This is a genomic window from Streptomyces sp. NPDC058464, assembly GCF_042721035.1.
Lineage (GTDB): Bacteria > Actinomycetota > Actinomycetes > Streptomycetales > Streptomycetaceae > Streptomyces.
In genome coordinates this window covers 57672-284179 of record NZ_JBHXMA010000003.1, presented here as the reverse complement: position 1 = coordinate 284179, position 226508 = coordinate 57672, and the positions used below count along the sequence as shown (strand labels likewise).

The following is a 226508-nucleotide window of genomic DNA, read 5'->3' as shown; positions in this document are numbered from 1 at the left end:
GGCTTCGTCGTCGACCTCGCCTACATCGGCGCCAACGGCATCTCCCGCGAGCACGGCCTGACCACCCCCGACCCGGCGGTCAGCGAGGTGAAGGCGCAGGCGATCCGGGCCGCGCGCCGCACCGTGTTCGCCGGCGTGCACACCAAGTTCGGGGCGGTCAGCTTCTGCCGGTTCGCGGAGATCGGCGAGCTGGAGACCATCGTCACCAGCACCCTGCTGCCCGCCTCCGAGGCCCACCGCTACTCACTCCAGGGCCCCCAGGTCATCCGCGTCTGACCCACCGAGAACAGTCCCCGAGCCGCAGCACTCCACGCCCGCGTGGATCCGTTATATCCCCATAAGTTCCCCAGATCTCCCCATCAGTTTCTCCAGGAGCACCCCATGCGAACCCAGAGCCGACGAACGCCCCGCACCCTGTTCGCGGTGGCCGCCGCAGGAACGCTGACCACCTCGCTGCTCGCCGGCTGCTCGGGCGCCGGCGCGGGCGGCGGTTCCTCCGCCCACTCCATCAACGTGCTGATGGTGAACAACCCGCAGATGGTGGAGCTGCAGAAGCTCACCGCGGCCAACTTCACCAAGGACACCGGGATCAAGGTGAACTTCACCGTGCTGCCCGAGAACGACGTCCGCGACAAGATCAGCCAGGACTTCGCCAACCAGGCCGGCCAGTACGACGTCGCCACCCTCTCCAACTACGAGATCCCGATCTACGCCAAGAACAACTGGCTGGAGCCGATGGACTCGTACGTCAAGAAGGACACCGCCTTCGACCAGCAGGACATCCTCAAGCCGATGCAGCAGGCGCTCACCGCGGCCGACGGCAAGCTCTACGGCGAGCCCTTCTACGGCGAGTCGTCCTTCCTCATGTACCGCAAGGACGTCTTCCAGAAGAAGGGCCTGACCATGCCGGCCCACCCCACCTGGCAGCAGGTGGCCGACCTGGCCGCCAAGGTGGACGGCGCGGAGCCCGGCATGAAGGGCATCTGCCTGCGCGGGCTGCCCGGCTGGGGCGAGATGCTGGCGCCGCTGACCACGGTCGTCAACACCATGGGCGGCACCTGGTTCGACAAGGACTGGAAGGCCCAGCTGGACGCCCCCGAGTTCAAGAAGGCCACGCAGTTCTACGTCGACCTGGTCCGCAAGCACGGCGAGGCCGGCGCCGCCCAGTCCGGCTTCGCCGAGTGCCTGAACGACACGACCCAGGGCAAGACCGCGATGTGGTACGACGCCACCTCGGGCGCCGGTTCGCTGGAGGCCAGCGGCTCCCCGGTCAAGGGCAAGATGGGCTACGTCCCGGCGCCGGTCGACAAGACCGACAGCTCCGGCTGGCTCTACACCTGGGCGTGGGGCATCCAGAAGGCGTCCAAGAACCCGGACGACGCCTGGAAGTTCATCTCGTGGGCGTCCAGCAAGGGCTACGAGAACCTCGTGGGCGAGAAGGCGGGCTGGGCCAACGTGCCGGCCGGCAAGCGCACCTCGACGTACGACATCCCGCAGTACCGCAAGGAGGCGGCCGCCTTCGCGGACGTCACCCGGGACGCCATCGCCAGCGCCAAGCCGAACGACCCGGGTGTGCAGCCGCGGCCCGCGCCCGGCATCCAGTTCGTCGACATCCCCGAGTTCACCGACCTGGGCACCAAGGTCTCCCAGGAGATCAGCTCCGCCGTCGCCGGGCAGCAGTCCGTGGACGACGCGCTGAAGAAGGCGCAGAAGCTCGCCGAGGCCGTCGGCAAGAAGTACGAGGGATCATGACCGCCACCGCGTCTCCCCGGGTCGCCGCCGCCTCCGCGCGGCCGGCGCCCCGGCCCCCGTCCGACCGTCTGCGGGCCTGGGCCACCCGGGCCCCGCTGCTGCCCGCGCTGGTCTTCATGATCGTGGTGACCCAGCTGCCGTTCGTGGCGACCGTGGTGATCTCGTTCTTCGACTGGAACGCCCTGTATCCGAAGGACCGCCACTTCACGGGCATCGACAACTACCGCCAGGTCCTGACCGACCCGGACCTGCGCCACTCGGTGTGGACGACGGTCCTGCTGACGGTCACGGTCGTACTGGTCAGCCTGGTCCTGGGACTGGTGGTGGCGCTGCTGCTGAACCGGAGGTTCCGGGGCCGGGGCGTGGTCCGCACGCTGATGATCGCCCCGTTCCTGATCGTGCCGGTCGCGGCGGCGCTGCTCTGGAAGCACGTCCTCTACAACCCCGAGTACGGCCTGCTCAACGGCCTGCTGCACTACGTCGGCGGGCCCCAGCCGGACTGGATCTCGGACAACCCGCTGATCGCGGTCGAGGCCGCCCTGGTGTGGCAGTGGACGCCGTTCATGATGCTGATCCTGCTGGCCGGGCTGCAGAGCCGCGACCAGCAGCAGCTGGAGGCGGCCCGGGTGGACGGCGCGAGCGACTGGCAGATCTTCCGCTACCTGACCCTCCCGCACCTGCGCCGGTACCTGGAACTCGGCGGCCTGCTGGGCTCGATCTACATCGTGCAGAACTTCGACGCGGTCTTCACGATCACCTCCGGCGGCCTGGGCACCGCCAACCTTCCCTACACCGTCTACCAGAGCTTCTACCAGGCGCACGAGAACGGCCTCGCCTCGGCCGCGGGCGTCATGGTGGTCATCGGCTCGATCATCATCGCGACCTTCGCCCTGCGGGTGGTGTCGTCGCTGTTCCGCGAGGAGGTGTCCCGCGCATGAACACCGCCCTGAACGTCCTGCGGCGCAACGGACTCGGGCTGGTCGCCTGGCTGACCGGGATCGTGTTCTTCCTGCCCATCGCCTGGATGGCGCTGACGTCCTTCCACTCCGAGGCGGACGCGGCGACCAACCCGCCGTCCTTCACCGCCGGCCTCACCCTGGACAGCTACCGCGAGTTCTTCGGCGTCGGCGGCGGGGCGAGCCCGTGGCCCGCCCTGATCAACTCGGCGATGGCGTCGGTGGTCTCGACGCTCTTCGTCCTCCTGCTGGCCTTCCCGGCGGCCTACGCGCTGTCGATCCGCCGGGTGCGCAAGTGGACGGACGTGCTGTTCTTCTTCCTCTCCACGAAGATGCTGCCGGCCGTGGCGGGCCTGCTGCCGATCTACCTCTTCGCGAAGAACGCCGGGATGCTCGACAACATCTGGCTCCTGGTCATTCTCTACACGTCCATGAACCTGCCGATCGCGGTGTGGATGATGCAGTCCTTCCTCGCCGAGGTCCCGGTCGAGGTGATCGAGGCCGCGCGGGTGGACGGGGCCCGGCTGCCGACGGTCCTCGCGCGCGTGGTCGCCCCCATCTCCCTCCCGGGCGTCGCCGCCACCGCGCTGATCTGCTTCATCTTCAGCTGGAACGAACTGCTCTTCGCACGCGTGCTGACGGGCGTGGTCGCCGAGACCGCCCCCGTCTTCCTGACCGGCTTCATCACCAGCCAGGGCCTGTTCCTGGCGAAGGTGTGCGCCGCGTCGCTCGTCGTCTCCCTGCCGGTGCTCGCCGCGGGGTTCACCGCCCAGGACAAACTCGTCCAGGGCCTGTCCTTGGGAGCCGTGAAATGAAGGCCGCCGTCATCGAGTCCGTGGGCCGCGCCGTCGTCACCGAGGTCCCCGACCCGACACCGGGCCCCCGCGAGGTCGTCGTGGAGGTGGCCGCGTGCGGCCTGTGCGGCACGGACCTGCACATCCTCCAGGGCGAGTTCGCCCCCAAGCTGCCGATCGTGCCGGGCCACGAGTTCGCCGGCGAGGTGGTCGGCGTCGGCTCCCAGGTGACCGAGGTGGCGATCGGCGACCGGGTCGCGGTCGACCCGTCCCTGTACTGCCACGAGTGCCGGCAGTGCCGCAGCGGCCACAACAACCTCTGCGAGCGGTGGGCCGCGATCGGCGTGACCGTGCCGGGCGGGGCCGCGCAGTACGCGGTGGCCCCGGTCGCCAACTGCGTGAAGCTCCCCGAGCACGTCCGCACCCAGGACGCGGCGCTGATCGAGCCCCTGTCCTGCGCGGTGCGCGGCTACGACATCCTCCAGTCCCGGCTCGGCGCGCACGTCCTGATCTACGGCTCCGGGACCATGGGCCTGATGATGCTGGAGCTCGCCAAGCGGACCGGCGCGGCGAGCGTGGACGTGGTGGACCTGAACCCCGTCCGGCTGGAGACCGCCCGGCAGCTCGGCGTCTCCGGGTCCGCGGCGAACCCCGACGAACTGGACCGCCCGCAGGGCTGGGACCTGGTGATCGACGCGACCGGCAACGCGGCGGCGATCCAGGACGGCCTGGAGCGGGTCGCCAAGGCGGGCACGTTCCTCCAGTTCGGCGTCGCCGACTACGCGACCCGGGTGACGATCGACCCGTACCGCATCTACAACCAGGAGATCACCATCACCGGCTCCATGGCCGTGCTGCACAGCTACGAGCGGGCGGCCGAGCTGTTCGCGAACGGTGTCCTGGACCCGGACGTCTTCATCAGCGACCGCCTCCCGCTGGACAGCTATCCGCAGGCGCTGGAGCAGTTCGCGGCGGGCGTGGGACGGAAGATCGTCGTGATCCCCTGACCCGTTCGGGGGCCGGATCCCGGGTAAGGGAACAGTAAAGCGGGGTCGTTCGTTCACGGGGCATGACAGCTATGACCCCTGGCTCGAACATCCCTCTCGCCGTCACCCGGGTGGCGGTGGACGTCGCCGCCCCGGTGCGGCTCGACGTGTCGGGCCTGCTGCTCACGGGCGACGGCAAGGTGCGCTCCGACGACGACTTCATCTTCTACAACCAGCCGAACGGGCCGGGTGTGACGTACCGCTCCGGCGGCGGTACGTCCCCGGACGCGATCATCGTCGACACGGCCGCCGTACCGCCCGGGATCGAGAAGATCGTCGTCACCGCGAGCCCCGACGCCGCGGGCCAGACCTTCCAGGGCATCGAGCCCACGGCGACGATCCGCAACGCGGACGACGGCTCGGTGCTGGCCACCTTCACACCGCCGCAGCTGGGCACGGAGACGGCCCTGGTGGTCGTGGAGATCTATCTGCGGGGCGGCGCGTGGAAGGCCCGCGCGGTCGGCCAGGGGTACGCCGACGGGCTGGCGGGTATCGCCACGGACTTCGGCGTGACGGTGGAGGAACCGGCCCCCGCTCCGGCGGCCCCGGTGGCCCAGCCGGCCGCCCCGGTCGCCCAGCCGGCGGCACCGGTCGCCCAGCCCGCGCCCCCCGCGGCTCCCCCGGCCCCGCCCGCCCCCGGCACCGGCACCGGGAAGATCAACCTCGACAAGGGCCGGGTCAGCCTCCAGAAGAACCAGACCGTGTCCCTGGTCAAGGGCGGCCGGCCGCTGCTCTCGCAGGTCAAGATGGGTCTCGGCTGGGAGCCGGCGTTCCGTGGCAAGGACATCGACCTGGACGCCTCGGTCATCGCGTACGGCCCGCAGCGCAACCACGTCGACAGCTGCTACTTCGGCAAGCTGTCCATCCTGAACGGCGCGATCAAGCACTCCGGCGACAACCTCACCGGCGAGGGCGGCGGCGACGACGAGGTGATCGTGGTCGACCTCGGCCGGATCCCCCCGGAGGTCACCGGCCTGGTGTTCACGGTCAACTCGTTCTCCGGCCAGAAGTTCACCGAGGTCGCCAAGGCCTACTGCCGCCTCCTGCACGCCGCGAGCGGCGAGGAACTGGTCCGCTTCGACCTGACGAGCGCCGAGGCGCAGACGGGCGTGATGATGGCGAAGCTGATCCGCCAGTTCTCCGGCGAGTGGGACATGACGGCGATGGGCTCGTTCGTGAAGGCCCGGACGGTACGGAACATGGTGAAGCCGGGGGCGGAGGCGCTCTGACCCGAGTCCGGTGACGGGTGTGCGGCCGTGGGCGCTACGGCCGCAACCCCTCCGTGAGCAGTGACAGATAGCGCCGGATCTCCTTGCCCTGCCCGTCGGCCAGTTCCGAGGCCGTGGCCAGTCCGTGCGCCAGGCGCAGGATCTCGATCGGCTCGATGTCGGGGCGCAGGGTGCCCTCCGCCTTCGCCGCGTCGACCAGGCGGGTCGCCGCGCCGCGGACCGTCACACCGCAGGCCGCGACCGTGGCCGAACTGCCGTCCGTGACCGCGGAACCCAGCAGGGCCTTCAGGCCGCGCACCTCGATGGTGGCGACGCACAGTTCGTTCAGCCACTCGGTCAGCGCCGCGCCCGGCGGAAGCTCCGCGGCGATCTCGTCGGCCTTCGCCGCCAGCCCCTCCAGCCGGTCCACGAACGCGGCCTCCAGCAGCGCCTGCCGGGTCGGGAAGTGCCGGTAGAGCGTGCCGGAGCCGACGCCCGCCCGTTTGGCGATGTCGTCGAGGGACGCGTTCTCCCCCTGCTCGGAGAAGGCCTCGACGGCGACCTCCAGCAGTCGCTCGTAGTTGCGGCGAGCGTCCGCGCGCATGGGCCTGACCTGCGTCATCCAGTTACTCCTTGCGAACCGGGGACTCTCTCCGTATCTTATCGAACACTAAACGGAGACAGTCCCCGCTTACCGTCGTGCGCTCCACGGGCAGTCCGTCTGCCCGTACTTCACCATGCCCGCCGCGGGGACGCACAGACCGGGAGAACCTCATGTCCGCCCCGTCCAGCCCGTCCGCCCCGTCCACCGACGCCGGCACCCCGCCGAACTCCCCGCACCCCGCGAAGCTCGGCTCCGCCCTCCTCGTCATCGTCACCGCCTACATGATGGTCGGCGTCGACTCCACCGTGGTCAACGTCGCGCTGCCCGACATCCAGCAGGGCCTGGGGTTCAGCCGGACCGGTCTGTCCTGGGTGCTCAACGCCTACACCCTCGCCTTCGGCGGCCTGCTGCTGCTCGGCGGGCGGGTCGGCGACATCGCGGGCCGCCGTCGTACGCTCGGCGCCGGGGCGCTGCTGTTCGCGCTGTCCTCGCTGCTCGGCGGGGTCGCCGCGGAGGGCGGCTGGCTGCTCACGGCACGCGCGCTGCAGGGCGTCGGCGCCGCGCTGATCGCCCCCAGCACCCTGGCCCTGATCACCACCAACTTCCCCGAGGGCCCGCGTCGGCACCACGCGCTGAGCGTCTACTCGTCCGTGGCCGGCCTCGGCGGCTCCGCCGGCCTGGTCCTGGGCGGCATGCTCACGTCCTGGGCGTCCTGGCGCTGGGCCCTGCTCATCAACGTGCCCATCGGCATCGCCCTGTTCGTGGCCCTGCCCCGGTTCGTCGCCGAGACCCCGCGGCACGCGGGCCGCTTCGACCTCGCGGGCGCGCTGACCGGGACGGCCGGGATGACCTCGCTGGTCTACGCGTTCATCCGGGTGTCGGAGGAGGGCTGGACCGACGCCAGGTCCCTGCTCGGCTTCGGCTGCGCGGTCGCGCTGCTCCTCGGCTTCGCGCTGATCGAGTCCCGGGCCGGTCAGCCGATCATGCCGCTGCGGCTGTTCCGCGACCGGGACCGGGCGGGCGGCTATCTCACCCTCATGCTGCTGCCCGCGGGCATGTTCGGCGCCTTCTACTTCCTCACCCTGATCTGCCAGCAGGTCCTGGAGTACAGCCCGTTGCGCGCCGGGTTCGCGTTCCTGCCCATGACCCTGGCCATGTTCACGATGGTGCGGCTGCTGCCGAAGCTGCTGGCCCGCTTCGGCACCAAGCCGGTGCTGCTGACCGGCATCGCCCTGCTGATCGCCGCCGGCGGCTGGCTGTGGCGGCTGCGGCCCGGCGACGGCTACGCCGCCGGGCTGCTCGGTCCGCTGCTGCTGCTCGGCGTGGGCGTCGGCCTGAGCTTCATGCCGCTCAACGCGACGATCCTCGCCCGTATCGAGCCCCGGGAGGCAGGTGCCGCGTCCGGCCTGCTGCAGACGCTCCAGTGGCTGGGCGGCACCGTCGGACTCGCCGTCCTGGTCACGGTGTACGGCACGGCGACCAGGCACGCGACCGGCACGCCGGCGGAGATCCTCACCCAGGGCGCGGCGCGTGCCTTCGGCATCGGCGGGTTGGTCGCGGCGGGCGCGTTTCTGGTGGCGGCGTTCGTGATCACGAGCCCCCGGCGGCGAGACGCATAGACCTGCCTCTTCGTCGCCCCCGCCGTCAGGTCCCGCCCGGAAGGTGACGCGATCGGGATCGGGGCGATCCCTCCCGGCCTGCGCGAGCGGTGCCCCGCGCGCCGCTAGCCGTCACGGCCGTCGGCGTTGTCCTCGACGGCCGAACGACCTGCGTCGACCGCATGGGCCGCAAGGCGTTCGAGCGAGGCCGCTGTCCGTTCCGCGGCGGTCGTGTCACCGGCCGAGGTGAACAGCCGGTGCGCCTCGACGAGTTGGGCGCGGGCCTGGGCGGGGTCTCCGCAGTGCTCCAGGGCGGTGGCGAGGCCGGTGAGCGCACGGGCCTTGAAGCGGTCCGTGCCGCCGTGGGTGGCCGGGGCGATGACGGCCCGATAGGTCTCCACCGCATCGGACCAGTGGCGGAGAGCCAGCAGGTCACGGGCTATCTCATGGCGCAGGATCGCCTGCGCGAACTCCTGGAAACCGGGCACGTCCCCCGCGTCCGTCCCGAGCAGGCCCCGATGGACGGCCAATGCCTCCTCCGCGCGGCCGGATTCCCGTAGCGCGCTGCCCAGCAGCCGACGGGAGACCGCCAGCCCGGCCTGGTCACCGGTCGCCTCGAAGAGCCGTACGGCGTCCTCGGCGGCCCGTGCCGCCTCCGCGGGCCGGTCCAGGTGCATGCAGGCACCGGCGATGTAGACCCAGGCCCAGGCCTGCTGGCCGGTGTCACCGGCCTGTGTCGCCGACTCCAGCGCACGGCGGGCGTGTTCCTCGGTCTGCTCGAACGGTCCGCCGCGCACCGAGTACGTCCAGGCGAGGCAGTTGAGCTGGTGGGCCTCGGCCGCCCGGTCACCGAGCGCGGCGGCGGCGCGGACGCCGTAGGTGAACACGGTGCGCCACTCGGGCCAGGCGTCCCAGCGGTCGGAGAACCAGTACAGCGTGCGCGCCGTGTGGAGGATCTCCGTGAACCGCTGCGCCTCGAACATGACCTTCAACGCGCCCACCCAGTGGTCACGTTCGGTGCTGAGCCACTCCTCCGCCTCCTCGGCTGACGCGGGGGCGAAGGCGGGGGTGGCTCCCGGCCACGGCTCGGGCGCGCCAGGTGCCTCGAACCAGCGGCCCGCCGCCGAGGCCGACCGCAGCAGCCAGTCCGCCATGCGCAGGGCTGCGGCCTCGACGGGCAACGGCAGCTCCTCGGCGTGGAGTCGCTCGCGCGCGAAGAGTCGTACGAGATCGTGCAACGCGTAGCGGCCCGGCGTGGTCTCCTCCAGCAGGCCTCGCTCGACCAGCAGGTCGAGGGCGTCCTGGACCACGATCGGGTCGTCTTCGCCGGTGAGTACGGCGGCGAGGCGGGGGCCGGTGTCACGGCCGGGGAGCAGGGTGAGCCGACGCAACAGCAGCCTGCGGGGAGCGGTGAGCTGGCGGTGGGACAGAGCGAGCGCGCCGCGTACGGCCAGGTCGCCTGCGACCAGGGTGCCCAGCCGCCGTTCCTCGTCGGCGAGTTGGTCCGCCAGCCGGGCAGGGGTCCAGGCGGGGCGGCTGGAGAGGCGGTTGCCGACGATCCGCAGGGCCAGCGGGAGATGCCCGCACAGTTCCGCCAGCCGGCCGATCGCCTCCGACTGGCCGTCGGTGCGCGACGCGCCGAGGATCCGTTCCAACAGTGTCACCGACTCCCTGCCGCTGAGAGCGCCGAGCCGGATGCGCCGTACGCCCTCCAGCCCCGTCAGCGGGCGTCGGCTGGTGACGAGCACGAAACCGCCTTCCGCGTCCGGCAGCAGCGGCCTGGCCTGTGCCTCGTCGGCCGCGTCGTCGAGCACGACCAGCACCCGCCGGGTGCTGAGCGTGGCCCGGTAGACGGCCTCGCGTGCCACCGGGTCCACCGGGATCCGGTCGGGCGGATGCCCGAGCGCCGTCAGCAGCAGGACCAGTGCCTCGGCGGCGGGCAGCGGGGTGTCGCTCATGCCGTGCAACTGCACGCTGACACAGCCGTCCGGAAAGAGCTCTCCCGCCAGCCGCCGCGCGGCCTGCGCGGCGAGCGTCGTCTTGCCCTGCCCGCCCGGCCCGAAGAGGACCACCGTGCGGGCCCGGGTGCCTCGGGCGAGCGTCTCCAGATCGGCCAGTTCCTGCTCCCGCCCGGTGAAGTCCGGGACCGTGCGCAGGAGATACGGCGGCGCGGCCGGGCCACCCCGATCCCGGCCGGCGTCGGCCAGCCGCTGCAATCGCTGCCGCTGCTCGCGGTCCAGCTTCAGGGCGACGGCGAGCGCGTCGACGGTGCGGCGCTGCGGCCCACGGCTGCGGCCGCGTTCCATGTCGCCCAGCGCCCGGACGCTGACACCGGACGCCTGCGACAACTCCTCCAGGGTCAGCCGGGCCGCCCGGCGCAGAGAACGCACCATCGCACCGAACGCGGTGGCGCCTTGGGACACATCGGATGAGGAAAGTCTGGTCATCACGACAATTAGAACAAGCGCTCTCTACTTCCGCCTGCGCTTCTGCCTGGCAGCGGCCCCGCACCGGTGGTGTGCTGGACTCTCCGAACAACCCGAGAAAGGCCCAACCGCCATGCCGTACATCACCGTTGGCGAAGAGAACAGCGCACCGATCGAGCTCTACTACGAGGACCACGGCACCGGACAGCCCGTCGTGCTGATCCACGGGTACCCGCTCGACGGCCACTCCTGGGAGAAGCAGCTGCCGGTCCTGCTGGGGGCCGGACACCGCGTCGTCACCTACGACCGCCGCGGTTTCGGCCGCTCCTCCCAGCCGACCACGGGCTACGACTACGACACCTTCGCCGCAGACCTCGACAAGGTGCTCACCGCGCTCGATCTGACGGACGCAGTCCTGGTCGGTTTCTCGATGGGGACCGGCGAAGTGGGCCGCTACCTGGGCAAGTACGGCTCCGGCCGGGTCGCCAAGGCGGTCTTCCTGGCCTCGCTCGAACCCTTCCTGCTCAAGACCGACGACAACCCGACCGGTGTCGACCAGGCGGTCTTCGACGGCATCCTGGACTCGGTCGGCAAGGACCGGTACGCCTACTTCACCGCGTTCTACCAGGACTTCTACAACCTCGACGAGACGCTGGGCAGCCGGATCAGCGAGGAGGCCGTCCGCAACAGCTGGAACGTGGCGGCCGGCGCCTCCGCCCACGCGTCCGCGGCCTGCGTGCCGACGTGGATCACCGACTTCCGCGCCGACGTGGCGAAGGTCGACGTCCCGGCGCTGATCCTGCACGGCACCGGGGATCGCATCCTGCCGATCGACGCGACCGGACGTCCGTTCCACGCGCTGCTGCCGTCGGCCGAGTACGTGGAGATCGAGGGCGCCCCGCACGGTCTGCTGTGGACACACGCCGAAGAGGTGAACGCCGCGCTGCTGTCGTTCCTCGCCAAGTAGGGTCTCGCCCGCCGTTACCGCGACAGCCCTGGAAGCGGTCGCCTAGAACAGCGCGCTGTACGCGTTCAGTGCCGGCTGCCCGCCCAGGTGGGCGTAGAGCACCGTCGAGTCGGCGCCGATCTCACCCCGCTCCACCAGGTCCACCATCCCCGCCATCGACTTGCCCTCGTACACCGGGTCGGTGACCATGCCCTCGGTGCGGGCGGCGAGGCGCATCGCCGCCAGGGTGGTGTCGTCCGGGATGCCGTAGATCCCCGCGTGGTAGCGGTCGTCCAGCTCCACGGTCAACTCGCCCTTGACGCCGATGAGTTCGCCGGTGCGCCGGGCGATCCGGGCGACCTGTTCGCGGGTCTCGGCGGGCTTGGCCGAGGCGTCTATGCCGATGACCCGGCGCTCGCGGCCGCCCGCCTCCTGCAGGGCGCCGAACCCGGCGACCATGCCGGCCTGCGTCGACCCGGTCACCGAGCAGACCACGACCGTGTCGAAGAAGACCCCCAGCTGCTGCTCCTGCTCGGCGACTTCGTACGCCCAGTTGGCGAAGCCGAGGCCGCCGAGCGGGTGGTCGGAGGCGCCGGCCGGGATGGCGTACGGCTTGCCGCCCGACTCCTCGACCTCGCGCAGCGCCAGTTCCCAGCTCTCCTTGAACCCGATACCGAACCCGGCGCGCACGAGACGTACGTCGGCTCCCGCGAGCCTGCTGATGAGAATGTTGCCCACCTTGTCGTACACGGAGTCCGGCCACTCCACCCAGCTCTCCTGCACCAGCACGCACTTGAGTCCGACGCGGGCAGCCACCGCGGCGACCTGGCGGGTGTGGTTGGACTGCACCCCGCCGATGGAGACGAGGGTGTCGCAGCCCTTGGCGAGCGCGTCCGCGACCAGGTACTCCAGCTTGCGCGTCTTGTTCCCGCCGTACGCGATCCCGGAGTTGCAGTCCTCCCGCTTGGCCCACAGCGCGGCGCCGCCGAGGTGGGCGGTGAGGCGCTCCAGGGGGTGCACGGGCGAGGGGCCGAAGAGGAGGGGGTAACGGTCGTAGGCGGAGAGGGACATGGGCTGCCTCCTGGTGGCGTGGTCAGTCGGTGGTGTCGGCGTCGGCCAGGTCGGACAGGGTGCGCCAGATGTCGGCGGTGACCTGGACCGCCGCCTCCGGGTCGCCGGCCGCGCACGCCTCGATGAGCCGTTCGTGCAGGCCGGGCGAGCGGCAGGAGCCGCCCTCGCCGAAGCGGCGGCGCTCCAGGCGGCGGATGAGCGGGGTGTAGCGGGCGACGGTGGCGGCGGCCGCGCGGTTACCGGCCACCCGGACCAGGACGTCGTGCAGTTCGTCGTCGGCGCGAAGGGCCTCGTCGACGTCGCCCGCCTGCACGGCGGCGGCGAAGCGGACGTTGGACACGCGCATCTCGTCCAGGTCCGCGTCCCGCAGCCGGGGTACGGCGGCCCGGGTGACCAGTTCGTGCATGGCGCCGACCACGGCCGCCGCATCCCGTACCTCGGCGGCCACGACCGGGGTGACCCGGGTGTAGCTCTGCGGCTTGCTCTCCAGGAGCCCCTCGTCTACGAGGCGCGCGAACGCCTCCCGCACGGGCGCCCGGGACAGCCCGAGCCGCTCCGCGAGTTCGGCGTCACGCACCACCGCGCCGGGTTCGATCTCCCCGGCCACGATGGCGTCCCGGATCGCGGCGTAGGCGCGGTCGCGGAGCAGGGTGCGGGGAACGGGCCGTAGGGCTTCCATAACTGAAATGTTAGATATCAGTGAACCCACGGACAAGAGGCACGGGCACACGAAAGTGGCCCGCACCCCCCCGTGAAGGTGCGGGCCACGCTCATCGGCCGGCGGTCAGGCCGCCGTCTCCCACGGCCAGTCGGCGTCCTGGGCCGCCTCCAGCAGCGGGACCGTCCGGAAGGCCGCGTCCGTGAGGCCGCCGAAGGTGTGCCGGTTGCCCTTGCCGGACGGGCCGTGGCCCGCCCGGTAGCCGGCCAGGTTCCAGGTGTAGACCGGGATGTGCGCCGGGACCTGCTGGGTCGGGTCGCCGTGCCGGCTGTACGCGTACTGCTCGTCGGTGACGATCAGCACCCGGTCCTGCCCCCGGTAGTGCGAGCGGATCGCCGAGACGGTGTCGGTGCCGCCCAGGTCGCCGAAGCGGCCGAGGATCTTCAGCACCGACTCGCGCCGCTCGAAGCCCAGCCGCCTGCTCGTCGTACCGAACTCGACGAGGTCCGCGTCCGCCGCCCGCAGCGCGAGCGCCGTGCCGAAGATCGCCGCCGCGTCGGCCCGGTTGAGCTCCGAGCGCTCGGAGAGCCGCGAGTAGAACATCGAACCCGACCGGTCCACGAGCACCAGCGTCCGCCCGGGCAGCGCGGGCACGTTGGCCAGCGAGTGGCCGAGCGCCCGCTCCAGCGGGTAGGACCAGCGCAGCGACGGCGCGTGCTGGTACGCGGCGAGGTACCGGAACGGGAACTGCCGCGACCGCGCCACCTCCGCCGGGTCGCTGATCCGCGCCGCGACCTGCGCGGCGACCTCGTCCGAGACCCCCGCCTCGTCGAAGTTGCGCAGGTTGCGGACGAGCGCCATGGTCCCCATGGACGGGATGACCGCCTCCCAGGCGGCCTTGTCCATCGGGCCCTGGAGCCAGCCGGCCAGCGCCTCCCAGGTGAGACCGGCCGCCGCGAGCCGCTCGGCGCCACCGGGCTCGGTGACGGCCGACCGGCGGCGCGCGACGGGCAGCGCCATCAGCTCGCGGTGCGCGCCGAGCACCGGGCTCGACGCGGGCGGTACCGCGGTGTCGGGGTTGTGCCGCCGGTCCAGCGCGTACCGGAACAGCTCGCCCTGCCACGGCTTGTCCGGGTCCGGCGCCGCGTGCACCAGGTTGAGGATGTCGCCGAAGCGGTACCCCTTGGACGCGGTGTCGTACTTGAGCAGCGACTTGCCGTGGTACAGCCGCCGTACGGCGTCGGCGATCCCCCGCTTGACGGGCTTGGGAACGGCACGGCCGTACGTCGCCGTCCAGTAGGCGAGCAGCTCGCCGGGCTCGTCGGGCCGCTGGAGCACGGAGGCGACGACCTGACGGTTCGACGGACCGTCGGTGGCGCCGACCGCCAGCCGGGCATGCACGTACTCCGCGGCGCCGACGATCGAGGCGGTCCGCATGTTGCCCTCGCCGCGCAGCCAGCCGAGCAGACCGGCCGTCCACTCCGGGTCGGCGACGGCGCGCTCGCGCACGAGCTCGGCGAACCGGTTGTCACGGTCCGCGCCGGACTCGTAGAAGGTCTGCTGCGAGACGAAGTTGGCGACGGCGAGCAGGAAGAGCTGGGACCGCGCGTCCCGCTCCCGGCCGCGGCCGCCCTCGTAGGTACGGAGCACGCGTCCGGTGGAGGTGACCCGCGAAACGGGCTGCGCCCGGGCCGCCTTGGTGTTGAATCGCGCCATGGTGAATTCCCCCCGAATTCATTGGAGTTTCGGAGGAGACGCGGCAGAAGGAGGGTGTCCGAGGTCGAAGTCGACTGCGGTGCTTATAAACTGGCGCGTCTTCCGTTCCGCCACATCGACCCCGAGCCGATGACGGGATTCGAACCCGCATGAGAGTTTCCCCCCACCAGTTCCCGAAGTATCCGCTGCCTGCGCACCGGACACCCACCATGAGCTGCGCCTCCCGAGTTCAAGAGCACACGCACCGGGAGGTGCATGAAGTTTTTGGTGTCCAGAGATCGAAATCGGCGGAACCGACGTAGGTGCTCTAACCCCTGAGCTACACCGGCACGTTGTACCGGTGGCGGGACTCGAACCCGCGGCCGCCCCATTATGAGTGGAAGTAGGTCCTGCCTTCGCACCTGGACAGGCACAACTTTAGGAGGCGGGCCGCGGGCCGAGCGAGTGAATTAACTATCCGCGCTGCTGGCGCTTCCAGGGCCCCGTGATCGCGAGCATGATGCCCGGGGTCTGGATGTTGGCGTACAGGGTCCGGCCGTCGGGCGAGAAGGTGACGCCGGTGAACTCGCTGTACTCGGGCTCCTCTTCGGTGCCGGCGTTCAGTTCGTTGCGGGCGATGGGATAGGTACGGCCGCTCTCGGTGGCGCCGAACAGGTGCTGGAGACCCTCGCCGTCCTCGGCGATGACGAGACCGCCGTACGGGGAGACGGTGATGTTGTCCGGGCCGTCGAAGTCGCCCTCCACGGACGGGTCCGGGTTGACGCCGATGCGGACCTTGAGCGTGAGGGTGCGGCGCTTGGGGTCGTAGAACCAGACCGAGCCGTCGTGCTGGACGGGGCTCTCCGCGCGGGCGTACGAGGAGACGATGTACACGCCGCCGTCGCCCCACCACATGCCCTCCAGCTTGCGGGCGCGGGTGACCTGCCCGGTGCTGAACTGCTTGCGGACGGAGGTGGTCCTGGCGTCGCGGTCCGGGACGTCCACCCAGTCGACGCCGTAGACCGTGCCGATCTTCGTGGCGCGGGAGAGGTCGTCGACGAACTGGCCGCCGGAGTCGAAGCACTTGAACGCCTGGAGCGTGCCGGCGTCGTCGGCGAGGGTGCGCAGCCTGCCGCGGCCGTGGTGGAAGTGCTCGGGCGGGGTCCAGCGGTAGAGCAGGCCGTTGGGGTTGGAGGCGTCCTCGGTCAGGTAGAGGTGGCCGCGCTTGGGGTCGACGACGACGGCCTCGTGGGCGTAGCGGCCCAGCGCCTTGACGGGCTTGGGGTTCCTGTTCGCCCGGCGGTCCTCGGGGTCGACCTCGAAGACGTAGCCGTGGTCCTTGGTGAAGCCGTTGGTGCCGGTCTTGTCCTCGGTCTCCTCGCAGGTCAGCCAGGTGCCCCACGGGGTGTTGCCGCCCGCGCAGTTGGTGGCGGTGCCGGCGATGCCGACCCACTCGGCGACGTGCCCGCCGGGGCGGACCTCGACGACGGTGCAGCCTCCGGCGGCGGCCGGGTCGTAGACGAGGCCCTCGGTGAGCGGAACCGGGTACGGCCAGTTGGCGCGGGGGCCGGCCAGCTCGTGGTTGTTGACGAGGAGGGTGGCGCCGCGCGGGCCGTCGAAGGTGGAGGTGCCGTCGTGGTTGGAGGGGGTGAACTCGCCCGACTCCAGCTTGGTCTTGCCGCTGTAGGTGATGACGCGGTACTTGAAGCCGGCGGGGAGCGCGAGGATGCCGTCCGGGTCGGGGAGCAGCGGCCCGTAGCCGACACCGCCGTGTCCGTGCCCGTGCGCCGCCTCGGTCGCGTCGGCCGCCTCGGTCTCGGTGACGGCGAGGGCGTTGGGGGCGGTGGCGAGCGCGCCAACGCTGCCGGCCAGCGCGACACCGGCACCGGTGATCGCGGATTTCCTTGTGAAGTCCCTGCGGGTGAGCGACATGGTGTCTCCTGTGACGGTCGGAGTGCCGTGGAGGGTGGCGGACCTCAACTCGGCGCACACGCTCCCGCCCACCCCTGAACGCCGGTTGAACGCAGGGCGACATCACGGTCGCCCGTTCCATGAATCCGTAATCACCACCCCACAACAACCAAAAGCCCCACCCAAGAAACACACCCCAGAGGTCAACGTTTCCCCCACCCGCGGGACGGAGTCCCCCACCGACGCCTGCCCCTCCCCACCACACAGCCGCCGCCCACCGCACGGCCTGTCTCCACCGCCCGGCCTGTCTGCAGCGCGCGGCCTCATGGCCGCATGGCCTCTTCGCCGCAAGGCCTCTTCGCCGCCGCGCAGCTCTTCTCAACCGCTCGTTTTCTTCACCGCCACCGGAACCCTTTTCCGCCGCGACGGCGCCCAGCCCACACGGCGGCACCCGGCGGTGCCCAACCCCCCGTACACCACCGCCCCTTCGGCGCTACCCCCCGTGCTGCGACCGCGCCTTGAACGCCGCCTTGCGGGCCTCCTTGGCCACCTTCTTGTCGGGGTGGAGGCGGCCCATCGCCTCGAGGACGTCGGCCGTGTCCGGGTGGCCGACCCGCCACGCCTCGGCGAAGAAGCCGCTGTGCTGCTGGGCCAGGCCCTCCACCAGCGCCTGCAGCTCCTCGGAGTTCCCTTCGGCGGCCAGCTGCGCAGCCACCGTGTCGATGGTCAGCCAGAAGATCATGTCCTGGGAGGGCGCCGGCACGTCGGCGGCGCCGCGTTCGGCCAGCCAGACCCTCGCCAGGCCGCCCAGCTCGGGGTCGTCGAGGACCTCGCGGAGGGCGGGCTCGGCCTCGGCGCCGAGCAGCGACAGCGCCTGCTGGCAGCGCAGCCGCCGCAGCGGGGCACCCGCGTCCGCACCACGCGCCGCGGCCAGCAGCTCCCGGGCCGCGGCGAGGGACTCCCGGCGGGCCAGCCACTGCTCGGTCTCGGCCTGCGCGGCCCCCTGCGGAAACGTCGCCGTCCCGTCGAGCAGCGCGTCCGCGCCCTTGTCGGCGAGCTCCCCGACCGCCGGCGCCACGAAGCCCGCCTCCAGCAGCCGCGCCCGCAGCCCGTACGCGCCGAGCGGGGTCAGCCGTACCATGCCGTACCGGGAGACGTCGGTCTCGTCGACCGGCCCCGCCGCCGGCTCCTCCTCCGCGTCGGCCATCAGTGCCTCGTCGACCGGCTGGTACTCGACGAGCCCGACCGGCTCCAGCAGCCGGAACTGGTCGTCGAGCCGCATCATCGCGTCGGAGACCTGTTCGAGGACGTCGTTGGTCGGCTCCCCCATGTCGCTGGGCACGATCATCGACGCGGCGAGCGCGGGCAGCGGCACCGGCGCCTCGCCGGGACCGCCCTCGCTCACGGTCAGCAGGTACAGGTTGCCGAGGACGCCGTCGAGGAAGTCCGCCTCCCCCTCGGGGTCCCAGCCGAGTGACGAGAAATCGACCTCGCCGCCCTCGTCGAGCGCATCGACAATTCCATCCAGGTCGGGCACGCTCGCGTCGGCGATCACGGTCTCCAGCGCGGCCTGCCACACCGCGAGGACGTCGTGCGGCGAGCCCCCGGTGAGCAGCGCCAGTTCCTCCCCCGCCACCACCGTGCCGGCCTCCTCGTCGGCGATCTCGACGAGCCCGGCGTCCACGGCGACCCGCCAGGCCTCACCGGCGTAGGCGACGGCGTCGTCCCCGGCGAGTCCGAGCGCCTCGGCCGCGGCCGGGAGCTGCTCCTCGACCAGCTCACCGCCCGCGTCCACCCGGGTGTCGGGACCGGCCCAGCGGGCGAGCCGGGCGGCCCGGGCGAGCAACGGTGTGGACAGTGCGGCGTGCGCCAGCTCCGCTTCGGAACGCAACCGCACCGGGGGCAGGGGGGCGCTGTCAGACATCGGCTGGTTCTCCTCGGACGCCTCAACGGTCGTACGGCGACATGGACACCGTATCGACGGCCGTACGAGCACCTGGACGCCGTACGGCTCAGCCGCTCAGCCTAGACGGATTTCCACCCATGCCGCCCGGTTCATCTCCCCGCCGGGCCCCGTACATGGCTGAAACCTTGACAACTGCCTTGATCAGGCAGGAGATTGACGCGCGTAGAAAACGGGGGGACAACTGTTCACTCGGTATCTACGCGTGTCATATACGCGTCACATGACGTACATGAACGTGTCATGAACGCTCCATAAACCGCCCTCGTCCCGGCGCTTCCGTATGTCCCCGGAGGGATTCCCTTGCCGAGCAGGTCTTCCGCGCGTCTCGCCGCGCTCACCGTCGCCGCCGTCTGCAGCGCGGCGTCCACCGTCGCCCTCACCTCGCCCGCCCAGGCCGACGGGCTGCGTATCCACGACATCCAGGGCAGCACGCGCACCTCGCCGTACGCCGGCCAGAAGGTGACGGACGTCCCCGGCATCGTCACGGGCACGCGCACCTACGGCTCCTCCAGAGGTTTCTGGCTCCAGGATCCGACGCCGGACGCCAACCCGGCCACCAGCGAGGGCGTCTTCGTCTTCACCAGCTCCACCCCGAAGGTCGCGGTCGGCGACTCCGTCACGGTCACCGGCACGGTCTCCGAGTACGTCCCGGGCGGCGCCTCCACCGGCAACCAGTCGCTGACCGAGATCACCAAGCCGACGATCACCACCGTCTCCACCGGCAACGCGGTCCCGGCGCCGGTCGTGATCGACAAGAAGTCGGTGCCGAGCGCGTACACCCCCACGGGTGACACGGCCGCGAGCAATTCGATCAACGGCCTGACCCTGCAGCCGAAGAAGTACGCCCTGGACTACTACGAGTCCCTGGAGGGCATGAACGTCCAGGTCAAGGACGCCCGCGTGGTCACCGCGACCGACCCGTACGCCGAGCTGTGGGTCACGGTGAAGCCGCACGAGAACCGCACCAACCGCGGCGGCTCGCTCTACCGCTCCTACCGCGACCAGAACACCGGCCGCCTGCAGATCCAGTCCCTCGGTTCGACCGCCGACTTCCCGGTGGCGAACGTCGGCGACACCCTGACCGGCGCCACGACCGGCCCGATGGACTACAACCAGTACGGCGGCTACACCCTCGTCGCGAGCTCGCTGGGCACCCTGAAGAGCGGCGGCCTGCAGCGCGAGACGACGAAGAAGCAGTCGCACGGCGAGCTGGCGGTGGCGACCTACAACGTCGAGAACCTCGACCCCTCGGACGGCACCTTCGCCGCGCACGCCGCCGCGATCGTGAACAACCTCCAGTCGCCCGACATCGTGTCCCTGGAGGAGATCCAGGACAACAACGGCGCGACGGACGACGGCACGGTCGCCGCCGACGTGACGGTCAACAAGCTGATCGACGCGATCGTGGCGGCCGGCGGCCCGAAGTACCAGTGGCGTTCCATCAACCCGGTCAACGACCAGGACGGCGGCGAGCCCGGCGGCAACATCCGCCAGGTCTTCCTGTTCAACCCGGAGCGGGTCTCCTTCGTCGACCGCGCGGGCGGCGACTCCACCACCGCGGTGGGCGTCACCAAGGTGAACGGCAAGGCCCAGCTGACGGCCTCCCCCGGCCGCGTCGACCCGGCGAACTCCGCCTGGACGACCAGCCGCAAGCCGCTCGCCGGTGAGTTCGTCTTCCAGGGCAAGACGGTCTTCGTGATCGCCAACCACCTCAACTCCAAGGGCGGCGACCAGGGGCTGACCTCGCAGTACCAGCCGGTGGTGCGCAGCTCGGAGACCCAGCGCCACGCGCAGGCGACGCTGGTCAACGCGTTCGTCAAGAACATCCTCGCCGTCCAGAAGGACGCCGAGGTCATCGCGCTCGGCGACATGAACGACTTCGACTTCTCCGGCACCACCAAGATCCTGGAGAAGGGCGGCGCGCTCTGGTCGGCGATCCAGTCGCTGCCGACGAAGGAGCGCTACACCTACGACTACCAGGGCAACGAGCAGGTCCTGGACCAGATCCTGATCAGCAAGCAGATCCGCAGCAAGGGCGACTTCGCGTACGACAGCGTGCACATCAACTCGGAGTTCCACGACCAGATCAGCGACCACGACCCGCAGGTGCTGCGCTTCCGCCCGTAAGCGGTCGGCCGTGGCTCAGGACTGGCCGAACACCCCGTTCAGCCAGTCCTGCCAGGCGGTCTCGTTCGCCTCGGCGTCGGCGTCCGGCGCGAAGTCGTGGATGCTGATGCCGACCGGGGCGCCCCAGTGGTTGCGCCCGAAGAACCGGACGAGGGCGTCGTCGGTGCGCAGTCCGATGAAGTACGGGTCGCGGTAGTCGACCACCGCGTCCAGGGCCCGCCCGCCGGGCCGCCGGACGCTCACCTTCGCGCCCTCGGCCAGGTCGTCCGGCAGGCCGAGGGCGCGGCCCACGGCGGTGAAGGCGTCCGGCGCCTGGGACGCCTCCGGCCCGTTCAGCTGGGCGAAGCCCACCGGGCGGGGCGCGAAGTGGGTGAGGTACTCGCGCAGGGTGTGCAGGTAGAAGTCGGTGTGCCGGCTCGCGCCGTCGTACTGGTTGTCCCAGTCGTCGGTGAAGATCCCGCTGTGCACGTAGCGCACCCAGGCGCGGCGGCCGCCGTCGCGCTCCTCGATGACGTGCTCCAGCTGGTTGGCGCTCTGGGTGGGGAAGCCGACGTCCTCGCTGCGGGTGACGAGGTGGTGCGGCGGGTCGTAGGCGGTGACGGTGGAGCCGAAGGCCGCCGTACCGCCCACCCGGGGCTCGGGCGGCTGCATCGGCCACAGATAGCCGCCGGTGCCGTGGGTGATCGCCGCCCACACCTCTCCGGGCGTGGCGTCTACCTCGAACTCACGGACGATCTCGAATTCCTTGGACATGGGGACTCCTGCTCAGCTTCCGAGTGCGGGACGGTCCTCGGCCGGGGACCGGGACTCGTCCTTGACTGCCGGACGGCTCTCGCCTTCTGCCGCGCGACGGGATTCACCATCTGCCACGGGACGGGATTCACCGTCTGCCGCGGGACGGGTCTCGCCCTCTGCAGCGGGACGGGTTGCACCCTCTGCCACGGCGCGGGTTTCGCCTGCGGCGGCATGCTGCGGCTCGTCCTTGACCGTCGGATGGACGGCGACCACGATCCGGTGGTCCCGGCCGGACTCCGCGTCGGGTGTGTCGTACTTGCGGATGAGCGCGCTCACGCCCGCCGTCAGCTCCTGCACGAAGGCCGCGCGGTCGGCGGCGGAGGCGAAGCGGACCTCGCCGTCCAGCGCGTACGTCGCCAGCCGCTTGCGGGCCTTGGCCGCCCCGCTGATCAGCATGCCGACATCGCGCACCAGGCGCGCGCCGAGCGCGAGCAGCCAGCGTGCGGAGAGCTGGTCGCGGAAACGGTCCGGGTCCGGCTGTACGGCGGGCAGGGCCGCCGGCGAGATGACGTACGACGCGGCGGTCGCCCGCATCAGCCGCTCGGTGACATTGCCCTTGCGCCGCTCGTCGGCGAGCTCGACCAGGCCGTGCCGCTCCAGCGCCTTCAGGTGATAGTTCACCTTCTGCCGGGGCAGCCCGACCCGGCCGGCCAGCATCGCGGCCGACGCGGGCGCGTCGGCCAGCTCGGCGAGCAGCCTGGCCCGTATGGGGTCCAGCGACACGGCCGCTGCCTCGGGGTCCTCGATCACGGTGACGTCCAGCATGACCCCACCGTCTCACCGAAAACTTTTTTTGTCCATACAGGTGGAGTTTTCGGTGGAGAGTCGTCGGCGCCCGCCCTCAGCCCGGCTCCCCCCGTTCGCCGAGCCGGGCCAGCTGGCTCTGGAACCAGTCGAGGCGGGCCTGCAACAGGGCAGCCTCCGCGACCAGTTCGGGCACCCCGAAGCCCTCGCCCGCCACCGGCGGCCCGTCGCCGTCACTGCTCCCCGCGCCTCCGGCGATCACCCGCAGCCCCTGCCCCGCCAGCCGGGCGAATCCGGCGAGCGAGACCGACGCACGCGCGCGTACGCAGCCCGCGCAGGCGGCCGCGAGGGCACGCCAACCGGGCCTGCCCCAGCCCGCGTCGGCGAGCGCGACGGCCGCCGCACCGCAGGCGCACGGCCCGACGGTGGCGGTCCGCACCCGCTGCCGGGCATAGCGGAACCCGCGCTCGAAACGGATGTAGGCGCCGAGGACGGAGACTTCGAGCAGCACGGCCGCCCGGTGCTCGGCGGTGCACAGCAGAGCTTCGGCGACCTCGCGTTCGTGCACACAGTGGAAGCCGCAGTCGCACAGCCGCGCGGGCGGGCGGTGCCGTCGGCCGTAGACGCAGGACGCGTCGTCCAGCACTCCGTACGGCAGCGCGCCGCCCAGCGACACACCGGTGAACCCGGCCCGCGCGCCGTCCTGGGACAGCATCGGATGGGCGATCTTGTAGCCGGTCGGCGGCTCCGTCGGCCGTTCCGCCGGGAGCCGCAGCCTCATCGGGCGGCCGGGGCCTCTTCGGACGCGGACACGGACTCGCTCGCGACCCGGGGTTCGTGGATCTCGCGGATCTTTTCGGAGAGTTCGGGGAGTTCGGGGAGTTCGGGTACTTCGTCGTGGACGAGCGGCCGCTCCTCAGCGACCCCGGTGGCCAGTGCCTTGCCCAGCTTCATGGCGCCTCCCATGACCCATGACCTGCCGTCGGTGACCGTCCGGCCCATAGTGACCCATGAGCGGCCGAGTTGGACACAGGGCCTCTGACCTCCATCCGGCCTCCAGGAGACCGATAACTTAGCATTGCTAAGACGTATCAGGTAGAAGAATTAAGTAGAGCTAAGCTGTCGTGCGGCCGAGACTACCCCCATGACGAACCCACGCGACACCGCCCGCTCGCCCCGCCCCTTCGGCCGCACCCTCTGCGCGATGGTCACCCCCTTCACCGACACGGGCGCGCTCGACCTCGACGGCGCGCGGCGGCTGGCCGTGCATCTGGTGGCGGAGGGCTGTGACGGCCTGGTGCTGAACGGCACCACCGGCGAGTCGCCGACCACGTCGGACGCCGAGAAGGCGGAGCTGATCACGGCCGTCCGGGAGGCGGTGGGCGAGCGGGTGCCCCTCGTGGCCGGCGTGGGCACCGCGGACACCCTGCACACCGTCGAGCTGGCGCTGGCGGCGGAGAAGGCGGGCGCGGACGGGGTGCTGGTGGTGTCGCCGTACTACAGCAGGCCGCCGCAGGACGCGCTGGAGGCGCACTTCCTGGAGGTGGCCGAGGCGAGCGGGCTGCCGGTGATGCTGTACGACATCCCGGGCCGCACCGGCACCCGGATCGAGCCGGAGACGCTGGTCCGGCTCGCCGCCCACCCCCGGATCGTGGCCGTGAAGGACTGCTCCTACGACTTCCTCGGCGCCCAGAAGGTGCTGGCGCGCACGGACCTGGCGTACTACGCGGGCTGCGACGAGCACATCCTCGCCCTGTACGCGGTGGGCGCGGCCGGCTGTGTGAGCACGGTGGCCAACGTCGTCCCCGCCCGGATCGCCGCGATCCTGGACGCGTTCGACGCGGGCGACACCGCCCGCGCGACCGGACTCCAGCTGCGGGCCACTGCACTGATCGAGGCGATGATGGCGGCGGGCCTGCCGGGCACGGTCACGTCGAAGGCGCTGCTCACCGCGCTCGGCCTGCCGGCGGGCCCGGTGCGGGCACCGCTGCGGCCCGCCGGCCGGGAGGCGGCCGACGGACTGCGGGCGGTGTACGAGGAGGCGGTGTACGAGGAGCTCGCGGCGGGCTGATCAGCGCCGCTCGGCGAAGACCGGTGTCCAACGGCCGCCGGCGCCGTCGTTGCCCTTGCGGAAGCCGCTGAGGGGAACGGTCCTGTCACTGCCGACGGTGACCAGGACCAGGCGGTTGTGGAACTCGTTGCCGCCGTCCTTGTCGATGTCCCAGGCGATGAGGGACTCGTTGTCGGCCCAGGCGAGGAGCTGCTGCCCGTGCACCTCGGTCTTCCGGCCGGTGCCGAGGTCGGTGATCCACGAGGACGTCTTCATCGTCTTGCCCGCGAAGTCACCGGCGGCCCGCTTGCCGTCGGGCGACAGCCCCGCTTGGACGAACCAGTCCAGGTAGCGCTCGTCGGCCGGCACGGGGACCTCGCGGCCGTGGAGGTCGTAGAACTGCATCCCGGGTTCGCTGGTCAGGCCGGACCAGACGTACTGGCCGGAACGGCTGAGGGCGAAGTCCTGGCGGATGTTGATCTCGGACATGTCCATGCTGTCGTGCGGGCCGCCGATCTCGCGCCAGGGGCCCTTCCCGGAGGCCACGTCGAGGACGTAGAAGCCGGTGCGCGGCATGGTGTCGGGCATGGAGAAGCTGGTGCCGGTCGTGTCGCCCGGCGCCCTGGTCACCACGTCGGGGTCGGCGGAGTACGTCGTCGCGACCAGTTTGCGGCCGTCGTGCGAGAACGCGACCCCGCCGACCCCCTGCTCGACCGCGATCCAGCGGGCCACCTTGCCGGTGGTGAGGTCGAGCAGGCCGATCCGCCGGGTGGGGATGGTCCGCTCCAGGACGGCGGCGGTCTTCAGGCCGGGGGCGACGGCGACGTACGACCAGCGGGAGTCCTTCTCGTAGCGGCCGGTGCGCTCGTTCAGCAGCCAGTAGGTGCGGGTGGTGTGGTACTTGCGAGCCGTCTGCTTGACGCTGTCGGTGGTGTAGTAGGCGGCCATGGTGGCGTCGCCCGCCTGGATCAGCTCGCGGGGCGGCGACTGGTCGGGGTGGGCACGGGTCTCACCGGGGTCGAGGACTCCGGCGGGCCGTACGTCCTGCCTGCCGCCGTCGAGCAGCGGCACGCCCACCGCGACGGCGACCACGGCCGCGGTGGCCACGGCGACGGAGGCGAACCGGCGGGCCCGGCGACGCCGGCGGACCGCCAGCACCTGGTCGGCGAACCCGGCCCGCAGCGGCGGCTGTTCGGCAGCCTGTTCGCGCAGCGCGTCTCGCATGAGTTCCTCGACGTTCACGGCCGCACCTCCGCGGGCGAGTAGTCACGGGACGGCGGCTGGTCGCGGCCGGTGTCCGGGGCGAGGGCGGCCAGTTCGGGCGCGAGGGTGCGCAGCCGGGCCAGGGAGCGGTGGGTGGTGGACCGTACGGTGCCGACGGAGCAGCCCAGGAGCCGGGCCACGTCGGCCTCCGGCAGGTCCTCGAAGTAGCGCAGGACCAGAACGGTGCGCTGGCGGGCGGTGAGCCGGGACAGGGCCGCGCGCAGCACGAGCCGCAGCTCGGCGGCGGACGCGGTGTCGAGTGCCGGTGGGCTCTCCGGGGGTTCGGCGACGCTGAGTTCGCGCCGGCGCCACTTCAGCCGCCAGCGGCTGATCTGCTGCCGGTAGAGGACCTGCCGTACGTAGGCCTCGGGTTCGTCGATGCGCTGCCAGCGGCCGGCCGCCTTGATCAGGGCGTTCTGCAGCAGGTCCTCGGCCGTGTGCCGGTCGCCGCCGGTCAGCAGCACGGCGGTCCTCAGCAGCGCCGACGACCGGCTGTCCACGAACTCCCGGAAGCTCTCCTGCAGTTCCGCATCCATCGTCACCTTCTCTTCCCCCGGGCCCGGCCGGTGTCCGGACCCTGTATCCGTGGTGACGCGTGCGGAGCGGCGCCACTATGCCTGTCCGGCGCGAGAATATTCACCGGTGTCCGGCACGCCCGCTGCCGTACGTTGGCCCCGTGAGCCGCCCCCTGCTGTTCCTGGACGTCGACGGCCCCCTCAACCCGTACGCCGCCCAGCCCGAGCGACGCCCCGCGGGATACACGACGATCCGGGCGACCGTCCGCCCGGGGCGCCCGCTGCGGGTGTGGCTGAACCCGTCCCACGGCCCGGCGCTGCTCGCCCTCGGTTACGAGCTGTGCTGGGCGACCACCTGGATGGCCGAGGCCAACCGCTGGATCGCACCCGTCGTGGGGCTCCCCGAGCTGCCGTACGTCGACTTCGGCCGGGGCCTGCTGGCGGAGCGTCCCGACGGGGTCCACTGGAAGACCGAGGCGATCGTGACCTACGCGGAGGGACGCCCGTTCGCCTGGGTGGACGACGAACAGAGTCCGGCGGACACCCTGTACGTCCACGCCCACCATCCCGGCCCGGCCCTGCTGCATCACGTCGACCCCCGGATCGGGCTGCGGGAGGCGGACTTCACCGCGCTGGCGGAGTTCCGGGCAATCACCGATGGCGGCAACACCTCGCCACGACCGTGACCAGGGGCGGCGGCGGCCCGGTCGATCGGTCACGCCGACATCCCCGGCAAAACTTGAAAGTCAAGCGAAGGCAGCGTCCGTCGACATCCGGCCACCCTCCACCGACAGGGGTGCGTTACCGCAGGTCAACACGGCTCTTGGGGCCTGCCTGACGGGTCGCGTCACCGACCCCGCGCCCGACACCAATTTCACCCGAATGGCGCAACATGACGCGCCACTCACATGGGTGAAGATCAAGCTGACTAGTGCCCCAACCGAGGCAATGCGTGAAAGGGGAACCACATGCGCATTCGACGAATCCTCGCCGCCGCCATCGCCACGGCAGCCCTCACCGGACTCGGCCTCACAGGCGCCGCCACCGCCACCGCCGCCACCGCACAGGGTGCCCCGTCCTACGTCACCCCTTCCCAGTGCAAGCAGGGCGGCGGAACGCCCGCGATCAATGAGGCGGGCAACCTCTGCAAGGGCGGTACGTACGACGGGGAGCAGGTCGACTGAACCCCACAAGGCGCCCCGCAGCCACCTGCCGCGGGGCGCTCCCGCAGCGCGTGGCTGCGGGAGCGTGGCCGGGAGAGTCACGCGGGCGGGCGGGCGACGGGCGGCGTCCGCGTCGGACAGCGGGTGCGCCAACGGGTGCGCCAACGGGTGCGCCAACGGGTGCGCCAACGGGTGCGCCAGCGAGTGCGTCAGCGAGTGCGGAGAGTGCTGGTGTAGACGTCCGTGCGGTTCTGTGGTGTGCCGGAGTTGGTCTCGGTGAGCACCGCCCGTACTCCCTCCTTGCCGTCTGCCACCAGGCCTTGGTAGTCGCCGAGGAAGTAGCCCCCGGCGAACGGCGCCTGCAGCCAGTCGAAGATCCGCGAGATCCGTCGTTCGGTCCGGAGCTTCGGGTTGCCGTCCTGCAGCGTGGCCAGTTGGTAGGCGGTGGGCAGGGTGCTGGTGTTGCCGGGCTTGAGGAAGCGCAGGTCGTAGTAGGTGAGCGCGACCGTGCCCCGCTCGGCGACCGCGATCGACGGTGAGAAGGCCGGAACGCCCTTGGGGCTGATCAGCCCCGGGGTCCCCCAGGTGCGTCCGCCGTCGGTGGACCGTACGAGTTGGACGGAGTCGAACTTTCCACCGGTTCCACCGGAGAAGTCCGAGCCCTCGTAGGCCATGTACAGCGTGCCGGTCTTCGGGTCGACGGCCGGGCTCGGCAGGGTGGACCCGGCGCGCAGCAGCTTGGCGGGGTCGTTCGGGTCGACCTCCGGCACGGAGGTGTCCCGGGCCACGGTGACCGGGGCGCTCCAGGTCTTTCCGGCGTCGGTCGAGGTGACCATCTCGTAGCGGGCTTCGACGACGGTGCTCAGGTCGTCGGAGTACGTGATCCGGTCGTAGAAGTCGTACAGGGTGCCGGTGCGCCGGTCGACGACGATCTGATGGCCGATGGTCTGGGTGTTGGGCACGGTGCTGGTGCGGACGAACTGCCGGGCCTTGCTCCAGGTGCGGCCGCCGTCGCGGGTGAGGGAGATGTAGCCGGGACCGTCGAGGGAGCTGGGGCCGGGTGGGTCGTTGTCGAGGCGGTTCCAGACCTGGTAGGCGGTGCCCTTGCGGACCGGGTCGGCGGTGAGTGAGGGCTTGTCGTTGAAGAACGGCTGCTCGTCGACGTGCGTGGTGGTGAGGTTCCGCCAAGTGCGGCCGCCGTCGCGGGACGTGACGGCCAGGAGGGCGGTGCGCGTGCTCTTCGTGAAGTCGACGCCCTCCCCGCTCGCGTAGACGGTGCCGTCCGGTCCGGTGCTCACCCAGGGGTCGGTGGCGCGCTCGTAGTCCGCGCCGCCGGGGGCGCACAGGCTGAACGGCAGCGTGCTCTGGTGGAAGGTGTGGCCGTCCGTGCTCCAGCCGGCCGCCAGGCCACGGGCTCCGCCGTCGTTCCAGCGGTCCTGCTGGAACACGGTGACCACGCGCTTGGGGTCGCGCGGATCCACGGACAGGTACGGCTCGACCTCGGTGGCCGGGTAGACGACGCTGTCGGGGGACCTCGCTCCGATGGTGCACTTCGCGTACGGGTCGCCGTGCGACACCTTGACCAGTGGTGTGCCGCCGCGGTTCCGGTCCGCTGCGGCGGGAGTCGCGCCGGTGACCGTGACGAGCAGGAGCGCGGCGGTGGTGACGGCGGTCAGGGGCAGGAAGACGCGCATGCGGGATCTCCTCCGGGCCTGTCGGCCGGGGTACGGGACCGCCGTCCTCGGGGCGGCCTGGGGCGCGGAGGAGTATCGGAACGCGAGGGTGGGGTGACTCCGCCTGGTCCCTTTCGGCGTTGCAGCCGGTGCCCTTGATGGGCCGAACGACGGAGTCGTCCCCAGGGCTGTCGAGGAGCACGGCGGAGCCGACCGGCGGGTTCACCATGCCGGTCGGCTCCTCGGTCGTGCCGTTGTCCTGCGATTGTCCTGCGGTTGTCGTGCGGTTACGGCCCCGTCCCGTAGGTCTCCGGAGAGGGCCCTGGGGGCCGTGGGCCGCATGCCGGTCGGCGATGCCGGCGGGGTCGGCCTTGACTCGGACGGGTTGGAGCGGGGTGACCTGCCGGCCCTCTTCCACGGTGGGGACGAGTCAGGCCATCGGCAGAGGTCCACCGCAATGCGGACAGCGGCGCGTTCTTCTGCGCCTGTTCAGGACCTGCCGAGTGCAGCCGTGCGCCGACCGATCAAGTGATCGCCTGCGTGGTCCCGTCAGGCAGCGCGCAGGCGTAGCCGGCATAGGCGCGTGCAACGATCTGTCCGCCGGCGGCCGTGCAGTCGTCTCTGGAGATGTTCGGAGACGAGGCGGCCGCAGCGCTGACAGCGCCGACGACGCTCACGCCGGCAAGGGTTGCCGCGGCCAGGGCGAGGCCCAGGATTCTTCGCATGCGCATGACTTCCTCCTCCTCTCAGGCGCCTTCGTTCGGCCTTCGGGAAGGGACAAGTCTCAGGACGACGGCGCCCTCTTTCTCAGCATGGGCGCTCCGCATGAGGCCCGCGAGGCGAGGCCGGGCGCCAGGCCGGGAGGGTGAGGAGGAGACGGGCCGCACCCGCTTCCAACCGGTGCCTCCGCCCGGTTCCGGGCGATCGGCTGCCCCGCGCGGTCCTCTAACGCGGTTCGTGGGCCGCCGCACGGCAGGCACCGGTCGCGGCTCCGCCCGCCACTCCGGCCCCGGTCAGCCCGGTGACACAACTCTGCAGGTCTCCGACCACGCCACGGCTGCAGGCCGCGGTGACGGAGTCGGAAGCGGTGGCACCGGCCAGTTCGGCCATCTTTGTGCAGGCGGGGATGTCCGCCCGGACCGCGGGAGCGGCGAGGACCGCACCACCGAGGGTGAGGGTCAGGGCGGTGAGGGTACCGGCGATACGGGTCGACGTGCGCATGGGACACACCTGCCTTCAGGGTTGTTCGCGCGGTCCTGGTCCTGGTCCAGGTCCTGGTCCCGGTGGCCCGGATCCACGCGGTAAGGCCGCCTGGCGACGCTCTGTGAGTGGTGTCCGGGCCGGCGGGCTCACGGACTGACCGCACGATTCTGCGTCGCATCCATTGAGCCGCACCGGGACATGGTCGCCGGCCAGGCCGAAGGAGAGGGCCCCGGACCGAATGAGCCGCACTCGGACCTCCACTCGCGGGCCCCTCACTCCAGCGTCGCACCCTCTCCCCCGCCCGTCCTGGGCATCCGGGGCCCGTTGGGCGGGGCGCGGGCGCCAGTGGGGCGGCCGCGCTGAGTAACTGCAATTGCGCGAAGGACATTCTTTGTTCCTACGGCCTCGAGAAACTCAGGTTCTTCCAGAGTCCGAAGTGCATCCGCCCCGGAGCCGACGTGCCCGGCGCGTCGGCGCAGAGAAGCCGTAGGGTTCCGTCCATGGTGACTGCGACTGTCCGCGAGTGGTACGACGAGGAAGGTTGGGGCGTTCTCGACTCCCCCGAGACCCCCGGCGGCTGCTTCGGCCACTACGCCGACATCCAGGCGACCGGCTTCCACACGCTGTCGCCCGGACAGCAGGTCGACCTCACATGGGAAGCCCCTGGCTTCAAGCAGGACGGGTACGACTACCGCGCGGTGAAGATCGCGCCTCGGCCTGTCCGACGTCCATAGCCGACATCAACGACGGCGCACGCCCACAGTCCGCTGCCCCACCCCACCCCACGGTGATCGCACCGCTGCAGGCGGACGCAGATCACCAGCGCGCTGCGGAAGGTTCCGAGAGCCACAAGGGATCGGGTACCGGGGAGTTCAGCGCAGAGCCCGACGCTCGTCCAGTCGGCGCGTCGGCACACCCAGAAACACGTCGGGGGTCGCCGAGCCGTAAACGATGTTGAAGGTCTCCAGTCGATAGGACCAGGCCCCGCCACAACTGCCGACGAACCGGTAGTTGATCTGCCAGTGCAGCCATTGGCCAGGAGCAAGGCGAACCGCAGGCGGGCGCCGACTGCGTCGTGGCATGGCGAAGAGGCTCACTTCTGGCGGGTCCACGCGCAGCAGCCCGTCGGCCTCGCGAAGGATCGTCCCGGGTGCCGACAGATCCCGCACTTGCATGCGAGGCTCGAAGGAATCGGACTCCTGCATGGAAACGTCGTGAAGGGCGGTGCTCAAGCCCGGAGGCAGGGAGAAGGCCGTTGGCGCGGCGTTTCTGCTAGCCGCTCCAGAGCCGCCGCGCGAGTTCTTCGTCCACGACGTGCGTACCCGCTGAACGACCATGTCCATGAGACCAATCATCAGACAGAGCAACCACCGCCGAGGAAGCGCATGAGCGGTGACCGACTCGGCAACTGCCGGCAGCTCGGCAGCACATCGGAGCGACGGTCGATCAGGCGGCCGCATGTCGCGGCCGCCGGCCGTCAGTTGTGGCTGTGCAGGATCTCGTTCAGCCCGCCCCACACCGCGTTGTTCGGGCGGGCCTCGACGGCGCCGGTGACCGAGTTGCGGCGGAAGAGGATGTTGGAGGCGCCGTTCAGCTCGCGGGCCTTGACGATCTGGCCGTCGGGCATGGTGACGCGGGTGCCCGCGGTGACGTACAGGCCGGCCTCGACCACGCACTCGTCGCCGAGGGCGATGCCGACGCCCGCCTCGGCGCCGATCAGGCAGCGCTCGCCGATGGCGATGATCACGTTGCCGCCGCCGGACAGCGTGCCCATGGTGGAGGCGCCGCCGCCGATGTCCGAGCCGTCGCCGACCACGACACCGGCCGAGATGCGGCCCTCGACCATCGAGGTGCCGAGGGTGCCGGCGTTGAAGTTGACGAAGCCCTCGTGCATGACGGTGGTCCCCTCGGAGAGGTGCGCGCCGAGGCGGACCCGGTCGGCGTCGGCGATGCGCACGCCCTTCGGGGCGACGTAGTCCGTCATCCGCGGGAACTTGTCGATCGAGGTCACCTGCAGGTGCAGGCCCTCGGCGCGGGCGTTCAGCCGGACCTTCTCGATGTCGTCGACGGCGACCGGGCCGAGGGAGGTCCAGGCGACGTTGGCGAGCAGGCCGAAGATGCCGTCCAGGCTCTGGCCGTGCGGCTTCACCAGGCGGTGCGAGAGCAGGTGCAGACGCAGGTAGGCGTCGTGCGTGTCGAGCGGCTTGTCGTCGAGGGAGGAGATGACCGTACGGACCGCGACGACCTCGACACCGCGGCGGGCGTCCGGCCCGAGCGCCTTCGCGGCGCCCTCGCCGAGCAGTTCCACGGCCTTCTCCGCGGACAGCCGCTCGGTGCCGGACGGGCCGGGCTCGGCGATGAGTTCGGGAGCGGGGAACCAGGTGTCGAGAACGGTGCCGTCGGCGGCGATCGTGGCGAGGCCAGCCGCGGCGGCACCGGTGGGACGAGGAGCAGTCGTGTCGGTCATGAGGGCAACCTAACCGGCCGGGGGCCGGGGAGGCCAACCAGCGTGCGGGGCGTCTCAGGGGGCGGGCCCCGAAGATACGCCGGGCGGCCCGCACTCCCCTGTGGTGCGGGCCGCCCGGGTCCGGAGGGCGGGTCAGGGTCGCTCGCCGGCCTTGTCCACGACCGCGGTCGTGACCCGTTCGTTTGCGTCGGCGACCTTGCCGTCCACGACCGTGCACCAGCCCACGACGTGGTAGGTCCGCGGGTCGATCAGCGTCTGTTTGGCCATCCTGGCCTTGCCGTCGGCCTTGCGCGGGTGCAGGTCGATGCCGACGCCGGCGACGTCGTGGGTCAGGGCGACGACCTTGCGGCCGGTGACCGTGTCGACCAGGTGGCCGGTGATCCTCTGGTCGGGCAGGAGCGCCAGGGCGCGGTACAGAGAGGCCAGCCCCGCGGGCGGCACGAGGTCGGCCTGGAGGAGGGCGCTGATCTCGGCGTAGTCGTTCCACGCCTTGGCTCCGGAGCCCACTTCGGTGTCCCCGACGGCGTTCCTCTCACGGAGCGCCCGCAGCGTCCCCTCGCCGTCGGCCGGCAGTGCGGCCATGAATCGGTACATCTCACGCGGCGAGTCGTAGTCGGTCGGCCCCAGGCTGCTGGCACGTCCCCGGCTGATCGTGATTCCGGGATCGCCGACCGCCGGATGCTTGGCCCACTGTTCGCCGTCGTAACGGTTCCAGTTCTCGGACAAGGGTTCCGCGTCATCCGGATCCCTCGCCGTGGTCATGTAGATCCACTGCTTCCCGGTGGGCTCGATGCCCGCCGGCTGCTTGTCCAGCGCGTCGGCAGCCCGTTCCAGGAAGTCGTGCGCACTCATCCCCTTCAGGTCGATGTCCGGCGTCGCGGGCTGCACCCTGCGTCCCCTGCTGGTCCCGCCGACCAGCAGGGCCGCGGTGACGGCCACGGCGGTCACCGCGGCGACGACCGCGACGATCGCGAACTCCCGCCGCCGCCAAAGGGCCCGGCGCCGCTCCCCGGCCCGTGCCGTGTCGGTCAGCCGGGCGCGTCCCGCCGCCAGCCGTGCCCGGTCCGGCTCCGGCGCGTGGGCGCGCAGCGCGCGCACCTCGGTCATCTCGTCCATCGCTATACCACCTCCGCGGTGTCGCCCACGAATGCCGGATCGGCGCCGAGCGCCGTACGCACCTTGCGCCGCGCCCGGTTGAGCCGGGAGCGGACCGTGCCGACGGGGATGTCCAGCGCCTCCGCGACCTCCTGGTAGGTGAGGTCGGCCCAGGCGACGAGCAGCAGGACGTGCCGGTCGGCCGCCGACAGTTCGGCGAGGGCGCCGGCGAGCGGGCCCTGCGCGTCGATCCGGTTGTCCGTGTGCTCGACCCAGGTCTCGTTCCAGGACGCGGCGACGGGGTCGTGGCCGGTGCGGGCCAGTGCCCTGAGCGCGCGCACCTCGGTCCGGCGCTGTTTGCCGATCAGGTTGGCCGCGATGCCGTACAGCCACGGGCGCGCGCTGGGGCGTGCGAGGTCGTAGCGGGAACGGATCCGGAAGGCGATCAGGAAGGTGTCCGCGGTGATGTCGTCGGCCGCGTCGGCGCCGAGCCTGCGCGCCGCGTACCGGTGGATGTCGGGCGCGTAGCGGTCGTAGAGCCGGGCGAAGAGCTCTGGTTGTTCCAGTGACTGGGCGACGCTCTCCGCGTCGTCCCCCGCCTGTGCCGTGGCCGGCGGCGGTCCGCTCACGAGGGCTCCCCCTGGTTGGTCGGTGCGTGCGTGTCACCCCCTGTTCCCCGATGCCCGCCGATGGGTTCACGGTGTTCCGGCCGGGTCGGTGGGGAGGGAAGCGACGGACGCGTTCCGATCAGGGAATCACCGCGTTCCGCTCAGGGAATCACTGCGTTCCGCTCAGGGAATCACGCGCCCCAGGACCTCCCGCGCGTACCCCTCGTCGTACGGCGTCCCCGTGAGCAGCACCTGGAGGCAGATGCCGTCCATCAGCGCGACCAGCGCCCGCGCCGTGACCGGGTCGGTGCGGTCGGCGAGCCGTTCGGCGAGGTCGTCGGCCCACTCGGCGGCGACGGGGCGCAGAGCCGGGCGGCGCAGGGCGGCGAGGTAGAGCTCGTACTCCAGCTCCACGGCGGTGCGGTCACCGCCCAGCCAGTCGCCGAGGATCCCGGCGAGGGCGGTCGCGAGGTCCGCCGAGGGGTCGTCCAGGCCTCCGTAGCCGGCGACCGCCTTGGCGAAGCCCTCGCTCGCCTGGCGCAGCGCGGCGACCATCAGCTCGTCGAGGGTCTTGAAGTGGTACGTCGTGGAGCCGAGCGGTACGTCCGCCTCGGTGGCCACCGAGCGGTGGCTCAGCCCGGCCAGGCCCTTCTCGCCCACCACCCGGATCGCCGCCTCGATGATCCGCTGCCGGCGCTCGGGGTCGTAACGGCGGGGCATCAGTGCGCGCCGCCCAGGTTCAGGACCACCACTCCGCCGACGATCAGCAGGATCCCGGCCACCTTGACCAGGGTCAGTGCCTCCCCGAACAGCAGCAGGCCCAGCACGGCGATGGTCGCGGTGCCCACCCCGGACCAGATCGCGTACGCCGTGCCGATCGACAGGGTCTTCAGGGTCTGGGCGAGGAGCAGGAACGACACCACGTATCCCACTGCCGTCAACAGCGTCGGCCAGAGTCTGCTGAAGCCGTCCGCGTACTTCATCGCCGTCGTGGCGGCGACCTCGGCGGCTATGGCGCCGGCGAGCGTCAGATATCCCATGTGTACGAGTGTACGCAACGATGTGTACGGCTGTACATAACAGCGGGCGGGCGGTGCGACACCTGGAGGACACCAGGAACGGCGTTCGCACCCCCGTGCGCCACACGAAGATGTTTAATTCTCATAGAAACCGCTAGCTGAAACGGCTCCCTACGGCCCCGCGACTCCACTAGTGTGTGCACCTCTGTGATCCACCATTGCTTCACAGTTCACCCACCTCACCTTCACCCCCGGCTGCCGCTGCCTTGGCGCCGCTGGAGGAAACGCGCATGCCAGAAATAACCCCCCAACCCCCGCCGCACCCTTCCTGGGAGAACGGCTGGGTCCCCGACACCTCCCGGGCCCCTGGAACCCGAAGACTCTGGCTGGCGGGCACGCTGGCCATCGCCACCGTCGTCGCCTGTGTCACCGCAATCGCCGTCAGCCACAACGCTCCTGACAGGACGTCATCGGCCGGCCCCACGGCGTCCGCCCACACCGACAACGGCCCCGGTCTGCTCTCCTTCGCCTCGCCGTCGGCGTCGGACACGGCCGCCCCGCCCAAGGGCACGTCGGGGATGTCGGCGACCTCGCCGACCGCGTCCGCGTCCGGCACGGCGACGGACACCGCGTCCGGCGCCGGTCCGAAAAGCTCGCCGTCCAGCGCGAAGCCGTCCAAGTCCACGCCCTCCAAGGGAAGTTCGGGCGGCTCGGGCGGCTCGGCACAACAGCCCAGCACCGCCCAGAAGTCGGTCCGCTCGGTCAACTACCCGGACCGCTACTGGCATGTGAGCGACGGCTTCGTGAAGCTGGACGCGCCGCGCGGCTCGGAGTCCCGCGAGGACTCGACGTTCACCGTGGTCAAGGGCCTGGCGAACAGCTCCTGTTACTCGTTCCGGACGTCCGACGGGAAGTACCTGCGGCACCGCAACTTCCTGCTGCGCGCCGACGCCGACGACGGCTCGTCCCTCTTCAAGCAGGACGCCACCTTCTGCGCCCGGGCCTCGTCCTACTCGGGCGCGGTCATGCTGGAGTCGGTGAACTACCCGGGCCGCTACCTGCGCCACCAGAACTTCCAGCTGAAGCTGGTCGCCTACCAGAACAGCGACCTGTACCGCGCGGACTCCGCGTTCCGGTTCGTGGACCCGCTGGCCTGAGCACACGTACGCGAAAGCGGCGACACCCTCCAGGTGCCGCCGCTTTCGCGTACGCGGTGTCGGACGCCGAGCCCGATGCGCGGTGTCAGACGTTGAACCCGAGCGCCCGCAGCTGCTCACGGCCGTCGTCCGTGATCTTGTCGGGGCCCCACGGGGGCATCCAGACCCAGTTGATGCGCAGCTCGTTGACGATGCCGTCCGTGGCGGACTTGGCCTGGTCCTCGATGACATCGGTCAGCGGGCAGGCCGCGGACGTCAGGGTCATGTCGATCGTCGCGATGTTCGCGTCGTCGATGTGGATGCCGTAGATCAGACCGAGGTTGACGACGTCGATGCCCAGCTCGGGGTCGACGACGTCGTACAGCGCCTCGCGGAGTTCTTCCTCCGAGGCCGGCTTCATCTCAGCGGTCTCGCTCATGCCGTCTTCCTTTCGGCTTCGGCGCCACCCAGCACCTGGGCCGTCGCGTCCTTCCACGCCATCCAGCTCAGGAGGGCGCACTTGACCCGGGCCGGGTACTTGGAGACACCGGCGAACGCGACCGCGTCCTCCAGGACCTCCTCCATCGCGTCGTCGGGCTCCAGCCGGCCCTTGGACTGCATCAGCTCCAGGAAGGTCTCCTGGATCTTCTGCGCGTCGGCCAGGTCCTTGCCGACGAGGAGATCGTTCAGCACGGAGGCCGAGGCCTGGCTGATGGAGCAGCCCTGGCCCTCGTACGAGACGTCCTCGATGGTCGTACCGTCGTACTTCACGCGGAGGGTGATCTCGTCGCCGCACGTCGGGTTCACATGGTGCACCTCGGCGTCGCCATCCCTCAGACCACGCCCGTGCGGGTGCTTGTAGTGGTCCAGGATGACTTCCTGGTACATCGAATCCAGCTTCACGGTTTCAACTCACGCCCTTCAGCCGAAGAAGTTCCGTACGTGCTCCAGGCCCTCGACCAGAGCGTCGATCTCGGCCGGCGTGGAGTACAGATAGAACGACGCTCGCGTGGTCGCAGGAATTCCGTAGCGGAGGCAGACGGGCCGCGCGCAGTGATGACCGACACGTACCGCGATGCCCTGCTCGTCGAGGACCTGGCCCACGTCGTGCGGGTGGATGTCCCCGAGGGTGAAGGAGATCGCGGCGCCCCGGTCCTCGGCCGTGGTGGGGCCGATGATCCTCAGGTCCGGGACCTGCTGGAGCCGCTGGACCGCGTACTCGGTCAGCGCGTGCTCATGGGCGAGGATCTTGTCCATGCCGATGGCGTTCAGGTAGTCGATCGCCGCGCCGAGGCCGACCGCCTGCGCGATCGGCGGGGTGCCCGCCTCGAACTTGTGGGGCGCCGGAGCGTACGTCGACGAGTGCATCGACACGGTCTCGATCATCTCGCCGCCGCCGAGGAACGGCGGCAGGTCCTCCAGGAGCTCCTGGCGGCCCCAGAGGACGCCGATGCCGGTCGGACCGCACATCTTGTGGCCGGTGAAGGCCACGAAGTCGGCCTGGAGGGCCTGGACGTCCAGCGGCATGTGCGGAGCGGCCTGGGAGGCGTCGATGCAGACGAGGGCGCCGACCTCCTGGGCGCGCCGCACTATCGCCTCGACCGGGTTGACCGTGCCCAGGATGTTCGACACCAGCACGAAGGAGACGATCTTCGTCTTCTCGGTGATGACCTCGTCGATGTTGGACAGGTCGAGGCGGCCGTCGTCGGTGAGGCCGAACCACTTCAGCTTCGCGCCGGTGCGCTGCGCGAGCAGCTGCCACGGCACGATGTTGGAGTGGTGCTCCATCTCCGTGATGACGATCTCGGTCTCGTGGTCCACCCGGTAGGGCTCGTCGGCCCAGCCCAGCATGTTCGCCACGAGGTTCAGCGACTCGGAGGCGTTCTTGGTGAAGATCACCTCGTCGCGGCTGGGCGCGTTGATGAACTCGGCGACCTTGTCGCGCGCGCCCTCGTACATCGCCGTGGCCTCCTCGGCGAGCACATGCACACCGCGGTGGACGTTGGCGTTGTGGCGCTCGTAGTACTCGCTGAGGACGTCCAGTACCTGGCGCGGCTTCTGGCTGGTCGCCGCGTTGTCCAGGTACACGAGCTTCTTGCCGTCGTGGACCAGACGGTCCAGGACGGGGAAGTCCTTGCGGATCGCCTCGGTGTCGAGGAGGCCCGGCAGCTGCGTCACGCGGATACGCCACCCTTCGTGTATGCCTCGTAGCCCTCGTCCTCCAGCTTGTCGGCGAGCTCGGCGCCGCCGGACTCGACGATGCGGCCGCCCGAGAAGACGTGGACGAAGTCGGGCTTGATGTAGCGCAGGATGCGCGTGTAGTGGGTGATCAGCAGGGTGCCGACCTCGCCGGTCTCACGGACCCGGTTGACGCCCTCGGAGACGATGCGCAGGGCGTCGACGTCGAGGCCGGAGTCGGTCTCGTCGAGGATCGCGATCTTCGGCTTGAGCAGTTCGAGCTGGAGGATCTCGTGGCGCTTCTTCTCACCGCCGGAGAAGCCCTCGTTCACGTTGCGCTCGGCGAAGGACGGGTCCATGGACAGGCGCTCCATGGTCTCCTTGACCTCCTTCACCCAGGTGCGCAGCTTGGGGGCCTCGCCGCGGATGGCGGTGGCGGAGGTGCGCAGGAAGTTGGAGACCGAGACGCCGGGGACCTCGACCGGGTACTGCATCGCCAGGAACAGGCCCGCGCGGGCGCGCTCGTCGACGGACATCTCCAGGACGTCCTCGCCGTCGAGCAGCACGGTGCCGCCGGTGATCGTGTACTTCGGGTGACCCGCGAGCGAGTAGGCGAGGGTGGACTTGCCGGAGCCGTTGGGGCCCATGATGGCGTGCGTCTCGCCCTGCTTCACGGTGAGGTCGACGCCCTTGAGGATCTCCTTCGTGGCGTTGTCGGCCTCGACGGTGACGTGCAGGTCTCGGATTTCAAGCGTTGCCATGGGTGCCTCAGGACTCCTGGGTGAGGGAGACGAGCACGTCGTCCCCTTCGATCTTTACGGGGTAAACGGGGACGGGGCGCGTGGCCGGGAGGCCGGACGGCTTGCCGGTGCGCAGGTCGAAGCTGGAGCCGTGCAGCCAGCACTCGATCTGGCAGTCCTCCACCTCGCCCTCGGACAGCGAGACGTTGGCGTGGGAGCAGATGTCGTAGATGGCGAACACCTCTCCCTCGGTGCGGACGACCGAGACCGGCGTGCCGTCGAGTTCCACCCGCTTCGGGGTGTCCTCCTCCAGCTCGCTCAGCCCGCAGGCGCGTACGAACGCAGTGGACGTCATGCGACCGAGGCCTCCAGCTCCTCCTCGATCTTGGCGAGCAGGCGCTCCTCGATGTCGGCGACACCGATCTGCTGGACCAGCTCGGCGAAGAAGCCGCGCACGACGAGGCGGCGCGCCTCGTGCTGCGGGATGCCGCGGGCCATCAGGTAGAAGAGCTGCTCGTCGTCGAAACGGCCGGTGGCGGAGGCGTGCCCGGCGCCGACGATCTCGCCGGTCTCGATCTCCAGGTTCGGCACCGAGTCGACCCGCGCGCCGTCCGTGAGGACCAGGTTGCGGTTCATCTCGTAGGTGTCGGTGCCCTCGGCCTTGGCCTCGATGAGGACGTCACCGATCCACACCGCGTGCGCGTCGTCGCCCTGGAGCGCGCCCTTGTAGGCGACGTTGGACTTGCAGTGCGGGGTGTTGTGGTCGACAAGGAGGCGGTGCTCCTGGTGCTGCCCGGCGTCGGTGAAGTACAGGCCGTACAGCTCGGCCTCGCCGCCGGTGCCGGCGTAGGCGACGCGCGGGTGCAGTCGTACGACGTCGCCGCCGAAGGTGACGACCACGGACTTGAAGCTGGCGTCCCGGCCGACCAGGGCGTTGTGCTGGGCCACGTGGACGGCCTTGTCGTCCCAGTCCTGGACGGAGACGACGGTCAGCTTGGCACCGTCGCCGAGGACGTACTCCACGTTGGCGGCGGTGACGATGTCACCGGTGTGGTCGATGACGACGACGGCCTCGGCGAAGGCGCCCAGCTCGATGACCTGGTGGCCGTAGGAGACCCCGCCCTGGCCGTGCACGCTGATCCGGATCGGCTCGGTGAGCACCGTCTCCTTGGGGACGGTGACCACGCCGGCCTGCTCGAAGGCGGAGTACGCCTGGGCGGCGACCCGGTCCACCGGGGTGCCGGCCCGGCCGAGCCGGGGGTCGTCGCGGCCGACCAGCTCGACGGTGACGCCCTCGGGGGCCTCCACCGCGACCTTCAGGCCGTCGCCGGACGCGACCGCCGTGCCGTCGTGCAGCCCGCGCAGGCGCTCCAGCGGGGTGAACCGCCACTCCTCCTCGCGGCCGTGCGGGACCGGGAAGTCCGCGACGTCGAAGGAGGGGGGCGCGCTCATGCGCGTGGCGACGGTCGACTCGGCGGCCACCGCGATGGCGCCGGCGGTGGTGGAGCCCACCGGGGTGTTCTGAGCCTCAGCCATGGCTGTCGGTCTGCTCGCTTTCTGACGTGAGTGGCTTGACGGTGACGGCGGTGGCTTAGCCGACCGCGCCTTCCATCTGGAGCTCGATCAGCCGGTTGAGCTCGAGGGCGTACTCCATGGGCAGTTCCTTGGCGATCGGCTCGACGAAGCCGCGCACGATCATGGCCATCGCCTCGAACTCGGTCAGACCGCGGCTCATCAGGTAGAAGAGCTGGTCATCGGAGACCTTGGAGACGGTCGCCTCGTGGCCCATGGACACGTCGTCCTCGCGGACGTCCACGTAGGGGTACGTGTCGGAGCGGGAGATCGTGTCGACGAGCAGCGCGTCGCACAGCACGTTCGACTTGGATCCGGCCGCGCCCTCGCCGATCTCGACCAGGCCGCGGTAGGACGTACGGCCGCCACCGCGCGCCACGGACTTCGACACGATGTTGGACGACGTGTTCGGCGCCATGTGGACCATCTTGGAGCCGGCGTCCTGGTGCTGGCCCTCGCCCGCGAAGGCGATGGAGAGGGTCTCGCCCTTGGCGTGCTCGCCCATCAGGTAGACGGCCGGGTACTTCATCGTCACCTTGGAGCCGATGTTGCCGTCGATCCACTCCATGGTGGCGCCCTCGTAGGCGACGGCGCGCTTGGTGACCAGGTTGTAGACGTTGTTCGACCAGTTCTGGATGGTCGTGTAGCGGCAGCGCGCGTTCTTCTTGACGATGATCTCGACGACCGCGGAGTGCAGCGAGTCCGACTTGTAGATCGGGGCCGTACAACCCTCGACGTAGTGCACGTAGGCACCCTCGTCGACGATGATCAGGGTCCGCTCGAACTGGCCCATGTTCTCCGTGTTGATACGGAAGTAGGCCTGGAGCGGGATCTCGACCTGAACGCCCTTCGGCACGTAGATGAAGGAGCCGCCCGACCACACCGCGCTGTTCAGCGAGGCGAACTTGTTGTCACCGACCGGGATGACGGTGCCGAAGTACTCCTTGAAGAGCTCCGGGTGCTCCTTCAGCGCGGTGTCGGTGTCCAGGAAGATGACGCCCTGCTCCTCCAGGTCCTCGCGGATCTGGTGGTAGACGACCTCCGACTCGTACTGGGCGGCGACACCGGCGACCAGGCGCTGCTTCTCGGCCTCCGGGATGCCCAGCTTGTCGTAGGTGTTCTTGATGTCCTCGGGCAGGTCCTCCCAGGACTCCGCCTGCTTCTCCGTGGAGCGCACGAAGTACTTGATGTTGTCGAAGTCGATGCCCGACAGGTCCGAGCCCCAGTTCGGCATGGGCTTCTTCTCGAAGAGGCGCAGGCCCTTGAGGCGGAGCTTGGTCATCCACTCCGGCTCGGACTTCTTCGCCGAGATGTCCCGGACCACGTCCTCGTTCAGACCACGCTTCGCAGAGGCGCCGGCCTCGTCGGAGTCGGCCCAGCCGTATTCGTACTTGCCCAGGCCTTCGAGCTCAGGGTGGGCAGTCTCCGTGGGGAGAGTCATGCGGGGTTCCTCCCGGCCGTGCTTGCAGATGCGTCAGTGTCGGTGGATGTCTTGGGGATGAACGTCGTGCAGACGCCGTCGCCGTGCGCGATGGTCGCCAGTCGCTGGACGTGCGTTCCGAGCAGCTCGGCGAAGATCTCCGTCTCCGCCTCGCACAGCTGGGGGAACTGCTCCGCGACGTGGGCGACCGGGCAGTGGTGCTGGCACAGCTGCTCGCCGACCGGTGCGGTGCGCGCCGTTGCAGCGTACCCGTCCAGGCTCAGGGCCTTGGCCAGCGCTTCGGTCCGCTCGTCGGGACCCGCGCCCTCGATCGCCTTGCGGTAGGCGCTCGCCTGGGCGGCGATCCGGGCCCGCGCGAAGGCGACGACCGCCTCCTGGCCGCCCCCCTGCTCGGCGATCCAGCGCAGCGCGTCGGCGGCGAGCTTGTCGTACGACTGGTCGAAGGCGTCCCGGCCGCAGTCGGTGAGGACGAAGACCTTGGCGGGCCGGCCGCGCGTCCGCGCGCCGTACACCCGCTGCTCGCGCGCCTCCACGACGTCGTCGGCGACCAGCGCGTCCAGATGCCGGCGTACGGCCGCGGGGGTCAGGCCCAGGCGTCCGGCCAGCTCGGTGACGGTCGACGGGCCGTGGTCCAGGATCGACCGCGCGACCCGGTTGCGCGTCGAGCGCTCACCGGTCGCTAGCTCCTCCTGCGGGCTCCCCGTGGGGGTCTCCCGAACCTCGCCGACGTTTTTCACAACGCCATTGTTGCGTAATTCCTCAGAGCCAGGCAAGCGGCGTCCGGGCGAGAGGACGGTGCCCTGCATCACTTAGGCATACCTAACCTGTCACCTGTCCTGACCTGCGGAAACGATCTTTGATCGATCATCCCTCGGCCAATTGGGTGGCGCTCCACGCCCCCCTCCGGAACACTCCAAAACCATGCCCACACCACCCCCCACCGGCCCTCTTGTCACCCGGGACACCCTCGCGCACCAGCTTCACCTGCTGGGTGTCAAGACCGGCGAGACCCTCCTCGCACACACCTCGCTCAGCTCCCTCGGCTGGGTGAACGGCGGAGCCGTGGCCGTCGTCCAGGCCCTCCTCGACGCCCTCGGCCCGGACGGCACCCTGGTGGTCCCCACCCAGACCGGCGACCTCTCGGACCCCGCGGTCTGGCAGAACCCGCCGGTGCCGAAGGAGTGGTGGGAGACGATCCGGGCCACCATGCCGCCGTACGACCCCCGGACCACCCCCACCCGCGGGGTCGGCGTGATCCCCGAGACCGTGCGGACCTGGCCCGGTGCCCTGCGCAGCGCCCACCCGCAGACCTCCTTCGCGGCCGTCGGCCCCCGCGCGGCGGAGCTCCTCGACGGTCACGCCCCCGACTGCCGGCTCGGCGAGCACAGTCCGCTGGCCCGCCTGGAGAAGCTGCACGCGCGCGTGCTCATGCTCGGCACCGGCTACGCCACCTGCACCAGCTTCCATCTCGCCGAGTACCGGATCCCCTCCCCGCGCGCCCGGGTCGGCCGCCCCGCCCCAGGCGGCTGGGAGGAGGTCACCGAGGTGGCCATCACCTCAGACCGCTTCGACGAGCTGGGTTACGACTTCGAACGCGACCGCCCGGTGGTCGTCCGCGGCCCGGTCGGCGCGGCCGATGCCCGGCTCTTCCCGGTGGCGGAGGCGGTGGCCTACGCCGAGCGGTGGCTGGCCGTACACCGACCCCGTGAGGAGGAGATCTAGTACCCGGCCGTCCGGGTGACGCCGGCCGTCCTTAGACTCTGTCACCATGCGAAGTGAGTCCGTGGTCCAGGTGCGGGACCTGGTGAAGCGGTACGGCACCAAGACCGCCGTGAACGGCCTCGATCTGGTCGCCGAGGCGGGCGTGACCGCCGTCCTCGGCCCCAACGGGGCGGGCAAGACGACCACGATCGAGACCTGCGAGGGGTACCGCAGGCCGGATTCCGGCACGGTGCGCGTCCTGGGCCTCGATCCCGTACGGCAGTCCGCCGAGCTGCGCCCCAGAGTCGGCGTGATGCTCCAGTCCGGGGGCGTCTACTCGGGCGCCCGCGCCGACGAGATGCTGCGGCACGTGGCGAAGCTGCACGCGCATCCGCTGGATGTGGACGCGCTGATGGAGCGGCTGGGCCTCGGCAGCTGCGGCCGGACGTCGTACCGCCGTCTCTCCGGCGGCCAGCAGCAGCGCCTCGCGCTCGCCATGGCCGTGGTCGGACGCCCGGAACTGGTCTTCCTCGACGAACCGACGGCGGGCCTCGACCCCCAGGCCCGCCACGCCACCTGGGACCTCGTCCGGGACCTGCGCGCCGACGGCGTCTCGGTCATCCTCACCACGCACTACATGGAGGAGGCCGAGCAGCTCGCCGACGACGTCGCCATCGTCGACGCCGGCCGGGTGATCGCCAAGGGCTCCCCGGAGGAGCTGTGCAAGGGCGGCGCCGAGAACACCCTGCGCTTCACCGGCCGCCCCGGCCTCGACGTCGGCTCGCTCCTCAAGGCGCTGCCGGCCGACTCCACGGCCGCCGAGCTGACCCCGGGCTCCTACCGGGTCGTCGGCAAGGTCAACCCGCAACTGCTGGCCACGGTGACCTCGTGGTGCGCCCAGCACGGCGTGATGCCCGACCGCATCTCGGTGGAGCGGCACACGCTGGAGGACGTGTTCTTGGAGCTCACAGGCAAGGAGTTGCGCTCATGATTCCGGCTCGCACGGCAATCGGCCGGAGGTCCGGGGGTTGTCCCCCGGGAGGGCACAGTCTGGAGCTCACGGGCAAGGAGCTGCGCTCATGACCACCGCGACCGATACCGGCACCGGCACCTACACCCCCCGGCCGGGTGCCGCCCCGCTCCCCCGCATGATCGCGACGCAGGCGGCCCTGGAGACGAGGATGCTGCTCCGCAACGGCGAGCAGCTGCTGCTGACGGTGGTGATCCCCACCCTCCTCCTCGTGCTCTTCAGCTCGGTGGACGTCGTCGACACGGGCTCCGGCAAGGCGGTCGACTTCCTGACCCCGGGCATCCTCGCCCTCGCCGTCATGTCCACGGCCTTCACCGGCCAGGCCATCGCGACCGGCTTCGAACGCCGCTACGGGGTCCTGAAGCGCCTCGCCTCCTCCCCGCTCCCCCGCTGGGCCCTGATGACGGCCAAGACCGCGTCGGTCATGGTCACCGAGATCCTCCAGGTGATCCTCCTGACGGTGATCGCCTTCGCCCTCGGCTGGTCCCCGCACGGCAACCCCGTCGCCGTGCTCCTCCTCCTGGTCCTCGGCACGGCCGCCTTCTCCGGCCTCGGCCTCCTCATGGCGGGCACACTCAAGGCGGAGGCGACGCTGGCGGCCGCCAACCTGGTGTTCCTGCTGCTGCTCGTGGGCGGCGGGGTCATCGTCCCGCTGGACAAGTTCGGCGGGGCCCAGTCGGTCCTCGGCCTGCTGCCGATCTCCGCACTGTCGGACGGGCTGCGGGACGTGCTGCAGCACGGGGCCGGGATGCCGTGGGGAGACCTGGGGATTCTGGCGGTGTGGGCGGTGGTGGGGCTGGGGGCGGCCGGGAGGTTCTTCCGCTGGGAGTGACAGACCGACGGTCGCGGAGTGAAAGCCGCCGCTGGGCCACGTGAGTGACGTTCGCGCCCAGCGGGAAAGGACGCTCCGTGTACGAGTCGGCGGAACTCCCCAGTGCTCTGCAACCGTTGCTGCACGACGTCGTGATGTGCGTCGCGGCCCCGGCCTTCGTGGCATCGCCGCGGGACGGACAACTGCGCGGCCTCCGGGCCGAGGGCTTCTACGGTCACGACCGGAGGCTTCTGCACACGGTCTGTCTGCTGATCGACGGACGCGAGCCCGAGCCGATCGGCGTACAGCCACTGGGCCCCGACCGGGTGCGCTTCACCTCGGTCCACCGCTATCAGGGCGACCCGACCGACGATCCCACGCTCATCGTCGAGCGGGTGCGGGTCGCGGGCCGGGGCGAGTTCATCCAGCTGCGAAACGTCGGTACGGTCACCCGTTCCCTCCGCCTCGAACTGGCGCTGGCGACCGACCTCGCGGACATCGCCGACGTCAAGCGGGGCCGTCCGACGCCCACGGTGCCGTGCACCGCCTCCGGGGGCGGCGACGGTCTGCGCTGGCAGACCCCGGCGGGCCTCGCCGAAGTCCGTGCCGCGGGCGAGCCCGGGGCACCGGAGGTCACGGACGGGCCGGAGGGCGGCACCTTCGCCTGGCCCCGGATCGTGCTGCGGCCGGGCGAGGACTGGCACACCCAGGTCAGCGTGACCGGAGGCGCGGTCCCCACGCCGCCCGGTCACCCCGGCGCCCCGCGCTCCCCGGCCCCCTGGGCCGAACCCCGGATGACGGGAGACCCACGGCTGGTGGCACTGGTCCGCCGGGGCCTCGACGACCTGGGGGCTCTGCGGCTGGCCGATCCGGAACGCGGCACGCGAACGGCGGGCGGCGCCGAGGACCAGTTCATCGCGGCGGGATGTCCCTGGTACCTGACGTTGTTCGGCCGCGACTCGATCTGGTCGGCGCGCATGATGCTGCCCCTGGGCACGGATCTGGCCCGCGGCACCCTGTGGGCCCTCGCCCGCCGCCAGGGCACGGCCCACGACGTGTTCCGCGAGGAGGCACCCGGCCGCATCCTCCACGAACTGCGCCCGGCCGACGCCGAACACGGTCACGGCCTGCGCCTTCCCTCCCGCTACTACGGCTCGGTGGACGCGACCCCGTTGTTCGTGTCGCTCCTGGTGGACGCCTGGCACTGGGGGCTGCCGGGGGACGAGGTGGACGCGCTGCTGCCGTACGCCGAGCGCGCCATGGAATGGGTGCTGGAGACCTGTGCCGGGGACGAGGACGGGTTCCTGCGCTACTACCCACGGGCAGGCGGCCTGCGCCACCAGTCGTGGAAGGACAGCGAGGACGCCGTCCGGGACGCGACCGGCCGCCGGATCGAGCCGCCGCTGGCGCTGTGCGAGGTGCAGGGGTACGCCTACCAGGCGGCGACGGGGCTGGCCGAGCTGCTCGCGGCGCGTGGCCGTCACGACTCGGCCGTGCGGCTGCGTACCTGGGCGGACGCGCTGCGCAAGAGCTTCGCCGACGCCTTCTGGCTGTCCGCGCGGCACGGTCCGGCGCCTCGGTACGTGGCGATCGCCATCGGCCGGGGCCTGGAGCCGGTCAGCGGACCCGCGTCCAACATGGGCCAGTTGCTGTCCACCGGCATCCTGGACGCCGGCGGCTGCCAGGACGTGGCGGCATGGCTCGCGTCGCCCGAACTGAACTCCGGCTGGGGGCTGCGCAGCCGCTCCTCCGCGCTGCCCGGCTTCAACCCGCTGAGCTACCACAACGGTTCGGTCTGGACGCACGACACCGCGATCGCGATCCAGGGCCTGTCCGCGGCGGGCCGCCACGAGGAGGCGTACGCCCTGACGACGGGCCTGCTCGACGCGGCGAGCCACTTCGGGTACCGGATGCCGGAACTGTACGGCGGCGACAGCCGCACACCGGGAGCTCCCGCTCCGCTCGCCTATCCCGCCGCCTGCCGTCCGCAGGGCTGGTCAGCGGCCACAGCAGTCGCTCTGCTTTCCGCTCTGCTCGGACTGTATCCGAACGCGGCACAGCGCACCTTGTTCGTACGGCCCATGGCCAGGCCGCATCCTCTCTCTTTGTATGTTGACGGACTGCGGCTGGCTGGGCGGGATTTACAGATTCACGCTGACGGCAAGGGGGCGGTGGAAGTGCAAGGGATCCCTTCCGGGTGGTCATTTTCGACAGGAGGATCATGAGTTTTCCGTCACCGGCGGCAGCGGCAGCCATGATCCGCAAACTGTCCTTCTATTCAGCGGTGCAGGCCGTCAGCGTCGTGGCGCCCGGCCTATGCGCCGCCACAGCGGGCCTTGCTGCTCTGCTCCATGTACAGCATCCTCATCGCCTGTGGCCCTACGTCGTGGCCGAGACAGCCTCCATCTCCACCCCGCTAGCAATCGTCCTGGGCATGAATTTACTGGCCCTGAGCTTCATCGTCGGCTACATATTCCGAGGACTTGCCTTCTGGATGGTCGGAATAATCGAGAAGACTCCCGACTCGGACGAGTTCACGGCGCAACTCAAGCGGATATGCGGTGAGCAAACCATCGACAACTGTTTCCACGCATACCCTCAACTCGCACACTTCCTAAGAAACGGCGAGCCGGACAGTGCGTCTCGATACCTATATCGCGCAGCCGGCCATCGGAACCAATACCGACTCCTCGCTCTCGACTACTGCAAGGACCGCCTGCGCGAGAAGTCTCCCATCCTGGCCGTGGATAACAATGAGGCGGAGATCAACCTCCTCACATCATGCCTCTTTCCTGTGTTGTTCGTCTCCATCGACATCATCTGGATCGGAGACTTCCCGCTGGCCGTGAACATCCTCGCGGCACTTGGCTGCGCGGGAACCTGGGTGGGGATGCTGCAGTCCATCATCCGACTGCGTACCACCGAGAGCGTGTCCGCAGTAATCAACCTGGCCTACACCGTTGGTGTCCCCCCACCACCCCGCCCGCTGGCGCCGATGGCCGATTGATGCCAGTACTCTTCGATCATTGGCCACAAGTAGACGCGCTCCATGTCAAACCGGCGCAGGACGTGCTCACGCGATCGGGCTCCCATCTCCCGGGCAAGCCCCGGCTGGCCGAGAAGTAGCGCGACACGGTCGGCCAGTTTGTGAGAATTCCGCTCCGGAACCAAGAAGCCGACCCTTTCGTCCAACCTGATCCCCTCGGCAAGGCCGCCCATTCGGGAGGCCACCACCGGTCGGCCCGCGCACATCGCCTCCAGGGGCGCGAGGCCCATCGGTTCGTCGAACACCGAAGGATAGAGAACCACCGAGGCGACTTCGTACAGTTCACGCATCTGACTGGAATCGGCATGAACGAATTCGACATAGTCCTTCAAGCCCAGTACGGCTATCTGCTCCTCGAGCAAGTGACGGAACCCGCTTGCCTCATGATGGAAGTCAACCGTGCTGGAGGGGTCCGTAAGCGTCAGCCGCGGCGTAGGGTGGCCCATCTTTTGGTCTATGAGATGACGCAAGGCCGCGACTGCAAACATCGCTCCCTTGTCCGGGATGAGCCGCGCCGGCAGCAGCACGCGCCCGGGTTCCTGACGCCCGCCCGCCACGGGTACCTCAAGATATTCTCTCGTATCGATACCCAGGTATCGACACTCAGCGTTCACTCCCAGTCGAGATCGACAGACCTGGGTCAGAAATTCGGACACCGCGTAGTGCCGGTCCCAGCCTCGACAAGATTCCACCGCTCGCGCGTTCTCCCCCTCCTGCCGCCACCAAACACTGTGATACGTATGCAATAGCCTCAGCCCGAGTTCATCTCTCAGCTCACTGAGTGCACAGGCTGGCGCGGAAGAGAAGTGGTGCAGATTGTGTCCATGCACCAGCCGAATTGCAGTACCGCCGGTTCCCGCGTCTGCCATAAGACACTTTCTGAACCAGTCCTTTAGCGGTGGTTCACCAGTAGGCGGCGGCCCCTCACTGGAAAGATCCAGCGCCGAATGATACTCGACGCGAATTCCCTGGCATGGAACAGCAGGCGCGGGAGTTCCAGTGAGAACGGTGACGTCAACCCCATATTCCGCGAGAAACCGAGAGTAGTCCCATAGATGTGATTCCACTCCGCCCACGCACGGCGGAAATGCCCAATGGACTAACGCTACACACAGTTTCTTCTCTCTGCCTCGGTCTCTCTCCATCGATCCCGCTACACCTCCGAATTCCCAACCACGAGGCCGCAGATGATGCCATGGCCGCACAGGGACTGCCTGGCTATGGTGGGGTCACCTCCGCACGCACAGCGTCGCAGGACAGCAAGAAGCAGACAGCATTCATGGGGAAGTCGAACGGCTTCGGGGGAACCACATGCGCGCCTGGGTGATCACTGTCTCCGCCGGTGCGGGAACCGGAACGACCGCGTTCGTCGCGGTGGCCGTGAAGGCCGCCGACTCCGAGGGCGCGCTGCTGTGGTGGCTGTCCGTGGGTGCGGGGCTGATCGCGGGCCTGGCCGGCGGCATCGCCGCGCAGGTCGCCCGCAGGCCCGGCCCGGATCTCCTGCCGGACGTGCCGACGAGCTCGCTCCAGGGGCCACCGCACAACCTGCCCGTTCTCAGCATGTACTTCACGGGCCGCGCCGCCGAGACCGAACGCATCGTGGGTGTGCTGCGGGGACCGGTCCGCGGGCGCCGGCGGGACGAACGGCCCGTGCCCCGGGTCTGTGTCCTGTACGGGGCGACCGGTGCCGGCAAGTCACAGCTCGCCGTGGCCTACGCCCGTGACCAGTTGGCCCGGCACTCGGTGACCTGGTGGCTCAACGCCTCCGGACCCGACGCGCTGCGCACCGAGCTGCTGGAGTTCGCCCAGTACGTGGGCATCCACGACCAGGAGAGCAAGAACGTCGTCCTCATGAACCTGTGGCGCTGGCTGCGCGACCAGCGCGGCTGGCTGCTCGTCTATGACGGATGGCCCGCCTGCGAGGACGCGCTGCGCAGCCTGTTGCCGTCGGAGGGCGACGGCGAGGTGCTGATCACCACCCAGCAGAACCAGGGGTGGGACGGCCTGCGCGCGAGCCCCATCGAACTCCGGGTCTTCCCGGAGAACGAGGGCATCGAGTTCCTGCGGCGGCGCTTCGGCATCGAACCGAAGGAGGCTTCAGAGCGGGACCTGGAGGCCTGCACCCGGCTCGGCCGCCAGCTCGGCTGGCTGCCACTGGCCCTCGAACAGGCGGCGGCCTCCATCGTCCAGGCGGAGACAACCGTGACGGAGTACCTGCGGGACCTGCCCGGAGGAGCTTCGGCCGAGGACACCTTCCGGCTCGCCATCGCACGTATCTCGGAGGCCTCTCCCGCCGCGGTGGATCTGCTGCGGCTGTGTACGTTCCTCACCTCGGAGGACGTACAGAAGACCACGCTGATGCAGCATCGATCGGTCCTCCCGGCCCGGCTGCGGGCGGTGATGGCCGACCCGGTCACCTTCAACCGCGAGGTCCTGCTGCTGGTGGACCACTCCTTGCTGACCCGCAGCGGCGACTGGCGCGACGGATCCGCCGCCTACGGCATGCACCCACGCGTCCAGACCCTGATCCACGACGGGCTGAGTCTGGCCGAGCGCCTGGAGTGGTCCCAGGCGGCGGTACGGCTCGTGGAGGCGTGCTTCCCGACGACTCCGGACCTGCTGGCGTCCAGGCCGGTGTGCGAGCGGCTGATGCCGCACGTCGAGGCCGTCATCGACAAGCTCGCCTGGGGCGACGACGCCGACGGCGGGCTCGGCGCGTCCCAGGACCCCGAGGCGCTGGCCCGGCTGCTGCACCGCGTCGGCGCCTATCAGGAGCACCGCTGCGACTGGGTGCGTGCCCTGGACTTCTTCGAGCGGGAGGCCGAGCTGCGCGAGATCGGCAACGGCGACCTCCTCGGCCGCGCGACGGCGCGGTACGCAGTGGCCCGCCAGCACTATCTCCTGGCCAGGCTGGACGACGCCGAACGGGAGTGCCGCCGTGCCCTCCGGCTGTGCGACGACCGCGAGGAGGAGGTGTTCCTGCGGTTACGGGCCCACTGCCAGCGACAGCTGGCAGGCATCCTGCGCGAACACAGCCGCTTCTCCGAGGCACTGCGCGCGGCCCGGACCGCGGTCGGGATCTACGAAGGTCAGGCATGGCGGGAGGAAAGCCTCGACTGGGCCGTCGCCGAGCAGGAGACCGGGCTGATCCACCGGAGCGCGGGGCGCCTCGCCGAGGCCAGCCGGCACTACCGGCGGGCGGAGGAGCTCATACCCACCCGAGGCAACCAGGAGCCCCCCGACTACACCGTGTTCCGGGCCATGCTCCAGCGCGACCTGGGCATCGTCGCCCAGGACAGAGGGCAGCTGGAACGCGCAGAGGCGATGCTCACCGAGGCCTTGACCGTGTTCGGCGCCCACCGGGGACCGGAGGACTTCGAGACGGCCCAGATCGCCAAGTTCCTGGCGGACGTACTGCGCCGGCGCAGCGAGAGCCACCGGGAGGAGGCGCACCACGGCCTGCGCCTCCGCCGCCGCCGCGACCTCCGCCGCCGGGCCCGCACCGAACTGGACCAGGCCGACCGGCTACTCGGTCCGGTGGTGGAGCTGCACCGCAAACGCAGTGAGGCGGAGGAGCACAAATTCGCGGCCTGCCTCAACAAGCTCGGCTCCTTGCGGCTCGCGCAGGGGCGGCCGGCCGAGGCGCGGCGGACGCTAGAGCACGCCGAGGCCATCTACCTGCGGCGCTACGGCGAGCGGCACTACTACCGCGCCAAGTCCCTGACCCGGCTCGGACCCGTGCTGCGTGCCCAGGGCGACGGTGGCGGCGCGGAGCGCGTGCTCCGGGAGGCGGACGGGATCTTCCGGGCGGCCCTCGGTGACGACCACCCCGCTCTGATGGCAGTGTGCGAGCATCTGTCCGACTGCGCCTCGGACCGTGGTAACCACGAGGAGGCCGACCGGCTCAGGCGCGAGGCGGACCGCATCCGCCGGTTGCTCTGACCCACTGTGACCCCGACCCTCGTGAACGCATGCACAAGCGGCCCCCTACCATTGTGCCCGTGCCAAAGCTGACCCCCACCGACCTCGTAGCGGCGCTGCGCAACCCGCTCGCCTTCATCGCCGATCGCTGGACGCCGGATCCCCGGACGGTCCGGCGGGCGGCGTTCGCCGCGCTCGTCATGTCGGTGGTGATCGTGGTCACCGGCGGTGCGGTGCGGCTCACCGGCTCCGGCCTCGGCTGCCCGACCTGGCCCGAGTGCACCGACGGCTCGCTGACCCCGACGACCGCGCTGAGCTATCACAGCGCCATCGAGTTCACGAACCGCATGCTGACCTACGTGCTGTGCGCCGCGGTCGGCTGGGCGATCATCGCCGCGCGGTCCCAGAAGCCGTACCGGCGCGGTCTGACCCGGCTGGGCTGGGCGCAGTTCTGGATCGTGATGAGCAACGCGGTCCTCGGCGGCGTCGTGGTGCTCGTCGGCCTCAACCCCTACACCGTCGCCGCGCACTTCCTGCTGGCGACGGCCCTCATCACGGTCGCCGCCCTGATGTGGCAGCGCACCCGGGAGGGCGACGGCGAGCCGCGTCCGCTGGTCGGCACGGCCGTGCGGCAGCTGGTGTGGGCCCTGGTGGCCGTGACGCTGGTGCTCATCGCCGCGGGCACGGTGGTGACCGGCGCGGGACCGCACCCGGGCGACTCCGGTGACGTCGAGCGCATCGACGTCAGCTGGTCGGGCGTCGCCGAGCTGCACGCGGTCTTCGCCTGGATCGTGGTGTCGCTGACCTTCGCTCTGTGGTTCTTCCTCAAGGGCGTCGACGCGCCCCAGGGACCGCGGGACCGCGTCCGCGACCTGTTCCTGATCCTGCTCGGTCAGGGCGTGATCGGGTACGTCCAGTACTTCACGCACCTGCCCACGGTCCTGGTCGGCCTGCACATGTTCGGCTCCTGCCTGGTGTGGATCGGCGTGCTGCGGGTCCTGTTCTCCCTGCGGGAACGTGCCGACGTGGCGGCCGACGCCGGCCTGCCCGCTCAGTCGTACGAAGCCGAACCCGACGCCGAACCCGACGCCGAAACCGACGCCGAAACCGACGCCGACGCCGTGAGCGCGTCGATCGCCGGGCCCAAGTAGTCCCGGGTCAGCCGGGCGCGGCGCGTCGTCCACTCCTCCGTGGGCGGCGCGGGGTCGTCGTAACGGCGGCTTCGGATGTCGTCGACGACCTCGGCGGGGGCGCCCAGGCCGGGCAGCAGGTCCAGCGCCTCGCGTTTGGAGATCAGCCGGCCCTCGCGGACGGTGACGGTGGCGCGGGCGAAGGTGATCAGGCCCAGGTCGACCCAGACGTCCTGGGTCCACAGCGGGGCCTTGTCGACGACGGGCCGCCAGTAGTCCCGCTGGTCGCGGACGACGAAGTCGCCGAGTTCCCGGTCCGTCACCGGTGGCAGCAGCCCCGCGGGCTCCTGGCCGTACAGCACCCGTCCGAAGGCGTGCAGCTCACGCCGGGTCACCAGACCGACCGGCCGTTTGAACAGCTGCTCGTACGCCCAGGTCAGATGGGACCGGGCGGGGTCGGCCGCGGTCGACGGGGTCAGATAGGTGCAGTGCAGGACGGTGGCCAGCGGGAGCGTGCGCAGCCGGGCGTGCACGACGGCGACCTTCCATACGACGGCCGGGGTCACCGGGCCCGGCAGCACCACGATCAGGTCCAGGTCGCTGCGGCCCTCCTGATAGTCGTCGCCCGCGGCGAGCGAGCCGTGCGCCCACACGGCGACGGGGTCCAGGGCCGACAGCTCACGGACGAAGCGGCTCAGTAACGTCTCGGTGTCCACGCGCCCAGTCTGTACAGCTCACTCCAGCCCGTACACCCGTTTCGCGTTTCCCGCCGCGATCATCCTGGCCACGCGTTGTGCGTCCCCGAGGGACCACGCGTCCGCGGCGACCCAGGTGCCCAGCACCCGCGCGAGGGACTCGCGGAAGAGGCGGGCGCCGACCACGTGCAGCTCGGGCAGGCCGTGGGCGCCGCTGGAGAAGAGGATCTTGCCGAAGGGGGCCAGTTCCAGGATCTCGGCGAGGATCGTGGCGGCGCGGGCGCCGGTGCGGACCAGGGCCGCGCCCGAGTCGGCGTAGACGTGCGGGAAGACGCCGGCGAGATGGGCGGCATGGCGGTGGTACGGGTATCCGTGCAGGAGGACCAGGTCGGTGCCGAGGCCGGCGGTCGCGCGGACGAAGTCGGTGAGCAGGACCGGGTCGGTGCGGTCGATCCGGGCGCCGGGCTCGCCGAGGCCCGCGTGCAGCTGGAGCGGCAGGCCGGAGGCCACGGCGATCCAGAGCAGGTGCCGCAGCAGGACCGGGTCGGTCAGCTCGCCGCCGACCGGGCGGGCCGCCAGCCAGCGGCCGGCCGCGCCCCTCACCTCACCGGGGCCCGGGGGTTCGGGGGCCAGGGCCAGGCCGTGGCGGAGACCGGCGACGGAGGTGAAGGCGACCGCGTTCGCCGCCGCGCCGTGCACCGACTCGGCGAGGTTGGCGAGGAAGGACTCGACGGTGCCGGAGGTGTCGGCGACCTGCTCCGCGAGCAGTTCCAGACGGACGATCTCGCGGGCCTCCGCGTCGCCGGTCGAGGCCATCTCGGTGGGGCCCGTGAGGTCGCCGGGGAGGCCGGTGTCGACGAGGTAGGTGGTGATGCCGCTGCCGCGCAGGAGACGGCGGCCGGCCTCCAGGACGCCGAGTTCGCGGCGCCGGGCCAGGTAGCGGGCCGGCGCGCAGTGGGGTTCCAGGCCGAGGAGCGGGGGGCACCAGCGCCGTACGGCGAAACCGGTCTGGGTGTCGAAGAGGGTGGTGCCGGCGGCCGGGGGGCCTTCGGTGCGGGCGAGCTGGGCCTCGAAGGTGCCGAGGCCGAGCTCGGTGCGGAGCACTCCGTGGCAGTACTGGTCCACCAGGTTCGGCGTCTCGATCATCCGGGCTCCCGTGTGGACGGCTGCATGTCCGTCTTAACGGGTGAACGGGGATGGAGGTCGCGGTTCAGCTCGGGAGTACCGGTTGTGTGGCGACCGCGGGTCGTCCGTGGTTGATCGCGCCCACGCGGCGGAGCCGCACATCGATACCGCCCCGCGCCCCTTTGGGGTGCGCTGTTCAACCGCCGATCTGAATGCCCGCCATCCGCTTCCACTCGTAAGGCCCCGTCGTCACCTTCGCGGCGAACTCGCCGTCGAAGGACTCGTGGACCGTGATGCCGGACTTGGCGACCGCCTGCTCGGCGATCTCGTACGTCGGGGCCACCAGGTCGCCCCAGCCGCCGTCCTCGCCGACGAGGACGATGCGGGCGCCGCGTTCGCCGATGTAGGCCACCTGGCCCTCCGCGCCGCCATGGGCCTTGGCGAAGGCGCTGATCTCCTTGGCGAGGCGCGCCACCTTGCGCTCGGCCTTCTGGCCGGCCTTCTGCGTGTCAACCTGCTGCGTGTCTGCCATGGACAGGATGCTACTCACGAGTAGATCCACTGGCGAGGGCAGGGCGATGTGATGTGGGCCCGTGCGGTCAGCGCAGGAAGGGGTCGACGGCCACGGCCACGAACAGCAGCGACACATAGGTGATCGACCAGTGGAACAGCCGCATCTCCTTGAGCTTCCCGCCCGTCACCTCCGCCTTCGCGCGGTTCTGCAGCCCGTGCGCCTCCCACAGCCACCAGCCGCCCGCCACCAGGGCGACCAGCGTGTAGAACCAGCCGGTGTAGCCGAGGGGGGTGAGGAGAAGAGAGACGCCGACCATCACCCAGCTGTAGATGACGATCTGCTTGGCCACCACCTTGTTGGAGGCGACGACCGGCAGCATCGGCACGCCCACGCGCGCGTAGTCGTCCTTCACCTTCATGGAGAGCGGCCAGTAGTGCGGCGGCGTCCAGAAGAACATGACGAGGAAGAGGATGACCGGCGCCCACGACATGGAGTCCGTGACGGCCGACCAGCCGATCAGCACCGGCAGACAGCCGGCGATGCCGCCCCACACGATGTTCTGCGAGGTACGGCGTTTGAGGATCATCGTGTAGACGACGACGTAGAAGAGCAGCGCTCCGAGTGACAGCCAGGCGCTCAGCCAGTTGACGGTGAAACCGAACAGCAGTGTGGAGACGACCGCCAGGGTGATACCGAAGGCGAGGCACTCACGCGGGCTGACCATGCCGGTCACCAGCGGACGCTGCGAGGTCCGGTCCATCAGCGCGTCGATGTCCCGGTCGATGTACATGTTCAGCGCGTTGGCGCCGCCCGCCGAGAGGTAGCCGCCGAGGCAGGTGAGCAGCACCAGGGTCAGGTCGGGGACGCCCTGCTGCGCCAGGAACATCACCGGAACGGTGGTGATGAGCAGCAGCTCGATGATCCGCGGCTTGGTCAGCGCCACGAAAGCTTGGACACGGGCCCCGAACGGCCGGTGACTCGGGCTCTCGCTCGCACCGAGTACCCCCGCTGGACGGGATTCGACGGCCGTCACGCACACCCCTGACAGAGACTCCCAGCGAGCCCGGCCGTGTGAACTCACGGTAAAGGCTCGCGCGTACCACGCCACTTTAGACGTTGCCCATACCCCGACCTTCGCGGGGGTGGGGTCGTGTTGGGGGGCGTCTCGGAAGAGGGGCCAGGGGGCTCGGTTGAGCAGTCAGATGAGCGGTTCCGTATTCATGTGCCGAATGCCTTCTCGGCCAGTCGGGAGGCGGATCCCCGAGAGTCCCGGCAGTCTGGAAACACTCGAAAAAATGCACGTCCTTACGGGGGTAGGCTCGACAACGGCCGGTGGGCACCCAGTGCACCGGCAGCCGGTACGGGCGTGTGCCCGAGGACCGGTAACCGAACATGTGGAGAGGAGCCCTGACTCAGGGTGAGCACCAAGCCGACCACCACAGACCTCGACTGGACCGAGTTGGACCAGCGGGCCGTCGACACCGCCCGCGTCCTGGCCGCCGACGCCGTACAGAAGGTCGGCAACGGCCATCCGGGTACGGCGATGAGCCTGGCGCCGGCCGCGTACACCCTCTTCCAGAAGGTGATGCGGCACGACCCGTCCGACCCCGACTGGGTGGGCCGCGACCGCTTCGTGCTGTCCGCCGGTCACTCGTCGCTGACCCTCTACACGCAGCTGTACCTGGCCGGTTTCGGCCTGGAGCTGGAAGACCTCGAAGCCTTCCGCACCTGGGGCTCGAAGACCCCCGGCCACCCGGAGTACGGCCACACCAAGGGCGTCGAGACCACCACCGGCCCGCTGGGCCAGGGTGTCGCCAACGCCGTCGGCATGGCCATGGCCGCCCGCTACGAGCGCGGTCTCTTCGACCCGGACGCGCCGCAGGGCGAGTCCCCCTTCGACCACTTCGTCTACTGCATCGCCGGTGACGGCTGCCTCCAGGAGGGCATCTCCGCCGAGGCGTCCTCCATGGCCGGCCACCAGAAGCTCGGCAACCTGGTCCTGCTGTGGGACGACAACCACATCTCGATCGAGGGCGACACCGAGACGGCCGTCTCCGAGGACACCGTCAAGCGGTTCGAGGCGTACGGCTGGCACGTCCAGCGCATCGCCCCGCAGCCGGACGGCGACCTGGACCCGCACGCCATCTACAACGCGATCGAGGCCGCGAAGAAGGTGACGGACAAGCCGTCCTTCATCGCGATGCGCTCGATCATCGCCTGGCCCGCCCCGAACGCGCAGAACACCGAGGCCGCCCACGGCTCGGCGCTCGGCGCGGACGAGGTCGCGGCCACCAAGCGCGTCCTCGGCTTCGACCCGGAGAAGAACTTCGACGTCGCCGAGGAGGTCATCGCCCACACCCGCCAGGCCGGCGAGCGCGGCGCGGCCGCCAAGGCCGAGTGGGAGAAGTCCTTCCAGCTGTGGCGGGACAACAACGCCGAGCGGGCCGCCGAGTTCGACCGCATCGCCGCTGGCGAGCTGCCCAAGGGCTGGGAGGAGAAGATCCCGGTCTTCGAGCCCGGCAAGGGCGTCGCCACCCGTGCCGCCTCCGGCAAGGTCCTGCAGGCCCTCGGCGCGGTCATCCCCGAGCTGTGGGGCGGCTCGGCCGACCTGGCCGGGTCGAACAACACGACCATCGACAAGAACAGCTCGTTCCTGCCGGCGGACAACCCGCTGCCGGGCGCGAACCCCTACGGCCGCACCATCCACTTCGGTATCCGCGAGCACTCCATGGCCGCGGAGATGAACGGCATCACCCTGCACGGCAACACCCGTGTCTACGGCGGTACGTTCCTCGTCTTCTCCGACTACATGCGCAACTCCGTGCGGCTGTCGGCGCTGATGCACCTGCCGGTGACGTACGTGTGGACCCACGACTCCATCGGTCTCGGCGAGGACGGCCCCACCCACCAGCCGGTCGAGCACCTCGCCTCGCTGCGCGCCATCCCGGGCCTGAACGTGGTCCGCCCGGCCGACGCCAACGAGACCGCGATCGTCTGGCGCGAGATCCTCCGGCGCTACACCAAGGTCTTCGGCAAGGGTGCCCCGCACGGTCTGGCGCTGACCCGCCAGGGCGTGCCGGTGTACGAGTCCAACGAGGACACGGTCAAGGGCGGGTACGTCCTCTTCGAGGCGTCGAGCGGCACCCCCGAGGTCATCCTCGTCGCCACCGGCTCCGAGGTGCACGTGGCCGTCGAGGCGCGCGAGCAGCTGGAGGCCGACGGCGTGCCCACGCGCGTCGTGTCCATGCCGTGCGTGGAGTGGTTCGAGGAGCAGTCGCCCGAGTACCGCGAGAGCGTGCTGCCGTCCTCGGTGAAGGCGCGGGTGTCGGTCGAGGCGGGTATCGGCCTCACCTGGCACAAGTACGTCGGGGACGCGGGCCGCATCGTTTCCCTGGAGCACTTCGGTGCTTCCGCCGACGGCAAGGTGCTCTTCCAGGAGTTCGGCTTCACTGCCGAGAACGTGGCCGCCGAGGCGAAGAAGTCGATCGCCAAGGTCCGGGAATCCATCGCCGCCGCCCAGCGCTGACGCTATATACGACACGTAGGAGATGTAATTCCATGACAGACGCACTCAAGCGCCTCTCCGACGAAGGCGTCGCGATCTGGCTGGACGACCTGTCGCGCAAGCGGATCACGTCCGGCAACCTCGCCGAGCTGATCGACCAGCAGCACGTCGTGGGCGTCACCACCAACCCGACGATCTTCCAGAAGGCGATCTCTTCGGGCGACGGCTACCAGCAGCAGGTCTCGGACCTCGCCGCCCGCAAGGTCACCGTCGAAGAGGCCATCCGCATGATCACCACGGCGGACGTCCGTGACGCCGCCGACATCCTGCGCCCGGTGTTCGACTCGACCGACGGCCAGGACGGCCGCGTGTCGATCGAGGTCGACCCGCGCCTGGCGCACAACACCACGGCGACCATCGCCGAGGCCAAGCAGCTGGCCTGGCTGGTGGACCGCCCCAACACCCTGATCAAGATCCCGGCCACCAGGGCGGGCCTCCCGGCGATCACCGAGGTCATCGGCCTCGGCATCAGCGTCAACGTCACGCTGATCTTCTCGCTGGAGCGCTACCGCGCGGTCATGGACGCCTACCTGGCCGGTCTGGAGAAGGCCAAGGAGCGCGGCCTCGACCTGTCGCTCATCCGTTCGGTGGCGTCGTTCTTCGTGTCCCGCGTGGACACCGAGATCGACAAGCGCCTGAACGACCTGGGCACCGACGAGGCCAAGGCGCTGCGCGGCAAGTCCGCCGTCGCCAACGCCCGGCTCGCCTACCAGGCGTACGAAGAGGTCTTCTCCACCGCTCGCTGGAGCGCCCTGGAGAACGCGGGCGCCCGCAAGCAGCGCCCGCTGTGGGCCTCCACCGGCGTGAAGGACCCGGCGTACAAGGACACCCTGTACGTCGACGACCTGGTCGCGCCGAACACGGTGAACACCATGCCGGAGGCCACCCTCGTCGCGGTCGAGGACCACGGCGGCATCACCGGCGACACGATCACCGGCACGTACGAGCAGGCACGCGCCGACCTGGACGCCGTCGAGGCCCTCGGGATCTCGTACGACGACGTGGTCCAGGTACTGGAGGACGAGGGCGTCGAGAAGTTCGAGGCGTCCTGGAACGACCTGCTCAAGTCGACCCAGGCGGAGCTGGAGCGCCTGGCCCCCTCGGAGGGCTGAACTCTGTCACCCCTTTCCGGTACCGGAGCGAACCCGCTCCGTGACCCCGCAGACCGACGGCTCCCGCGTATCGCGGGGCCGTCGGGGCTGGTCATCTTCGGCGTCACGGGCGACCTCTCCCGTAAGAAGCTCATGCCCGCCGTCTACGACCTCGCCAACCGGGGTCTGCTGCCGCCGGGCTTCTCCCTGGTCGGCTTCGCCCGCCGCGAGTGGGCCCACGAGGACTTCGCCGCCGAGGTCCACGACGCCGTCAAGGACCACGCGCGCACGCCGTTCCGCGAGGAGGTCTGGCAGCAGCTCATCCAGGGGATGCGCTTCGTCCAGGGCACCTTCGACGACGACGACGCGTTCGAGCGGCTGCGCTCCACCATCGAGGAGCTCGACAAGGCGCAGGGCACGGGCGGCAACTTCGCCTTCTACCTGTCCGTCCCGCCGCGCTCCTTCCCCGTGGTCATCCAGCAGCTGAAGAAGCACGGGCTGGCCGACCAGTCCGGCGGCTCCTGGCGGCGCGCGGTCATCGAGAAGCCCTTCGGCCACGACCTGAAGTCGGCCGAGGAGCTCAACAAGGTCGTGCACGAGGTGTTCGAACCGGACCAGGTGTTCCGGATCGACCACTACCTCGGCAAGGAGACCGTCCAGAACATCCTGGCGCTGCGCTTCGCCAACACCATGTACGAGCCGATCTGGAACCGGTCCTTCGTGGACCATGTGCAGATCACCATGGCCGAGGACATCGGCATCGGCGGCCGCGCGGGCTACTACGACGGCATCGGCTCGGCCCGTGACGTCATCCAGAACCACCTCCTCCAGCTCATGGCCCTCACCGCCATGGAGGAGCCGGCCTCCTTCGACGCGGACGCACTGGCCGCGGAGAAGGAGAAGGTGCTCGGCGCGGTACGGCTGCCGAAGGACCTGGGCCAGTCGACCGTGCGCGGTCAGTACGCGGCCGGCTGGCAGGGCGGCGAGAAGGTCATCGGCTACCTCGAAGAGGACGGCATCGACACGAAGTCGAAGACCGACACCTACGCCGCGGTGAAGCTGGAGATCGACAACCGCCGCTGGGCGGGCGTCCCGTTCTACCTGCGCACCGGCAAGCGGCTGGGCCGCCGCGTCACCGAGATCGCGGTGGTCTTCCAGCGCGCCCCGCACTCCCCCTTCGACCACACGGCGACGGAGGAACTGGGCCAGAACGCGATCGTCATCCGCGTCCAGCCCGACGAGGGCATCACGGTCCGCTTCGGCTCCAAGGTGCCGGGCACCTCGATGGAGATCCGGGACGTCTCGATGGACTTCGCCTACGGCGAGTCGTTCACCGAGTCCTCGCCCGAGGCGTACGAGCGGCTGATCCTCGACGTGCTGCTCGGCGACTCCAACCTCTTCCCGCGCACGGAGGAGGTCGAGCTGTCCTGGAAGATCCTCGACCCGATCGAGGAGCACTGGGACAAGCACGGCAGGCCCGCCCAGTACAAGTCCGGCACCTGGGGCCCCGCCGAGGCCGACGAGATGCTGGCACGAGACGGACGGAGCTGGCGCCGCCCATGAAGATAGACCTCACGGACACCACGGCCGGCAAGGTCAACAAGGCGCTGGTGCAGGGCCGCCGGGCCATCGGCACGCCCGCCGTGGGCATGGTGCTGACCCTCGTCATCGTCACCGACGAGGAGAACGCGTACGACGCCCTGAAGGCCGCCGGCGACGCCTCGCACGAGCACCCCTCGCGCACGCTGGTCGTCATCAAGCGCGTCTCCCGCTCCCCCCGCGACCGTACGGCGTCCCGCCTGGACGCCGAGGTCCGGGTGGGCGCGGACGCGGGCTCCGGCGAGACGGTGATCCTCCGCCTGTACGGCGAGGTCGCCGACCACGCCGACTCCGTCGTCCTGCCGCTGCTGCTGCCGGACGCCCCGGTCGTCGTCTGGTGGCCGGTGAACGCCCCGCTCGACCCGGCGAAGGACCCGCTGGGCGCCCTCGCCCAGCGCCGGGTCACCGACACCTACTCCTCCGAGCAGCCGGTACGGGAGCTGTCCGCCCGCGCGGACGCCTACACCCCCGGCGACACGGACCTGTCCTGGACCCGGATCACGCCCTGGCGCTCGATGCTGGCGGCGGCCCTGGACCAGGTGGTCTGCGAGGTCAAGGCGGTCGAGGTGGAGGGCGAGGAGTTCAACCCGAGCTGCGAGCTGCTGGCCATGTGGCTCGCGGACCGGCTGGACGTACCCGTCAAGCGCTCCCTGTCGGCCGGCCCCGGTCTGACGGCCGTCCGCCTGGCCACCAGCGAGGGCGCGATCGCGCTCGACCGTGCGGACGGCTCCCTCGCCACCCTGTCCATCGACGGCCAGCCCGACCGTGCGGTGGCGCTCAAGCGCCGCGACACGGCCGAGCTGATCGCGGAGGAGCTGCGCCGGCTCGACCCGGACGACACCTACGCGTCGGCGCTGCGGTTCGGCGTGGACCGCCTGAACGCCTCCGCGACTCCGGCTCCCGCTCCGGAACCGGTACCGGCCGCCCCGGTACCGGCCGCCGCTACGACGGACCCGTCACCCAAAGGAGAACAGGTCACCCACGCAGCAGCCTCCGGCGCCGCTGCCGAGGCTCCCACGACAGAAGCGACGCCCCAGGAACGGGCGCCGCTGAAGAAGAGGGCGAAGGCGACATGAGCACCCCCCAGCTGGTCGTGCACCGCGACAAGGAGCTGATGGCGCAGGCCGCCGCGGCCCGCCTGATCACGAAGATCGTGGATGCCCAGGCCTCCCGGGGCGAGGCGTCCGTGGTCCTCACCGGCGGCCGCAATGGCAACGGCCTGCTGGCGGCCCTGGCGGCGGCCCCGGCCCGGGACGCCATCGACTGGGGCCGGCTCGACCTCTGGTGGGGCGACGAACGCTTCCTGCCCGAGGGCGACCCGGAGCGCAATGTCACCCAGGCCCGTGACGCCCTGCTCGACCAGGTCCCGGTGGACCCGAAGCGCGTGCACGCCATGCCCGCGTCGGACGGCCCCTGGGACACGGACGTGGACGCGGCGGCCGAGGCCTACGCGGCGGAGCTGGCCCGCGCGGCCGGCCCCGAGAACCACGGCTCGGTGCCCACCTTCGACGTCCTGATGCTGGGCGTCGGCCCGGACACCCACGTGGCCTCGCTCTTCCCGGAGCTGCCCGCGGTCCGGGAGACGGAACGCACGGTGGTCGGCGTCCACGGCGCCCCCAAGCCGCCGCCGACCCGCGTCTCCCTCACCCTTCCCGCCATCCGCGCGGCCCGCGAGGTCTGGCTGCTGGCGGCGGGCGAGGACAAGGCCGAGGCCGTCGCCATCGCCCTCTCGGGCGCGGGCGAGATCCAGGCCCCGGCAGCGGGCGCCCAGGGCCGCCAGCGGACCCTGTGGCTCCTGGACGCGACGGCAGCCTCCCAGCTGCCGCGGTCGCTGTATCCGCCGGCTTCGCCGTGACGAAGTACTGAGAAGAAGAGCCCGTACGGCCTTCCCAGCCGTACGGGCTCTTTCATGCCCGGCCTAACGCCCGCGCAGCTCCCGGTACTTGGCCACCAGCGCCGTCGTCGACGCGTCCAGGCCGGGTACCTCGGCGCCCTCGGTCAGCGCGGGCTCGATGCGCTTGGCGAGGACCTTGCCCAGCTCCACGCCCCACTGGTCGAAGGAGTCGATGTTCCAGACGGCGCCCTGGGTGAAGACCTTGTGCTCGTACAAGGCCACCAGCTGGCCCAGGACCGACGGGGTGAGTTCCTTCGCGAGGATGGTCGTCGTCGGGTGGTTGCCCTTGAAGGTGCGGTGCGGGACCTGCTCCTCGGGGACGCCCTCCGCGCGGACCTCGTCGGCGGTCTTGCCGAAGGCCAGTGCCTGGGTCTGGGCGAAGAAGTTCGCCATCAGCAGGTCGTGCTGCGCCTTGAGTTCACCGCTCAGCTCGGCGACCGGCTCGGCGAAGCCGATGAAGTCCGCCGGGATCAGCTTCGTGCCCTGGTGGATCAACTGGTAGTACGCGTGCTGGCCGTTGGTGCCCGGCGTACCCCACACCACCGGGCCGGTCTGCCAGTCGACCTCCTTGCCGTCGCGCGCCACGTACTTGCCGTTGGACTCCATGTCCAGCTGCTGCAGGTAGGCGGTGAACTTGGAGAGGTAGTGGCTGTAGGGCAGCACCGCGTGCGACTGGGCCTCGTGGAAGTTGCCGTACCAGATGCCCAGGAGGCCCAGCAGCAGGGGGACGTTGGCCTCGGCGGGGGCGGTGCGGAAGTGCTCGTCGACCAGGTGGAAGCCGTCGAGCATCTCGCGGAAGCGGGCCGGGCCGATGGCGATCATCAGGGAGAGGCCGATGGCCGAGTCGTAGGAGTAGCGGCCGCCTACCCAGTCCCAGAACTCGAACATGTTGGCCGTGTCGATGCCGAAGTCCGACACCTTCTCGGAGTTCGTGGAGAGGGCCACGAAGTGCTTGGCGACCGCTTCCGGACCGGCCTTCAGCTCGGTGAGGAGCCAGTTGCGGGCGGAGGTCGCGTTGGTGATCGTCTCGATGGTGGTGAACGTCTTGGAGGCGATGATGAAGAGGGTCTCCGCCGCGTCCAGGTCGCGGGTGGCCTCGTGCAGGTCGGCGCCGTCGACGTTGGAGACGAAGCGGACCGTGAGGTCGCGGTCGGTGAAGCTGCGCAGCACCTCGTAGGCCATCGCCGGACCGAGGTCGGAGCCGCCGATGCCGACGTTGACGACGTTCCGGATGCGCTTGCCGGTGTGGCCGGTCCAGGCGCCGGAGCGGACCCGGTCGGCGAAGGCGCTCATCTTGTCGAGGACCGCGTGCACCTGCGGCACCACGTTCTCGCCGTCGACCTCGATCACCGCGTCGCGCGGGGCGCGCAGGGCCGTGTGCAGCACCGCGCGGTTCTCGGTGACGTTGATCTTCTCGCCGCGGAACATGGCGTCCCGCAGGCCGAAGACGTCGGTGGCGGCGGCCAGCTCCCGCAGCAGCCGCAGCGTCTCGTCGTTGACCAGGTGCTTCGAGTAGTCGATGTGGAGGTCGCCGACCTGGAGGGTGTAGCCCGTGCCGCGTCCCGGGTCGGCGGCGAACAGGTCCCGCAGCCGGGTGTCGGCGAGCGCCTCCCGGTGCTTGGCGAGCGCGGTCCACTCGGGCGTCTGGTTGAGCCTGGTACGGCCGTCTGCGTTCATTCCGACTTCAGCCTTCTTCCTTGCACCTGTCCTGCTGCGTCCCTGCCCCGCTGCCGGTTCCAACCTAGTTGATCAGCGTGGGACGCGGCCTGCTGTCGCGCTGTCCCGCGGCGCAACAACAGGTACGTCCGGCCGGCGCACCGGTATCAACGAGGTGACGGCCAGGCCGAAGAGGACGGCGGCCAGCAGCGCGGGGCCGTTCAGGCCGTAGGCTCCCGCGACGGCTCCGCCGAGGAGGGCGCCGAGCGGCGCGCCGGACGTGGAGGAGGTGCGGAAGGCGGCGGCGATCCGGCCGGTCATCGACTCGGGCGCGCGTTGCTGCATCAGCGTGACCTGGTTGACGTTCCACACCATGTTCATCGCGCCGAGCAGGAGCATGCCTGCGACGAGGGCGGCGAGGTGCCGGACGGTGCCCATGAGCAGCAGGGCCGACGTCTGCACCGTGCCGGCGAGCAGCAGGGCGCGCACCCGGCCGGTGCGGCGGGCGATGCGCTGGGCGAGGAAGCCGCCGGTGATGCTGCCGGCCGAGTACGCGGTCATGGCGGCCGCGTAACCCGCGGTACCGGCGTGCAGCCAGCGCGTCACGTGCAGGACGAGGGTGGCGATCAGGGCGCCCATGCCGATGTTGCACAGCAGGGTGGCCACGCAGACCGCCCGCAGGGCGCGGTCCTGCCACAGGGCGCGCAGGCCCTCGGCGATCTCCGTGCGCAGGGTGCTGCCGGCCGGGCGTGGCGCCCGCTCCGGCGGCCGGGTCCGGAGGGAGGCGACCAGGGCGGCGGCCGCCAGGTAGGTGCCCGCGTCGGCTGCGAAGGGCATGAACGCGCCGGCCGCCAGCAGCAGCGGCACGAGCGGGGCGCCGAGCAGGCCGCCGGCGATCTGCTGGCCGGTCATCAGCCGGGCGTTGGCCCCGCCCAGGGCGTGCCGGTCCACCAGGGAGGGCAGCAGGGCCGTGGAGGCGTTGTCGAAGAGCGTCTGCAGGGTGGTGAGCGCGAAGGCGAGCAGGAGCAGCAGCGGGATCGAGGCGTGACCGAGCGCCACGGCGAGCGCGAAGGCGGCGACGAGCAGCCCTCGTACGGTGTCCACCGACCACATCGCGCGCCGCTGGTCCACCCGGTCCGCGACGGCACCGCCGAGCAGCCCGAACAGCAGCCAGGGCACGTAACCGCAGGCGGTCACCGAGGCGATGGCGAGCGGGTCGTCGGTCAGGCGCGCGGCCAGCAGGGGCAGCGCGGACGCCCGTAACGCGTCCCCGAACCGGGAGACCACGGCGGCCGTCCACAGCCGCCCGAATCCCCCGCGCCACGCGGGTGCCCCCTCGCCCACCGTCACCGCCGCCCCCTCACGATTCGCTGATACACAAACCGTAGAGGGCACCACTGACAACGGGCCGGACGCGTACCCGGTCCCGGCCGCGGAGACAGCTCCGGCCAGGCGCCCCATGGGCACCCGGCCGGCCTCAACTCCTAGATCTCGCCCCGCAGTTTGGCGAGCGCCTCGGCGAGGATCGCCTCGCCGTCCGCGTCGCTGCGCCGCTCCCGTACGTACGCGAGGTGCGTCTTGTACGGCTCGGTGCGCGGCGGGTCCGGCGGGTTGTCCCGGTCCTGACCGGCCGGGAAGCCACAGCGCGGGCAGTCCCAGGTCTCGGGCACCTGCGCGTCGCTGGCGAAGCTCGGCTGCGTCTCGTGCCCGTTGGAGCACCAGAAGGAGATGCGCAGACGCGGCGCGGACTCGCCGCGCTCGGCCTCGCCCATCGGCCCCGCCCCGACCCGGCTACCTCGGATCGCGTTGCCACTTGCCACGGTCGTAACTCCCTGCGTGATGGTGCCGCGAAGCGAGTCGGCGTGTCGCTTCGTTGCGAGCGCCTCAGTCTACGTAAGGCCCAACGCGCGTCCAGTGGTGGGAGTTACCGCCCCCGCACCTAGACGCAAGCCCCATGATAGGCCGCGCTCAGGTGCGCGTACCGAACATGGGGCCTTACGTACAGATTGTGCGTGTGTGCGAGTCGCGGATCAGCTGTTCGTCTTCATCAGCAGGCCGAGGACCACGATGCACGCGAACCACAGCAGACCGATGACCAGGGTGATCCGGTCCAGGTTCCGCTCGGCGACCGAGGAGCCGCCGACGGAGGACTGCATGCCGCCACCGAACATGTCGGAGAGGCCGCCGCCCTTGCCCTTGTGCATCAGCACCAGCAGCATCAGCAGCAGGCTGAAGACGATCAGGGCGATCGAGAACCCCAAAACCACGGCTGGACCAACTCTCTCGGATTCGGATGAACGACGGGGACAAGGCGGCAGGCCGTCTTGTCCCCGCAAGGGTACGACGGATCGTCCCGGGGGCCTACTCGCTCGGCCCGATCACTGATCGCGGAAGCGCACGATCTTGACGAATTCGTCCGCGTCCAGCGAGGCACCGCCCACCAGGGCGCCGTCGATGTCGGCCTGCGCCATGATCTCGGCCACGTTTCCGGCCTTGACGGAGCCGCCGTACTGGATGCGGACCTGGTCGGCCAGCTCCTGGCTGTACAGCTCGGCGAGCTTGGCGCGGATCGCGGCGCAGACCTCCTGGGCGTCCCCGGCACCGCAGACCTTGCCGGTGCCGATGGCCCACACGGGCTCGTAGGCGATCACGACGGATTCGGCCTGCTCGGCCGGGAGGTCCTTGAGACCGCCCTCGACCTGGGCGAGGGTGTGGGAGACGTGGTTGCCCGCCTCGCGGACGTCCAGCTCCTCGCCGACGCACAGGATCGGGGTCAGACCGTGCTTGTAGGCGGCCTTGACCTTGGCGTTCACGATCTCGTCGGTCTCGGCGTGGTACTGGCGGCGCTCGGAGTGGCCGATGACCACGTACGTGCACTTCAGCTTGGCCAGCATGGGTCCGGAGATCTCGCCGGTGTAGGCGCCGGAGTCGTGCGCGGACAGGTCCTGGGCGCCGTACCTGATCTTGAGCTTGTCGCCGTCGACCAGGGTCTGCACGGAACGCAGGTCGGTGAAGGGCGGTAGGACGGCGACCTCGACGGCCTCGTAGTCCTTGTCGGCCAGGGCGAAGGCGAGCTTCTGGACGTGCGCGATGGCCTCGAGGTGGTTGAGGTTCATCTTCCAGTTGCCCGCCATGATCGGCGTGCGAGTGGTCATACGGGGTCAGTCCTCCAGTGCGGCGAGGCCGGGGAGCGTCTTGCCCTCGAGGTATTCGAGGGAGGCGCCGCCACCGGTCGAGATGTGTCCGAACGCGTTCTCGTCGAAGCCGAGGATGCGCACGGCGGCTGCGGAGTCCCCGCCGCCGACGACGGTGAAGCCCTTGGACTCGACGAGGGCCTGGGCGACCGCCCGGGTGCCCGCGGCGTAGTCGGGGTGCTCGAAGACGCCCATGGGGCCGTTCCAGAAGACGGTGGCGGCGTCGGCGAGCTTCGAGGCGTACAGCTTGCTGGTCTCCGGACCGATGTCCAGGCCCATCTGCCCGGCCGGCATGGCGTCCGCGGCGACCGTGGCGGGGTTGGCCGGAGCCTTGCCCGACAGGTCCGGGAACTCGGGAGCGACCAGGGTGTCGACCGGCAGGACGATCTCCACGCCGGTCTTCTCGGCGCGCTCCAGGTACTCGGTGACGGTGTCGAGCTGGTCCTCCTGGAGGAGGGAGCTGCCGACCTCGTAGCCCTTGGCCTTGAGGAAGGTGTAGACCATGCCGCCGCCGACGAGGATGCGGTCGGCCTTGCCGAGCAGTTCGTCGATGACGGCGAGCTTGTCGGAGACCTTGGCGCCGCCGAGCACCACCACGTAGGGGCGCTTGACGTCCTCGGTGAGCTTCTTCAGGACGCCGACCTCGGTGGCGATCAGGTAGCCGGCGTAGTGCGGCAGCCGGGCCGGGAGGTCGTAGACGGAGGCGTGCTTGCGGTGCACGGCGCCGAAGCCGTCGCCGACGTAGACGTCCGCGAGGGCGGCCAGCTGGTCGGCGAACTCGCCGCGCTCGGTGTCGTCCTTGGACGTCTCACCGGCGTTGAAGCGCAGGTTCTCGATGACCGCGACCTGGCCGGGCTCCAGGCCGTTCACCGCGTCGTGGGCGGCGGGGCCGATGGTGTCCTGGGCGAACGCGACCGGGGCGCCGAGCAGTTCACCGAGCCGCTCGGCGGCCTGGAGCAGGGAGAACTTCAGGTCCGGGGCGCCCTTGGGGCGGCCCAGGTGCGAGGCGACGACCACCTTGGCGCCCGCGTCGGCCAGGGCCTTGACGGTGGGCAGGACGGCGCGGATGCGGCCGTCGTCGGTGATGAGACCGTCGGCCATCGGCACGTTGAGGTCGGCGCGGACGAAGACCCGCTTGCCGTCGACCCCTTCGGCGAGGAGTTCGTCGATCGTCTTCATGGTTGGGGACTCCTACAGGAGGGCTCTTGATCGTACGAGGACTGATCGAACCGTATGTGGTCGGGTCGATCCTTACGCGCGTCAGGGCCCGGGCGGCGCGACCGTGCGCTGCCCGAGCCCTGCTACCGCATCGTGGTGCCTGTTCTGCCGATCAGAGCTGGTTGCCGACGAAGACCGTGAGGTCGACGAGGCGGTTCGAGTAGCCCCACTCGTTGTCGTACCAGCCGAGGATCTTCACCGTGTTGCCCTCCTGGACCATGGTCAGGGAGGAGTCGAAGGTGCAGGAGGCCGGGTCGCCGACGATGTCCGAGGAGACGATCGGGTCCTCGGTGTAGGCCAGGTAGCCCTTCAGGTCGCCGTCGTCGGCGGCCTTCTTGAACGCGGCGTTGACCTCGTCCTTGGTGACCTCGCGCTGGAGCGTCACGACCAGGTCGGTGGCGGAGCCGGTCGGGACCGGGACGCGCATGGCGATGCCGTCCAGCTTGCCCTTGAGCTGCGGGAGGACCAGCGCGGTGGCCTTGGCGGCACCGGTGGTGGTCGGGATGATGTTCTCGGCGGCGGCCCGGGCGCGGCGCAGGTCCGAGTGCGGGAAGTCCAGGATGCGCTGGTCGTTGGTGTACGCGTGGACCGTCGTCATCAGGCCCTTGACGATGCCGAAGTTCTCGTCGAGCACCTTGGCCATCGGCGCCACACAGTTGGTGGTGCAGGAGGCGTTGGAGATGACGTGGTGGTTGGCCGCGTCGTACTTGTCCTGGTTGACGCCCATCACGATGGTGATGTCCTCGTCCTTGGCCGGAGCCGAGATGAGAACCTTCTTGGCGCCGCCGGCGATGTGCTTGGCGGCGTCGGCCTTCTTGGTGAAGATGCCGGTCGACTCGATGACGATGTCGACGCCCAGCTCGCCCCACGGGATGTCGGCGGGGTTGCGCTCGGACAGCACCTTGATGGTGTGGCCGTCGACGGTGATCGTGTCGGCGGTGTGCGTCACCTCGGCCTTGAGGCGGCCCAGGATCGTGTCGTACTTCAGCAGGTGTGCGGTGGTCGCGGTGTCACCCAGGTCGTTGACAGCCACGATCTCGATGTCAGCGCCCTGCTCCAGCAGCGCGCGGAAGTAGTTGCGACCGATACGACCGAAGCCGTTGATGCCTACGCGGATCGTCACGAACCGATCTCCTCGTTGGTACGCCGGCCATGCGGTGCCGGCGAGCTGTATTTGGGATGTCCCCGACCACCCATGACCCTACCTCCCTGAGGCTCCCGCGGTGACATCCAGATGCCCCATACACGGCGAGGCGGCCCGTACCCGCCAGTAGGGGTACGGACCACCTCGGATCGAGGGTGGCATCACACCGTTTTGTCATGAAATGCCGACCCGTTTTTACCGTCCTTTCACTCGTTCGTGAGCGGGTCGGCTCACATGTCGAGTGCCGTCGGCATCAGTTGTCGAGTGCTGTCAACGCCTTCTTCACCAGAGCGGCACGATCGGCCGCGGAACTGACCTGTTCCAGGCCGAAACCGAGCAGCACGGTGCGGTCGGTGGTGACGGCGCCGTACGTCTTGAACAGCGCCCCGGTCCGCTCCCAGTCCTTGAGCACGGCCGGGCTGCCCGCGGGCGGTCCGGTGACGCTCCAGGACCCGAGGGAGGTCTCGAAGCCCTCGGTCTCGGTGGCCGTGCCGCCGACCACGAGCGAGGCGTCGTCGACGAGGACGCCGTGCCCGCCGGTGCTCGGGTCGGTGATGTAGCCGATGGAGATCTCGACGGACTTCCCGGCGTACGCGCTCAGGTCGAAGTTCACGGACTGCCAGCCCGCCGAGCTGCCGGTGAAGCTGTTCCAGGTGCCGCTGGTGCCGCTCGCCGTGCACTGGTTGTCCGCGATGGTCAGGTAGTGCTTGAGCCACGGGTGCTCGGTGATCAGGAAGCCGGCCCCGCACTCGCTCGGTACGGTGCTGCTGGTGGCGCCGCCCTTCTCGGGCAGGGTCGTCCAGTCGTCGCTGCCGACGACGTGCGCCTCGACGACCGCGTGGTCGTAGCCGGGTTCGGTGTCCCACAGCAGCTTGGCGCTGAGGGTCGGCTGCTGGGAGGCGGTGGCACCGGTGAGGTCGATGGTGCGGGTGAGGCGCTTGTAGGCGTCGTCGGTGTGGACGGCCGCGGCCATGTACGACCCGGAGTACGGCCCGTACGGGTTGACGGTCCCGGCGAACTGGCCCGCGCCCGCGCTGGCGAACTGGGGGTAGGTGTCGGGCGAGAGCTCGTCGGAGGTGACGGCGTACGTCCCGGCCTTGTCGAGCGGGTTGGCGGACGTGCCGCTCAGGGCTCCGTTGAAGCCGTCCAGCGTGCCGGAGCCGGTGAAGCCGGTGGCCCCGGGCGTCGACGTACGGGAGTAGGCACCCAGGTAGTACTGGCTGAAGTCGTTCGACGGGGTGCCGTCGCCGAGGTTCACGCTGCCGCCGGCCAGCTCGCCCGCCTCGACCAGCTTGCCGCCCTCGTTGAGGTAGGCGCGCAGCTGGAGCTGGGTGTCGTTGCCGGGGCCGCTCGTACCCGAGTAGTGAACGACCGTCTTGAAGTGCTTCAGCACGCCGAGCGCGTCGGGCGCGCCCTGGGTGGCGACGTCCCAGACGACCGCCTTGTGCCCGGCCGCCTTCAGCGCGTCGACATAGGTCTGCGCCTGGGTGGCCTTGGCGCCCTCCTCGGCGACCACCAGGGTGTCCGCCTTGGCCCGCTCGGCGACGGTGTACGTGAAGTGCGAGCTGGAGACCTTCTTGCCGCTCTTCGTCTCACCGGTGAACCACACCTCGACCTTGTCGCCCGGGTCGCCGTCCTTCACCTTGGCCCGGTACTCGTCGAAGTAGAGGTTGTCGTTGCCGCCGTACGTCTCGCCGCCCTTCCAGGCCTTGAGCGACCTGTCCTGCGTGCGGCCGCCGTTGACGCGGTACTTGAGCTCCTTGTCGCGGACCGCCTTGCGGACGACGACGGAGACCTCCTGGTCGGCGCCGCGCGAGTACGACGTGGCGAACGTCGCCGGGGTGAAGTCGGCGGCGCTCAGGTCGACCGAGGAGCTCGGCTGGTCGGGGTGGGCGGCGGTCTCGGCGACGGAGAGCGCGAAGGGGATGTTCTTCTCGAACTCGTCCTGGATCAGCTTCTCGTCGTCCGGGAAGTTGAAGACCGACTGGCAGTCGGCGGCGTTCCAGGCGTCGTTCGGGTCGATGTCCGAGGCCGTCTGGCAGGTCGACATCTCGGGGGTGAACATCGCCATGCCGTTGACGTTCGACGCGTGGCCGTCCGCCTCGCCGTTGGTCGTGTACAGCTCCGAGGAGACCTGCGAGTGGTAGCCGGGGATCGCCGGGTTGTCCGGGGTGCCGGCGAGCGCCTTGTAGAGGACGTCGTCCGGGGTCGGGGTGGCCACCTGCCAGCCGACGCCGTAGAGGAGGAGCTCGGCGGCGGAGTGGTAGTTGATGCCGTAGGTGAACCCGATCCGCTTCTCGAAGGCGTCCAGCGCCTTGGTCTCGGGCTCGGACTCGGGGCTCGCGCCGCGGTAGGTCTCGCTGGTGGGGTTGGGGGACGAGCCCTCGTCGTCGTAGCCCCACTTGTAGCCGAAGTTGCGGTTGAGGTCGACGCCGTCACCCGTGCTGATGACACCGTCACCGTTGACGTCCCGCAGGTTCTTGCGCCACAGGCGGGTGTCGGAGTTCTGGAAGGTGTAGTCGTAGCCGTCCGGGTTGGCGGACAGCACGAACCACAGTTCGGTCGAGTCGACGATCTTCTTGACGCGCTTGTCGGTGCCGTAGTTGTCCAGGTAGTAGTGCATCAGCCGGCGGGTCATCTCCGGCGTGATCCACTCGCGTGCGTGCTGGTTGGACAGGTACAGCACGGAGGGCTTGGAGCCGTCCTTCGACTTCTTCGCGCCCTTGGTCAGTTTGAGCGCGAGGATGTCCTGCCCGTCGACCGTCTTGCCGATGGACTCGACCTTGGTGAGACCGGGGTTGGCCTGCGCGGTGGCGAGGATCTCCGATTCGAGCCCGCCGCTGCCGCTGTACGGGCGGAACACGCCCTCCGAGGCGCCCTCGACCCGCGCCTCGGCCTTCGCCGACACCGTGTGCTCGGTGAGGCCGACACCCTGCTTCTCCAGCTTCTTCGCCTGCTGGTCGGTGAGGTACAGCTCGACTTCGGTCTTCCCGGATCCGGTGACCTGGTCGCCGAGCTCGTGGCCGTCCTGCCCGGCTTCGAGCAGGAGGGGAATCTGCTTCTTGGTGACGGCGGCGTGGAAGACCTTGACCTCGCCGGGGTCCGGCTTCCCCGAACTGCCGGTCTGCGCCTGCGCCATGGGTGCGAGTGCGGCTCCGCCGATCAGGAGCGCGCCGACAGCGAGGATCGATCTCGCCCTGTGTCTCATGTACCCCCCTAGCAGTGGTCCGCCACAGCGGCGAACTCATGCCAGGCTCATGACACTTCATGATCCAGTCAAGGGCGACTCACGGACAGTCGACGGTGGCTTAAAAAACACGCAAATGGCGGTGCCGACGACCGTTGCGGCCGTCGGCACCAGTGAGTTGACGGTGCCTCAGCCTGCGAGGTTGTCGGCCAGTTCCTCGGAGAGGTTGGCCTCGGTGCCCGGGATGCCCAGATCGGACGCACGCTTGTCGGCCATCGCGAGCAGACGGCGGATCCGGCCGGCGACGGCGTCCTTGGTGAGCGGCGGGTCGGCGAGCGCGCCCAGCTCCTCCAGGGAGGCCTGCTTGTGCTCCATGCGCAGCCGGCCGGCCGCCGCGAGGTGCTCGGGCACCTCGTCGGCGAGGATCTCCAGGGCGCGCTGGACCCTGGCCCCGGCGGCCACGGCCGCGCGGGCGGAGCGGCGCAGGTTGGCGTCGTCGAAGTTGGCGAGGCGGTTCGCGGTGGCGCGGACCTCGCGGCGCATCCGGCGCTCCTCCCAGGCCAGCACCGACTCGTGCGCGCCGAGGCGGGTCAGCAGCGCGCCGATCGCGTCACCGTCACGGACGACCACCCGGTCCACCCCGCGCACCTCACGGGCCTTCGCGGCGATGGACAACCGGCGGGCGGCGCCGACCAGCGCGAGCGCGGCCTCCGGGCCCGGGCAGGTCACCTCCAGGGAGGAGGAGCGGCCGGGCTCGGTCAGCGAGCCGTGCGCCAGGAAGGCGCCGCGCCAGGCCGCCTCGGCGTCACAGGTGGCCCCGGAGACGACCTGCGGGGGCAGGCCCCGGATCGGCCGGCCCCGGCCGTCCACCAGGCCGGTCTGGCGGGCCAGCTGGTCGCCGCCCGCCACCACCCGCACGACGTACCGGGAACCGCGGCGCAGCCCGCCGGGTGCCATCACGATCAGCTCGGAGCTGTGGCCGAAGATCTCCAGGATGTCCCGCTTGAGGCGCCGGGCCGCCATCGCGGTGTCCAGCTCCGCCTCGATCACGATGCGCCCGCTCACCAGGTGGAGGCCGCCCGCGAACCGCAGAATGGCGGAGACCTCCGCCTTCCGGCAGCAGGTCCGGGTGACGGGTAGCCGGGAGATCTCGTCCTTCACCGCTGCCGTCATCGCCATGGGCCGATCCTTCCATGCATCCGAAAAATACGGTCGTACGCGGCGGCCAACAGCTCCGGGTCGTGCCGGGGTGAACCGTCGGTCCGGGCCACGGGGCTCAGCTCGACCGCGGCTCCCAGCCGCTTGGCGGCCTCGGTGAGCGAGTCGCGGTCGGGCACGGCGGCCTCGTCGGCCAGCACCACGTCCAGGGCGAGTTTAGGGGCGTGTCGCCCCAAAACCTCCAAATGACGCTGCGGGGAGAAGCCCTCGGTTTCTCCCGGCTGCGGTGCCAGGTTCAGCGACAGGACCTTACGGGCCTTGGTCTCGGTGAGCGCGTCGAGCAGATCGGGGACGAGCAGGTGCGGGATCACCGACGAGAACCAGGACCCCGGGCCGAGCACCACCCAGTCCGCGTCCAGCACGGCCTCGACCGCCTCCGGCACGGCCGGCGGGTCGTGCGGCACCAGGTGCACGGACTGCACCTCACCGGGCGTGAGCGCCACGGTGGCCTGGCCCCGGACGATGTCCACCTCCTCGGGCCGCTCCGGGTCGTGCCCCTTGACCAGGGCCTGCAGCTCCAGCGGCACGGCGGACATCGGCAGCACGCGCCCGTGCGCGCCGAGCAGCCTGCCGACCAGGTCCAGGGCCTGGACGTGGTCGCCGAGCTGCTCCCACAGGGCGACGATCAGCAGATTGCCGACCGCGTGCTCGTGCAGGTCGCCCTTGGACTGGAAGCGGTGCTGGATGACCCGGGCCCAGGTCTGGCCCCAGTCGTCGTCACCGCACAGGGCGGCGAGGGCCTTGCGCAGATCACCCGGGGGAAGGACGCCCAGCTCGTCACGGAGACGCCCGCTGGACCCGCCGTCGTCGGCCACGGTGACGACGGCGGTGAGGTCGCCGGTGATCCGGCGCAGGGCTGCGAGCGAGGCGGACAGTCCCATGCCGCCGCCCAGGGCGACCACCTTGGGCTGGGCACCGCGGCGACGCGGCCGGGCGCCGCGGGCCTCGACGGGACGGCCCGCGCGGGACTCGGGCACCATCCGGCGCAGCCTGCTCAGCCGCGGAGTGCGCTCGGTCACTCGCGCCCCATGTCCCGGTGCACGACTACGGTCTCCACTCCCTCGGCGGCCAGGCGGGCGGCGAGCTTCTCGGACACGGCGACCGAGCGGTGCTTGCCGCCCGTGCAGCCGATGGCGATCGTCACATAGCGCTTGCCCTCACGCCGGTACCCGGTCGCGATCAGCCGCAGCAGCTCGGCGTACCTGTCGAGGAACTCCTTGGCGCCCGGCTGGTTGAAGACGTACGCCGACACCTCCTCGTTGAGGCCGGTGTACGGGCGCAGCTCGGGCACCCAGTGCGGGTTGGGCAGGAACCGCATGTCGGCGACCAGGTCGGCGTCGACCGGCAGGCCGTACTTGAAGCCGAACGACATCACCGTCGCCCGCAGCTCGGGCTCCTCGTCGCCGGCGAACTGGGCGTCCATCTTGGCGCGCAGCTCGTGCACGTTGAGGCTGGAGGTGTCGATCACCAGGTCGGCGTCGCCGCGCAGCTCGCGCAGCAGCTCCCGCTCGGCCGCGATGCCGTCGACGATCCGGCCGTCGCCCTGCAGCGGGTGCGGGCGGCGCACCGACTCGAAGCGGCGGACCAGGGCGTCGTCGGAGGACTCCAGGAAGACGATCCGGCGGGTGACGCTCCGGCTGTCCAGGTCGGCGAGGGACTCGCGCAGGTTGTCGAAGAAGCGCCTGCCGCGCACGTCGACCACGACCGCGATCCGCGCCACGTTGCCCTGGGAGCGGGCGCCCAGCTCGACCATGGTGGGGATGAGGGCCGGCGGGAGGTTGTCCACCACGAACCAGCCGAGGTCCTCCAGACACTTCGCCGCCGTCGAACGGCCGGCTCCCGACATGCCGGAGATGATCACCAGCTCGGGGATGGCCGCCTCGGGCACCCCGGCGGGGGTGACGTCCGTACTCACTTCTGCTCCGTTTTCCTGAACCGCTGCCGCTGTCGCTTCCGCTTCCTGCGGCTGATCCTGGCGGGCCTCGTTGTGCGTTCCCTGAGGCTCGCCCTGCGTTTCGCTGAACGCCGGATCTCGCTGTGCTGTGGGTTGTGCGTCGCGCTCGGTCATCTCTCCTGGCCCCGTCGATCGTCCGGGGCGCCCGCGGGTACGGGCTCCCCCGAGGCGTCCGCCGTCGTCTCGGGCGCCTCGTCTTCCCTGTCATCCATGATCTCTCCGGTCGCCGTGTTCACGGCGGGTGCGGCCGGGGCCGCCTGGGCGAGGGCCACGGCGATGGTCTCGGCCGTCTTGCGGCCTATCCCGGGCACTTCCTGGATCTGCTCGATTGTGGCGGACCGCAGCTTCTTCACCGAGCCGAAATGCTTGATCAACGCCTGTTTACGGGTTTCGCCGAGGCCCGGTACGTCGTCCAGGGGGCCGGCGCGGAAGCGCTTGGCCCGCCTGGTGCGCTGGTAGGTGATGGCGAAGCGGTGCGCCTCGTCACGGACGCGCTGGAGGAGGTAGAGGCCCTCGCTGGTGCGGGGCAGAACCACCGGATCGTCGTCCTCGGGCAGCCAGACCTCTTCGAGGCGCTTGGCGAGGCCGCAGACGGCGATGTCGTCGATACCGAGCTCGTCGAGCGCCCGCTTGGCGGCGGCGACCTGCGGCCGGCCGCCGTCGACGACCACGAGCTGGGGCGGGTAGGCGAACTTCCTGGGGCGGCCGTCCTCGTCCTTGAAACCGTTGCGGGAGCCGGCGTCGGGGTCGGTTCCGGTTTCCGTTCCGGTTTCGGAGGGGGTGGGGGTGTCCGGGTCCGCGAGGGTCTCCTCGGCGCCGTCCTCCAGCCACTCGCCGGTCCGCTCCTTCTCCGCGAGGTAGCGGCGGAAGCGGCGGGTGATCACCTCGTGCATCGAGCGCACGTCGTCCTGGCCGGCGAAGCCCTTGATCTGGAAGCGGCGGTACTCGCTCTTGCGCTGCAGGCCGTCCTCGAAGACGACCATGGAGGCCACCACGTCATCGCCCTGCAGGTGCGAGATGTCGTAGCACTCGATGCGCAGCGGGGCGCTGTCCAGGTCCAGGGCGTCGGCGATCTCCTCCAGCGCGCGCGAGCGGGTGGTGAGGTCGGAGGCGCGCTTGGTCTTGTGCAGGGCGAGCGACTGCTGCGCGTTGCGCTGCACGGTCTCCATCAGGGCCTTCTTGTCGCCGCGCTGCGGGATGCGCAGCGAGACATTGGCCCCGCGGCGGCCGGTGAGCCACTCCTGGACCGGCTCGACCGGCTCGGGCAGCGCCGGGACCAGCACCTCCTTGGGGACGGCGTCCCCGGTCTCCTCGCCGTAGAGCTGCTGGAGGGCGTGCTCGACGAGAGCACCGGTGGTGACGTCCTCCACCTTGTCCGTCACCCAGCCGCGCTGGCCGCGCACGCGTCCGCCGCGCACGTGGAAGATCTGGACGGCCGCCTCCAGCTCGTCCTCCGCGACGGCGATGAGGTCGGCGTCGGTCGCGTCGGCGAGCACGACCGCGTTCTTCTCCATGGCCTTCTTCAGTGCCTCGATGTCGTCGCGCAGCCGGGCGGCCCGCTCGTACTCCATCTCCTCGGCGGCCTCCGTCATCTGCTTCTCCAGACGGCGGAGGTAGGTGCCGGTGCGGCCCGCCATGAAGTCGCAGAACTCCTCGGCCAGTTCGCGGTGCTCCTCCGGCTCGACCCGGCCGACGCAGGGGGCCGAGCACTTGCCGATGTAGCCGAGCAGACAGGGGCGGCCGGTGCGGGCGGCGTTCTTGAACACCCCGGCCGAGCAGGTGCGCACCGGGAACACGCGCAGCAGCAGGTCGACGGTGTCCCGGATCGCCCACGCGTGGCCGTACGGCCCGAAGTAGCGCACACCCTTCTTCTTGTGACCGCGCATCACCTGGACCCGCGGGAACTCCTCGTTCATCGTCACCGCGAGGTACGGGTAGCTCTTGTCGTCGCGGTACTTCACGTTGAACCGGGGGTCGTACTCCTTGATCCAGGAGTACTCCAGCTGGAGCGCCTCGACCTCCGTGGACACCACGGTCCACTCCACGGACGCCGCGGTGGTGACCATCGTCCGGGTGCGGGGGTGCATGCCCGCCAGGTCCTGGAAGTAGTTCGCCAGGCGCTGGCGCAGGCTCTTCGCCTTCCCGACGTAGATCACCCGGCGGTGCTCGTCACGGAACCTGTACACCCCGGGAGAGTCCGGGATCTGTCCCGGCTTGGGGCGGTAGCTGGAGGGGTCGGCCATGTCTCACACCCTACTGGCGAGCACCGACACCGCGACGAGCCTGTGGACAACCGTCCACGGGACGGACGGGCCGACTGGCATCTCGGAGACGGAGCCGACGGGACGGAGGGGTCGCATGCCCAGGGGCCGCAGGCCGGCGAGAGCAGTGGTGGGCGGTGGGCCGGTGGCAGCTGCCCGCTGCTCGTAGCCTGCCGCCTGCCGCCTGCCGCCTGCCGCCTGCCGCCTGCCGCCTGCCAGGAAAGCGGATCGCGGAATCGGACACCTCGGTGGCATCGCGAGTCACTCCGGCACCCCACGCACGCGGGACGGGTTCGCGACCGGTGCGGAGCCGCTGAGCCCCTCGTGACGGATCTTGCCCGGCTTCCTCCGGAAATCGGCGCCTCCTCCACGAACGATCTCCGGTCTCCTGGCCGACGGCGGCACGGCCGCACCCGCACGATCCCGCCGGTCACGGGGGCGCGCCTCGGCCAGGTGAGTTCTCCCGGCCGGCCGAAGGTGTTGTCGGGGATTGGTCAACACGCTTCAATGCGGGGGAACTCGGGGCCGTGAGCGACGGCCTGCGGACGCGGCGTGCCCAGGTGCGGCCGCCCCGGCGCCGACGGGGTGGCCCCGAACCGCGTCAACGGCCTGACCAGCCGTTGCACCCCCCAACAGAGAGGCCCCCTGCATGCGGCACGGCATACAGCACGCGGACGTCGCCACCGCGGAACTGGACTCGGCCCTGCGCGGCGGACCCTTCCACGTGGCCCTGCGCGCCGCGATCGCCGCCCGTGGGCTGCCGCTCCAGCGCGTGCAACACCATCTGTCGCGCTACGGCGTAAAAGTGGGCGTCACCAGCCTGAGCTACTGGCAGCAGGGCGCCCGCCGCCCGCAGCGCCCGGAGTCGCTGCGTGCCGTCCGCGCACTGGAGGAGATCCTCCAGCTCCCGGACGAGTCCCTGATCCGGCTGCTCGCCGAGACCGACCAGGATCCGGCGGTGCGCCGCCCCGCCACCCGCTCGTACCGCTCGCTGATCGAGGCCTGCGACGCCCTGGACGGGCTGCAGGCCGAGCTCGGCTGGTCCCTCGACGGCGGCCTGCACACCCTGGGACACCACGAGCGGGTGCGGATCGGCGCCCACCGTGAACTGGCCGCCCGAGAGTCCCAGCACATCGTGCGCGCCCACCGGGACGGCGTCGACCGCTTCGTGGCCGTCCACCACGGCGACCCCGGCTGCGCCCCGCAGCACATGACCGTGCACGCGCTGGAGAACTGCCGCGCGGGACGCGTCCGTTCGGACCAGGAGACCGGCCTCCTCGTCGCCGAACTCCTCTTCGGCACCCGGCTGCGCTCCGGCGACACCTTCCTCTTCCGCTACGCCGTCGAGGACGGCACGGCCGGTGTCTCACGCGAGTACGTCCGCAGTTTCGGCTTTCCCGGCGGCCAGTACACCCTTCAGGTGCGCTTCGCCGCCGACGCGCTGCCGACCCGCTGCCACCGGTTCGCCCAGCACTCGGCGGCGGCCCCGCGCAGCGGTCGGCAGACCCTGCCGCTGAGCGGGCTGCACCGCTCCGTCCACTTGGTCGAGCCCCGGGTACGGCCGGGCCTCCTGGGGATCGGCTGGGACTGGGAATGAACCTGCGCTGAGCCCGCCCCCTCCCGGATCAGGCGCCGGGGCCCGCCACGATCCGACCGTTCGACGCCTTCACCGGCAGTTCGTTCAACGGCTCGGTGGCCGGCGACCGCACCACTTTCCCGGTCGCGGCGTCGAACTCGCTGCCGTGGCAGGGGCAGACCAGGGTCGTGCCCTGGAGCTTGTTGATCGGGCACCCCGCGTGCGTGCAGATCGTGCTGTACGCCTTCAGCCCGCCGTCGGCGGACCGGCTGACGACCACGTTGTGCTCCCGGTAGAGCCGGGCGCCACCCTTGGCGACCTCGCTGTCGGCCCCGAGGTCGAGCGGCGCGGTCGGTGTGGCCTCGGTCGTGGCCCCAGCACCGGGCGCCTTGCAGGCGGCTGCGCCCAGTCCGGCGACCGATGTGACGGCCGCTCCGCGCAGGACGGTACGGCGGCTCGCGGACGGGCGGGCGGTCACAAGGGGCTCCCGATGGCCTGGTGGATTGGGACGGTGCGGGACGGTGCGGGACGGTGCGGGACGACACTACCTGGGCGGATCGTCCCGCTTCGGGGTGGGGTGGGGTACCGGGCGAGGGGGTCGGCGGCTCGCCGGACAGGACGTAAACGCTTGCGTAAGCGTTTACGCAGCCGTGCCCCATGGGGTAGCTTCCCGGCCGAAGGCCCCACGGCAGTCCGAGCGGAACCGGCAGTCCGCGCGGGAACCAGGGAGCCCTTGCCCAGGGCGGGAAGCGACGAGGGGAGCCCCCATGCCCACCATGGCCGACGTCGCCCGGAGCGCCGGTGTCTCCGTGGCGACCGTCTCCCATGTGCTGAACGAGACCCGCCCGGTGCTGCCCCACACCCGCCAGGCCGTGCTCGACGCCATCGAGCTGCTGGGTTACACGCCCAACACCCTCGCCCGCTCCCTGGTGACCAGCCGCACCCGCTCCATCGGGCTCGCGGTGTCGGCGATCAGCAACCCCTACTTCACGGAGATCCTCCAGGGCGTCGAGGCCGCTGCCCTGGAACACGGCTACAGCCTGCTCATCGCCGACCCGCACGACGACCCCGAGCACGAACACAAAGTCGTCCAGCTCCTCCACGAACGCCGCGTCGACGGCCTGATCGTCGCCCCTTCCGCCGACCCGCGCGCGCTCCTCGGCTACCTCGGCCGTCATGCCGTACCGACCGTCCTCCTCGACCGGGTCATCGACGGCCGCGCGGACACCGCCCCGCCCTTCGACCAGGTCTGTGCCGAGAACACCGAGCCCATGGCCCGGCTCGTCACCCACCTCGCAGGTCTCGGGCACCGCCGGATCGGCCTGGTCGCGGGGCTGCCCGGGCTGAGCACCACCGGCGAGCGGGTCATCGGCTACCGGCAGGGGCTGGCCTCGGCCGGGTCGGCCTTCGACGAGGACCTGGTCATCCCCGGCAACTCGGAATCCGCGGGCGCGGAGCAGGCCACTGCCGCCCTGCTGTCACTCGCCGACCCGCCCACGGCGCTCGTCACCGCCAACAACGCGATGACCATCGGTGCCCTGCGCACCCTGCGCGCGCAGGGCCTCTCCGTACCGGACGACATCGCTCTGTGCTGTTTCGACGACTTCGCCTGGGCCGACCTCTTCTCGCCCCGGCTCACCGCCATTGCCCAGCCCAGCAGGGAGCTCGGCGCCGAGGCGGTCCGGGTACTCCTCGAACGGCTGGCGGCCCCCGACCGGCCCGCCCGGACGGTACGACTCCCCTGCACCTTCGTGCACCGGACGTCGTGCGGGTGCCGGGAGGGGGACGGTGAGACACCGACAGCCAGCCGGGTGGCGCGGTCCGAGCGGCCCAGTCGCCCCGTGCACCCCGTGCACCTTCAGAAAGGATCTCTCTCATGATCGTCGTCGCCGGTGAAGCACTGATCGATCTGGTACCGCAGGGCACGGGCGCCCTGGCGGCCCTGCAGCCGGCGCTCGGCGGCGGCCCGTACAACACGGCCGTGGCCCTCGGCCGACTCGGCTCCCCCACCGCGTTCTGCTCCCGCGCTTCCCACGACGCCTTCGGCGAGGCCCTGCTGGACGGGCTGCGGCGGGCGGGTGTGGACGTCTCTCTCGTGGGGCGCGGACCGGAACCGACCACCCTCGCGGCCGCGACGATCGACCCGCGGGGCTCCGCCTCGTACTCCTTCTACGTCGAGGGCACCGCCGACCGCCTGTTCACCGCCCCCGCCGGCCTGCCCGCCACCACCCGCGCCGTGTCCTTCGGCACGCTCTCGCTCGTCCTGGAACCGGGGGCGAGCGCCTACGAGGAGCTGATGCGTGACGCGGCCGGGCAGGGCCTGTTCACCGCACTCGACCCGAACATCCGGGCGGGTCTGATCGCGGATCCGGACGCCTACCGGGCGCGTTTCAAGAGCTGGCTGCCCTCGGTGACCCTCCTCAAGCTCTCGGAGGAGGACGCGCTGTGGCTGGGCGGCACTCCGCACGAATGGCTGGCGGCGGGCCCCTCGGCCGTGGTGATCACCCACGGCGGTGACGGTCTCAGCGCCTTCACCCGCGACGGCACCGTGTACGCCGTCCCGGGCGAGGAGGTCGCCGTCGTGGACACGATCGGCGCCGGTGACACGGTGAACGCGGCTCTGCTGCACGGTCTGGCCGCCCAGGACGCGCTCACCCCCGAGGCGCTCCTGGGACTGGGCGCGGACGGCTGGACGAGGCTGCTGCGATTCGCGGCGCGGGCTGCGGCGATCACGTGCTCGCGGGCGGGTGCGGAGCCGCCGTACGCCTCCGAACTCGGAGAGCTGTCTCTCTGATCTTTTCTGATCTTCTCTGATCTCGCTGTTGAGGAGTCAAGGTCCGTCGTGGCCGCGGGAATCGGGCGGCTGATGTTGGAACGAGCGGTGCCCCGAGGGAAGTTCCCGCGGGGCACCGTACTTTTCTGGATTTGTCCGAACCGGCCGTCCTAGAGCCTCAGGCCTTGCGGGCCCGCGTCGTCCTCTTCGCGGGCGTGGCCTTCTTCGTGGCTCCGGCCGCTTTCTCCGTGACCGTGCCGTCGGCGGCCGTGACGGTCGCCGTCTTCCTCGCGGTCGACTTCGCCGCAACCGTCTTCTTCGCGGGGGCCGCCTTCTTCGCCGCCGTCCTGCGCGGGGCCTTGACCGAGCTGGCGTCGCTGATGCGGTCGGCGCCGAGGATCTCGCGCAGGAACTTGCCGGTGTGGCTGGCCGGGACGGCGGCGACCTCCTCGGGCGTACCCTCCGCGACGACGAGTCCGCCGCCGGCACCGCCCTCCGGACCCATGTCGACGACCCAGTCCGCGGTCTTGATCACGTCGAGGTTGTGCTCGATGACGATGACCGTGTTGCCCTTGTCGACCAGGCCCCCGAGGACCTTCAGCAGCTTGCTGATGTCCTCGAAGTGGAGACCGGTGGTCGGCTCGTCGAGGACGTAGACCGTGCGCCCGGTGGAGCGCTTCTGCAGTTCGCTGGCGAGCTTCACACGCTGCGCCTCACCGCCGGACAGGGTGGTGGCGGACTGGCCGAGGCGGACGTAGCCGAGGCCGACGTCCTTGAGCGTGTTCAGGTGACGGGCGATCGACGGGACGGCCTCGAAGAAGCCCGTGGCCTCCTCGATCGGCATGTTCAGGACCTCGGAGATGGACTTGCCCTTGTAGTGGACCTCCAGGGTCTCCCGGTTGTACCGGGCGCCGTGGCAGACCTCGCACGGGACGTAGACGTCCGGGAGGAAGTTCATCTCGATCTTGATGGTGCCGTCGCCCGCGCAGTTCTCGCAGCGGCCGCCCTTGACGTTGAAGGAGAAGCGGCCCGGCAGGTAGCCGCGGACCTTCGCCTCGGTGGTCTCGGCGAACAGCTTGCGGATGTGGTCGAAGACGCCGGTGTACGTCGCCGGGTTCGATCGCGGGGTGCGGCCGATGGGCGACTGGTCGACGTGCACGACCTTGTCCACGAGGTCGTCGCCGTCCACTCGCGTGTGCCGGCCGGGGACGTTCCGCGCGCCGTTCAGCTCGCGGGCCAGGTGCGTGTACAGGATGTCGTTGACCAGCGTCGACTTGCCGGAGCCGGACACGCCCGTGACGGCCGTGAACACTCCCAGCGGGAAGGACACATCGATGTCCTGGAGGTTGTTCTCCCGGGCGCCGTGCACGGTGAGCCGACGGGACGGGTCCTGCGGGCGGCGGATGTCGGGCAGCGGGATCGACTTCCTGCCGGACAGGTACTGGCCGGTCTGCGACTCCTCGTTGACGAGCAGCTCCTTCAGGGAGCCGCTGTGCACGACCTTGCCGCCGTGCTCGCCGGCGCCGGGGCCGATGTCGACGACCCAGTCGGCGACCTTGATGGTGTCCTCGTCGTGCTCGACGACGATGAGCGTGTTGCCCATGTCGCGCAGCCGGACCAGGGTCTCGATCAGCCGGTGGTTGTCACGCTGGTGCAGGCCGATCGACGGCTCGTCGAGGACGTACAGGACGCCGACGAGACCGGAGCCGATCTGGGTGGCCAGGCGGATGCGCTGGGCCTCGCCGCCGGAGAGGGTGCCGGCCGCGCGGTTCAGCGAGAGGTAGTCCAGGCCGACGTCGACCAGGAACCGCAGCCGCTCGTTGACCTCCTTGAGCACGCGCTCGGCGATCTTCTTGTCGCGCGCGTTGAGCTTGAGCTCGCCCAGGAAGTCCGCGCAGTCGCTGATGGACATCCCGGAGACCTCGGCGATCGACTTCTCCATGATCGTGACCGCGAGGACGATCGGCTTGAGGCGGGTGCCCTGGCAGGTGGGGCAGGGCACCTCGCGCATGTAGCCCTCGAAGCGCTCGCGGCTGGCGTCGCTCTCGGACTCGCTGTGCCGGCGCTTGACGAACGGCACGGCGCCCTCGAAGGGCGTGGTGTACACGCGCTCGCGTCCGTACCGGTTGCGGTAGCGGACCTCGATCTGGGTCTTGTGGCCGTAGAGCAGGGCCTTCTTGGCGCGCTGCGGCAGCCCGGCGAACGGGATGTCGGTGCGGAATCCCAGCGCGTCGGCGAGGGCGCCGATCAGGCGGCCGAAGTAGTCCTTGGTGTGGCCGTGCGACCAGGGGTGGATGGCACCCTCGTCGAGCGACTTGTCCTCGTCCGGGACGATCAGCTCCGGGTCGACCTCCATGCGCGTGCCGATGCCGGTGCACTCGGGGCAGGCGCCGAAGGGCGAGTTGAAGGAGAAGGAGCGGGGCTCCAGCTCCTCGAAGGACAGGTCGTCGTACGGGCAGTACAGGTGCTCCGAGTACATGCGCTCGCGCTCGGGGTCGTCCTCGGGGAGGTCGACGAAGTCGAGCACGACCATGCCGCCGGACAGGCCGAGCGCGGTCTCCACGGAGTCGGTGAGGCGGCGCTTCGCGGTGTCCTTCACCGTGAGGCGGTCGATGACCACCTCGATGGTGTGCTTCTCCTGCTTCTTCAGCGCCGGCGGGTCGGAGAGCTGGATGGTCTCGCCGTCCACGCGCGCACGTGAGTAGCCCTTGGTCTGGAGGTCGGCGAAAAGGTCGACGAACTCGCCCTTGCGCTCGCGCACCAGCGGCGAGAGCACCTGGAAGCGGCTCCCCTCCGGGAGCTCCAGGACCTTGTCCACGATGGCCTGCGGCGACTGGCGCGAGATCGGGCGGCCGCACTCGGGGCAGTGCGGCTTGCCGATGCGCGCGAAGAGCAGCCGCAGGTAGTCGTAGACCTCGGTGATGGTGCCGACCGTCGAGCGCGGGTTGCGCGAGGTCGACTTCTGGTCGATGGACACCGCCGGGGACAGGCCCTCGATGAAGTCCACGTCCGGCTTGTCCATCTGCCCGAGGAACTGGCGGGCGTACGAGGAGAGCGACTCCACGTAGCGACGCTGGCCCTCGGCGAAGATCGTGTCGAAGGCCAGGGAGGACTTGCCCGACCCGGACAGGCCCGTGAAGACGATGAGCGAGTCACGAGGCAGGTCGAGCGAGACATTCTTGAGGTTGTGCTCGCGCGCGCCACGGACGATGAGACGGTCGGCCACAGCCGGTCCGCACCTTTCTTGAGAGAAGTGACAGGGGCAGGGCCCCGTGCTTCTTCAGACTAGGGGGAGCCACTGACAACGCCGGTCGGATTCCTGGATGCATCAACAATCCCGGACCATCCAGCATGCCCGACGCCGCCACCGACGATATAGCACGCGCATTCGATTTACGGAGCCCGCGCGAAACCTTCACCCGAAGGTGTGGCGGGGCTACTGTCAGCCCCATGATTGATCACGCTCATGACCTGGCGTCTGTACACGAAGCGACCGAACGGCTCCTCACCGCAGTCGCCGCACTGGACAACGCGGCCGGCGCGCGACCGTCACGGCTGCCGGGCTGGACGGTCGGCCATGTCCTGGCCCACCTCGCCCGCAACGCGGACGCGCTCGGCAACGTCCTGGACGGACGTCGCATGTACGCCTCCGCCGAGGCACGGGACGCCGACATCGAGCGTGACGCACCGCGCGCGCTCGGCGTCCAGCTCGACGACCTGCGCGAGAGCCACGCCGGGTTCCGGGCCCGGGCGGCCGAGCCCGCGGACTGGACGCGCACGGTGGAGCTGCGCAACGGGGTCACCGACATCGCCGCCAGGGTGCCGTTCCGCCGCTGGGCCGAGGTCGAGCTGCACCATGTCGACCTCGGGATCGGGTACGAGCTGGAGGACCTGCCTCAGGAGTTCACCGAGCGGGAGATCGACTTTCTCGCGGACCGCTTCGGCGGGCACCCGGAGGTCCCGTCGACCGGGCTGCGCAGCGACAGCGGCCGGGTCTGGACGACGGGCGGCGGCGCGGCCGGGGACCCGATCGCGGTCGAGGGGTCCGCCGCCGACCTGCTGGGCTGGCTCGCCGGCCGCCGCGACGGCTCGGCCCTGGTCGTGAAGGGCGGCGCCCTGCCCGCGCTGCCGCCGCTGTAACGCGCGTGCAGCGCGCGGCACATCGGCGCCCGCTCCCCGCTATAGGCTGACGACCATGACGTACAGCGGAGAGGTGACGGTCGGCGGACCGGCGGACGTGCACGAGCTCAAGGACCTGATGATCACCAAGATCGCGGTCGGGCCGATGGACAACAACGCCTATCTGCTGCGCTGCCGCGCCACCGACGAGCAACTGCTGATCGACGCGGCCAACGACGCGGAGACACTCCTCGGCATGATCGGTGACGACGGCATCGCGTCCGTCGTCACCACGCACCAGCACGGTGACCACTGGCAGGCGCTGGCCGAGGTCGTCGCCGCCACCGGCGCGCGGACGTACGCGGGCCGGGAGGACGCCCCTGGCATCCCGGTCACCACCGACGTCCTCGTGGGCGACGGCGACGTGATCCGGGTCGGCCGGGTCGAACTGACCGCCCGCCATCTGGTCGGCCACACCCCGGGCTCCATCGCCCTGGTCTACGACGACCCGCACGGCCATCCGCACGTCTTCACCGGGGACTGCCTCTTCCCGGGCGGTGTCGGCAACACGCGCAAGGACCCGAAGGCCTTCGCCAGCCTGATCCACGACGTCGAGACGAGGATCTTCGACGTCCTGCCGGACGAGACCTGGGTGTACCCGGGACACGGCAACGACACCACGCTGGGCACGGAGCGCCCGCACCTGCCGGAGTGGCACGCGCGCGGGTGGTGAGCGCGGGCGCGAGTGGTGAGTGCAGGCGTGGGTGGTGAATGCGGGCGCGCGTGCCTTCACGCGCGCCCCGTGTGAACGGTTCGCACGCGCCGGGCTCCAGCGCACGCTCCCCGCGCGCGCTGTCGCGCAGTCAACTGGTGGCAGCCCCGCACAGGATGACGGCTCCTGCGCGGTACGGGCCGCCGGTCATCATTCCCCGCCCTCGACCGGCGGCCCCGGCGTGTCCGCTCCCCCACGCGCAACGTTCACAAGACCGCAACACCCGTTCCCAGCATGCGGACAAATACCCTCTTGACCTGGACAAACGCGGCGTTCGCTGTCACTCTCCCGCCATGCACCCTGCCCCGAGCGCACTGCGTCGCGCTGTCGCCACCGCCACCATAGCCCTGCTCGCCACCGCCGTCGGCTGTGCTCCGCAGCCGGAGGACAAGGCGTCCGACGCGTCCTCCTCGTCGGCCGGAGCCACCTGCGCCAAGGGCGGACTGGCCACCAAGACCACCGGCAAGCTGACGATCGCGACGGACGAACCGGCGTACGAGCCCTGGTTCAAGGACGACAAGCCGGCCAACGGCGAAGGCTTCGAGTCGGCTGTCGCCTACGCCGTGGCGAAGCAGCTCGGGTACGACAAGAGCGCGGTCGTCTGGCAGAGCGTCCCGTTCAACAAGGCGTTCGCGCCCGGGGTGAAGACCTTCGACTTCGACATCAACCAGGTGTCCATCAGCACCGAGCGCAAGAAGGCCGTGGACTTTTCGTCCGGCTACTACGACGTGCGCCAGGCCGTCATCGCGCTCAAGGGCAGCAAGGCCGCGAAGGCGACGAGCATCGCCGGTCTCAAGGGGCTCAAGCTGGGCGCGCAGGTCGGAACGACGAGCCTCGACTACATCACCGACGTGGTGAAGCCGTCGCAGGAGCCCGCCGTGTACGCCAAGAACGACCAGGCCAAGTCGGCGCTGAAGAACGGCCAGGTGGACGCGATCGTCACCGACCTGCCGACCGCCTTCTACATCACCGCGGCCGAGGTGACGGACGCGAAGATCGTGGGCCAGTTCGAGAACCAGGGCGGCACGCCCGAGCAGTTCGGCCTGGTCCTCGACAAGGGCAGCGACCTCACCTCGTGCGTGACCGGCGCTGTCGACGCGCTGCGCAAGGACGGCACGCTGGCGAAGCTGGAGAAGCAGTGGCTCTCCGACGCCGTCGACGCCCCGGTGCTGAAGTGACCGTCACGAAGGACGAGTCCGGCCAGGAGGACGCGGACGACAAGGGCGACATGCCGGCCGGCGCCCCGCAGGGCGCCCCGGACGACGGCTACACGCCCTCCGCACGGCGGCTGGAGCGGGAGCGCTACCGGCGTTCCCGCGCCCGCCGGGCCACCGCGATCGCCGCGCTCTCGACGCTGGTCACGGCGGCCGTGCTCTACCTGGTCGTCGTCAGCGCACCCGGCTGGCCGCGCACCAAGGAGACGTTCTTCAACGGGCAGTACGCGCGCGAGGCGTTGCCGAAGGTCCTCGAAGGACTGTGGCTGAACGTCCGGCTCCTGGTCGTCTGCGGTGCCGCCGTACTGGTCCTCGGCATGCTGATCGCCATCGCGCGCACGCTGCGCGGACCGGTGTTCTTCCCGCTGCGGGCGCTGGCGGCCGCGTACACCGACTTCTTCCGGGGGCTGCCGCTGATCATCAACCTGATGATCGTGGTCCTGGGCGTCCCGGCGCTCCGCCTGCAGGGCGTGACGGTCGATCCGGTGCTGCTGGGCGGTACGGCGCTGACGCTGACGTACTCCGCCTACGTCGCCGAGGTGTTCCGCGCCGGCATCGAGTCCGTCCACCCCTCGCAGCGCGCGGCGGCCCGCTCGCTCGGCCTCACCAACCGGCAGGCGCTCCGCCACGTCGTACTCCCCCAGGCGGTACGGCGTCAGGTGCCGCCGCTGCTGAACGACCTGGTGTCGCTCCAGAAGGACACCGGTCTGGTGTCGATCGGCGGCGCGATCGACGCCGTACGGGCGGCGGACATCATCGTCGGCCGCAGTCTCAACTACACGCCGTACATCGTCGCCGGGCTGGTCTTCGTGGCGCTGACCATCCCGATGACCCGCTTCACGGACTGGGTGACGGCCCGCATGGACCGGCAGCGCGCCCAGGGAGGATCCATATGAGCGACGCGCCTGTCCTGCGCATGGAGTCCGTCCGCAAGGCGTTCGGGGACTCGGTCGTCCTGCGGGACGTCGACCTGGAGGTCGCCCCGCACACGGTGACGGCTCTGATCGGCGCCTCCGGGTCCGGCAAGTCGACGTTGCTGCGCTGCGCCAACCTCCTGGAGGAGATCGACGACGGCGCGATCTGGCTGGACGGCGAGGAGATCACCGACCCGCGCGCCGACCAGGATGCGGTGCGCCGCCGTATCGGCGTGGTGTTCCAGGCGTACAACCTCTTCCCGCACATGACCGTGCTGGACAACATCACCCTGGCGCCGCGGCGGGTGCACGGCGTCGCCCGCGTGGAGGCCGAGGAGCGGGCCAGGGAACTGCTGGAGCGCCTCGGGCTGGGCGACAAGGCGGGCGCCTACCCCGACCGGCTGAGCGGCGGTCAGCAGCAGCGGGTGGCGATCGTGCGCGCCCTGGCCGTGCGGCCCCGGCTGCTGCTGCTCGACGAGATCACGGCCGCCCTGGACCCGGAACTGGTGGGCGAGGTGCTCACCGTCGTCCGTGATCTGAAGGGCGAGGGGATGACCATGGTGCTGGCGACGCACGAGATGGGCTTCGCCCGGGACGTCGCCGACCAGATCTGCTTCCTCGACGGCGGCGTGGTACTCGAACGCGGCACGGCCGAGCAGGTGTTCGGCGATCCGCAGCAGGAGCGCACCCGGCGCTTCCTGCGGCGGATCGTGGAGGCCGGACGGCTCTGAGGAGCTATGCGTCCGCGGTCGCGGCGCCGACCAGCGCCGCCACCCGCTCCACGCCGAACGCATAGCCCTGCACGCCGCATCCGGCGATCACTCCGTCGGCGCGCAGGGAGACGTAGGAGTGGTGCCGGAACGACTCGCGCTTGTGGATGTTGGAGATGTGGACCTCCAACACCGGCATGCCGTCACAGGTGTTGAGGGCATCCAGGATGGCGACCGAGGTGTGCGAGTAGGCGCCCGGGTTGATGACGATCCCGCAGTGGTTGAGGCGTGCCTCGTGGATCCAGTCGACCAGTTCGCCCTCGTGGTTGGACTGCCGGAAGTCCACCGTGCCACCGTGCGCGGCCGCCGCCTTGACGCACAGGCCCTCGATGTCGGCGAGTGTGTCGGAGCCGTAGATCTCGGGCTGGCGCTGCCCGAGCAGGTTCAGGTTGGGCCCGTTGAGGATCATGATCGGGGCGTTGGCCAGGGTGCGGGGCACGATTCCTCCGGTCCGTGGGACATCCGTGGGACATCCATGGGAAAGGCGTACGGCCCGGGAAGGACCGCTGCTCGGTCCGGTGTATCACGGTACGCGGCGGCTCCCGTGCGGGGCGTCTCACCACCGTGCGCCCCCGTAACCCATGATCACCCCGGGTAGTTGACGGAGCATGCACGATGCACGCACCGTAAGGGCCCCCTCGATGCCACGGCTGGCGGCCGCCTCGCTCGCCGGGACCGCGATCGAGTTCTACGACTTCTTCGCCTACGGGACGGCAGCGGCGCTCGTCCTGGGGCCGCTGTTCTTCCCGACGTTCTCACCGCTCGCGGGGACGCTCGCGGCGTTCGGGACGTTCGGTGTGGGGTTCGTGGCCCGGCCGCTGGGCTCGGTGCTGTTCGGGCACCTCGGGGACCGGCGCGGCCGGCGTCCGGTCCTGGTCGCGTCCCTGCTGCTGACCGGTGCCTCGACGGTCGCCGTCGGGTGCGTGCCGACGTACGGCTCGATCGGCATGGCCGCTCCCGTACTGCTGCTGGTGCTGCGCTTTCTGCAGGGGCTGGGGGTCGGCGGGGAGTGGGGCGGTGCGGTGCTGCTGACCGCGGAGCACGCGCCCGCCGGGCGGCGCGCCCTGTGGTCGAGCTTTCCGCAGATCGGTCCGGCCATCGGCTTCCTCCTCGCCAACGGCGTGATGCTGGCCCTGTCGGCGTCCCTGACGGACGCCCAGTTCGCGCAGTGGGGGTGGCGGGTGCCGTTCTGGGCGGCCGGGGCGCTGGCGCTGGGCGGGCTGTGGCTGCGTTCGTCGCTCGCCGAGAGTCCGCAGTTCCTGGAGATCGACGATCCCGCGCGCATGCCGTTCGCCGAGGTCGTCCGGCACCACTGGCGGCTGGTGCTGCTGACGGCGGGGGCGCTCGCGATCGGGTACGCGGTGTTCTACGCGGTGACGACCTGGTCGCTGGCGTACGGGACGGAGCGGCTCGGGGTGAGCCGTACCGTCATGCTGACCTGTGTCATGGCCGCCGTCGTGGTGAAGGGGTCGCTCACGCCCGTGATGGCCCTGCTGGGCGACCGCTACGGGCGCAAGCCGCTCTGCCTGGCGGGGTGCACGGCCTCGGCGCTGTGGATGTTCCCGATGGTCGCGCTGCTCGCCACCGGTCAGCCGCTGCTCATGTTCCTCGGGTTCACCGGTGCTCTGGTCGCCTTCATCACCATGTTCGCGGTGATCGCCGCCTACCTGCCCGAGCTCTACGAGCCCCGGGTGCGCTGCACCGGTGCCGCCGTCGGCTACAACCTCGGCGGGGTCCTCGGGGGCGCGCTGACGCCGATCGTGGCGACGGCGCTGGCGGAGCACGGCGGGCGCGTGCCGTGGGCCGTGGGGGCGTATCTGACGGCGATCGCCCTGCTGAGCCTGGGATGCTTCGCGCTGCTGCCGGAGACGCGTCCGGTGCCGGTGGCGTCGGTCGAGCCGGTCGCCGGGTGAGGGCGTGCCGACCGGCTACGGGTTGATCGCCAGTTCCAGGTAGGCGGCGAACAGCACCAGATGGACGCCGCCCTGCAGCGGCGTGGCCCGGCCCGGCACCACGGTCAGGGAGCTGACCACCACGGTCAGCGCGAGCAGCAGCATGTGGGTGGCGCTCAGGCCGAGGACGAGGGGGCCGGAGAGCCAGATGGAGGCGAGGGCCACGGCGGGGATGGTCAGGCCGATGCTCGCCATGGCCGAACCGAGCGCCAGGTTGAGGCTGGTCTGCACCCGGTCGCGGCGGGCCGAGCGCAGGGCGGCGATGGTCTCGGGGAGCAGCACGAGCAGTGCGATGACCACACCGACGACGGCCTGGTGCAGGCCGGCCGCCGCGACGCCCGACTCGATCGTCGGCGACACTCCCTTGGCCAGTCCGACGACCCCGACGAGAGCGAGCCCGAGCAGGCCGAGGCTGGTCCAGGCGGCGCGCGCGGACGGGGCCGCGGCGTGGTCCTCGGCGGTGATCACCTCGCCCTGCCGGGTGATCGGCAGGAAGTAGTCGCGGTGCCGCACGGTCTGGGTGGCCACGAACAGGCCGTACAGGATCAGTGACGACAGAGCCGCGAAGGTCAGCTGGACGCCGGAGAACTCCGGGCCCGGTCTGCTGGTGGTGAAGGTCGGCAGCACCAGGCTGAGCGTGGCCAGGGTGGCCACGGTCGCCAGCGCGGCGCCGGTGCCCTCGGGGTTGAAGACCGCGGTGCCGTGGCGGAGCGAGGCGACGAGGAGACAGAGGCCGACGATGCCGTTGCAGGTGATCATCACGGCGGCGAAGACGGTGTCCCGGGCCAGGGTGGAGCTCTTGGCGCCGCCGTCGGCCATGAGGGTGACGATCAGGGCGACCTCGATGATCGTGACGGCGATGGCGAGGACCAGCGAGCCGAAGGGTTCGCCGACCCGGTGGGCCACCACCTCGGCATGGTGGACGGCGGCGAGGACCGATCCGGCGAGGACCACGGTCACCAGCGCGACGACCGCGCCGGGCAGACTACGGCCCCAGGTGAACAGGAGCAGGACGACCGCGAGCACCGGCACGAGGAGCGTCCACTGGGTGGTGAGCGACCTGGGCCGAGTGATCATGCAGCGATGGTGGCAGAGGCGTACAGGCTTCGCATTCCGGTCCTTTCTGGCTCCGGGGGCCGGCCGCCGGCGCGGCGCGACCCCCGGGTCATGGTCGTACGGGTGCGGTCGGGCGGGCGGTTACGTGAAGTCGGTCAGGTCCACGACGTCACAGTCGGTGAAGGACGGCGGCCGGGTACACAGGGCGGCCATCTGCTCGGCGAACTTGCTCGTCTCGGGGTCGTCGCTGTTCTGCATGGCCTCCTCGTAGGAGTTGAACTCGATCACGCCGAGGTAGTGGCCGGACCGGCTCCGGTCCTTGAGGATCAGACGGCGCGTGGGGCTGTTCTCGCGGCCGGCGAGCCTGCTGCCCATCTCGTCGGCGAGGGCCTTCATCTCGTCGATGCGGTCGGTCTCGAAGTCGATGATCTGGACGAATGTCACGGTTGCCTCCACCGGGCGGCGGCGCCCCCGGACCGGGGACGTTCCGCCACCCAACGAAGCAGCCTCAGCGGTGGGTCGGCAATGCGCTTCGCACCACTGCGCGGGTGGTTGTTCCTACGTCCGACGTGGTCAGACGTCGATGCTGTCCTTCGGAGCGCCTTCGCTCCGCGTCTGCGCCGCCTCGGCCGCCGCCTGCTTCCTGGAGGCCCTCAGGCTGGTGATCGTGGTGACGATCAGGACCGCGCAGATCACGCCGAGTGAGACCGGGATGCTGATCTCGGGGACATGGACGCCGGACTCGTGCAGAGCGTGCAGCACCAGCTTCACGCCGATGAAGCCGAGGATGATCGACAGGCCGTAGGACAGGTGGACCAGCTTCTTCAGCAGTCCGCCGATGAGGAAGTACAGCTGCCGCAGGCCCATCAGCGCGAAGGCGTTGGCGGTGAAGACGATGTACGGGTCCTGCGTCAGGCCGAAGATCGCGGGGATGGAGTCCAGCGCGAACAGGACGTCGGTCGTACCGATCGCGAGCATCACGACCAGCATCGGGGTCATGACCCGCTTGCCGTTCTGCTGGATCCAGAGCTTGGTGCCGTGGTAGCGGTCGGCCACGCCGAACTTGCGCTCTGCGGCCTTGAGCAGCTTGTTCTCCTCGAACTCCTCATCCTCCGCGTCGGTCCGGGCCTCCTGGATCAGCTTCCAGGCGGTCCAGATCAGGAAGGCGCCGAAGAGGTAGAAGACCCACGAGAAGCTGGCGAGGATCGCGGCGCCCGCGGCGATGAAGACGGCCCGCAGCACCAGGGCTATGAGGACGCCGACGAGCAGCACCCGCTGCTGGTACTGCGAGGGCACGGCGAACTTCGCCATGATCAGGACGAAGACGAAGAGGTTGTCGACGCTCAGCGACTTCTCGGTGATGAAACCCGCGAAGAACTCGCCGGCGGGCTGGCCGCCGCCGAAGACGAGCAGGCCGAGGCCGAAAAGTCCGGCCAGGGCGATCCAGACGACGGTCCAGATTCCGGCTTCCTTGACGGACACGTCATGCGGTTTGCGGCCGATGAAGAAGTCGACCCCGATCAGGGCGGCCAGCCCCAGGATGGTGAGGACCCAAAGGGTCACGGATACATCCACTGTTGCCTCCGGATAGTGAACGGCAAAGATTCCGCGTTGCGCTACCGGAGGTCTCTTCCACCCGGGACGGGCCGACGCCCCGGGATCCGACCGGATCCGTATTGACGGGTACGCCGCAGCAGACAGGGAGTACTCCCCTCCGTACGGAAAACACTACCCCAATCACCAAGGAAAGGTAAAGCGTTTGGCAAAAGAAAGACCAAGTCGCCTGGTCGGAGGACTTTACATGCGCTTGGTGCGAGCTGTCGCGACCTGGGTGAGCACCTGCTCGAGCACTTGGCTGCCAGGCGGTACGAGGCAGGGCTCGTAGGTCCAGGCGTGTCCCACCCACGGGTCGGCCAGGTGATCGTCCGGTACCGGGGTGAGTCGCATCAGTGAACGCCAGAGCGGATCGAGCAACGGGCCGTAGGCGGCGGCGTCCTCACGATCGGCGACCAGGAGGAGATGGACGCCGACGTCAGGGCCTTCGTCCGCGAGATAGCGCAGCTGGTTGACGGCCCGGTCGTCGAAGCCGTGCGGGAAGTCGTTCACGATCAGCAGCTGCCGTGAGGTGTCCAGACCGGGCGGCAGCGCGTCGGAGGCACCGCCGCGCATCGCCATCTGCACCAGGTCGACGCGCTCGGTGAGCCGGCCCAGCGTGCCCGCCACACCGGCGGCACCCGTCGCGGGCGGGGCGTCCAGCGCACCGGCCCCCGTCAGCGGGGCGAGCGCGGACGCGCCGGCACCGGCCGGATCGATCACCTGCACGCCGAACTCCCCCGCCGGATGGACGGCGAGCAGCCGGGCCGCAAGCGCCACCGCGGCCTGCAGGGCGAGGTGCCGCAGCTCACCCGCCTCTTCGTACGGGGAGGCGTCGGGCACACCGCTGTCGATCCACAGGCCCCGCTCCAGGGGCAGCCGGACCAGCATCGGGATGCGCAGCGGGTCGCTCTCCGGGAGGTGGAGGTCGCCCAGCCGGACGGCCATCGGCGGCTCCGCAGGCACCCGGTAGCCGTGCCAGACCGGGTTGTCCCAGCGCGCGTACGCCGGTGGCAGCGCCGGCTCGACGACCTCGGACTCGGCGGTGAGCTGGGCGAGGTCCCGGTCGAGAGCCGCCCGGGCCTGGTCGGCCAGCTGGGCCTGGGCCGCCTCGCGTGCGGCGTCGCCCGCCGAGCCCAGTCGGCTGCGCGGGTCGGCGAGGAGCTGGTCGAGCTCCTTCTCCATGCGCGACTCGGCGAAGTCGAGCGCGCTGCGACAGGCGGCGGTGGAGCGGGCCAGGTCCTCGAACATGCCCCAGACCTGGTTGTACAGCCGCTCGTCCATGGACCAGCCGACCGCGTCACCTGCGACGGGCGGCGCGGGCCCGTCCGCCGGGGCGGGGGTCTCGGGGGCCGTGGGCCCGGACGCCTGGCGGCGCCTCGGATGTGTGTAGTCGACGGGGCCGCCGGTGGGCACGGCCGCGGCTGGGACGCCCGAACCGACGGCGCCCTGAAGCCCGCCCGGTCCGCCGGATGCCTGGACGTCGTGGGGAGATCCGGCGGCGGAGGCGGTGCCCTGCGGGTCGGCGCCGGTGACGGGGGCGGCCGTACGACGGGAGCGGTCGGTGTCCGCGGCGTGCGCCGGGATCGAGCGGGCCAGGCCGCGCGCCACAGCTTCCTCGATGCCACGGGCGAGTTCGACGGCCTGGGGCAGGCCCTGGTCGGTGAGGAGCGCCGCGAGGCCGCCCGCGTAGCCCTGACCCACCGCGCGGATCTTCCAGACGGCCTGGCGGCGGTAGAGCTCCAGCGCGACGACCGCCGACTCGGCGTCCAGGCCGACGAGGGTGTAGCCGGCGACCTCGGTGCCGTCGAGGCCGGTGACCGCGGCACGCGGTGCGGCGAGGGCTCCGAAGCGGAGCGGACCGCCGGGCGCGGCGGGCAGGGCGATCAGGACGCTGACCCGGTGCACGGTCTCGGGCATGGCGTCGAGGTCGACGGCGAGCCGGTGCTCGGCGGCCGCCTGCCGGGAGACCTCGATCCCGGGCAGCGTGGGCGCGCCCGGATGGGCCACCCCGTCGGCGCCCCGGACCCGGCCGCTCTCGTCGGCGAGCGTCGCCCCGGCCACGACCGGCGCGTCGGCCGAGATCCGGATCTCTATCCGGTTCCGCGAGAGCGGATGGTTCTGCCCGCGCACCAGCTCGGCCGCCATTGCCCATGTCCCCCTGTGTGTCGTGTCCTCGGGTGCCGCCGGATCGCCGCTAGAGGACCGGCAGGATCGCCGGCACCAGGTCCTGGAAGGTCCGGCCCCTGGCCGGGACGCCCAGGGCCGTCATCGTCCAGCCGGATCCCGACCGGTGCACCTTCGCCATGATCTGGGCGGTGTACTCGCCGCCGCCGTCGAGCGTGTAGCGGGCGAGTTCCTGACCGTTGCTCTCGTCGACCAGCCGGCAGAAGGCGTTCTGCACTTCCTGGAAGGTCTGGCCGGTGAAGGAGTTGACGGTGAAGATGATCTGGTCGACGTGGACCGGGACGCGTGCGAGGTCGACGAGGATGGCCTCGTCGTCGCCGCCCTGGCCCGCGCCGCCGACGAGGTTGTCGCCCGTGTGACGGACCGAGCCGTCGTCGCTCACCAGGTGCCGGAAGAACACGACGTCGACGGGCTGCTTGTCGGCGAACAGCACCGCCGAGGCATCCAGGTCGATCTCACGGGTGCGCGAACCGAACAGTCCGCGCCGAGGTGCCGCCTTCCAACCAAGACCCATGCGGACCGCGCTCAGGGAGCCGCCGTCCTTCTTCTCCAGGCTGATGGCCTGACCCTTGGTCATGTTGACGGTCACGGCTGCTTCCCCTCGTCGGATGTCCCCGGTTGCCGCGAAGTGCGCGGTTGCCCGAAACCCTATGCAGCGCCACTGACAGTGCCGAACCCCGGCCCGCGGTTTGTGTCGGTCTTGCAACACTTCGCGCCCTTGCCGGGGTCCGGAGACGGTCCAGGGGTCAGGCCAGACCCGCCTCCCTCATCTGGCGCAGTTCCTTCTTCATCTCGGAGACCTCGTCGCGCAGCCGGGCCGCGATCTCGAACTGCAGATCCGCGGCGGCGGCACGCATACGGTCCGTCATCTCCTCGATCTGCTCGGCGAGTTCGGCCGCCGGACGGTCGGTGGGCACCGCTTCCTTGGCCTTGCCCCTGGCAGCCTTGCCGGCCTTCGCGCCCTTGGCCGCCTTGTCGCCCAGGGAGGGCACCGGGGCCTTGGCGCCCTTGCCGTCCTTCAGCTTGCGGTAGCCCGAGCCGAGCAGCTGTTCCGTGTCGACCTCTTCGCGGGCGATCTGGGCGACGATGTCGTTGATCTTCTTGCGCAGCGGCTGCGGGTCGATGCCGTTGGCCGTGTTGTAGGCGACCTGCTTCTCCCGGCGCCGGTTGGTCTCGTCGATGGCCTTCTCCATCGCCGGGGTGATCTTGTCGGCGTACATGTGGACCTCGCCGGAGACATTGCGCGCCGCGCGGCCGATGGTCTGGATCAGCGAGGTGCCGGAGCGCAGGAAGCCCTCCTTGTCGGCGTCGAGGATCGCCACCAGGGACACCTCGGGCAGGTCGAGGCCCTCCCGGAGGAGGTTGATGCCGACCAGGACGTCGTACTCGCCGGAGCGCAGCTCGCGCAACAGTTCGACGCGGCGAAGGGTGTCGACGTCGCTGTGCAGATAGCGCACCTGGATGCCGAGCTCCAGGAAGTAGTCGGTGAGGTCCTCGGCCATCTTCTTGGTGAGGGTGGTGACCAGGACGCGCTCGTCCTTCTCGGTGCGCTTGCGGATCTCGTGCACCAGGTCGTCGATCTGGCCCTCGGTGGGCTTGACGACGACCTCGGGGTCGACGAGGCCGGTGGGGCGGATGATCTGCTCGACGACGCCGTCACCGCGCGAGAGCTCGTAGGTGCCGGGGGTCGCCGACAGGTACACCGCCTGTCCGATCCGCTCCTGGAACTCCTCCCACTTCAGGGGGCGGTTGTCCAGGGCGGAGGGCAGCCGGAAGCCGTGGTCCACGAGGGTGCGCTTGCGGGAGGCGTCGCCCTCGTACATGGCGCCGATCTGCGGCACGGTGACATGCGACTCGTCGATGACGAGGAGGAAGTCCTCCGGGAAGTAGTCGAGCAGGGTGTTCGGCGGGGAGCCGGGCAGGCGGCCGTCGAAGTGCATCGAGTAGTTCTCCACGCCGGAGCAGGAGCCGATCTGGCGGAGCATCTCGATGTCGTACGTGGTGCGCATCCGCAGCCGCTGGGCCTCCAGGAGCTTGCCCTGCTTCTCCAGTTCCGCGAGGCGCTCCCCCAGTTCCTTCTCGATGTCGTTGACAGCCCGCTCCATGCGCTCGGGGCCCGCGACGTAGTGGGAGGCCGGGAAGACGTACAGGTGCTGGTCGTCGCTGATGATCTCGCCGGTGAGCGGGTGCAGCGTGGACAGCGCCTCGATCTCGTCGCCGAACATCTCGATGCGGACGGCGAGTTCCTCGTAGACCGGGAAGATCTCGATGGTGTCGCCGCGGACGCGGAAGGTGCCGCGCGTGAACGCCATGTCGTTGCGCGTGTACTGGATGTCCACGAAGCGGCGCAGCAGGTCGTCGCGGTCGATCTCGTCGCCGACGCGCAGCGGGACCATCCGGTCGACGTACTCCTGCGGGGTGCCGAGGCCGTAGATGCAGGACACCGAGGCGACCACGATCACGTCGCGGCGGGTGAGCAGCGAGTTGGTGGCGGAGTGGCGCAGCCGCTCGACCTCCTCGTTGATCGAGGAGTCCTTCTCGATGTAGGTGTCCGACTGCGGTACGTACGCCTCGGGCTGGTAGTAGTCGTAGTACGAGACGAAGTACTCGACCGCGTTGTTCGGGAGGAGCTCGCGGAACTCGTTGGCCAGCTGGGCTGCCAGCGTCTTGTTCGGCGCCATCACCAGGGTGGGGCGCTGGAGCTTCTCGATCATCCACGCGGTGGTGGCGGACTTGCCGGTGCCGGTCGCGCCGAGCAGAACGACGTCCTTCTCACCGGCCTCGATGCGCTTGGCCAGCTCGGCGATGGCCGCCGGCTGGTCGCCGCTGGGCTGGTACGGGCTGACGACCTCGAAGGGCGCCACCGTGCGTTCGATGTGGGAAACGGGCCGCATGGACTCCACCGTACGACCCCGCACTGACAACCGGTTCTGATCAGCGGTTCTGCGGGGTGCGCGAGCTGTGGTGGCTCTGCTGGCGGCCGACGCGGAGCTGCGGGCGGCGACTCGGGTGATGGCTGACCTCGCCGGCCGGGACGCCCGGCTTGTGCTCCACGCGGAGCCGGTCGGGCTTGCCCGTGACCATCAGCGGGTCGAAGATCACCACGACCGCGGCGAGGCAGAGGAAGGCCAGCGGGCCGATCAGCATGGGAGCCAGCAGGGAGGCGGGCGAGTCGCCCGGGGACGGCACGCCGGCGCTGTGGAGGTGGACGGTGAGGGCGGCCATTCCGGCGTAGTGCATGCCGCTGACGGCGAGCCCCATGACGAGGCTCGCGCCGACGCTCCACAGGAAGCCCCGGACCTGCCCGGCCGCCCACAGTGCCGACGTGGCGGCCACGACCCCTATCACGACCGACGCGGCCACCGTGAACGTGTTGTACTCCAGCGTTCCGTTGAGGCGCAGGCCGGCCATGCCGAGGTAGTGCATCGAGGCGATGCCCAGACCTGTGATGGTGCCGCCCGTGAAGAGCGCGGTTCCGGTGGCGCCCCGGTAGCCGACTATGAAGATCCCGACGCTCACCATGACGATGGCGAGACCGAGGCTCGCGTAGGTGAGGGGCTTGTCGTAGTGGATCGGCGTCTCCTTGACGCTGAACCCCATCATGGCGACGAAGTGCATGGTCCATATGCCGGAGCCGATCGCCGCCGCGCCCAGGGCGAGCCAGGCGGGCCGCCAGGAGTGGGCCACGAGCATCGCCCGGGTCGTGCAGCGCAGCCCGAGGGCGCCACCGAGGCAGGCCATCAGATAGGCCACCAGCGGGGTGACGACCCCATAGCTGAATCCGTCGACCGTGCCCTGCATGCGCGGCTGCCCTTCACCCTTTGCGTCCCGGAATATGTGCAATGCGCCCCCGTCCCAGGACCGCCCGAGCGGTCAGGGTTGACGCAGAGAGTATGACCCGCGCCGGAATGGTCGAACGATTTTCCGGCAAAGAAACACGCCCTTGCCGCAGTTGTGCGGCAACGGTGAGCGGGCTTGGGAAACTCCATTCAATCTGTGGCCATCCCGTACCCGGCCGCCGTTGACTCACTGCTGTCACTCTTGTGCTGTACGTAGTCACTCGACGCGAGGAGTACGCATGCACGCGCGCGCAGTCGCCGCCACGGCCACCGCGCTGCTGGGAGCGGCCGCCCTCTTGAGCCCCGTCCCCGCCGCCCGGGCCGGGGACGCCGCCGAGCCCACGGTGCTCGCGCACCGGGGCGCCTCCGCCTACGCCCCGGAGAACACCCTGGCCGCCGTCGACAAGGCCGCCGCCCTGGGCTTCACCTGGGTCGAGAACGACGTCCAGCGCACCAGGGACGGCCGGCTCGTCGTCATCCACGACGACAGTCTCCAGCGCACCACCGACGTCGAACAGGTGTTTCCCGGCCGGTCGCCCTGGAAGGTGAAGGACTTCACCGCGGCCGAGATCGCCCGGCTGGACGCGGGCAGCTGGTTCTCCCGTTCGTACACGGGCACGCGTGTGCCGACGCTGGCGCAATACATGCGCCGGATCGAGCACAATCACGAGAAACTGCTCCTGGAGATCAAGAACCCGGAGCTGTACCCCGGCATCGAGCAGGAGATCCTCAAGCTGCTGGGCGACGAGGGCTGGCTGGACCGCCGGCACCTGGGCCGGCTCGTGGTGCAGAGCTTCAGCGCGGACAGCCTGCGCGTCGTGCACGATCTCCGGCCGGACGTGACGACCGGCTACCTCGGCACACCGTCCGCGGCGTCCCTGCACCGGTACGCGGGCTTCGCCGACCTGATCAACCCCTCGGTGGACTCGATCTCCGCCGGCTACGTGAACACCGTGCACTCGGTCGACGGGCCGCACGGCAGGCGGCTGCGCGTCTTCACCTGGACGGTGAACGACGCGGTCACCACCTGGAAGGCCGTCGGCTACGGCGTGGACGGCATCATCACCAACAGACCCGACGTGGTGCGGGCCGCGCTGCGGGCGAGCTGAGCACGGCCGGGCGGCGGGCGTTGTCAGTGGCGGGCCGTACGGTGGGGCGCATGGACAGCGAAGGGCAGTACGGGCAGCGGGTGGTGTGGGCCGTCGTGGGCAGCGACATCGGTCCGCTGCTGCTCGCGGCGACCGGCAGCGGCCTGGTCAACGTGGTGTTCCACGCCACCGACGCGGTACGGGAGCGGACGGTGGAGCGACTGGCGGCCCGGCTGGGCACCGAGCCGGTCGAGGATCCCGCGGACCCGGTGCTGGCCGAGGCGATATCCCAGCTGCGGGCGTACTTCGCGGGCCGGCGGCAGGACTTCGACCTGCCTCTGGACTGGTCGCTGATCTCCGGTTTCAACCGGCAGGTGCTGCGCGAACTGGCCGCCGGTGTCCCGTACGGCACGGTGGTCGGGTACGGCGATCTGGCGGGGCGGGTCGGGCAGCCCGGCGGGGCGCAGGCGGTGGGCGCGGCGATGGGCGCCAATCCGCTGCCGGTCGTCGTGCCGTGTCACCGGGTGGTGGAGAGCGACGGCGGCATCGGCGGGTTCGGGGGCGGTCTGGAGACCAAGCGGAAGCTGCTCGCCCTGGAGGGCGTGCTGCCCGAACCGCTCTTCTGAGGCACGCTCGCCGACCGGGCTCGGGGCTCGGGGCACGCTCCCCGGCCGGGCTCGGGACGGACGCGCCCCGAGCCCGGTCGGGCGGTGCCCGTCGATGCGGTCAGCCGTAGTGCCGCACCTCGACGACGTTGCCGTCGGGATCCCGGAAGTAGAAGTTGCGCGGGGCCTTGCCGCGGGCACCGAAGGAGTCGTGTCCGATGTCGGTCATGGGGACGGCGTGCTCGGCGAGGCGGACGCGCAGGGCGTCGAAGGCGTCGGACGGCAGGGACAGACAGACGTGGTTCACGGGGTGGCCCGCGCTGTCGGCGGCGCCGGGGAGTGCGGGCATGCGCTCGGCGAGGGTGAGCGGCGCGAGGTCGATGATGGTCTCCTCGTTGACACGCACGGAGGGGAAGGGCACCTCTCCCGCGGTGAACTCGGTGACCCGCAGGGGCTCCAGGCCGAGCATCCGCTCGTAGAAGCCGGCCGCGACGGCGGGATCGGCGACCCAGAGGACGACATGGTCCAGACGTACCGGGTGATTCGTCATGCCGCCCAGGCTGGTGGCGTCCCCCACAGGCCGCAAGCGTTTAGCCGGGTGCGGCCCCCGCCAGAGATGAGGGAAGACCGACGGACAGGAGGCAGGCGTGGTGCTGGTGGTGTCTGAAGAGGTCAGGGAGGCCCTCGACGCGGGTCGTGCGGTGGTCGCCCTGGAGTCCACGATCATCGCGCACGGGCTGCCGCGCCCGCGCAACCTCCAGGTGGCGCTGGAGCTGGAGGACACGGTACGGCGGGCGGGCGCGGTACCCGCGACCATCGCCGTGCTGGACGGGCGGCCCTGTGTCGGCCTGGACAAGGAGCAGCTGGAGCGGGTCGCCAACGAGGAGGGGATCCGCAAGCTGGGCCACCGCGACCTGCCGCTCGCCGTGGCGGCGGGGGCGAGCGGGGCGACCACCGTGTCGGCGACGGCGCAGCTGGCGGCGCTGGCCGGCCTCCGGGTGTTCGCGACGGGCGGTCTCGGCGGGGTGCACCGCGAGTGGACGGCGACCCAGGACGAGTCCGCCGACCTCGGCCTGCTGGCGCGCACCCGGATCACGGTGGTGTGCGCGGGCGTGAAGTCGATCCTGGACGTGCCGGCCACCCTCCAGCGTCTGGAGACCCTGGGCGTGGCCGTCGCCGGATACGGCACCGGCCGCTTCCCCGGCTTCTATCTGTCCGACTCCGGGCATCCGGTGGACTGGACGCTTCAGACCCCGGAGCAGGTCGCGGACGTCATGCGGGCACAGGACGCGCTCGCCGCGGCGGACACGGCGCTGATCGTCGCCAACCCCGTCCCGGAGGCGGAGCAACTCGACCCCGCGCTGCACGCGCGCGTGCTCGCCGACGCGCTGCAGGCGTGCGAGGCGGAAGGGATCGCCGGTCAGGCGGTCACGCCGTTCCTCCTCGACTACCTGGTCCGGCACACGGACGGCGCCTCGCTGGAGGCCAACCTGGCGGCCGTGCGCGGCAATGTCCGGCTGGCGGCGCGGATCGCCTCGGCATGGGCCCGGGGGTGACGACCGAGCGGGAGGCACGGCCGGGCGTTGCCACGGCAGCGGGCGGGGAGGCGACGTCCGGCCGGGAGGCGAAGCCGCGCGGGAACCGGGCGCCGGACGGGGACGGGACACCGGAAGGAAACAGAGCGCCGCACACGGCGGCCGGCAAGGGCGAGGACAAGGCCGGGGCGGCCGGCGAGGGCGGGGGCGCGGCGCTCCTGGTCGTCGGGGACGTCGTCACCGACGTCGTCGCGCGGTACCGGGGGCCGCTCGCGGCCGGCACCGACACGGGCGCCCTGGTCCGGACCCTGCCCGGCGGAGCAGGGGCCAACGTCGCCTGCTGGGCCGCAGACACGGGCTGCGCGGACGTACGGTTGCTGGGCCGGGTGGGCGCGGACGCGGCCCGGTGGCACGAGCGGGAGCTGGTCGCCGCAGGGGTGCGGCCCCGGCTCGTGGTGGATCCCGAGGCCCCGACGGGGACGGTGATCTGCCTGGTCGACAACGGTGCCTCCGCCGAGCGCACCTTCCTCACCGACAGCGGGGCGTCCCTGCGGCTGGAGCCCGCCGACTGGTCGGACGCGCTGCTCGACGGGGTGGCCCGGCTGCACCTCTCGGGCTATCTGCTGTTCTCCGAACCGAGCCGGGCGCTGGCGGCGGTGGCGCTGGCGGCGGCACGCGCGCGTGGCGTGCCGGTGAGCCTGGACCCCGCGTCGGCCGGGTTTCTCGTGGCGCTGGGCGTGGACCGCTTTCTGAGGCTCGTCGAGGGGGTGGACGTCCTGCTGCCGAGCCGGGACGAGGCCTGTCTGCTGACGGGGCTACCCGATCCGGCGGACGCCGCGGCCAAGCTGAGCCGCCAGGTGCCGCTGGTGGTGGCCAAGGCGGGGGCGGAGGGCGCGCTGGTGGCCCGGTCGGGCAGCGTCCTCGCACGCATCCCGGCCGTGCCGACGACGCCCCGGGACACCACGGGCGCCGGTGACGCCTTCACCGGGGCGTTCCTCGCCGCGCTGGTCGCCGACGCGGATGCTCGGGAGGCGGCGGCGCGGGGCTGCCGGGCGGGCGCACGGGCGGTGGAACGCGTCGGCGCGCGACCGCCCGCCCGGGACTGACCACGGCACCCGCAAGGCATCGGCGGGCCCACGCCTTGCGGGCCTACGCCTTGCGGCCCCACGCCGAGATCATCGGGGCGGTGGCGAGGTCCATGCCGCCCGTCGCCACGTTGGTCAGGTGCCGGTCGATTTCCGCGTCGGTGGCCAGGCCCGCCGTGACGAGCCGGTCGCGGATCTGCCGGACGGTGGCGGTCTCCAGCGCGGTGCAGGCGGGCGAGGCGACGGGGAAGTAGGCGTCGGCCTCCACCTGGTGCAGCCCGGCCTCGCGGAGCAGCCGGGGAAGCTTGCGGCCGTACGACAGGTCGGCGCCGCGTTCGGCGAGGAGCTTGCGGAAGCCTTGGCGCAGGCGGTTGGCGAGCTGCTGCTCGGGGCCGTATTCGTAGGGGCAGGTCAGGGGCTGGAGGGCGGGGTCGGCGTCCTCGATCAGGAGATGCCCGCCGGGACGCAGGGCCTTGATCATGGAGCGCAACGCCCGTTCCCGGTCCGGCACATGGACCAGGACGAGCCGGGCGTACACCAGGTCGAAGCCCTCCCCCGGCGGTTCCTCGGCGCCGACGTCGTGGGTGCGGACCTCGACCGGTGCGCGGGCGGCAGCGGCGAGCAGTGAGGTGTCGATGTCCGTGGCGACGACCCGGCCGGTCGGCCCGACCTTCCCGGCCAACCACGACACCACGGAGGTGCCGCCGGCCCCGACCTCCCAGCAGCGCCAGCCCGCTCCGAGACCGAATGCCTCAAGGTGGCGGAAGGTGGCCGGGTCGAAGAGGCTCGCGAAGGCGTCGAAGCGCTGTCCGGCCTCGCTCTGGCGGTTGTCGAGGAGATATCCGTCGGCCTGTGTCATGAAGCGATGATCCCAGTTGCCCGGCTTGTCCACGGCGGCCGACGCTCCCCTGCGGCGGCCTTGCCGACGACGGGTGAGGGGAACGCCGACGGGCACAGGGAACACCGACGGGCGCGGGGAACGTCCACGGGCACGGGGAACTCGGTTGTCCGTAGTTGTCCACAGGCGGGAACCAACCGGAACTCGCCGTTCCCACAGGCTTACCCGTGTCTCACACCGGGCTGGCAGACTTGCCGGGCAGGGCGGGAAGCGCTGCACGAGTGGATCCACGCAAGGAGATCCGGATGACGATGGCAGGGAATCTGCGGAAGGTCACGGGGCTGGGCAGGGCCGGCGGCCTGCGCAGGGTGGCGCGGCTGGCCCGGCGGCTGCCCCGCGTCGACCTGAACCATCACGCACGGTCCCCGCTGGGCTCCTCGGTGGTCAACTGCGTGACGTACGAGAACGGGATGCGGGTCCCGGAGTGCAGCGATCTGTTCTCCGCCGTGGAACGGGTGCGCAAGAAGGGGGAGGGGTTCGTCTGGCTGGGGCTGCACGAACCGACGGACAGCGAGTTCGCGGGCATCGCCGAACTGTTCGACCTGCACCCGCTGGCCGTCGAGGACGCGGTCGAGGCCCATCAGCGTCCGAAGGTGGAGCGGTACGGCGAGACGCTGTTCGCGGTGTTCAAGACGGTCTGCTACGTCGAGCACGAGAAGCTGACGGCGACCAGCGAGGTGGTCGACACCGGCGAGATCATGGTGTTCGTCGGCGAGGACTTCGTGATCACGGTACGGCACGGCCGGCACGGTTCGCTGGGGCCGCTGCGCGAGGAGCTGGAGGCCGCGCCGAGGCAGCTCGCCAAGGGCCCGTCGGCGGTGCTGCACGCGATCGCGGACCATGTGGTCGACGACTATCTGAGCGTCACGGACTCGGTGCAGGGCGACATCGACCAGGTCGAGGCGGACGTCTTCGCGGAGAACGGCGCGCGGGCCGACCCGGGCCGGATCTACCAGATGAAGCGTGAACTCCTCGAACTGAAGCGGGCGGTGGTGCCGCTCGGCAGGCCGATGGAGGAGCTGACCACTCGGCCGATACGGGTGATCGACCCGGAGATACAGGCCTACTTCCGGGATGTGCTCGACCATCTGATGCGGGCGAAGGAACAGATCGCGGCCTTCGACGAGTTGCTCAACTCCATTCTCCAGGCGCATCTGGCGCAGGTGACGGTCGCGCAGAACGAGGACATGCGGAAGATCACGGCCTGGGCGGCGGTGATCGCCGTGCCGACGATGGTGTGCGGTGTGTACGGCATGAACTTCGATCACATGCCGGAGCTGCACTGGCGGTTCGGCTATCCGCTGGTCATCGGCGTCATATCCGTGGCGTGTCTGGTGCTGTACCGGGGCTTCAGGCGCAACGGCTGGCTCTGAGCCGGTGGCCGGCGAGCGGCACCTCAGGCGGAGAAGGCGACGACCCTGCGCGGCACGACCCTGATGATCAGGCGGGTCTCGTCGCCCCTCTCCGCGGGCGGGTCGATGCCGAGGTACTTGTGGGAGAGCTCGTGCGGGAGCCTCTTGTCCTCGTCCGGGAGGATCTCGGCGGTGCCTCGGATCTCGGCCGAGTGGTAGGGGTTGGCCAGGTCGAAGACCGTGAGGCTGAGGCGGGGGTCGCGGCGGAGGTTGCGCACCTTCTGGCGGCCGCCGGTGGAGGAGAAGACAACGGTGTCGCCCTCGCGTTTGATCCAGACCACCGAGTTGTGCGGGGCACCGTCGGGGCCGAGGGTGGCGACGCTGGCGAAGTTCCTGGCGTCGAGGAGGGCCCGGAGCGAGTCGTCGAAGGCGACGGGAGCGGTCGAGGAGGTCGTCATGCGGCCAGACTACTTAGATGCACGCGCATATAAAAGTGCTTTGCCGGACCACCCCCGGAAGCCGGCCGCTCAGCCGCTCCATGCCGGATGCCGCGGGTCGTCGGCACGGACCAGGACGTCGGCCGCGCCGGCGGCGTCGGTCTCGGCCTCGTAGCGCTCGAAGGCGGGGAGCGTCCAGTGGTCGGTCTCGGGGGTACGGCGGCGCAGGGCGCCGGAGGTCAGGAGGAGGTGGACGGTCAGGTCGAACGGGAACCAGTGCCGCAGCAGGAGCGGTCCGTGCAGCAGCAGGAGGCCGCCGGGCGGGAGTTGGACATAGGGGCTGCGGGTGGCGCGGTCGGTGGCCGGGTCCCACAGGTCGGGCAGGACGCGGCCGGTCCCGCCGGGGTCGAGGGGGCCGAAGACCTCGCGCCACAGGGCGTTGGTGTCGAACCAGCCGCCGTAGTACGACTCCGCGTCACCGCGCCCGTATTCCAGACGCAGCGAGGCCGGGCGCAGGAAGCCCTCGGTGCCCACGACGAGCGACGGCCGGCCCCGTACGCGCAGTGCCTCACCGACGCGCTCCGCGAGGTCGCCGGGCCGGGCGGCCGGGGCGCCGTCGAAGGCGACGCGTGGCCAGGCGCCCCCGTCATCGGGCTTCAGTTCGACCAGCCGCTCGGCGAGGCGCTCGGCGAGCCGGTCCCAGGTGATCGCTTCGAGTCGCACAGGATCATGATGCCGGGTCGGTCGTTCGGGTAGGCGGGGCCGACCCCGGGGCCGGGCAGCGGCGGCGATGAGCGGTGAGCCGTCGGCGACGCCTGCCGGGCCGCGAGCAGGGCGGGCAGAAGACGCCGGACGGCACACAAGGGGGCGTGGACGACGTGAGATCAGCCCTCGGGAAGGGGAAAGTACCGCATATGACACGCCTCGCAACTCCCCCTCACCACGCTGGACTTCTGGTCGTGCAGCCGCTGCGGCACAAGCGGTGCGCGGCGTGCAGCCGGGGGCCGCTGTCGCTGCTGGTGGTGGAGGACGGGGTGCCGCGGTGCCTGGAGTGTGCCGATCTCGGGCATCTGGTGTTCCTGCCGCGGGGCGATACGGCACTGACCCGGCGGTCGCGGGAGGAGAGCACGCTGTCGGCGGTGGTGGTCCGGTTCAACCGGCGCAAGAGCCGGTACGAGCGGCAGGGCGTCCTCGTCGAGGAGGCCGCGCTGGCCCGGGCCGAGGCGCGGTGCCTGGCCGACGCCGAGGCACGGCGGCGGCGCCGGGCACGGGACGCGAAGCGGCGGGCGGCCGAGGACGTGCGGTTCACGGAGGCGTTCGCGACGGAGATCCTGCGGCTGTTTCCGGGCTGCCCGGTGGACCGGGCCCGGGCGATCGCGGCGCACGCGTCGGCGCGGGGCAGCGGGCGGGTCGGGCGGACCGCGGCCGGGCGGGCGCTGTCGGAGGGGGCGGTGGTCTCCGCGGTGGTGGCGGGGGTACGGCACGTGGACACGCCGTACGACCAGCTGCTGATGAGCGGGGTGCCGCGGTACGAGGCGCGGCGGCGGATCGCGCGGACGGTGGAGGCGGTGCTTCGGGGCTGGGAGGCCGGGGTGGAGATCCGCTTGACCGGGTGACGGCGGGCGAGGGGTGGGAGTCGGAACGGTTCGGGGCGGAGGCGGGGTCTGCACGGAGGCGGGGTCGGGACGGAGGCGGGCGTAGGGGGTTCCTGGTCGGATGTGTATGTGTACGGGTTTCACAGTCATGGGGAGGGGTGGTCCGTGGGCATGGACCTGAGTGGCGAAGGTGTCCAGGGGCGAGAGTGGATGTGGTGGTCGTGATCGACGGGCCGTATTACGTACTGGTCCTGCTGGGGGTGCTGGGTACCGGCCTGGTGGCGGGGGTGTTCTGCGGGTTCTCGGCCTTCGTGATGCGGGGGCTGGCCTCGCTGCCGCCGGCGCAGGGCGTCGCCGCGATGAACGCGATCAACCGGGCGGCCCTGACCCCGGCGTTCATGCTGCTGTTCGCGGGGTCGGCGGTGGTGTGCGCGATGATCGCGGTGGTGACGTTCGTGGTGTGGCCGGACAGCGGGAAGACGGAGTTGCTGCTGGGCAGCGGGCTGTATCTGTTCGGTTCGTTCGGGCTGACCGCGATGGCCAACGTGCCCCGGAACGAGGCGCTGACCAAGCTGGAGCCGGGCACCCCGGAGGCCGTCTCCTACTGGCCCGTGTACGTACGCGAGTGGACGCTCTGGAACCACGTGCGCACCGTCGTGTCGGCCGCGGCGGCGCTCGTCTACGTGCTGGCGCTGTCCTGAGGGAGACGTGGGAGCGGGCTGACCCCCGGCTGGCTTCCAGCTGAGGAAGCCCCGCCAGAAAGCGCTGTCAGCCACTCTGCGGGCGTCACCGAGCGGACGTATCGTGGCCGAAAGAGTGCCGCCCGCTGATGCACGGCCTGGGGCAACCGCACGCGAGGAAGACGACCATGGCCGATCCCAAGGGGTTCATGACCACGCCGCGCGAGGAGTGGCCGCGGCGGCCCGTCGAGGAGCGGGTCCGGGACTGGGACGAGGTGTACGTCCCCGGGGCGCTGCTGCCGATCATCAGCAAGCAGGCGGACCGCTGCATGGACTGCGGGGTGCCGTTCTGCCACGACGCGTGTCCGCTGGGGAACCTGATCCCCGAGTGGAACGACCTCGTGTCGCGGGAGGACTGGCGGCGGGCGAGCGACCGGCTGCACGCCACGAACAACTTCCCCGAGTTCACGGGACGGTTGTGCCCGGCACCGTGCGAGGCGGGGTGTGTGCTCGCGATCAACCAGCCCGCCGTCACCATCAAGAACGTCGAGTGCGCCATCGCGGACCATGCCTGGGCGGAGGGGTTCGCGTCACCGCGGCCGCCGGAGCGGCTCTCCGGGCGGACCGTCGCGGTGATCGGGTCGGGGCCGACCGGCCTCGCGGCGGCGCAGCAGCTGACCCGGGCCGGTCACACGGTCGCCGTGTACGAGAAGGATGACCGGCTCGGCGGGCTGATGCGGTACGGCATCCCCGAGTTCAAGATGGAGAAGCACCACCTGGACCGGCGGCTGGGTCAGATGCGGGCCGAGGGGACGAAGTTCCGTACGTCGGTGACGGTCGGGCGGGACGTGCGGGCGGCGGACCTGCGGGCCCGGTACGACGCGGTGGTGATCGCGACCGGGGCGACGGCGTGGCGGGAACTTTCGGTGCCGGGCCGGGAGTTGGACGGGATACACCAGGCGATGGAGTATCTGCCGCTGGCCAACCGGGTGTGCGAGGGGGATCTGACCGAATCGCCGATGTCGGCGGCCGGGAAGCATGTGGTGATCGTGGGCGGGGGTGACACGGGGGCGGACTGTCTGGGGACCGCGCTGCGGGAGCGGGCCGCGTCGGTGACCCAGCTGGACATCTACGCACAGCCGGGCGCCGAGCGGGACGAGGACCTCGAGCCGTGGCCGACGTATCCGAAGATCTACCGGCTGTCGGCGGCGCACGAGGAGGCGCGGGACCTGGAGACGGCGCCCGCGGCGGACGCCGACGCGCGGCTGTTCGCGGCGTCGACGCTCCGCTTCACCGGCGACGAGAGCGGGCACGTGCGGTCGCTCCATCTGGTGGAGGTGGACGAGGCGCGGCTGCCGGTGCCGGGGACCGGGCGGACGCTCCCCGCCGACCTGGTGCTGCTCGCGCTCGGTTTCTCCGGGCCCGACCGGGAGGACGGGCTCATCGACCAACTGGGGGTGGCGATGGTGCCGCGCGGCACCGTCGCCCGTGACGCGGGCTTCGCCACGAACGTGCGCGGCGTGTTCGCGGCCGGGGACGCGGCGCGCGGGCAGTCGCTGATCGTGTGGGCGATCGCGGAGGGGCGGGCGGTGGCGGCGGCCGTCGACCACTATCTGACGGGGAGTTCGCAACTGCCGTCGCCGATAACGCCGTACGACCGGCCGATGACGGTGTAGTCGCCGCGGGCGGGGCCAGGGGCCGCCGGCGGAGCGGGGGGGGTTCTCGGCCCTGGGGAGGACACGCGGCGTACTGCCGGGGGACGAGTCGGTCGGGGCGTTCTCCTTCCGGCTCACGAAATCCCTGCACGGTCGGCCGGAAAGTGGACTGCGGACGGCGTGGAGTCCAACGGCGGTGTGATTATGGGCGCAGGAGACGTGTCGCGGTCGGCCCGGAGGGCGGCGATCGTGAACGCCCCCATCCTTCGTTCCGTCGTCAGGCGCAGGGCCACCCCCGCGCGTCCCCCCTGTTGACGGCCGGTCCTGGAGGGTGTTGATGACGACGCTCGACGAACGTCATGGGCTGGTCGAGGCGCAGGGCCCCGTCGCCGTTCCGCTGGACCAGCCGCTCGCCGCACATCCCCTGCGTGCCGGTTCCAAGGCCGCCAACCTCGCCCGGGCCGCGAGTGCCGGGCTGCCCGTGCTCCCCGGATTCGTCGTCCCGGACGGCGCTCACGGCGACCCGGCCGCCCTGTGGCCGGCCTGGCAGGAGCTCTCCGAGGGAGGTGCCCGGCCGCTGGTCGTACGGTCCTCGTCGCCCCAGGAGGACACCGGTTCCTCGTCGCTGGCGGGGCAGTTCGCGTCCGTTCTCGACGTGTGCGGCTGGGCGGACTTCGGTACGGCGGTACGGGCCGTGCTCGACTCGGCGCGCCGCCCCGACGGAACCGTCGCGCCCATGGCGGTGCTGGTCCAGCCGATGCTGACCGCCCGCGTCGGCGGGGTGATGTTCGGGGCGGATCCCGTTGCGGGGCGCGCCGACCGGATGCTGGTGAGCGCGGTGCGTGGCGGGCCGGACCGGCTGGTCGGCGGTGAACAGGCCGGGAGCAGCTACTGGTTGAGCAGGCACGGGCGGCTGCTGCGGACCGAGCCGGCGGCGGCCGGTGACACCCGTGACTTCGGTGGCACACGTGATACCGGTGCCACCGGTGACACCGGTGTGGTGCTCACCCGCGGCGAGCTGCTGCGGCTGGCGCGGCTCGCGCAACGGGCGCGGCGGGTGTTCGGGGGGCCGCAGGACATCGAGTTCGGGTTCGACGGGGACGGGCGGCTGTGGCTGTTCCAGAGCCGTCCGATCACGGCGATGGCGGCCCGGCCGGCGCGCGGGGCGCGGTTACTCGGGCCCGGACCGGTCGCGGAGACCCTGCCGGGGCAGCTCCTGCCGCTGGAGGCGGACCTGTGGGTGGCGCCCATGGCCCGTGGGCTCGCCGCCGCGCTGGACATCGGGGGCAGTGCGCCGCGCCGGCTGCTGCGCCGGGGGCCGGTGGTGACGACCGTCGGCGGACGCGCCGCCGCCGACCTGCGCCTGCTGGGGGCGGCCCCGCCCGCCTACCGGTGGCTCGCCCTGCTGAACCCGGCGCCCGGGGCACGCAGGCTCGCGGCGGCCTGGCGGCTGGGCCGGCTGGCCGCCGCGCTGCCCGGCCTGGCCACGGACCTCGTGGCCGACGTCGACCGGCATCTGGCCGAGGTCCCGGCCCCGGTGCGGCTGCCCGCCTCCGGTCTCGTCGCGGAGCTGCGCTGGACGCGCGCGGCCCTGGTCCCGCTGCACGCGCAGGAGGTGCTCGCGGGCGCTCTCCTGCCCGAGCCCGCGAGGAGCCGTACCGCGGCGGGCGCGGCCCTGGCGGCCCTCGCGGAGACCCGGGCCGGGGGTGTCCCGGACGAGAGGGCGGCCGTGGCGGCCCCGGTGATCCTGGCGCTCACCGCGCCGGGCCTGCTGCGGGGCCCGGAACCGGGTCTGCTGCGGGGCCCGGGGCAGGGCCTGCCGGCCCGGCGGACGCTCCCGCCCGAGGGCGCCGAGCCTGAACCACCCGCCGAGCCTGAACCACCCGCCGGGCCCGAACCACCCGCAGGGGCCGAACCACCCGCAGGGGCCGCCGTCCCCACGGACCAACCGCCCCCACAAGCCGCGCCCCCCGCCCTCCCGCCTCGTGAAGCGCTGCGGCTCCGGGTCCGGTGGGTTCAGGAGTTGCAGGTCCGGCTGGTGCGGGAGGCGGCCCGGCGGGTGGGGGCTGGGCGTGAAGCGGGCCGGGCTGCTGCGGTGGCCGGAACTGGTCGCCGTACTCGAAGGCGCCGCGCTTCCCGCCGATGTCCACGCGCGTGTGCCGGAGCCCGAATCGCCGCCTCTTCCGGACGCCTTCCGGCTGGCGGGCGGGGAGGTGGTCGCCGAGCGCGCCGGAAGCGGTACCGCGCGTGGCGTGTCGGGTGGGCGTGCGGTCGGTACGGTCTGGGACGGGTCCGGGCCCCGGCCGGCCGACGCCGTGCTCGTCGTACGGACCCTCGATCCCGCGCTCGCCCCGCTGCTGCCCGGGCTGACCGGGCTGGTCGCGCAGACCGGCAGTGCGCTGTCGCATCTCGCCGTGCTGGCACGGGAGTTCGGGGTACCGGCCGTGGTCGGTGCGGCGGACGCGGTACGGCGGTTCCCGCCCGGGTCGCGGATCGGCGTCGACGGGACCGGTGGCGACGTACGGGCGGGAGGCGAATGATGCGGAGGATCGCCTATGTGTTCGGCGGGCTGGCCGCGGCGGGGGCGGGGACGTACACGGTCGTCTACCTGTACCGATGGCAGTGGCAGCGGGCCATCCTGTGCGGCGTGCTGCTGCTGGTCGTGGAGGTGATGCTGCTCGGCATCGTGCTGCTGGGACGGCTGACCCGGATCGAGGAGCGGCTGCGGGACGGCGAGCTGCGGCAGCGGGAGTCGGCGGCACGGCAGGAGGAGGTGCTGGCACGGTTGCGGGAGGCCGCGCCCGCGCACAGCTCCTCCGCCCGATTCCGCTGGCTGGAGGACACCGCGGACCGGACGTATGTCTTCGTGCCCGTCCTCATGGTGACCGGCGTCCTGTTGTCGGGGCTCGCCTGGCTGGTACAGCGGATCGCGTCCGTGACGGCCCGGCCCGCCGAACGGCGGCCCGCGGGACGACTGGCGGTCCTCGCCGCGCCCGGGCCCGGGCCCGACAGCACGGGCCGGGACACGGAAGACGACGCGGAAGATCTGGAGGACCTCCCGGCGCTCCCCCCGGCCGCCCGGGGCCGCACCGTTCGCCTGGCCGTCGGCGCGGTCGTCGGCGCCGCCCTGCTCGGCGGGCTGGTCGTCGGACTCGCCGATCTCACCCAGACACGCGAGCGGCACGAGAACGACAACGAGGCGACCTCCGTCCTCGTCCAGGTCGACACGCGCGGCGCCGGCATGACGGGCGAGCGGCGGGCGCTGGCCGCCCAGCAGGTGTGGGAGCGGTGCCGGGACTCCACCTCCGTGCCCTTGCGGCACGCGGCACTCGGCGACCTGGGAGGCGGCATGTTCGCCGGGGTCGTACGGCCCGCGCTCACCGAGCACGACCGTATGCGGCTGCGCGGCTGCCTGGAGGACACCACCCTCGACCGCGCCCACCTCACGGTCGTCGGCATCGGGGACGCGGATGCCGACGACGACTGACCCGCCGACGTGGACCACGCCCCACCCACGGACGTGAACACGGACAACTCGCCCGCCCGAGCCCCGGGTTACGATGCCGAAGCGCCCCCGTCCCCAAATCCCTCGAATCCCCCGAGTTCCCCGAGTCCCCCGGGTCGCCCATGGCCTTCGCGCTCCCCCGCTCGTTCCGACGCGCCCTCCCCCGCTCGCCCGGACGCGCCCTGCCCCGCCGCGTGCTGACGATGGTCCTCGTCGCCGCCCTCGGTTACGTCGCCCTGTGGGGTACCGGCACGCTGGGCGTGCTGGCCCTCTCCTTCTGGGCGCGCCAGGAGACCCCGCCGCCCGCGGGGGCCCGGGCCGTGCAGGGCATCCGGCACTTCCAGCCCGTGGACGCGGAGGAGCGGTTGTGGCGGGGTTCGGCGCCCTCGCCTGCGGGCTACCGGGCGCTGGCCGCCCGGGGGTTCACGACGGTGGTCGACCTGCGCGCGGAGGACCTGGGCGCGGACCGGTCGGCCGCGCCCGGGAAGGCCGGCCTGGCCGTCGTACGGCTGCCCGTGCGTGACGGGCAGACGCCGCGGCCCGCGCAGGTACGGCGGTTCCTGGAGGTGGTCGCCGACGCGCCCCGGCGGATGTGGTCCTGGCTGTGACGCCCGCACTGTGCGGCGTCGTCCACGGTGTGGTCCTGCCCGGTCATGAGGCGCTCCGTAGGCGTCTGACGCGGTTGATGATCAATTCAGCACCATTACAAAGAAGTTGAACAAAGAGGAACGAGGTACGGGGTACGAGGAGCGAGGAACAAGGAGAAAGAAGCAGGTTCAGGAGAGCAGGAAGTCGGCCTCCCCCGCCTTGGCGCCCTCGATGAAGGCCGTCATCTCGTCCGTGGTGTAGATCAGCGCCGGCCCGTCCGGGTCGGTCGACTGACGGACGGCGATCCGGCCGTCGGCCAGCTTCATCGCCTCCAGGCAGTTGCCCCCGTTGCCGCCGCTCCACGGCTTGTGCCAGCCCTCGCTGCCCAGTTCCCGGGCAGGCATGCCGTTGTAGATCCGCTCGGTGCGGTTCCGCGGCCCGGACTGGGGCTTTATTCGATCCATTCACAGCTCCTTGCGGAGATCCCGGAGGATCTCCTTCGTGCGTTGTGCCGTAGCGGCCTGCGCCGCCATGCGGTCCATGACCTCGAGGTGGGTCGCCACCTCGGTGCGCGCGTCCAGGTAGACGGCGCCGGTCAGGTACTCGCTGTAGACCATGTCCGGCAGTTCGGGCATGGCGAATCGGAACAGCACGAAGGGCCCGTACGTCCCCGGGTGCGGCCCGCTGGAGAACGGGGCGACCTGGAGCGTCACATTGGGCAGCTTCGTGACCTCGAGCAGTCGGTCGATCTGCGCGCGCATCACCTCCGGACCGCCGACGGGGCGGCGCAGGGCGGTCTCGTCCATCACCGCCCAGAAGCGGGGGGCATCGGTACGGGTGAGCAGTTGCTGGCGTTCCATGCGCAGGGCGACATGGCGCTCGATCTCCTCGGGCTCCGTCTGGCCGACGGCGCCCGACTTCAGCACCCCGCGCGCGTAGTCCTCGGTCTGCATCAGACCGGGCACGAAGTGCGGTTCGTAGGAGCGGATCAGGCTCGCCGCGCCCTCCAGGCTGACGTACATGGAGAACCAGCTCGGCAGGATGTCGTGGAACCGCTGCCACCAGCCGGGCTTGTTGGCGTCCTCGGCGAGCCGGACGAAGAGGTCGGCCTCGTCGTCGGTCACCCCGTAGGCCTTCAGGAGCAGTTGGAGGTACGGGATCTTGAGAGCGACCTCGGCCATCTCCATACGGCGGACCGTGGCGGGCGCCACGCGGAGCACGCGGGCGGCCTCCTCGCGCTTGAGGCCCGCGCGTTCGCGCAGGTCGAGGAGGCGCCGGCCGAGGACCACCTGGCCCACAGTCGGCGCGGACCGCGGCTCGCTCACGCTCCACCTCCACCAAGTTCCCTGGCCGGGCCCGCCCATCGGACTCGCCGGCGTCCTGGCCGCCACACACATGTACCGCCACGCACAAGCACAGCCGCGCACTGCGCGGCCACCCACATGCACAGCCCCGCAAAGCACGGCCACCCACATGCACGGCCATGCACATACACCGTCACGCACATACAGGTGTCACCCGGCATGCTGACAGCCCAGCGGCGCCATTCGAAGACTCATTCGAAGATCTGACGGAATGACCGAAATAGCCAATAAGGCCGATGTGACCAAACAGCCGGAACAGTCCCGCTTGGTCACATCAGTCGCATTGGCCGGATCGGTCCGCCGGATCCTCACTGATCCCAACTGGCGCCGCTCGACATGCTGTTGCGAGCAGTGTGCCACGGCCCTTCACCGCGTCACACAGCACTCTGCATATTTCAGAGTGACACTTGCCAAGTGTTCACGGCGGGGAGATAGTGGCAAGCGTGATTCCGTCCGCGCCCTTAGGAACAGACGCCGCCGCAGACCGTCTCGGTCTCGGTGCTGATGGGGGTCCTCCCGTGCGAACTCCTTCGAGCGTGGAGGAGGCAGCCGACCCGGGTGAGGGCACTGTCGAGCGCCGGTTCCGGTTCGAGCTGGCCGCTCATCCGGGTTCCCCCGCCCAGGCGAGACGCCTGGTGCGCGCCCGGCTGACCGGTTGGTCGGTCTGCGCGGACACCTGCGACACCGCCGCCCTCGTCATATCCGAGCTGGTCACCAACGCGATCGTGCACACCGCGAGCAGTCGCGTCGTGTGCGAGTTGCACGACCACGACGACACGGTGCGCATCGCCGTGCACGACGAAGGCTGTTCGCCCGACGAGCCCCACCCGTCCCCGCAGCGCCCTGAGGAGGAGCACGGGAGGGGGTTGCTCCTCGTCGACGCGCTGTGTCAGGCCTGGGGGGCTCAGGAGCACGGGCCCGGGCTGCTGGTCTGGGCGGAGCTGCCGCGCCAGACCGACGCCGCCCAGGACACCGCCGAGCCGCGCAACGACCTGGGCTGGGGTGCTCGCCCCGCTCCGGAGCCGTCGCACGGCTCGCCCCACGGGCCCGCGCACACTCCGGTGCAGCCGCCGTCGCCGGGCTCCGGCGCGGAGGGGCGGTCCGGGTCGCTGGGGCCGGTACTGGGGCCGGTGCCCCGGCGGAGGCAGCCATGACCGGCGCACCCGGCCCGGGCCGGTCGCTGGGCCTCGACACCCTGGTCCGCCTGAAGCGCGACCGGCGGTCGACCCTCGCGGGCGTCGCCGGCGGGTCGTTCCCGGTGCCCGAGGGCATGACGGCGCCGCTGGGCTGCGACGCCGTGGCCGTACCGGCGCGACTCGGGCCGCTCGTGGTACCGCGGCTGCCGCGGGTGGGGTGCGTGTACGCCGATGGCACGCACTGGTGGTGGATCGTCCCGTCGGACTCCGACGACGCCCTCACCTGGCCCGCCCCGGCCGACTACGGCCCGGGCGCCCCGCTCCCCCGTACGGCCCGCCTGATCCACCGCCCCGAGGGCACGGTGCCGTACACCCCGCCGATTCCGCTGTACCTCGCCCTGTGCCGGGTGACGGGGACGACACCGGAGTGGTCCCGCCCCCTGAGCGCGTGACGCTGCGCGGCTTCGGCCGAGAGGCGGGTGCGGCCGAGGAAGTTCAGGCCGGCTGATCACACCGGAGTCGTTCTCGGGCCGCAGTCGCTTTCGGGCCGCAGTCGCTCTCGAGCCGCAGTCGCTCTCGGGGCACAGTCGCTCTCGGGGCACAGTCGCTCTCGGGCCGGAGTCATGCTCCGGCCGCAGTCATGCTCTGACCGAAGACGCGCTCGCGCCGCAATCGTTCCCGCGTCGTGAATCCCCCGGGGTCGCCTCGGTCCGCTCCCCCGCGCACTCACCCGCGCACGCCCCCGCACGCCGCGAGCCTCGTCGCGCGCCCTGCCCGGTGGCGGCTCCGCCCGCGATAGTGGCCGTTCGTCCACGACCACGGCCACGGCCACCGCAACGGCCCCGGGGAGGATCGCGGTGAGGAAGAGGCGGGACACGGCGGCGCCCGAGGTGTCGGAGTCGGAGCAGCTGCTGTTCGGGGGACCGCTCCGCTACGACATGGGCTGGAGCCAGCACGGGAACGCCTTCCTGGAGCTGGGCTTCCGCGCCATGATGACCCGGCTGCCCGGCATGCTCGCGTCCAGTCTGCGGCTGGCCCGGCAGGCGGACGCCCGGGCCGCGCGGATCGTGCTGGCCTCGCAGGTGGGCGTCGGAGTGGCCCAGGCGGTGAGCCTGCTCGCCGTGAACAGCGTGCTGGGCCGGCTGATCGGCACCGGCACCATCGAGGAACGGCTGCGCAGCGCCGCCCCCGCCCTGGTGATCATGGCCGCCGTCATGTTCGTCGCCGCCCTGCTGCGCGCGGCGTCCACGTACGCCACCGGCCGTCTGGAACCCAAGGTCGAGCGGGTGGCGACCGAGATGTACCTGGAGCGGGCCGCGGCCGTCGAACTGGCCGCGATCGAGGACCACGACTTCCACAAGCTGCTGGACACGGCCCAGTACGGAGCCTCCTCGGCCCGCCGCATGATCATGTACGGCACCCGCGTGGTGAACGCGATGATCTCGCTGGTCACCGCGGCCGGTGTGCTGACCGTGCTGCATCCGGCCCTGCTCCCGCTGCTGATCACGATGACGATCCCGAGCGCCTGGGGCGCCCTGACCAACGCCCGGCGCCGCTACGAGTCGTTCCACACCTGGGTGCAGCACGCCCGCGCCGGCCACCTGATCAGCGGCCTGCTCACCGAGCCGGAGGCGGCGCCGGAGATCCGGGTGCACGGGGTCGGCCCGTTCCTGCTGCGGCACTACCGGGCGATGTCGGAGACGGCGGAGGCGGAACAGGCCCGGCTGGCCCGGCTCGCGGCCCGTACCGGCCTGATCGCGGCGGCCTGGACCGGCCTCGCGACCGTCGCCACCTACGCGACCCTGGGCGGGCTGCTGCTGAGCGGCGCGATGGCCCTGTCGGTGGCCGGTACGGCGGTGATCGCGATCCGTTCCGGCTCGGCGAGCCTCAACACCCTCGTGCTGGAGATCAACACGCTGCACGAGGAAGCGCTGTTCGTCGGCGACCTGGAGCGGCTGTACGTCGAGGCGGCGGACCGTGCGATCCCGGTCGGCGGCGACCCGCTCCCCGACGACCCGCGGGAGATCCGGTTCGAGAACGTCACCTTCGCCTATCCGAGTGATCACCCGGAGGATGCCACCCGTCCGGCCCTGGACGACGTCACGCTCACCCTCCCCCTCGGCCGGATCGTCGCCCTGGTCGGCGAGAACGGCTCCGGCAAGACCACCCTGGTCAAGCTGCTGGCCGGGCTGTACCAGCCGGACCGCGGCCGCATCCTGTGGGACGGCGTCGACGCGGCGCGGGCCGACCGGCACCGGCTCGCCGAGCGCATCGCCATGGTCGCCCAGGACTTCAAGCGCTGGCCGTTCACCGCCAAGGTCAACGTGGCGGTCGGCCGCTCGTCGGCGCCGCTCACCGACGAACGGCTGGCCGAGTCGGTCGCGGAGGCGGGCGCGGAGGAGGTGGTCGACGATCTGCCGCGCGGCCTGGACACCCTGCTGGCCCGCAACTTCAGCGGCGGACACGAGCTGTCCGGCGGCCAGTGGCAGCGGCTGGGCATCGCGCGGGCCGCCTACCGGCGCGGTCACATCCTGATCGTGGACGAACCGACGGCCGCCCTGGACGCCCGGGCCGAGCTGGAGGTCTTCGAGAAGATCCGCGCGCTGGCGGGCAACGGGCAGACGGTCGTACTGATCACCCATCGGCTGGCGTCGGTCCGGCACGCGGATCTGGTGCACGTCCTCGACCAGGGCCGGGTGGTGGAGTCGGGCACCCCCGACGAACTCCTGGCGAGCGGTGGTGTCTACGCGGAGCTGTACGCGCTCCAGGCGGACCAGTTCACGGCGAAGCTGCCGGTCCGCAAGGCCGGTTGATCCTTGAGCAGACCCCGACCAGACCCCGACCAGGCCTCGACCAGGCCCGACCATGCCTCGACTAAGCCTCGACGCCGCCGGTGCCGCGCACGATGACCAGGAACGTGTCCGTGGCCAGATCCATCACGACCTCGGCGGGCAGCCCTTCCAGCCGCCGCGCCTGCGCGAACTCCTCCGCAGGCCATGATCCTCGCGGTCCGCCTGCGGGAAAGCGTTCGAGCACGGTTCGCCCGTTCACCATCCTGCACCTCCAGAAATGCGTCGTACCTGTAGGAGTTAACGCTCTGGAGAACATGAATGGCTCGCCCGGTGACGCTACTGAGACATAGTCGACACGCCGTCGGCGCGGACGGTGAGGATCCGTTGACTTTCGGCCACTTTCGTGACCGACTGTGTCAGTCTTCGTACTCGTCGTGATACCGGACGCGGTCACTGCCCTCCGGCACCCGGCCGAGAGCCGTCAGGCCGAGCAGTGAGGTGGTCGGGCCGAGGCCGTCGAGACCGCGGTCGTACACCGAATAGGTGTGGAAGACCCGGTCGTGCTCCCGCAGGAAGCAGCTGATGCCGGGCCGTTCGACCGGTTCGTCGTCCACGACGATGGTCGCCTCGAAGTCGCGGTTGAAGTCGACGTCGTGGCCAGAGTCACTGTGGTACGAGGAGTACCAGGGCAGCGTCCAGCCCATCCGCGCCTTGAACGGCAGGATCCTGGTGAACGGCGCCCGGGAGACCACCGCGAACGCGGTGCCGCGCGCCCGCAGATGGGCGAGGTGGCCGACCTGGTCCAGGAAGGCGGCGCAGCCGGGGCAGCCGGCCTTCCACTCCGGGGCGAACATGTAGTGGTGGACGACCAGTTGGGGGCGCCCGTCGAAGAGGTCCAGCAGGGTCGCCTTGCCGTCGCCCCCTTCGAAGACGTACTCCGGGTCCACCTCGACCATGGGCAGCCGGCGCCGCTCGGCAGTCAGGGCGTCCCGCGCCCGCGTGAGCGCCTCCTCCTTGAGCAGTAACTCCGCACGCGCGGCACGCCACCGCTCACGCGAGACGATCTCCGGAAGCGACATGGGCCCTCCTGTACAGCGATCGGTTCCGGGTGGTGACCGCGGGAGGGCGGAGAACTCATCGGTGCGGCCGGAGTTTTTTCAGGCGAGCCACGGCGCTCTCCCGGCGAGCCACGGCGTTTTTCCGGCGAGCCACGGCGCTTCTCCGGCGAGCCACGGCGCCTTTTCAGCGAGCCACGGCCGGCGCGAGCGGAGCTCATCGCCCCGACGTACGGCGCGGTCCTCGGCCCGGGTGAGCCGAACCGCGCATCCGGTCCAGGCTCTGTCGCTGCGCGGCCCGGACGAGCACGCTGGCCGCACCACCTCCTGGAAGGAGCCCGGCATGCTCCTGGGCACCTGGAACCTCGAAAACCTCTACCGGCCCGGCAGCCCCTACGGCCCCAAGGACAAGTCCGCCTACGAGGCGAAGCTCGCCGCCCTCGCCTCAGTCATCGGCGCGCTCGACCCGACCCTGCTCGGCGTCCAGGAGGTCGGCGACCCCGACGCCCTGGCGGACCTGGCCGAACTGCTCGGCCCGAGCTGGCGGTTCACCCTCTCCTCGCATCCCGACGGCCGGGGCATCCGGGTCGGCTTCCTGGCCCGTGGCGAGCTGACGGTGGCCGCGGACACGGCCGCGTTCCCGGCCGGACTGCGCCCGGTGCAGACGGACGACTCGGGCGGGACCGCCACCGGGTCCGGACGCGGCTTCCTGGCGGTCACGGTCCAGGCCCCGGCCGGACCGCTCACGGTGGCGGTGGCCCACCTCAAGTCCAAGCTGCTGACCTACCCCGGCGACCGTTTCTACCCGCACGACGAGGGCGAGCGGGCACGCTACGGGGCGTACGCCCTCTACCGGCGCGCCGCCGAGGCGACGGCGCTGCGGGCTCTGGCGGACGAACTGCTCGCCGGACAGGGCAAGTCCCGCGACGTCGCGGTCCTCGGCGACCTCAACGACGAGGTGCAGGCGGCCACCACCCAGATCCTCCTCGGCCCGCCCGGCTCCGAACTCGGCACCACCGGCTACGACCACGCCGACAAGGGCGACGCCGTACGGCTCTGGGACACCGCCCCGCGCATACCGGCGGAGCAGCGCTACTCCCGCGTCAACTCCGGGCGGCACGAACTCATCGACCACATCCTCCTGAGCCACCGGCTGGTGCACCGGCTGGCGGAGGCGGGCACGGGCCTGCCGGGCACCACCGCAGCGCCGGACCTGCCGTCGGTGGGCGAGGATCCGGGGAAACGGCGCGGGGTCGCGGGCTCGGACCACGCGCCGGTGTGGGCACGGTTCACGGACTGAGACCGGGCGCCGCCCACACCCTGGACGCCAGCCACACCTTGGACGCCGCCCACACCCTGGACGCCGCCCACGCCCCGGGTGCCGACCAGCTGGGCAACTGCCTACGCGGCGACCGGCATCTGCGGCACCACGAGCCCGAGCCGCTGCCCGTCCCGCTCCAACTCGGCCGCGAGGTCTTCGAGTTGCCGGGTGTGGCGGGCGGTGAGCCGCCCCGTCTCGTCGAGGTGCACGGCGCACGCCGTGGTGGTGTCCACGAGCCGTTCGAGTACGGCGGCCACGGCGTCCGTGCCCTCGGTGTGCCGGGCGAGGGCGGGGAGTTCGGCGGCGGCGAGGGCGATCGCGGTGCGGGCCTCGGCGAGGGTGCGGTAGGCCTCGCGGCGCAGCGCCCAGCGTTCGCCGCGGTCGCCGGACCCGCTCAGCACGTGGTCGAGATAGGCGTGCGCGGCCCGCCCGGCCGACCCGAGGCGGGCCCGTACCCCGCCGCCCCGCTTCCCCGCCATCGGCAGATGGCCGACGATCAGCACGATCGCGCAGGCCAGCAGGGTCTCGCCGATGCGGCTGACGGAGGCCTGCGGTTCGCCGCCGACCATGACCAGGGCGAGCACGAGGACGGTGACGACGGCGGTCTGGGCGCCGAAGTGCCGGGTGGACACCGGGATGACCGCCCCGCAGACGGCCACCAGCACGATGAGCCCTTCGGGCCGGGGCAGTACGGCGGCGAGGCCCGCGAAGACGAGGGCGCCGAGCACGGTTCCCGCGGCCCGGCACAGCACCCGGGAGGCGAGCGGCCCGAGGTCGGGCTTGACGAGGAAGACGGCGGTGGCGGGCAGCCAGTACCAGTGCTGGTGCTCGCCGTACCAGCGGGCGTGGTGCAGGGCCTGGGCGATGGCGGCGCTGGCCCCGAAGCAGAGGGCGACCCGCAGCCCGTACTCCCGCCCGCCGCTGCCGAAAGCGGCCCGTACGAGGTCGAGGGCGGGGCGGCGCCTGGCCGGTGGCCGCTGCGCGCCGCCCCCGGCCCGGTCGAAGGTCTCCGCGGCGCGCAGCAGGGCGTCGTCGAGGGCGCGCAGCGCGGGCGCGGACCGCGAGGGTGCGGGCAGCGGCCCGGTGCCGCCGTTCGCCCGCACGGCGAGGGCGAGCCGCCGGGGTCCCTCGGCCGCCCGCGCGGATATCGGCTCCCCGGCCCAGGCGAGGGCGGTGGCCGCCTCGGCGAGGGGCAGGGCCGCGGCGTACTGGGCGTGCAGCCGGCGTTCGGCGGCGGAGCTGGCGTGCCGCCGCAGCCGGGGGCCGGTGAGCGCGTCCTGGGCGTGGTCGAGCGCGGCGGTGAGGGCGGCGCGCCGGGGGCCGGCCGTCTCGCCGCCCACCGCGTCGAGCAGGTCGGCGACGGCGTCGTACACGGCGGCGACAGCGTCCCGCTCCCCGTCGAAGCGGAAGTCACCGGCGAGCGCGCCGGGGGTGGGCAGGGCGAGCCGCAGCACGACCAGCCACCCGGCGCCCGCGAGAAAGGCGAGGGCCCGCTGCCAGCCCGCCTCGGCGACCGGCATCCCGGCGCCGATGGCGGCGGCGACCAGCAACTGCGTCCCGGCCCCGGAGGCGACGGTCCCGACGGCGCTCATGCCACCGGCGACCAGGCCGAGTCCGGTGAGCAGCAGGGTGAGGGGTACGGCGGTGAGGTGCTCGCCGCCGTACGTCCCGACGAGCAGTCCGAGCGCACCGGCCGCCGCGGGCACCCCGAGGCGCCGTACGGCGGACCGGCGGCTGCCCGGCCGGTCGTTGATCCCGGCGAGCATGGCGGCGATGGCGGCGACGACGCCGAGGGAGGTGCGGTGGAGCAGGACGGCGGTGAGCAGCAACGGTCCGGCGGCCAGCGCCCCTCGCGTCACCGCGCTCCAGGACACGGGCCCGCGCTGGGCGCGCAGGGCGTGGGCGAGCCAGGGCGGCAGGGCGATACGACGGGACACGGGGCTCCTGTCCGGACGAGGGCGGGGTGTGCCTTCGGGCGACGGTGGCCGGGCTGTTGGCTTCGGTGTCCACGGTAGATCGCGTTCCCGTACGAAAAGGTGCGTTCGCATTTCGCGGGTGTGACAAGTGCCCCGGAGAGCCGCGTTCTTTATGAACGCAATTCCGTACGGACCCGGTTCGGACCCGACTCGAACCCGATTCGGACCCGGCTCGGACCCGATTCGGACCCGGCTCGGGGCGGAACGCGAGCGGGCCCGGGGGCGTAGCCTGCCCCCGGGCCCCGGAATGCCGCCCATCGTCACACGCCGGCACACTTGAGAACCCGGGTCAGTCGTAAGGTCGCCGCGTCCTTCCTTTGGACCACCACGCATCGAGCTGCGCGGGCAGGACTTGAACCTGCATTTCGACGTACTGGGGCCCGGGCCCGGTCGATCCGGCGATCGGCGGCGAATGCTGAGTCTGGAGCGAGAGTCTGAGATTCAACGCGGCCCGCCCGATGTGCACGGCGTGCGTGGTGTGCACTTGTGGGTACGACCGCTCTTCACGACAAGGCTCAGCTTCAGCTTTGCGCTCCTCGCGCACCCCGGCCGCAGGGGCCGGGGGGTCTGTAGGGGCTATCCGAAGAGATAGCCGAACACGGCGTCCCCGACGCGCTGGTCGACGACGTCGGCGCCGTTCGCCTCCTCGCGGGCGAACTTGACGGCCTGCTGCAACTTCTCGACCCGGTCGAGGAGTTCGTTGACGCGCCGTGCGGGCAGGGCACCCGAGAACTTCACGGTGGTCCAGTACCCCACCGGAATGTCCTCGTAATACACCTCGACCTGAGCCGGGTGCTTCTCGGTGGCCTCGGCCTTCACGTGGTTGCGGGGCACCTTCTTGGTGCGCAGGGTCCGCACCGGCTCGGTCTTCCAGGCGTCGGTGGAGGGATCCTGCACCCACGACTCGGAGGCGTCGAGCACGGGCAGCTTCCGCACAAAAGTATTGAGATCGACGAGCTGCTTCTCCAGGAACAGCAGGTAGGCGACGGGCACGTCGGTGACCAGCACCCGCCCGTCCACCTTCACATCGGCCCTGGCCTCGCAGTTCGCCCAGTCCTTGGTGGCGGTCACGTCGAAGAGCCGCGTCAGCGTGGCCGAGGTCTCCCGCAGCACGTCCTCGGCCTTGACCTGAACCCGCGTGGACTCGGGCGGCAGTTGCTCGCCCTCCTCGTCCTTCGGCTGATACGTCCGCGAGATACCGGCCAGCAACGCGGGCTTCTGCAACCCGTGATGAGCCGACGTCAGGTCCTGATGCGCCTTGGACTTGATGCCCTTCTCGACCGCGATGATCTGATTGAGTTTCGCCACGTGAAGGACGGTAGCAGCGGCAACTGGCCTATTCCCAACCATTATTTCGGGCGGGCGGATACGGGCGGATACATCACCCGAAGCCGAATAGCAGCTCGTCCTCGGCAACGGCTCCGACCAACTCCCCGGATTCCGCGCGCAATCCGCCGAGGATGTCGTCGACGCCCCGCAAGCCGGCCCGCTCCAGCAGCCGTTTCTCGTTCGTCACCCATTCCCCGCGGGCGGCGAGAACGGCGTGACCGATCTGGAGGGCGGCCGTGGCGACGGCGCCGACGACCTCGGTGAGGCGGCCGTTCGGGGCGTGGTTGGCCTTCGCGTGGGCGAGGGTGGCCTTCGCGTGGGCGAGGGTGGCGCGGGCGACACCGCGCCAGTGTCCGGGGGCGGTGACACGCAGCCGCCCGGGGCAGCCCGCCGGGCGGACCAGGGTGCCGCTGAGCACGCGGTTGCCCGCCCGCTCGGCGACGACCAGGTAGCTGGGGATCCCGGCGAGATGGAACAGCAACGGCTCCCCCGGACCCGCCCCTCCTCCGCCTCGGCCGGCTCCCGCTCGACCACGTCGAGATCGCCCTCCCACCCGAGAGCACGGAGGGAGGAAGGCGGAATCGGTGAGGCCGGACACGGGGCTACGGCTCCTGCGAGCGTACGGGACTCAAGCGAGCAGGCGGGCCATCAACGCCGCGTACGCCTCGGCGGGCGTTCTTCCGCCGCCGACAGCGTCGGCGTTCTTGTCCCAGAAGCGCATACAGGGGACGTCCTCGTCGTCCCACCCGTCCGGCAGTTCGTCCGGCGGGCAGGGGAAGGCCAGCCAGTCGCCCGGCTCATAGGCCCCGCCGTAACGGGATTCGATGACGGTCACGGGGTGCAGCGGCGGGACGGGGGTCCGGCCGGGGCACAGCGCGGCGACGAAGGGTTCGTCGATCGGTATGTACGCCTCGGGCCAGTCGGCACCCACATACAGGAGCAGCGCTTCCAGGGGTGTCACATCGAGGTGCTCCACGACTCGTCTCGCGAGCCGTCCGGTCTCCGGTGCCTCGGACATCGTTCAGCACTTCCCCGGGTTCGCGTGGATCTTCGGTCGGTGAGGTAGTCGGGTTCGGGCGGAGCGCACAGCACAGCGCCCGCCGACGCCCTGAGCTCCCGGCGTCGTCAGCAGAGCCGCCCATCGTGTTTCGTCCGTTCCGCCGGACAAGACCTGGCGGAACGGACAGCGCATGCTACGGCAGCCGGCAGCGTGCCTGCTCGCGAGTGACGCGGGCCGCGTCGGCGTACCAGAGTCTGGCTCGCCGGCGCCTGCTCGACAGCCGGCCTTTGGCGTGAACTCGGCCTCAGTGACCGCAAGTTCGCCATCCGGCGGTTCGGCTTCGGGTCTTCTGCGGTCTGTGGATCTCCCTGGCCGACGATCCACCCGGCGATTTCGGTGCGTATCGGGCTGTCGGCCGCTCCGGCCGACTCAAGTCGCTCGGCGAGGACCACCAGGCCGGCGGCATCGTCCTTCCTGAACTGAGCGCTGCGCACCGATCGCCCGAGACTCTCGGTGGTGATCAGCCGCACGGTCCCGTCAAGCATCCGAGCTGCCTCCGCCGTCGACAAGGAACTCCGGGAGTGCGACGCCGGGACGAGAACCGGGAGACCGTCCACCAGGTAGTGTCACTTCTTGCAGACGACGAGGTACTCGAAGCGTTCGGTACCGGTGGAGGCTTCTTGCCCTGCGTCACGGGCGCTTCCCCCGGCTCATCCCCGAACGCGTCCTGCGATCCTTTCATGCATCAGCCTGGGGACCTTACGCGCGATTCGGGAGCAGGCAAACCGGTCTCGGTCACCCGCCCTGGGACAGCTGGTTCACGGCAAAGGCCATGTGCTGCAGGTGCCCCACTCTGATCCACGTCTCGGGATTACCCGACCCTTTGGCTCCTTCGCCCGCGGCGCACTCGTGCAGCCAGCGTTCGCCGTCGCCGTACTCGGCCCCGCGGAATCCCCGGTTGGGGTCGAGGTCATGGCGTCGCACCTCGTATGCGGAAGGCCTGCCGCGCTCCTCGTGAAAGCGCGGGAACGCTCCGGAGGTCAGTACCACCATCCGCCAGGGCAACAACGTGCCCAGCAGGTCAAGCGCCGCGATGGCGTCCTTGACCGTCTCGTCGCCGTCCATGACCGCACCCATGTCGAGGATGAGGTCGGTCCGGGAGGGCACCAGACAGAGGCGGGCGACCATGTTCTGCAACTCCGCCGAGCACCGCTCGTCCGGCGGCTCGTCGACCAGCAACCGTATGCCGAGCCCCCGGCCGCTCAGGAACGCCCATCGTCCCCGGTCACAGAGTGAGTGGGAATTCTTCGTAACGAAAGAGAGCAATTCCGGCCATCAGTGGATCCGAAAAGACAGGAATGGATTGAAAAGAAAGGAAACCGAGCCAGACCAGCGCCCACGGCACGCTCGTCCGGCACGGGCGGCCGAACCGTCAGCCGGCACCCCGCCCCGCGGCCGGAAATTCAGGTGCGCCCGCCCCGCGCGAGCGCGGATGATCGGTGGGTCGCCCGTCGTTCACTCCAGGAGCCCCAGTGATCCAGCGCGTCACCACCCCGGCTCTCTTTCCGCCGCCCGGGTACTCCCATGTCTCCGTCGTCGAGGCCGGTACGAAGCTCGCGTTCCTCGCCGGTTCCGTTCCGCTGGACGACGAAGGAAAGCTCGTCGGGGAGGGGGATCCGCCGCGGCAGGCCGAGCGGGTGATCGCGAACCTGCGGGAGCAACTCCGCTCGGTCGGCAGCGACTTGGAGCATGTGCTGGCGACCGACGTGTATGTCGTGAGCAGTGAGCCCGCGGTGCTGTCCAGCGTCTGGGAGGTCGTCGAGGCCTCCGGGCTCAGCGCCGGGCCGCACGCGTCGACGCTCATCGGCGTGGCCTGTCTGGGCTACACCGGGCAGCTGGTGGAGATCACGGCCACGGCCGTCGTGCCCGAAGGGGCGCAGGGATGAACGCCGGCGTCGTCCTGCGCCGAGCCGGTGGGCCGGACGCCGCCGAGGTCGCCGACGTCTGGCTGCGGTCGTTCGGCGCCGCCCTGCCCACCGTCGTCCGACCGCGCTCGGACGACGAGGTGCGTGCGTACATCCGGGACGTCGTGGTGCCGGAGCGGGAGACGTGGGTCGCGGAGGGCGGCGGCCGGGTCGTCGGGATGATGGTCCTCGCGGGGGATCTGCTGTCGCAGCTGTACCTGGCCCCCGAGTGGCGGGGCCGCGGCGTCGGCGACCGGTTCGTCGCCCTGGCCAAGGAGCGCTCCCCGCAAGGGCTCACGCTCTGGACCTTCCAGGTCAACAAGCCCGCCCACCGCTTCTACGAGCGGCACGGCTTCGTCGCCGTCGAGTACACGGACGGGAGCGGGAACGAGGAGCGGGAGCCGGATGTGCGGTACGTGTGGCGGCCCTGACCCGGCCGTCCCGCTACGGCCGACCCGCAACAGCCGACCCGCAACAGCCGGACCCTCAGGGCCGGCCCGGTGCGGCCCCCCACGCCCGTCGCTTCGCCAGCGGCTTCCGGTAGCTTCCCGCCCGGCTGGTCGTGAGTCCCAGCGTCACCAGCGATTCGGCCAGCTTCACCGCCGCGCCGACCCCGTCGACCACCGGAACCCCGAGCTTCTCCCCCACCACCCGCTGCAGCCCCGTCATCCCGGCGCAGCCGAGGACCAGGACCTCGGCGCCGGCGTCCCGGGCCCGCTCGGCCGCCGCGAGGAACGCGGCCTCCGTACGTCCGGGGTCACCGGCGAGGTCGAGGACGCCGAGTCCGGTGCCGGTGACGGCGACGCAGTTGCGGGCCACCCCGGCGGTCTCCAGGCTGTCCTCGATCTGCCCGCGCGACCGGTCCAGGGTGGTGACGACGCCGTAGCGGCGGCCCAGCAGACAGGCCAGGTGGGCCGCGGCCTCGGTGATGTCGACGACGGGCACGTCCACCAGCTCCCGCACGCCCTCGCGCCCGTGCTCGCCGAAACCGGCCATGACCACCGCGTCGTACGGCGGACCGGCGTACGTCCGCAGCGCGTCCAGGACCGCCGCAGCCGACAGGTAGCTGTCGAGCCAGCCCTCCGCCGACTCGGGTCCCCAGGCCGGGGTCAGCCCGGTCACGGCGGTGCCCGGGCCTGCGGCGGCCCGGGCACCTCGTACGATCTCCTCGGTCATCTCCTGCGTGGTGTTGCAGTTGGTGACGACGATCCGCACGTCCTTCAGACCTCCTCGGCCAGGGCGACGGGGGCGGGGGCGGGCGCGGGAGCGCGGTCACGGCGGCACAGCGTCAGGTAGAGACCCGCGCCCAGCGCCGTGCCGATGAACCAGGAGTACGGCGCCACGTCGCTGAACGTCTTCACCAGCGCGAGCACGGCCGCGACCGCCGCCGAGGGCAGGAACGCCCACAGGGCCTTGGGGTTGACGCCCTTGCGGTAGTGGTACGGGGAGCCGGGGGTCGCGTCGAAGAGTTCCCGGACGTCCACCCGGCCGCGCTTGACCCAGTAGTAGTCGACCATGATCACTCCGAACAGCGGGCCCAGGAACGCGCCGAGGCCGCCGAGGAAGTAGTTGACGACGGTGGGGTTGGAGAAGAGGTTCCAGGGGGTGACGACCAGCGCGGCGACGGTGCTGATCATGCCGCCGACCCGGAAGCTGATCTTCTGCGGCCAGACGTTGGCCAGGTCGTACGCCGGTGAGACGAAGTTGGCGACGATGTTGACGCCCATGGTGGCGACGGCGAAGGTCAGCGCCGCCACGACCAGGACCCAGGTGTTGCCGACCTTGGCGACCAGTTCGGCCGGGTCGGTGATGGCCTCGCCGAAGACCTCCAGGGAACCGGCCGTGACGATCACGGAGACGACCACGAACGCCGTGGAGTTGATCGGCAGGCCCCAGAAGTTGCCGCGGCGGACGGTGCGGTAGTCGGGCGCGAAGCGCGAGAAGTCGCAGAAGTTGAGCATCAGGGTGCCGTAGGTGGCGAGGATCAGGCCGATCGCGCCGAACCACTGCCGCCACTGCTCACCGGTGGAGACCGGGTGCGGGGTGGAGGTGAGCGAGATGGTCCAGTGGGCCTTGGCCAGGATCCAGACCGCGAGGGCGATCATGACCAGCCAGATCGCCGGGCCGCAGAAGTCCTGGAACCTGCGGATCGTCTCCATGCCCCGGCTGATGATCGCCGCCTGGATCAGCCAGAGCGAGACGAAGGAGATCCAGCCCAGCGTGTCCAGGCCCAGGAAGGAGCTCTCCGTCAGGGACTTCAGGCCCGGCCAGGCCGCCAGCAGCATCACGTTGACGGCGACGGAGGCCAGATAGGTCTGGATGCCGTACCACATGATGGCGATCACGGCCCTGATCAGCGCCGGGATGTTGGCGCCCCAGACGCCGAAGCTGATCCGGCTGACCACCGGGAACGGCACGCCGTGGCGCTGGCCGATCCGGCCCATCCAGTTCATGCCGATGTAGATGAGCACGAAGCCGGCGAGCAGGGAGGTGAAGACCTGCCAGACGTTCATGCCGAGGACCAGCAGGCCGGCGGCGAAGGTGTAGTTGCCGAGGTTGTGGACGTCGGACATCCACATGGCGAAGAGGTCGAAGACCTTCCAGTTCCGCTGCTCGGCGGGGGCGAGGTCTTCGTTGGTGAGCCGGGGGTCGGGGACGAACACGGTTGCGCCGGTGGCTTCGGCGCGGTCGGCGAGGGACACGGGGCCTCCAGGGAACCAACCGGTGTACCAGCTTTTGGTATACCAAACTGCGGTCATGGTGCTCCCGTCAAGCGTTCCGACCGATGTCCGTCCCGTTACGGCTCCGTAAAAGCGCCCCGGGTCGGCGAAAATGACCTCATGGGCTCCCCCACCACGAAGATCGAACCCCTGGGCGCGGTGCGCGAGCGCGTCCTCGCGACCCTGCGGCAGGACATCATCGCGGGGCGCCTCGGCCCCGGTGACCGGCTGGTGGAGCGGGAGCTCGCCGAGCGGTTCGGGGTCTCCCGGGTACCGGTCCGGGAGGCGATCCGGGCCCTGGTCGCCGAGGGCTTCGTCCTCTTCGAGTCGGCCCGCCGTACGGTCGTCCGCCGGCTGACCCCGACCGATGTCAAGGAACTCTTCGAGCTGCGCGAGGCGTTGGAGGTGTACGCGGCCGGGCTGGCGGCGGCGCGGGCGACCCCGGAGGCGCTGGCCGAGCTGCGGGAGCTGCTCGACCGGGCGGCCACGGCGACCGAGGCGGGCGACGCCGAGACCATCACCGACATCAACACCCGTTTCCACGACCGGATCCTGGCGCTGGCCGGCAACAGCCTGCTCATCTCGGTCATGGAACCGGTCGACGGCAGGCTGCGCTGGCTGACCCGGCGGAACGAGGAGTGGCCCCAGCTCCTCACCGAACACCGCGAGTTGTACGACGCGATCGCCTCCGGCGACCCGGACCGCGCCCGCGCCCGCGCGCTCGGCCACGTCCAGGCCAACTACCGGTCGACGGTGCGGCACCTGTTCGGCGAGGACACCGGCGCCTAGCCGCCCGACCGGTTCCCGCAGGAAGCTCTTGGGGTTCTCCTCGCCGACGAGGATCGCAACGGATCCGGATGGACCGGACGAATCGGATAGGCCGGATGGACCGGATGGACGCGATGGACCGGACGGGGAGGACATGACCATGGTGAGCAGACGGGGGCTGTTGGGCAGAGCCGCCCTGGTGGGGACGGGCGCGGTGGCCGGCATGGCGGTGGGTGCGGGAACTGCCGCCGCCGACGAGCCGCTGGACACACCGTTCACCCCGGTCGCCGTGCCGCATCTGGCCGAGGCCGAGCAGTTGGTGCGGTACCAGCGGCTGCTGGCGGCCGGGTATCTGCCGACGGGTCTGGCCGGGCACTGGCCGCTGGACGGCTCCGGCGCCGACCGCTCCGGCCTCGGGCACCCGGTCGCCGCGGGCCCTGGAGCGAGCTGGACCAGTCTGCGGGCGGGCGGCGAACTGAGCTTCGACGGCACCTCCGGGGCCTACGCCGCCACCGCGTCCGTCCTGGACACCACGGCCCCGTTCACGGTCACGGCCTGGGTCAGGCTGGCCGGCGACGCCGTGCTCACCACCATGTACGCGGCCGTGAGCCAGGACGGCGGCAGCGCCAGCCGCTTCCTGCTCCAGTACGACGACGCGGCCGGGACCTGGGCGTTCAAGGTACGCAGCGAGGACCAGAGCACCAAGGTCTCGGCGCTCGCGGCCACGCCGGTCACGAAGACGGGCGTCTGGACCCATCTGGCAGGCGTCTGGGACGGCGCCCGCGTCCGGCTCTACGTCAACGGCGTCCTGGAGGGCAGTGCCGACACCACCCTGTCGTGGGCCTCGCACCAGGGCTTCAGCATCGGCCGGGCCCGCTGGGACGGCGGTTACGTGAACCGCTTCAAGGGCGCGATCGACGATGTCCGCGCCTACGGCCATGCCCTTGACGCCGATGAGATCGCCCTGGTCAGCGGGCGGACGGCACGCGCCAACAACGTCTATCTGATGGACACCTCGGCGACCGTGACCTGGGGCCGCCCGGACGACCTCGCCGGCTGGGTGGCCCGGGCCCGCTGCTCGTCCTTCGTCACGGCGCTGCTCAGGCACACCTACGGCTGGGCCACCGACGCCTACTTCCTCCAGTACTTCCAGGAGAAGGGCCCGGAGGCCGCCGACTACTGCTCGGCGTTCCGCAACGGCACCGCCGGCCCGCGCTTCCGCCGCATCCGCAAGGTCACCGAGCTGCTGCCGGGCGACCTGATCGCCGTCGACTACAACGGGCAGGACGCGGAGAACACCGGGCACATCGTCATGGTGCGAGAGGTCAAGGGCGTCTTCAGCGGGGTCGCCGACTTCGCCGGCGAGACCCAGTACGCCGTCGAGATCGTCGACTGCACCTCCGACCCGCACGGCGTCCACGGCCTCAGCAACTACCCGCGATACCCGGACACCCGCATGGTCAGCGACGTGGACGGCGAGAACTTCCAGGGCGTCGGCATCGGTCACATGATGTTCTACGCCTCCGACGCCACCGGCGCGTTCTCCCGGTACCGCTGGAGCGTCAACTCCTCCGCGTCCACCGGCACCCACACGGTGGACGACCGCCCGGTGGCGGCGGCCCGGATCGTCTGAGCCCCGCCCCTCACCCCAGTCCGGCTGCCTCCGCCGCCGTCCGCAGCACGTCGCGGAGCATCTCGGGGGTGAGGCGGCCCGTGAAGGTGTTCCGCTGGCTGACATGGAAGCAGCCGAAGAGCTCCAGGCCGCCGAGGCCGACCCGGGTGCCGTGGGCGAACGCCGGGCGGGGCCGGGGCACGGTCCAGCCCGCCGCCGCGAAGGCCGGCAGCGCGGCCTGCCAGCCGAAGGCGCCGAGCACGACGGCGGCCCGCAGCGTCGGCCGCAGCAGCGTCAGCTCCTCGACCAGCCAGGAGCGGCAGGTGTCGCGCTCCTCGGGGGTCGGCTTGTTGGCGGGCGGGGCGCAGTGCACGGGCGCGGTGACACGCACGCCGTACAGCTCCAGGCCGTCGTCGGCGCTCACCGACGTCGGCTGCGAGGCGAGCCCGACGTCGTACAGCGCCTGGTACAGCACGTCGCCGGAACGGTCACCGGTGAACATCCGGCCGGTGCGGTTGCCGCCGTGCGCGGCCGGGGCGAGGCCGATGATCAGCAGCCGGGCGTCGGCGGGCCCGAAGCCGGGAACGGGCCGGCCCCAGTACGTCCAGTCGGCGAACGCCGCGCGCTTGGTACGTGCCACGTCCTCCCGCCACGCGACCAGGCGGGGGCAGGCACGGCAGACAATGACGCGCTGGTCGAGGTGGGCGAGCTCGGCGCGCGGGGTGCGCGGGGTGCGGTTCACGTTTCAACGGTAGGGCCGATCCGCCGAGGCGGGGTGCGCGGTTGTGGGCGTCGGTCAAACGGTTCCGTCGGGGTCGGCTCGGGGGGCTATGGTCGGGGCATGGCTTCTGAGGATGCGGACGACGGCAGGGAGCTCGCGGGCGGAGGGTCCGGGGCACCCGCCTCAGCCGGGCCCGGCGAGGGAACCGAGGCCCCCGCCACCCCGGCTCCCGACCCCGCCGCGATCGCCGCGGCCGTCGCCGCCGCCGAGGCCGCGGGGCCGGCTCCCGGCGAGAACGTGCGGATCGACAGCTGGATCTGGGCCGTCCGCCTGATCAAGACCCGCTCCATGGGAGCCACCGCCTGCAAGGGCGGGCACGTCCAGGTGAACGGCGAGCGGGTCAAGCCCTCCCACTCCGTGCGCGTCGGCGATGAGGTGCGGGTACGCAACGAGGGGTGGGAGCGGGTCGTCATCGTGAAACGGCTGATCCGCAAACGGGTCGGCGCTCCGGTGGCCGCCGTGTGCTACATCGACAACTCCCCGCCGCCCCCGCCCCGCGAGGCCTTCTCCCCCATCGGCATCCGCGACCGCGGCACCGGCCGCCCCACCAAGCGCGACCGCCGCGAACTGGAACGACTGCGCGGCTTCGGCGGCATGGGCGGGGGCGGCACAAGCAGGGGCGGCACGGGTACGGGCGGGATGGGCTCGACAAGGCCTCACTAAACCGTGGGCACCGCCCTCACCCATATCCCGTCCTCGGTCAGATACTCGGCCACCTCCAGTCCCGCCTCCGCGAGCGCCTGCTCGAACTGTTCCTCGGTGAGCGGCCGGGCCAGGAAGGTCTGGGTCCAGGTGGCGTCCGGGAACTCGTACTCCGCGCGCACCGAGTTCACCCCGTCCCCGACCGGCTCGGCCGACACGATCCGGACGGTGTAGCCACTGGGGTCGACCCTCTCCCTCGGCACCTTCGTGTGGTAGTCCGCGCCCTCCCGCTGGATGAGCACGCTGCCGCCGTCCGCCACGTGCGCCGCGCAGGTGCGCAGCATGTCCCGACGCTCCTCCGCATCCCCGGTGTTCACCAGGAACGACGCGAGCATCACCACGTCGAACTTCTCGCCCAGGTCGAGCCCTTCGATGGTGCTGCGTATCGTGCGCGCCCCGCGGACGCGCTCCAGCATATCCGCCGACTCGTCCACCGCCGTGACCGTGAAGCCCCGCTCCAGGAGCGGGTGCGTCATGCGCCCCACACCGCAGCCCAGCTCCAGAATGTGGGCGCCGGCCGGGACCGCCGCCTCGATGATGTCCGGCTCGTCCCCGGCGGCCAGGCGCGCGTAGAGCTCGACCGCGCAGCCGTCCGGGGTGATCGCTCCGGGTCCCGTTCCCTCGTGTCCCTCACGCATTTCAACCGTCATGCCCGAACAACGGCCCGTCGCCGCGCCGCCGTTCCCGCACCGGGACGGTTCACTCGTTCGAGCAGTTCGAAGGTCCAGCGGGAACTTTTCTGCCGCCGGGCGCAGTTGACGACCTCACTGGTCCCACGGGAACCATCCGTGACCGACGTACCAGTGGCCGCCCGCCCGCAGATGGTCGCCGACCGCCCGCTCCACCGACGTCCGCCGGGGCAGGTCCCGGACCGGCAGGTCCGGGTCGCCGAAGACGAAGGCGACCGGTGTGGTGTCGGCCGGCTCCTGATCCACCCACCCGGGCCGGAACCGCTCCTGGAAGCGGACGATGTTGGAGCCCGCCGGGAGGAGCCGGCACAGCTGCGGATCGAGCAGCCAGGAATGGCAGGTCGCGACCGCGTGGGGTTCCTCGGGGAAGTGCCGGGCGAAGAACTCCCGGGCACGGTCCACGGAACGGTCGCAGGCGACCGGGGTGAGCGGCCCGAGGAAGTCGGGGATGTGCAGGTCCAGGGAGGGCTCGCCGCCGGTCACGTCGGTTCCGGCCGCCTTGATCGCCTGCGCCGTGCGGTCACCGAGCCGCGTCCGCTCGTACTGCAGGCGTCCCAGCTGGTAGAGGCGGCCGCAGAAGTGGCGGGTGAGCCAGTGCGCCTGGCGCGCTCCCAGCCCTCCGGCGCCGAATCGTCTGCGGTGCAGTGCCATGCCGCGGCCCAGGTCGGCGAGTGTGTGGCGGGAGACGTCGTCGGGAATGCCGCGTGCCCGGTGCACCGCGCGGGCGTGCGGCACCGCCGCGAGGAAGACGTACACGAGGAAGTACTCGCCCAGCGCCGCCGGAGCCTGGGCGGCCCGGTCGACGAGCCCGGCCGGGTCGTCCACCTCCCGCACCACACCGGTCACGTCCTCGGCGCCCTCTTCCAGCAGCCGCCGGAGCCCTGGGTCGGCGGTCACGGTCCGCCGCAGCGCCACCAGATCGTTGATGTCCTCGTGCGGCACGGCGAGGTCGAGGAGCAGGTCGGGCAGGTCATCGGCGTCCGGCAGCACGGCTGGGTCCCCCTTGGTGAACGTCCGGTCGAGGAGTACGTTGCAGACAGGAACGGTGATCCGGGATGCGTACAGGCAGTGAACCGGCGACCGCCCGCAGTGCGCTGCGGGCGCGGTTGTGGCTGAGCGTGTGGGGACTGGCCTGGTCCATCTTCGGCACGGCGGCGTTCGTGCTGGTCGGGCGTCCCGGCTGGGCGGCGGCCTGCGGGGTGCTGTGGCTGGTGGCCACCGTGGACATGACCATGATCCTCAGGCACATGCGGCAGGGCCCGCACTATCAGCCGGGCCGCGACGTGCCGCCGTACCGGCCCGCGGACACCCGCCCGCCGCCGTTCCGGCGCCCGCCGCAGCACCGTCATCCGTGAGGCAGCGTCCGGCCACGCATCCGCGAAGGAGCATCCGGTCACGCGCCGCCGGCTCACGCACCGCTGTCGAAGCGGGCCGCCTTCAGGTACTCCGGGTTCGGGTCCAGGGCGGCCGCCAGCCGGAAGTGGCGTATCGCGAGGTCGGTACGGCCTTGGCGCTCGTAGGTGCGGGCGAGCGCGAAGTGGGCGAACGCGTTGTCCGGTTCGCGCTCCAGGACGATGGTGAACTCCAGCTCGGCGGGGCGCAGTTGGGCGGCGGCGAAGAAGGCACGCGCGCGCAGCAGCCGGGCGGCGGTGTTCTCGGGGTGTGCGGCGATCACTCCGTCGAGCAGCTTCACCGCACCCCGCGGGTCCCGTGCGTTGAGCAGGTGCTCGGCGGCACGGAAGTCGATGACATGCGTCTCCGGAGTACGTCCGGTCGAACCGCTGGTCTCGGGCACGGCAAAGTCCTTCCCTCACTCGAGCGGTTCAACGCCCGGACGGGTGTCCGCTATTTCGAAGACGCGTTCCGCTCGTTCGAACCGGATGCCTGCGCCCGGCGCACGAGGTCGGTCCAGACCTCCCCGACGCGCCGCTGAAGGGCGTCCAGGGGGACGTCGTTGTCGATCACGATGTCCGCGATCTCCAGGCGCTTCTCGCGCGTCGCCTGCGCGGCCATGCGCGCGCGGGCGTCCTCCTCCGTCATCCCCCGCAGCCGTGTCAGCCGGTCCAGCTGGGTCTCGGTGGCGGCGTCCACGACGACCACGACGTCGTAGAGCGGCGCGAGGCCGTTCTCCGCGAGGAGCGGGACGTCGTGGACCACGACGGCGTCGCCGGCGGCCGAGCTCTCCAGTTCGCGGGAGCGGGATCCGACCAGGGGGTGCACGATCGAGTTCAGTACGGCGAGCTTCTCGGGGTCGGCGAAGACGATCGAGCCCAGCTTCGGCCGGTCCAGGCTGCCGTCGGCGGCCAGCACCTCCGGTCCGAAGGCCTCGGTCACGGCCGCCAGACCGGGGGTCCCGGGCGCGACGACCTCACGCGCGATGCGGTCCGCGTCGATCAGCACCGCGCCGCGCCCGACGAGCAGCCGGGACACCTCGCTCTTGCCGGCGCCGATCCCGCCGGTGAGGCCAACTTTCAGCATGCCCCGAAGCTTAGGCCCTGCCACCGACACCGGCTGTGACGGGGCCCGCACGCACGCGACCCGCCCGGCGAAGGCTCGCGCCCGCCAAAGGCTCGCCGCCCGCACGAGGCTCGCCGCCCGCACGAGGCTTGCTGCCCGCACGGGGCTCACCGCCCGGCCGGTGCGGATCGCCCAGTCGGTGCGGGGCGCCCGGCCCGTGAGGTCGCCCGACCGGTGCGGGTCGCGTGCGGGAGCCTCAGTTGTCGCCCTCGCGCTCCGCGAGGAAGCGCTCGAACTCCAGGCCGATCTCGTCCGCCGATGGGATCTCCACCGGCTCGGCGAGCATGTTGCCCCGGGTCTCGGCGCCCGCGGCCGCGTCGTACTGGTGCTCGAGCCCCTGCACCAGGGCGGTGAGCTCCTCGTCGCCCTCCTGGATCTGGCTGTCGATCTCCGTCTGCGTGCGGTGCGCGTCCGTGCGCAGGGCGTGCGCGATACCGGGAAGCACCAGTCCGGTGGCGCCCGTGACGGCCTCCAGGACGGTCAGGGCGGCGTCCGGGTAGGGCGAGCGGGCGATGTAGTGCGGCACGTGCGCGGCGACGCCCAGGACGTCGTGGCCGGACTCCATGAGGCGGAACTCGAGCAGGGACTCGGCGCTGCCGGGCACCTGGGCCTCGTCGAAGGGGCTGCGGTGGCCCGGGACGAGGTCGGTGCGGTTGCCGTGCGGGGTGAGGCCCACGGGGCGGGTGTGCGGGACGCCCATGGGGATGCCGTGGAAGTTCACGGACAGGCGGACGCCCAGCCGCTCCACGATCTGCCGGACGGCCGCGGCGAAGCGCTCCCACTCGACGTCCGGCTCGGGGCCGGACAGCAGCAGGAACGGCGCGCCGGTGGCGTCCTGGACCAGCCGGACCTCGATGCTGGGCTCCTCGTACTCGGTCCAGCGGTCCCGCTTGAAGGTCAGCAGCGGGCGGCGCGCCCGGTAGTCCACGAGCCGGTCGTGGTCGAAGCGGGCGACGACTTGGTGGGGCAGCGAGTCGAGGAGCCGGTCGACGATCTGGTCGCCGGTCTCACCCGCGTCGATGTATCCGTCGAAGTGGTAGAGCATGACAAGACCGGCCGACTCCTGGGCCAGCGCCATGTCGACGACTGCCAGCCCCTTCGGCTCCCATGCGTACAAACCCTGCGGATCAAGCACTGTGACCGCTCCTCCTCGTGTTCGTACGGGTCAACGCGGCACTTCCCACAGGCATTCCCGCCGGTGCCCCGAACAGGCGCCTCTCACCGCCTTCTCATGCCGGGAGAGGGTGCACGCGCGCGTGCGTGCGTCCGCACCGGACGCGGGCACGCGCGCGTGCCGGGGTCAGGCCGCCATCACGCGCGCGTGGAGCGCCGTCACCGCCTTGCGCGCCGAGCTGAACGCGCCGTGCTGCCAGGCGTCCGTGTAGCTGAGCCAGTCGCCGGCGAACCAGACCCGGCCGGTGGGGTCGTTCAGGGGCTTGTAGCGCGCGTCGTCGGGGCCGCCGGGGGTGTCGTGCCAGGCGGCCTCCAGGTGGGGTGTCTGGCGCCAGTGGTGGGAGAAGGAGGAGGCAAGTTCGGTGCGGTATTTGTCGCCGTAGATCTTCACGCCGGCGGCGACCGCGCGCCGTTCGCGCTGGGCCGGGGTGAGCTTGGCGTAGGAGTCGGCGTCGTCGTCGTAGTTGTAGTAGCCGATGAGGACCCCCCGTTCGCCGTGGAAGCCGTACGAGGGGTGCCAGATGTGGGTGACGTCCTGGTCGGTCTCGGTGATGCCGCCGTAGATGTTGTGGTCCAGTTCCCACCAGCGGGAGCGGTACTCGAGGCCGATCTTGGCTGCGGACGACGGTGTGATGGCCTCCAGGGCGGTCTGCACCCCGGAGCCGAGGTTGTGCGGCACCTTGGCGAGGATGTTGGGCGGCATGGCGGCCACGCAGTAGTCGGCCTCCACGACCTTGGTACGGCCGCTCTGGGTGTACGTCACGGTGACGCCGTGCCCGGTGTCGGTGATCTTGGAGACGGCGGCTCCGGTACGGATGCGCCCGGCGCCGATCGCCCGGGTGAGCGCCTTCGGTATCTGGTCCATGCCGCCGACCGGCTGGAACATCAGCATCGCCTGGTCGAAGCCGAACTCGAAGGAGAAGTAGCGTCCGACACCGCTCGCGAGCACCGCGGAGGCGGTCGGGACGTCGCCGAGGAGCACACCGGGGGTGCCCGCGGCGGCCGGTACGGTCGTGTATCCGCGCCGCTCACCGCCCTCGTACGTCAGCGTGTCGCCGAGTTCGCCCCAGTCCTTGAGGAACTCGACGAGCCGCTCCTGGTCGGTGGCCGTCAACTCCTTGTCCAGCGCCCCCTTGTCGGTCGCTTTGGCGAGCAGCTCCGAGACATAGCCGTATACGTCGGCCTTGGCGGTGCGGTACCGCTCCGGCTTCGTCATGCCGGCGGACTCGTTGTAGATGTAGGCGTCGGCGTTGACGTTCGTGAACACCTGGATGGGAACGCCGAGTTCACGGCAGTAGTCGAGGGTGATCATCCACTGCGGGATCCGTGCCGGTCCCGCGTTCATGTAGTGGCCGTCGGCGAACCGCGCGGTCTGCGTGTTGCCGTAGAGGTCGGTGGTGGAGTCGCCGCCGCGCACGGTGAAGTTGCGTCCACCGGTGCGGTCCCTGGCCTCCAGGATCGTACAGTCGTAGCCGGCCTTGCCCAGTTCGTAGGCGGTCGCGAGGCCGGCGATGCCGCCGCCGAGTACGACGACCTTGGCCGCGGCGCGCCCGGTGAGGGTGAAGTCGCTCGCGCTGAGCGCCCGGAAGGGCTGTTCACGCTGGGCGGCCTGGGCGGTGGGGGCGAGCCCGAGGGCTCCCATGGTGGCGAACATGGCGCCGGCGCCGCCGGTGAGACCGACGTTCCTCAGAAACGACCGCCGACTCGTCCCCGACCCGTAGTGAGGCTGTGTCATGACGCGACTCCCCTTCCGATCTTGAACGAAGACCGGGGAAGCGTCCCAGCGCCGCGTTACGGCCCGGCGGCTATTCGTGTATCCCACACGTTTCGACGGCCGACCACGCCAACTCCCCACAGGGGCACGACAGTCGGCGACACGAACTCCCCAGGAGCGCGACTCCCCCAGGGGCGCGACTCCCCCCAGGGGCGCGGGGAACTGCGCGACCAGCCCCCACCGGGCCGCCGGCCGACGAACAACCGGGCAACCGGGCAACCGGGCAACCGGGCAACCGGGCAACACCAAGGGGCCGCACCTCGAAAGGTACGGCCCCTCAGTTATCGGCTAAGCCCAGTGGCTAGCGTTCAGCTCTGGCCACCCGCGAGCTTCTCGCGAAGCGCGGCCAGCGCCTCGTCCGAGGCCAGCGCGCCGGAGGTGTCGGCACCCTCGGAGGAGTACGAACCGCCACCCGCGGCCGGAGCCGCACCGGCGGCGTCGCCACCCTCGGCAGCGGCAGCGGCGTCGGCCTCGCGGCTCTTGATGACCTGCTGCTGGTGCTGCTCGAAGCGCTGCTGCGCCTCGGCGTACTGGTGCTCCCACGCCTCCCGCTGGGTCTCGTAGCCCTCGAGCCAGTCGTTGGTCTCGGGGTCGAAGCCCTCGGGGTAGATGTAGTTGCCCTGGTCGTCGTAGGACGCGGCCATGCCGTACAGGGTCGGGTCGAACTCGACCGAGGCCGGGTCGGCACCGAAGGACTCGTTGGCCTGCTTCAGCGAGAGGCTGATGCGGCGGCGCTCGAGGTCGATGTCGATGACCTTGACGAAGATCTCGTCGTTGACCTGGACGACCTGCTCCGGGATCTCCACGTGGCGCTCGGCCAGCTCGGAGATGTGGACCAGACCCTCGATGCCCTCGTCCACGCGGACGAACGCACCGAACGGAACCAGCTTGGTGACCTTACCCGGGACGACCTGACCGATCTGGTGGGTCCGGGCGAACTGCTGCCACGGGTCTTCCTGGGTCGCCTTCAGCGACAGGGAGACACGCTCGCGGTCCATGTCGACGTCGAGGACCTCGACGGTGACCTCCTGGCCGACCTCGACAACCTCGGACGGGTGGTCGATGTGCTTCCAGGACAGCTCGGAGACGTGGACCAGACCGTCGACGCCACCCAGGTCCACGAAGGCACCGAAGTTGACGATCGAGGAGACCACACCGGAGCGGACCTGACCCTTCTGGAGGGTCGTGAGGAACGTCTGGCGGACCTCGGACTGGGTCTGCTCCAGCCAGGCACGGCGGGACAGGACCACGTTGTTGCGGTTCTTGTCCAGCTCGATGATCTTCGCCTCGAGCTCCTTGCCCACGTAGGGCTGGAGGTCGCGGACGCGGCGCATCTCGACCAGGGAGGCCGGGAGGAAGCCGCGGAGGCCGATGTCGAGGATGAGACCACCCTTGACGACCTCGATGACGGTACCGGTGACGATGCCGTCCTCTTCCTTGATCTTCTCGATGGTGCCCCAGGCACGCTCGTACTGGGCGCGCTTCTTCGAGAGGATCAGGCGGCCTTCCTTGTCCTCCTTCTGGAGGACGAGGGCCTCGATCTCGTCACCGACGGCGACGACCTCGTTGGGGTCGACGTCGTGCTTGATCGAGAGCTCGCGGCTCGGGATGACACCTTCGGTCTTGTAACCGATGTCGAGCAGGACCTCGTCCCGGTCGACCTTCACGATGACGCCGTCGACGATGTCGCCGTCGTTGAAGTACTTGATCGTCTCGTCGATCGCGGCGAGGAAGGCTTCCTCGTTACCGATGTCGTTGACCGCTACCTGCGGGGTGGTGGCGGTGGTCTCGGTGCTGCTCGTCATGTGAGAAAGGGCTCCGGTACGGACATTGAAGTCGTAGGTACTGCTTACGCCGGGAGCCTGTTTCGCTCTGAAGAAGCCGGACAGCCTGGGAAGCGCCACCCGAAACACCGGTGACGCCTCGACAACCGAGGGGACATACAACAGATGCGAGCGCAGCCTGCTACGTCTGAGGTGCGCAGGCCCGCAGCGCAACTTGTAGCATACGGGGGCAGCCGGGCAGGGTCAATGCGCGAAGGCGCACACCCGGGGCGGATCGCCGCATACCCGGCACAAGAAACGTCCCACCAGGCCACGCACGCCTGAGGGACCCCCTCCGTGACACACCCGCTGACGGGTTGCACGGAAGAGTACGACGAGGGAGCCGATCATCCAAGAGCCCGATTCGTTCGACCTCGCGGACGCCGGTGCGACCACCGGCGCCGAGGCCGAACCGGAAGCCACCCGGCGTGCCGCCGGGATCGCGGAGAGCAGCCGGGCCAACCGGGGCTGGTGGGACCGCAACGCCGACGAGTACCAGGTCGAGCACGGCACGTTCCTCGGCGACGACCGTTTCGTGTGGGGCCCCGAGGGCCTCGACGAGGTGGAGGCGGAGCTGCTCGGCCCGCCGGAGGAGCTGAAGGGCAAGGCCGTCCTGGAGATCGGCGCCGGCGCGGCCCAGTGCTCGCGCTGGCTGGCCGCCCAGGGAGCCCGCCCGGTCGCCCTGGACCTCTCGCACCGCCAGCTCCAGCACGCGCTGCGCATCGGCGGATCGTTTCCCCTGGTCTGCGCGGACGCGGGCGCGCTCCCCTTCGCGGACGCCTCCTTCGACCTGGTGTGCTCGGCGTACGGCGCGCTGCCCTTCGTCGCCGATCCGCGGCTGGTGCTGCGCGAGGCGCGGCGGGTGCTGCGGCCGGGCGGGCGGTTCGTCTTCTCGGTGACGCACCCGATCCGCTGGGCGTTCCCCGACGAGCCCGGCCCCGAAGGGCTCTCGGTCTCCGCCTCCTACTTCGACCGGACGCCGTACGTCGAGCAGGACGAGGACGGACACGCGGTGTACGTGGAGCACCACCGGACGCTCGGCGACCGGGTCCGGGACATCGCCGCCTCGGGCTTCCGGCTCGTCGACCTGGTGGAGCCGGAGTGGCCGGCCTGGAACACGTCCGAGTGGGGCGGCTGGTCCCCGCTGCGGGGCAATCTCATCCCCGGGACGGCGATCTTCGTGTGCGAGCGAGACTGAGCGTCTTGCGAGCACGCCTGAGCGCCTGAGCGCCTGAGCGCCTGAGCGCCTGAGCGCCTGAAGGAAACGCACGCGCGCGTGCGGGGCGTTTCCGGGGGCGTACGACACTGGGTGCGTGATCCGTTACGACGCCCTGGACGCGCTGCCCGTGCGGCAGGCCCTGCCCGGTCTGCGCGACGCCCTGGAGGGGCACGGCACCGCCGTCCTCGTGGCACCGCCCGGCACCGGCAAGACGACGCTGGTGCCACTGGCGCTGGCCGGGCTGCTGGGCGAGGGGCCCGCGCGGCGGGTCGTGGTGGCCGAGCCGCGCCGGATCGCCGCCCGCGCGGCGGCCCGCCGGATGGCCTGGCTGCTCGGCGAGCAGGTCGGGCGGAGCGTCGGCTACACCGTGCGCGGCGAGCGGGTCGTGGGCCGGCACGCGCGCGTGGAGGTCGTCACGACCGGTGTGCTGTTGCAGCGTCTGCAACGCGACCAGGAGCTGTCCGGCGTGGACGTCGTGGTCCTCGACGAGTGCCACGAGCGCCATCTGGACGCCGACACGGTGGCGGCCTTCCTCTGGGACGTGCGGGAGACCCTGCGGCCCGAGCTGCGCCTGGTGGCCGCGTCGGCGACGACGGACGCGCAGGGCTGGGCGCGGCTGCTGGGCGGGGCACCGGTGATCGAGGCGGCCGGTGTCGCGTACCCCGTGGAGACGGTGTGGGCGCCGCCGGCACGTCCGGTACGGCCGCCGCACGGGATGCGCGTCGACCCGGCGCTGCTGGCGCATGTGGGGTCGGTGGTCCGGCGGGCCCTGGCCGAGCGGGACGGGGACGTGCTGTGCTTCCTGCCCGGCGTGGGCGAGATCGCGCGCGTGGCGGGCCGGCTGGGCGACCTGGGGGACGTGGAGGTGCTCCAGGTGCACGGCAGGGCACCGGCCGCCGTCCAGGACGCGGTGCTGGCGCCCGGGGCCCGGCGCCGGGTGGTGCTGGCGACGGCGGTCGCCGAGTCCTCGCTCACCGTCCCCGGCGTACGGGTGGTCGTCGACGCGGGGCTCGCCCGGGAGCCGCGGGTGGACCACGCGCGCGGGCTGAGCGCGCTGGCTACGGTACGGGCGTCGCGCGCGGCCGGGCGGCAGCGGGCGGGGCGGGCCGGGCGTGAGGCGCCGGGGGCGGTGTACCGCTGCTGGTCCGAGGCCGAGGACGCCCGCCTGACGGCCTTTCCGGCCCCGGAGATCAGAGTGGCCGACCTGACCGCGTTCGCCCTCCAGGCGGCATGCTGGGGCGATCCGGGGGCCTCGGGACTGGCGCTGCTGGACCCGCCGCCGGCCGGGGCGATGACGGCGGCGCGGGAGGTGCTGACGGCGATCGGTGCGGTCGACTCCGCCGGACGGGCGACGGAGCGGGGGCTGCGGCTGGCCCGGCTGGGGGTGCATCCGCGGCTGGGACGGGCGCTGCTGGACACCCCGGGCGGGGGTGCCGAGGTGGTGGCGCTGCTGAGCGAGGAGGCTCCGCGGGAGTACGGGGACGATCTGGCGGCCGCGCTGCGTGCCGCCTGGCGGGGCGGTGACGCCTATGCCGGGCGCTGGCTCGCGGAGGTGCGGCGGCTCAAGGCGGACGGCGAGGGCGCGTCGGCGTCCGGCGTGGACGACCGCACCGTGGGGCGCGTCGCCGCTCTCGCCTTCCCCGAGCGGGTCGCCAGGGCCGACGGGGGGTCGTACCTGATGGCCTCCGGCACCCGGGCCGAGCTCGGTGAGGGCAGTCCGCTGCGCGGTGCGCCGTGGATCGCCGTGGCCGTGGCGGACCGTCCGGTCGGCAGCGGGCACGCGCGCGTGCGGCTCGCGGCGGCGGTGGACGAGGACACGGCCAGGTCGGCGGCCGCGTCGCTGTACGCGGAGGAGCAGGAGGTCCGCTGGGCCGACGGGGACGTCGTCGCGCGGCGGGTGGAGCGGCTCGGGGCGATCGAGCTCGCGGTGCGGCCGTTGCGGGACGCCGACCCGGCCCTGGTACGCGCCGCGCTGCTCGACGGGCTGCGGCGCGAAGGGCTCGGCCTGCTGCGGTGGACACCCGACGCCGCCGTGCTGCGGCAGCGGCTCGCCTTTCTCCGGCTGCGTCTCGGTGAGCCCTGGCCGGACGTGTCCGACGACGCGCTGCACGCGCGCGTGGACGAATGGCTGGAGCCGGAGCTCGGCCGGGCCCGGCGGCGGGCCGACCTCGGGCGGATCGACGCCGGGGAGGCGTTGCGGCGGCTGCTGCCGTGGGCGGGCGGGGAGGCCGGGCGGCTGGACGAGCTGGCGCCGGAGCGGATCGCCGTACCGAGTGGGTCCCGGATCCGGGTCGACTACGCCAATCCCGAACAGCCCGTGCTCGCCGTGAAGCTGCAGGAGATGTTCGGCTTGCAGGAGTCGCCCGCCGTGGCCGGGGTGCCGGTGCTCGTGCATCTGCTGTCCCCCGCCGGGCGGCCCGCCGCGGTCACCGCCGACCTCGCCTCCTTCTGGAGGAACGGGTACAAGGGCGTTCGGGCCGAGCTGCGCGGGCGGTATCCGAAGCATCCCTGGCCCGAGGATCCGGCCACCGCCGAGCCCACCCGGCACACCAACGCGCGGCTCAGGCGCTGACCGGCTCAGGCGCTGACCGGCTCCGGCACCGAGGTGTCGACCGGTGCCGGGTCGGCGGGGCGGCGGCTGCGGGCCTCCAGGTAGAGGGAGAGGGCGAGCAGCGCGAGGCCGAGGGACAGGAAGCCCCAGGGGAGGTAGGAGGTCAGCATCAGGACGAGGGTGCGGTTGTGCTTGACCAGGGCGACCGTGTGCTCGATGTAGTCCTCGCGCATCTTCACGTCGCCGGCGAAGGCCGTCACCTTGGCGCGGCCGCCCAGGAGGGTGCCGCCGCGCAGCTCCTCCTTGTGGATCTCCTCGCCGTAGACGGGCGCCCCGGTGGCCGGCTCGACCCAGAACTTGCGGACGGTGGTGTACCAGCGGGTGGTGCCGGTCTTGGCGACGGACTCGGCGGTGATCCCCTGCACCGGCAGCTTCTTGGGCATGGGGACCTTGGTCCAGGGGATGGTCTGCTCGAAGTAGTAGACCTTGACGCCCCGGAAGGTCTGCGTCCCCTTGTAGTGGATGGGGTTGGTGGTGCGGGTCTGCGCGTCGAAGTACTCGTAGTCCCGTTTCTCGGTCAGGAACGGGAACTTGAACTCGATGCCGTCCCGTGCCACCGGGTCGCCGTCGACCATCTCGCCGGTGGCGTGCACGGGCTCCTGGCTGTGCGCGTCGAAGATGTAGCGCTCGGGGATCTCGGAGACCATCTTGCCGTCGGGCCCCTGGACGTAGGACAGGCCGTCCCAGACGACGACGTCCCGGCCCGCCGTCTTCTCGATCTTCTTCGCGGCCGCCACGTCGCCCTTGAGGGTCTGCACGATGGTGACCTGGGGGACCTTCTTCGCCTTCATGGTGCCGTAGTCGAGGAGCGTGGCGTTCTTCGCCACCAGGACCATGTCCTGGTACTGGTTCGCCGGGATCTTGGCGAGCCGCGGGAAGGCGTACCAGCGCAGCAGCGGGGACAGCGTCGCGAAGAACACGGCGAAGGCGAGCAGGACCAGACTGGCCTTGCGGCGCATCTCGGCCTCCCGGGGCGGCGGTTACGGGTGTGAGGGCACCGTCGTGAGCAGCGGTTTCGGGGACGTCTTCCCGTCCGGCGACCCGAAGGCGCCGACGGTCACGACCAGGGCGAACGCGAGGGCGAGACCGGTCGCGGCGGCGATCAGGGCACGCATGCGGGACCTCCCTACGGCCGACGGCTTCCTGATGGCTCGTCAGGTCCGGGCACCGTAGCAACGGGAGGGTGAGATGAGAACAGGTCGTACGACGACGAGGGCGCCGTCCCGCGTCGGCGGGAGGGCGCCCTGGGTGTCGTACGACGGTGGATCAGGAGCTGGCGGAAGCGCTCGGGGAGGCGGAGGGCGACGCGGACGCGCTCTCGGAAGCGGTCGGCGACGGGCTCGGCGAGCTGTCCGCCGCGGCGACCGTCAGCTCGACGGTGAGCGTGGCGCCGCCGGTGGTGGTGATGCGGAGCAGGAACGTGCCGGTGCTGTCGTCGGCGTACAGCTTGGGCAGCGTGAGCAGGCCGTTCGCGTCCGTCTGGAGGTCCGTGAGGGTGCGCACGGCGTTGCCGTCCGCGTCCTTGAAGTACGGGCCCTTGTCGTTCGTGCTCGTGTCGTCGGCCGACTTGACGAGCGTGGCGGTGGCGGCGACCTTGTCGGCGACGGCGCCCTGGTAGGTGGCCTTCGCCTGTACCTGGTCGGCGAACTCGCCGCCCGGGGTGCAGGTCAGCGCGGTGGTGTTGGCGAGGGCGAGGGTGTCGGCGGCGCGCGCGGTGACGGTCGCGTCGTAGTCGACGCCCTTGACGGTGCGGCCGACCACGCTCGCGTGGACCGTGAAGTCGCCGGTCTTCTCGCCCGCCTGGAGCGCCGGGGCGACGGCGACGCCCTTGCTGTCGGTGATGACCGTGGCGACGCTCTCGCCGCCGGCGAAGGTCGCGTCCGTGTCCCCGACGATGGTGAAGCGGACCCGGATCTTGGCGACGACCCGGCCGGCGATGGTCTCCGCGCGCGTGCTGATCTGCTTGCCGAACGCGTCGCCGGCCATCGCCGTGAGTGTGGCGGTGCCCGCGTCCTCCAGGTGGTCCACGGTGTCGGTCGCCGTGGACGGCACGGTGGGTGACGTGCTCGGGGTGCTCGGCGTGGGCGCGTCGGGACTCGGCGTGGTCTTGGTCGGCTTCGTCGTGGAGCCGTCGGAACCGGAGTCGGAGCCGGAGCCGGTCGAGCCGTCGCTGCGGTGCGAGGGCAGGGTTCCCGTGCCGTCCGGGACCGAGTGGGTGCCCTTGCGGTAGAACTCGTACCAGGACAGGACCAGGTTGAGGTAGTCCTGCGAGTTGTTGTAGCTGAGGATCGCGCTGTTCATGTCGGCCTGGACGGACAGGTCCCAGCCGTAGCGGCACAGGTAGTGGCCGGCGGCGAGCGCCGCGTCGTAGACGTTGTTGGGGTCCTTGACGCCGTCGCCGTTGCCGTCGCGGCCCGCCCACGCCCAGGTCGAGGGGATGAACTGCATGGGGCCGACGGCCTGGTCGTACTGGCTGTTGCCGTCGTACTTGCCGCCGTCGGTGTCCGCGATGAGCGCGAAGCCGTTGCCGTCGAGCTGCGGGCCGAGGATCCGGTGCAGGGTGTTGCCCTCGGCGTCGACGTCGCCGCCGCGGGCCTGGCCGGACTCGACCTTGCCGATGGCCGCGAGCAGCTGCCACGGCAGGTTGCAGCCGGGCTTGGAACTGCGCAGCTCCGCCTCGGCCTTCTTGTAGGCGTCCAGGACGGTGGCGGGTATGCCGGCCTCGGCCGCGCCCCGGGAGACGGCGGTGCCGATGCTCGACGAGGAGGCCGTGGGGCTCGCGCTGGGGTTCGGGCTGTTGAGCGGCGGCAGGTCCGTGTAGTACGGCGAGTTGCCGGTGGCGCCGTCGGCGGCCCCGGCTCCGTCGGGCGCGGAGGTGCTGGCGCCGGCGTTGGCCTGTCTGCCCGTGTCCCCGGTGGTGGCGCCCGGAGCCTGGGAAGCGGACAGTGCCGCCACCGCCAACGCGGCCGCGGCGGTCGTCGCCGCTCCCTTGCGCAGCCGCTTGCCGAATTGCGCCGCCATAAGGTGAACCCCTCCCATGGACGCCTTCTGAGCGCCCGTCTCCGTCTGTCCGCTCGCCTCTGGTGTGACGGTCGACCCGGTGCTGTGGTTGCCCCCTGTTACCTCTTTCGCGTGGTGAGGTAGCGCATCCGGCCGTGCACGCCGGGGCGGCGACCCAGGCGACCCTACGACAACTTCCTTTCCACGGACACCCGGCGGTGCCCGATTTTCACCAGTTGGCCATTCCCCGTTGAACGATGGTGGTGTCCCGGATACTTGCCGTACGCGATCACTTGTTCGGCGCTCCGGCCGACGACTCTTCCAGGAGGCCCCGGTGCCGTTCACTCTCAGCCATGCCGCCGCCGTGCTACCCGCCGTGCGCGGCGACGGGACCGGGCGCGGACGGCTGGTGCCGGCGGTGCTGGTCGCGGGGTCCTTCGCACCCGACCTCACCTACTACGCGGCGAGCGCTGTGCCGGACGCGATGGAGTTCGGCTCGGTCACGCACTCCTTCGCCGGTGTCCTCACCGTCGACGTGCTGTTCTCCTGGGCGCTGGTGGCGCTGTGGCTGCTGGTCCGGGAACCCCTCGTGGCCCTCGCGCCCCGCGCCCGGCAGGGGCGGGTGGCCGCGCTGCTGCGCTGCGGGGCGCCACGCGCGCATGCGGGGTTCTCGGTGGCCGCGTGGTGGTACGTCTCCGCCGTGCTCGGCGGGCTCACGCACGTCGTCTGGGACGCGTTCACGCACCACGACCGCTGGGGGACGCGGCTGATCCCGGCGATCGGGCGGAACGTCGCGGGCATGCCGCTGTACACCCTGCTCCAGTACGGCAGTTCGGCGGTCGGCGCGGCCGTGCTCGCCGTGTGGACGGTTCGCGCGGTACGGCGGGCGCCGGCGGCGGAGCCGGTGGGGGTGCCGCTGCTGTCGGTACGGGACCGGTGGTGGGCCGGCGCCGGAATCACCGGCTGCGCCCTGCTCGCGGCGGTGCAGCGGGCGCTGCGGTGGTGGGAGTACTGGGGGGCTACGGCCAAACCCTGGGAGCTGCTCCCCACGGTGCTCTTCGGAACCGGCGCGGGGCTGTTGCTCGGGGTGCTGGGGTACGCCGTGGCGGTCAGGGTGTGGCGTCCGGCTCCGGTGGCCGGCGACGTGCGGCGGAGCCCGTCGGCCGTTCGGTGAGGCTCGCCACGAACACGGTCATGGTCCGGGGGCGGCGGGGGCCGGGGAGCGCGGTCAGGAGCAGCGCGAGGTAGCTGCGGGCGAGGTCGAGCCACTGGCGCAGGTCGGGGCGGGCGCGCAGCCGGCGTCGGAGGCGGATAACCGACCGGCGCACGGAGACCGCGAGGTCGGCGGGGATGCGGGCGGAGCTGGCGTCGGCCGCCTGGGCCGGGGCCGACGGGGACGCCGTGACCTGAGCGGAGGCGGAGGCGGAACGGGCCTTGGCCGGAGGCCTGCTCTGGGGCGTCCGGCGGTGAACCATGCGTATACCCATGGCCGCATCCTTGCCGGTGGCGGGGGCCGGGGCGTTCTGACGGGGTCCACGCGAGTGATGGGACAGCACCCCCTTTCGCTCTGCCCCCTTCGCTCCGCCGCGCTCTGCCCCTTTCGCTCCGCCGCGCCCTCCCCCTCCGCTCCGCCGCGCCCTCCCCCTTCGCTCCGCCGCAACGGCGAGCAGTCGCAGCGGCGCTTCCCGGCGGTGCCGAACCGGGCCCGTCCGTGGGTTCGGCACCGCCGGAAGCCGCCGTCGTGGCTGAGCACCGTTGCAGCGGAGAAGCAGCTGCGCGAGCGGCCCTCTCTGCCGACGCTCGCCGGAGGCGTCAGTGCGCGGCCGATTCCCAGTCCGGGCCCACGCCCACCGACACGTCCAGGGGCGCCCTGAGGTGGACCGCGTCGGACATCTGGTCGCGCAGGAGGGCTTCTACCCGGTCCCGCTCGCCGGGGGCGATCTCCAGGACGATTTCGTCGTGGACCTGGAGGAGCATCCGGGACTTCAGCTCCGACTCGCGCAGTGCGCCGTCCACCCTCAGCATGGCGATCTTGACGATGTCCGCCGCCGTGCCCTGGATGGGCGCGTTGAGCGCCATCCGCTCGGCCGCCTCCCGGCGCTGGCGGTTGTCGCTGTTGAGGTCGGGGAGGTAGCGGCGGCGGCCGAAGAGCGTCGCCGTGTAGCCGGTGGTACGCGCCTCGTCGACGACCCGGCGCAGGTAGTCGCGGACCCCGCCGAAGCGCTCGAAGTACGTGTCCATCAGGGCACGGGCCTCGCCCGCGTCGATGTTCAGCTGCTGGGAGAGGCCGAACGCCGACAGACCGTACGCGAGGCCGTACGACATCGCCTTGATCTTGCGGCGCATCTCCGCGTCGACGGCCGAGCGGTCGACGTCGAACACCTGGGAGGCGACCGTGTTGTGCAGGTCCTCCCCGGAGCTGAACGCCTCGATCAGGCCCTCGTCCTCGGAGAGGTGGGCCATCACGCGGAGCTCGATCTGGCTGTAGTCCGCGGTCATGAGCGACTCGAAGCCCTCGCCCACGACGAAGCCCCGGCGGATCGCCCGGCCCTCGTCGGTGCGGACCGGGATGTTCTGGAGGTTGGGGTCGGTGGAGGAGAGGCGGCCGGTCGCGGCGACGGTCTGGTTGAAGGTGGTGTGGATGCGGTCGTCGGCGGCGACGGTCTTGATGAGGCCCTCGACCGTGACCCTCAGCTTGGCCTGCTCGCGATGCCGGAGCATGATCACCGGCAGTTCGTTCTCGGTCTGGCCGGCGAGCCAGGCGAGCGCGTCGGCGTCGGTGGTGTAACCGGTCTTGGTCTTCTTCGTCTTGGGCAGCGCCAGCTCGCCGAAGAGGACCTCCTGGAGCTGCTTGGGCGAGCCCAGGTTGAACTCGTGGCCGGCCGCCGCGTGCGCCTCCTTCACGGCCTGCTGCACCGCGCCCGCGAACATCTGCTCCATCGCTTCCAGATGGGCGCGGTCGGCGGCGATGCCGTGCCGCTCCATGCGGGCCAGCAGGACCGACGTGGGCAGTTCCATGTCACGGAGGAGATCCGCCGCGCCGACCTCCTGGAGCCGCTCCCCGAAGGCCTCGCCGAGGTCGAGGATCGCGCGGGCCTGGATCATCAGCGCCTCGGCCTCGGCGCCGTCTTCCGCGCCGAACGCGAGCTGGCCGTCGGCCGCGGCGGCGGGGGCCAGCTCGCGGTGCAGGTACTCCAGGGACAGCGCGTCCAGGTCGAAGGAGCGGCGGCCGGGCTTGACCAGGTAGGCGGCGAGCGCGGTGTCCATGGCGACGCCCTCGATGGTCCAGCCGTGCTCGGCGAAGACCCGCATGGCGCCCTTGGCGTTGTGGAAGACCTTGGGCCGCGCGGCGTCGGCCAGCCAGGCCGCCCACGCGTTCTCGTCGGCCTCGTCCAGCTCGGCGGGGTCGAACCAGGCGGCCGGGCCGTCGGGCGTGGCGAGGGCGACCTCGGCGACCGAGCCGGTGCCGAGCGCCCAGGTGTCGACGGTGGCGATGCCCAGCGGACCGGTGCCGTGCCCGGCGAGCCAGCCGGCCAGCTCGCCGGTGCCCAGGACGGTGGCGTCGACCTCCACGCCCGCCTCGGCGACCGGCGTGGACTCGGCCTCCTCGGCGCCGGGGTCGACGGCGTAGAGCCGCTCGCGCAGTGACGGGTTGCGGATCTCCAGGGTGTCCAGGATCATCGCGACGTTCTTGCGGTCGTACGGCGCGCGCTCCAGGTCGGCGACCGTCTTCGGCAGCTCCACGGCCCGCTCCAGCTCGGTGAGCCGGCGGTTCAGCTTGACGGACTCCAGGTGGTCGCGGAGGTTCTGGCCGGCCTTGCCCTTCACCTCGTCGACGCGCTCCACCAGCTCGGCGAAGGAGCCGAACTGGTTGATCCACTTCGCGGCGGTCTTCTCGCCGACGCCCGGGATGCCGGGGAGGTTGTCGGACGGGTCACCGCGCAGGGCCGCGAAGTCGGGGTACTGGGCGGGCGTCAAGCCGTACTTCTCGAAAACCTTCTCCGGGGTGAAGCGGGTCAGCTCGGAGACGCCCTTCGTCGGGTAGAGGACCGTGGTGTGCTCGGTGACCAGTTGGAAGGAGTCGCGGTCGCCGGTGACGATCAGGACCTCGAAGCCCTCGGCCTCGGCCTGGGTGGCGAGGGTGGCGATGATGTCGTCGGCCTCGAAGCCCTCGACGGCGAAGCGCTGCGCGTGCATGGCGTCGAGCAGCTCGCCGATCAGCTCGACCTGGCCCTTGAACTCGTCCGGCGTCTTGGAGCGGTTCGCCTTGTACTCGGTGAACTCCTCGGAGCGCCAGGTCTTGCGCGAGACGTCGAACGCCACCGCGAAGTGCGTGGGTGCCTCGTCACGCAGGGTGTTGGCCAGCATCGACGCGAAGCCGTAGATCGCGTTCGTCGGCTGGCCCGTCGCGGTCGTGAAGTTCTCCGCGGGCAGCGCGAAGAACGCGCGGTACGCCAGCGAGTGCCCGTCCATGAGCATCAGCCGGGGACGGGGGCCGCCGGGGGTCTTGTCGGTCTGCTTCGCTGCTGTCTCTGCCACGCCCCCGATCCTGCCACGCCGCACTGACAGTGAGGGCCGACGGTTCGGGTTGCGGCGGGCCCGGCACCGCCTGACGGCGCCGTCGCGGCTGATCACCGTCGCGGCCGATCAGCGTCGCCGCCGAGAAGTCACGGCCGAGAAGTCACGGCCGAGAAGTCACGGCCGACAGGGCGCGACCGGGAAGCCGACAGGTCGCGACCCGGAAGTCGACAGCAGACATTGCTTGCGTTCCGCTCCGCAGACCGTGCTCGATCGTTGTCGGTGGCGCGTGCGAGTATCGGGTGTCCAGGGCAGTGGTGCCGGTGTAGTAGGGAGAACGTGCGATGGCGACGAAGCCGCCCAAGGAGGATCCGGTCCAGGACGCGCCGCAGGTCGCGGAGCCGAAGCACGCGGCCGCGGGGCTGCCCGCCATCGGGCACACCCTGCGCATCGCGCAGCAGCAGATGGGCGTGAAGCGCACCGCGCTGACGCTGCTGCGCGTCAACCAGAAGGACGGCTTCGACTGCCCCGGCTGCGCCTGGCCGGAGCCCGATCACCGGCACGCGGCCGAGTTCTGCGAGAACGGCGCCAAGGCGGTGGCCGAGGAGGCCACCCTGCGCCGGGTGACGCCGGAGTTCTTCGCGGCGCACTCCGTGGCCGACCTGCACCACCGCAGCGGTTACTGGCTGGGGCAGCAGGGGCGGCTCACCCACCCCATGTATCTCGCCGAGGGCGCCGACCACTACGAGCCGGTCGACTGGGAGCGCGCCTTCGACATCATCGGCGAGGAGATCGCGGCCCTCTCCTCCCCCGACGAGGCGGTCTTCTACACCTCGGGGCGGACCAGCAACGAGGCCGCGTTCCTGTACCAGCTCTTCGCACGCGAGCTGGGCACGAACAACCTGCCGGACTGCTCCAACATGTGCCACGAGTCCTCGGGCTCGGCGCTGACCGAGACGATCGGCATCGGCAAGGGCAGCGTCCACCTGGAGGACCTGTACAAGGCGGACCTGATCATCGTCGCCGGGCAGAACCCGGGGACCAACCACCCCCGGATGCTCTCCGCCCTGGAGAAGGCCAAGGCCAACGGCGCGAAGATCATCAGCGTCAACCCGCTCCCGGAGGCCGGCCTGGAGCGGTTCAAGAACCCGCAGACCCCCCAGGGCATGCTCAAGGGCGCCGCGCTGACCGACCTGTTCCTGCAGATCCGCATCGGCGGCGACCAGGCCCTGTTCCGGCTCCTCAACAAGCTAGTCCTGGAGACCGACGGCGCGGTCGACGAGGAGTTCGTGCGCGAACACACCCACGGATTCGAGGAGTTCGCCGAGGCCGCCCGCGCCGCCGACTGGCACGAGACGCTCACCGCCACCGGACTGACGCGCGAGGAGATCGAGAAGGCCCTCGGCATGGTGCTCGCCTCGGAGCGCACCATCGTCTGCTGGGCGATGGGGCTCACCCAGCACAAGCACTCGGTGCCGACCATCCGAGAGGTCGTCAACTTCCTGCTGCTGCGCGGCAACATCGGCCGCACCGGTGCCGGCGTCTGCCCGGTGCGCGGCCACTCGAACGTGCAGGGCGACCGCACGATGGGCATCTTCGAGCGGCCCGCTCCCGCCTTCCTGGACGCCCTGGAGCGGGAGTTCGGCTTCGCGCCCCCGCGCGAGCACGGCTTCGACGTGGTCCGGGCCATCGAGGCACTGCGCGACGGCGAGGCGAAGGTCTTCTTCGCGATGGGCGGCAACTTCGTCGGGGCCACTCCCGACACGGAGGTCACCGAGGCGGCGATGCGGCGCGCGCGGCTGACCGTGCACGTGTCGACGAAGCTCAACCGCTCGCACGTGGTCACGGGCGCGCGTGCGCTGATCCTGCCGACGCTCGGCCGGACCGAGCGCGATCTCCAGGGCGGCGGCGAGCAGTTCGTGACCGTCGAGGACTCCATGGGCATGGTGCACGCCTCACGCGGCCGCCTGGAGCCCGCGAGCCCGCACCTGCTGTCGGAGCCGGCCATCGTGTGCCGCCTGGCCCGCCGGGTGCTCGGCGAGAACAGCCGTACGCCGTGGGAGGAGTTCGAGAAGGACTACGCGGCGATCCGGGACCGGGTGGCCCGTGTGATCCCCGGCTTCGAGGACTTCAACGCGCGCGTGGCGCACCCGGGCGGCTTCGCGCTCCCGCACGCCCCGCGCGACGAGCGCCGGTTCCCGACGGCCACGGGCAAGGCGAACTTCACGGCGGCCCCGGTGGAGTACCCCGAACTGCCCGAGGGCCGGCTGCTGTTGCAGACACTGCGCTCGCACGACCAGTACAACACCACGATCTACGGCCTGGACGACCGCTACCGGGGCATCAGGAACGGGCGCCGGGTGGTCCTGGTGAACCCGGAGGACGCCCGGCTGCTGGGCGTCGCCGACGGGGCGTACGTGGACCTGGTCGGCGAGTGGAAGGACGATGTGGAGCGCCGGGCGCCGGGCTTCCGGGTGGTGCACTACCCGACCGCCCGGGGCTGCGCGGCCGCGTACTACCCGGAGACCAATGTGCTGGTGCCGCTCGACGCGACCGCGGACACCAGCAACACCCCGGCCAGCAAGTCCGTGGTGATCCGTCTGGAGGCAGGTGTGCCGCACCCGAGGACCGCCGTCTGAGCGCCCGCTCAGTTCGTCTGGAAGAATCGGCGGCCGACTGAGCGTTTGCTCAGTCGGAGAGACAGCCGCATGACGAACGGAGCCGGCCCATGGGCGAGCAGCAGCACGTGAAGTTCCCGCAGGAGGTCATCGACGAGTACGCCGCGCTCGGTGTCGACCTGCGGGCCCTGTTCTCCGCGGGTCACCTCGGCAACCGCATGGGCGTCCAGATCATGGAGGCCTCCGCGGAGCGGGTCGTCGGCACCATGCCGGTGGAGGGCAACACCCAGCCGTACGGACTGCTGCACGGCGGTGCCAGCGCGGTGCTGGCGGAGACCCTGGGCTCGGTCGGTTCGATGCTGCACGGCGGCAGTTCGAAGATCGCGGTGGGTGTCGACCTGAACTGCACGCATCATCGCGGGGCTCGCTCCGGCCTGGTCACGGGCGTGGCCACGCCCGTCCACCGGGGGCGTTCGACGGCGACGTACGAGATCGTGATCAGCGACGAGGAGGGCCGGCGGGTGTGCAGCGCCCGGCTGACCTGTCTGCTGCGTGACGTGCGCCCGGGCGACGAGGTCCACGTCCAGCAGGGCTCCGGCGCCTGAGGAGCACCCCGGCGGAGCGAACGGCCTCGGCACCGCGAGCCGAGGTCAGCGCCCGGGTAAGAGAGCGGCGCGCAGCGCGCCCCGCACCACCCCGGCGCACCACGCCGGGAAATGCGAAGAAGTTCCGAAGGCTTGACTTTCTTTCCCCGGTGTAACTCTACGTAATACGCGTGTAATCCGCATTCGCTGTTTCACCCCAGTTCCCAGGGGGCGTCGCGCTCCCCGCCCACCTCGAAAGTCGCCCACAGCAACGGTCGCGCGTCATGCCCAAAACCGCTGAGACGCCTGAACGGATCATGCCGGGTCCTGCAGGTTCTCAGAATGCGGACGGGGCGAATCGGGCTCAATTCCTGCTTTCCCCCCACGCTGTACCGCTCTGCATTACCTCGTGTCATAACAAGAGCGTCACAGCCTTGGTCAAGCCCTCCTCCACGTTCCTCGCGCGCGCTTAGAGTCACGGCCAGTCACCGCTCCATGGGGAGTTCGGTACCGGCGCGGCACTCGTCGTTCCCTGCAAGGGGGCGCACTGCCCACGGAAAGGATCGATTGTGCGACAGCGTTCTCTGGTGATTCTTACCTCCGTTCTGACCACCGGAGCCCTGACCCTCACTGCCTGCGGCTCCCGCGACGACAACAGCAAGAGCAGCGACAGCGGCAACGTGACGGTCACGATCGGCGTCGACGCCCCTCTGACCGGCGCGAACTCCGCCACGGGTCTCGGCATCCAGTACGGCGCCCAGATCGCCGTCGACGACGCCAACAAGAACAAGACCGTCCCGGGCGTCACCTTCAAGATCAAGGCGCTGGACGACAAGGCGGTTCCGGCCACCGGCCAGCAGAACGCCACCCAGCTCGTCTCCGACACCAGCGTGCTCGGCGTCGTCGGCCCGCTCAACTCCGGTGTGGCCACGCAGATGCAGCAGGTCTTCGCCACCGCCAACCTGGTGGAGATCTCGCCGTCCAACACCAACCCCGAGCTGACGATGGGCAAGAACTGGCAGACCAGCCCGTCCCGCCCGTTCAAGACGTACTTCCGCACCGCGACCACCGACGCCCTCCAGGGCGCGTACGCGGCGGACTACGCCTACAACGTCGCCAAGAAGAAGAAGGCCTTCGTCGTCGACGACAAGCAGACCTACGGCGCGGGTCTGTCGAAGATCTTCTCGGAGCAGTTCGCCAAGCAGGGCGGCAAGGTCATCGGCACCGACCACGTCAACACCGGTGACCGTGACTTCTCGACCCTGGTCACGAAGATCAAGAACTCGGGCGCCGACATCCTCTACTACGGCGGCCAGTACGACGAGTCCGAGGTGCTGACCAAGCAGCTCAAGGCCGCCGGTGCCAAGATCCCGCTGTTCGGCGGCGACGGCATGTTCACCCCGACCTACATCAAGACGGCCGGCACGGCCTCCGAGGGCGACCTGGTGACCTCGATCGGCGTCCCGGTCGACACCCTGCCCGCCGCCAAGGACTTCGTGGACACCTACAAGGCCAAGAAGTACCCCGGCGACTACGGCACCTACGGCTCGTACTCCTACGACGCCACCACCGCGATCATCAAGGCCGTCGGCACCGTCGTGAAGGACGGCAAGATCCCCACCGACGCCCGCTCCCAGATCGTCAGCGCCGTCCAGAGCACCTCCTTCGAGGGCATCTCCGGCAAGATCGCGTTCGACCAGTACGGCGACACCACGAACAAGCAGCTGACCGTCTACAAGGTCGTCAGCGGTGAGTGGAAGTCCGTCCAGAGCGGCGTGGCCACCCCGAAGTAACCAGCCATAACCTCTCGCACCACCAGGGCCGCGCGGCGCAGACCAACCGTCACCGCGCGGCCCGCCTTCTACCGCCCCCCTGACTCTCCCCACCACATGGAGGCCATGCGGTGAACACCCTGCCGCAGCAGCTGGCCAACGGGCTGTTCCTCGGCTCGATGTACGGTCTGATCGCCATCGGCTACACGATGGTGTACGGCATCGTCCAGCTCATCAACTTCGCCCATGGCGAGATCTTCATGACCGGAGGCTTCGGCGCCCTCACGGTCTACCTTCTCCTGCCGGACGGCATATCCATGTGGGTAGCCCTGCCGGCGATGCTCATCGGCGGCGCTCTGGTCGCCGTGCTCATCGCCGTCGGCGCCGAACGCTTCGCCTACCGACCGCTGCGCGGCGCACCACGCCTCGCCCCGCTGATCACCGCGATCGGCCTGTCCCTCGCGCTGCAGCAGGCGGTCTTCAACTGGTACCACGTCGACGGCGACGCGAAGACCGCCCGGGTCTTCCCGCAGCTGCCGTTCGGCCCCCTGCACATCGGCTCCGTGACGGTGCAGAGCGGTGACATCTTCCTGATCATCGCCGCCCCGCTGTGCATGGCGATCCTCGCCCTGTTCGTCCGGCTCTCCCGCACCGGCCGCGCCATGCAGGCCACCGCCCAGGACCCGGACACCGCCCAGCTGATGGGCATCGACACCAACCGCATCATCGTCATCGCCTTCGCGATCGGCGGCTTCTTCGCGGCCGTGGCCGGTGTCTCGTACGGCCTCAAGTACGGCTCCGTCTCCTACGACATGGGCTTCATCGCCGGTCTGAAGGCGTTCACCGCGGCCGTCCTCGGCGGCATCGGCAACATCTACGGCGCCATGCTCGGCGGCCTCGTCCTCGGTATCGCCGAGGCCATGGCCACCGCCTACATCGCCAACGTCCCCGGCATGCAGCAGCTCGGCGGTGGCGGCTGGGCCTCCGTGTGGGCCTTCGTCCTGCTGATCCTCGTACTCCTCTTCAGACCACAGGGTCTGCTCGGCGAACGCGTCGCGGACAGGGCGTGAGCAGCATGACCGACACCACCAACTCCCCGGCCGCGGCGGAGCACGGGCCCGTCCCGCTGCCGCTGTCCGTCGCCCGGCTGCTCGTCGTCGTGGGCGCCGTGGGCACCATCGCCAGCACGTTCATGAGCTGGACCTGGACGTCCGAGTTCCCCGGCGACCTGACCGTCTACGGCTACCCGGCCGGCCTGCAGATCCTCGCCCTCGTGGGCGGCGCCCTGACCCTGCTGTTCGGGCTCACCCTGTGGGACGTCAGGGGGCTGCGCTGGCTGAACCCCGCGGGCGCCACCTCCCCGGTCTTCCTGACGGCCCTGTCGGCGTTCGCCGTCTGCTGGTTCACCGGCATCGCCATCGCCGTCGACCTCAACGGCCTGGTCAACCTGGACCCGGGCGCCTACGTGGCGATGGCGGCCTCCGCGCTGCCCGTCGTCGGCGCCCTCGCGCTGCCCCACCCGGCCCCCGGCACCGGCTTCCGCGGCTACCTGGCCAAGCCTCAGCAGCCCGCTCCGGCCAAGACGACACCGCTCGGCGAGCGCATCATCATCACGGTCGGCGTCGCGCTCGCCCTGGTGACCTTCACCTACGGCATCGGCATCGACAACGACGCGAGCGAGACCTTCATCGGCTACCTGCTGCTGCTCGTCTTCGCCGCCTGGGGCCTCATGCACACCGGCCTCGTCGACCGCTTCGCGACCACCGCGGCGCACCACAAGGGGTTCGCCTCGGCGCTCGCCTTCGTCGCCGCCGTGATCTTCCCCTTCACCCAGAGCGACGACCACAACGCCAACGTCGGCGTGAACATCCTGATCTTCGCCACCGTCGCCCTGGGCCTGAACATCGTCGTCGGCCTCACCGGTCTGCTCGACCTCGGTTACGTCGCGTTCCTCGGTGTCGGCGCCTACGCCGCCGCCCTGGTCTCCGGTTCCGAGTACTCCCGGTTCTCCGGTGTGCACTTCCCGTTCTGGGCCGCCGCCCTCACCGGCATGGCCGCCTCGCTGATCTTCGGTGTGCTGATCGGCGCGCCGACCCTGCGGCTGCGCGGCGACTACCTGGCCATCGTGACGCTCGGCTTCGGTGAGATCTTCCGCATCACCGTCAACAACCTCGACGGCGACTCCGGCCCGAACATCACCCGCGGCCCCAACGGCATCACCCAGATCCCGGACCTGAACATCTTCGGGTTCAACCTGGGCGACTCGCACAACATCCTCGGGCACACCCTGGGCAGGTTCGCCAACTACCTGTTCCTGATGCTCATCGTCACGGCGATCGTCGTGCTCGTCTTCACACGCGCCGCCGACTCCCGTATCGGCCGCTCCTGGATCGCCATCCGCGAGGACGAGACCGCCGCGACCGCCATGGGCATCAACGGCTTCCGCGTCAAGCTGATCGCCTTCGCCCTCGGCGCCTCCCTCGCGGGCCTCGCCGGCACGGTGATGGCACACGTGAACTACAGCGTGAACCCGCAGCCGTACCAGTTCGCCGGCGCCGCCCCGCCCAACTCGGCCTTCCTGCTGGCCGCCGTCGTCCTCGGCGGCATGGGCACCGTCAGCGGCCCGCTGCTCGGCGCGAGCGTGCTCTACCTGGTCCCGGAGAAGCTCCAGTTCCTCCAGAACTACGAGCTGTTCGCCTTCGGTATCGCGCTGATCGTGCTGATGCGGTTCCGGCCGGAGGGCATCATCGCCAACCGCCGCCGCCAGCTGGAGTTCCACGAGACCGGCCAGCTCGACGTACCCGCGCAGGAGACGCTGAGCGACGATCCGGCCGTCACCAAGGCAGGGGCGTAGGAACCATGACGACACCTGTACTCGAAGCCCGTGACGTCACGATGCGCTTCGGCGGCCTGACCGCCGTCCGCTCCGTCGACTTCACGGTCAACAGCGGCGAGATCGTCGGTCTGATCGGCCCGAACGGTGCCGGCAAGACCACCTTCTTCAACTGCCTCACCGGCCTGTACGTCCCCACCGAGGGCACGGTCTCGTACCAGGGCAAGGTGCTGCCGCCCAAGCCGCACCTGGTGACGCAGGCGGGCATCGCGCGGACGTTCCAGAACATCCGGCTCTTCGCCAACATGACCGTCCTGGAGAACGTCCTCGTGGGCCGCCACACGCGGACCAAGGAGGGCCTGTGGTCCGCGCTGCTGCGTGGTCCCGGCTTCCGCAAGGCCGAGAAGGAGTCCGAGGCGAAGGCCATGGAGCTCCTGGAGTTCATCGGCCTCGCCGCCAAGCGGGACCACCTCGCGCGCAACCTGCCCTACGGCGAGCAGCGCAAGCTGGAGATCGCGCGGGCGCTGGCCAGCGAGCCGGGCCTGCTGCTGCTCGACGAGCCGACGGCCGGCATGAACCCGCAGGAGACCCGCGCCACCGAGGAACTGGTCTTCGCCATCCGGGACAAGGGCATCGCCGTCCTCGTCATCGAGCACGACATGCGCTTCATCTTCAACCTGTGCGACCGGGTCGCCGTCCTCGTCCAGGGCGAGAAGCTCGTCGAGGGCACCTCCGACGTCGTACAGGCGGACGAGCGCGTCGTCGCCGCGTATCTGGGCGAACCCTTCGAGGGCGACCCCGGTCAGGCGGAGGCCGCCGAGGTCGAGGCCGCGGAGGCCGCGGACAGTGTCGAGGCGGACAGCACCACCAAGGGAGAGGCCCAGTGACCGCACTGCTGGAGGTCGAGGACCTCAGGGTCGCCTACGGCAAGATCGAGGCCGTCAAGGGCATCTCGTTCAGCGTCGAGGCCGGTCAGGTCGTGACCCTCATCGGCACCAACGGCGCCGGCAAGACCACGACCCTGCGTACCCTGTCGGGGCTGCTCAAGCCGGCCTCGGGCAGGGTCGTGTTCGACGGCAAGCCGCTCAGCGGGGTGCCGGCGCACAAGATCGTCGCGCTCGGGCTCGCCCACTCCCCCGAGGGCCGGCACATCTTCCCGCGCCTGACCATCGCCGAGAACCTGCAGCTCGGTGCCTTCCTCCGCAAGGACAAGGCGGGCATCGAGAGGGACATCCAGCGGGCCTACGACCTCTTCCCGATCCTGGGCGAGCGGCGCAAGCAGGCCGCGGGCACCCTCTCGGGCGGTGAGCAGCAGATGCTGGCGATGGGGCGCGCGCTGATGTCCCAGCCGAAGCTGCTGATGCTGGACGAGCCGTCCATGGGTCTGTCGCCGATCATGATGCAGAAGATCATGGCGACGATCGTGGAGCTGAAGTCGCAGGGAACAACGATTCTGCTCGTCGAGCAGAACGCGCAGGCGGCGCTGTCGCTGGCCGACCAGGGGCATGTGATGGAGGTCGGCAACATCGTGCTGTCGGGCAGCGGGCAGGATCTGCTGACCGATGAGTCGGTGCGGAAGGCCTACCTGGGCGAGGACTAGGTAGTCGGTCGTCTGACGGCTGGTGGGGGCTGGTCGCGCCCACGCGGCGGAGCCGCACATCGACAACAGCCCCGCGCCCCTTACGGGGCACTACAAAGGCCCGCGTCCCCTTCTCCGGGGCGCGGGCCTTGTCGTATGTCTGTCGTCTGTGCGGGTCAGCCCTTGCTGGACTTCTTCTCGTCGCTGTCCGCGATGACGGCCTCGGCGACCTGCTGCATCGACATGCGGCGGTCCATCGACGTCTTCTGGATCCAGCGGAACGCGGCCGGCTCGGTCAGGCCGTACTCGGTCTGGAGGATGGACTTCGCGCGGTCGACCAGCTTGCGGGTCTCCAGGCGCAGGGTGAGGTCGGCGACCTCCTGCTCCAGCTGCTTCAGCTCGGTGAAGCGGGAGACGGCCATCTCGATCGCCGGGACGACGTCGCTCTTGCTGAACGGCTTGACCAGGTACGCCATCGCGCCCGCGTCCCGGGCCCGCTCGACGAGGTCGCGCTGCGAGAAGGCGGTGAGCATCAGCACCGGGGCGATGGACTCCTCGGCGATCTTCTCGGCCGCCGAGATGCCGTCCAGCTTGGGCATCTTGACGTCGAGGATGACCAGGTCGGGGCGGTGCTCGCGGGCCAGCTCGACGGCCTGCTCGCCGTCACCGGCCTCACCGACGACCGTGTACCCCTCCTCCTCCAGCATCTCTTTCAGGTCGAGCCGGATCAGGGCCTCGTCCTCGGCGATGACGACACGGGTCGTCATCGGAGGCACGTGCGACTTGTCGTCGGGTGCGTCGACTGGCTGGGGCGACTCGGCGGCGGTCACGGGGGCTCCTCGTTCAGGGCAGGGGTACTGCTGACAAGAGCCTACCTAGCTACGGTATGGTGGACGCGCGGAGGGTCGGGGATCACCTTTGATTCTTCGAGCCCCGGTAGCCCAATTGGCAGCAGGCAACGGATTCAAAACCCGTACAGTGTCGGTTCGAGTCCGACCCGGGGCACTTTTCCTTGGATTCCAAGGTCGCGATTATTGCGTGGCCGAAGGGCCCCTCCGCCGGGCGGAGGGGCCCTTCGCGCGTTACTTGGGGCTGTCGTCCTCACCGATGTGGTGGACCCGGACCATGTTGGTCGAGCCGGAGACACCGGGCGGGGAACCCGCCGTGATGACCACGATGTCGCCCTTCTGGCAGCGGCCGTACTTCAGCAGCAGCTCGTCCACCTGGTCGACCATCTTGTCCGTCGAGTCGACGTGCGGGCCGAGGAGGGTCTCGACGCCCCAGGTGAGGTTGAGCTGGGAGCGGGTGGCCGGTTCCGGGGTGAAGGCCAGCAGCGGGATCGGCGAGCGGTAGCGGGAGAGCCGGCGGACCGTGTCTCCCGACTCGGTGAACGCGACGAGGAACTTCGCGTTCAGGAAGTCGCCCATCTCGGCGGCGGCCCGGGCCACCGCGCCGCCCTGGGTGCGGGGCTTGTTGCTCTCGGTCAGCGGCGGCAGGCCCTTGGCGAGGATGTCCTCCTCGGCCGCCTCGACGATCTTCGCCATGGTACGGACGGTCTCGATCGGGTACTTGCCGACGCTGGTCTCGCCGGAGAGCATCACCGCGTCCGTGCCGTCGATGACCGCGTTGGCGACGTCGGAGGCCTCGGCGCGGGTGGGGCGGGAGTTCTCGATCATCGAGTCGAGCATCTGGGTGGCGACGATGACCGGCTTGGCGTTGCGCTTGGCGAGCTTGATCGCGCGCTTCTGGACGATCGGCACCTGCTCCAGCGGCATCTCCACGCCCAGGTCGCCGCGGGCGACCATGATGCCGTCGAAGGCGGCCACGATCCCGTCGATGTTCTCGACGGCCTGCGGCTTCTCGACCTTGGCGATCACGGGAAGGCGGCGGCCCTCCTCGGCCATGATGCGGTGGACGTCCTCGATGTCCCGGCCGCTGCGCACGAAGGACAGGGCGATCACGTCGACGCCGGTGCGCAGCGCCCACCGCAGGTCGGCCTCGCCCTTGTCGGACAGCGCCGGGACGGAGACCGCGACCCCGGGGAGGTTCAGGCCCTTGTGGTCGGAGACCATGCCGCCCTCGACCACCGTGGTGTGCACGCGGGGGCCGTCGACGTGGGTGACCTCCAGGCAGACCTTGCCGTCGTCGACGAGGACGCGCTCACCGGGAGTGACGTCACCGGCCAGGCCCGTGTACGTCGTACCGCACTGGTGCCGGTCGCCCTCGGCACCCTCCTCCACCGTGATGACGAAGGCGTCACCGCGTTCGAGGAGTACGGGGCCTTCGGTGAAGCGGCCGAGCCGGATCTTCGGGCCTTGAAGGTCGGCGAGGATCCCGATGCTGCGGCCGGACTCGTCGGAGGCCTTGCGGACACGCTGGTAACGCTCCTCGTGCTCGGCGTGGGTGCCGTGGCTGAGGTTGAGTCGGGCGACGTCCATTCCGGCCTCGACCAGGGCCTTGATCTGGTCGTACGAGTCGGTGGCGGGCCCCAGAGTACAAACGATCTTTGCTCGGCGCATGCTTCGAGCCTAGGCCTTACCGGCGGGTAGAGAATTGGTCGCACATGACGACCCAACAACCTTTGCGTGAAGGCATATTGACAAGTGTTGAATTGTGCGGCACCCCGCTCCTATGAGCATCTCGCACTTGTTGAATACAGCGTGATCACTGTCGCCATTCGATATTCCGAACGCGTTTTCCCGGAGTCACGACCGCGGCGAGTCACAGCCGCGGCGGCGCCATGGTGAAATGCGCACCGACCCGAGCGGTGACACGCAGTCGCGGAGGCTCCAGATCGAGGGGTTCGGCGGCCTCCGCGAAGTCGGCGGCCCTGGCCATCCGGCGGACCCCGCGGTCGAAGCCCGCCCGGTACGGCTCCTCCCCCTCGGCGCCGGTGTCGGCGAGCTCGACCAGGGCGGCGAGGGAGGTGCCGAGGGCGCTCGCGTACTCGCGGGCGCGCTGGACCGCGTCGGCGACCGCGCGCCGTCGGGCCTCGCCGTGCACGGACGAGTCCGGGCGCAGCGACCACCAGGGGCCGTCGACCCGGGTCAGCTCCAAGTCCGCGAGCCGGGTGACGAGTTCGCCGAGGACGGTGAAGTCGGTGAACTCCGCGGTGAGCTGGACCCTTCCCTGGTAGCTGCGGACGCGCTCGCCCCGGCCGCGCTCGGCGAGTTCGGGGGCGACGGAGAAGACCCCGGTCGACAGCCGGGCCACCGCTTCGCCGTACGACTTGATCAGGTCGAGGGCGGCGGCGTTGCGGCGGGTCAGGTCGTCCAGCGTCGAACGGCGGTCCCGGCCCCGGGCGCTGACCATGACGGCGATCCGGGCCAGTTCGGGCTCGACCTCCAGCTCGGCCTCGCCGTGCACGACGAGGAGCGGGGCGTCGGGCGTGCCGGCCGTCCGGCGCTCCCCGGGCGAGGACGAGGGTGAGGTCATACGTCCCACTCTGTCACGCCATCCCCGCTTGTGCGCCCCGGAGTTCACCGCGCGGGTCACCAGATCGAAACCTCCCGGACCTGTTGCCGTCAGTCATGCCCAGGACAGAATCTACGCGCGTCGTTGACCGAATCTCGAGGAGATCAAGACATGCCCTTGAACCGCCGGAAGTTCCTGGAGAAGTCCGCCGCCACCGGAGCGGGAGTGGCGATCGCCGGCGCGGCGGCGGCCCCGGCGCAGGCCGCACCGGCTGCCGCGACCCACACCAAGCAGCCCAAGCGGTACTCCCTCACCGTCATGGGCACCACCGACCTGCACGGGCACGTCTTCAACTGGGACTACTTCAAGGACGCGGAGTACTCCGACAAGGCCGGCAACGCGATGGGCCTGGCGCGCATCTCGACCCTGGTGAACCAGGTGCGTGCCGCGAAGGGCCGGTGCAACACCCTGCTCCTTGACGCCGGTGACACCATCCAGGGCACCCCGCTGACGTACTACTACGCCAAGGTCGACCCGATCACCGCCAAGGGCGGCCCGGTGCACCCGATGGCGCAGGCCATGAACGCGATCGGGTACGACGCGGCGGCGCTCGGCAACCACGAGTTCAACTACGGCATCGAGACCCTGCGCAAGTTCGAGGACCAGCTGCGCTTCCCGCTGCTCGGCGCCAACGCGGTCGACGCGAAGACCCTGAAGCCGGCCTTCCCGCCCTACTTCATCAAGAAGTTCCACGTCCCGGGCGCCCCGCCGGTCAAGGTCGCCGTCCTCGGCCTGACCAACCCGGGCATCGCGATCTGGGACAAGGCCTACGTCCAGGGCAAGCTGGCCTTCCCGGGCCTGGAGGAGCAGGCCGCGAAGTGGGTGCCGAAGCTGAAGGCGATGGGCGCCGACGTGGTCGTGGTCTCGGCCCACTCCGGCTCGTCGGGCACCTCCTCCTACGGCGACCAGGTGCCGTACGTCGAGAACGCGGCCGCGAACGTCGCCCGGCAGGTGCCGGGCATCGACGCGATCCTGGTCGGCCACGCGCACGTGGAGATCCCGGAGCTGAAGATCGTCAACGAGGCCACCGGAAAGACCGTCGTCCTCTCCGAACCGCTCTGCTACGCCGAGCGCCTCACCCTCTTCGACATCGAGCTGGTGTTCGGCAAGGGCAGCTGGGAGGTGGAGTCGGTCGCGGCCTCGCTGCTGAACTCCAACACGGTCGCCGACGACCCGAAGATCACCAGGCTGCTCTCCGACGAGCACGCCAAGGTCGTCGCGTACGTCAACCAGGTCGTCGGCTCCGCGACCGAGACCCTGACCACGGTCGAGGCCCGCTACCAGGACGCCCCGATCATCGACCTGATCACCAAGGTCCAGGAGGACGTGGTCAAGGCGGCCCTGGCCGGCACGGAGTACGCCGCGCTGCCGGTGATCGCACAGGCCTCGCCGTTCTCGCGGACCTCCGAGATCCCGGCCGGCAAGGTGACCATCCGGGACCTGTCCAGCCTCTACGTGTACGACAACACGCTGGTCGCCAAGCTGATGACGGGCGCGCAGATCCGGGCGTACCTGGAGTACTCGGCGGAGTACTTCGTCCGGACGGCCGCCGACGCGACCGTCGACGTGGAGAAGCTGACGAACGCCAACAACCGTCCGGACTACAACTACGACTACGTCTCCGGCCTCCGGTACGAGATCGACATCGCGCAGGCGGCCGGGGCGCGGATCAGGAACCTGACCTACAACGGCGCCGCCCTCGACGACGCGCAGCAGTTCGTCCTCGCGGTGAACAACTACCGCGCCAACGGCGGTGGTGCGTTCCCGTACGTCGCCTCGGCGAAGGAGCTGTGGTCGGAGTCGACGGAGATCCGCACCCGGATCGCGGAGTGGGTGACCGCCAAGGGTGTCCTGGACCCGAAGGACTTCGCGTCGGTGGACTGGAGGCTGACCCGCGAAGGGACGCCGGTGTTCTGAGCGGTCCCGGAGGGCGCCGGGCCGGGGACCGGCGCCCTTGGGTCAGTCGATGAAGCGCTCGGTCGACGAAGCGCTCAGTCCACGAGCGGGGTGAGCTGCCTCGGCTGCTGCTGCGCCGGGACCCGCTCCTCCGGCCGCTCCAGGCCGAAGCTGGTGAAGGCGGTGCGGGCGGGCAGCGGGTAGGGGTCCTTGCCGGTCAGGGTGTTGAGGATGCTGGCGCTGCGCCAGGCGGCCAGGCCCAGGTCCGGGGTGCCGACGCCATGGGTGTGGAGCTCGGCGTTCTGGACGTACGCCGCCCCGGTCACCGACGGGTCGAGGACGAGCCGGAACCGCTCGTCCACGCGCGGGCGTTCGCCGCTGTCCCGGCGCAGATAGGGGTCGAGTCCGGCGAGCAGGCGGCCGAGGGGCCGTTCGCGGTAGCCGGTGGCCAGGACGACGGCGTCGGTGGTGAGCCGGGAGCGGGTGCCCTGCTGGACGTGTTCGAGGTGGAGCTCGACCTTGGTGGTGGCGACGCGTCCGGCGGTGCGGACCTGGACGCCGGGGGTCAGGACGGCATCGGGCCAGCCGCCGTGCAGCGTACGGCGGTACAGCTCGTCGTGGATGGCGGCGATGGTGTCGGTGTCGATGCCCCGGTGCAGCTGCCACTGGGCGGAGACGACCCGGTCCCGGACGGGCTCGGCGAGGGCGTGGAAGTAGCGGGTGTAGTCGGGGGTGAAGTGCTCCAGGCCGAGCTTGGAGTACTCCATGGGCGCGAACGCCTCGCCCCGCCCGATCCAGTGCAGCTTCTCGCGGCCGGCGGGCCGGTGGCGCAGCAGGTCGAGGAAGACCTCGGCGCCGGACTGCCCGGAGCCCACGACGGTGACGTGCTCGGCGGCGAGGAAGGCCTCGCGGTGGTCGAGGTAGTCGGCCGCGTGGACGACCGGGACGATCGGGGACTCCACGAGGGGCTTGAGCGGATCGGGCACGTAGGGGACGGTCCCGACCCCGAGCACGACGTTCTTCGTGTACGTGCGGCCGAGGGACTCGGCCTCGCCGTCCGCGTCGAGGCGGGTGAAGTCGACCTCGAAGAGATCGCGTTCGGAGTTCCAGCGGACGGCGTCGACCTGGTGGGAGAAGCGCAGTCCGGGCAGGCTCTCGGCGACCCAGCGGCAGTACGCGTCGTACTCGGCGCGCTGGATGTGGAAGCGCTCGGCGAAGTAGAAGGGGAAGAGCCGGTCGCGCGCCTTGAGGTAGTTGAGGAACGACCAGGGGCTGGCGGGGTCGGCGAGGGTCACCAGATCGGCGAGGAACGGGACCTGGATGGTGGCGCCGTCGATCAGCAGCCCCGGGTGCCAGTCGAAGCCCGGACGCTGCTCGTAGAAGACGGCGTCGAGTTCGGCGAGCGGGTGGGCGAGCGCGGCAAGGGAGAGGTTGAACGGTCCGATGCCGATGCCGACCAGGTCGCGGGGTGCTTCGGGCTCGTGGTGTGGGGGGTTGGTCATCTGGGGGAGGTTCCTTCCACGAGTTTCAGGAGGAGGGCCAGTTCGTCCGGCCGCGTGTGGGGGTTGAGCAAGGTGGCCTTGAGCCAGAGCCGGCCGTCGAGCCGGGCCCGGCCGAGTACCGCCCGGCCGTCGTGCAGCAGCCTGCGCCGTACGGCGGCGACGTCGTCGTCGGTGGCTCCGGTGGGGCGGAACAGCACCGTGCTGATGTTCGGCCGGTCGTAGAGCTCGAAGCCGGGATGCTCGCGGACCAGGGCGGCGAAGTCCCGCGCCCGTGCGCACACCTGGTCGACCAGCGCGCCGAGTCCGGTGCGGCCCAGGGTCTTGAGGGTGACCGCGATCTTGAGGACGTCGGGGCGCCGGGTGGTGCGCAGGGAGCGGCCGAGCAGGTCGGGGTAGCCGGCCTCGGTGTCGTCGTCGGCGTTGAGGTAGTCGGCGTGCTGGTGGAGCACGCCGAGCTCGGCCGGGCGGGCGACGGCGAGGAGTCCGGCGGCGACCGGCTGCCAGCCGAGTTTGTGCAGGTCGAGGGTGACGCTGTGGGCGCGCTCCAGGCCGGCGAGCTTGTCCCGGTGCCGGTCGCTGAAGGCGAGGCCGCCCCCGTAGGCGGCGTCGACGTGCAGCCGGGCGCCGTGGGCGGCGCAGAGCCCGGCGATCTCGGGGAGGGGGTCGACGAGCCCGGCGTCGGTGGTGCCGGCGGTGGCGGCGACCAGCAGGGGCCGGGGCAGGCGGGTGAGGGCGTCGTGGAGGGCGGCCGGGTCGAGGGTGCCGTTCGGGGCGGGGACCACGACGGGGTCGGGCAGGCCGAGCAGCCAGGCTGCGCGGGGCAGCGAGTGGTGGGCGTTGGCCCCGCAGACCAGCTGGATGCCGCCGCCGGAGGCCTCGCGGGCCAGCAGCAGGGCCAGCTGGTTCGACTCGGTGCCGCCGGTGGTGACCACCGCGTCGGAGAGGCCGATGGTGTGCGCGAGGGTGCGGGTGACCAGGGCTTCCAGGGCGGAGGCGGCCGGGGCCTGGTCCCAGGAGTCCAGGGAGGGGTTGAGGGCGCTCGCGGCGAGGTCGGCGGCGGTGGCGACGGCCAGCGGCGGGCAGTGCAGATGCGCCGCGCACAGCGGGTCGGCGGGGTCGGCGGCGCCCTCGGCGAGGGCGGTCACCAGAGTGCGCAGGGCGTCGGGGTCGCCGTCGTCGGGGAGTACGTCCCCCACGGCGTCCGCGATCCGCTCGGCCACCGTCTCCGGACCGCCCGCGGGCAGCGGCCCGCCGCGCGCCCGGCCGCCCTCGCGCAGCGCGTCGAGCACGGTGTCCAGCAGGGGCCGCAGGGCGTCGGGGCCCTGGGGTCCGGATGCGAGAGGCGGCGTGCTCATGGGCTCTCCTCGGGGCGCTGGCCGAAAAGGGGTGTTCGAAGGGGGTTGTCCGCAGCGGGTTGTCCGCAGGGGGAGTTCCAGCTTGTACGGGATTGGGTCTGCGCGTCCCCAAAGCCCAACGATCGGAACCCGAAAGTGGGTACTGCCGTGCGGGGAAAACCTGTCGGGGCGGTGCGCCCCGGGCGCGTCGGAGCAAGCGGTGAAAGGGCGTTGAGGCCGGGGCTGACCGGGATTAACGTCGGTCGCGTGGTTGACGCGTGGATGATCGACGTGCCCGGTGAGCGGGTGCTGGTGCGGGAGCCGCGGCCCGCGGACGAGGTGCCGCTGCTGGACCTCTTCGAGGCCTGCGAGGACTGGTTCGTGGCGGCGACCGGGCTGCCGTCCGGGCCGGGCGACGTGCAGAGCCTGTTCTACGGGCTGCCCGAGGGCGCCGACCCCGGCGACAAGGTGCTGCTGGTGCTGGAGCGGGACGGGGTCGTCTCGGGCCTGGTGGACGCGGTACGGAACCATCCGGTGCCCGGCGCGGTCACGGTGGGGCTGTTCCTGCTGGCGCCCTGGGCACGCGGCCGGGGCCTCGGGCGGGCGCTGGCCGAGTCGCTGCTCGCGCATGCCGAGGGGGTGTCCCTGGTGACGGCGTCGGTGCCGCCGGGCTGGCGCTCCGGGGAGTGCTTCCTGGAGCGCCTGGGCTTCACGCTGGGCGCGGAGACGCCCAGGACGGCCGAGGTGGGCAACCGGCGCGCGGGGCCGCGGGAGGGCGGGCTGCGCCGGGCCGAGCTGCGACCGGCCGCGGGCTGACGGGCCCGGTCGGGCACGGGCGAGCCCTCGGGGCCGGACCGGCCGTCTCGGGGACGCGGACGGGTTCTTGCACGGGCTCCCTCGTGCGGGGCCGCCCGCATGGGCTCCCGCACGGGCTGTCCGTCGGCGACGCGGCGCGCGACGAGGCGTGCCGAGGCCTGCGCCGAGAGCATGACCGGCGGCCGGCTCCCGCATCGTCGCCGGGAACCAGCCGCGCCCGTGTCGTCCGACGTCCGCCGCCCTACGCCTCGCGGACCCGCAACGCCCTTTCCAGGTCGTCCAGTTCGTCGATCAGGCGGCGGCGCAGGGCCGTGACCGGCTCGGCCTCGTCCAGGCAGGCCCGGCCCAGGGCGAGGTTCTCGGCGTCGACGGCGTGGGCGGGGAAGGCCTGCCGGCCGGTGACCGTGGCGATGCGGGGACCGCGCCGGGCGGCGACGGCGACGGCGTCCTGGTAGTAGCGCGGCACGTAGTCGCGGACCAGGTCGGCCTGTTCGGGGTGCCAGAAGCCCTCGGCGGTGGCCGTGAACAGGTAGTTGGACAGCTCGTCGCCGCCGAACATCGCCTCCCAGGCGGTGCGCTTGGCCTCGGGGTCGGGCAGCGCGGCCCGGCAGCGGGCGGCGCCTTCCTGGCCGCTGGCGCTGGGGTCGCGGGCCAGCTCGGCGGCGATCCGGTCCTCGTCGACGGCGCCGAGGACGGCGAGCCGGCCCAGGACGCGCCAGCGCAGCTCGGGGTCGAGCTCCGGGCCGCCGGGCACGGTGCCCTCGGCGAGCCAGGCGGCGATGGTGTCGGGATGGGCGGCGGCGGCGATGAAGTGCCGTACGGCGATCAGGCGCAGCCCGGGGTTGTCGCCGTCCTCGGTGCGCCGGATGAGGTCGCGGCACAGGGCGGAGACGGTGGCGAGGGCGGCCGGGCGGTCCTCGGGCCTGAGGTAGCGGTCGACGACGTGGACCGCGGTGAAGCCCAGCACGCCCTGGACGAGGGCGAGGTCGGTCTCGTGCGGGAGGTGGGCGCGGGCGGCCTCCAGGTAGGCGGCGGGCGAGAGTTCCCCGTCGCGGACGGCGTCCCGCAGGGCGTTCCAGACCACCGCGCGGGTCAGCGGGTCGGGCAGGCCCGACAGGTGGGCCCGGACGGTCTCGGCGGACCCGGCGTCGAAGCGGACCTTGGCGTAGGTCAGGTCGCCCTCGTTGAGCACGAGCAGGGCGGGGCGCTTGCCCAGGGCCTGGGGGGCGGTCTGCGGGATGTCGAGGTCGATGCGCTCGCGCAGGGTGAGCCGGCCCTCGTCGAGGTCCTGGTCGTAGACGCCGACGCAGATGCGGTGCGGGCGGCTGCCGGTGCGCTCGACGGTGAGGGTGCGGGTGCCGTCGGCGGCGGTGGCCAGGACCGGGGTGAGGGTGTCGACGCCGGTGGTGCGCAGCCAGGTGTCGGCCCAGGCGTGCACGTCGCGTTCGGTGGCGGAGGCGAGGGAGTCGATGAAGTCCGCGAGGGTGGCGTTGCCGAACCGGTGCCGCTGGAAGTGGATGTTGATGCCGGCCAGGAAGTCCTTCTCGCCCATCCAGGCGACCAGCTGGCGGAGCGCGGAGGCGCCCTTGGCGTAGGAGATGCCGTCGAAGTTGAGCAGGGCGGCGGCGGTGTCGTCGACGGCCTCCGGGGCCACCGGGTGGGTGGAGGGGCGCTGGTCGGCGTCGTAGCCCCAGGCCTTGCGGGCCACCCCGAAGTCGACCCAGGTGTCGGTGAAGCGGGTGGCCTCGGTGAGGGTCTGGTAGCCCATGTACTCGGCGAACGACTCGTTCAGCCAGATGTCGTCCCACCACCTGAGGGTGACGAGGTCGCCGAACCACATGTGGGCCATCTCGTGGGCGATGACCATGGCGCGGGTCTGCCGCTCGGTGTCGGTGACGGCGGAGCGGTAGACGAACTCGTCGCGGAAGGTGACCAGCCCCGGGTTCTCCATGGCGCCGGCGTTGAACTCGGGGACGAACGCCTGGTCGTAGGAGTCGAAGGGGTAGGGCTCCTCGAACTTCTCGTGGTAGCGGTCGTAGCACGCGCGCGTGATGTCGAGGAGCTCCTCGGCGTCGGCGTCGAGGTGGGGTGCGAGGGAGCGGCGGCAGTGGATGCCGAAGGGCAGTCCGCGGTGCTCGGTGCGCACGGAGTGCCAGGGTCCGGCGGCGACGGCGACCAGGTAGGTGGAGATCAGCGGGGTGGCGGCGGCCCGCCAGCGGCCCTCGCCGAGGTGCTCGGTGACGCCGTTGGCGAGCACCGTCCAGCCCTCGGGGGCGGTCACGGACAGCTCGAAGACGGCCTTCAGGTCGGGCTGGTCGAAGGCGGCGAAGACGCGCTGCACGTCGTCCATGAAGAGCTGGGTGTAGACGTACGTCGCGTCGTCCGAGGGGTCGGTGAAGCGGTGCATGCCCTCGCCGGTGCGCGAGTAGCGCATGGTGGCCTCGACGCGCAGCTCGTGCTCGCCCGCGGTGAGGTTCTTCAGGGGCAGCCGGTCCTGGTCCAGCGTCCCGGGGTCGAGGGGCTGTCCGTCGAGGGTGACGGCGCGCAGTTCGACGGGCTTCATCTCGACGAACGTGTCGCCGTCGGATCGGGCCGTGAACCTGATCACGGTGCGGGAGTCGAAGGTCTCGTCCCCGGTGGTCAGGTCGAGGTCGATCGTGTAGCGGTGGACGTCGAGGAGCTCGGCGCGGCTCTGCGCTTCGTCGCGAGTCAGTACGGACATGCGGGCCATGCTGCCCGATGACACTGACATCGCACAGGGGCGGGAGCGGTACGCGGCTTATGTCCGGCCCGGGGTCGTGGGGTCGCACGAGGCGGACCCGGGGCGGACCCGGGGCGGACCTGGCGGGCGCCGCTCTGCGCCTGGAGCACCGGTTCGAGCGCCTCGTCACCGCACGGGGGTCGCCCGGCGGTGCCGGAGGCTCTTCGAGGCGTAAGGCGGGTTGCCCGGGTCAGTGCCCGTCCGTCTGCCGGCTGTTGACGGCGTCCTCGGCGATGGACTCGTGGTGCCTGATCACCTCGGCGATGATGAAGTTCAGGAACTTCTCGGCGAAGGCGGGGTCGAGCTTGGCGTTCTCGGCGAGGGCGCGCAGCCGGGCGATCTGCCGGGCCTCGCGGGCCGGGTCGGCCGGGGGCAGCCGGTGGACCGCCTTCAGGCGCCCGACCTGCTGCGTGGCCTTGAAGCGTTCGGCGAGCATGTGGACGACGGCCGCGTCGATGTTGTCGATGCTGTCGCGCAGCCGGCCGAGCTCCTCGCGGACGGCGGGGTCGACGTCACCGGTGGCGGTGTTGCTGGTGGTCATGGGCGTCAACCCTAAGGGGGCCGCCTGTCGATCACTAAGGGCCGTCGACGGGTTCGGCCACCGGCGGACCCGGTTCGCCGTCCTCCTGGAGTCCCTCGTTCCAGTCGTCGGGCACCGCGCGGCTCTGCTGGGCCCGGAAGCGCACGGGGGCGGCGCCGACCCGGCGGGTGAACAGGCGCGAGAAGTAGGCCGGATCGTCGTAGCCGACGCGGCGGGCGACGGCGGCGACGGACAGTTCGGTGGTGGCGAGGAGTTCCTGGGCGCGGCCGAGCCGGATGCCGATCAGATAGTCCTTGGGGCTGCACCCGGCGACCCGGCGGACCGCGGTGCGCAGCTCGGCCGGGGTCATGCCGTGCCGGGCCGCGTGGTCGGCGACGGTCATCCCGGTGCAGGCGTCCCGGGCGAGCGCGTGCAGCACCGGGTCGCCGTCGGGAGCGAGGTCGGCACGCGCGCGACGCAGGGCGACGAGGAGCTCGTGCACGGCGGCGCCGGTCTCGACCTCCAGGAGGGGGTTGCCGTGGCGGGCGGCCCGGGCGATGCGGGCGATGACGTCCCGGGGGCCGGAGGCGTCCGCGAGCGGCACCACGGGCCGCTCGGGCTCGATGTAGCCGAGTTCCGTGTAGGTCACGGTGTCGGGGCCGGTGAAGGTCACGAAGGCCTCGTCCCAGCCGCTGTCCGGATCGGGTCCGTAGTGGTGCGGGACGCCGGGCGTGAGCCACACCAGCGCGGGGGCCGTGACGGTGGTGCGGCGCCCGTCGGGCGTTCGGTACCAGCCCCGGCCCGAGCTGATCACCACGGCGACGTGCCCGTCGAGCACGCGCGGGCCGACGGCGGGCACCGCGCCGTACTGGAGGCCGACACCGAGACAGACCAGGCCGAGGCGGTGGTGGACGGCGCCAGGTGTGAAGAACCGCATCCAGGTGCGGAAGATCGGCGCTCCTCCGGGCACTGCGCGCCCCTTCCGTGCGTCTCTTCCGTCCAAGTGCTGCCGATCTTTGTCCATGGTGTCGGCGCACGCCAGCAGGCCAAGGTGAGCGTATGAGCGACTTCACGGTGGGCGAAACGGATTTCCTGCTGGACGGGCGGCCGGTGCGGCTGCTGTCCGGCGCGCTGCACTACTTCCGGGTGCACGAGGACCAGTGGGGCCACAGGCTGGCGATGCTGCGCGCCATGGGGCTGAACTGCGTGGAGACGTACGTCCCGTGGAACCTGCACGAGCCGCACCCCGGCGCCTTCCGGGACGTCGGGGCCCTCGGCCGGTTCCTGGACTCGGCCCGGGAGGCCGGCCTGTGGGCGATCGTGCGGCCGGGGCCGTACATCTGCGCGGAGTGGGAGAACGGCGGCCTGCCGCACTGGGTGACGGGCGAGCTGGGCGCGCGGGCACGCACGCGTGACGAGCGTTTCCTCGGGTACGTGGACCGCTGGTTCCGCCGGCTGCTGCCCGAGGTCACCTCCCGGCAGCTGGACCGGGGCGGCCCGGTGATCATGGTCCAGGTCGAGAACGAGTACGGCAGCTACGGCTCCGACGCCGCCTACCTGGACCACCTCACCGGCCTGCTCAGGACCGAGGGTGTCACGGTGCCGCTGGTCACCTCGGACGGTCCCGAGGACCACATGCTCACCGGCGGCTCGGTCCCCGGGCTGCTCGCGACGGTCAACTTCGGCTCGCACGCGCGCGAGGCCTTCGAAACCCTGCGCCGCCACCAGCCGCACGGCCCGCTGATGTGCATGGAGTTCTGGTGCGGCTGGTTCGACCACTGGGGCGGCGAGCACGTCGTCCGGGACGCCGGGGACGCGGCGGCGGCGCTGCGGGAGATCCTGGAGTGCGGGGCGTCGGTCAACGTGTACATGGCACACGGCGGCACCAACTTCGCCGGCTGGGCGGGCGCCAACCGCCCCGGCGGCGAGCTGCACGAGGGCCCGCTCGAGGCGGACGTGACGTCGTACGACTACGACGCGCCGATCGACGAGTACGGCCGTCCCACGGAGAAGTTCTGGCGCTTCCGCGAGGTCCTCGCCGCGTACAACGCCGACCCGCTGCCCGAACCGCCCCCGGCACCCGGCTCGTTGGCCTCGCCGACGGACGTGGAGCCGACCGCCTGGGCACCGCTGTCCACCGTCCTGGAGGCCCTCGGCACCCCCGAACGGGTCCACCCGGTCCCGCCCACCTTCGAGGAGCTGGACATCGCCCGGGGCCTGGTCCGCTACGAGGTGGAGGTACCGGGCCCGCGCCAGCCGTACCCGCTCACCGCGCGGGGCCTGCGCGACCTCGCGGTCGTCTACGTCGACGGCGAGCGGGCCGGGGTCCTCACCGAGGAGGAACCCCAGCTCAAGAAGCCGCTCGCCAGCCCCGCGCGCGTGGAGCTCTGGGTGGAGTCCCTGGGCCGCGTCAACTACGGCCCCCGCTCCGGCGAGCCGAAGGGCATCACCGGGGGCATCCTGCACGAGCGCCAGTTCCTGCACGGGGTACGCGCGCGGGGGCTCGATCTGGACGCGTTCGAGGGAGGCGTGGACGAGGTGCCTTTCGGTCCGCTTCCGGAGGAGGGCGCGACGGGCCTGTACCGGGGCACGGTGACGGTTCACGGGGCCGGCGACGCCCGTCTGGAACTCCCCGGCTGGACCCGCGGCTTCGTCTGGATCAACGGCTTCAACCTGGGCCGGTACTGGTCGACGGGCCCGCAGGAGTCGCTGTACGTCCCCGGCCCGATCCTGCAGGAGGGCGAGAACGAGGTCTGGATCCTGGAGCTCCAGGGCACTGATCAAGGAACGGCACGAATCGCGCCCCTCTAGGGGCGCTGGGGGTACCCCCGGCCGAAGGCTGGGGGAGGAACTGCGCGACAAGCCCCCACGGCCCCGCGGCCGGCGAACAACCTTCAGCCCCCAATTTTTCTCCCATCCCCCGCATACTGTGAAAGACAGCTCCAGCGGCGTCTGTGGGGGGTAAGGGACGTGGCGAACGGCGGCCCGGTGGAACACGGCTACCCGCACCTGGACACCGTGCGGGCCGCCGTCACGGCGTTGTACCGGCGCCTGTCGTACGACACCGTCCAGACCTTCGCCACCAGCGTCCTCCCCGCCGCCGTCGCGTTCTGCGACACCGACGACCTCCACCTCGGCTCGCAGCGCGTCGCCCGCGAGATCGTCCGGCACTTCCACCTCCCCGACGCCCGCATGATCGTCGGCTTCAAGGACATGACGCACGCGGCGAACGTCGAACTGACCGCGGGCCCCGAGTACTTCGTCGAGCTCAACGACCGCTTCCGCACCCACCGCAGGGACATCGGCGCGGCCCTCGCCCACGAGGTGATGCACGTGTACCTGCACCGCCTGGACCTCTCCTTCCCGAGCATCCGGGAGAACGAGATCCTGACGGACACGGCGACCACCTACCTGGGGGCCGGCTGGCTGCTCCTGGACGCCTACCGGGAGCACGGCGAGGCGTCCCAGAAGCTCGGCTACCTCACCCCGGAGGAGTTCGGCTACGTGCTGGCCAAGCGCTCCCTCGTCTTCCACGAGGACCCCTCGGTGTGGTTCACCAGCCCGCAGGCCTACACGGCGTACCAGAAGGGCATGGCCCGGGCCCGCCAGGACGAGGAGCAGCCACCGCTCAGCGCGGCCGGCTGGGCGGGCCGCCGCCGCTACGCCCGCGACCGCCGCCACGCCCCCACCGCGCCGCGCCCGCAGCCCGGCGCCCCCTACGCCTTCACCCCCGACGGCGGCGGCCGGCTGCGGGTCTCGTTCCCGTGCCCGACCTGCCACCAGCGGATCAGGGTGCCCGTGCGGGGCCGGGTCCGGGCCCGGTGCTCCCTGTGCCGGACGGTACTGGAGTGCGACACCTAGGCCCCGGCCCCTGCCCCCTGGCCTGGCCCCTGCACTGCCCTGCCCTGCCCCTGCCCCTGCCCTCGGCCTCACGCCCCGTACACCGCCCCCGGCGCCGCCGCCTCGGCCAGCAGTTTCAGTGCCGTCTCCCCCGCCTCCGCCGGGGTCCACCGGGCGCCCTTGTCGGCGGTCGGACCGGGCCGCCACCCCTCCATGACGGCGATCCTGCCGCCCTCCGTCTCGAACACCCGCCCGGTGACGCCGGCGCTCGCGGCGGAGCCGAGCCAGACGACGAGCGGGGAGACGTTCTCGGGGGCCATGGCGTCGAACCCGGCGTCGGGAACGGCCATGGTCTCGGCGAAGGCGCGCTCGGTCATCCGGGTGCGGGCGGCCGGGGCGATGGCGTTGACCTGGACGCCGTAGCGGGCGAGTTCGGCCGCCGCGACCAGGGTGAGACCGATGATGCCGGCCTTGGCCGCGCTGTAGTTGCCCTGCCCGACCGAGCCCAGCAGGCCCGCGCCGCTGCTGGTGTTGACGATGCGGGCGACCGGGGTGCGACCCGCCTTGGTCTCGGCCCGCCAGTGCGCGGCCGCGTGCCGCAGCGGCAGGAAGTGGCCCTTGAGATGGACCCGCATGACCGCGTCCCAGTCGTCCTCGGCGAGGTTGACCAGCATGCGGTCGCGCAGGAATCCGGCGTTGTTGACGAGGGTGTCCAGGCGGCCGTACGCGTCCAGGGCCGCCGCCACCAGGGACTCGGCACCGGCGTCCGTCGCGATGTCGCCGCCGTGCGCCACCGCCTCGCCGCCGGCCGACCGGATCTCGGCCACGACGGCCTGGGCGGGACTGGCGGGGCCGTCCGGGCCGCCCGCACCCGGCACGCCGTCGAGGCCGACGCCGAGGTCGTTGACGACGACCCGGGCGCCCTCGGCGGCGAAGGCCAGCGCGTGGGCCCGGCCGAGCCCGCGCCCGGCGCCGGTGACGACCACGACCCGGCCCGCGCAGATTCCGCTCATCTCAGTCCTCCTTGTCGGATGCCTTGTCGGACGGCTTGTCGGACGGGTCCTCGGACGGCTTGTCCGACGGCTTGTCGGACGGCTCGCCTGCAGTCGCCGCGTCCAGGAAGGGCGGCCGCTCCCCGCCCCCGTGCACGAGCAGACTCGCCCCGCTGATGTAGGCGGCCGCGTCGGAGGCGAGGAAGACGGCGGCGGCGCCGACGTCGGACGGGGCGGCGAGGCGGCCGAGCGGGACGGTCCGGGAGACGGCGTCGACGCCTTCCGGGCCGCCGTAGTGGAGATGGGCCAGCTCGGTGCGGACCATGCCGACCACGAGGGTGTTGACGCGCACCTCCGGCGCCCACTCCACCGCCATGGACCGGGCGAGGCTCTCCAGTCCCGCCTTGGCCGCGCCGTAGGCGGCGGAGCCCGGGGAGGGGCGGCCGCCGCTGACGCTGCCGATCATCACCACCGCTCCCCGGGCCCGCCGGAGCTGCTCGTACGCGGCGAGGGAGGCGGTCAGCGGGGTGACGAGGTTCAGCTCGATCACCCGGGCGTGCCGCTCGGGGTCCGCGTCGGCGAGCCGCCGGTAGGGGGTGCCGCCGGCGTTGTTGACGAGCACGTCGAGGCGGGGCAGGGCGTCGAAGAAGGCGCGTACGGCGGGTGGGTCGCGCAGGTCGAGAGGGGTGAACTCGACGCCTTCGAGGTGTTGTTCGGGCGGTCTGCGGGCACAGGCCACGACATGGGCCCCGGCCTCGGCGAAGGCCCGTGCGATCCCGGCGCCCACCCCCCTGGTACCGCCGGTGACGACCACGGTCCTGCCGCTCGGCGAGTTGTCCACAGGGCCTCCCGCTTGTCAGCGCCGACTGCTAGCTTCGAAGCCTCACACCTAACAAATGTTTGGTGGAAAGGTAGCTGAGTGCGAAGGTAGCTGATGCGTCCATGGGTGTCTCCACCTCGTGTCCGGAAAAGGGAATCGCGCTCGTCACGGTCGACCACCCGCCGGTGAACGCACTGCCGGTGCAGGGCTGGTTCGCCCTGGCGGACGCGGTGCGCGCGGCGGGCCGCGACCCCGGGACCCGGTGCGTCGTGCTGACCGCGCGAGGCCGGGGCTTCAACGCGGGCGTGGACATCAAGGAGATACAGGCGGACGGGCACGAGGCGCTGCTCGGCGCCAACCGGGGCTGTGCGGAGGCCTTCGCGGCGGTGTACGAGTGCGAGACCCCGGTGGTGGCCGCGGTGCACGGTTTCTGTCTGGGCGGCGGGATAGGCCTGGTGGGCAACGCGGACGCGATCGTGGCGAGCGAGGACGCCGTCTTCGGGCTGCCGGAGCTGGACCGGGGCGCCCTGGGCGCGGCCACCCATCTGGCCCGTCTGGTCCCACCGCATCTGATGCGGACGCTGTACTACACCTCGCGCACGGCGACCGCCGCCGAGCTGCACGCGCACGGCTCGGTGTGGCGGGTCGTGCCCCGCGAGGAGCTCGGCTCCGCGGCACTGGAGCTGGCGCGGGAGATAGCCGCCAAGGACGGCCGGCTGCTGCGCCTCGCCAAGGCCGCCATCAACGGCATCGACCCCGTCGACGTGCGGCGGAGCTACCGCCTCGAACAGGGCTTCACCTTCGAGGCCGCCCTCAGCGGGGTGGCCGACCAGGTCCGTGACACCTTCGGGAAGGAGGGCGCCGGCAGTGACTGACAAGACGATGACCGCCGACGAGGCCGTCTCCCGGCTGACCAGCGGCATGACCCTCGGCATCGGCGGCTGGGGTTCCCGGCGCAAGCCGATGTCCCTGGTCAGAGCAGTGCTCCGGAGCGGTATCGACGATCTCACCCTGGTCTCGTACGGCGGTCCGGACGTCGGGATGCTGGTCGCGGCCGGCCGGGTGCGCAAGCTGGTGACGGCCTTCGTCACCCTCGACTCCGTCCCGCTCGAACCGAACTACCGCGCGGCACGCGAACGCGGGGCGTTCGAGCTCATGGAGGTCGACGAGGGCATGTTCATGTGGGGCCTGCACGCGGCCGCGAACCGGCTGCCCTTCCTGCCGGTGCGCGCGGGGCTCGGCTCGGACGTCATGCGGGTCGACCCCGGCCTTCGGACGGTCACTTCGCCGTACGACGACGGGGAGACGTTCGTGGCGATGCCCGCCCTGCGCCTGGACGCGGCGCTGGTGCACGTCAACCGCGCCGACCGGCTGGGCAACGGGCAGTACCTGGGCCCGGACCCGTACTTCGACGACCTGTTCTGCGAGGCGGCCGACGCGGCCTACGTCTCCTGCGAACGGATCGTGGACACGGCCGAGCTGACGAAGGAGGCGGCCCCGCAGTCGCTGCTCGTCAAACGGCTGAACGTGACAGGGGTGGTGGAGGCGCCGGGCGGCGCGCACTTCACGTCCTGCGCCCCCGACTACGGGCGGGACGAGGCGTTCCAGCGGCTGTACGCGACGACGCCGTGGGCGGAGTTCTCCGGGCGGTTCCTGGCCGGGGACGAGCAGGCGTACCGGTCGGCGGTACGGAACTGGCAGGAGGGGCAGGGGTGACGGACACACCGCGCGGGGACGTACTGCCCAGGGACATACTGCGCTCCGAGTACTGCGTGGTCGCCTGCGCCGAGGCCTGGCGCGGCTCCGGCGAGATCCTGGCGAGCCCGATGGGCCTGATCCCCTCCCTGGGCGCGCGCCTGGCCCGGCTGACCTTCGCACCGGACCTGCTGCTCACCGACGGGGAGGCCCTGCTGGTCCGCCCGGACGGGACGCCCGAGGGCTGGCTGCCCTACCGGCAGCACCTCGCCCTGGTGGCCGGCGGGCGGCGGCACGTGATGATGGGCGCGAGCCAGCTCGACCGCTACGGCAACCAGAACATCTCCTGCATCGGCGACTGGTCCCGGCCCCGCCGCCAGCTGCTGGGGGTGCGCGGAGCGCCCCTCAACACCCTGAACAACCCGACGAGTTACTGGGTCCCGAAGCACTCCCGGCGGGTGTTCGTGGCGAAGGTCGACATGGTGTGCGGGGTGGGGTACGACCGGGTGGCCCGGCACCCGGGCACGGAACGCTTCCACCGCATCCCCCGGGTCGTCACCGACCTCGGTGTCCTCGACTTCGAGACCCCCGACCGCTCGATGCGGCTGGCCGCACTGCATCCGGGGGTGAGCGTCGACCAGGTGCGGGAGGCGACGGACTTCGAGCTCGCCGTCCCGGAGGAGGTGCCGTACACCCGCGAACCGAGCGCGGTGGAGCTGCGGCTGATCCGCGAGGTGCTCGATCCGGCCGGCGCGCGGACGAAGGAGGTCGCCGGCTGATGGACACCGCACTGACCCGGCTGGTCGGGGTCCGGCATCCGATCGTGCAGACGGGGATGGGCTGGGTGGCGGGCCCCCGCCTGGTCTCGGCCACGGCCAACGCGGGAGCCCTCGGCATCCTGGCGTCCGCGACCATGACCCTGGACCGGCTGCGGGCCGCGATAGCCGAGGTGCGGTGCCGTACGGACGCCCCCTTCGGGGTGAACCTGCGGGCGGACGCGGCCGACGCCGGCGACCGGGTCCGGCTGATCATCGAGGGAGGTGTGCGGGTGGCGTCCTTCGCGCTCGCCCCCTCCCCCGAGCTGATCGCCGAGCTCAAGGAGGCAGGAGTGGTGGTGATCCCGTCCGTGGGGGCGCGGCGGCACGCCGAGAAGGTGGCGGCGTGGGGCGCGGACGCGGTGATCGTGCAGGGCGGCGAGGGCGGCGGGCACACCGGCGAGGTGGCGACCAGCGTGCTGCTGCCGCAGGTGGTGGACGCGGTGCGGATACCGGTGGTGGCCGCCGGGGGGTTCTTCGACGGCCGGGGGCTGGTGGCGGCGCTGGCGTACGGGGCGGCGGGAGTGGCGATGGGCACGCGGTTCCTGCTCACCTCGGACTCGACGGTGCCGGACGCGGTGAAGGCGAGGTACCTGGCGGCGTCGGTCAGGGACGTCACGGTGACCAGGGCGGTGGACGGTCTGCCGCACCGGATGCTGCGGACCGACCTGGTGGCCGCGCTGGAGCACTCGGGCCGGGCCCGGAGTCTGCTGCACGCGATCCGGCGTGCGGCGGGGTTCCGGAAGCTGTCCGGGCTCACCTGGCGGCAGCTGGTCCGGGACGGCCTGGCCCTGCGGCACGGGAAGGAGCTGTCCTGGAGTCAGGTCCTGCTGGCCGCGAACACGCCGATGCTGCTCAGGTCGGCGATGGTGGACGGCCGTACGGACCTGGGGGTGATGGCGTCCGGGCAGGTCGCCGGGGTGATCGACGACCTGCCGTCGTGCGCCGAACTGGTGAACCGGATCATGGCGGAGGCGGAGGAGACACGGGACCGGCTCATGGCCCTGAAGTGAGGGCTCACAGCCGTTCGAAGTGAGGCCTCACACCCGCTCGATGATCGTCACGTTCGCCTGTCCCCCGCCCTCGCACATCGACACCGTCCCCAACGGCCCCCTCGCACTGCTCGGCCCCAGGGGGCCTCCCAGGCTTCGGCGGCCTGCGCCGGACTCCGTCCGCCGAAGTGGTGGCGGGCCATGTCCCATCCGCTCCGCTCACAACCGTTCGATGATCGTCACGTTCGCCTGTCCCCCGCCCTCGCACATCGTCTGGAGGCCGTACCGGCCGCCGGTGCGTTCCAGTTCGTGCAGGAGGGTCGTCATCAGCTTGACGCCGGTCGCGCCGAGCGGGTGGCCGAGGGCTATCGCGCCGCCGTTGACGTTGACCTTGGCGGGGTCGGCGCCGGTCTCCTTGAGCCAGGCGAGGACGACCGGGGCGAAGGCCTCGTTGATCTCGACCAGGTCGACGGCGTCGATGGTGAGGCCGGTCTTCTTCAGGGCGTGGGCGGTGGCCGGGATCGGGGCGGAGAGCATCCGGACGGGGTCCTCGCCGCGGACGGAGAGGTGGTGGACGCGGGCGCGGGGGCGCAGCCCGTGTTCGCGGACCGCCCGTTCGGAGGCGAGGAGCATGGCGGCGGCGCCGTCGGAGACCTGGGAGGAGCAGGCGGCGGTGATGGTGCCGCCGTCGAGGACCGGCTTGAGGGCGGCCATCTTCTCCAGGGAGGTGTCCCGGCGCGGCCCCTCGTCCACCGCGACCGGGCCGTAGGCGACCGTCTCCCGCTCGAAGCGGCCCTCGTCGATTGCGCTGAGGGCCCGCCGGTGGGAGCGCAGGGCGAACTCCTCCTGGTCCTGGCGGCTGATGCCCCACTTGGCGGCGATCATCTCGGCGCCGGCGAACTGGTTGACGGGCCGGGTGCCGTACCGGGCCCGCCAGCCGGTGCTGCCCAGGAAGGGGCCCTCGGTCAGGCCGAGCGGCTCGGCGGCCTGGCGGGAGGCGAAGGCGATGGGGATCTGGGACATGTTCTGGACGCCCCCGGCGACCACCAGGTCCTGGGTGCCGGAGAGGACGGCCTGGGCGGCGAAGTGCACGGCCTGCTGCGAGGAGCCGCACTGGCGGTCGACGGTGACGCCCGGCACCTCCTCGGGCAGCCCGGCGGCCAGCCAGCAGGTCCGGGCGATGTCACCCGCCTGCGGCCCCACCGCGTCGAGGCAGCCGAAGACGACGTCCTCGACGGCGGCCGGGTCCACGCCCGACCGCTGTATCAGGGCGGTCAGCACATGGGCGCCCAGGTCGGCCGGGTGGACCCCGCTCAGACCGCCCTTGCGCCGCCCGACCGGCGTGCGCACCGCTTCGACGATGTAGGCCTCGGCCATGTCAGCAACTCCCTCGGCAGAAAGGGGCTTTCAACGAATGGGTGAGCTACTCGCGGACGGCGATCCCGTCCAGCACCATCGACAGGTACTGCCGGGCGATCTCCTCCGGGCTGTGCTGCCCGCCGGGCCGGTACCAGGAGGCGGCGACCCACACCGTGTCCCGCACGAACCGGTAGGTGAGGCGGACGTCGAGGTCGGCGCGGAAGACGCGCGCGGCGACCCCGCGCTCCAGCGTGGACAGCCACGCCTTCTCGAACCTGCGCTGCGACTCGGCGAGGAAGCCGAACCGCTCCTGCGCGACCAGCTGCTTGCTCTCCTTCTGGTAGATGGCGACGGCGGCGCGGTGCCGGTCGATCTCCCGGAAGGACTCGGTGACCAGGGCTTCGAGGGTCTCGCGGGGACCGAGTCCGGCGTCCAGGACGGTGTCGTAGCCGTCCCAGAGCTCGTCGAGGAAGGTCCGCAGGATCTCCTCCAGCATCGACTCCTTGGAGTCGAAGTGGTAGTAGAGGCTGCCCGCGAGCATGCCCGCGTGGTCCGCGATCTTGCGCACGGTGGTGGCGTTGTAGCCCTGTTCGGCGAAGACCTCGGCGGCGGTTTCGAGGAGTTCGCGCCGCCGGGCGGGCGCGGCGGTCACCTGGGGCTTCTTCTTGGTCGGCACGGGCACATTCTCGTCCTACGGATGCTGGCTGCTGACGGAGAGGACCTCTCCGGTGAGGTAGGAGGAGTAGCCGGACGCCAGGAAGACGATGGCGTTGGCCACCTCCCACGGCTCGGCGTACCGCCCGAAGGCCTCGCGGGCGGTGAGTTCTTCCAGCAGTTCGGCCGACGTCACCTTCACCAGGTGCGGGTGCATGGCGAGGCTCGGTGCCACCGCGTTGACCCGCACCCCGTACTCGGCGGCCTCGATCGCCGCGCACCGGGTCAGGGCCATCACCCCGGCCTTGGCGGCGGCGTAGTGGGCCTGTCCGGCCTGGGCGCGCCAGCCGACGACGGAGGAGTTGTTGACGATCACCCCGCCGTGTCCGCCCTCGCGGAAGAGCCGCAGGGCGGCGCGCACGCACCGGAAGGTGCCGTTGAGGGTGACGTCGAGGACCCGCGACCACTGTTCGTCGCCCATGTCGACGAGCGCCGAGGTCCCGCCGAGACCGGCGTTGTTGACGACGATGTCCAGCCGTCCGTGGGCCCGCACGGCGGTGTCGAAGAGCCCCTGCACCTGGGCCTCGTCGGTGACGTCGCACGGGAACGCGGTCACGGCGCCCGGATGTTCGCCGGCGAGGTCGGCCTCGTACTCCTTCAGCCGCCGCGCGTGCGCGTCGCTGATCAGCACGCGGGCGCCCTCCTCCAGGAAGCGGCGCGCGGTCGCCCCGCCGATCCCCGCCCCGGCCGCGGCCGTGATGACCGCGGTGCGGCCCGCGAGCAGCCCGTGCCCGGGGACGTACTCCGGGCTCTCGACGCCTGTCATGGGCCCACGCTAACCTACCAAACACTTGTTAGGGAAGGACGGTGACGGCGACCGTGGACCTGACCCACAGCCCGGCGGACGAGGAGTTCCGCGCCGAGGCCCGCGCCTGGCTCCGGGAGCATGTGCCACCCCGCCCGCTCCCCTCCCTGGAGACGGCGGAGGGCTTCGCGGCGCACCGCGCCTGGGAGGCCGAACTGGCCGCGGACCGCTGGTCGGTGGTGTCCTGGCCCGAGGAGTACGGGGGCCGGGCCGCGGGGCTGCTGCGATGGCTGGTCTTTGAGGAGGAGTACTGGGCGGCGGGCGCGCCGGGCCGGGTCGGCCAGAACGGCGTCTCGCTGCTCGCGCCGACCCTGTTCGAGCACGGGACGCCGGAGCAGCGGGCGCGGGTGCTGCCGCCGATGGCCACCGGGGAGGTGGTCTGGGCGCAGGCATGGTCCGAGCCCGGGGCCGGTTCCGACCTGGCCGCCCTCACCTCCAGGGCCGTGCGGACGGCCGGCGGCTGGCTGCTGACCGGCCAGAAGACCTGGTCGTCCCGGGCGGCCTTCGCCGACCGCGCGTTCGGCCTCTTCCGCAGCGAGCCGCACCTACCCAAGCCGCATCAGGGGCTCACCTACCTGATGTTCGACCTGCGCGCGCCGGGGGTGACCGTGCGCCCGATCGGCCGTCTCGACGGGAAGCCGGCGTTCGCGGAGCTGTTCCTGGACGAGGTGTTCGTACCCGACGAGGACGTGATCGGCGAGCCGGGCCAGGGATGGCGGATCGCGATGTCCACGGCGGGCAACGAACGAGGGCTGACCCTGCGCTCACCAGGGCGGTTCCTGGCCGCCGCCGACCGGTTGCGGGACCTCTGGCAGGCACGGGGCGAACCGGAGTCCGCCGCGGCCGGGGTGGCCGACGCGGTCGTCGGCGCCCGCGCGTACCAGCTGTTCACCTACGCGGCCGCGGCCCGCTTCCTGGACGGCGAGTCGCTCGGCCCCGAGTCCAGCCTGAACAAGGTGTTCTGGTCGGAGCTGGACCTGGCGCTGCACGAGACGGCGCTCGATCTGCTGGGCGCCGAGGGCGAACTGGCGGACACGCCGTGGTCGGAGGGCTACGTCTTCTCCCTCGCCGGTCCGGTCTACGCGGGCACCAACGAGATCCAGCGCGACATCATCGCCGAGCGGCTGCTCGGCCTCCCGAAGGGACGCCGCTGACATGCGTTTCCTCCTCGACACCGAGCAGCGGGACTTCGCCGACGCCCTGCGGGGGCTGCTGACGGCAGCGGACACACCGGCGGTGGTACGGGACTGGAGCCGCGGCGAGCACGCGGCCGGGCGGGCCTTGTGGGGTCGTATCGGCGAGGCCGGGGTGTTCGGGCTTGCGGTGCCGGAGGAGTACGGCGGGATGGGCCGCCGGCCGGTCGAACTCGCCGTGGCGTTCGTCGAGTTGGGGCGGTTCGCGGTGCCGGGGCCGTTGGCGGAGACGGTGGCGGCGGCCGTGCTGCTCGATGACGGCGAGGGCCTCGCCAAGCGGTTCCTGCCGGGGATCGCGTCGGGAGAGACGATGGCGACGGTGACGTTCGAGCAGCACGGGTACGGGTTCGCACTGGACGGGGACGCGGCCGATGTGCGGCTCGCGACCACACCGGAGGGCCTGCGGCTGTCCCCCGGCGCCGGGGCGGTACGCCGGTCCCTGGACCCCGCCCGCCGGCTCGCACCGCTCGTTCCCGTCGGTGAGCTGATCAGCACGGAGCCGCCGTGGGCCGAGGCGCTGACCTGGGCCCGGCTGGCCACGGCCGCGCAGGCGCTGGGGGTGGGGCTGGCCCTGCTCGACAGAACGGTGGCGTACGTGAAGCAGCGGACTCAGTTCGGCGTGCCCGTCGGGTCGTTCCAGGCGGTCCGGCATCGGCTGGCCGACGTGAAGATCGCGCTGGAGTTCGCGCGGCCGCTGGTGTTCGGGGCCGCGGTGACGATGACTCCGTCGGATGTGGCCGCGGCGAAGCTGAGCGCATGCGAGGCGGCGTACGCCGGGGCGCGGGCCGCGCTGCAGTTGCATGGGGCGATCGGCTATACGGCGGAGTACGACCTGTCGCTCTGGCTGACCAAGGCGCGTGCGCTGCGGGGTGCTTGGGGGGCGCCAAAGGAGTGCAGAAGGGTGGTTCTGGAGCGTCGTTAGCCGCGGGTTGTGTGTGGCTGGTCGCGCCCACGCGGCGGCAGCCGCATATCGAAAACAGCCCCGCGCCCCCAAAAGAAGCCCTCGCGGGGTCTAGTGGTGATCCCCGCTCGTGAGCTCCCGGTACTCCTCCTTCGTCGGCTTCGGGATGTGGGTGTCGGGGCCGAACATCCCCTTCGCCAGGCTCGCCCGTACCCGCTGGGCGACGGTGACCTTGCGCCGTACGCCGTTCGCGTCCTCCAGCGGGCCTATCTCGTAGGGCGGGTTCTGTTCGTGCTGGGTCAGGACGAACAGGCTTCCCTGGCCGAGGGGTTCGTGGACCTCGATGTACTCGCCGTGCGGAAGCAGCTTGATGAGGCCGGTCTCCCTGCCGTGCAGGACCTTGTCGCGGTCCCGGCGCTGCAGGCCGAGGCAGATCCGTTTGGTGGCGATGAAGGCGAGGACGGGGACGACGAAGACGGAGATCCGGACGAACCAGGTGATGGAGTTGATGGAGAGATGGAGATGGGTGGCCACGACGTCGTTGCCGCCGCCGATCAGCAGCACGAAGTACTCGCTGAGCCAGGCCACGCCGAGGGCGGTGCGGACGGGGACGTTGCGCGGGCGGTCGAGGATGTGGTGCTCGCGTTTGTCACCGGTGATCCACGCCTCGATGAACGGGTAGATCCCGATGGCCAGGAGGAAGAGCGGGAAGGCCGAGAAGGGGATGAGGACGCCCAGCTCCAGGGTGTGGCCCCAGGCGTTGATCTCCCAGCCGGGCATGACGCGGATCAGGCCCTCGGAGAAGCCGAGGTACCAGTCGGGCTGGGCACCGGTGGTCACCAGGTCTGGACGGTAGGGACCGAAGGCCCACACCGGGTTGATGGTGGCGATGCCGCCGATGAGCGCGAGGACGCCGAAGACGAGGAAGAAGAAGCCGCCGGCCTTGGCCATGTAGACCGGCAGGAAGGGCATGCCGACCACGCTCTTCTGGTCGCGTCCGGGCGCCGGGTACTGGGTGTGCTTGTGGTAGAAGACCAGGATCAGGTGGGCGACGACCAGGCCCAGCATGATCCCGGGCAGCAGGAGCACGTGGATCGGGAAGAACCGCGAGATGATGTCGTGGCCCGGGAACTCCCCGCCGAACAGGAACATCGAGAGGTACGACCCGACGATCGGGATCGACAGGATCGCACCGTCGGCGAACCGGACGCCGGTGCCGGAGAGCAGGTCGTCGGGGAGCGAGTAGCCGGTCAGGCCGGTGAGGATGGCGAGGAACAGCAGGAGCCAGCCGAACAGCCAGTTGACCTCGCGGGGCTTGCGGAAGGCGCCGGTGAAGAACACCCGCATCATGTGGACGAGCATGCCGGCCACGAAGACCAGCGCCGCCCAGTGGTGGATCTGCCGGATCAGCAGGCCGCCGCGCACGTCGAAGCTGATGTGCAGCGTCGACTCGTACGCCTTGGTCATGATGATGCCGTTCAACGGCTGGTAGGTGCCGTGGTAGACGACCTCGGCGCCGCTGGGCTCGAAGAACAGGGTGAGGTAGATGCCCGTGAGGATCAGGATGAGGAAGCTGTAGAGGCAGATCTCGCCCAGCATGAAGGACCAGTGGTCCGGGAACACCTTGCGCATGTTCGCCTTGGCCAGGCCGTAGATCCCCAGCCGGCCGTCGGCCCAGTCCGCGAGCTTCTCACCCTTGCCGGGCGGCTCCGCTCGCTGTGCCGAACTCCCCACCCGCGCCTGACCGTTCACCGTTCGTGCCGCGTCGTCCATACGTCGCGTCGCCTCCCCGCCGGATCACCCCTCAGGGTGGCACGCCGGAACGCTACAGCCAACGGGGCCGCGTAAAGTCGGCCGGTTCAGCCGGTGCTCACGATCCCCGCCGCCCGGGCCGCCGCCAGCCACTGCGGGAACTCGCCGACGAGGCGGTCGTACAGCTCGCCGTCCGGCACCGTCCCCGGGTCCGAACCGGCGTGGAAGAAGCCTGCGTTGTCCACCGCCCGCTTGCCCGGCACCGCGAGTTCGTCGAGCTTGCGCAGGAAGTCGAACTGCTTGCTGTGCGGGTCGCCGAAGCCGACGAACTGCCAGAACAGCGGCAGCCTGGCCGCCTTGCACAGGTAGCGTTCCGCGGCGAGCTTGTTGATCGGGCCGCCGTCGGTCTGGAAGACGACCAGGGCGGGCGCGGTGGACCCGCTGTCCAGGTAGTGGTCGATCACCGCGTCCATGGCCAGGTGGTAGCTGGTCTTGCCCATGTGCCCGAGCCCGGCCGCGATCTTCTCGATCCGGCCCGTGTGTTCGGCCAGCTTGATGTCGGTGACCGCGTCGATGTCGGTACTGAAGAAGACGACGGGGACCCGGCCGTCGTCGTCCAGGTGCGCGGAGAGGCCCAGGACCCGGTCCGCGAGGGTCTGCACGCTGCCGTCGGCGTAGTACGGCTTCATCGAGCCGGAGTAGTCGACGACCAGGTAGACGGCGGCACGCAGTCCGTCGAGGCCGTGTTTGGTGAGGGAGATCCCGGCGGAGCGGTACGCGCCGACCAGCGCGGGCGCGGTCTGCTCCACCTTGCTGAGACTGATCGCGGCCATCCCTGCTCCCCCTCGCCCTGGTCCAGGAGGCCGAGATTACTTGATCGCGGAAAGGCGGCGGCGCCTGCCCGGTCGTCCGGTCGGGGACTGTGGGGCAGGCGCCGTCACGGGGGGTCTGGGGGGATACCCCCCAGACAACCAGCCCGTACGCCTTTGTACGGGACGTCTGTTGAGGTGTGGCTCAGACCATCAGCGAGCGGTCCGTGGGGCGGATCGGGGCCGGGAGGTCGCTCGCCCCGGTGAGGAAGCGGTCGACGCCCTTGGCGGCCGAGCGGCCCTCGGCGATCGCCCAGACGATCAGGGACTGGCCGCGGCCCGCGTCACCGGCGACGAAGACGCCGGGGACGTTGGTCTGGAAGTCGGCGTCGCGGGCGACGTTGCCGCGCTCGTCGAGTTCGAGACCGAACTGCTCGACCACGCCGTTGACCCGGTCGGTGCCGGTGAAGCCCATGGCCAGGGTGACCAGCTGGGCCGGGATCTTCCGCTCGGTGCCCGGCTTCGGGGTCAGCCTGCCCTCGACGAACTCCACCTCGGTGAGGTGCAGCCACTGGACGTTGCCGTCCTCGTCGCCCTCGAAGTGGGTGGTGGAGACGGAGTAGACCCGCTCGCCGCCCTCCTCGTGCGCCGAGGTGACCTTGTAGAGCATCGGGAAGGTCGGCCACGGCTGGTTCGGCGCGCGGTCCTCGCCCGGACGGGGCATGATCTCCAGCTGCGTGACGGAGGCCGCGCCCTGGCGGTGGGCGGTGCCCACGCAGTCCGCGCCGGTGTCGCCGCCGCCGATCACGACCACGTGCTTGCCCTCGGCCGAGATGGGGGACACGACGTAGTCGCCCTCCTGGACCTTGTTGGCCAGGGGCAGGTACTCCATCGCCTGGTAGACGCCCTTGAGCTCGCGGCCGGGGACCGGGAGGTCGCGGGCGGTCGTCGCACCGGCGGCGATGACGACCGCGTCGTACCGCTTCTTCAGGTCGGTCGCCTTGAGGTCGACGCCGATCTCGATGCCGGTACGGAAGCGGGTGCCCTCCGCGCGCATCTGCTCGATGCGGCGGTTGATGTGCCGCTTCTCCATCTTGAACTCGGGGATGCCGTAGCGGAGCAGGCCGCCGACGCGGTCGGCGCGCTCGTAGACGGCGACGGTGTGGCCGGCCCGGGTCAGCTGCTGGGCGGCGGCCAGGCCCGCGGGGCCCGAGCCGATGACGGCGACGGTCTTGCCGGACAGGCGCTCGGGGGCCTGCGGCGCGACGGTCCCGACCTCCCACGCCTTGTCGATGATGGAGACCTCGACGTTCTTGATGGTGACGGCAGGCTGGTTGATGCCGAGCACGCACGCCGACTCGCACGGGGCCGGGCACAGGCGGCCCGTGAACTCCGGGAAGTTGTTCGTGGCGTGCAGGCGCTCCGACGCCGCCGTCCAGTCCTCGCGGTAGGCGAAGTCGTTCCACTCGGGGATCAGGTTCCCGAGCGGACAGCCGTTGTGGCAGAACGGGATGCCGCAGTCCATGCACCGGCTGGCCTGCTTGCTGATGATCGGCAGCAGCGAACCCGGGACGTAGACCTCGTTCCAGTCCTTGACGCGCTCGGTGACGGGACGGGTCTTGGCGACCTCACGGCCGTGGTTCAGGAAGCCCTTCGGGTCAGCCATTGATCGCCGCCTCCATCATCTTCTCGTGGGTCTCGGTCTCGGAGAGACCGGCTCGCTCGGCGGCGTCCTTGGCGGCGAGCACTGCCTTGTACGTGCTGGGGATGATCTTGCTGAACCGCTGGACGGCGTCGTCCCAGTCGGCGAGCAGCTTCTCGGCGACCGTGGAGCCGGTCTCCTCGGCGTGGCGGCGCACGACGTCGTGCAGCCACTGCCGGTCGCTGTCGTCGAGGGCCTCGACGGCGCTGACATTGCCCACGTTGACGTTGTCGACGTTCAGGTCGATCACGTACGCGACGCCACCGGACATGCCGGCCGCGAAGTTGCGGCCCGTCTCGCCGAGGACCACCGCCCGGCCGCCGGTCATGTACTCGCAGCCGTGGTCGCCCACGCCCTCCGAGACCACCAGCGCACCGGAGTTACGGACGCAGAATCGTTCACCCGTACGACCGCGCAGGAACAGTTCGCCACCGGTCGCGCCGTAGGCGATGGTGTTGCCCGCGATGGTGGAGTACTCGGCGAGGTGGTCGGCCGCACGGTCCGGGCGGACGATGACACGGCCGCCGGAGAGGCCCTTGCCGACGTAGTCGTTGGCGTCGCCCTCCAGGCGGAGGGTGACACCGCGCGGCAGGAAGGCGCCGAAGGACTGGCCGGCCGAGCCGGTGAAGGTGATGTCGATGGTGTCGTCGGGCAGGCCCGCGCCGCCGAACTTCTTCGTCACCTCGTGGCCGAGCATGGTGCCGACCGTGCGGTTGATGTTGCGGACCTTGATCTGGGCGCGCACCGGCTGGGCGTCGGTGGCGCTGGAGGCGGCCAGGGCGTCCGAGGCGAGCTTGATCAGCTCGTTGTCCAGGGCCTTCTCCAGGCCGTGGTCCTGCGCGACCGTCTGGTGCAGCGCCGCGCCCTCGGGCAGTTCGGGCACGTGGAAGAGCGGGGCCAGGTCCAGGCCCTGCGCCTTCCAGTGGTTGACGGCGCGGGTGACGTCGAGCGTCTCCGCGTGGCCGACGGCCTCCTCGATGGAGCGGAAGCCCAGCTCGGCGAGGATCTCGCGGACCTCCTCGGCGATGAACTTGAAGAAGTTCACCACGTACTCGGCCTTGCCGGAGAAGCGGTCGCGCAGCACCGGGTTCTGGGTGGCGACGCCGACCGGGCAGGTGTCGAGGTGGCAGACGCGCATCATGATGCAGCCGGAGACGACGAGCGGCGCGGTCGCGAAACCGAACTCCTCGGCGCCGAGCAGCGCGGCGATGACGACGTCACGGCCGGTCTTCAGCTGGCCGTCGGTCTGCACGACGATGCGGTCGCGCAGGCCGTTGAGCAGCAGGGTCTGCTGGGTCTCGGCGAGGCCGAGCTCCCAGGGGCCGCCCGCGTGCTTGAGCGAGGTCAGCGGGGAGGCGCCCGTACCGCCGTCGTGGCCGGAGATGAGCACGACGTCCGCGTGGGCCTTGGACACACCGGCCGCGACCGTGCCGACGCCGACCTCCGAGACCAGCTTGACGTGAATCCGCGCCTGCGGGTTCGCGTTCTTCAGGTCGTGGATCAGCTGGGCCAGGTCCTCGATGGAGTAGATGTCGTGGTGCGGCGGCGGGGAGATCAGGCCGACACCCGGGGTGGAGTGCCGGGTCTTGGCGACCCACGGGTAGACCTTGTGGCCGGGCAGCTGGCCGCCCTCGCCGGGCTTGGCGCCCTGGGCCATCTTGATCTGGATGTCGTCGGCGTTGACCAGGTACTCCGAGGTCACGCCGAAGCGGCCGGAGGCGACCTGCTTGATGGCGCTGCGCCGCGCCGGGTCGTACAGGCGGTCCGGGTCCTCGCCGCCCTCACCGGTGTTGGACTTGCCGCCCAGCTGGTTCATGGCGATGGCGAGGGTCTCGTGGGCCTCGCGCGAGATGGAGCCGTAGGACATGGCACCGGTCGAGAACCGCTTGACGATCTCGGAGACCGGCTCGACCTCGTCGACGGAGATCGACGGACGGTCGCTCTTGAAGCCGAAGAGGCCGCGGAGCGTCATCAGCCGCTCGGACTGCTCGTTCACGCGGTCCGTGTACTTCTTGAAGATGTCGTAGCGGTTCGCGCGCGTCGAGTGCTGGAGGCGGAAGACCGTCTCCGGGTCGAACAGGTGCGGCTCGCCCTCGCGGCGCCACTGGTACTCGCCGCCTATGTCGAGGGCGCGGTGCGCCGGGGCGATGCCGGAGGCCGGGTAGGCCTTGGCGTGGCGGGCGGCGACCTCCTTGGCGATGACGTCGATGCCGACGCCGCCGATCTTGGAGGCGGTGCCGTTGAAGTACTTGTCGACGAAGCCGGCTTCGAGACCGACGGCCTCGAAGACCTGGGCGCCGCGGTAGGAGGCGACGGTCGAGATGCCCATCTTGGACATGACCTTGAGGACGCCCTTGCCGAGGGCGTAGATCAGGTTGCGGATGGCCTGCTCGGACTCCATGCCCGGCAGGAAGGTGCCCGCGCGGGTCAGGTCCTCGACGGACTCCATCGCCAGGTACGGGTTGACGGCGGCGGCGCCGAAGCCGATCAGCAGCGCGACGTGGTGGACCTCGCGGACGTCACCGGCCTCGACCAGCAGGCCCACCTGGGTGCGCTGCTTGGTGCGGATGAGGTGGTGGTGGACGGCCGCGGTGAGCAGCAGCGACGGGATCGGCGCGTGCTCGGCGTCCGAGTGCCGGTCCGACAGGACGATCAGGCGGGCGCCGTTCTCGATGGCCGCGTCGGCCTCGGCGCAGATCTCCTCGATCCGCGCGGCCAGGGAGTCGCCGCCGCCGGAGACCCGGTACAGGCCGGACAGGGTCGCGGCCTTGAAGCCGGGCATGTCGCCGTCGGCGTTGATGTGGATGAGCTTGGCCAGCTCGTCGTTGTCGATCACCGGGAAGGGCAGCACGACCGAGCGGCAGGAGGCGGCCGTCGGGTCGAGCAGGTTGCCCGAGGGACCGAGGGAGCTGCGCAGCGACGTGACGAGCTCTTCGCGGATCGCGTCCAGCGGCGGGTTGGTGACCTGCGCGAAGAGCTGGGTGAAGTAGTCGAAGAGCAGGCGCGGGCGCTCGCTCAGCGCGGCGATGGGCGAGTCGGTGCCCATGGAGCCGATCGGCTCGGCGCCGGCCTTGGCCATCGGGGCGAGGATGACGCGCAGTTCTTCCTCGGTGTAGCCGAAGGTCTGCTGGCGGCGGGTGACCGAGGCGTGGGTGTGGACGATGTGCTCGCGCTCGGGCAGGTCGCCCAGCTCGATCTCGCCGGCCTCCAGCCACTCCGCGTACGGCTGCGCCGCGGCGAGGCCGGCCTTGATCTCGTCGTCCTCGATGATGCGGTGCTCGACGGTGTCGACGAGGAACATCTTGCCGGGCTGCAGCCGGCCCTTGCGGACGACCCTGGACGGGTCGATGTCGAGGACGCCGACCTCGGAGCCGAGGACGACCAGGCCCTCGTCGGTGACCCAGTAGCGGCCGGGACGCAGACCGTTGCGGTCGAGAACGGCGCCGACCTGGGAGCCGTCGGTGAAGGTGACGCAGGCGGGGCCGTCCCAGGGCTCCATCATCGTGGAGTGGAAGCCGTAGAAGGCGCGGCGGGCCGCGTCCATGGAGTCGTGGTTCTCCCACGCCTCCGGGATCATCATCAGCACGGAGTGCGGCAGCGAACGCCCGCCCAGGTGCAGGAGCTCCAGCACCTCGTCGAAGGACGCCGAGTCGGAGGCGTCGGGCGTACAGATCGGGAAGACGCGGTCCAGCTTCTCCTGCGGCCCGAACAGGTCGGAGACCAGCTGGGACTCGCGGGCGACCATCCAGTTCCGGTTGCCCTTGACGGTGTTGATCTCACCGTTGTGGGCGACGAAGCGGTAGGGGTGCGCGAGGGGCCACGACGGGAAGGTGTTCGTGGAGAACCGGGAGTGCACGAGCGCGATCGCGGATGCGAAGCGGCGGTCGGACAGGTCCGGGAAGAAGGGCTCCAGCTGGCCGGTGGTCAGCATGCCCTTGTAGACGATGGTCCGCGCGGACAGCGACGGGAAGTAGACGTCGACCTCGCGCTCGGCGCGCTTGCGCAGCACGAACGCCTTGCGGTCCAGCGCGATGCCCTCGCTGGCGCCGTCGGTGACGAAGACCTGCCGGAAGACCGGCATGGTGGAGCGGGCGGTGGCGCCGAGCAGCTGCGGGGCGACCGGAACCTCGCGCCAGCCGAGGACGGTGAGGCCCTCCTCGTCCGCGATCGTCTCGATCCGCGAGACGGCGTCCTGGGTGCCGTCCTCCGGGAGGAAGGCGATGCCGACGGCGTAAGAACCGGCTGCCGGCAGCTCGAATTCGGCCACCTCGCGGAAGAAGGCGTCGGGCACCTGGGAGAGCAGGCCCGCGCCGTCACCGGAGTCGGGCTCGGAGCCGGTCGCGCCGCGGTGCTCAAGGTTGCGCAGAACCGTGAGCGCCTGCTCGACCAGCGCATGGCTCGCCTCGCCGGTGAGGGTGGCCACGAAGCCGACGCCACAGGCGTCGCGCTCGTTGCGGGGGTCGTACATACCCTGCGCAGCAGGGCGAGCATCCATGAACGACCAGTTTCGGCCGTTCGTGGAGTGCTGGGACGGCTGGCGCGGCGTACGCATCGGCTCTCCCGTCGTCGTCAGTGGCGTATAGCAGGTGCCGAGGGACGACGCTGGCCCTCTGCGTTTTTGTTGCGAAATTTCACGCAGGTTACATGATGGAGCGGTTCTCGGGAACTGGATACACCGTTCCAACATGCGGACGCCGTAGGGGTTTACGGCGAGGTACCGCTCAAAGCGGTGAAGGTGGTGGGGGACCGATCCGGACAGATCCGTGTCCATCGGTCCGCAGGGGCGGGGGTGAGCGTCGCGCCACCCCACAGGTGCATGGCAGGCCTCATTGCCTGCGGCGCTTACGGCTCATGCCCAGTGGTTAAGCATTCGAAACCAGCGAGTAACGGGTACTTATGCGGCCCAACGCATAGCTACCAGTCGCCTTATCCTACGGCCGACCCGATCAGGGTGCCCAGGGCGTACGTCACACCGGCCGCCGCGCCGCCCAGCGCGAGCTGCCGCAGACCGCTGAACCACCAGCTCCGCGCGGTCACCTTGGCCACCACGGCACCGCACCCGAACAGCCCGGCGAGCGCCAGCAGCAGGGCGGGCCAGAGCGCGGTCGCGCCGAGCAGGAACGGCAGCACGGGCAGCAGCGCGCCCAGCGCGAACGAGCCGAAGGACGAGACGGCGGCGACCAGCGGCGAGGGCAGGTCACCGGGGTCGATCCCGAGTTCCTCGCGGGCGTGTATCTCCAGCGCCTGCTCGGGGTCGGCGGACAGCTGCCGGGCGACCTCCCGGGCCAGCTCCGGCTCGACACCCCGCGCCTCGTACAGCGCGGCCAGCTCGGCCTCCTCGTCCTGCGGGTGCCTGCGCAGCTCCCCGCGCTCCACGTCCAGCTCGGCCTCGACGAGCTCGCGCTGCGAGGCGACGGAGGTGTACTCGCCGGCGGCCATCGAGAAGGCACCGGCGGCCAGCCCGGCGAGCCCGGTGATGACGATGGTCTGATGGCCGACGGCCCCGCCGGCCACACCGGTCATCAGGGCGAGGTTGGAGACCAGCCCGTCCATGGCACCGAAGACGGCGGGCCGCAGCCAGCCCCCGTTCACATCCCGGTGGGTGTGGTTGTCACGGTGGGCTTCGTGCAGGGTCGCCCGGGTCTCGATCACGGCCATGAGGGGTCCCCCAAAAGGTCTCGCAGCGCGCCCCGAATAAGCTGAGGCAAAGCTAACTTTGGACAAGTTCTATCTTTCGACAACGCTGACAGTACGCCGGGGCATTCCTCGCCGCCAGCAAGGAAAGGCTGGGCTAACCTGCAGCTTTACCCTTCTCCGCTCACACGTGCGAGACCCTGCACAGATGTCGACCGGGTGATGTGAAGGCCCTTCAGGCTGCGGTCAACCGCCGTTGGTGGGACACATCCGCAAACGGTTCCGCGCCCCCGCGCGAAGCCCCTCCCGGAGAGGCCCGCCCATGTCATCGATCGTCTGCACCCCGCCGGTCCCCGCTCCCGGGGAGCCCGCCCCCGACCTGCGCGACCGGGCTCGGGGCGCGCTGCTGGGCCTGGCCGTGGGCGACGCGCTCGGGGCGCCGGCGGAGAACATGAAGCCCTCCGAGATCCGCGCCCGCTGGGGCCGCATCACGGGTTACGTGACCGACCACCCCGCCGGTACCGACGACACCGAGTACGCGATCTTCTCCGGCCTCCTCCTCGCCCGGCACGGCTCGGCCCTCACCCCGGCCCATGTCGAGGCGGCCTGGCACGAGTGGATCGCCGACCGCGCCGAGGGCCCCTTCAAGGGCGCGGGCTTCAGCGAGCGCGGCACCCTGGAGAACCTCCGCCGGGGACTGGCCGCCCCCATCTCCGCCCAGCACCGGCACGCCTGGAGCGACGGCCTGGCCATGCGGGCGGCCCCCTTCGGCGTCTTCGCGGCGGGCCGCCCCGCCGAGGCGGCCCGGCTCGTCGCCGTCGACGGCTCGGTGAGCCACGAGGGCGAGGGCATCTACGGCGGCCAGGCGGTGGCGGCGGGGGTCGCGGCGGCGATGGCCGGGGCCCCGCCGACGGCGGTGGTCGCGGCCGCGCTCGCCGTGGTCCCCGACGACTCCTGGACGGCCCGCTCCCTGCGCCGCGCGGTGTCGGTGGCCCACCGCGGCGAACGGGCGGTCCGCTCCGCGGTGGTCATCGGCGGCTACCCGTGGACCGACCTGGCCCCGGAGGCGGTGGCCCTGGCCTTCGGCGCGTACGCGGCGGCGGACGGCGACTTCCGGGACGCGGTGCTGACGGCGGTCAACATGGGCCGCGACGCGGACACGACAGCGGCGGTGGCCGGCGCGCTGGCGGGCGCGACACGGGGCGAGGCGTCGATCCCACCGGAGTGGGGGGCGGCGATCGGCCCGGCCCGAGGCAGCTGCCTGCCGTCGATGGCGGGACAGCATGTGCTGGAGGTGGCGGAACTGCTGACGGGGCCGACACCGGAACCGACCGAGGCACGACCTTCTGCACGGTCCCTACTGCCCACCGAGCCGCAACCCGCCACACCGTCCTTCCCGCCGGGCGGGCCGCCCCCCTCTACGCCGGCCTTTCCGCCAAGCAGGCCGCATCCCTCCGCACCAGCCTTCCTGCCGAACGAGACACCGACCGCTGCACCCGCCTTCCGAACCAGCGAGCCGCACCCCTCCGCACCGGCCTTCCTGCCTGCCGGGCCCCATCCCTCCGCCTCGGCCCTGGCCTTTCTGCCGACCGAGTCGGGTGGTGGGTGGGTGAGGTCCCGGGGGTCCAGGGGGCGGAACCCCCTGGGGGCCGGCTGCAGCGAGGGGCTCCGGTGAACCGGCGTCGTATCGAGGGGCTCCTCCTCGGCCTCGCCGCGGGCGACGCCGCCGGCTGGCCTTCCGCGCGGCACCGCGCCTCCCGCATGCCGGAATGGACCCGCCGCCTCACCCGCGAACTCGACACCTTCGCGGAACAGAACGCGACCACCACCCTCCCCGTCCCCATCGCCCTCAACCAACCCCCCGAGCCCCTCCGCCTCGGCCCCTCCGACGACGCCGAGTGGGCGGCCTTCGCCGCGGAGGCCGTCCTGCGCGCCGGCGACGACACCGCCCTCGGCGACCTCAGCCGTGAGCTCCGCACCCGCGCCGCCATCGACCTCACCTGGACCGCGGTCGCCTCCGAGGTCGCCGCCGCGGCCGACCGCGCCCCGGAGGTCGAGTCGGCCGTACTCCCCCTGCGCGCCCGTATCTCCGTCCGCGCCGGTCTCGGCAACCTCGCCGCCGGCCTCCGCCCGCCCGCCACCGGCCACGACAACCCGCACTACTTCGACGACGCCGCCTGCGTCCGCGCCTGTGCCCTCGCCGTCGCCCACCCCGGCGACCCCCAACGCGCCGCCGACCTCGCCGAGTTCGACGCCCGCTACACCCAGGACGGCGACGGCGTGCACGGCGCCCGCGCCGTGGCCGCGGCCCTCGCGCTCGCCCTCGTCGGCGCCGAGGTCGAGACCTGCGTGGCCGCGGCCCTCACCGAACTCCCCGAGTCCACCGAGATCGGCCGCAACGCCCGCCACGCCCTGACCCTCACCGGCGCCGCGGACACCGCGTTCGCCCTCGTCCCCCTCCTCGAACACCAAATCGTCGACCACGTCTACAGCTACGGCATCGCCGCCGCCGAGACCGTCCCGGTCGCCCTCGCCCTCGCCACCGCCGCGCGCGGCCGGATCGCCGAGGCCGTACCCGCAGCCGCCTGCCTCTCCCGGGTCGCCGACTCGGCCCCCGCCCTCGCCGGCGCGCTCACCGGCGCCCTCGGCGGCGCCGATGCGATCCCGCCGTCCTGGCGGGACGCCTGCCGCACCCTCTCCGGCTGTGCCCTCCCCCGGCTCACCGGCACGGACCTCGTGGAACTCGCCGAACTCCTGGAAGCCACACAACCAGCCCGTCCAGGTGGATGATTCGGTGCATGACGCCCAAAGGAGAAGAAAGCGCCGGAGCTTCGCTCGACGACCGGATCACCGGAGCACTGGTCGGGGCCGCCGTCGGCGACGCCCTCGGCGGTCCGGTCGAGGGCTACTCCCCCGACCAGATCCTCGAACGCCACGGCGGCCGCGTGCACGGCGTCGTCGGCCCCTGGAACGGCGACGACTGGCGCACCGCCCGCCCCATCGCGCCGTACCACAAGGGCGACGGGCACGTCACCGACGACACCTTGATGACCCATGCGCTGGTACGGGTGTACGACCGGGTCCGCGACCACCTCGACGCGTACGCGATCGCCGACCACCTGGTCCCCGACCTGATGACCAACCCCCGCTGGATCCCGGAACTGGAGGCGGAGACCATCCCGCTCCACCGGATCTTCCTCGCGGAGAAGTGGCTGGCGACCCGCCTCCACTACGGCCATGCCGACCCCCGGGAAGCCGGCGTCGGCAACATCGTCAACTGCGGTGCGGCGATGTACATGGCCCCGGTCGGCCTGGTCAACGCCGCACATCCGCGGGCCGCGTACGCCGAGGCGCTGGACGTGGCGGGCGCCCACCAGTCGTCGTACGGCAGGGAGGCGGCGGGCGTCTTCGCGGCGGCGGTGGCTGCGGCGACGGCGCCCGGCGCGACACCGGACTCGGTGGTGGGTGTCTGCCTGTCCCTGGCGAAGGACGGCACCCGCGAGGCGATCGAACGCGTCTGTGAAACGGCGGCACGCCACTCCGACTTCGAGTCGGCGCTCGTCCCGCTCCGCGACGCGGTCGCCCCCTACGACACGGTGGGCCCCGACTACCGGTCCCCCTCGCTCGGCGCCCGCCGCCCCTCCCGCCTGCACGCCATCGAGGAACTCCCCGTCGCCCTGGGCATGTTGCTGGTGGCCGACGGCGACTGCCGGCAGGCCGTGCTCGGTTCGGTCAACTACGGCCGGGACTGCGACTCCATCGCGACGATGGCGGGCGCGATCGCCGGCGCACTGGGCTCGCCGGTTCCGGAGGACTGGTCGAAGCGGGTCGCGGAGGCCAGCCGCCTCGATCTGTGGGAGCCGGCCCGTGTCCTCGCCGCGGTGACCCGCGAGGTCTTCGCCCTCGACCTGGAACGCCGCCGCGTCCACGAGGAGTCCTTCGCCCGTCTCGGAGGCCCGAGTTGCTCCGCCTGACCTGGGTCCAGCCGGAGGACCTGCTGGGCCATGAGCTGCGCCAGGCCCGGCAGGACGGCCGGGAGCCGTCGGCGATCGCTGCGCGCTGGCGGGCGGCGGGGGGTGCGGACGCGCCGAGCCGTGCGGGTGCGTCGCCGGACCGGGCGTCCCGCTATCTCCGCCAGCTGGCGGAGGATCTCCTCGACGAACTCGCGGACCTGCCGAGCAGGTTGAACGAGCCGACGGATCTGGCCGACATCAAGGCGCTGTGCCCGCAGTGGCCGTCGTACGGCTGCGGCCCGGTGGGGGCTGATCGCGCAGTTCCCCGCGCCCCTTACGGGGCGCTGTCCAGCCGCCCCCTTTCAGCTCCCCAGCTGCGGGCAGGCGTGCCGCAGGGCGGCACGGGTGGGCGCAGCTGCACCCTGCAAGCGCCGGTAAGCGAAACCCCCCGCCCCCGGCCCCCGCACCCCCGCACCTACCACGCCGCCTGGCTCGGCCGAGCCGTCGGCTGTCTGCTCGGCAAACCCGTCGAGAAGCTCCCCCTGCACGCCATCCGCGAACTCGCCCGCGCCACCGGCAACTGGCCCCTGAACCACTACTTCACCGCCCGCGGCGTCCCCGCCGACCTCCTCTCCGCGCACCCCTGGAACCGCCGCTCGGCCCCCACCTCCCTCGCCGAGAACATCGACGGCATGCCCGAGGACGACGACCTCAACTACCCCCTCCTCGACCTCCTCCTGCTCCAGCGCCGCACCAAGGACTTCACCACCACCGACGTCGCCGCCCTCTGGCTCGACGAACTCCCCGCCGGCCGCACCTTCACCGCCGAACGCGTCGCCTACCGCAACCTCCTCACCGGGATCGAGCCCCCGCACACCGCCCGCCACCGCAACCCCTTCCGCGAGTGGATCGGCGCCCTCATCCGGGCCGACGTGCACGGCTGGACCAACCCCGGCGACCCGGCCGCCGCGGCCGAACAGGCCCACCGCGACGCCACCCTCACCCACACGGCCAACGGCGTCTACGCGGCGATGTTCACGGCGGCCGTCATCGCCACCGCCGCCACCGGCAGCCACGACGTCCACGCCTGTCTGCGCACCGGACTCGCGGTGGTCCCACCCCACTCCCGGCTGGCCCACGCCGTCGACCACGCGATCCGGCTCGCCGAGTTCCACGACGACTTCGACACCGTCGTGGACGAACTCCACGCCACCCACTCCCCCACCCACCACTGGGTGCACGCCATTCCCAACACCGCCCTGATCGCCGCCGCCCTCACCCACGCCGACGGCGACTTCACCGGCTCCGTCTGCCGCGCGGTGAGCGGCGGTTGGGACACCGATTCCAACGGGGCGACCGCCGGCTCGGTCGCCGGTCTGCTCGCGGGCGACCCCGACGCGCTCCCCGACCGCTGGACGACCCCGCTCAAGAACCGACTCGCCACCTCCGTCGCCGGCTTCGACGGCACCGGCTTCGACACCCTCGCCCACCTCACCCACCTGGAGGCGACCCGCTCATGACCCACATCGCCGTACTAGGCAGCACGAACATGGACCTCGTCGCGTACGCCGAGAGAGCCCCGCAGCTCGGCGAGACCGTGACGGGACGGGCGTTCCGTACGATCCCCGGCGGCAAGGGCGCCAACCAGGCGATCGCCGCCGCCCGTGCCGGCGCCACCGTCTCGATGATCGGCGCGGTCGGCCACGACGTCTACGGCGCCCGGCTGCGCGAGACCCTCGAACACTCCGGCGTGGACACGGACTCGCTGCGCACGATCGAGGGCCCCTCCGGCACCGCGCACATCGTGGTGGACGACGAGGGCGGCAACGCGATCGTCGTGGTCCCCGGCGCGAACGGCACCGTCGACCACCTCGCCCCCGGCGACGAGGGCGTCATCGCCTCCGCCGACACGCTCCTGCTCCAGCTGGAGATCCCCCTCGCGGCGGTGGTGGCCGGTGCGCAGGCCGCCCGCCGGCACGGCGTCCGGACCATCCTCACCCCGTCCCCCGCCCACCCGCTCCCGTACGAACTCCTCCACAACATCGACCTGCTGGTGCCCAACGAACGAGAGGCGGCCACCCTCACCGACCGCGCCGACCCGCGCGACGCCGCGGCCGCCCTCCTCGACCGGGTACCGCAGGTCGTCGTCACGCTCGGCGCGGCCGGCAGCCTCTACCTCACCCGCGACGCCGCACCCCTCGTCGTCCCCGCGCCCCGGGTGACCGCCGTCGACTCCACGGGCGCGGGCGACACCTTCGTCGGCGCTCTAGCGGTGGCCCTGGCCGAGGAGAAACCGATCCGCGAGGCCCTGTCCTGGGCCGCCGCCGCGGCGGCGATCTCCGTACAACGGGAGGGGGCGACGGAGTCGATGCCGTACCGCCCGGAGATCGAGGCCCAGTACACCGCATGAGTACGACACCCACGACACCGACGGAACCCACGACACCGACGGAACCCACGGCACCCACGGCACCCATGGCACCCATGGCACCCACGGGCCCGGTGGCGCACCCCGGGTCCCCGCCCCCACCTCTCACCGGTCTGCGCGTCCTCGATCTCGCCACCCTCTTCGCCGGTCCGATCGCCGCCACCCTGCTCGGTGACTTCGGCGCCGAGGTCATCAAGGTCGAGCACCCCGCCAAACCCGACCCGTCCCGGGGCCACGGCCCGGCCAAACACGGCGTCGGCCTGTGGTGGAAGCTGCTCGGCCGCAACAAGCGCACCCTCACCCTCGACCTGTCCAAGCCCGGCGGCCGGGCCACCCTCCTCCGGCTCGCCGCCACCGCCGACGTGATCATCGAGAACTTCCGCCCCGGCACCCTGGAGAAATGGGACCTGGGGTGGGAGGAGCTGTCCGCCGCCAACCCGCGGCTGGTCCTGACCCGGGTCACCGCCTTCGGCCAGTTCGGCCCCTACGCCCACCGGCCCGGCTTCGGCACCCTCGCCGAGGCGATGAGCGGCTTCGCCGCGATCACTGGCGAGCCGGACGCCCCGCCGACGCTGCCCCCGTTCGGGCTCGCCGACTCCATCGCGGCGCTGGCCACCGCCTACGCCGTGATGACCGCGCTCGCGGCCCGGGACCGCACCGGCGAGGGCCAGGTCGTCGACATGGCGATCATCGAGCCGATCCTGGCCGTCCTCGGCCCCCAGCCCACCTGGTACGACCAGCTCGGCTACGTCCAGGCACGCACCGGCAACCGGTCCGCCAACAACGCCCCGCGCAACACCTACCGCACGGCGGACGGCAGCTGGGTCGCGGTGTCCACCTCGGCCCAGTCGATCGCGGAACGCGTGCTGCGGCTGGTCGGGCGCCCGGAGCTGATCGACGAACCGTGGTTCGCGACCGGTGCCGGCCGGGCCGCGCACGCCGACGTCCTCGACGCGGCCGTCGGCAACTGGGTCGCCACCCGCTCCCGTGCCGAGGTGCTGGCCGAGTTCGAGAAGGCGGAGGCGGCGGTGGCGCCCATCCAGGACGTACGGGACGTGATGGAGGACCCGCAGTACCAGGCGCTGAACACGATCACCACCGTCCCCGACCCCGAGCTGGGCCCGCTGCGCATGCAGAACGTCCTCTTCCGGCTCTCCGCCACCCCCGGCACGATCCGCTGGACCGGCCGCCCGCACGGCGCCGACACGGAGGAGGTCCTGGCCGAGCTGGGCCTGACCCCGGCCCAGGTGCGGGACCTGCGCGCGGAGGGCGCCGTATGACCAGCCTGCCGTTCCCGCTGACCTGGCTGTACGTCCCCGGCGACCGGCCGCACGTGGTCGCCAAGGCGCTGGCCTCCGGAACCGACGTGGTGGTGATCGACCTGGAGGACGCGGTCGCCCCCGACCGCAAGGACTACGCCCGCGACGCCACCGCCGACCTCCTCGCCCACCCCCAGCCGGTCCCGGTCCACGTCCGGATCAACGCCCTGGACACGCCGTGGGCCCAGACCGACCTCAAGGCCCTCCTCTCGCTCCCCGGCCTGGCCGGACTCCGCCTCCCGAAAGTCACGAGCCCGGAAGACATCCGCCGGCTCGCGGCCCGGACCGCCGCCCTCCCCCTCTACGCCCTGCTCGAATCGGCCCTCGGCATCGAACACGCCTACGCGATCGCCGCCGCCCACCCCGCCCTGCGGGGCATCTCCCTGGGCGAGGCGGACCTACGGGCCGACCTGGGCGTACGGGACGACATCGGCCTCGACTGGTCCCGGTCCCGGATCGTGGTCGCCGCACGGGCCGCGGGCCTCGCCCCGCCGCCCCAGTCGGTCCACCCCGACACCCGCGACCTCAACGGCCTCGCCGCCTCCTGCGCCCACGGCCGCGCCCTGGGCTTCCTGGGCCGCGCCGCCATCCACCCCCGGCAGCTCCCGATCATCGAGCGGGCCTACCTCCCCACGGAGGCCGAACTGGAACAGGCGGAGACGGTCGTCAAGGCAGCCACCACGGAACAGGGCGCCCAGGCCCTCCCCGACGGCAGCTTCATCGACGCGGCGGTGGTGGCCGCGGCCCGCAGAACCCTGTCCCTCACGAACCGCCGCTGACCTCTCCACCGGCACTCTCCCTCCTTCATTCCGCCGCAATGGCGAGACCCACGACGGCGTTGTCCGGCGGTGCCGGACCCGGCGCAACCCGCCGGTCCGGACACGAAGAGGGCGCCCGGCTCGACCCCGGGCGCCCTCTTCGTCGTACAGCAGCAGGTCAGCAGCTCAGCTCTTCTTGCTCCCCGACCCGGCCTCGTCCTTGACCTCGTCCTTGGCCTCGTCCTTGGCCTCGTCCTTGGCCTCGTCCTTGGCCTCAGCCTCGTCCTGATCCTTGGCCTCGTCGTCGGCGTCATCCTCGGCTTCGGCTTCGGCCTCGTCGCCGGAGGCCTCCGTGGCCTTCGCCTCAACGGCCTCACTCACACCGTCGGCCGCACCGTCGGAGACACCCTCACCGTCGGAGACGCCCGGCTCGACCACCGTCTCCCGGCCCGGCCGCTTCTTCGCGGAGAGCACCATGTACAGCACCGCGAGCAGGAACACGATCATCGCGGTCCAGTCGTTGAGCCGCAGACCGAGGATGTGGTGGGCGTCGTCGACGCGCATGTACTCGATCCAGCCGCGGCCCACGCAGTACGCGGCGACGTACAGGGCGAAGGCGCGGCCGTGGCCGAGCTTGAAGCGGCGGTCGGCCCAGATGACCAGGAAGCCGACGCCGATGCACCACAGCGACTCGTAGAGGAAGGTCGGGTGGTAGTAGCCCGGGATCCGGCCGCCCTCGGAGGAGGTGATGTGCAGGGCCCACGGAACGTGGGTCTCACGGCCGTACAGCTCCTGGTTGAACCAGTTGCCCCAGCGGCCGATCGCCTGGGCGAAGGCGATGCCGGGGGCGATGGCGTCGGCGTAGGCGGGCAGCGGGATGCCCCGGCGCCGGCAACCGATCCACGCGCCCACCGCACCGAGCGCGATCGCGCCCCAGATGCCGAGGCCGCCCTGCCAGACCTTGAACGCGTCGACCCAGTCGCGGCCCGAGCTGAAGTACAGCTCGTAGTCCGTGATCACGTGGTAGAGGCGCCCGCCGACGAGGCCGAACGGTACGGCCCAGACCGCGATGTCGGCCACGGTGCCGGCCCGCCCGCCCCGGGCGATCCAGCGCTTGTTGCCGAGCCAGACGGCTACGAAGACACCGATGATGATGCAGAACGCGTAGCCGCGCAGCGGGATGGGTCCGAGGTGGATCACTCCGCGCGACGGGCTGGGAATGTAGGCAAGTTCTTCCATGGCAGGGTCGACGCTACCGTGCCGGACCGGGCCGACGGCAACCAGCCCGGCTACGGCTCCATAACGGGGACGTGAGAAACGCTTACCCCCGCCTACTGCTTGTTCGCGTCCTCGACCAGCTGCTTCAGCTTGTCCGGGGTCATGGTCTGGTCCTCGTAGATGTTCTTGCCGCCGAGCAGGACGGTCGGGGTGCCGTTGAACTTGCCCGCCTGGAAGGCCTGGTTGGACTTCACGACCCAGGAGTTGTGCGTACCGTCCTTGACGCACTTCTGGAACGCCGGCGTGTTCAGCCCTTCGACCTTGCCGGCCAGCTCGATCAGCTTGTCGTTGCCGGCGAACGCGTCGTCGGTCTCCTTCGGCTGGTTCTCGTACAGCACGTCGTGGAAGTCGCGGAACTTCCCGGCGTCCTGGGCGCAGGCCGCCGCGTTGGCCGCGTTCCGGGAGCCGCTGCCGCCGAGGTTGCCGTCGATCAGCGTGACCAGGTGGTACTCGATCCTGAGCTTGCCGGCGTCGACCAGCTCGTGGAGCATCGGGCGGTACGCCGTCTCGAAGGCCTGGCAGGCCGGGCAGCGGAAGTCCTCCCAGACGGTGAGCGTCGCCTTGGCGTCGTCCTTGCCGACCGGGATCGCGAGGCTGTCCTTGCCCTGCGCGCCGGAGGGCGCCACGACCGGGCCCGAGCTCGCGCTGCCCTTGTCCTTGCCCGCGTTCGCGGCGACCACGCCGATCACCGCCGCCAGGCCCAGGACGCAGACGACGCTCGCGCCCACGATCAGCGTGCGCCGCCGCTTGTCCGCGGCCCGCTGCTTCTCGCGCTCGGCCGCCAGCCGCTCACGGGCCATCCGCTTTCCGTCACGATTCTTCTCGCTCACACCCCCAGAACGAACCGGGGAGGCGCAGCGCGCCTCCCCGGTCCCAGGTCCACCCGTTCGAGTGACCGAATGTTCTGTTGTGTCCGGCGGTACCCCGGAGGGCCTACCCGCTGCTGGGCTACGCCTGTCCGCGCACGCCCTTCGCCAGGTCCCCGGCGAGCTCGCGGACGGCCGCCACGCCGGCCGCGTGGTCCGGTGCGTCCAGCATCCGCTTCACGAAGGCCGAACCGACGATCACACCGTCGGCGAAGCCCGCGACCTGGGCGGCCTGGGCCGCGTCGGAGACGCCGAGGCCGACGCAGACGGGGAGCGCGGTGCCGGTGGCGCGGGTGCGCTCGACCAGGTCCTGGGCCTGTGCCCCCACCGATTCACGCGTACCGGTGACGCCCATCAGGGAGGCCGCGTAGACGAAGCCGCTGCCCGCCGCGGTGATCTGCGCGAGCCGCTCGTCCTTGCTGCTCGGCGCCACCACGAAGACCGTCGCGAGACCGTGCTTCTCGGCGTGCTCCCTCCAGAGCGCCGACTCCTGGACCGGCAGGTCCGGCAGGATGCAGCCCGCGCCGCCCGCCTCGGCGAGCTCCGCGGTGAAGCGCTCGACGCCGTAGCGGTCGATGGGGTTCCAGTACGTCATGACGAGGATCGGCCTGCCGGTGGCCTCGTAGGCCTCCTTGACCGTGCGCATGACGTCCGCGATCTTCACGCCGCCACGCAGGGCGATGTCGTCGGCGGTCTGGATGACCGGGCCGTCGAGGACCGGGTCGCTGTGCGGCAGCCCGACCTCGACGACGTCCGCGCCGCCGTCGAGCACGGCCTTGATCGCCTCGATGCCGCCGTCCACGGTCGGGAACCCGGCCGGGAGGTAGGCGATGAGCGCGGCGCGGCCCTCGGCCTTGGCCACGGCGAGGGTGTCGTTCAGCAGCTGAATGTTCCCGCTCACTTGGCGTCCCCCTCGATCTCGGCGGTGTCGGCGGCGTTGGCCGCGACCTCGGCGTCGGCGTCGGCGTCGTACAGGCCGAAGTAGCGCGCGGCGGTGTCCATGTCCTTGTCGCCGCGGCCGGACAGGTTGACCACGATCAGCCCGTCCTTGCCGAGCTCCCGGCCGACCTCCAGGGCGCCCGCGAGGGCGTGGGCGCTCTCGATGGCCGGGATGATGCCCTCGGTGCGGGAGAGCAGGCGCAGGGCCTGCATGGCCGCGTCGTCGGTGACCGCTCGGTACTCGCCGCGGCCGGAGTCCTTGAGGTAGGAGTGCTCCGGGCCGATGCCCGGGTAGTCCAGACCGGCGGAGATCGAGTACGGCTCGGTGATCTGGCCCTCGTCGTCCTGGAGGACGTACGACCGGGAGCCGTGCAGGATGCCGGGCTCGCCGGCGGTGAGGGTGGCCGCGTGCTCGCCGGTCTCGATGCCGTGCCCCGCGGGCTCGCAGCCGATCAGGCGGACGTCCTCGTCGGGGATGAAGGCGTGGAAGAGGCCGATGGCGTTGGAGCCGCCGCCGACGCAGGCGATCGCGGCGTCGGGGAGCCGGCCGGCCCGCTCCAGGATCTGGCGGCGTGCCTCGACGCCGATGACCCGGTGGAAGTCGCGGACCATCGCCGGGAAGGGGTGCGGTCCCGCGACCGTGCCGAACAGGTAGTGGGTGTGGTCGACGTTGGCCACCCAGTCGCGGAACGCCTCGTTGATGGCGTCCTTGAGCGTGCGGCTGCCGGACTTCACGGCGATGACCTCGGCGCCGAGGATGCGCATCCGGGCCACGTTGAGGGCCTGGCGCCGGGTGTCGATCTCGCCCATGTAGATGGTGCAGTCGAGGCCGAACAGCGCGCAGGCGGTGGCCGTCGCCACGCCGTGCTGGCCGGCGCCGGTCTCCGCGATCACGCGGGTCTTGCCCATGCGCTTGGTGAGCAGGGCCTGGCCGAGCACGTTGTTGATCTTGTGCGAGCCGGTGTGGTTCAGGTCCTCGCGCTTGAGGAAGATCCGGGCGCCGCCCGCGTGCTCCGCGAAACGGGACACCTCGGTGAGGGAGCTGGGGCGGCCGGTGTAGTTGACCATCAGGTCGTCGAGTTCACGGGCGAACTCGGGGTCGTGCTTGGCCTTGTCGTACTCGACGGCGACCTCGTCCACGGCGGCGACGAGGGCCTCCGGGATGAACTTGCCGCCGAAGGCGCCGAAGTAGCCTTCGGGGCTGGGTACCTGACCCTCCGGGTCAGGGAAGAAGTAGTCGCTGGGCATGCGGAAACCTCACGGTGAGTGCGTGTGAAAAGACACTATTCGCCGTGGGACGTCGGGGTTGTCTGTCGGCTGCGCGCCGTCAGTGGCTTGTCGCGCTCGCGCGGCGGTAGCCGCAAATCAAGTACAGCCCCGCGCCCCTCACGGGGCGCTGCCATCGACGGCCGTTGACCTGCCCGGGTTCGTCACCGATGACATAACGCACTCGGCGGCCGTGGATTCGGCGCGCCGGGGCACGGCAACCGCGGGGACGGCAGCCGCGCGCCAGGCGGGCGTACCGGTCCACTGCTGTCGTCACCGTGAGAGTCATCGGCGTCAGCCTACCGGGTGATCAGCCGCGGCCGTGCCGCAAAGCCGGGTGTTCACCCGCCGCCACCAGGTCGGCCACCGCCGACTTGGGGTCGCGGCCCGTCACCAGGGACTCGCCGACCAGGACCGCGTCGGCGCCCGCGTTGGCGTACGCGATCAGGTCGTGCGGGCCGCGGACGCCGGACTCGGCGACCTTGACGATGTGGTCGGGGATCTCCGGGGCAACCCGCTCGAAGGTGGAGCGGTCGACCTCCAGGGTCTTCAGGTTGCGCGCGTTGACGCCGATCACCTTGGCGCCCGCGTCCACCGCGCGCTCGACCTCGTCCTCGTCGTGGACCTCGACGAGCGGGGTGAGACCGATGGACTCGGCGCGCTCGATCAGCGACTCCAGGGCCGGCTGGTCGAGGGCGGCGACGATCAGCAGCGCGAGGTCGGCACCGTACGCACGGGCCTCCCACAGCTGGTACGACGTGACGATGAAGTCCTTGCGCAGCACCGGGATGTCCACCCGGGCCCGGACCGCCTCCAGGTCGGCCAGCGAACCGCCGAAGCGGCGCTGCTCGGTCAGGACCGAGATGACGGCCGCGCCGCCCGCCTCGTAGTCCGCGGCGAGCCCGGCCGGGTCGGCGATCGCGGCCAGCGCGCCCTTGGACGGGCTGGAGCGCTTGACCTCGCAGATGACCTTGACGCCCTCACCGCGCAGCGCGGCCACGCCGTCCTTGGCGGCCCGTGCCTTCGCCGCGCGCTCCTTGAGCTCGTCGAGGCTGACGCGCGCCTGCCGCTCCGCGAGGTCGGCACGGACTCCGTCGATGATCTCGTCGAGCACACTCACGCGAGCGGTCCCCTTCCGGTTCCGGACGGTTCTTCCAGTCGGGTCAAAACCCATGGTCATATCGATGGTATCCGCAGGACGGCACAGGCCTCGCATCCGGTTGACGCCCTGTCCCACTACCTGGACGTTCGCCAGTTGATCAAGGATGCAACCAGCCACCGAAGGGCAGGTTCCGGACAACGGTGAAGACCAGCAGCAACGCGCCGAGGCTCCACATCGCCACCGGCCTGAGCTCGATCCGGGCAGGTCGGCCGCGTGCCGCGCGCACCACCCAGACGGTCCACACCACGGCGAAGGCCAGATAGGCGATCACACCCGCCGCGTTGTCCCGCAGTGCGCCCAGGAAGTCGCCGTGGACGAACGCGTGCGCGCTGCGCAGACCCCCGCAGCCGGGGCAGTACAGGCCGGTGAGCCGGTAGAGCGGGCAGACCGGGTAGTGGCCGGGCTGGTTGGGGTCGACGGTACCGACGTAGGCGAAGGCCCCGACGACGGCGCCCAGCACGGAGACGGGCACGGTCAGCCGGCCCCGAAGGGAGGCCGTCACCGGTGGTACGGCTGCGCTGTGGCTGTCGGCGTTCACGCCTCGCATTGTGCCCCGTCACGGTCGGCACACGCGCGCGAGGGGCGCCCCGGACCTTGGTCCGGGGCGCCCCTCGAAGAACGCGGGAGATCAGCTCTCGGCGCCGACCGGCTCCCGGGTCGCGACCGGGGCACTGTGGGAGGTCACCAGCGGGGCCGGTGCCGGCATGCCGAGACCCATGGCACGCATGATGCCGCCCACCACACCGCCGAGGACCACGATCGCCATACCGGCCCAGAAACCCACCGGCTGCGCCATCACCATGAAGGCACCCGCGACGCAGAAACCGATGAAGGCGATGGTGACGCCGGTCCAGGCGGCCGGGGTGTGACCGTGGCTGTTGCCCGCCATGACTTGCTCCTCGTTGCTCGTACGTGTCCTTCCGGACGCTCACTCCCGATTGTCCCGCACGCACCTGGGTGCGCGGGGCTGGGGGTGGCCCATCACACGCGTCTGATACGCCACATCGTTGTTGATCGCCCCGAAGTCTTGGGCGCCCCGAAGGGGCGCTGGGGGTACCCCCGGCCGAAGGCTGGGGGAGGAACCGCGCGACCAGCCCCCACGGCGCCGCAGACGCACGACGCGCCCGACCGCCCCCTCCTCGGCGCCCCCGGCGAAGCGTCACGCTCCGGTGGGGTCCTCCCCCCGGTCCAGCGCCTTCCAGATGTCCTCGGGCCGGTCGGGATCCACCGGCTTCGGCGCCCGGCGCGGCCGCTCCGCCCCCGTGCCGCGTTCGTAGCGGCCGGACATGGCGGGCCACAGCCGGCCGTAGCGCAGCGCCAGCAGCCCGGCGACCAGGATGAGCACACCACCTGCCGCGGCGACGTACGGCCAGCCGGTGTGGCTGAGGGCGTCGACCGTGGCGGACGTGTCGCCGCTGGCCTCGGCGGCCTTCTCGTCGAGCGCGGAGCCGTCGGAGGCGCCCAGCAGGGCCGCGGCGGCGATGCCGGCGCCGGAGAGCGCGAGCAGCCCGGAGACCAGGAAGCGGCCGGCCTTGCGGACGGCGAAGACGGCGACTAGCGCGGCGAGGCCCACTATGGCGAGGGCCGCGGGGACGCCCGTGACATCGCTGCCCCTGGCGGTCAGCGGGAAGTCGCCACCGGCCACCGTGGCGGTGCCTTCCGCCCAGCGCTGCCGGCTGGACAGCAGGGCCACGGCCGCGCCCAGCGCGCCGAACAGCAGCGCGACGGCGAGGCTGCGGCGGCCGGACCCGGTGGGTTCGCCGGCTTCGGAACGGGGGTGAGGAACAGCAGTCACGTAGTCCACTATCGCTTGAACCCCGGGCGAACGGTCACCCGGGGTCGGGTGAGAAGCACCCCACTTGCCCGGTCCGTGCGCCTACTTGCCGAGTCTGTTGGCCGTGTGCACCGCTCGCAGGACCGCCGCCGCCTTGTTGCGGCACTCCTGGTCCTCGGCGACCGGGTCGGAGTCGGCGACGATGCCGGCGCCGGCCTGGACGTAGGCCGTGCCGTCGCGCAGCAGGGCGGTGCGGATGGCGATGGCCGTGTCGGAGTCGCCGGCGAAGTCGAGGTAGCCGACGCAGCCGCCGTACAACCCCCGCCTCGACGGCTCCAGTTCGTCGATGATCTGCATCGCCCGGGGCTTGGGGGCGCCGGAGAGGGTGCCGGCCGGGAAGCAGGCGGTGAGGACGTCGAAGGCGGTGCGGCCCGCGGCGACCTTTCCGGTGACCGTGGAGACGATGTGCATGACGTGCGAGTACCGCTCGACGGACATGAAGTCGACGACCTCGACGGAGCCGGGCTCGCAGACCCGCCCGAGGTCGTTGCGCCCGAGGTCGACGAGCATCAGGTGCTCGGCGCGCTCCTTGGGGTCGGCCATCAGCTCGTCGGCGAGGGCCTGGTCCTCCTGCGGGGTGGCCCCGCGCGGCCGGGTGCCGGCGATGGGGTGCACCATGGCCTGGCCGTCCTCGACCTTGACGAGGGCTTCCGGGCTGGATCCCACGACGTCGAAACCGTCGAAGCGGAAGAGGTACATGTACGGCGACGGGTTGGTGGCCCTCAGGACCCGGTAGACGTCCAGCGCGCTCGCCGTGCACGGCGTCTCGAAGCGCTGGGAGGGGACGACCTGGAAGGCCTCGCCCGCGCGGATGCGCTCCTTGATGTCCTCGACGGCGATCTGGAAGTCGGGGCCGCCCCACAGGGCGGTGTACTCGGGGAGCTCGGAGGGCGGCAGCACGGCGGGCGGCTGGGCGACCGGGCGGGAGAGGTCGGCCTCCATGGCGTCCAGGCGGGCCACGGCGTCCGCGTGGGCCTCGTCGACACCGGTGTCGAGGTCGTTGTGGTTGATCGCGTTGGCGATCAGCAGGACCGAGCCCTCCCAGTGGTCCATGACGGCGAGGTCGCTGGTGAGGAGCATGGTCAGCTCCGGGAGCCCGAGGTCGTCGCGCTCCCCCGGGCCGATCTTCTCCAGGCGGCGCACGATGTCGTAGCCGAGGTAGCCGACCATGCCGCCGGTGAAGGGGGGCAGCTCCTGGTCGTGCGGGGTGTGCAGGGCCTCGATGGTGGCGCGCAGGGCGGCCAGCGGGTCGCCGTCGACCGGTACGCCGACGGGCGGGGTGCCGAGCCAGTGGGCCTGGCCGTCGCGGGCGGTCAGGGTCGCCGCGCTGCGGACGCCCACGAAGGAGTACCGAGACCATTGATACGCCGTGCGGCCGTTCTCGGCGGACTCCAGCAGGAAGGTGCCGGGGCGCTCGGCGGCGAGCTTGCGGTAGAGCGCGACCGGGGTGTCGCCGTCGGCGAGGAGCTTGCGGGTGACCGGGATGACGCGCCGGTCGGTCGCGAGCTTGCGGAAGGTCTCGAGGTCCATGGCGGCAGACCTTACTGATCCGAGGCGGGTACGCCGGAATCGGCGCCTTCGTGGCCGTGCTCGACGCCTTCGTGGCCGTGCTCGGCGTCCTTCAGGAGCACGTCTGCGTCGAAGCAGGTGCGGTCGCCGGTGTGGCAGGCGGCGCCCACCTGGTCGACCTTGACCAGCACGGTGTCGGCGTCGCAGTCGAGGGCGACCGACTTGACCCACTGGAAGTGGCCGGAGGTGTCGCCCTTGACCCAGTACTCCCGGCGGCTGCGCGACCAGTAGGTGCAGCGGCCGGTGGTGAGGGTCCGGTGCAGCGCCTCGTCGTCCATCCAGCCGAGCATCAGCACCTCGCCGGTGTCGTACTGCTGGGCGATGGCGGGGAGGAGTCCGTCGGCGCTGCGCTTGAGGCGGGCGGCGATCTCCGGGGCGAGGCCACTGGACGGGGGCGTACCCGTCGTTCCGGTCGTACTGGTCATGGGTGCCATTGTGCCGCGCGGCACCGACAGTCACGGTCCGTGTCCACTGTCCGGACGGTGGGTGTGGCCTTAGGCTGGCGGTATGTCGACCTTCGCCAAGCGTGAACGGCTTCTGCTCGCTGACCTCTTGGAGACCGCCGGTCCCGAGGCGCCGACCCTCTGCGAGGGCTGGGTGACCCGTGATCTGGCCGCGCACGTGGTGGTGCGGGAGCGCCGGCCCGACGCGGCCGGGGGCACGATGATCAAGCAGCTGGCGCCGCGGCTCGAGAAGGTGACGGCCGAGTTCGCGGCGAAGCCGTACGAGGAGCTGATCCAGCTGATCCGCACCGGTCCGCCGCGGTTCTCGCCGTTCCAGCTCAAGCAGGTGGACGAGGCGGCCAACACGGTCGAGTTCTACGTGCACACCGAGGACGTCCGGCGGGCCCAGCCGGACTGGTCGTCGCGGGAGCTGGACCCGGTCTTCCAGGACGCCCTGTGGTCCCGCCTGGAGCGCACCGCCCGGCTGCTGGGCCGGGGATTGCCGACGGGCCTGGTGCTGCGCCGCCCGGACGGCCAGACGGCGGTCGCCCATCGCGGCGCCCCGGTGGTGACGGTGACCGGCGAGCCCTCCGAGCTGCTGATGTTCGCGTTCGGCCGGCAGAGCACGGCGAAGGTCGAGGTGGCGGGCGACGAGAACGCGATCGCCAAGCTGCGCGAGTCGAAATCCCTGGGCATCTGAGGAGCTCCCGGTGATCAGGGTCGCGATGACCAGCGTGTACGTGGACGACGTGCCGAAGGCGCACGCGTTCTACACGGACGTCCTCGGTTTCGAGACCCGCACCCGGCTGGACCTGGGCGGCGGCACCCTGTTCGTCACGGTCGGCGCCCCGCAGGGCGCCCAGCCCGACCTCCAGCTCCTGCTGGAGCCCGGCCAGGGCCCCGTCGCGGACCCGTACCGCAGGGCCGTGTACGAGGCGGGCCTGCCGGCCATCGTCTTCTCCGTGGACGACATCCGCTCGGAGTACGACCGCCTGTGTGCCCTGGGTGTCCGCTTCCCGCACGAGCCGCAGGACCAGGGCCCGGTGGTCGCCGCCGTCCTGGACGACACGGTCGGCAACCTGATCCAGCTGACCCAGCCGAAGGGCTGAGCGGCCTCAGCGGGGCAGTTCGGCACGGCGCAGCGCGGGCACGGCGAGGGCGACGACCCCGCCGAGCGCGCAGACGGCGGCGCTGACCACGTACACCGGGCCGAGTCCGAAGACACCGATCGCGGCGGCCGTGAACGGCATGCTGAGCGGGGTCAGACCCAGGCTGATCAGCCCGGAGACGGCGGTGACCCGGCCCAGGTACGCGGGGTCGGCCTGGGTCTGCAGCAGCGCCCCGCACATGGCGCCGCTGAGCCCGGCGAGCAGGCCGATCAGCAGCGCGACGCCGACCGCGCCGACGAGGCCCGGTACGAACGCGAGGGCACCGATCGCGACGGACCCGGCGAGAATCGAGACACCGGCGACCAGACCCGCGCGCGGCAGCCGCCCCCGCACGGTCAGCAGCAGGGAGACGGCCCCGGCGCCGACGCCGAACCCCGCGAGCACCCAGCCCACGCCCGCCGCACCCCAGCCGCGCCGGTCGGCGAGCAGGGTCAGTCCGACGTTGAGGGGGCTGACGAAGCCCAGGTCGCCGAGGGCGATGGCCAGCATCAGCGGGGCCAGGACGCGGTGCCGGCGGATGTGGGCGAGCCCGGCCCGCAGGTCCTGCCAGGGGGTGGGGGCGGCGGCGCGGTCGTCGGCCGGGAGTTCCCGGACCCGCAGGGACATCAGCAGGGGGACCGATACGGCGATGAGCAGCCCGGCGAGGCCGAAGGCGGCCGCCGCGCCGCCGACGGCCACGCAAAGGCCGCCCAGGGGGGCGCCGAGGATGCTCGCGAAACGGATGGCGAGACCGCGCATGCCCTGCACCCGCGCGAGCTGGTCGCGGCTGGTCACGCGCGCGGGGAGGGCGCCCACGGCGGGCATGAACACGGCGTCGACGATGCCGAAGACCAGGGCGAGCGCGGCGAGCGGCCACAGGCCGGGGCTGGTCAGGAAGAGCAGCGCGGCCACGGCGAGGACGGCCGCGCAGCGGACCGCGTCGGAGCCGATGACGACCCGGCGGGGGCCCAGCCGGTCGGCGATCACCCCGCCGAACAGCATGAGCACGGCCCTGGGCAGGGCGCTCACGGACATCACGGCGCCGGCCTGCGCGGGTGAGCCGCCCTGGACGGCGGCCCAGGAGAGGGCGATGTAGTAGACGCTGTCGCCGACCATGGAGGAGGTGTAGGCGCCGAGCCAGCGCAGGACGTTGGGGTCGCGGTGGGCGGGGCGCGGGGCGGCGGTGGCCGAAGGCACGACGGTGGTGGCGGTCACTGAGGTGGTCCTCTCAGACGCGGAACGGGAAGCCGTACGTGTACAGCGCCACGTGCTCGCGCCCTTCGGTGTCGCCGTTCGCCTCGGCGGACCGGCCTTTCGCGTCGTACTTCCTGGCCAGCGCGAGCAGTTCCGCGCGGAGTTCGTCCAGTTCGGCCGCGGTCAGGCGGAGCAGGGACTCGGTGTCGGGCGCGGCGGCGTTCCACTCGGCGCTCCAGGTGGCGCGCTCGTCGAGGTAGCGGCGGTACATGTCGGCGCGCTGCTCGTGGAAGAGCCGGGTGGCGGCGAGGTGGGCGGCGGCCTTCTCGGGTGCGTCACGGAAGTCCCGGTCCCGGATGCTGATGCCGTCCGACGCGGGCTGCCACCAGCGCTCCCGGCCGTCCGCACTCTGTGGCTCGGCCTCCTCGATCAGACCGTGCTCGGCGAGCTTGCGCAGGTGGTAGCTGACCAGTGAGACCGCCTCGTCCACCTGGTCGGCGAGCTGCGAGGCCGTCGCCTTGTCGGCCACGCAGAGGCCTCGGTAGAGCTTCATGCGCAGCGGGTGGGCGAGCGCCTTGAGGGTGCCCACATCGGTGATCCGGTGGTCCCGCTCCTTGTCCGTCATGCCACCGACGCTAGATGCGAAAGAAAAATTGCGCAATAGATTTTGCGCAACTCCTCTTTCGCATCTGCAGAAGAAAAGGCCCCGGACAGCAGGAAGCCCCGGCCGCCTGTCTCCAGGTCACCGGGGCCGGGCTCGGCGCAGGGTCAGCGCACCGGGTGTCCCGCCTCCCGCAGGGTCTGCTTCACCTGGCCGATCCTGAGGTCGCCGAAGTGGAAGACGGAGGCGGCGAGGACCGCGTCGGCGCCCGCGCCGACGGCCGGGGGGAAGTGGGCGAGGGCGCCGGCGCCGCCGGAGGCGATGACCGGCACGGTCACGTGCTTGCGCACCGCCGCGATCATCTCCAGGTCGTAGCCGTCCTTCGTCCCGTCCGCGTCCATCGAGTTGAGCAGGATCTCGCCCGCGCCCAGCTCGGCGGCCCGGTGCGCCCACTCGACCGCGTCGATGCCGGTGCCGCGGCGGCCGCCGTGGGTGGTGACCTCGAAGGATCCCGACTCCGTGCGGCGGGCGTCGACCGACAGGACCAGGACCTGGCGGCCGAAGCGTTCCGCGATCTCGCGGATCAGGTCCGGGCGGGCGATCGCCGCCGTGTTGACGCCCACCTTGTCGGCGCCGGCGCGCAGCAGCCTGTCGACGTCCTCGGCGGTGCGGACGCCGCCGCCGACCGTCAGGGGGATGAACACCTGCTCGGCGGTGCGGCGCACCACGTCGTAGGTGGTCTCGCGGTTGCCGGAGGACGCGGTGATGTCCAGGAAGGTCAGCTCGTCGGCGCCCTCCGCGTCGTACACCTTGGCCATCTCGACCGGGTCGCCCGCGTCCCGCAGGTTCTGGAAGTTGACGCCCTTGACGACCCGGCCGTTGTCCACGTCCAGGCAGGGGATGACTCGGACCGCCAGGGTCATGACTCCACGGCTCCTCTGTATGCCTCTAGCTCTGCTTCCACCAGGATGCGCGGGTCGACGAAGCCGGTCACCACGACGAACGTGGTCACCGGGCGCACCTGGTCGAAGACCTCCTTGTGGGCGCGTCCCACCGCGTCCATGTCGCGCGCGTGCGCGAGGAACAGGCGGGTGCGGATCACCGACTCCGGTCCGAGCCCGAACTCGGCGATCGCCTCCAGGGCGGTGGTGAAGGCCACCCTGGCCTGCTCGTACGGGTCGCCCTCCCCGTACAGCACGGTGCCCTTGAAGGACGTCGTACCGCCCACCACCACACGGTCGCCCGCCGCGACGGCGCGGGCGAAACCGAAGGTCTCCTCCCAGGGACTTCCGCTCTGCACGCGCCGTACGGCATCGGACGTCATGGTGACACTGCCTCCAGTGCTTCTTCCAAGGTGAACGCCTTGGCGTACAGCGCCTTCCCGACGATGGCGCCCTCGACACCGAGGGTTACCAGGCCGGCCAGCGCGCGGAGGTCGTCCAGCGACGACACGCCGCCGGAGGCCACGACCGGCCGGTCCGTCGCGGCGCACACGTTCTTCAGGAGCTCCAGGTTCGGGCCCTGGAGGGTGCCGTCCTTGGCGATGTCGGTGACCACGTAGCGGGCGCAGCCCTCCTTGTCGAGGCGGGCGAGCGTCTCGTAGAGGTCGCCGCCGTCGCGGGTCCAGCCGCGGCCCCTGAGGGTCGTGCCGCGCACGTCCAGGCCGACCGCGATCTGGTCACCGTGTTCGGCGATGACCTTGGCGACCCACTCCGGGGTCTCCAGGGCGGCCGTGCCGAGGTTCACGCGCGTGCAGCCGGTGGCCAGTGCCGCGGCGAGGGTGGCGTCGTCGCGGATGCCGCCGGAGAGCTCGACCTTGATGTCCATGGCCTTCGTGACCTCGGCGACCAGGGAGCGGTTGTCGCCGGTGCCGAACGCCGCGTCCAGGTCGACCAGGTGCAGCCACTCGGCGCCCGACCGCTGCCAGGCGAGGGCCGCCTCCAGGGGGGAGCCGTAGGAGGTCTCGGTCCCGGACTCGCCGTGCACGAGGCGGACGGCCTGGCCGTCGCGGACGTCGACGGCGGGGAGGAGT

202 protein-coding genes, 1 tRNA gene and 2 pseudogenes (2 of these 205 cut by a window edge) are annotated in these 226508 nt (G+C 71.2%); 86 read left to right on the top strand and 119 right to left on the bottom strand.

Going from position 1 to position 226508, the window contains the following annotated elements:
• The 6 genes from ACFWPQ_RS06380 to ACFWPQ_RS06355 all read left to right on the top strand — a co-directional run.
• Positions 1 to 276, top strand: partial view of a DeoR/GlpR family DNA-binding transcription regulator gene (locus ACFWPQ_RS06380; protein WP_384030504.1) — the end only. It extends 495 nt beyond the left edge of the window; 276 of the gene's 771 nt are visible here — the last part of the coding sequence; the start codon falls outside the window, past its left edge; the stop codon is at positions 274 to 276.
• A 105-nt stretch (positions 277 to 381) separates the two neighbouring features.
• The gene (locus ACFWPQ_RS06375; RefSeq protein WP_384030502.1) at positions 382 to 1752 is read left to right on the top strand and encodes an ABC transporter substrate-binding protein; all 1371 of its coding nucleotides are present in this window, start codon (positions 382 to 384) and stop codon (positions 1750 to 1752) included.
• Positions 1749 to 2690 carry a carbohydrate ABC transporter permease gene (locus tag ACFWPQ_RS06370; protein ID WP_384030500.1) on the top strand — a complete coding sequence of 314 codons (942 nt, stop codon included), beginning with the start codon at positions 1749 to 1751 and terminating at the stop codon, positions 2688 to 2690. The genes ACFWPQ_RS06375 and ACFWPQ_RS06370 overlap by 4 nt, the downstream gene beginning before the upstream one ends.
• The gene (locus tag ACFWPQ_RS06365; RefSeq protein ID WP_384030498.1) at positions 2687 to 3523 is read left to right on the top strand and encodes a carbohydrate ABC transporter permease; all 837 of its coding nucleotides are present in this window, start codon (positions 2687 to 2689) and stop codon (positions 3521 to 3523) included. The genes ACFWPQ_RS06370 and ACFWPQ_RS06365 overlap by 4 nt, the downstream gene beginning before the upstream one ends.
• Entirely contained in the window at positions 3520 to 4509 is a 990-nt protein-coding gene (locus ACFWPQ_RS06360) for a zinc-dependent alcohol dehydrogenase family protein (RefSeq protein ID WP_384030496.1), read from the top strand. Before ACFWPQ_RS06365 ends, ACFWPQ_RS06360 begins: the two co-directional genes overlap by 4 nt.
• Positions 4510 to 4580: 71 nt before the next feature.
• Positions 4581 to 5777 carry a TerD family protein gene (locus tag ACFWPQ_RS06355; protein ID WP_384030754.1) on the top strand — a complete coding sequence of 399 codons (1197 nt, stop codon included), beginning with the start codon at positions 4581 to 4583 and terminating at the stop codon, positions 5775 to 5777.
• Between the two features lie 34 nt (positions 5778 to 5811).
• Here the strand turns inward: ACFWPQ_RS06355 and ACFWPQ_RS06350 are convergent, their stop codons facing one another.
• The gene (locus tag ACFWPQ_RS06350) at positions 5812 to 6378 is read right to left on the bottom strand and encodes a TetR/AcrR family transcriptional regulator (RefSeq protein WP_384030494.1); all 567 of its coding nucleotides are present in this window, start codon (positions 6376 to 6378) and stop codon (positions 5812 to 5814) included.
• Between the two features lie 152 nt (positions 6379 to 6530).
• On the opposite strand from ACFWPQ_RS06350, the gene ACFWPQ_RS06345 reads away from it, so the two are divergent.
• A complete protein-coding gene (locus ACFWPQ_RS06345) occupies positions 6531 to 7979 on the top strand; it encodes an MFS transporter (RefSeq protein WP_384030492.1) in 1449 nt (482 codons plus the stop codon).
• 104 nt (positions 7980 to 8083) lie between these two features.
• On the opposite strand, the gene ACFWPQ_RS06340 is transcribed toward ACFWPQ_RS06345, so the two are convergent.
• Positions 8084 to 10405: an NB-ARC domain-containing protein gene (locus ACFWPQ_RS06340; RefSeq protein ID WP_384030490.1), complete on the bottom strand. Its 2322-nt coding sequence runs from the start codon at positions 10403 to 10405 to the stop codon at positions 8084 to 8086.
• A 112-nt stretch (positions 10406 to 10517) separates the two neighbouring features.
• On the opposite strand from ACFWPQ_RS06340, the gene ACFWPQ_RS06335 reads away from it, so the two are divergent.
• Complete coding sequence (locus ACFWPQ_RS06335; protein WP_384030488.1) at positions 10518 to 11351, top strand: alpha/beta fold hydrolase; 834 nt, start codon at positions 10518 to 10520, stop codon at positions 11349 to 11351.
• A 42-nt stretch (positions 11352 to 11393) separates the two neighbouring features.
• Here ACFWPQ_RS06335 and ACFWPQ_RS06330 read toward each other — a convergent pair whose 3' ends face one another.
• From ACFWPQ_RS06330 to ACFWPQ_RS06310, 5 genes are all read right to left on the bottom strand, one after another.
• Complete coding sequence (locus ACFWPQ_RS06330) at positions 11394 to 12401, bottom strand: 1-aminocyclopropane-1-carboxylate deaminase (RefSeq protein WP_384030486.1); 1008 nt, start codon at positions 12399 to 12401, stop codon at positions 11394 to 11396.
• A gap of 22 nt (positions 12402 to 12423) precedes the next feature.
• The gene (locus ACFWPQ_RS06325; protein WP_384030484.1) at positions 12424 to 13080 is read right to left on the bottom strand and encodes a GntR family transcriptional regulator; all 657 of its coding nucleotides are present in this window, start codon (positions 13078 to 13080) and stop codon (positions 12424 to 12426) included.
• A 105-nt stretch (positions 13081 to 13185) separates the two neighbouring features.
• Positions 13186 to 14775, bottom strand: a complete 1590-nt coding sequence (locus tag ACFWPQ_RS06320; RefSeq protein ID WP_384030482.1) for a TROVE domain-containing protein — start codon at positions 14773 to 14775, stop codon at positions 13186 to 13188.
• Between the two features lie 453 nt (positions 14776 to 15228).
• Positions 15229 to 16686 (bottom strand): alkaline phosphatase PhoX, encoded by a 1458-nt coding sequence (locus ACFWPQ_RS06315; RefSeq protein ID WP_384030480.1) that lies wholly within the window; start codon positions 16684 to 16686, stop codon positions 15229 to 15231.
• A gap of 472 nt (positions 16687 to 17158) precedes the next feature.
• Complete coding sequence (locus tag ACFWPQ_RS06310; protein WP_384030478.1) at positions 17159 to 18589, bottom strand: hypothetical protein; 1431 nt, start codon at positions 18587 to 18589, stop codon at positions 17159 to 17161.
• 342 nt (positions 18590 to 18931) lie between these two features.
• Between ACFWPQ_RS06310 and ACFWPQ_RS06305 the strand changes: the two genes are divergently transcribed.
• Positions 18932 to 20758: an endonuclease/exonuclease/phosphatase family protein gene (locus ACFWPQ_RS06305; RefSeq protein ID WP_384030476.1), complete on the top strand. Its 1827-nt coding sequence runs from the start codon at positions 18932 to 18934 to the stop codon at positions 20756 to 20758.
• A 15-nt stretch (positions 20759 to 20773) separates the two neighbouring features.
• Here ACFWPQ_RS06305 and ACFWPQ_RS06300 read toward each other — a convergent pair whose 3' ends face one another.
• From ACFWPQ_RS06300 to ACFWPQ_RS06285, 4 genes are all read right to left on the bottom strand, one after another.
• Positions 20774 to 21511 (bottom strand): SRPBCC domain-containing protein, encoded by a 738-nt coding sequence (locus ACFWPQ_RS06300; RefSeq protein ID WP_384030474.1) that lies wholly within the window; start codon positions 21509 to 21511, stop codon positions 20774 to 20776.
• A 12-nt stretch (positions 21512 to 21523) separates the two neighbouring features.
• Positions 21524 to 22318: an ArsR/SmtB family transcription factor gene (locus ACFWPQ_RS06295; protein WP_384030472.1), complete on the bottom strand. Its 795-nt coding sequence runs from the start codon at positions 22316 to 22318 to the stop codon at positions 21524 to 21526.
• Positions 22319 to 22394: 76 nt separating this feature from the next.
• On the bottom strand, positions 22395 to 23078 hold the full coding sequence (locus ACFWPQ_RS06290; RefSeq protein ID WP_384030470.1) for a hypothetical protein: 684 nt from the start codon (positions 23076 to 23078) through the stop codon (positions 22395 to 22397).
• Positions 23075 to 23251 (bottom strand): hypothetical protein, encoded by a 177-nt coding sequence (locus tag ACFWPQ_RS06285; RefSeq protein WP_384030468.1) that lies wholly within the window; start codon positions 23249 to 23251, stop codon positions 23075 to 23077. Before ACFWPQ_RS06285 ends, ACFWPQ_RS06290 begins: the two co-directional genes overlap by 4 nt.
• Before the next feature lie 190 nt (positions 23252 to 23441).
• Between ACFWPQ_RS06285 and dapA the strand changes: the two genes are divergently transcribed.
• Positions 23442 to 24368 carry a 4-hydroxy-tetrahydrodipicolinate synthase gene (gene dapA / locus ACFWPQ_RS06280; RefSeq protein ID WP_384030466.1) on the top strand — a complete coding sequence of 309 codons (927 nt, stop codon included), beginning with the start codon at positions 23442 to 23444 and terminating at the stop codon, positions 24366 to 24368.
• Here dapA and ACFWPQ_RS06275 read toward each other — a convergent pair whose 3' ends face one another.
• Together ACFWPQ_RS06275 and ACFWPQ_RS06270 are read right to left on the bottom strand one after the other, a co-directional pair.
• On the bottom strand, positions 24369 to 25589 hold the full coding sequence (locus ACFWPQ_RS06275) for a WD40 repeat domain-containing protein (RefSeq protein WP_384030464.1): 1221 nt from the start codon (positions 25587 to 25589) through the stop codon (positions 24369 to 24371).
• Entirely contained in the window at positions 25586 to 26146 is a 561-nt protein-coding gene (locus ACFWPQ_RS06270) for a SigE family RNA polymerase sigma factor (protein WP_384030462.1), read from the bottom strand. The genes ACFWPQ_RS06275 and ACFWPQ_RS06270 overlap by 4 nt, the downstream gene beginning before the upstream one ends.
• A gap of 140 nt (positions 26147 to 26286) precedes the next feature.
• Here ACFWPQ_RS06270 and ACFWPQ_RS06265 point away from each other — a divergent pair, with 140 nt between their 5' ends.
• Together ACFWPQ_RS06265 and ACFWPQ_RS06260 are read left to right on the top strand one after the other, a co-directional pair.
• The gene (locus ACFWPQ_RS06265) at positions 26287 to 26811 is read left to right on the top strand and encodes a hypothetical protein (RefSeq protein WP_384030460.1); all 525 of its coding nucleotides are present in this window, start codon (positions 26287 to 26289) and stop codon (positions 26809 to 26811) included.
• Between the two features lie 282 nt (positions 26812 to 27093).
• Complete coding sequence (locus tag ACFWPQ_RS06260; protein WP_384030458.1) at positions 27094 to 27309, top strand: hypothetical protein; 216 nt, start codon at positions 27094 to 27096, stop codon at positions 27307 to 27309.
• A gap of 188 nt (positions 27310 to 27497) precedes the next feature.
• Here the strand turns inward: ACFWPQ_RS06260 and ACFWPQ_RS06255 are convergent, their stop codons facing one another.
• The 3 genes from ACFWPQ_RS06255 to ACFWPQ_RS06245 form a co-directional block, all read right to left on the bottom strand.
• Positions 27498 to 28982 carry a sialidase family protein gene (locus ACFWPQ_RS06255; RefSeq protein ID WP_384030456.1) on the bottom strand — a complete coding sequence of 495 codons (1485 nt, stop codon included), beginning with the start codon at positions 28980 to 28982 and terminating at the stop codon, positions 27498 to 27500.
• Positions 28983 to 29485: 503 nt separating this feature from the next.
• On the bottom strand, positions 29486 to 29692 hold the full coding sequence (locus tag ACFWPQ_RS06250) for a hypothetical protein (RefSeq protein WP_361284142.1): 207 nt from the start codon (positions 29690 to 29692) through the stop codon (positions 29486 to 29488).
• Positions 29693 to 29906: 214 nt separating this feature from the next.
• A complete protein-coding gene (locus ACFWPQ_RS06245) occupies positions 29907 to 30182 on the bottom strand; it encodes a hypothetical protein (protein ID WP_384030454.1) in 276 nt (91 codons plus the stop codon).
• 482 nt (positions 30183 to 30664) lie between these two features.
• On the opposite strand from ACFWPQ_RS06245, the gene ACFWPQ_RS06240 reads away from it, so the two are divergent.
• Positions 30665 to 30898, top strand: a complete 234-nt coding sequence (locus ACFWPQ_RS06240) for a cold shock domain-containing protein (RefSeq protein ID WP_384030452.1) — start codon at positions 30665 to 30667, stop codon at positions 30896 to 30898.
• 138 nt (positions 30899 to 31036) lie between these two features.
• Here ACFWPQ_RS06240 and ACFWPQ_RS06235 read toward each other — a convergent pair whose 3' ends face one another.
• The 6 genes from ACFWPQ_RS06235 to ACFWPQ_RS06210 all read right to left on the bottom strand — a co-directional run bounded on the left by ACFWPQ_RS06235 (position 31037) and on the right by ACFWPQ_RS06210 (position 35374).
• The gene (locus tag ACFWPQ_RS06235; protein ID WP_384030450.1) at positions 31037 to 31507 is read right to left on the bottom strand and encodes a hypothetical protein; all 471 of its coding nucleotides are present in this window, start codon (positions 31505 to 31507) and stop codon (positions 31037 to 31039) included.
• Positions 31508 to 31641: 134 nt separating this feature from the next.
• The gene (gene dapD / locus ACFWPQ_RS06230; RefSeq protein ID WP_384030448.1) at positions 31642 to 32631 is read right to left on the bottom strand and encodes a 2,3,4,5-tetrahydropyridine-2,6-dicarboxylate N-succinyltransferase; all 990 of its coding nucleotides are present in this window, start codon (positions 32629 to 32631) and stop codon (positions 31642 to 31644) included.
• Positions 32632 to 32763: 132 nt separating this feature from the next.
• Positions 32764 to 33747, bottom strand: a complete 984-nt coding sequence (locus ACFWPQ_RS06225; protein ID WP_384030446.1) for a CU044_5270 family protein — start codon at positions 33745 to 33747, stop codon at positions 32764 to 32766.
• Positions 33748 to 33749: 2 nt separating this feature from the next.
• On the bottom strand, positions 33750 to 34355 hold the full coding sequence (locus tag ACFWPQ_RS06220; RefSeq protein ID WP_384030444.1) for an RNA polymerase sigma factor: 606 nt from the start codon (positions 34353 to 34355) through the stop codon (positions 33750 to 33752).
• A gap of 162 nt (positions 34356 to 34517) precedes the next feature.
• Entirely contained in the window at positions 34518 to 35054 is a 537-nt protein-coding gene (locus tag ACFWPQ_RS06215) for a TetR/AcrR family transcriptional regulator (protein ID WP_384030442.1), read from the bottom strand.
• Positions 35054 to 35374: a multidrug efflux SMR transporter gene (locus ACFWPQ_RS06210; protein WP_361284112.1), complete on the bottom strand. Its 321-nt coding sequence runs from the start codon at positions 35372 to 35374 to the stop codon at positions 35054 to 35056. The genes ACFWPQ_RS06215 and ACFWPQ_RS06210 overlap by 1 nt, the downstream gene beginning before the upstream one ends.
• A 269-nt stretch (positions 35375 to 35643) precedes the next feature.
• Here ACFWPQ_RS06210 and ACFWPQ_RS06205 point away from each other — a divergent pair, with 269 nt between their 5' ends.
• Positions 35644 to 36510: an AbfB domain-containing protein gene (locus ACFWPQ_RS06205; RefSeq protein ID WP_384030440.1), complete on the top strand. Its 867-nt coding sequence runs from the start codon at positions 35644 to 35646 to the stop codon at positions 36508 to 36510.
• 85 nt (positions 36511 to 36595) lie between these two features.
• On the opposite strand, the gene ACFWPQ_RS06200 is transcribed toward ACFWPQ_RS06205, so the two are convergent.
• Genes ACFWPQ_RS06200 through ACFWPQ_RS06165 form a run of 8 tightly spaced genes read right to left on the bottom strand, consistent with a single transcriptional unit; the run spans position 36596 to position 43157 of the window.
• Complete coding sequence (locus ACFWPQ_RS06200) at positions 36596 to 36928, bottom strand: metal-sulfur cluster assembly factor (RefSeq protein WP_046733484.1); 333 nt, start codon at positions 36926 to 36928, stop codon at positions 36596 to 36598.
• Complete coding sequence (gene sufU, locus ACFWPQ_RS06195; RefSeq protein WP_384030438.1) at positions 36925 to 37392, bottom strand: Fe-S cluster assembly sulfur transfer protein SufU; 468 nt, start codon at positions 37390 to 37392, stop codon at positions 36925 to 36927. Before sufU ends, ACFWPQ_RS06200 begins: the two co-directional genes overlap by 4 nt.
• Before the next feature lie 18 nt (positions 37393 to 37410).
• Positions 37411 to 38667 carry a cysteine desulfurase gene (locus ACFWPQ_RS06190; RefSeq protein ID WP_384030436.1) on the bottom strand — a complete coding sequence of 419 codons (1257 nt, stop codon included), beginning with the start codon at positions 38665 to 38667 and terminating at the stop codon, positions 37411 to 37413.
• The gene (gene sufC / locus ACFWPQ_RS06185; protein WP_351485768.1) at positions 38664 to 39428 is read right to left on the bottom strand and encodes a Fe-S cluster assembly ATPase SufC; all 765 of its coding nucleotides are present in this window, start codon (positions 39426 to 39428) and stop codon (positions 38664 to 38666) included. Before sufC ends, ACFWPQ_RS06190 begins: the two co-directional genes overlap by 4 nt.
• Before the next feature lie 7 nt (positions 39429 to 39435).
• On the bottom strand, positions 39436 to 39762 hold the full coding sequence (locus ACFWPQ_RS06180) for a non-heme iron oxygenase ferredoxin subunit (protein WP_089100905.1): 327 nt from the start codon (positions 39760 to 39762) through the stop codon (positions 39436 to 39438).
• On the bottom strand, positions 39759 to 40943 hold the full coding sequence (sufD, locus tag ACFWPQ_RS06175; RefSeq protein WP_384030434.1) for a Fe-S cluster assembly protein SufD: 1185 nt from the start codon (positions 40941 to 40943) through the stop codon (positions 39759 to 39761). The genes ACFWPQ_RS06180 and sufD overlap by 4 nt, the downstream gene beginning before the upstream one ends.
• Before the next feature lie 55 nt (positions 40944 to 40998).
• On the bottom strand, positions 40999 to 42420 hold the full coding sequence (gene sufB, locus ACFWPQ_RS06170) for a Fe-S cluster assembly protein SufB (RefSeq protein WP_384030432.1): 1422 nt from the start codon (positions 42418 to 42420) through the stop codon (positions 40999 to 41001).
• Positions 42417 to 43157: a helix-turn-helix transcriptional regulator gene (locus ACFWPQ_RS06165; protein WP_384030430.1), complete on the bottom strand. Its 741-nt coding sequence runs from the start codon at positions 43155 to 43157 to the stop codon at positions 42417 to 42419. The genes sufB and ACFWPQ_RS06165 overlap by 4 nt, the downstream gene beginning before the upstream one ends.
• Before the next feature lie 184 nt (positions 43158 to 43341).
• Here ACFWPQ_RS06165 and ACFWPQ_RS06160 point away from each other — a divergent pair, with 184 nt between their 5' ends.
• The 5 genes from ACFWPQ_RS06160 (at position 43342) to ACFWPQ_RS06140 (ending at position 48969) form a co-directional block, all read left to right on the top strand.
• Positions 43342 to 44142, top strand: a complete 801-nt coding sequence (locus ACFWPQ_RS06160; RefSeq protein ID WP_384030428.1) for an aminoglycoside N(3)-acetyltransferase — start codon at positions 43342 to 43344, stop codon at positions 44140 to 44142.
• A 46-nt stretch (positions 44143 to 44188) separates the two neighbouring features.
• Positions 44189 to 45112: an ABC transporter ATP-binding protein gene (locus tag ACFWPQ_RS06155; RefSeq protein ID WP_384030426.1), complete on the top strand. Its 924-nt coding sequence runs from the start codon at positions 44189 to 44191 to the stop codon at positions 45110 to 45112.
• 88 nt (positions 45113 to 45200) lie between these two features.
• Positions 45201 to 45983: an ABC transporter permease gene (locus ACFWPQ_RS06150; RefSeq protein ID WP_384030424.1), complete on the top strand. Its 783-nt coding sequence runs from the start codon at positions 45201 to 45203 to the stop codon at positions 45981 to 45983.
• A 77-nt stretch (positions 45984 to 46060) separates the two neighbouring features.
• On the top strand, positions 46061 to 48187 hold the full coding sequence (locus ACFWPQ_RS06145) for a glycogen debranching N-terminal domain-containing protein (protein WP_384030422.1): 2127 nt from the start codon (positions 46061 to 46063) through the stop codon (positions 48185 to 48187).
• Positions 48160 to 48969 carry a hypothetical protein gene (locus ACFWPQ_RS06140; protein WP_384030420.1) on the top strand — a complete coding sequence of 270 codons (810 nt, stop codon included), beginning with the start codon at positions 48160 to 48162 and terminating at the stop codon, positions 48967 to 48969. The genes ACFWPQ_RS06145 and ACFWPQ_RS06140 overlap by 28 nt, the downstream gene beginning before the upstream one ends.
• Here the strand turns inward: ACFWPQ_RS06140 and ACFWPQ_RS06135 are convergent.
• Entirely contained in the window at positions 48915 to 50153 is a 1239-nt protein-coding gene (locus tag ACFWPQ_RS06135; protein WP_384030418.1) for a glycosyltransferase family 4 protein, read from the bottom strand. The two genes, ACFWPQ_RS06140 and ACFWPQ_RS06135, sit on opposite strands and share 55 nt — an antisense overlap.
• 166 nt (positions 50154 to 50319) lie before the next feature.
• On the opposite strand from ACFWPQ_RS06135, the gene ACFWPQ_RS06130 reads away from it, so the two are divergent.
• Together ACFWPQ_RS06130 and ACFWPQ_RS06125 are read left to right on the top strand one after the other, a co-directional pair.
• Complete coding sequence (locus ACFWPQ_RS06130) at positions 50320 to 52950, top strand: tetratricopeptide repeat protein (protein ID WP_384030416.1); 2631 nt, start codon at positions 50320 to 50322, stop codon at positions 52948 to 52950.
• Between the two features lie 29 nt (positions 52951 to 52979).
• The gene (locus ACFWPQ_RS06125) at positions 52980 to 54080 is read left to right on the top strand and encodes a heme A synthase (protein WP_384030414.1); all 1101 of its coding nucleotides are present in this window, start codon (positions 52980 to 52982) and stop codon (positions 54078 to 54080) included.
• On the opposite strand, the gene ACFWPQ_RS06120 is transcribed toward ACFWPQ_RS06125, so the two are convergent.
• The 4 genes from ACFWPQ_RS06120 to ACFWPQ_RS06105 form a co-directional block, all read right to left on the bottom strand.
• Complete coding sequence (locus tag ACFWPQ_RS06120) at positions 53981 to 54775, bottom strand: nucleotidyltransferase domain-containing protein (RefSeq protein ID WP_384030412.1); 795 nt, start codon at positions 54773 to 54775, stop codon at positions 53981 to 53983. The two genes, ACFWPQ_RS06125 and ACFWPQ_RS06120, sit on opposite strands and share 100 nt — an antisense overlap.
• Before the next feature lie 18 nt (positions 54776 to 54793).
• Entirely contained in the window at positions 54794 to 55900 is a 1107-nt protein-coding gene (locus ACFWPQ_RS06115) for an amidohydrolase family protein (protein ID WP_384030411.1), read from the bottom strand.
• 175 nt (positions 55901 to 56075) lie between these two features.
• Positions 56076 to 56411, bottom strand: a complete 336-nt coding sequence (locus tag ACFWPQ_RS06110; protein WP_384030409.1) for a hypothetical protein — start codon at positions 56409 to 56411, stop codon at positions 56076 to 56078.
• Positions 56412 to 56478: 67 nt separating this feature from the next.
• Positions 56479 to 57432, bottom strand: a complete 954-nt coding sequence (locus tag ACFWPQ_RS06105; RefSeq protein ID WP_361284059.1) for a heme o synthase — start codon at positions 57430 to 57432, stop codon at positions 56479 to 56481.
• A 378-nt stretch (positions 57433 to 57810) separates the two neighbouring features.
• On the opposite strand from ACFWPQ_RS06105, the gene tkt reads away from it, so the two are divergent.
• From tkt to pgl, 5 genes are read left to right on the top strand one after another with little or no spacing between them, the layout of a single operon-like run.
• Entirely contained in the window at positions 57811 to 59919 is a 2109-nt protein-coding gene (gene tkt / locus ACFWPQ_RS06100; RefSeq protein ID WP_384030407.1) for a transketolase, read from the top strand.
• Positions 59920 to 59951: 32 nt separating this feature from the next.
• On the top strand, positions 59952 to 61070 hold the full coding sequence (tal, locus tag ACFWPQ_RS06095; RefSeq protein WP_384030405.1) for a transaldolase: 1119 nt from the start codon (positions 59952 to 59954) through the stop codon (positions 61068 to 61070).
• Between the two features lie 3 nt (positions 61071 to 61073).
• Positions 61074 to 62612 carry a glucose-6-phosphate dehydrogenase gene (gene zwf, locus ACFWPQ_RS06090; RefSeq protein ID WP_384030752.1) on the top strand — a complete coding sequence of 513 codons (1539 nt, stop codon included), beginning with the start codon at positions 61074 to 61076 and terminating at the stop codon, positions 62610 to 62612.
• Entirely contained in the window at positions 62609 to 63724 is a 1116-nt protein-coding gene (opcA, locus tag ACFWPQ_RS06085; protein ID WP_384030403.1) for a glucose-6-phosphate dehydrogenase assembly protein OpcA, read from the top strand. Before zwf ends, opcA begins: the two co-directional genes overlap by 4 nt.
• Complete coding sequence (gene pgl / locus ACFWPQ_RS06080; RefSeq protein WP_384030401.1) at positions 63721 to 64503, top strand: 6-phosphogluconolactonase; 783 nt, start codon at positions 63721 to 63723, stop codon at positions 64501 to 64503. The genes opcA and pgl overlap by 4 nt, the downstream gene beginning before the upstream one ends.
• 63 nt (positions 64504 to 64566) lie before the next feature.
• Here pgl and pgi read toward each other — a convergent pair whose 3' ends face one another.
• From pgi to uvrC, 12 genes are all read right to left on the bottom strand, one after another.
• Complete coding sequence (gene pgi / locus ACFWPQ_RS06075) at positions 64567 to 66219, bottom strand: glucose-6-phosphate isomerase (RefSeq protein WP_384030399.1); 1653 nt, start codon at positions 66217 to 66219, stop codon at positions 64567 to 64569.
• A 72-nt stretch (positions 66220 to 66291) separates the two neighbouring features.
• A complete protein-coding gene (locus tag ACFWPQ_RS06070) occupies positions 66292 to 67485 on the bottom strand; it encodes an MFS transporter (RefSeq protein WP_384030749.1) in 1194 nt (397 codons plus the stop codon).
• 197 nt (positions 67486 to 67682) lie between these two features.
• Entirely contained in the window at positions 67683 to 68018 is a 336-nt protein-coding gene (locus ACFWPQ_RS06065) for an RNA polymerase-binding protein RbpA (RefSeq protein ID WP_003976875.1), read from the bottom strand.
• 210 nt (positions 68019 to 68228) lie between these two features.
• Positions 68229 to 68465 carry a preprotein translocase subunit SecG gene (gene secG / locus ACFWPQ_RS06060; protein ID WP_361284041.1) on the bottom strand — a complete coding sequence of 79 codons (237 nt, stop codon included), beginning with the start codon at positions 68463 to 68465 and terminating at the stop codon, positions 68229 to 68231.
• Between the two features lie 111 nt (positions 68466 to 68576).
• Positions 68577 to 69353: a triose-phosphate isomerase gene (tpiA, locus tag ACFWPQ_RS06055; protein WP_384030397.1), complete on the bottom strand. Its 777-nt coding sequence runs from the start codon at positions 69351 to 69353 to the stop codon at positions 68577 to 68579.
• A gap of 6 nt (positions 69354 to 69359) precedes the next feature.
• Positions 69360 to 70571, bottom strand: a complete 1212-nt coding sequence (locus tag ACFWPQ_RS06050; protein WP_384030395.1) for a phosphoglycerate kinase — start codon at positions 70569 to 70571, stop codon at positions 69360 to 69362.
• A gap of 151 nt (positions 70572 to 70722) precedes the next feature.
• Entirely contained in the window at positions 70723 to 71733 is a 1011-nt protein-coding gene (gap, locus tag ACFWPQ_RS06045) for a type I glyceraldehyde-3-phosphate dehydrogenase (protein WP_189260903.1), read from the bottom strand.
• 274 nt (positions 71734 to 72007) lie between these two features.
• Positions 72008 to 74962: a M14 family zinc carboxypeptidase gene (locus ACFWPQ_RS06040; RefSeq protein ID WP_384030393.1), complete on the bottom strand. Its 2955-nt coding sequence runs from the start codon at positions 74960 to 74962 to the stop codon at positions 72008 to 72010.
• Between the two features lie 168 nt (positions 74963 to 75130).
• The gene (gene whiA / locus ACFWPQ_RS06035; protein ID WP_089100932.1) at positions 75131 to 76120 is read right to left on the bottom strand and encodes a DNA-binding protein WhiA; all 990 of its coding nucleotides are present in this window, start codon (positions 76118 to 76120) and stop codon (positions 75131 to 75133) included.
• Positions 76111 to 77178 carry a uridine diphosphate-N-acetylglucosamine-binding protein YvcK gene (gene yvcK / locus ACFWPQ_RS06030; RefSeq protein WP_384030391.1) on the bottom strand — a complete coding sequence of 356 codons (1068 nt, stop codon included), beginning with the start codon at positions 77176 to 77178 and terminating at the stop codon, positions 76111 to 76113. Before yvcK ends, whiA begins: the two co-directional genes overlap by 10 nt.
• Positions 77175 to 78227, bottom strand: coding sequence for an RNase adapter RapZ (gene rapZ, locus ACFWPQ_RS06025; RefSeq protein WP_384030389.1), 1053 nt, complete (start codon positions 78225 to 78227; stop codon positions 77175 to 77177). The genes yvcK and rapZ overlap by 4 nt, the downstream gene beginning before the upstream one ends.
• The gene (gene uvrC, locus ACFWPQ_RS06020) at positions 78224 to 80356 is read right to left on the bottom strand and encodes an excinuclease ABC subunit UvrC (protein WP_384030387.1); all 2133 of its coding nucleotides are present in this window, start codon (positions 80354 to 80356) and stop codon (positions 78224 to 78226) included. Before uvrC ends, rapZ begins: the two co-directional genes overlap by 4 nt.
• A 667-nt stretch (positions 80357 to 81023) precedes the next feature.
• Between uvrC and ACFWPQ_RS06015 the strand changes: the two genes are divergently transcribed.
• On the top strand, positions 81024 to 81971 hold the full coding sequence (locus ACFWPQ_RS06015; RefSeq protein WP_384030385.1) for a hypothetical protein: 948 nt from the start codon (positions 81024 to 81026) through the stop codon (positions 81969 to 81971).
• Positions 81972 to 81999: 28 nt separating this feature from the next.
• Here ACFWPQ_RS06015 and ACFWPQ_RS06010 read toward each other — a convergent pair whose 3' ends face one another.
• On the bottom strand, positions 82000 to 82428 hold the full coding sequence (locus ACFWPQ_RS06010; RefSeq protein WP_384030383.1) for a Rieske 2Fe-2S domain-containing protein: 429 nt from the start codon (positions 82426 to 82428) through the stop codon (positions 82000 to 82002).
• A gap of 289 nt (positions 82429 to 82717) precedes the next feature.
• On the opposite strand from ACFWPQ_RS06010, the gene ACFWPQ_RS06005 reads away from it, so the two are divergent.
• Together ACFWPQ_RS06005 and ACFWPQ_RS06000 are read left to right on the top strand one after the other, a co-directional pair.
• Positions 82718 to 83830, top strand: coding sequence for a LacI family DNA-binding transcriptional regulator (locus ACFWPQ_RS06005; protein ID WP_384030381.1), 1113 nt, complete (start codon positions 82718 to 82720; stop codon positions 83828 to 83830).
• Positions 83827 to 84744, top strand: coding sequence for a carbohydrate kinase (locus tag ACFWPQ_RS06000; RefSeq protein ID WP_384030379.1), 918 nt, complete (start codon positions 83827 to 83829; stop codon positions 84742 to 84744). Before ACFWPQ_RS06005 ends, ACFWPQ_RS06000 begins: the two co-directional genes overlap by 4 nt.
• Positions 84745 to 84901: 157 nt before the next feature.
• On the opposite strand, the gene uvrA is transcribed toward ACFWPQ_RS06000, so the two are convergent.
• Entirely contained in the window at positions 84902 to 87949 is a 3048-nt protein-coding gene (gene uvrA / locus ACFWPQ_RS05995; protein WP_384030377.1) for an excinuclease ABC subunit UvrA, read from the bottom strand.
• 224 nt (positions 87950 to 88173) lie between these two features.
• On the opposite strand from uvrA, the gene ACFWPQ_RS05990 reads away from it, so the two are divergent.
• The 5 genes from ACFWPQ_RS05990 to ACFWPQ_RS05970 all read left to right on the top strand — a co-directional run bounded on the left by ACFWPQ_RS05990 (position 88174) and on the right by ACFWPQ_RS05970 (position 92473).
• A complete protein-coding gene (locus ACFWPQ_RS05990; protein ID WP_384030375.1) occupies positions 88174 to 88863 on the top strand; it encodes a maleylpyruvate isomerase family mycothiol-dependent enzyme in 690 nt (229 codons plus the stop codon).
• 55 nt (positions 88864 to 88918) lie between these two features.
• Entirely contained in the window at positions 88919 to 89575 is a 657-nt protein-coding gene (locus ACFWPQ_RS05985) for an MBL fold metallo-hydrolase (protein WP_089100942.1), read from the top strand.
• A 332-nt stretch (positions 89576 to 89907) separates the two neighbouring features.
• Complete coding sequence (locus ACFWPQ_RS05980; RefSeq protein ID WP_384030373.1) at positions 89908 to 90792, top strand: ABC transporter substrate-binding protein; 885 nt, start codon at positions 89908 to 89910, stop codon at positions 90790 to 90792.
• Positions 90789 to 91724 (top strand): amino acid ABC transporter permease, encoded by a 936-nt coding sequence (locus ACFWPQ_RS05975; RefSeq protein ID WP_384030371.1) that lies wholly within the window; start codon positions 90789 to 90791, stop codon positions 91722 to 91724. Before ACFWPQ_RS05980 ends, ACFWPQ_RS05975 begins: the two co-directional genes overlap by 4 nt.
• On the top strand, positions 91721 to 92473 hold the full coding sequence (locus ACFWPQ_RS05970) for an amino acid ABC transporter ATP-binding protein (RefSeq protein ID WP_384030369.1): 753 nt from the start codon (positions 91721 to 91723) through the stop codon (positions 92471 to 92473). Before ACFWPQ_RS05975 ends, ACFWPQ_RS05970 begins: the two co-directional genes overlap by 4 nt.
• Positions 92474 to 92477: 4 nt before the next feature.
• On the opposite strand, the gene aroQ is transcribed toward ACFWPQ_RS05970, so the two are convergent.
• Entirely contained in the window at positions 92478 to 92951 is a 474-nt protein-coding gene (gene aroQ, locus ACFWPQ_RS05965) for a type II 3-dehydroquinate dehydratase (protein WP_384030367.1), read from the bottom strand.
• A 202-nt stretch (positions 92952 to 93153) separates the two neighbouring features.
• Between aroQ and ACFWPQ_RS05960 the strand changes: the two genes are divergently transcribed.
• The gene (locus ACFWPQ_RS05960) at positions 93154 to 94425 is read left to right on the top strand and encodes an MFS transporter (RefSeq protein ID WP_384030365.1); all 1272 of its coding nucleotides are present in this window, start codon (positions 93154 to 93156) and stop codon (positions 94423 to 94425) included.
• 15 nt (positions 94426 to 94440) lie between these two features.
• Here the strand turns inward: ACFWPQ_RS05960 and ACFWPQ_RS05955 are convergent, their stop codons facing one another.
• The 7 genes from ACFWPQ_RS05955 to ACFWPQ_RS05925 form a co-directional block, all read right to left on the bottom strand.
• Complete coding sequence (locus ACFWPQ_RS05955; protein WP_384030363.1) at positions 94441 to 95541, bottom strand: calcium:proton antiporter; 1101 nt, start codon at positions 95539 to 95541, stop codon at positions 94441 to 94443.
• A gap of 120 nt (positions 95542 to 95661) precedes the next feature.
• On the bottom strand, positions 95662 to 95964 hold the full coding sequence (locus ACFWPQ_RS05950; RefSeq protein ID WP_384030361.1) for a hypothetical protein: 303 nt from the start codon (positions 95962 to 95964) through the stop codon (positions 95662 to 95664).
• A 129-nt stretch (positions 95965 to 96093) separates the two neighbouring features.
• Complete coding sequence (locus ACFWPQ_RS05945; RefSeq protein ID WP_384030359.1) at positions 96094 to 97095, bottom strand: TerC family protein; 1002 nt, start codon at positions 97093 to 97095, stop codon at positions 96094 to 96096.
• 222 nt (positions 97096 to 97317) lie between these two features.
• Positions 97318 to 99261 (bottom strand): TerD family protein, encoded by a 1944-nt coding sequence (locus tag ACFWPQ_RS05940; protein ID WP_384030357.1) that lies wholly within the window; start codon positions 99259 to 99261, stop codon positions 97318 to 97320.
• Positions 99262 to 99310: 49 nt separating this feature from the next.
• Positions 99311 to 99889, bottom strand: coding sequence for a TerD family protein (locus tag ACFWPQ_RS05935; RefSeq protein ID WP_384030355.1), 579 nt, complete (start codon positions 99887 to 99889; stop codon positions 99311 to 99313).
• 157 nt (positions 99890 to 100046) lie between these two features.
• Positions 100047 to 102194, bottom strand: coding sequence for an excinuclease ABC subunit UvrB (gene uvrB / locus ACFWPQ_RS05930; RefSeq protein WP_384030353.1), 2148 nt, complete (start codon positions 102192 to 102194; stop codon positions 100047 to 100049).
• 40 nt (positions 102195 to 102234) lie between these two features.
• Entirely contained in the window at positions 102235 to 103101 is an 867-nt protein-coding gene (locus tag ACFWPQ_RS05925; protein ID WP_384030351.1) for an MHYT domain-containing protein, read from the bottom strand.
• Between the two features lie 277 nt (positions 103102 to 103378).
• Between ACFWPQ_RS05925 and ACFWPQ_RS05920 the strand changes: the two genes are divergently transcribed.
• Positions 103379 to 104248 (top strand): glycerophosphodiester phosphodiesterase, encoded by an 870-nt coding sequence (locus ACFWPQ_RS05920; RefSeq protein ID WP_384030349.1) that lies wholly within the window; start codon positions 103379 to 103381, stop codon positions 104246 to 104248.
• A gap of 50 nt (positions 104249 to 104298) precedes the next feature.
• Entirely contained in the window at positions 104299 to 104853 is a 555-nt protein-coding gene (locus tag ACFWPQ_RS05915) for a methylated-DNA--[protein]-cysteine S-methyltransferase (protein WP_384030348.1), read from the top strand.
• A gap of 100 nt (positions 104854 to 104953) precedes the next feature.
• On the opposite strand, the gene ACFWPQ_RS05910 is transcribed toward ACFWPQ_RS05915, so the two are convergent.
• Positions 104954 to 105382 carry a VOC family protein gene (locus tag ACFWPQ_RS05910; RefSeq protein ID WP_384030346.1) on the bottom strand — a complete coding sequence of 143 codons (429 nt, stop codon included), beginning with the start codon at positions 105380 to 105382 and terminating at the stop codon, positions 104954 to 104956.
• Positions 105383 to 105479: 97 nt separating this feature from the next.
• Here ACFWPQ_RS05910 and ACFWPQ_RS05905 point away from each other — a divergent pair, with 97 nt between their 5' ends.
• Together ACFWPQ_RS05905 and ACFWPQ_RS05900 are read left to right on the top strand one after the other, a co-directional pair.
• Positions 105480 to 106388: a pseudouridine-5'-phosphate glycosidase gene (locus ACFWPQ_RS05905; protein WP_384030344.1), complete on the top strand. Its 909-nt coding sequence runs from the start codon at positions 105480 to 105482 to the stop codon at positions 106386 to 106388.
• A 197-nt stretch (positions 106389 to 106585) separates the two neighbouring features.
• A complete protein-coding gene (locus tag ACFWPQ_RS05900) occupies positions 106586 to 107473 on the top strand; it encodes a carbohydrate kinase family protein (protein WP_384030746.1) in 888 nt (295 codons plus the stop codon).
• Between the two features lie 43 nt (positions 107474 to 107516).
• Here the strand turns inward: ACFWPQ_RS05900 and ACFWPQ_RS05895 are convergent, their stop codons facing one another.
• Complete coding sequence (locus tag ACFWPQ_RS05895; RefSeq protein ID WP_384030342.1) at positions 107517 to 108311, bottom strand: methyltransferase domain-containing protein; 795 nt, start codon at positions 108309 to 108311, stop codon at positions 107517 to 107519.
• 284 nt (positions 108312 to 108595) lie between these two features.
• On the opposite strand from ACFWPQ_RS05895, the gene ACFWPQ_RS05890 reads away from it, so the two are divergent.
• Positions 108596 to 109723 (top strand): magnesium and cobalt transport protein CorA, encoded by a 1128-nt coding sequence (locus tag ACFWPQ_RS05890; RefSeq protein WP_384030340.1) that lies wholly within the window; start codon positions 108596 to 108598, stop codon positions 109721 to 109723.
• Between the two features lie 23 nt (positions 109724 to 109746).
• On the opposite strand, the gene ACFWPQ_RS05885 is transcribed toward ACFWPQ_RS05890, so the two are convergent.
• Positions 109747 to 110160 carry a PPOX class F420-dependent oxidoreductase gene (locus ACFWPQ_RS05885; RefSeq protein ID WP_384030338.1) on the bottom strand — a complete coding sequence of 138 codons (414 nt, stop codon included), beginning with the start codon at positions 110158 to 110160 and terminating at the stop codon, positions 109747 to 109749.
• Between the two features lie 69 nt (positions 110161 to 110229).
• Positions 110230 to 110862, bottom strand: a complete 633-nt coding sequence (locus ACFWPQ_RS05880; RefSeq protein WP_384030336.1) for a uridine kinase — start codon at positions 110860 to 110862, stop codon at positions 110230 to 110232.
• A gap of 191 nt (positions 110863 to 111053) precedes the next feature.
• On the opposite strand from ACFWPQ_RS05880, the gene ACFWPQ_RS05875 reads away from it, so the two are divergent.
• The 6 genes and pseudogenes from ACFWPQ_RS05875 (at position 111054) to ACFWPQ_RS05850 (ending at position 118182) form a co-directional block, all read left to right on the top strand.
• Positions 111054 to 111755: a DUF2293 domain-containing protein gene (locus ACFWPQ_RS05875; RefSeq protein WP_384030334.1), complete on the top strand. Its 702-nt coding sequence runs from the start codon at positions 111054 to 111056 to the stop codon at positions 111753 to 111755.
• 200 nt (positions 111756 to 111955) lie between these two features.
• On the top strand, positions 111956 to 112435 hold the full coding sequence (locus ACFWPQ_RS05870) for a DUF1772 domain-containing protein (protein ID WP_384030743.1): 480 nt from the start codon (positions 111956 to 111958) through the stop codon (positions 112433 to 112435).
• 167 nt (positions 112436 to 112602) lie between these two features.
• Positions 112603 to 114090 carry a glutamate synthase subunit beta gene (locus ACFWPQ_RS05865; protein ID WP_384030332.1) on the top strand — a complete coding sequence of 496 codons (1488 nt, stop codon included), beginning with the start codon at positions 112603 to 112605 and terminating at the stop codon, positions 114088 to 114090.
• A 316-nt stretch (positions 114091 to 114406) separates the two neighbouring features.
• Positions 114407 to 115159 (top strand): annotated as a pseudogene (locus ACFWPQ_RS05860) (PEP/pyruvate-binding domain-containing protein); the annotation flags it as partial.
• Positions 115160 to 116054: 895 nt separating this feature from the next.
• Positions 116055 to 116609 carry a PEP-utilizing enzyme gene (locus tag ACFWPQ_RS05855; RefSeq protein WP_384030740.1) on the top strand — a complete coding sequence of 185 codons (555 nt, stop codon included), beginning with the start codon at positions 116055 to 116057 and terminating at the stop codon, positions 116607 to 116609.
• A 1087-nt stretch (positions 116610 to 117696) separates the two neighbouring features.
• Positions 117697 to 118182 carry a hypothetical protein gene (locus tag ACFWPQ_RS05850; RefSeq protein WP_384030330.1) on the top strand — a complete coding sequence of 162 codons (486 nt, stop codon included), beginning with the start codon at positions 117697 to 117699 and terminating at the stop codon, positions 118180 to 118182.
• Between the two features lie 168 nt (positions 118183 to 118350).
• Here ACFWPQ_RS05850 and ACFWPQ_RS05845 read toward each other — a convergent pair whose 3' ends face one another.
• Both ACFWPQ_RS05845 and ACFWPQ_RS05840 read right to left on the bottom strand, forming a co-directional pair.
• Positions 118351 to 118626 (bottom strand): DUF397 domain-containing protein, encoded by a 276-nt coding sequence (locus ACFWPQ_RS05845; protein WP_089100964.1) that lies wholly within the window; start codon positions 118624 to 118626, stop codon positions 118351 to 118353.
• Positions 118627 to 119487: a helix-turn-helix domain-containing protein gene (locus tag ACFWPQ_RS05840; protein ID WP_384030328.1), complete on the bottom strand. Its 861-nt coding sequence runs from the start codon at positions 119485 to 119487 to the stop codon at positions 118627 to 118629. It abuts the gene before it with no gap.
• Positions 119488 to 119960: 473 nt separating this feature from the next.
• Between ACFWPQ_RS05840 and ACFWPQ_RS05835 the strand changes: the two genes are divergently transcribed.
• From ACFWPQ_RS05835 to ACFWPQ_RS05825, 3 genes are all read left to right on the top strand, one after another.
• The gene (locus ACFWPQ_RS05835; RefSeq protein ID WP_384030326.1) at positions 119961 to 120680 is read left to right on the top strand and encodes an ATP-binding protein; all 720 of its coding nucleotides are present in this window, start codon (positions 119961 to 119963) and stop codon (positions 120678 to 120680) included.
• A complete protein-coding gene (locus ACFWPQ_RS05830; RefSeq protein ID WP_384030324.1) occupies positions 120677 to 121114 on the top strand; it encodes a hypothetical protein in 438 nt (145 codons plus the stop codon). The genes ACFWPQ_RS05835 and ACFWPQ_RS05830 overlap by 4 nt, the downstream gene beginning before the upstream one ends.
• Before the next feature lie 486 nt (positions 121115 to 121600).
• Entirely contained in the window at positions 121601 to 123475 is a 1875-nt protein-coding gene (locus tag ACFWPQ_RS05825; protein ID WP_384030737.1) for an ABC transporter ATP-binding protein, read from the top strand.
• 61 nt (positions 123476 to 123536) lie between these two features.
• Here the strand turns inward: ACFWPQ_RS05825 and ACFWPQ_RS05820 are convergent, their stop codons facing one another.
• Together ACFWPQ_RS05820 and ACFWPQ_RS05815 are read right to left on the bottom strand one after the other, a co-directional pair.
• Entirely contained in the window at positions 123537 to 123716 is a 180-nt protein-coding gene (locus ACFWPQ_RS05820; protein WP_384030322.1) for a hypothetical protein, read from the bottom strand.
• 154 nt (positions 123717 to 123870) lie between these two features.
• On the bottom strand, positions 123871 to 124533 hold the full coding sequence (locus tag ACFWPQ_RS05815) for a DUF899 domain-containing protein (RefSeq protein WP_384030320.1): 663 nt from the start codon (positions 124531 to 124533) through the stop codon (positions 123871 to 123873).
• Positions 124534 to 124852: 319 nt separating this feature from the next.
• On the opposite strand from ACFWPQ_RS05815, the gene ACFWPQ_RS05810 reads away from it, so the two are divergent.
• Positions 124853 to 125809 (top strand): endonuclease/exonuclease/phosphatase family protein, encoded by a 957-nt coding sequence (locus tag ACFWPQ_RS05810; RefSeq protein ID WP_384030318.1) that lies wholly within the window; start codon positions 124853 to 124855, stop codon positions 125807 to 125809.
• Between the two features lie 101 nt (positions 125810 to 125910).
• Here the strand turns inward: ACFWPQ_RS05810 and ACFWPQ_RS05805 are convergent, their stop codons facing one another.
• The 5 genes and pseudogenes from ACFWPQ_RS05805 to ACFWPQ_RS05785 all read right to left on the bottom strand — a co-directional run bounded on the left by ACFWPQ_RS05805 (position 125911) and on the right by ACFWPQ_RS05785 (position 131461).
• Positions 125911 to 127767 (bottom strand): FUSC family protein, encoded by a 1857-nt coding sequence (locus tag ACFWPQ_RS05805; protein ID WP_384030316.1) that lies wholly within the window; start codon positions 127765 to 127767, stop codon positions 125911 to 125913.
• A 615-nt stretch (positions 127768 to 128382) separates the two neighbouring features.
• Complete coding sequence (locus tag ACFWPQ_RS05800; protein ID WP_089100973.1) at positions 128383 to 129114, bottom strand: hypothetical protein; 732 nt, start codon at positions 129112 to 129114, stop codon at positions 128383 to 128385.
• A 73-nt stretch (positions 129115 to 129187) separates the two neighbouring features.
• Positions 129188 to 129711: pseudogene (locus ACFWPQ_RS05795) on the bottom strand (nucleotidyltransferase domain-containing protein); the annotation flags it as partial.
• Between the two features lie 52 nt (positions 129712 to 129763).
• The gene (locus ACFWPQ_RS05790; protein ID WP_384030314.1) at positions 129764 to 130153 is read right to left on the bottom strand and encodes a hypothetical protein; all 390 of its coding nucleotides are present in this window, start codon (positions 130151 to 130153) and stop codon (positions 129764 to 129766) included.
• A 777-nt stretch (positions 130154 to 130930) separates the two neighbouring features.
• Positions 130931 to 131461 (bottom strand): hypothetical protein, encoded by a 531-nt coding sequence (locus ACFWPQ_RS05785; RefSeq protein WP_384030312.1) that lies wholly within the window; start codon positions 131459 to 131461, stop codon positions 130931 to 130933.
• 206 nt (positions 131462 to 131667) lie between these two features.
• On the opposite strand from ACFWPQ_RS05785, the gene ACFWPQ_RS05780 reads away from it, so the two are divergent.
• Positions 131668 to 132081, top strand: coding sequence for a RidA family protein (locus tag ACFWPQ_RS05780; protein WP_384030310.1), 414 nt, complete (start codon positions 131668 to 131670; stop codon positions 132079 to 132081).
• Positions 132078 to 132530: a GNAT family N-acetyltransferase gene (locus tag ACFWPQ_RS05775; RefSeq protein WP_384030308.1), complete on the top strand. Its 453-nt coding sequence runs from the start codon at positions 132078 to 132080 to the stop codon at positions 132528 to 132530. The genes ACFWPQ_RS05780 and ACFWPQ_RS05775 overlap by 4 nt, the downstream gene beginning before the upstream one ends.
• 55 nt (positions 132531 to 132585) lie before the next feature.
• Here ACFWPQ_RS05775 and ACFWPQ_RS05770 read toward each other — a convergent pair whose 3' ends face one another.
• Together ACFWPQ_RS05770 and ACFWPQ_RS05765 are read right to left on the bottom strand one after the other, a co-directional pair.
• Positions 132586 to 133314, bottom strand: a complete 729-nt coding sequence (locus ACFWPQ_RS05770; protein WP_384030306.1) for an aspartate/glutamate racemase family protein — start codon at positions 133312 to 133314, stop codon at positions 132586 to 132588.
• Positions 133315 to 133319: 5 nt separating this feature from the next.
• A complete protein-coding gene (locus ACFWPQ_RS05765; RefSeq protein ID WP_384030304.1) occupies positions 133320 to 134801 on the bottom strand; it encodes an NCS1 family nucleobase:cation symporter-1 in 1482 nt (493 codons plus the stop codon).
• Between the two features lie 138 nt (positions 134802 to 134939).
• Between ACFWPQ_RS05765 and ACFWPQ_RS05760 the strand changes: the two genes are divergently transcribed.
• Positions 134940 to 135608: a GntR family transcriptional regulator gene (locus ACFWPQ_RS05760; protein WP_089100978.1), complete on the top strand. Its 669-nt coding sequence runs from the start codon at positions 134940 to 134942 to the stop codon at positions 135606 to 135608.
• A 139-nt stretch (positions 135609 to 135747) separates the two neighbouring features.
• Positions 135748 to 137220 carry a LamG domain-containing protein gene (locus ACFWPQ_RS05755; RefSeq protein WP_384030301.1) on the top strand — a complete coding sequence of 491 codons (1473 nt, stop codon included), beginning with the start codon at positions 135748 to 135750 and terminating at the stop codon, positions 137218 to 137220.
• Positions 137221 to 137230: 10 nt separating this feature from the next.
• Here the strand turns inward: ACFWPQ_RS05755 and ACFWPQ_RS05750 are convergent, their stop codons facing one another.
• The gene (locus tag ACFWPQ_RS05750) at positions 137231 to 137941 is read right to left on the bottom strand and encodes a uracil-DNA glycosylase (RefSeq protein WP_384030299.1); all 711 of its coding nucleotides are present in this window, start codon (positions 137939 to 137941) and stop codon (positions 137231 to 137233) included.
• Positions 137942 to 138040: 99 nt separating this feature from the next.
• On the opposite strand from ACFWPQ_RS05750, the gene ACFWPQ_RS05745 reads away from it, so the two are divergent.
• Complete coding sequence (locus tag ACFWPQ_RS05745) at positions 138041 to 138643, top strand: RNA-binding S4 domain-containing protein (protein ID WP_384030297.1); 603 nt, start codon at positions 138041 to 138043, stop codon at positions 138641 to 138643.
• Here ACFWPQ_RS05745 and ACFWPQ_RS05740 read toward each other — a convergent pair.
• Together ACFWPQ_RS05740 and ACFWPQ_RS05735 are read right to left on the bottom strand one after the other, a co-directional pair.
• On the bottom strand, positions 138640 to 139320 hold the full coding sequence (locus ACFWPQ_RS05740) for a class I SAM-dependent methyltransferase (RefSeq protein WP_384030295.1): 681 nt from the start codon (positions 139318 to 139320) through the stop codon (positions 138640 to 138642). The two genes, ACFWPQ_RS05745 and ACFWPQ_RS05740, sit on opposite strands and share 4 nt — an antisense overlap.
• Before the next feature lie 126 nt (positions 139321 to 139446).
• Positions 139447 to 140361 carry an acyltransferase domain-containing protein gene (locus ACFWPQ_RS05735; protein ID WP_384030293.1) on the bottom strand — a complete coding sequence of 305 codons (915 nt, stop codon included), beginning with the start codon at positions 140359 to 140361 and terminating at the stop codon, positions 139447 to 139449.
• A 65-nt stretch (positions 140362 to 140426) separates the two neighbouring features.
• On the opposite strand from ACFWPQ_RS05735, the gene ACFWPQ_RS05730 reads away from it, so the two are divergent.
• Positions 140427 to 140726, top strand: coding sequence for a DUF6343 family protein (locus ACFWPQ_RS05730; protein WP_384030291.1), 300 nt, complete (start codon positions 140427 to 140429; stop codon positions 140724 to 140726).
• Between the two features lie 53 nt (positions 140727 to 140779).
• Here the strand turns inward: ACFWPQ_RS05730 and ACFWPQ_RS05725 are convergent, their stop codons facing one another.
• The 5 genes from ACFWPQ_RS05725 to rpsA form a co-directional block, all read right to left on the bottom strand.
• Entirely contained in the window at positions 140780 to 141166 is a 387-nt protein-coding gene (locus tag ACFWPQ_RS05725; RefSeq protein ID WP_384030289.1) for a tetratricopeptide repeat protein, read from the bottom strand.
• A gap of 50 nt (positions 141167 to 141216) precedes the next feature.
• Positions 141217 to 141849 carry a dephospho-CoA kinase gene (gene coaE / locus ACFWPQ_RS05720; RefSeq protein ID WP_384030287.1) on the bottom strand — a complete coding sequence of 211 codons (633 nt, stop codon included), beginning with the start codon at positions 141847 to 141849 and terminating at the stop codon, positions 141217 to 141219.
• A gap of 235 nt (positions 141850 to 142084) precedes the next feature.
• Positions 142085 to 143023 (bottom strand): PAC2 family protein, encoded by a 939-nt coding sequence (locus ACFWPQ_RS05715; protein ID WP_361283865.1) that lies wholly within the window; start codon positions 143021 to 143023, stop codon positions 142085 to 142087.
• 165 nt (positions 143024 to 143188) lie between these two features.
• On the bottom strand, positions 143189 to 144715 hold the full coding sequence (locus ACFWPQ_RS05710) for a flavin monoamine oxidase family protein (protein ID WP_384030734.1): 1527 nt from the start codon (positions 144713 to 144715) through the stop codon (positions 143189 to 143191).
• 428 nt (positions 144716 to 145143) lie between these two features.
• Positions 145144 to 146640 (bottom strand): 30S ribosomal protein S1, encoded by a 1497-nt coding sequence (gene rpsA / locus ACFWPQ_RS05705; protein WP_351705100.1) that lies wholly within the window; start codon positions 146638 to 146640, stop codon positions 145144 to 145146.
• A gap of 367 nt (positions 146641 to 147007) precedes the next feature.
• Between rpsA and ACFWPQ_RS05700 the strand changes: the two genes are divergently transcribed.
• Complete coding sequence (locus ACFWPQ_RS05700; protein ID WP_384030731.1) at positions 147008 to 147856, top strand: class I SAM-dependent methyltransferase; 849 nt, start codon at positions 147008 to 147010, stop codon at positions 147854 to 147856.
• Positions 147857 to 147971: 115 nt separating this feature from the next.
• On the top strand, positions 147972 to 150449 hold the full coding sequence (gene hrpB / locus ACFWPQ_RS05695; protein ID WP_384030285.1) for an ATP-dependent helicase HrpB: 2478 nt from the start codon (positions 147972 to 147974) through the stop codon (positions 150447 to 150449).
• Positions 150450 to 150454: 5 nt separating this feature from the next.
• Here the strand turns inward: hrpB and ACFWPQ_RS05690 are convergent, their stop codons facing one another.
• The 3 genes from ACFWPQ_RS05690 to ACFWPQ_RS05680 form a co-directional block, all read right to left on the bottom strand.
• The gene (locus tag ACFWPQ_RS05690; protein WP_361283859.1) at positions 150455 to 151447 is read right to left on the bottom strand and encodes a DUF3068 domain-containing protein; all 993 of its coding nucleotides are present in this window, start codon (positions 151445 to 151447) and stop codon (positions 150455 to 150457) included.
• Positions 151448 to 151468: 21 nt separating this feature from the next.
• A complete protein-coding gene (locus tag ACFWPQ_RS05685) occupies positions 151469 to 151603 on the bottom strand; it encodes an SPW_0924 family protein (protein WP_384030283.1) in 135 nt (44 codons plus the stop codon).
• Positions 151604 to 151754: 151 nt separating this feature from the next.
• Positions 151755 to 153509, bottom strand: a complete 1755-nt coding sequence (locus ACFWPQ_RS05680; protein ID WP_384030281.1) for a lytic transglycosylase domain-containing protein — start codon at positions 153507 to 153509, stop codon at positions 151755 to 151757.
• Between the two features lie 313 nt (positions 153510 to 153822).
• Here ACFWPQ_RS05680 and ACFWPQ_RS05675 point away from each other — a divergent pair, with 313 nt between their 5' ends.
• Positions 153823 to 154662, top strand: a complete 840-nt coding sequence (locus ACFWPQ_RS05675; protein ID WP_384030279.1) for a DUF4184 family protein — start codon at positions 153823 to 153825, stop codon at positions 154660 to 154662.
• On the opposite strand, the gene ACFWPQ_RS05670 is transcribed toward ACFWPQ_RS05675, so the two are convergent.
• Positions 154598 to 154975, bottom strand: coding sequence for a hypothetical protein (locus ACFWPQ_RS05670; protein ID WP_384030277.1), 378 nt, complete (start codon positions 154973 to 154975; stop codon positions 154598 to 154600). The two genes, ACFWPQ_RS05675 and ACFWPQ_RS05670, sit on opposite strands and share 65 nt — an antisense overlap.
• 325 nt (positions 154976 to 155300) lie before the next feature.
• Positions 155301 to 158027: a DNA polymerase I gene (gene polA / locus ACFWPQ_RS05665; RefSeq protein ID WP_384030275.1), complete on the bottom strand. Its 2727-nt coding sequence runs from the start codon at positions 158025 to 158027 to the stop codon at positions 155301 to 155303.
• A 323-nt stretch (positions 158028 to 158350) separates the two neighbouring features.
• Between polA and ACFWPQ_RS05660 the strand changes: the two genes are divergently transcribed.
• From ACFWPQ_RS05660 to ACFWPQ_RS05630, 7 genes are all read left to right on the top strand, one after another.
• The gene (locus tag ACFWPQ_RS05660; RefSeq protein ID WP_384030273.1) at positions 158351 to 160645 is read left to right on the top strand and encodes an FdhF/YdeP family oxidoreductase; all 2295 of its coding nucleotides are present in this window, start codon (positions 158351 to 158353) and stop codon (positions 160643 to 160645) included.
• A gap of 89 nt (positions 160646 to 160734) precedes the next feature.
• Positions 160735 to 161229, top strand: coding sequence for a PaaI family thioesterase (locus tag ACFWPQ_RS05655; RefSeq protein WP_384030271.1), 495 nt, complete (start codon positions 160735 to 160737; stop codon positions 161227 to 161229).
• A gap of 563 nt (positions 161230 to 161792) precedes the next feature.
• Entirely contained in the window at positions 161793 to 163001 is a 1209-nt protein-coding gene (locus ACFWPQ_RS05650) for a branched-chain amino acid ABC transporter substrate-binding protein (RefSeq protein WP_361284609.1), read from the top strand.
• A gap of 110 nt (positions 163002 to 163111) precedes the next feature.
• A complete protein-coding gene (locus tag ACFWPQ_RS05645; protein WP_361283835.1) occupies positions 163112 to 164050 on the top strand; it encodes a branched-chain amino acid ABC transporter permease in 939 nt (312 codons plus the stop codon).
• A 5-nt stretch (positions 164051 to 164055) separates the two neighbouring features.
• Positions 164056 to 165834 carry a branched-chain amino acid ABC transporter permease gene (locus ACFWPQ_RS05640; protein WP_384030729.1) on the top strand — a complete coding sequence of 593 codons (1779 nt, stop codon included), beginning with the start codon at positions 164056 to 164058 and terminating at the stop codon, positions 165832 to 165834.
• Between the two features lie 5 nt (positions 165835 to 165839).
• Entirely contained in the window at positions 165840 to 166700 is an 861-nt protein-coding gene (locus ACFWPQ_RS05635) for an ABC transporter ATP-binding protein (protein WP_361283832.1), read from the top strand.
• Complete coding sequence (locus ACFWPQ_RS05630) at positions 166697 to 167413, top strand: ABC transporter ATP-binding protein (RefSeq protein WP_361283829.1); 717 nt, start codon at positions 166697 to 166699, stop codon at positions 167411 to 167413. Before ACFWPQ_RS05635 ends, ACFWPQ_RS05630 begins: the two co-directional genes overlap by 4 nt.
• A 155-nt stretch (positions 167414 to 167568) precedes the next feature.
• Here ACFWPQ_RS05630 and ACFWPQ_RS05625 read toward each other — a convergent pair whose 3' ends face one another.
• On the bottom strand, positions 167569 to 168222 hold the full coding sequence (locus ACFWPQ_RS05625) for a response regulator (RefSeq protein ID WP_361283826.1): 654 nt from the start codon (positions 168220 to 168222) through the stop codon (positions 167569 to 167571).
• Between the two features lie 100 nt (positions 168223 to 168322).
• Here ACFWPQ_RS05625 and ACFWPQ_RS05620 point away from each other — a divergent pair.
• A tRNA-Leu gene (locus ACFWPQ_RS05620) sits at positions 168323 to 168397 on the top strand.
• Positions 168398 to 168474: 77 nt separating this feature from the next.
• On the opposite strand, the gene pyk is transcribed toward ACFWPQ_RS05620, so the two are convergent.
• Both pyk and ACFWPQ_RS05610 read right to left on the bottom strand, forming a co-directional pair.
• Positions 168475 to 169911 carry a pyruvate kinase gene (pyk, locus tag ACFWPQ_RS05615; protein ID WP_384030268.1) on the bottom strand — a complete coding sequence of 479 codons (1437 nt, stop codon included), beginning with the start codon at positions 169909 to 169911 and terminating at the stop codon, positions 168475 to 168477.
• A gap of 202 nt (positions 169912 to 170113) precedes the next feature.
• On the bottom strand, positions 170114 to 170827 hold the full coding sequence (locus tag ACFWPQ_RS05610) for an SIMPL domain-containing protein (RefSeq protein WP_384030266.1): 714 nt from the start codon (positions 170825 to 170827) through the stop codon (positions 170114 to 170116).
• Between the two features lie 150 nt (positions 170828 to 170977).
• On the opposite strand from ACFWPQ_RS05610, the gene ACFWPQ_RS05605 reads away from it, so the two are divergent.
• The gene (locus ACFWPQ_RS05605; RefSeq protein ID WP_384030264.1) at positions 170978 to 172783 is read left to right on the top strand and encodes a bifunctional metallophosphatase/5'-nucleotidase; all 1806 of its coding nucleotides are present in this window, start codon (positions 170978 to 170980) and stop codon (positions 172781 to 172783) included.
• Positions 172784 to 172857: 74 nt separating this feature from the next.
• On the opposite strand, the gene ACFWPQ_RS05600 is transcribed toward ACFWPQ_RS05605, so the two are convergent.
• Together ACFWPQ_RS05600 and ACFWPQ_RS05595 are read right to left on the bottom strand one after the other, a co-directional pair.
• Complete coding sequence (locus ACFWPQ_RS05600; protein ID WP_384030262.1) at positions 172858 to 174264, bottom strand: lysine N(6)-hydroxylase/L-ornithine N(5)-oxygenase family protein; 1407 nt, start codon at positions 174262 to 174264, stop codon at positions 172858 to 172860.
• Positions 174261 to 175619, bottom strand: a complete 1359-nt coding sequence (locus ACFWPQ_RS05595) for a pyridoxal phosphate-dependent decarboxylase family protein (protein ID WP_384030260.1) — start codon at positions 175617 to 175619, stop codon at positions 174261 to 174263. Before ACFWPQ_RS05595 ends, ACFWPQ_RS05600 begins: the two co-directional genes overlap by 4 nt.
• 246 nt (positions 175620 to 175865) lie before the next feature.
• Between ACFWPQ_RS05595 and ACFWPQ_RS05590 the strand changes: the two genes are divergently transcribed.
• Positions 175866 to 176414: a GNAT family N-acetyltransferase gene (locus ACFWPQ_RS05590; RefSeq protein WP_384030258.1), complete on the top strand. Its 549-nt coding sequence runs from the start codon at positions 175866 to 175868 to the stop codon at positions 176412 to 176414.
• Between the two features lie 241 nt (positions 176415 to 176655).
• Here ACFWPQ_RS05590 and pepN read toward each other — a convergent pair whose 3' ends face one another.
• The 3 genes from pepN to ACFWPQ_RS05575 all read right to left on the bottom strand — a co-directional run bounded on the left by pepN (position 176656) and on the right by ACFWPQ_RS05575 (position 180647).
• On the bottom strand, positions 176656 to 179136 hold the full coding sequence (pepN, locus tag ACFWPQ_RS05585) for an aminopeptidase N (protein ID WP_384030256.1): 2481 nt from the start codon (positions 179134 to 179136) through the stop codon (positions 176656 to 176658).
• 229 nt (positions 179137 to 179365) lie between these two features.
• A complete protein-coding gene (locus ACFWPQ_RS05580; protein WP_384030254.1) occupies positions 179366 to 179716 on the bottom strand; it encodes a chorismate mutase in 351 nt (116 codons plus the stop codon).
• A gap of 34 nt (positions 179717 to 179750) precedes the next feature.
• Positions 179751 to 180647 carry a helix-turn-helix domain-containing protein gene (locus tag ACFWPQ_RS05575; RefSeq protein ID WP_384030726.1) on the bottom strand — a complete coding sequence of 299 codons (897 nt, stop codon included), beginning with the start codon at positions 180645 to 180647 and terminating at the stop codon, positions 179751 to 179753.
• Between the two features lie 107 nt (positions 180648 to 180754).
• Here ACFWPQ_RS05575 and ACFWPQ_RS05570 point away from each other — a divergent pair, with 107 nt between their 5' ends.
• Together ACFWPQ_RS05570 and ACFWPQ_RS05565 are read left to right on the top strand one after the other, a co-directional pair.
• Positions 180755 to 182506: a beta-galactosidase family protein gene (locus tag ACFWPQ_RS05570; RefSeq protein ID WP_384030252.1), complete on the top strand. Its 1752-nt coding sequence runs from the start codon at positions 180755 to 180757 to the stop codon at positions 182504 to 182506.
• A gap of 159 nt (positions 182507 to 182665) precedes the next feature.
• Positions 182666 to 183556, top strand: a complete 891-nt coding sequence (locus tag ACFWPQ_RS05565) for a hypothetical protein (RefSeq protein ID WP_384030250.1) — start codon at positions 182666 to 182668, stop codon at positions 183554 to 183556.
• Positions 183557 to 183624: 68 nt separating this feature from the next.
• Here the strand turns inward: ACFWPQ_RS05565 and ACFWPQ_RS05560 are convergent, their stop codons facing one another.
• Together ACFWPQ_RS05560 and ACFWPQ_RS05555 are read right to left on the bottom strand one after the other, a co-directional pair.
• Positions 183625 to 184548, bottom strand: a complete 924-nt coding sequence (locus ACFWPQ_RS05560) for an SDR family oxidoreductase (RefSeq protein ID WP_384030248.1) — start codon at positions 184546 to 184548, stop codon at positions 183625 to 183627.
• Between the two features lies 1 nt (position 184549).
• Entirely contained in the window at positions 184550 to 185368 is an 819-nt protein-coding gene (locus ACFWPQ_RS05555; protein ID WP_384030246.1) for an SDR family oxidoreductase, read from the bottom strand.
• 101 nt (positions 185369 to 185469) lie between these two features.
• On the opposite strand from ACFWPQ_RS05555, the gene ACFWPQ_RS05550 reads away from it, so the two are divergent.
• The 4 genes from ACFWPQ_RS05550 to ACFWPQ_RS05535 are packed head-to-tail and all read left to right on the top strand — an operon-like array spanning position 185470 to position 188870.
• Positions 185470 to 186222 (top strand): enoyl-CoA hydratase family protein, encoded by a 753-nt coding sequence (locus ACFWPQ_RS05550; protein ID WP_384030244.1) that lies wholly within the window; start codon positions 185470 to 185472, stop codon positions 186220 to 186222.
• Positions 186215 to 187063, top strand: a complete 849-nt coding sequence (locus ACFWPQ_RS05545; protein WP_384030242.1) for a CoA transferase subunit A — start codon at positions 186215 to 186217, stop codon at positions 187061 to 187063. Before ACFWPQ_RS05550 ends, ACFWPQ_RS05545 begins: the two co-directional genes overlap by 8 nt.
• Positions 187060 to 187821 (top strand): CoA-transferase subunit beta, encoded by a 762-nt coding sequence (locus ACFWPQ_RS05540; protein ID WP_384030240.1) that lies wholly within the window; start codon positions 187060 to 187062, stop codon positions 187819 to 187821. Before ACFWPQ_RS05545 ends, ACFWPQ_RS05540 begins: the two co-directional genes overlap by 4 nt.
• Positions 187821 to 188870, top strand: a complete 1050-nt coding sequence (locus ACFWPQ_RS05535; RefSeq protein ID WP_384030238.1) for an NAD(P)H-dependent flavin oxidoreductase — start codon at positions 187821 to 187823, stop codon at positions 188868 to 188870. The genes ACFWPQ_RS05540 and ACFWPQ_RS05535 overlap by 1 nt, the downstream gene beginning before the upstream one ends.
• Positions 188871 to 189068: 198 nt before the next feature.
• Here ACFWPQ_RS05535 and ACFWPQ_RS05530 read toward each other — a convergent pair whose 3' ends face one another.
• Genes ACFWPQ_RS05530 through ACFWPQ_RS05520 form a run of 3 tightly spaced genes read right to left on the bottom strand, consistent with a single transcriptional unit; the run spans position 189069 to position 191688 of the window.
• Positions 189069 to 190226 carry an acetyl-CoA C-acetyltransferase gene (locus ACFWPQ_RS05530; protein ID WP_384030236.1) on the bottom strand — a complete coding sequence of 386 codons (1158 nt, stop codon included), beginning with the start codon at positions 190224 to 190226 and terminating at the stop codon, positions 189069 to 189071.
• 46 nt (positions 190227 to 190272) lie between these two features.
• The gene (locus ACFWPQ_RS05525; protein ID WP_361283772.1) at positions 190273 to 190884 is read right to left on the bottom strand and encodes a TetR/AcrR family transcriptional regulator; all 612 of its coding nucleotides are present in this window, start codon (positions 190882 to 190884) and stop codon (positions 190273 to 190275) included.
• Between the two features lie 15 nt (positions 190885 to 190899).
• Complete coding sequence (locus ACFWPQ_RS05520) at positions 190900 to 191688, bottom strand: SDR family oxidoreductase (protein ID WP_384030233.1); 789 nt, start codon at positions 191686 to 191688, stop codon at positions 190900 to 190902.
• Between the two features lie 53 nt (positions 191689 to 191741).
• On the opposite strand from ACFWPQ_RS05520, the gene ACFWPQ_RS05515 reads away from it, so the two are divergent.
• Both ACFWPQ_RS05515 and ACFWPQ_RS05510 read left to right on the top strand, forming a co-directional pair.
• Positions 191742 to 192881 (top strand): acyl-CoA dehydrogenase family protein, encoded by a 1140-nt coding sequence (locus ACFWPQ_RS05515; RefSeq protein WP_384030723.1) that lies wholly within the window; start codon positions 191742 to 191744, stop codon positions 192879 to 192881.
• A gap of 1 nt (position 192882) precedes the next feature.
• The gene (locus ACFWPQ_RS05510; protein WP_384030231.1) at positions 192883 to 193842 is read left to right on the top strand and encodes an acyl-CoA dehydrogenase family protein; all 960 of its coding nucleotides are present in this window, start codon (positions 192883 to 192885) and stop codon (positions 193840 to 193842) included.
• 90 nt (positions 193843 to 193932) lie between these two features.
• Here the strand turns inward: ACFWPQ_RS05510 and ACFWPQ_RS05505 are convergent, their stop codons facing one another.
• The 5 genes from ACFWPQ_RS05505 to ACFWPQ_RS05485 form a co-directional block, all read right to left on the bottom strand.
• Positions 193933 to 195594: a cytochrome bc complex cytochrome b subunit gene (locus ACFWPQ_RS05505; protein WP_384030229.1), complete on the bottom strand. Its 1662-nt coding sequence runs from the start codon at positions 195592 to 195594 to the stop codon at positions 193933 to 193935.
• Between the two features lie 86 nt (positions 195595 to 195680).
• The gene (locus tag ACFWPQ_RS05500; protein WP_384030227.1) at positions 195681 to 196406 is read right to left on the bottom strand and encodes a vWA domain-containing protein; all 726 of its coding nucleotides are present in this window, start codon (positions 196404 to 196406) and stop codon (positions 195681 to 195683) included.
• Positions 196407 to 196587: 181 nt separating this feature from the next.
• A complete protein-coding gene (locus ACFWPQ_RS05495; RefSeq protein WP_384030225.1) occupies positions 196588 to 198048 on the bottom strand; it encodes a glutamate synthase subunit beta in 1461 nt (486 codons plus the stop codon).
• Positions 198041 to 202579 carry a glutamate synthase large subunit gene (gene gltB / locus ACFWPQ_RS05490; RefSeq protein WP_384030223.1) on the bottom strand — a complete coding sequence of 1513 codons (4539 nt, stop codon included), beginning with the start codon at positions 202577 to 202579 and terminating at the stop codon, positions 198041 to 198043. The genes ACFWPQ_RS05495 and gltB overlap by 8 nt, the downstream gene beginning before the upstream one ends.
• 431 nt (positions 202580 to 203010) lie before the next feature.
• Entirely contained in the window at positions 203011 to 203742 is a 732-nt protein-coding gene (locus tag ACFWPQ_RS05485; RefSeq protein ID WP_384030221.1) for a VIT1/CCC1 transporter family protein, read from the bottom strand.
• A gap of 298 nt (positions 203743 to 204040) precedes the next feature.
• On the opposite strand from ACFWPQ_RS05485, the gene ACFWPQ_RS05480 reads away from it, so the two are divergent.
• From ACFWPQ_RS05480 to ACFWPQ_RS05450, 7 genes are all read left to right on the top strand, one after another.
• Positions 204041 to 205393 (top strand): ADP-ribosylglycohydrolase family protein, encoded by a 1353-nt coding sequence (locus ACFWPQ_RS05480; protein WP_384030219.1) that lies wholly within the window; start codon positions 204041 to 204043, stop codon positions 205391 to 205393.
• Positions 205390 to 206508, top strand: a complete 1119-nt coding sequence (locus ACFWPQ_RS05475) for an ADP-ribosylglycohydrolase family protein (protein ID WP_384030217.1) — start codon at positions 205390 to 205392, stop codon at positions 206506 to 206508. Before ACFWPQ_RS05480 ends, ACFWPQ_RS05475 begins: the two co-directional genes overlap by 4 nt.
• Positions 206509 to 206516: 8 nt before the next feature.
• The gene (locus ACFWPQ_RS05470) at positions 206517 to 207692 is read left to right on the top strand and encodes an ADP-ribosylglycohydrolase family protein (RefSeq protein ID WP_384030215.1); all 1176 of its coding nucleotides are present in this window, start codon (positions 206517 to 206519) and stop codon (positions 207690 to 207692) included.
• Positions 207680 to 209191: an ADP-ribosylglycohydrolase family protein gene (locus ACFWPQ_RS05465; protein ID WP_384030213.1), complete on the top strand. Its 1512-nt coding sequence runs from the start codon at positions 207680 to 207682 to the stop codon at positions 209189 to 209191. The genes ACFWPQ_RS05470 and ACFWPQ_RS05465 overlap by 13 nt, the downstream gene beginning before the upstream one ends.
• The gene (gene rbsK / locus ACFWPQ_RS05460; RefSeq protein ID WP_384030210.1) at positions 209188 to 210081 is read left to right on the top strand and encodes a ribokinase; all 894 of its coding nucleotides are present in this window, start codon (positions 209188 to 209190) and stop codon (positions 210079 to 210081) included. Before ACFWPQ_RS05465 ends, rbsK begins: the two co-directional genes overlap by 4 nt.
• A 74-nt stretch (positions 210082 to 210155) precedes the next feature.
• Positions 210156 to 211379 (top strand): CaiB/BaiF CoA transferase family protein, encoded by a 1224-nt coding sequence (locus ACFWPQ_RS05455; protein WP_384030208.1) that lies wholly within the window; start codon positions 210156 to 210158, stop codon positions 211377 to 211379.
• Positions 211376 to 212197 (top strand): HpcH/HpaI aldolase/citrate lyase family protein, encoded by an 822-nt coding sequence (locus ACFWPQ_RS05450; protein ID WP_384030206.1) that lies wholly within the window; start codon positions 211376 to 211378, stop codon positions 212195 to 212197. Before ACFWPQ_RS05455 ends, ACFWPQ_RS05450 begins: the two co-directional genes overlap by 4 nt.
• Positions 212198 to 212362: 165 nt before the next feature.
• Here the strand turns inward: ACFWPQ_RS05450 and lgt are convergent, their stop codons facing one another.
• The 11 genes from lgt to hisI form a co-directional block, all read right to left on the bottom strand.
• On the bottom strand, positions 212363 to 213415 hold the full coding sequence (gene lgt / locus ACFWPQ_RS05445; protein WP_384030204.1) for a prolipoprotein diacylglyceryl transferase: 1053 nt from the start codon (positions 213413 to 213415) through the stop codon (positions 212363 to 212365).
• Positions 213416 to 213507: 92 nt separating this feature from the next.
• Complete coding sequence (locus ACFWPQ_RS05440) at positions 213508 to 214284, bottom strand: DsbA family protein (protein WP_384030202.1); 777 nt, start codon at positions 214282 to 214284, stop codon at positions 213508 to 213510.
• A 118-nt stretch (positions 214285 to 214402) separates the two neighbouring features.
• Positions 214403 to 215221 (bottom strand): tryptophan synthase subunit alpha, encoded by an 819-nt coding sequence (gene trpA / locus ACFWPQ_RS05435; protein ID WP_384030200.1) that lies wholly within the window; start codon positions 215219 to 215221, stop codon positions 214403 to 214405.
• The gene (gene trpB / locus ACFWPQ_RS05430; protein WP_384030198.1) at positions 215218 to 216507 is read right to left on the bottom strand and encodes a tryptophan synthase subunit beta; all 1290 of its coding nucleotides are present in this window, start codon (positions 216505 to 216507) and stop codon (positions 215218 to 215220) included. Before trpB ends, trpA begins: the two co-directional genes overlap by 4 nt.
• Positions 216508 to 216586: 79 nt before the next feature.
• Positions 216587 to 216814: a tryptophan biosynthesis modulator TrpM gene (gene trpM / locus ACFWPQ_RS05425; RefSeq protein ID WP_384030196.1), complete on the bottom strand. Its 228-nt coding sequence runs from the start codon at positions 216812 to 216814 to the stop codon at positions 216587 to 216589.
• 21 nt (positions 216815 to 216835) lie between these two features.
• Positions 216836 to 217645, bottom strand: coding sequence for an indole-3-glycerol phosphate synthase TrpC (gene trpC / locus ACFWPQ_RS05420; protein ID WP_383706889.1), 810 nt, complete (start codon positions 217643 to 217645; stop codon positions 216836 to 216838).
• A gap of 139 nt (positions 217646 to 217784) precedes the next feature.
• A complete protein-coding gene (locus ACFWPQ_RS05415) occupies positions 217785 to 218234 on the bottom strand; it encodes a DUF2752 domain-containing protein (protein WP_384030194.1) in 450 nt (149 codons plus the stop codon).
• Positions 218235 to 218315: 81 nt separating this feature from the next.
• Positions 218316 to 218576: an HGxxPAAW family protein gene (locus tag ACFWPQ_RS05410; RefSeq protein WP_384030192.1), complete on the bottom strand. Its 261-nt coding sequence runs from the start codon at positions 218574 to 218576 to the stop codon at positions 218316 to 218318.
• A gap of 270 nt (positions 218577 to 218846) precedes the next feature.
• The gene (locus tag ACFWPQ_RS05405) at positions 218847 to 219491 is read right to left on the bottom strand and encodes a TIGR02234 family membrane protein (protein WP_384030190.1); all 645 of its coding nucleotides are present in this window, start codon (positions 219489 to 219491) and stop codon (positions 218847 to 218849) included.
• 72 nt (positions 219492 to 219563) lie between these two features.
• Positions 219564 to 221051, bottom strand: a complete 1488-nt coding sequence (locus ACFWPQ_RS05400; RefSeq protein WP_384030188.1) for an anthranilate synthase component I — start codon at positions 221049 to 221051, stop codon at positions 219564 to 219566.
• Positions 221052 to 221062: 11 nt separating this feature from the next.
• Positions 221063 to 221524, bottom strand: a complete 462-nt coding sequence (gene hisI / locus ACFWPQ_RS05395) for a phosphoribosyl-AMP cyclohydrolase (protein ID WP_361284594.1) — start codon at positions 221522 to 221524, stop codon at positions 221063 to 221065.
• A gap of 73 nt (positions 221525 to 221597) precedes the next feature.
• On the opposite strand from hisI, the gene ACFWPQ_RS05390 reads away from it, so the two are divergent.
• Together ACFWPQ_RS05390 and ACFWPQ_RS05385 are read left to right on the top strand one after the other, a co-directional pair.
• Positions 221598 to 222233 carry a TIGR03085 family metal-binding protein gene (locus ACFWPQ_RS05390; RefSeq protein ID WP_384030187.1) on the top strand — a complete coding sequence of 212 codons (636 nt, stop codon included), beginning with the start codon at positions 221598 to 221600 and terminating at the stop codon, positions 222231 to 222233.
• Between the two features lie 10 nt (positions 222234 to 222243).
• The gene (locus ACFWPQ_RS05385; RefSeq protein ID WP_361283704.1) at positions 222244 to 222642 is read left to right on the top strand and encodes a VOC family protein; all 399 of its coding nucleotides are present in this window, start codon (positions 222244 to 222246) and stop codon (positions 222640 to 222642) included.
• A 6-nt stretch (positions 222643 to 222648) separates the two neighbouring features.
• On the opposite strand, the gene ACFWPQ_RS05380 is transcribed toward ACFWPQ_RS05385, so the two are convergent.
• The 5 genes from ACFWPQ_RS05380 to priA form a co-directional block, all read right to left on the bottom strand.
• Positions 222649 to 223896 (bottom strand): MFS transporter, encoded by a 1248-nt coding sequence (locus tag ACFWPQ_RS05380; RefSeq protein ID WP_384030184.1) that lies wholly within the window; start codon positions 223894 to 223896, stop codon positions 222649 to 222651.
• A 13-nt stretch (positions 223897 to 223909) separates the two neighbouring features.
• A complete protein-coding gene (locus ACFWPQ_RS05375; protein WP_384030182.1) occupies positions 223910 to 224500 on the bottom strand; it encodes an ArsR/SmtB family transcription factor in 591 nt (196 codons plus the stop codon).
• A 143-nt stretch (positions 224501 to 224643) separates the two neighbouring features.
• Positions 224644 to 225399, bottom strand: coding sequence for an imidazole glycerol phosphate synthase subunit HisF (hisF, locus tag ACFWPQ_RS05370; RefSeq protein ID WP_384030180.1), 756 nt, complete (start codon positions 225397 to 225399; stop codon positions 224644 to 224646).
• Positions 225396 to 225800, bottom strand: coding sequence for a RidA family protein (locus ACFWPQ_RS05365; RefSeq protein ID WP_384030178.1), 405 nt, complete (start codon positions 225798 to 225800; stop codon positions 225396 to 225398). The genes hisF and ACFWPQ_RS05365 overlap by 4 nt, the downstream gene beginning before the upstream one ends.
• On the bottom strand, positions 225797 to 226508 hold the 3' portion of the coding sequence (gene priA, locus ACFWPQ_RS05360) for a bifunctional 1-(5-phosphoribosyl)-5-((5-phosphoribosylamino)methylideneamino)imidazole-4-carboxamide isomerase/phosphoribosylanthranilate isomerase PriA (protein WP_384030176.1). Its footprint extends 14 nt past the window's final position; the window shows 712 of its 726 coding nt (coding positions 15-726); the start codon falls outside the window, past its right edge; the stop codon is at positions 225797 to 225799. Before priA ends, ACFWPQ_RS05365 begins: the two co-directional genes overlap by 4 nt.

Excerpts from the sequence above, each read along its gene's own strand:
- ACFWPQ_RS05790 (WP_384030314.1), bottom strand. The coding sequence starts at position 130,153 with ATGTCCGAGGCACCGGAGACCGGACGGCTCGCGAGACGAGTCGTGGAG.
- ACFWPQ_RS05480 (WP_384030219.1), top strand. The coding sequence starts at position 204,041 with ATGTCATCGATCGTCTGCACCCCGCCGGTCCCCGCTCCCGGGGAGCCC.
- ACFWPQ_RS05895 (WP_384030342.1), bottom strand. The coding sequence starts at position 108,311 with ATGACACAGGCCGACGGATATCTCCTCGACAACCGCCAGAGCGAGGCC.
- ACFWPQ_RS05775 (WP_384030308.1), top strand. The coding sequence starts at position 132,078 with ATGAACGCCGGCGTCGTCCTGCGCCGAGCCGGTGGGCCGGACGCCGCC.
- ACFWPQ_RS05740 (WP_384030295.1), bottom strand. The coding sequence starts at position 139,320 with ATGCGTGAGGGACACGAGGGAACGGGACCCGGAGCGATCACCCCGGAC.
- ACFWPQ_RS05610 (WP_384030266.1), bottom strand. The coding sequence starts at position 170,827 with ATGACCTCACCCTCGTCCTCGCCCGGGGAGCGCCGGACGGCCGGCACG.
- ACFWPQ_RS06115 (WP_384030411.1), bottom strand. The coding sequence starts at position 55,900 with ATGATCGAGACGCCGAACCTGGTGGACCAGTACTGCCACGGAGTGCTC.
- uvrB (WP_384030353.1), bottom strand. The coding sequence starts at position 102,194 with ATGCGGCCCGTTTCCCACATCGAACGCACGGTGGCGCCCTTCGAGGTC.
- ACFWPQ_RS05605 (WP_384030264.1), top strand. The coding sequence starts at position 170,978 with ATGCCCTTGAACCGCCGGAAGTTCCTGGAGAAGTCCGCCGCCACCGGA.
- ACFWPQ_RS06285 (WP_384030468.1), bottom strand. The coding sequence starts at position 23,251 with ATGAAGCTGGGCAAGGCACTGGCCACCGGGGTCGCTGAGGAGCGGCCG.
- whiA (WP_089100932.1), bottom strand. The coding sequence starts at position 76,120 with ATGGCGATGACGGCAGCGGTGAAGGACGAGATCTCCCGGCTACCCGTC.
- ACFWPQ_RS06270 (WP_384030462.1), bottom strand. The coding sequence starts at position 26,146 with ATGGATGCGGAACTGCAGGAGAGCTTCCGGGAGTTCGTGGACAGCCGG.
- ACFWPQ_RS05670 (WP_384030277.1), bottom strand. The coding sequence starts at position 154,975 with ATGGGTATACGCATGGTTCACCGCCGGACGCCCCAGAGCAGGCCTCCG.
- dapA (WP_384030466.1), top strand. The coding sequence starts at position 23,442 with ATGACGAACCCACGCGACACCGCCCGCTCGCCCCGCCCCTTCGGCCGC.
- ACFWPQ_RS06290 (WP_384030470.1), bottom strand. The coding sequence starts at position 23,078 with ATGAGGCTGCGGCTCCCGGCGGAACGGCCGACGGAGCCGCCGACCGGC.
- ACFWPQ_RS06155 (WP_384030426.1), top strand. The coding sequence starts at position 44,189 with ATGCGAAGTGAGTCCGTGGTCCAGGTGCGGGACCTGGTGAAGCGGTAC.
- sufC (WP_351485768.1), bottom strand. The coding sequence starts at position 39,428 with ATGGCAACGCTTGAAATCCGAGACCTGCACGTCACCGTCGAGGCCGAC.
- ACFWPQ_RS05820 (WP_384030322.1), bottom strand. The coding sequence starts at position 123,716 with ATGGTGAACGGGCGAACCGTGCTCGAACGCTTTCCCGCAGGCGGACCG.
- ACFWPQ_RS05450 (WP_384030206.1), top strand. The coding sequence starts at position 211,376 with ATGACCAGCCTGCCGTTCCCGCTGACCTGGCTGTACGTCCCCGGCGAC.
- ACFWPQ_RS06345 (WP_384030492.1), top strand. The coding sequence starts at position 6,531 with ATGTCCGCCCCGTCCAGCCCGTCCGCCCCGTCCACCGACGCCGGCACC.
- ACFWPQ_RS05955 (WP_384030363.1), bottom strand. The coding sequence starts at position 95,541 with ATGATCACTCGGCCCAGGTCGCTCACCACCCAGTGGACGCTCCTCGTG.
- ACFWPQ_RS06360 (WP_384030496.1), top strand. The coding sequence starts at position 3,520 with ATGAAGGCCGCCGTCATCGAGTCCGTGGGCCGCGCCGTCGTCACCGAG.
- ACFWPQ_RS05400 (WP_384030188.1), bottom strand. The coding sequence starts at position 221,051 with ATGGACCTCGAGACCTTCCGCAAGCTCGCGACCGACCGGCGCGTCATC.
- ACFWPQ_RS05760 (WP_089100978.1), top strand. The coding sequence starts at position 134,940 with ATGGGCTCCCCCACCACGAAGATCGAACCCCTGGGCGCGGTGCGCGAG.
- ACFWPQ_RS06150 (WP_384030424.1), top strand. The coding sequence starts at position 45,201 with ATGACCACCGCGACCGATACCGGCACCGGCACCTACACCCCCCGGCCG.
- ACFWPQ_RS05830 (WP_384030324.1), top strand. The coding sequence starts at position 120,677 with ATGACCGGCGCACCCGGCCCGGGCCGGTCGCTGGGCCTCGACACCCTG.
- ACFWPQ_RS06210 (WP_361284112.1), bottom strand. The coding sequence starts at position 35,374 with ATGGGATATCTGACGCTCGCCGGCGCCATAGCCGCCGAGGTCGCCGCC.
- ACFWPQ_RS05485 (WP_384030221.1), bottom strand. The coding sequence starts at position 203,742 with ATGGCCGTGATCGAGACCCGGGCGACCCTGCACGAAGCCCACCGTGAC.
- ACFWPQ_RS06000 (WP_384030379.1), top strand. The coding sequence starts at position 83,827 with ATGATCGTCGTCGCCGGTGAAGCACTGATCGATCTGGTACCGCAGGGC.
- ACFWPQ_RS05580 (WP_384030254.1), bottom strand. The coding sequence starts at position 179,716 with ATGACCACCAGCAACACCGCCACCGGTGACGTCGACCCCGCCGTCCGC.
- ACFWPQ_RS06040 (WP_384030393.1), bottom strand. The coding sequence starts at position 74,962 with ATGAGACACAGGGCGAGATCGATCCTCGCTGTCGGCGCGCTCCTGATC.
- ACFWPQ_RS05910 (WP_384030346.1), bottom strand. The coding sequence starts at position 105,382 with ATGACGAATCACCCGGTACGTCTGGACCATGTCGTCCTCTGGGTCGCC.
- ACFWPQ_RS05560 (WP_384030248.1), bottom strand. The coding sequence starts at position 184,548 with ATGAGCGGAATCTGCGCGGGCCGGGTCGTGGTCGTCACCGGCGCCGGG.
- ACFWPQ_RS05530 (WP_384030236.1), bottom strand. The coding sequence starts at position 190,226 with ATGGCCGAGGCCTACATCGTCGAAGCGGTGCGCACGCCGGTCGGGCGG.
- ACFWPQ_RS06350 (WP_384030494.1), bottom strand. The coding sequence starts at position 6,378 with ATGACGCAGGTCAGGCCCATGCGCGCGGACGCTCGCCGCAACTACGAG.
- ACFWPQ_RS05680 (WP_384030281.1), bottom strand. The coding sequence starts at position 153,509 with ATGGCGGCGCAATTCGGCAAGCGGCTGCGCAAGGGAGCGGCGACGACC.
- ACFWPQ_RS05570 (WP_384030252.1), top strand. The coding sequence starts at position 180,755 with ATGAGCGACTTCACGGTGGGCGAAACGGATTTCCTGCTGGACGGGCGG.
- ACFWPQ_RS06005 (WP_384030381.1), top strand. The coding sequence starts at position 82,718 with ATGCCCACCATGGCCGACGTCGCCCGGAGCGCCGGTGTCTCCGTGGCG.
- ACFWPQ_RS06370 (WP_384030500.1), top strand. The coding sequence starts at position 1,749 with ATGACCGCCACCGCGTCTCCCCGGGTCGCCGCCGCCTCCGCGCGGCCG.
- ACFWPQ_RS06375 (WP_384030502.1), top strand. The coding sequence starts at position 382 with ATGCGAACCCAGAGCCGACGAACGCCCCGCACCCTGTTCGCGGTGGCC.
- ACFWPQ_RS05640 (WP_384030729.1), top strand. The coding sequence starts at position 164,056 with ATGACCGACACCACCAACTCCCCGGCCGCGGCGGAGCACGGGCCCGTC.
- ACFWPQ_RS05660 (WP_384030273.1), top strand. The coding sequence starts at position 158,351 with ATGGCGACGAAGCCGCCCAAGGAGGATCCGGTCCAGGACGCGCCGCAG.
- ACFWPQ_RS06240 (WP_384030452.1), top strand. The coding sequence starts at position 30,665 with ATGGTGACTGCGACTGTCCGCGAGTGGTACGACGAGGAAGGTTGGGGC.
- ACFWPQ_RS05865 (WP_384030332.1), top strand. The coding sequence starts at position 112,603 with ATGGCCGATCCCAAGGGGTTCATGACCACGCCGCGCGAGGAGTGGCCG.
- ACFWPQ_RS05920 (WP_384030349.1), top strand. The coding sequence starts at position 103,379 with ATGCACGCGCGCGCAGTCGCCGCCACGGCCACCGCGCTGCTGGGAGCG.
- ACFWPQ_RS05510 (WP_384030231.1), top strand. The coding sequence starts at position 192,883 with ATGCGTTTCCTCCTCGACACCGAGCAGCGGGACTTCGCCGACGCCCTG.
- ACFWPQ_RS05960 (WP_384030365.1), top strand. The coding sequence starts at position 93,154 with ATGCCACGGCTGGCGGCCGCCTCGCTCGCCGGGACCGCGATCGAGTTC.
- tpiA (WP_384030397.1), bottom strand. The coding sequence starts at position 69,353 with ATGACCACTCGCACGCCGATCATGGCGGGCAACTGGAAGATGAACCTC.
- lgt (WP_384030204.1), bottom strand. The coding sequence starts at position 213,415 with ATGGAAGAACTTGCCTACATTCCCAGCCCGTCGCGCGGAGTGATCCAC.
- ACFWPQ_RS05455 (WP_384030208.1), top strand. The coding sequence starts at position 210,156 with ATGGCACCCACGGGCCCGGTGGCGCACCCCGGGTCCCCGCCCCCACCT.
- ACFWPQ_RS05890 (WP_384030340.1), top strand. The coding sequence starts at position 108,596 with ATGACGATGGCAGGGAATCTGCGGAAGGTCACGGGGCTGGGCAGGGCC.
- ACFWPQ_RS05410 (WP_384030192.1), bottom strand. The coding sequence starts at position 218,576 with ATGGCGGGCAACAGCCACGGTCACACCCCGGCCGCCTGGACCGGCGTC.
- dapD (WP_384030448.1), bottom strand. The coding sequence starts at position 32,631 with ATGACCGACACGACTGCTCCTCGTCCCACCGGTGCCGCCGCGGCTGGC.
- ACFWPQ_RS05825 (WP_384030737.1), top strand. The coding sequence starts at position 121,601 with ATGGGCTGGAGCCAGCACGGGAACGCCTTCCTGGAGCTGGGCTTCCGC.
- ACFWPQ_RS06135 (WP_384030418.1), bottom strand. The coding sequence starts at position 50,153 with ATGGAGAGAGACCGAGGCAGAGAGAAGAAACTGTGTGTAGCGTTAGTC.
- ACFWPQ_RS05495 (WP_384030225.1), bottom strand. The coding sequence starts at position 198,048 with ATGGCTGACCCGAAGGGCTTCCTGAACCACGGCCGTGAGGTCGCCAAG.
- ACFWPQ_RS06320 (WP_384030482.1), bottom strand. The coding sequence starts at position 14,775 with ATGGCGCGATTCAACACCAAGGCGGCCCGGGCGCAGCCCGTTTCGCGG.
- ACFWPQ_RS06050 (WP_384030395.1), bottom strand. The coding sequence starts at position 70,571 with ATGAAGACGATCGACGAACTCCTCGCCGAAGGGGTCGACGGCAAGCGG.
- ACFWPQ_RS05690 (WP_361283859.1), bottom strand. The coding sequence starts at position 151,447 with ATGCGCCGCAAGGCCAGTCTGGTCCTGCTCGCCTTCGCCGTGTTCTTC.
- ACFWPQ_RS06340 (WP_384030490.1), bottom strand. The coding sequence starts at position 10,405 with ATGACCAGACTTTCCTCATCCGATGTGTCCCAAGGCGCCACCGCGTTC.
- ACFWPQ_RS05535 (WP_384030238.1), top strand. The coding sequence starts at position 187,821 with ATGGACACCGCACTGACCCGGCTGGTCGGGGTCCGGCATCCGATCGTG.
- uvrC (WP_384030387.1), bottom strand. The coding sequence starts at position 80,356 with ATGGCCGACCCCTCCAGCTACCGCCCCAAGCCGGGACAGATCCCGGAC.
- ACFWPQ_RS06225 (WP_384030446.1), bottom strand. The coding sequence starts at position 33,747 with ATGGACGAGATGACCGAGGTGCGCGCGCTGCGCGCCCACGCGCCGGAG.
- ACFWPQ_RS06250 (WP_361284142.1), bottom strand. The coding sequence starts at position 29,692 with ATGCGCATGCGAAGAATCCTGGGCCTCGCCCTGGCCGCGGCAACCCTT.
- hisF (WP_384030180.1), bottom strand. The coding sequence starts at position 225,399 with ATGACCCTGGCGGTCCGAGTCATCCCCTGCCTGGACGTGGACAACGGC.
- ACFWPQ_RS05970 (WP_384030369.1), top strand. The coding sequence starts at position 91,721 with ATGAGCGACGCGCCTGTCCTGCGCATGGAGTCCGTCCGCAAGGCGTTC.
- ACFWPQ_RS06325 (WP_384030484.1), bottom strand. The coding sequence starts at position 13,080 with ATGGAAGCCCTACGGCCCGTTCCCCGCACCCTGCTCCGCGACCGCGCC.
- ACFWPQ_RS05915 (WP_384030348.1), top strand. The coding sequence starts at position 104,299 with ATGGACAGCGAAGGGCAGTACGGGCAGCGGGTGGTGTGGGCCGTCGTG.
- ACFWPQ_RS06295 (WP_384030472.1), bottom strand. The coding sequence starts at position 22,318 with ATGCTGGACGTCACCGTGATCGAGGACCCCGAGGCAGCGGCCGTGTCG.
- opcA (WP_384030403.1), top strand. The coding sequence starts at position 62,609 with ATGAAGATAGACCTCACGGACACCACGGCCGGCAAGGTCAACAAGGCG.
- ACFWPQ_RS05940 (WP_384030357.1), bottom strand. The coding sequence starts at position 99,261 with ATGGCGGCCGAGCTGGTGCGCGGGCAGAACCATCCGCTCTCGCGGAAC.
- ACFWPQ_RS06355 (WP_384030754.1), top strand. The coding sequence starts at position 4,581 with ATGACCCCTGGCTCGAACATCCCTCTCGCCGTCACCCGGGTGGCGGTG.
- ACFWPQ_RS05980 (WP_384030373.1), top strand. The coding sequence starts at position 89,908 with ATGCACCCTGCCCCGAGCGCACTGCGTCGCGCTGTCGCCACCGCCACC.
- ACFWPQ_RS06110 (WP_384030409.1), bottom strand. The coding sequence starts at position 56,411 with ATGGCAGACACGCAGCAGGTTGACACGCAGAAGGCCGGCCAGAAGGCC.
- pepN (WP_384030256.1), bottom strand. The coding sequence starts at position 179,136 with ATGTCCGTACTGACTCGCGACGAAGCGCAGAGCCGCGCCGAGCTCCTC.
- tal (WP_384030405.1), top strand. The coding sequence starts at position 59,952 with ATGACAGACGCACTCAAGCGCCTCTCCGACGAAGGCGTCGCGATCTGG.
- ACFWPQ_RS05925 (WP_384030351.1), bottom strand. The coding sequence starts at position 103,101 with ATGCAGGGCACGGTCGACGGATTCAGCTATGGGGTCGTCACCCCGCTG.
- ACFWPQ_RS05755 (WP_384030301.1), top strand. The coding sequence starts at position 135,748 with ATGGTGAGCAGACGGGGGCTGTTGGGCAGAGCCGCCCTGGTGGGGACG.
- ACFWPQ_RS06200 (WP_046733484.1), bottom strand. The coding sequence starts at position 36,928 with ATGAGCGAGACCGCTGAGATGAAGCCGGCCTCGGAGGAAGAACTCCGC.
- rapZ (WP_384030389.1), bottom strand. The coding sequence starts at position 78,227 with ATGACCGAGCGCGACGCACAACCCACAGCACAGCGAGATCCGGCGTTC.
- ACFWPQ_RS05685 (WP_384030283.1), bottom strand. The coding sequence starts at position 151,603 with ATGCGTGCCCTGATCGCCGCCGCGACCGGTCTCGCCCTCGCGTTCGCC.
- ACFWPQ_RS05845 (WP_089100964.1), bottom strand. The coding sequence starts at position 118,626 with ATGGATCGAATAAAGCCCCAGTCCGGGCCGCGGAACCGCACCGAGCGG.
- ACFWPQ_RS05990 (WP_384030375.1), top strand. The coding sequence starts at position 88,174 with ATGATTGATCACGCTCATGACCTGGCGTCTGTACACGAAGCGACCGAA.
- ACFWPQ_RS06255 (WP_384030456.1), bottom strand. The coding sequence starts at position 28,982 with ATGCGCGTCTTCCTGCCCCTGACCGCCGTCACCACCGCCGCGCTCCTG.
- trpM (WP_384030196.1), bottom strand. The coding sequence starts at position 216,814 with ATGACTCTCACGGTGACGACAGCAGTGGACCGGTACGCCCGCCTGGCG.
- pgi (WP_384030399.1), bottom strand. The coding sequence starts at position 66,219 with ATGAACGCAGACGGCCGTACCAGGCTCAACCAGACGCCCGAGTGGACC.
- ACFWPQ_RS06130 (WP_384030416.1), top strand. The coding sequence starts at position 50,320 with ATGCGCGCCTGGGTGATCACTGTCTCCGCCGGTGCGGGAACCGGAACG.
- ACFWPQ_RS06180 (WP_089100905.1), bottom strand. The coding sequence starts at position 39,762 with ATGACGTCCACTGCGTTCGTACGCGCCTGCGGGCTGAGCGAGCTGGAG.
- hisI (WP_361284594.1), bottom strand. The coding sequence starts at position 221,524 with ATGGCACCCATGACCAGTACGACCGGAACGACGGGTACGCCCCCGTCC.
- ACFWPQ_RS06125 (WP_384030414.1), top strand. The coding sequence starts at position 52,980 with ATGCACAAGCGGCCCCCTACCATTGTGCCCGTGCCAAAGCTGACCCCC.
- ACFWPQ_RS06235 (WP_384030450.1), bottom strand. The coding sequence starts at position 31,507 with ATGGACATGGTCGTTCAGCGGGTACGCACGTCGTGGACGAAGAACTCG.
- ACFWPQ_RS05730 (WP_384030291.1), top strand. The coding sequence starts at position 140,427 with ATGCGTACAGGCAGTGAACCGGCGACCGCCCGCAGTGCGCTGCGGGCG.
- ACFWPQ_RS06310 (WP_384030478.1), bottom strand. The coding sequence starts at position 18,589 with ATGTCTGACAGCGCCCCCCTGCCCCCGGTGCGGTTGCGTTCCGAAGCG.
- ACFWPQ_RS06215 (WP_384030442.1), bottom strand. The coding sequence starts at position 35,054 with ATGCCCCGCCGTTACGACCCCGAGCGCCGGCAGCGGATCATCGAGGCG.
- rbsK (WP_384030210.1), top strand. The coding sequence starts at position 209,188 with ATGACCCACATCGCCGTACTAGGCAGCACGAACATGGACCTCGTCGCG.
- ACFWPQ_RS05875 (WP_384030334.1), top strand. The coding sequence starts at position 111,054 with ATGACACGCCTCGCAACTCCCCCTCACCACGCTGGACTTCTGGTCGTG.
- ACFWPQ_RS05600 (WP_384030262.1), bottom strand. The coding sequence starts at position 174,264 with ATGACCAACCCCCCACACCACGAGCCCGAAGCACCCCGCGACCTGGTC.
- ACFWPQ_RS06260 (WP_384030458.1), top strand. The coding sequence starts at position 27,094 with ATGCGCATTCGACGAATCCTCGCCGCCGCCATCGCCACGGCAGCCCTC.
- gltB (WP_384030223.1), bottom strand. The coding sequence starts at position 202,579 with ATGGATGCTCGCCCTGCTGCGCAGGGTATGTACGACCCCCGCAACGAG.
- ACFWPQ_RS06205 (WP_384030440.1), top strand. The coding sequence starts at position 35,644 with ATGCCAGAAATAACCCCCCAACCCCCGCCGCACCCTTCCTGGGAGAAC.
- ACFWPQ_RS05635 (WP_361283832.1), top strand. The coding sequence starts at position 165,840 with ATGACGACACCTGTACTCGAAGCCCGTGACGTCACGATGCGCTTCGGC.
- ACFWPQ_RS05375 (WP_384030182.1), bottom strand. The coding sequence starts at position 224,500 with ATGACGGACAAGGAGCGGGACCACCGGATCACCGATGTGGGCACCCTC.
- coaE (WP_384030287.1), bottom strand. The coding sequence starts at position 141,849 with ATGCTGAAAGTTGGCCTCACCGGCGGGATCGGCGCCGGCAAGAGCGAG.
- ACFWPQ_RS05655 (WP_384030271.1), top strand. The coding sequence starts at position 160,735 with ATGGGCGAGCAGCAGCACGTGAAGTTCCCGCAGGAGGTCATCGACGAG.
- ACFWPQ_RS05850 (WP_384030330.1), top strand. The coding sequence starts at position 117,697 with ATGGCCTTCGCGCTCCCCCGCTCGTTCCGACGCGCCCTCCCCCGCTCG.
- ACFWPQ_RS05390 (WP_384030187.1), top strand. The coding sequence starts at position 221,598 with ATGTCGACCTTCGCCAAGCGTGAACGGCTTCTGCTCGCTGACCTCTTG.
- ACFWPQ_RS05745 (WP_384030297.1), top strand. The coding sequence starts at position 138,041 with ATGGCTTCTGAGGATGCGGACGACGGCAGGGAGCTCGCGGGCGGAGGG.
- ACFWPQ_RS06015 (WP_384030385.1), top strand. The coding sequence starts at position 81,024 with ATGCGGCACGGCATACAGCACGCGGACGTCGCCACCGCGGAACTGGAC.
- ACFWPQ_RS05885 (WP_384030338.1), bottom strand. The coding sequence starts at position 110,160 with ATGACGACCTCCTCGACCGCTCCCGTCGCCTTCGACGACTCGCTCCGG.
- pgl (WP_384030401.1), top strand. The coding sequence starts at position 63,721 with ATGAGCACCCCCCAGCTGGTCGTGCACCGCGACAAGGAGCTGATGGCG.
- ACFWPQ_RS05505 (WP_384030229.1), bottom strand. The coding sequence starts at position 195,594 with ATGGACGACGCGGCACGAACGGTGAACGGTCAGGCGCGGGTGGGGAGT.
- sufB (WP_384030432.1), bottom strand. The coding sequence starts at position 42,420 with ATGACTCTCCCCACGGAGACTGCCCACCCTGAGCTCGAAGGCCTGGGC.
- ACFWPQ_RS06330 (WP_384030486.1), bottom strand. The coding sequence starts at position 12,401 with ATGTCCCTCTCCGCCTACGACCGTTACCCCCTCCTCTTCGGCCCCTCG.
- ACFWPQ_RS06315 (WP_384030480.1), bottom strand. The coding sequence starts at position 16,686 with ATGTCGCTCACCCGCAGGGACTTCACAAGGAAATCCGCGATCACCGGT.
- sufD (WP_384030434.1), bottom strand. The coding sequence starts at position 40,943 with ATGGCTGAGGCTCAGAACACCCCGGTGGGCTCCACCACCGCCGGCGCC.
- ACFWPQ_RS06160 (WP_384030428.1), top strand. The coding sequence starts at position 43,342 with ATGCCCACACCACCCCCCACCGGCCCTCTTGTCACCCGGGACACCCTC.
- ACFWPQ_RS06245 (WP_384030454.1), bottom strand. The coding sequence starts at position 30,182 with ATGCGCACGTCGACCCGTATCGCCGGTACCCTCACCGCCCTGACCCTC.
- pyk (WP_384030268.1), bottom strand. The coding sequence starts at position 169,911 with ATGCGCCGAGCAAAGATCGTTTGTACTCTGGGGCCCGCCACCGACTCG.
- ACFWPQ_RS05415 (WP_384030194.1), bottom strand. The coding sequence starts at position 218,234 with ATGCGAGGCGTGAACGCCGACAGCCACAGCGCAGCCGTACCACCGGTG.
- ACFWPQ_RS05710 (WP_384030734.1), bottom strand. The coding sequence starts at position 144,715 with ATGTTCGCCACCATGGGAGCCCTCGGGCTCGCCCCCACCGCCCAGGCC.
- ACFWPQ_RS06300 (WP_384030474.1), bottom strand. The coding sequence starts at position 21,511 with ATGTCCAAGGAATTCGAGATCGTCCGTGAGTTCGAGGTAGACGCCACG.
- ACFWPQ_RS06335 (WP_384030488.1), top strand. The coding sequence starts at position 10,518 with ATGCCGTACATCACCGTTGGCGAAGAGAACAGCGCACCGATCGAGCTC.
- ACFWPQ_RS05595 (WP_384030260.1), bottom strand. The coding sequence starts at position 175,619 with ATGAGCACGCCGCCTCTCGCATCCGGACCCCAGGGCCCCGACGCCCTG.
- ACFWPQ_RS05520 (WP_384030233.1), bottom strand. The coding sequence starts at position 191,688 with ATGACAGGCGTCGAGAGCCCGGAGTACGTCCCCGGGCACGGGCTGCTC.
- ACFWPQ_RS05815 (WP_384030320.1), bottom strand. The coding sequence starts at position 124,533 with ATGTCGCTTCCGGAGATCGTCTCGCGTGAGCGGTGGCGTGCCGCGCGT.
- ACFWPQ_RS05365 (WP_384030178.1), bottom strand. The coding sequence starts at position 225,800 with ATGACGTCCGATGCCGTACGGCGCGTGCAGAGCGGAAGTCCCTGGGAG.
- ACFWPQ_RS06365 (WP_384030498.1), top strand. The coding sequence starts at position 2,687 with ATGAACACCGCCCTGAACGTCCTGCGGCGCAACGGACTCGGGCTGGTC.
- ACFWPQ_RS05810 (WP_384030318.1), top strand. The coding sequence starts at position 124,853 with ATGCTCCTGGGCACCTGGAACCTCGAAAACCTCTACCGGCCCGGCAGC.
- ACFWPQ_RS05470 (WP_384030215.1), top strand. The coding sequence starts at position 206,517 with ATGACGCCCAAAGGAGAAGAAAGCGCCGGAGCTTCGCTCGACGACCGG.
- ACFWPQ_RS05550 (WP_384030244.1), top strand. The coding sequence starts at position 185,470 with ATGGGTGTCTCCACCTCGTGTCCGGAAAAGGGAATCGCGCTCGTCACG.
- trpB (WP_384030198.1), bottom strand. The coding sequence starts at position 216,507 with ATGCCCAGCGACTACTTCTTCCCTGACCCGGAGGGTCAGGTACCCAGC.
- ACFWPQ_RS05500 (WP_384030227.1), bottom strand. The coding sequence starts at position 196,406 with ATGGCCGCGATCAGTCTCAGCAAGGTGGAGCAGACCGCGCCCGCGCTG.
- ACFWPQ_RS05985 (WP_089100942.1), top strand. The coding sequence starts at position 88,919 with ATGACGTACAGCGGAGAGGTGACGGTCGGCGGACCGGCGGACGTGCAC.
- rpsA (WP_351705100.1), bottom strand. The coding sequence starts at position 146,640 with ATGACGAGCAGCACCGAGACCACCGCCACCACCCCGCAGGTAGCGGTC.